Source organism: Sulfurovum aggregans (genome assembly GCF_055385215.1).
Map to the genome: position 1 here is coordinate 749,222 of NZ_AP042387.1, position 230,686 is coordinate 979,907.

Annotated in this window: 217 protein-coding genes, 2 tRNA genes, 1 other RNA gene, 2 pseudogenes and 3 riboswitches (2 of these 225 cut by a window edge); of the genes and pseudogenes, 77 read left to right on the top strand and 145 right to left on the bottom strand. The window is 39.0% G+C overall.

Going from position 1 to position 230,686, the window contains the following annotated elements:
- From dnaK to rpsO, 3 genes are all read right to left on the bottom strand, one after another.
- Positions 1-1,142 carry the 5' portion of a molecular chaperone DnaK gene (dnaK, locus tag ACZ48W_RS03710; RefSeq protein WP_464829988.1) on the bottom strand. It extends 742 nt beyond the left edge of the window, so only the first 1,142 of its 1,884 coding nucleotides appear in the window; its start codon is at positions 1,140-1,142; its stop codon lies off the left edge, out of view.
- A gap of 94 nt (positions 1,143-1,236) precedes the next feature.
- A complete protein-coding gene (grpE, locus tag ACZ48W_RS03715; protein WP_464829989.1) occupies positions 1,237-1,785 on the bottom strand; it encodes a nucleotide exchange factor GrpE in 549 nt (182 codons plus the stop codon).
- A 249-nt stretch (positions 1,786-2,034) separates the two neighbouring features.
- A complete protein-coding gene (gene rpsO, locus ACZ48W_RS03720) occupies positions 2,035-2,304 on the bottom strand; it encodes a 30S ribosomal protein S15 (RefSeq protein ID WP_464829990.1) in 270 nt (89 codons plus the stop codon).
- Positions 2,305-2,481: 177 nt separating this feature from the next.
- On the opposite strand from rpsO, the gene ACZ48W_RS03725 reads away from it, so the two are divergent.
- From ACZ48W_RS03725 to ACZ48W_RS03740, 4 genes are all read left to right on the top strand, one after another.
- Complete coding sequence (locus ACZ48W_RS03725; RefSeq protein WP_464829991.1) at positions 2,482-2,880, top strand: RrF2 family transcriptional regulator; 399 nt, start codon at positions 2,482-2,484, stop codon at positions 2,878-2,880.
- The gene (locus ACZ48W_RS03730; RefSeq protein ID WP_464829992.1) at positions 2,880-3,920 is read left to right on the top strand and encodes a DHH family phosphoesterase; all 1,041 of its coding nucleotides are present in this window, start codon (positions 2,880-2,882) and stop codon (positions 3,918-3,920) included. Before ACZ48W_RS03725 ends, ACZ48W_RS03730 begins: the two co-directional genes overlap by 1 nt.
- A 134-nt stretch (positions 3,921-4,054) precedes the next feature.
- Positions 4,055-4,129, top strand: a riboswitch (cyclic di-GMP riboswitch).
- Between the two features lie 117 nt (positions 4,130-4,246).
- A complete protein-coding gene (locus tag ACZ48W_RS03735) occupies positions 4,247-5,863 on the top strand; it encodes a hypothetical protein (protein ID WP_464829993.1) in 1,617 nt (538 codons plus the stop codon).
- 9 nt (positions 5,864-5,872) lie between these two features.
- A complete protein-coding gene (locus ACZ48W_RS03740; protein ID WP_464829994.1) occupies positions 5,873-7,249 on the top strand; it encodes a DUF1501 domain-containing protein in 1,377 nt (458 codons plus the stop codon).
- A 36-nt stretch (positions 7,250-7,285) separates the two neighbouring features.
- On the opposite strand, the gene recR is transcribed toward ACZ48W_RS03740, so the two are convergent.
- Together recR and ACZ48W_RS03750 are read right to left on the bottom strand one after the other, a co-directional pair.
- Positions 7,286-7,855: a recombination mediator RecR gene (gene recR, locus ACZ48W_RS03745; protein WP_464829995.1), complete on the bottom strand. Its 570-nt coding sequence runs from the start codon at positions 7,853-7,855 to the stop codon at positions 7,286-7,288.
- A 1-nt stretch (position 7,856) separates the two neighbouring features.
- Positions 7,857-8,150 carry a Dabb family protein gene (locus tag ACZ48W_RS03750; protein ID WP_464829996.1) on the bottom strand — a complete coding sequence of 98 codons (294 nt, stop codon included), beginning with the start codon at positions 8,148-8,150 and terminating at the stop codon, positions 7,857-7,859.
- 90 nt (positions 8,151-8,240) lie between these two features.
- On the opposite strand from ACZ48W_RS03750, the gene dnaJ reads away from it, so the two are divergent.
- The 3 genes from dnaJ (at position 8,241) to ACZ48W_RS03765 (ending at position 10,766) form a co-directional block, all read left to right on the top strand.
- Positions 8,241-9,377 (top strand): molecular chaperone DnaJ, encoded by a 1,137-nt coding sequence (gene dnaJ / locus ACZ48W_RS03755; RefSeq protein ID WP_464829997.1) that lies wholly within the window; start codon positions 8,241-8,243, stop codon positions 9,375-9,377.
- Positions 9,378-9,570: 193 nt separating this feature from the next.
- The gene (locus ACZ48W_RS03760; RefSeq protein WP_464829998.1) at positions 9,571-10,086 is read left to right on the top strand and encodes a ferritin-like domain-containing protein; all 516 of its coding nucleotides are present in this window, start codon (positions 9,571-9,573) and stop codon (positions 10,084-10,086) included.
- 20 nt (positions 10,087-10,106) lie between these two features.
- Entirely contained in the window at positions 10,107-10,766 is a 660-nt protein-coding gene (locus ACZ48W_RS03765) for a ferritin family protein (protein WP_464829999.1), read from the top strand.
- Here ACZ48W_RS03765 and ACZ48W_RS03770 read toward each other — a convergent pair.
- The 9 genes from ACZ48W_RS03770 to ACZ48W_RS03810 are packed head-to-tail and all read right to left on the bottom strand — an operon-like array spanning position 10,763 to position 15,928.
- The gene (locus ACZ48W_RS03770; RefSeq protein ID WP_464830000.1) at positions 10,763-11,563 is read right to left on the bottom strand and encodes a DUF5718 family protein; all 801 of its coding nucleotides are present in this window, start codon (positions 11,561-11,563) and stop codon (positions 10,763-10,765) included. The genes ACZ48W_RS03765 and ACZ48W_RS03770 overlap by 4 nt on opposite strands.
- A 48-nt stretch (positions 11,564-11,611) precedes the next feature.
- Positions 11,612-11,869 carry an HU family DNA-binding protein gene (locus tag ACZ48W_RS03775; RefSeq protein ID WP_464830001.1) on the bottom strand — a complete coding sequence of 86 codons (258 nt, stop codon included), beginning with the start codon at positions 11,867-11,869 and terminating at the stop codon, positions 11,612-11,614.
- A complete protein-coding gene (locus ACZ48W_RS03780) occupies positions 11,841-12,272 on the bottom strand; it encodes a hypothetical protein (protein WP_464830002.1) in 432 nt (143 codons plus the stop codon). The genes ACZ48W_RS03775 and ACZ48W_RS03780 overlap by 29 nt, the downstream gene beginning before the upstream one ends.
- On the bottom strand, positions 12,265-12,633 hold the full coding sequence (locus tag ACZ48W_RS03785; protein ID WP_464830003.1) for a hypothetical protein: 369 nt from the start codon (positions 12,631-12,633) through the stop codon (positions 12,265-12,267). The genes ACZ48W_RS03780 and ACZ48W_RS03785 overlap by 8 nt, the downstream gene beginning before the upstream one ends.
- A gap of 12 nt (positions 12,634-12,645) precedes the next feature.
- Positions 12,646-12,879: a hypothetical protein gene (locus ACZ48W_RS03790; protein ID WP_464830004.1), complete on the bottom strand. Its 234-nt coding sequence runs from the start codon at positions 12,877-12,879 to the stop codon at positions 12,646-12,648.
- A gap of 12 nt (positions 12,880-12,891) precedes the next feature.
- Entirely contained in the window at positions 12,892-14,298 is a 1,407-nt protein-coding gene (locus ACZ48W_RS03795; protein ID WP_464830005.1) for a TPM domain-containing protein, read from the bottom strand.
- A gap of 1 nt (position 14,299) precedes the next feature.
- A complete protein-coding gene (locus tag ACZ48W_RS03800; protein ID WP_464830006.1) occupies positions 14,300-14,905 on the bottom strand; it encodes a LemA family protein in 606 nt (201 codons plus the stop codon).
- A gap of 11 nt (positions 14,906-14,916) precedes the next feature.
- Complete coding sequence (locus ACZ48W_RS03805; RefSeq protein WP_464830007.1) at positions 14,917-15,579, bottom strand: hypothetical protein; 663 nt, start codon at positions 15,577-15,579, stop codon at positions 14,917-14,919.
- Complete coding sequence (locus ACZ48W_RS03810) at positions 15,569-15,928, bottom strand: DUF2089 family protein (protein ID WP_464830008.1); 360 nt, start codon at positions 15,926-15,928, stop codon at positions 15,569-15,571. The genes ACZ48W_RS03805 and ACZ48W_RS03810 overlap by 11 nt, the downstream gene beginning before the upstream one ends.
- A 191-nt stretch (positions 15,929-16,119) precedes the next feature.
- Here ACZ48W_RS03810 and ACZ48W_RS03815 point away from each other — a divergent pair.
- Positions 16,120-16,741 (top strand): annotated as a pseudogene (locus tag ACZ48W_RS03815) (transposase).
- A 124-nt stretch (positions 16,742-16,865) separates the two neighbouring features.
- Here the strand turns inward: ACZ48W_RS03815 and ACZ48W_RS03820 are convergent.
- From ACZ48W_RS03820 to htpG, 19 genes are all read right to left on the bottom strand, one after another.
- Positions 16,866-17,147, bottom strand: coding sequence for an HU family DNA-binding protein (locus tag ACZ48W_RS03820; RefSeq protein WP_464830009.1), 282 nt, complete (start codon positions 17,145-17,147; stop codon positions 16,866-16,868).
- 192 nt (positions 17,148-17,339) lie between these two features.
- A tRNA-Leu gene (locus ACZ48W_RS03825) sits at positions 17,340-17,424 on the bottom strand.
- Between the two features lie 98 nt (positions 17,425-17,522).
- On the bottom strand, positions 17,523-17,834 hold the full coding sequence (locus ACZ48W_RS03830; protein WP_464830010.1) for a F0F1 ATP synthase subunit C: 312 nt from the start codon (positions 17,832-17,834) through the stop codon (positions 17,523-17,525).
- A 116-nt stretch (positions 17,835-17,950) separates the two neighbouring features.
- Positions 17,951-19,144 carry a non-hydrolyzing UDP-N-acetylglucosamine 2-epimerase gene (wecB, locus tag ACZ48W_RS03835; protein ID WP_464830011.1) on the bottom strand — a complete coding sequence of 398 codons (1,194 nt, stop codon included), beginning with the start codon at positions 19,142-19,144 and terminating at the stop codon, positions 17,951-17,953.
- Positions 19,145-19,148: 4 nt separating this feature from the next.
- Positions 19,149-19,994 carry a YaiO family outer membrane beta-barrel protein gene (locus ACZ48W_RS03840; RefSeq protein WP_464830012.1) on the bottom strand — a complete coding sequence of 282 codons (846 nt, stop codon included), beginning with the start codon at positions 19,992-19,994 and terminating at the stop codon, positions 19,149-19,151.
- Positions 19,995-20,039: 45 nt separating this feature from the next.
- Positions 20,040-21,857 (bottom strand): polysaccharide deacetylase family protein, encoded by a 1,818-nt coding sequence (locus tag ACZ48W_RS03845; protein ID WP_464830013.1) that lies wholly within the window; start codon positions 21,855-21,857, stop codon positions 20,040-20,042.
- Positions 21,854-22,861: a bactofilin family protein gene (locus ACZ48W_RS03850; RefSeq protein WP_464830014.1), complete on the bottom strand. Its 1,008-nt coding sequence runs from the start codon at positions 22,859-22,861 to the stop codon at positions 21,854-21,856. The genes ACZ48W_RS03845 and ACZ48W_RS03850 overlap by 4 nt, the downstream gene beginning before the upstream one ends.
- A complete protein-coding gene (locus tag ACZ48W_RS03855) occupies positions 22,854-24,125 on the bottom strand; it encodes a glycosyltransferase family 2 protein (RefSeq protein ID WP_464830015.1) in 1,272 nt (423 codons plus the stop codon). The genes ACZ48W_RS03850 and ACZ48W_RS03855 overlap by 8 nt, the downstream gene beginning before the upstream one ends.
- The gene (locus ACZ48W_RS03860) at positions 24,125-24,859 is read right to left on the bottom strand and encodes a hypothetical protein (protein WP_464830016.1); all 735 of its coding nucleotides are present in this window, start codon (positions 24,857-24,859) and stop codon (positions 24,125-24,127) included. The genes ACZ48W_RS03855 and ACZ48W_RS03860 overlap by 1 nt, the downstream gene beginning before the upstream one ends.
- Positions 24,860-24,876: 17 nt before the next feature.
- Entirely contained in the window at positions 24,877-26,544 is a 1,668-nt protein-coding gene (locus ACZ48W_RS03865; protein ID WP_464830017.1) for a CotH kinase family protein, read from the bottom strand.
- A 260-nt stretch (positions 26,545-26,804) separates the two neighbouring features.
- On the bottom strand, positions 26,805-28,994 hold the full coding sequence (locus ACZ48W_RS03870; protein WP_464830018.1) for a polyribonucleotide nucleotidyltransferase: 2,190 nt from the start codon (positions 28,992-28,994) through the stop codon (positions 26,805-26,807).
- Between the two features lie 79 nt (positions 28,995-29,073).
- On the bottom strand, positions 29,074-29,769 hold the full coding sequence (locus ACZ48W_RS03875; protein ID WP_464830019.1) for a phosphoribosyltransferase: 696 nt from the start codon (positions 29,767-29,769) through the stop codon (positions 29,074-29,076).
- Positions 29,747-30,016, bottom strand: coding sequence for a J domain-containing protein (locus ACZ48W_RS03880; protein ID WP_464830020.1), 270 nt, complete (start codon positions 30,014-30,016; stop codon positions 29,747-29,749). The genes ACZ48W_RS03875 and ACZ48W_RS03880 overlap by 23 nt, the downstream gene beginning before the upstream one ends.
- Positions 30,016-32,097 carry an LPS-assembly protein LptD gene (locus tag ACZ48W_RS03885; protein WP_464830021.1) on the bottom strand — a complete coding sequence of 694 codons (2,082 nt, stop codon included), beginning with the start codon at positions 32,095-32,097 and terminating at the stop codon, positions 30,016-30,018. Before ACZ48W_RS03885 ends, ACZ48W_RS03880 begins: the two co-directional genes overlap by 1 nt.
- Positions 32,090-32,545 (bottom strand): RDD family protein, encoded by a 456-nt coding sequence (locus ACZ48W_RS03890; RefSeq protein ID WP_464830022.1) that lies wholly within the window; start codon positions 32,543-32,545, stop codon positions 32,090-32,092. Before ACZ48W_RS03890 ends, ACZ48W_RS03885 begins: the two co-directional genes overlap by 8 nt.
- A 7-nt stretch (positions 32,546-32,552) precedes the next feature.
- The gene (gene purD, locus ACZ48W_RS03895; protein ID WP_464830023.1) at positions 32,553-33,821 is read right to left on the bottom strand and encodes a phosphoribosylamine--glycine ligase; all 1,269 of its coding nucleotides are present in this window, start codon (positions 33,819-33,821) and stop codon (positions 32,553-32,555) included.
- A 359-nt stretch (positions 33,822-34,180) separates the two neighbouring features.
- Complete coding sequence (locus ACZ48W_RS03900; protein ID WP_464830024.1) at positions 34,181-34,837, bottom strand: uroporphyrinogen-III synthase; 657 nt, start codon at positions 34,835-34,837, stop codon at positions 34,181-34,183.
- Positions 34,837-35,775, bottom strand: coding sequence for a cation diffusion facilitator family transporter (locus ACZ48W_RS03905; protein ID WP_464830025.1), 939 nt, complete (start codon positions 35,773-35,775; stop codon positions 34,837-34,839). Before ACZ48W_RS03905 ends, ACZ48W_RS03900 begins: the two co-directional genes overlap by 1 nt.
- 85 nt (positions 35,776-35,860) lie before the next feature.
- Positions 35,861-37,723 carry a molecular chaperone HtpG gene (htpG, locus tag ACZ48W_RS03910; protein WP_464830026.1) on the bottom strand — a complete coding sequence of 621 codons (1,863 nt, stop codon included), beginning with the start codon at positions 37,721-37,723 and terminating at the stop codon, positions 35,861-35,863.
- A 135-nt stretch (positions 37,724-37,858) separates the two neighbouring features.
- Here htpG and ACZ48W_RS03915 point away from each other — a divergent pair, with 135 nt between their 5' ends.
- Positions 37,859-38,353, top strand: a complete 495-nt coding sequence (locus tag ACZ48W_RS03915; protein ID WP_464830027.1) for a SixA phosphatase family protein — start codon at positions 37,859-37,861, stop codon at positions 38,351-38,353.
- Here the strand turns inward: ACZ48W_RS03915 and ACZ48W_RS03920 are convergent, their stop codons facing one another.
- The 4 genes from ACZ48W_RS03920 to ACZ48W_RS03935 all read right to left on the bottom strand — a co-directional run bounded on the left by ACZ48W_RS03920 (position 38,354) and on the right by ACZ48W_RS03935 (position 43,615).
- Positions 38,354-38,956, bottom strand: a complete 603-nt coding sequence (locus ACZ48W_RS03920; RefSeq protein WP_464830028.1) for a transglutaminase-like domain-containing protein — start codon at positions 38,954-38,956, stop codon at positions 38,354-38,356.
- A gap of 156 nt (positions 38,957-39,112) precedes the next feature.
- Entirely contained in the window at positions 39,113-40,654 is a 1,542-nt protein-coding gene (gene guaA / locus ACZ48W_RS03925; protein ID WP_464830029.1) for a glutamine-hydrolyzing GMP synthase, read from the bottom strand.
- Between the two features lie 151 nt (positions 40,655-40,805).
- A complete protein-coding gene (nhaD, locus tag ACZ48W_RS03930; RefSeq protein ID WP_464830030.1) occupies positions 40,806-42,122 on the bottom strand; it encodes a sodium:proton antiporter NhaD in 1,317 nt (438 codons plus the stop codon).
- Positions 42,123-42,166: 44 nt separating this feature from the next.
- Positions 42,167-43,615, bottom strand: a complete 1,449-nt coding sequence (locus ACZ48W_RS03935) for an L-aspartate oxidase (protein ID WP_464830031.1) — start codon at positions 43,613-43,615, stop codon at positions 42,167-42,169.
- A 134-nt stretch (positions 43,616-43,749) separates the two neighbouring features.
- On the opposite strand from ACZ48W_RS03935, the gene ACZ48W_RS03940 reads away from it, so the two are divergent.
- The 6 genes from ACZ48W_RS03940 to ACZ48W_RS03965 all read left to right on the top strand — a co-directional run bounded on the left by ACZ48W_RS03940 (position 43,750) and on the right by ACZ48W_RS03965 (position 51,480).
- The gene (locus ACZ48W_RS03940; protein WP_464830032.1) at positions 43,750-44,193 is read left to right on the top strand and encodes a DciA family protein; all 444 of its coding nucleotides are present in this window, start codon (positions 43,750-43,752) and stop codon (positions 44,191-44,193) included.
- The gene (uvrC, locus tag ACZ48W_RS03945) at positions 44,181-45,971 is read left to right on the top strand and encodes an excinuclease ABC subunit UvrC (protein WP_464830033.1); all 1,791 of its coding nucleotides are present in this window, start codon (positions 44,181-44,183) and stop codon (positions 45,969-45,971) included. The genes ACZ48W_RS03940 and uvrC overlap by 13 nt, the downstream gene beginning before the upstream one ends.
- Positions 45,972-46,115: 144 nt before the next feature.
- A riboswitch (cyclic di-GMP riboswitch) is annotated at positions 46,116-46,190 on the top strand.
- A gap of 77 nt (positions 46,191-46,267) precedes the next feature.
- Positions 46,268-46,681: a PAS domain-containing protein gene (locus ACZ48W_RS03950; protein ID WP_464830034.1), complete on the top strand. Its 414-nt coding sequence runs from the start codon at positions 46,268-46,270 to the stop codon at positions 46,679-46,681.
- Positions 46,682-46,699: 18 nt separating this feature from the next.
- Complete coding sequence (locus tag ACZ48W_RS03955; RefSeq protein ID WP_464830035.1) at positions 46,700-47,911, top strand: hypothetical protein; 1,212 nt, start codon at positions 46,700-46,702, stop codon at positions 47,909-47,911.
- A 102-nt stretch (positions 47,912-48,013) separates the two neighbouring features.
- Positions 48,014-51,106, top strand: a complete 3,093-nt coding sequence (locus tag ACZ48W_RS03960; RefSeq protein ID WP_464830036.1) for an ATP-binding protein — start codon at positions 48,014-48,016, stop codon at positions 51,104-51,106.
- Between the two features lie 5 nt (positions 51,107-51,111).
- Complete coding sequence (locus tag ACZ48W_RS03965) at positions 51,112-51,480, top strand: response regulator (RefSeq protein ID WP_464830037.1); 369 nt, start codon at positions 51,112-51,114, stop codon at positions 51,478-51,480.
- Positions 51,481-51,592: 112 nt separating this feature from the next.
- Here the strand turns inward: ACZ48W_RS03965 and lon are convergent, their stop codons facing one another.
- The 3 genes from lon to ACZ48W_RS03980 all read right to left on the bottom strand — a co-directional run bounded on the left by lon (position 51,593) and on the right by ACZ48W_RS03980 (position 55,619).
- Positions 51,593-54,013 carry an endopeptidase La gene (lon, locus tag ACZ48W_RS03970; protein ID WP_464830038.1) on the bottom strand — a complete coding sequence of 807 codons (2,421 nt, stop codon included), beginning with the start codon at positions 54,011-54,013 and terminating at the stop codon, positions 51,593-51,595.
- A 178-nt stretch (positions 54,014-54,191) separates the two neighbouring features.
- Positions 54,192-54,839, bottom strand: a complete 648-nt coding sequence (locus tag ACZ48W_RS03975) for an outer membrane protein assembly factor BamD (protein WP_464830039.1) — start codon at positions 54,837-54,839, stop codon at positions 54,192-54,194.
- A 117-nt stretch (positions 54,840-54,956) separates the two neighbouring features.
- The gene (locus ACZ48W_RS03980) at positions 54,957-55,619 is read right to left on the bottom strand and encodes a prepilin-type N-terminal cleavage/methylation domain-containing protein (RefSeq protein WP_464830040.1); all 663 of its coding nucleotides are present in this window, start codon (positions 55,617-55,619) and stop codon (positions 54,957-54,959) included.
- A 291-nt stretch (positions 55,620-55,910) separates the two neighbouring features.
- Here ACZ48W_RS03980 and ACZ48W_RS03985 point away from each other — a divergent pair, with 291 nt between their 5' ends.
- From ACZ48W_RS03985 to hpf, 5 genes are all read left to right on the top strand, one after another.
- Positions 55,911-60,992, top strand: coding sequence for an Ig domain-containing protein (locus ACZ48W_RS03985; protein ID WP_464830041.1), 5,082 nt, complete (start codon positions 55,911-55,913; stop codon positions 60,990-60,992).
- A complete protein-coding gene (locus ACZ48W_RS03990) occupies positions 60,989-61,777 on the top strand; it encodes a type II secretion system protein (RefSeq protein ID WP_464830042.1) in 789 nt (262 codons plus the stop codon). Before ACZ48W_RS03985 ends, ACZ48W_RS03990 begins: the two co-directional genes overlap by 4 nt.
- A 14-nt stretch (positions 61,778-61,791) precedes the next feature.
- Positions 61,792-62,772: a type II secretion system protein gene (locus ACZ48W_RS03995; RefSeq protein ID WP_464830043.1), complete on the top strand. Its 981-nt coding sequence runs from the start codon at positions 61,792-61,794 to the stop codon at positions 62,770-62,772.
- The gene (locus tag ACZ48W_RS04000; protein ID WP_464830044.1) at positions 62,769-63,281 is read left to right on the top strand and encodes a type II secretion system protein; all 513 of its coding nucleotides are present in this window, start codon (positions 62,769-62,771) and stop codon (positions 63,279-63,281) included. The genes ACZ48W_RS03995 and ACZ48W_RS04000 overlap by 4 nt, the downstream gene beginning before the upstream one ends.
- 133 nt (positions 63,282-63,414) lie before the next feature.
- Positions 63,415-63,948 (top strand): ribosome hibernation-promoting factor, HPF/YfiA family, encoded by a 534-nt coding sequence (gene hpf / locus ACZ48W_RS04005; RefSeq protein ID WP_464830045.1) that lies wholly within the window; start codon positions 63,415-63,417, stop codon positions 63,946-63,948.
- Between the two features lie 109 nt (positions 63,949-64,057).
- On the opposite strand, the gene ACZ48W_RS04010 is transcribed toward hpf, so the two are convergent.
- The 7 genes from ACZ48W_RS04010 to ribH all read right to left on the bottom strand — a co-directional run bounded on the left by ACZ48W_RS04010 (position 64,058) and on the right by ribH (position 70,088).
- On the bottom strand, positions 64,058-64,315 hold the full coding sequence (locus tag ACZ48W_RS04010) for a type II toxin-antitoxin system RelE family toxin (protein ID WP_464830046.1): 258 nt from the start codon (positions 64,313-64,315) through the stop codon (positions 64,058-64,060).
- Complete coding sequence (locus ACZ48W_RS04015) at positions 64,302-64,526, bottom strand: hypothetical protein (protein WP_464830047.1); 225 nt, start codon at positions 64,524-64,526, stop codon at positions 64,302-64,304. The genes ACZ48W_RS04010 and ACZ48W_RS04015 overlap by 14 nt, the downstream gene beginning before the upstream one ends.
- 193 nt (positions 64,527-64,719) lie before the next feature.
- On the bottom strand, positions 64,720-66,567 hold the full coding sequence (gene recG, locus ACZ48W_RS04020; protein ID WP_464830048.1) for an ATP-dependent DNA helicase RecG: 1,848 nt from the start codon (positions 66,565-66,567) through the stop codon (positions 64,720-64,722).
- Positions 66,568-66,669: 102 nt separating this feature from the next.
- On the bottom strand, positions 66,670-67,908 hold the full coding sequence (locus ACZ48W_RS04025; protein WP_464830049.1) for a M16 family metallopeptidase: 1,239 nt from the start codon (positions 67,906-67,908) through the stop codon (positions 66,670-66,672).
- Between the two features lie 223 nt (positions 67,909-68,131).
- Positions 68,132-69,184 carry a dehypoxanthine futalosine cyclase gene (locus tag ACZ48W_RS04030; RefSeq protein ID WP_464830467.1) on the bottom strand — a complete coding sequence of 351 codons (1,053 nt, stop codon included), beginning with the start codon at positions 69,182-69,184 and terminating at the stop codon, positions 68,132-68,134.
- A gap of 14 nt (positions 69,185-69,198) precedes the next feature.
- Positions 69,199-69,621 (bottom strand): transcription antitermination factor NusB, encoded by a 423-nt coding sequence (gene nusB / locus ACZ48W_RS04035; protein WP_464830050.1) that lies wholly within the window; start codon positions 69,619-69,621, stop codon positions 69,199-69,201.
- Positions 69,621-70,088 carry a 6,7-dimethyl-8-ribityllumazine synthase gene (gene ribH / locus ACZ48W_RS04040; protein ID WP_464830051.1) on the bottom strand — a complete coding sequence of 156 codons (468 nt, stop codon included), beginning with the start codon at positions 70,086-70,088 and terminating at the stop codon, positions 69,621-69,623. The genes nusB and ribH overlap by 1 nt, the downstream gene beginning before the upstream one ends.
- Before the next feature lie 217 nt (positions 70,089-70,305).
- Between ribH and ACZ48W_RS04045 the strand changes: the two genes are divergently transcribed.
- A complete protein-coding gene (locus tag ACZ48W_RS04045) occupies positions 70,306-71,556 on the top strand; it encodes an IS110 family RNA-guided transposase (RefSeq protein ID WP_464827685.1) in 1,251 nt (416 codons plus the stop codon).
- Positions 71,557-71,891: 335 nt separating this feature from the next.
- Here the strand turns inward: ACZ48W_RS04045 and kdsA are convergent, their stop codons facing one another.
- From kdsA to ACZ48W_RS04075, 6 genes are all read right to left on the bottom strand, one after another.
- Positions 71,892-72,692, bottom strand: coding sequence for a 3-deoxy-8-phosphooctulonate synthase (gene kdsA, locus ACZ48W_RS04050; protein WP_464830052.1), 801 nt, complete (start codon positions 72,690-72,692; stop codon positions 71,892-71,894).
- A gap of 66 nt (positions 72,693-72,758) precedes the next feature.
- Complete coding sequence (locus ACZ48W_RS04055; protein WP_464830468.1) at positions 72,759-73,646, bottom strand: DMT family transporter; 888 nt, start codon at positions 73,644-73,646, stop codon at positions 72,759-72,761.
- Positions 73,647-74,126: 480 nt separating this feature from the next.
- The gene (locus ACZ48W_RS04060; RefSeq protein ID WP_464830053.1) at positions 74,127-74,735 is read right to left on the bottom strand and encodes a fumarylacetoacetate hydrolase family protein; all 609 of its coding nucleotides are present in this window, start codon (positions 74,733-74,735) and stop codon (positions 74,127-74,129) included.
- Between the two features lie 115 nt (positions 74,736-74,850).
- On the bottom strand, positions 74,851-76,083 hold the full coding sequence (locus ACZ48W_RS04065; protein ID WP_464830054.1) for an OprD family outer membrane porin: 1,233 nt from the start codon (positions 76,081-76,083) through the stop codon (positions 74,851-74,853).
- 16 nt (positions 76,084-76,099) lie between these two features.
- Positions 76,100-78,172: a TRAP transporter permease gene (locus ACZ48W_RS04070; protein WP_464830055.1), complete on the bottom strand. Its 2,073-nt coding sequence runs from the start codon at positions 78,170-78,172 to the stop codon at positions 76,100-76,102.
- 9 nt (positions 78,173-78,181) lie between these two features.
- A complete protein-coding gene (locus tag ACZ48W_RS04075) occupies positions 78,182-79,132 on the bottom strand; it encodes a TAXI family TRAP transporter solute-binding subunit (RefSeq protein WP_464830056.1) in 951 nt (316 codons plus the stop codon).
- A gap of 254 nt (positions 79,133-79,386) precedes the next feature.
- On the opposite strand from ACZ48W_RS04075, the gene ACZ48W_RS04080 reads away from it, so the two are divergent.
- A complete protein-coding gene (locus ACZ48W_RS04080; protein WP_464830057.1) occupies positions 79,387-80,298 on the top strand; it encodes a sensor histidine kinase in 912 nt (303 codons plus the stop codon).
- Complete coding sequence (locus ACZ48W_RS04085) at positions 80,295-80,954, top strand: response regulator transcription factor (protein WP_464830058.1); 660 nt, start codon at positions 80,295-80,297, stop codon at positions 80,952-80,954. Before ACZ48W_RS04080 ends, ACZ48W_RS04085 begins: the two co-directional genes overlap by 4 nt.
- On the opposite strand, the gene ACZ48W_RS04090 is transcribed toward ACZ48W_RS04085, so the two are convergent.
- A complete protein-coding gene (locus tag ACZ48W_RS04090; protein WP_464830059.1) occupies positions 80,938-81,690 on the bottom strand; it encodes a DUF3108 domain-containing protein in 753 nt (250 codons plus the stop codon). The two genes, ACZ48W_RS04085 and ACZ48W_RS04090, sit on opposite strands and share 17 nt — an antisense overlap.
- Positions 81,691-81,767: 77 nt before the next feature.
- Here ACZ48W_RS04090 and ACZ48W_RS04095 point away from each other — a divergent pair, with 77 nt between their 5' ends.
- The 3 genes from ACZ48W_RS04095 to trpS all read left to right on the top strand — a co-directional run bounded on the left by ACZ48W_RS04095 (position 81,768) and on the right by trpS (position 85,705).
- The gene (locus tag ACZ48W_RS04095; protein WP_464830060.1) at positions 81,768-82,961 is read left to right on the top strand and encodes a mechanosensitive ion channel family protein; all 1,194 of its coding nucleotides are present in this window, start codon (positions 81,768-81,770) and stop codon (positions 82,959-82,961) included.
- 183 nt (positions 82,962-83,144) lie between these two features.
- Positions 83,145-84,545: a ribosome biogenesis GTPase Der gene (gene der, locus ACZ48W_RS04100; RefSeq protein WP_464830061.1), complete on the top strand. Its 1,401-nt coding sequence runs from the start codon at positions 83,145-83,147 to the stop codon at positions 84,543-84,545.
- Between the two features lie 197 nt (positions 84,546-84,742).
- Complete coding sequence (gene trpS / locus ACZ48W_RS04105; protein ID WP_464830062.1) at positions 84,743-85,705, top strand: tryptophan--tRNA ligase; 963 nt, start codon at positions 84,743-84,745, stop codon at positions 85,703-85,705.
- Positions 85,706-85,966: 261 nt separating this feature from the next.
- On the opposite strand, the gene murI is transcribed toward trpS, so the two are convergent.
- Both murI and rho read right to left on the bottom strand, forming a co-directional pair.
- Positions 85,967-86,755, bottom strand: a complete 789-nt coding sequence (gene murI, locus ACZ48W_RS04110; RefSeq protein WP_464830063.1) for a glutamate racemase — start codon at positions 86,753-86,755, stop codon at positions 85,967-85,969.
- Between the two features lie 34 nt (positions 86,756-86,789).
- The gene (rho, locus tag ACZ48W_RS04115) at positions 86,790-88,118 is read right to left on the bottom strand and encodes a transcription termination factor Rho (protein WP_464830064.1); all 1,329 of its coding nucleotides are present in this window, start codon (positions 88,116-88,118) and stop codon (positions 86,790-86,792) included.
- A 186-nt stretch (positions 88,119-88,304) separates the two neighbouring features.
- On the opposite strand from rho, the gene gdhA reads away from it, so the two are divergent.
- Positions 88,305-89,666 (top strand): NADP-specific glutamate dehydrogenase, encoded by a 1,362-nt coding sequence (gene gdhA / locus ACZ48W_RS04120; protein WP_464830065.1) that lies wholly within the window; start codon positions 88,305-88,307, stop codon positions 89,664-89,666.
- Positions 89,667-89,810: 144 nt separating this feature from the next.
- On the opposite strand, the gene ACZ48W_RS04125 is transcribed toward gdhA, so the two are convergent.
- The gene (locus tag ACZ48W_RS04125) at positions 89,811-90,200 is read right to left on the bottom strand and encodes a hypothetical protein (RefSeq protein ID WP_464830066.1); all 390 of its coding nucleotides are present in this window, start codon (positions 90,198-90,200) and stop codon (positions 89,811-89,813) included.
- A 198-nt stretch (positions 90,201-90,398) separates the two neighbouring features.
- On the opposite strand from ACZ48W_RS04125, the gene ACZ48W_RS04130 reads away from it, so the two are divergent.
- From ACZ48W_RS04130 to ACZ48W_RS04180, 11 genes are all read left to right on the top strand, one after another.
- A complete protein-coding gene (locus tag ACZ48W_RS04130) occupies positions 90,399-92,828 on the top strand; it encodes a heavy metal translocating P-type ATPase (RefSeq protein WP_464830067.1) in 2,430 nt (809 codons plus the stop codon).
- The gene (gene ccoS, locus ACZ48W_RS04135; protein ID WP_464830068.1) at positions 92,828-93,076 is read left to right on the top strand and encodes a cbb3-type cytochrome oxidase assembly protein CcoS; all 249 of its coding nucleotides are present in this window, start codon (positions 92,828-92,830) and stop codon (positions 93,074-93,076) included. The genes ACZ48W_RS04130 and ccoS overlap by 1 nt, the downstream gene beginning before the upstream one ends.
- 82 nt (positions 93,077-93,158) lie before the next feature.
- Positions 93,159-93,716: a YfaZ family outer membrane protein gene (locus tag ACZ48W_RS04140; protein WP_464830069.1), complete on the top strand. Its 558-nt coding sequence runs from the start codon at positions 93,159-93,161 to the stop codon at positions 93,714-93,716.
- 142 nt (positions 93,717-93,858) lie between these two features.
- A complete protein-coding gene (galE, locus tag ACZ48W_RS04145; RefSeq protein WP_464830070.1) occupies positions 93,859-94,872 on the top strand; it encodes a UDP-glucose 4-epimerase GalE in 1,014 nt (337 codons plus the stop codon).
- A 16-nt stretch (positions 94,873-94,888) separates the two neighbouring features.
- The gene (locus tag ACZ48W_RS04150) at positions 94,889-96,271 is read left to right on the top strand and encodes a phosphomannomutase/phosphoglucomutase (protein WP_464830071.1); all 1,383 of its coding nucleotides are present in this window, start codon (positions 94,889-94,891) and stop codon (positions 96,269-96,271) included.
- Positions 96,268-97,485: a glucose-6-phosphate isomerase gene (locus tag ACZ48W_RS04155; RefSeq protein WP_464830072.1), complete on the top strand. Its 1,218-nt coding sequence runs from the start codon at positions 96,268-96,270 to the stop codon at positions 97,483-97,485. Before ACZ48W_RS04150 ends, ACZ48W_RS04155 begins: the two co-directional genes overlap by 4 nt.
- 70 nt (positions 97,486-97,555) lie before the next feature.
- Positions 97,556-98,386 (top strand): UTP--glucose-1-phosphate uridylyltransferase GalU, encoded by an 831-nt coding sequence (galU, locus tag ACZ48W_RS04160; RefSeq protein ID WP_464830073.1) that lies wholly within the window; start codon positions 97,556-97,558, stop codon positions 98,384-98,386.
- 39 nt (positions 98,387-98,425) lie between these two features.
- Entirely contained in the window at positions 98,426-99,754 is a 1,329-nt protein-coding gene (locus tag ACZ48W_RS04165; protein WP_464830074.1) for a UDP-glucose dehydrogenase family protein, read from the top strand.
- On the top strand, positions 99,754-100,761 hold the full coding sequence (locus ACZ48W_RS04170; protein WP_464830075.1) for an NAD-dependent epimerase: 1,008 nt from the start codon (positions 99,754-99,756) through the stop codon (positions 100,759-100,761). The genes ACZ48W_RS04165 and ACZ48W_RS04170 overlap by 1 nt, the downstream gene beginning before the upstream one ends.
- Positions 100,762-100,826: 65 nt before the next feature.
- Positions 100,827-100,991 carry a hypothetical protein gene (locus tag ACZ48W_RS04175; RefSeq protein WP_464830076.1) on the top strand — a complete coding sequence of 55 codons (165 nt, stop codon included), beginning with the start codon at positions 100,827-100,829 and terminating at the stop codon, positions 100,989-100,991.
- Positions 100,992-101,117: 126 nt separating this feature from the next.
- Positions 101,118-102,050, top strand: a complete 933-nt coding sequence (locus tag ACZ48W_RS04180; protein WP_464830077.1) for a sulfotransferase family protein — start codon at positions 101,118-101,120, stop codon at positions 102,048-102,050.
- Between the two features lie 34 nt (positions 102,051-102,084).
- Here the strand turns inward: ACZ48W_RS04180 and ACZ48W_RS04185 are convergent, their stop codons facing one another.
- The 8 genes from ACZ48W_RS04185 to ACZ48W_RS04220 form a co-directional block, all read right to left on the bottom strand.
- Positions 102,085-103,164: a glycosyltransferase gene (locus tag ACZ48W_RS04185; protein ID WP_464830078.1), complete on the bottom strand. Its 1,080-nt coding sequence runs from the start codon at positions 103,162-103,164 to the stop codon at positions 102,085-102,087.
- Positions 103,161-104,237, bottom strand: coding sequence for a glycosyltransferase (locus ACZ48W_RS04190; RefSeq protein ID WP_464830079.1), 1,077 nt, complete (start codon positions 104,235-104,237; stop codon positions 103,161-103,163). The genes ACZ48W_RS04185 and ACZ48W_RS04190 overlap by 4 nt, the downstream gene beginning before the upstream one ends.
- Positions 104,238-104,293: 56 nt before the next feature.
- Positions 104,294-105,346, bottom strand: coding sequence for an ELM1/GtrOC1 family putative glycosyltransferase (locus tag ACZ48W_RS04195; RefSeq protein ID WP_464830080.1), 1,053 nt, complete (start codon positions 105,344-105,346; stop codon positions 104,294-104,296).
- A 4-nt stretch (positions 105,347-105,350) separates the two neighbouring features.
- On the bottom strand, positions 105,351-106,007 hold the full coding sequence (locus tag ACZ48W_RS04200; RefSeq protein ID WP_464830081.1) for an SGNH/GDSL hydrolase family protein: 657 nt from the start codon (positions 106,005-106,007) through the stop codon (positions 105,351-105,353).
- Positions 106,008-106,140: 133 nt separating this feature from the next.
- Positions 106,141-106,962, bottom strand: coding sequence for a polysaccharide deacetylase family protein (locus ACZ48W_RS04205; protein WP_464830082.1), 822 nt, complete (start codon positions 106,960-106,962; stop codon positions 106,141-106,143).
- The gene (locus ACZ48W_RS04210; protein ID WP_464830083.1) at positions 106,959-108,044 is read right to left on the bottom strand and encodes a glycosyltransferase family 4 protein; all 1,086 of its coding nucleotides are present in this window, start codon (positions 108,042-108,044) and stop codon (positions 106,959-106,961) included. The genes ACZ48W_RS04205 and ACZ48W_RS04210 overlap by 4 nt, the downstream gene beginning before the upstream one ends.
- On the bottom strand, positions 108,041-108,931 hold the full coding sequence (locus tag ACZ48W_RS04215; protein WP_464830084.1) for an ELM1/GtrOC1 family putative glycosyltransferase: 891 nt from the start codon (positions 108,929-108,931) through the stop codon (positions 108,041-108,043). The genes ACZ48W_RS04210 and ACZ48W_RS04215 overlap by 4 nt, the downstream gene beginning before the upstream one ends.
- Positions 108,928-109,812: a lysophospholipid acyltransferase family protein gene (locus ACZ48W_RS04220; protein ID WP_464830085.1), complete on the bottom strand. Its 885-nt coding sequence runs from the start codon at positions 109,810-109,812 to the stop codon at positions 108,928-108,930. Before ACZ48W_RS04220 ends, ACZ48W_RS04215 begins: the two co-directional genes overlap by 4 nt.
- Before the next feature lie 125 nt (positions 109,813-109,937).
- Here ACZ48W_RS04220 and hisH point away from each other — a divergent pair, with 125 nt between their 5' ends.
- The 6 genes from hisH to ACZ48W_RS04250 all read left to right on the top strand — a co-directional run bounded on the left by hisH (position 109,938) and on the right by ACZ48W_RS04250 (position 116,709).
- Positions 109,938-110,564: an imidazole glycerol phosphate synthase subunit HisH gene (hisH, locus tag ACZ48W_RS04225; RefSeq protein ID WP_464830086.1), complete on the top strand. Its 627-nt coding sequence runs from the start codon at positions 109,938-109,940 to the stop codon at positions 110,562-110,564.
- A 106-nt stretch (positions 110,565-110,670) separates the two neighbouring features.
- A complete protein-coding gene (hisA, locus tag ACZ48W_RS04230; RefSeq protein WP_464830087.1) occupies positions 110,671-111,384 on the top strand; it encodes a 1-(5-phosphoribosyl)-5-[(5-phosphoribosylamino)methylideneamino]imidazole-4-carboxamide isomerase in 714 nt (237 codons plus the stop codon).
- Complete coding sequence (locus ACZ48W_RS04235) at positions 111,384-112,211, top strand: 50S ribosomal protein L11 methyltransferase (RefSeq protein ID WP_464830088.1); 828 nt, start codon at positions 111,384-111,386, stop codon at positions 112,209-112,211. Before hisA ends, ACZ48W_RS04235 begins: the two co-directional genes overlap by 1 nt.
- Positions 112,204-114,174, top strand: a complete 1,971-nt coding sequence (ftsH, locus tag ACZ48W_RS04240; RefSeq protein ID WP_464830089.1) for an ATP-dependent zinc metalloprotease FtsH — start codon at positions 112,204-112,206, stop codon at positions 114,172-114,174. Before ACZ48W_RS04235 ends, ftsH begins: the two co-directional genes overlap by 8 nt.
- 1 nt (position 114,175) lies before the next feature.
- A complete protein-coding gene (pssA, locus tag ACZ48W_RS04245) occupies positions 114,176-114,892 on the top strand; it encodes a CDP-diacylglycerol--serine O-phosphatidyltransferase (protein ID WP_464830090.1) in 717 nt (238 codons plus the stop codon).
- Between the two features lie 257 nt (positions 114,893-115,149).
- A complete protein-coding gene (locus ACZ48W_RS04250; protein ID WP_464830091.1) occupies positions 115,150-116,709 on the top strand; it encodes a 2-isopropylmalate synthase in 1,560 nt (519 codons plus the stop codon).
- 78 nt (positions 116,710-116,787) lie between these two features.
- Here ACZ48W_RS04250 and serS read toward each other — a convergent pair whose 3' ends face one another.
- Positions 116,788-118,032, bottom strand: coding sequence for a serine--tRNA ligase (gene serS / locus ACZ48W_RS04255; protein ID WP_464830092.1), 1,245 nt, complete (start codon positions 118,030-118,032; stop codon positions 116,788-116,790).
- 79 nt (positions 118,033-118,111) lie between these two features.
- Positions 118,112-118,188: transfer RNA gene (locus ACZ48W_RS04260), tRNA-Met, on the bottom strand.
- 214 nt (positions 118,189-118,402) lie between these two features.
- Between ACZ48W_RS04260 and groES the strand changes: the two genes are divergently transcribed.
- Together groES and groL are read left to right on the top strand one after the other, a co-directional pair.
- Positions 118,403-118,669: a co-chaperone GroES gene (gene groES, locus ACZ48W_RS04265; protein WP_464830093.1), complete on the top strand. Its 267-nt coding sequence runs from the start codon at positions 118,403-118,405 to the stop codon at positions 118,667-118,669.
- Between the two features lie 18 nt (positions 118,670-118,687).
- Positions 118,688-120,325, top strand: coding sequence for a chaperonin GroEL (gene groL / locus ACZ48W_RS04270; protein WP_464830094.1), 1,638 nt, complete (start codon positions 118,688-118,690; stop codon positions 120,323-120,325).
- 54 nt (positions 120,326-120,379) lie between these two features.
- Here groL and ACZ48W_RS04275 read toward each other — a convergent pair whose 3' ends face one another.
- The 15 genes from ACZ48W_RS04275 to nadA form a co-directional block, all read right to left on the bottom strand.
- Positions 120,380-122,185 (bottom strand): sensor domain-containing protein, encoded by a 1,806-nt coding sequence (locus ACZ48W_RS04275; RefSeq protein ID WP_464830095.1) that lies wholly within the window; start codon positions 122,183-122,185, stop codon positions 120,380-120,382.
- Positions 122,186-122,320: 135 nt separating this feature from the next.
- The gene (gene xseA, locus ACZ48W_RS04280) at positions 122,321-123,592 is read right to left on the bottom strand and encodes an exodeoxyribonuclease VII large subunit (protein ID WP_464830096.1); all 1,272 of its coding nucleotides are present in this window, start codon (positions 123,590-123,592) and stop codon (positions 122,321-122,323) included.
- Positions 123,593-123,697: 105 nt separating this feature from the next.
- Positions 123,698-124,435, bottom strand: a complete 738-nt coding sequence (gene ubiE, locus ACZ48W_RS04285) for a bifunctional demethylmenaquinone methyltransferase/2-methoxy-6-polyprenyl-1,4-benzoquinol methylase UbiE (protein ID WP_464830097.1) — start codon at positions 124,433-124,435, stop codon at positions 123,698-123,700.
- A complete protein-coding gene (gene ribD / locus ACZ48W_RS04290) occupies positions 124,425-125,420 on the bottom strand; it encodes a bifunctional diaminohydroxyphosphoribosylaminopyrimidine deaminase/5-amino-6-(5-phosphoribosylamino)uracil reductase RibD (protein WP_464830098.1) in 996 nt (331 codons plus the stop codon). The genes ubiE and ribD overlap by 11 nt, the downstream gene beginning before the upstream one ends.
- A 23-nt stretch (positions 125,421-125,443) precedes the next feature.
- Positions 125,444-125,875: a ribosome maturation factor RimP gene (gene rimP / locus ACZ48W_RS04295; protein WP_464830099.1), complete on the bottom strand. Its 432-nt coding sequence runs from the start codon at positions 125,873-125,875 to the stop codon at positions 125,444-125,446.
- On the bottom strand, positions 125,865-126,266 hold the full coding sequence (rbfA, locus tag ACZ48W_RS04300; protein WP_464830100.1) for a 30S ribosome-binding factor RbfA: 402 nt from the start codon (positions 126,264-126,266) through the stop codon (positions 125,865-125,867). Before rbfA ends, rimP begins: the two co-directional genes overlap by 11 nt.
- Before the next feature lies 1 nt (position 126,267).
- On the bottom strand, positions 126,268-128,967 hold the full coding sequence (infB, locus tag ACZ48W_RS04305; protein ID WP_464830101.1) for a translation initiation factor IF-2: 2,700 nt from the start codon (positions 128,965-128,967) through the stop codon (positions 126,268-126,270).
- 46 nt (positions 128,968-129,013) lie between these two features.
- Positions 129,014-129,250, bottom strand: a complete 237-nt coding sequence (locus ACZ48W_RS04310) for a DUF448 domain-containing protein (RefSeq protein WP_464830102.1) — start codon at positions 129,248-129,250, stop codon at positions 129,014-129,016.
- A 35-nt stretch (positions 129,251-129,285) separates the two neighbouring features.
- A complete protein-coding gene (gene thrB / locus ACZ48W_RS04315; protein WP_464830104.1) occupies positions 129,286-130,167 on the bottom strand; it encodes a homoserine kinase in 882 nt (293 codons plus the stop codon).
- 15 nt (positions 130,168-130,182) lie between these two features.
- A complete protein-coding gene (locus ACZ48W_RS04320) occupies positions 130,183-130,650 on the bottom strand; it encodes a hypothetical protein (RefSeq protein WP_464830105.1) in 468 nt (155 codons plus the stop codon).
- The gene (lpxC, locus tag ACZ48W_RS04325; protein ID WP_464830106.1) at positions 130,631-131,515 is read right to left on the bottom strand and encodes a UDP-3-O-acyl-N-acetylglucosamine deacetylase; all 885 of its coding nucleotides are present in this window, start codon (positions 131,513-131,515) and stop codon (positions 130,631-130,633) included. The genes ACZ48W_RS04320 and lpxC overlap by 20 nt, the downstream gene beginning before the upstream one ends.
- A 93-nt stretch (positions 131,516-131,608) precedes the next feature.
- Positions 131,609-132,991, bottom strand: coding sequence for a peptidoglycan metallopeptidase Pgp6 (pgp6, locus tag ACZ48W_RS04330; RefSeq protein ID WP_464830107.1), 1,383 nt, complete (start codon positions 132,989-132,991; stop codon positions 131,609-131,611).
- Positions 132,981-133,949, bottom strand: coding sequence for a DHH family phosphoesterase (locus ACZ48W_RS04335; RefSeq protein ID WP_464830108.1), 969 nt, complete (start codon positions 133,947-133,949; stop codon positions 132,981-132,983). Before ACZ48W_RS04335 ends, pgp6 begins: the two co-directional genes overlap by 11 nt.
- An 81-nt stretch (positions 133,950-134,030) precedes the next feature.
- Positions 134,031-134,849: a carboxylating nicotinate-nucleotide diphosphorylase gene (gene nadC, locus ACZ48W_RS04340; RefSeq protein ID WP_464830109.1), complete on the bottom strand. Its 819-nt coding sequence runs from the start codon at positions 134,847-134,849 to the stop codon at positions 134,031-134,033.
- A complete protein-coding gene (gene nadA, locus ACZ48W_RS04345) occupies positions 134,849-135,844 on the bottom strand; it encodes a quinolinate synthase NadA (protein ID WP_464830110.1) in 996 nt (331 codons plus the stop codon). Before nadA ends, nadC begins: the two co-directional genes overlap by 1 nt.
- A gap of 190 nt (positions 135,845-136,034) precedes the next feature.
- Between nadA and plsY the strand changes: the two genes are divergently transcribed.
- The 5 genes from plsY to ACZ48W_RS04370 all read left to right on the top strand — a co-directional run bounded on the left by plsY (position 136,035) and on the right by ACZ48W_RS04370 (position 139,713).
- Entirely contained in the window at positions 136,035-136,655 is a 621-nt protein-coding gene (gene plsY, locus ACZ48W_RS04350) for a glycerol-3-phosphate 1-O-acyltransferase PlsY (RefSeq protein WP_464830111.1), read from the top strand.
- Position 136,656: 1 nt separating this feature from the next.
- Complete coding sequence (locus ACZ48W_RS04355; protein ID WP_464830112.1) at positions 136,657-136,983, top strand: dihydroneopterin aldolase; 327 nt, start codon at positions 136,657-136,659, stop codon at positions 136,981-136,983.
- 87 nt (positions 136,984-137,070) lie between these two features.
- The gene (hsrA, locus tag ACZ48W_RS04360) at positions 137,071-137,745 is read left to right on the top strand and encodes a homeostatic response regulator transcription factor HsrA (protein ID WP_464830113.1); all 675 of its coding nucleotides are present in this window, start codon (positions 137,071-137,073) and stop codon (positions 137,743-137,745) included.
- 183 nt (positions 137,746-137,928) lie between these two features.
- Positions 137,929-138,180, top strand: a complete 252-nt coding sequence (locus ACZ48W_RS04365; RefSeq protein WP_464830114.1) for a YfhL family 4Fe-4S dicluster ferredoxin — start codon at positions 137,929-137,931, stop codon at positions 138,178-138,180.
- Between the two features lie 9 nt (positions 138,181-138,189).
- Positions 138,190-139,713 carry a Ppx/GppA phosphatase family protein gene (locus ACZ48W_RS04370; protein ID WP_464830115.1) on the top strand — a complete coding sequence of 508 codons (1,524 nt, stop codon included), beginning with the start codon at positions 138,190-138,192 and terminating at the stop codon, positions 139,711-139,713.
- A 67-nt stretch (positions 139,714-139,780) separates the two neighbouring features.
- Here the strand turns inward: ACZ48W_RS04370 and bamA are convergent, their stop codons facing one another.
- Positions 139,781-142,054 carry an outer membrane protein assembly factor BamA gene (gene bamA / locus ACZ48W_RS04375; RefSeq protein ID WP_464830116.1) on the bottom strand — a complete coding sequence of 758 codons (2,274 nt, stop codon included), beginning with the start codon at positions 142,052-142,054 and terminating at the stop codon, positions 139,781-139,783.
- A gap of 117 nt (positions 142,055-142,171) precedes the next feature.
- Here bamA and ACZ48W_RS04380 point away from each other — a divergent pair, with 117 nt between their 5' ends.
- The gene (locus ACZ48W_RS04380) at positions 142,172-143,014 is read left to right on the top strand and encodes a prephenate dehydrogenase (RefSeq protein WP_464830117.1); all 843 of its coding nucleotides are present in this window, start codon (positions 142,172-142,174) and stop codon (positions 143,012-143,014) included.
- Positions 143,015-143,032: 18 nt separating this feature from the next.
- Here the strand turns inward: ACZ48W_RS04380 and ACZ48W_RS04385 are convergent, their stop codons facing one another.
- The 12 genes from ACZ48W_RS04385 to leuS all read right to left on the bottom strand — a co-directional run bounded on the left by ACZ48W_RS04385 (position 143,033) and on the right by leuS (position 158,969).
- Complete coding sequence (locus ACZ48W_RS04385) at positions 143,033-144,919, bottom strand: DUF389 domain-containing protein (protein WP_464830118.1); 1,887 nt, start codon at positions 144,917-144,919, stop codon at positions 143,033-143,035.
- Between the two features lie 42 nt (positions 144,920-144,961).
- Positions 144,962-146,470, bottom strand: a complete 1,509-nt coding sequence (locus ACZ48W_RS04390; protein WP_464830119.1) for a BatD family protein — start codon at positions 146,468-146,470, stop codon at positions 144,962-144,964.
- On the bottom strand, positions 146,454-147,332 hold the full coding sequence (locus ACZ48W_RS04395; protein WP_464830120.1) for a tetratricopeptide repeat protein: 879 nt from the start codon (positions 147,330-147,332) through the stop codon (positions 146,454-146,456). Before ACZ48W_RS04395 ends, ACZ48W_RS04390 begins: the two co-directional genes overlap by 17 nt.
- On the bottom strand, positions 147,329-148,333 hold the full coding sequence (locus ACZ48W_RS04400) for a vWA domain-containing protein (protein ID WP_464830121.1): 1,005 nt from the start codon (positions 148,331-148,333) through the stop codon (positions 147,329-147,331). Before ACZ48W_RS04400 ends, ACZ48W_RS04395 begins: the two co-directional genes overlap by 4 nt.
- Positions 148,334-149,251 carry a vWA domain-containing protein gene (locus ACZ48W_RS04405; RefSeq protein WP_464830122.1) on the bottom strand — a complete coding sequence of 306 codons (918 nt, stop codon included), beginning with the start codon at positions 149,249-149,251 and terminating at the stop codon, positions 148,334-148,336. It abuts the gene before it with no gap.
- The gene (locus ACZ48W_RS04410) at positions 149,238-149,642 is read right to left on the bottom strand and encodes a hypothetical protein (RefSeq protein ID WP_464830124.1); all 405 of its coding nucleotides are present in this window, start codon (positions 149,640-149,642) and stop codon (positions 149,238-149,240) included. The genes ACZ48W_RS04405 and ACZ48W_RS04410 overlap by 14 nt, the downstream gene beginning before the upstream one ends.
- Before the next feature lie 88 nt (positions 149,643-149,730).
- Complete coding sequence (locus tag ACZ48W_RS04415; RefSeq protein ID WP_464830125.1) at positions 149,731-150,558, bottom strand: DUF58 domain-containing protein; 828 nt, start codon at positions 150,556-150,558, stop codon at positions 149,731-149,733.
- Positions 150,559-150,639: 81 nt separating this feature from the next.
- Positions 150,640-151,587 carry an AAA family ATPase gene (locus ACZ48W_RS04420; RefSeq protein WP_464830126.1) on the bottom strand — a complete coding sequence of 316 codons (948 nt, stop codon included), beginning with the start codon at positions 151,585-151,587 and terminating at the stop codon, positions 150,640-150,642.
- 131 nt (positions 151,588-151,718) lie between these two features.
- Positions 151,719-154,694: a transcription-repair coupling factor gene (mfd, locus tag ACZ48W_RS04425; RefSeq protein WP_464830127.1), complete on the bottom strand. Its 2,976-nt coding sequence runs from the start codon at positions 154,692-154,694 to the stop codon at positions 151,719-151,721.
- Positions 154,695-154,727: 33 nt separating this feature from the next.
- Complete coding sequence (locus ACZ48W_RS04430) at positions 154,728-155,885, bottom strand: bifunctional folylpolyglutamate synthase/dihydrofolate synthase (RefSeq protein WP_464830128.1); 1,158 nt, start codon at positions 155,883-155,885, stop codon at positions 154,728-154,730.
- Positions 155,886-155,904: 19 nt separating this feature from the next.
- Entirely contained in the window at positions 155,905-156,465 is a 561-nt protein-coding gene (gene lptE, locus ACZ48W_RS04435; protein ID WP_464830129.1) for an LPS assembly lipoprotein LptE, read from the bottom strand.
- 62 nt (positions 156,466-156,527) lie between these two features.
- Positions 156,528-158,969 carry a leucine--tRNA ligase gene (gene leuS, locus ACZ48W_RS04440; protein WP_464830131.1) on the bottom strand — a complete coding sequence of 814 codons (2,442 nt, stop codon included), beginning with the start codon at positions 158,967-158,969 and terminating at the stop codon, positions 156,528-156,530.
- 227 nt (positions 158,970-159,196) lie between these two features.
- On the opposite strand from leuS, the gene ACZ48W_RS04445 reads away from it, so the two are divergent.
- On the top strand, positions 159,197-161,107 hold the full coding sequence (locus ACZ48W_RS04445; protein WP_464830132.1) for a DNA polymerase III subunit gamma/tau: 1,911 nt from the start codon (positions 159,197-159,199) through the stop codon (positions 161,105-161,107).
- A 92-nt stretch (positions 161,108-161,199) separates the two neighbouring features.
- On the opposite strand, the gene ACZ48W_RS04450 is transcribed toward ACZ48W_RS04445, so the two are convergent.
- From ACZ48W_RS04450 to ACZ48W_RS04550, 21 genes are all read right to left on the bottom strand, one after another.
- On the bottom strand, positions 161,200-162,012 hold the full coding sequence (locus tag ACZ48W_RS04450) for a TIGR00282 family metallophosphoesterase (protein WP_464830133.1): 813 nt from the start codon (positions 162,010-162,012) through the stop codon (positions 161,200-161,202).
- Between the two features lie 68 nt (positions 162,013-162,080).
- Positions 162,081-163,100 carry a beta-ketoacyl-ACP synthase III gene (locus ACZ48W_RS04455; RefSeq protein WP_464830135.1) on the bottom strand — a complete coding sequence of 340 codons (1,020 nt, stop codon included), beginning with the start codon at positions 163,098-163,100 and terminating at the stop codon, positions 162,081-162,083.
- A 110-nt stretch (positions 163,101-163,210) separates the two neighbouring features.
- Complete coding sequence (gene plsX / locus ACZ48W_RS04460) at positions 163,211-164,200, bottom strand: phosphate acyltransferase PlsX (protein ID WP_464830136.1); 990 nt, start codon at positions 164,198-164,200, stop codon at positions 163,211-163,213.
- A gap of 5 nt (positions 164,201-164,205) precedes the next feature.
- On the bottom strand, positions 164,206-164,367 hold the full coding sequence (rpmF, locus tag ACZ48W_RS04465; protein WP_012083812.1) for a 50S ribosomal protein L32: 162 nt from the start codon (positions 164,365-164,367) through the stop codon (positions 164,206-164,208).
- Between the two features lie 77 nt (positions 164,368-164,444).
- Positions 164,445-164,819, bottom strand: coding sequence for a YceD family protein (locus ACZ48W_RS04470; RefSeq protein ID WP_464830137.1), 375 nt, complete (start codon positions 164,817-164,819; stop codon positions 164,445-164,447).
- Between the two features lie 10 nt (positions 164,820-164,829).
- Entirely contained in the window at positions 164,830-165,243 is a 414-nt protein-coding gene (gene ndk, locus ACZ48W_RS04475) for a nucleoside-diphosphate kinase (RefSeq protein ID WP_464830138.1), read from the bottom strand.
- 201 nt (positions 165,244-165,444) lie between these two features.
- Complete coding sequence (locus tag ACZ48W_RS04480; protein WP_464830139.1) at positions 165,445-165,720, bottom strand: 4Fe-4S dicluster domain-containing protein; 276 nt, start codon at positions 165,718-165,720, stop codon at positions 165,445-165,447.
- A gap of 163 nt (positions 165,721-165,883) precedes the next feature.
- On the bottom strand, positions 165,884-167,041 hold the full coding sequence (metK, locus tag ACZ48W_RS04485) for a methionine adenosyltransferase (RefSeq protein ID WP_464830140.1): 1,158 nt from the start codon (positions 167,039-167,041) through the stop codon (positions 165,884-165,886).
- A 134-nt stretch (positions 167,042-167,175) separates the two neighbouring features.
- On the bottom strand, positions 167,176-168,978 hold the full coding sequence (gene dxs / locus ACZ48W_RS04490; protein WP_464830141.1) for a 1-deoxy-D-xylulose-5-phosphate synthase: 1,803 nt from the start codon (positions 168,976-168,978) through the stop codon (positions 167,176-167,178).
- A 20-nt stretch (positions 168,979-168,998) separates the two neighbouring features.
- On the bottom strand, positions 168,999-169,211 hold the full coding sequence (locus tag ACZ48W_RS04495; RefSeq protein WP_464830142.1) for a hypothetical protein: 213 nt from the start codon (positions 169,209-169,211) through the stop codon (positions 168,999-169,001).
- Positions 169,208-170,302 (bottom strand): histidinol-phosphate transaminase, encoded by a 1,095-nt coding sequence (hisC, locus tag ACZ48W_RS04500; protein WP_464830144.1) that lies wholly within the window; start codon positions 170,300-170,302, stop codon positions 169,208-169,210. Before hisC ends, ACZ48W_RS04495 begins: the two co-directional genes overlap by 4 nt.
- Before the next feature lie 32 nt (positions 170,303-170,334).
- Entirely contained in the window at positions 170,335-171,393 is a 1,059-nt protein-coding gene (gene pheA / locus ACZ48W_RS04505) for a chorismate mutase (protein ID WP_464830145.1), read from the bottom strand.
- Positions 171,394-171,439: 46 nt separating this feature from the next.
- Entirely contained in the window at positions 171,440-172,657 is a 1,218-nt protein-coding gene (gene lysA / locus ACZ48W_RS04510; RefSeq protein ID WP_464830146.1) for a diaminopimelate decarboxylase, read from the bottom strand.
- 88 nt (positions 172,658-172,745) lie between these two features.
- The gene (locus tag ACZ48W_RS04515; protein WP_464830147.1) at positions 172,746-173,828 is read right to left on the bottom strand and encodes an LptF/LptG family permease; all 1,083 of its coding nucleotides are present in this window, start codon (positions 173,826-173,828) and stop codon (positions 172,746-172,748) included.
- Entirely contained in the window at positions 173,825-174,397 is a 573-nt protein-coding gene (gene pth / locus ACZ48W_RS04520; protein ID WP_464830149.1) for an aminoacyl-tRNA hydrolase, read from the bottom strand. Before pth ends, ACZ48W_RS04515 begins: the two co-directional genes overlap by 4 nt.
- Before the next feature lie 89 nt (positions 174,398-174,486).
- Entirely contained in the window at positions 174,487-175,023 is a 537-nt protein-coding gene (locus tag ACZ48W_RS04525) for a 50S ribosomal protein L25/general stress protein Ctc (protein WP_464830150.1), read from the bottom strand.
- A 53-nt stretch (positions 175,024-175,076) separates the two neighbouring features.
- Positions 175,077-176,216: a type IV pilus twitching motility protein PilT gene (locus tag ACZ48W_RS04530; RefSeq protein ID WP_464830151.1), complete on the bottom strand. Its 1,140-nt coding sequence runs from the start codon at positions 176,214-176,216 to the stop codon at positions 175,077-175,079.
- Positions 176,217-176,238: 22 nt separating this feature from the next.
- Positions 176,239-177,234 carry a transaldolase gene (locus ACZ48W_RS04535; protein ID WP_464830153.1) on the bottom strand — a complete coding sequence of 332 codons (996 nt, stop codon included), beginning with the start codon at positions 177,232-177,234 and terminating at the stop codon, positions 176,239-176,241.
- A 109-nt stretch (positions 177,235-177,343) separates the two neighbouring features.
- Positions 177,344-178,078: a leucyl/phenylalanyl-tRNA--protein transferase gene (gene aat / locus ACZ48W_RS04540; RefSeq protein WP_464830154.1), complete on the bottom strand. Its 735-nt coding sequence runs from the start codon at positions 178,076-178,078 to the stop codon at positions 177,344-177,346.
- Positions 178,079-178,186: 108 nt separating this feature from the next.
- Positions 178,187-180,376 carry an ATP-dependent Clp protease ATP-binding subunit ClpA gene (gene clpA / locus ACZ48W_RS04545; protein WP_464830156.1) on the bottom strand — a complete coding sequence of 730 codons (2,190 nt, stop codon included), beginning with the start codon at positions 180,374-180,376 and terminating at the stop codon, positions 178,187-178,189.
- Between the two features lie 14 nt (positions 180,377-180,390).
- Positions 180,391-180,690, bottom strand: a complete 300-nt coding sequence (locus ACZ48W_RS04550; protein ID WP_464830158.1) for an ATP-dependent Clp protease adaptor ClpS — start codon at positions 180,688-180,690, stop codon at positions 180,391-180,393.
- 58 nt (positions 180,691-180,748) lie between these two features.
- On the opposite strand from ACZ48W_RS04550, the gene bioD reads away from it, so the two are divergent.
- The 3 genes from bioD to ACZ48W_RS04565 all read left to right on the top strand — a co-directional run bounded on the left by bioD (position 180,749) and on the right by ACZ48W_RS04565 (position 183,621).
- On the top strand, positions 180,749-181,387 hold the full coding sequence (bioD, locus tag ACZ48W_RS04555) for a dethiobiotin synthase (protein WP_464830159.1): 639 nt from the start codon (positions 180,749-180,751) through the stop codon (positions 181,385-181,387).
- Positions 181,388-181,671: 284 nt separating this feature from the next.
- On the top strand, positions 181,672-182,547 hold the full coding sequence (locus tag ACZ48W_RS04560; protein WP_464830160.1) for an aspartate carbamoyltransferase catalytic subunit: 876 nt from the start codon (positions 181,672-181,674) through the stop codon (positions 182,545-182,547).
- Between the two features lie 105 nt (positions 182,548-182,652).
- Positions 182,653-183,621 carry an aminodeoxychorismate synthase component I gene (locus ACZ48W_RS04565; RefSeq protein WP_464830161.1) on the top strand — a complete coding sequence of 323 codons (969 nt, stop codon included), beginning with the start codon at positions 182,653-182,655 and terminating at the stop codon, positions 183,619-183,621.
- A gap of 91 nt (positions 183,622-183,712) precedes the next feature.
- Here the strand turns inward: ACZ48W_RS04565 and ACZ48W_RS04570 are convergent, their stop codons facing one another.
- The 5 genes from ACZ48W_RS04570 to ribA are packed head-to-tail and all read right to left on the bottom strand — an operon-like array spanning position 183,713 to position 186,180.
- Positions 183,713-184,390 carry a rhomboid family intramembrane serine protease gene (locus tag ACZ48W_RS04570; RefSeq protein ID WP_464830162.1) on the bottom strand — a complete coding sequence of 226 codons (678 nt, stop codon included), beginning with the start codon at positions 184,388-184,390 and terminating at the stop codon, positions 183,713-183,715.
- A 12-nt stretch (positions 184,391-184,402) separates the two neighbouring features.
- Positions 184,403-184,783 carry a hypothetical protein gene (locus ACZ48W_RS04575; protein ID WP_464830163.1) on the bottom strand — a complete coding sequence of 127 codons (381 nt, stop codon included), beginning with the start codon at positions 184,781-184,783 and terminating at the stop codon, positions 184,403-184,405.
- Positions 184,784-184,803: 20 nt separating this feature from the next.
- Positions 184,804-185,016, bottom strand: coding sequence for a PP0621 family protein (locus ACZ48W_RS04580; RefSeq protein WP_464830164.1), 213 nt, complete (start codon positions 185,014-185,016; stop codon positions 184,804-184,806).
- Positions 185,013-185,603, bottom strand: a complete 591-nt coding sequence (rsmG, locus tag ACZ48W_RS04585) for a 16S rRNA (guanine(527)-N(7))-methyltransferase RsmG (RefSeq protein ID WP_464830165.1) — start codon at positions 185,601-185,603, stop codon at positions 185,013-185,015. Before rsmG ends, ACZ48W_RS04580 begins: the two co-directional genes overlap by 4 nt.
- A gap of 1 nt (position 185,604) precedes the next feature.
- Entirely contained in the window at positions 185,605-186,180 is a 576-nt protein-coding gene (ribA, locus tag ACZ48W_RS04590; RefSeq protein WP_464830166.1) for a GTP cyclohydrolase II, read from the bottom strand.
- 149 nt (positions 186,181-186,329) lie between these two features.
- Between ribA and hemB the strand changes: the two genes are divergently transcribed.
- From hemB to ACZ48W_RS04610, 4 genes are all read left to right on the top strand, one after another.
- Positions 186,330-187,301, top strand: a complete 972-nt coding sequence (gene hemB, locus ACZ48W_RS04595) for a porphobilinogen synthase (RefSeq protein ID WP_464830167.1) — start codon at positions 186,330-186,332, stop codon at positions 187,299-187,301.
- A gap of 155 nt (positions 187,302-187,456) precedes the next feature.
- Entirely contained in the window at positions 187,457-188,377 is a 921-nt protein-coding gene (gene argF / locus ACZ48W_RS04600) for an ornithine carbamoyltransferase (protein ID WP_464830168.1), read from the top strand.
- 167 nt (positions 188,378-188,544) lie between these two features.
- The gene (hemN, locus tag ACZ48W_RS04605) at positions 188,545-189,912 is read left to right on the top strand and encodes an oxygen-independent coproporphyrinogen III oxidase (protein WP_464830169.1); all 1,368 of its coding nucleotides are present in this window, start codon (positions 188,545-188,547) and stop codon (positions 189,910-189,912) included.
- 170 nt (positions 189,913-190,082) lie between these two features.
- Positions 190,083-191,390, top strand: a complete 1,308-nt coding sequence (locus ACZ48W_RS04610; RefSeq protein WP_464830170.1) for a (Fe-S)-binding protein — start codon at positions 190,083-190,085, stop codon at positions 191,388-191,390.
- Here ACZ48W_RS04610 and ACZ48W_RS04615 read toward each other — a convergent pair.
- From ACZ48W_RS04615 to panB, 6 genes are all read right to left on the bottom strand, one after another.
- On the bottom strand, positions 191,379-192,659 hold the full coding sequence (locus ACZ48W_RS04615) for an ArsS family sensor histidine kinase (RefSeq protein ID WP_464830171.1): 1,281 nt from the start codon (positions 192,657-192,659) through the stop codon (positions 191,379-191,381). The two genes, ACZ48W_RS04610 and ACZ48W_RS04615, sit on opposite strands and share 12 nt — an antisense overlap.
- On the bottom strand, positions 192,656-193,336 hold the full coding sequence (locus tag ACZ48W_RS04620) for a response regulator transcription factor (RefSeq protein ID WP_464830469.1): 681 nt from the start codon (positions 193,334-193,336) through the stop codon (positions 192,656-192,658). The genes ACZ48W_RS04615 and ACZ48W_RS04620 overlap by 4 nt, the downstream gene beginning before the upstream one ends.
- Positions 193,337-193,484: 148 nt before the next feature.
- Positions 193,485-194,528 (bottom strand): AI-2E family transporter, encoded by a 1,044-nt coding sequence (locus ACZ48W_RS04625; protein WP_464830173.1) that lies wholly within the window; start codon positions 194,526-194,528, stop codon positions 193,485-193,487.
- Positions 194,525-195,535 (bottom strand): Holliday junction branch migration DNA helicase RuvB, encoded by a 1,011-nt coding sequence (gene ruvB / locus ACZ48W_RS04630; protein WP_464830174.1) that lies wholly within the window; start codon positions 195,533-195,535, stop codon positions 194,525-194,527. Before ruvB ends, ACZ48W_RS04625 begins: the two co-directional genes overlap by 4 nt.
- A gap of 3 nt (positions 195,536-195,538) precedes the next feature.
- Positions 195,539-195,805, bottom strand: a complete 267-nt coding sequence (locus ACZ48W_RS04635; protein ID WP_464830176.1) for a BON domain-containing protein — start codon at positions 195,803-195,805, stop codon at positions 195,539-195,541.
- 41 nt (positions 195,806-195,846) lie between these two features.
- Complete coding sequence (gene panB, locus ACZ48W_RS04640) at positions 195,847-196,659, bottom strand: 3-methyl-2-oxobutanoate hydroxymethyltransferase (RefSeq protein WP_464830178.1); 813 nt, start codon at positions 196,657-196,659, stop codon at positions 195,847-195,849.
- A gap of 88 nt (positions 196,660-196,747) precedes the next feature.
- On the opposite strand from panB, the gene trpA reads away from it, so the two are divergent.
- Entirely contained in the window at positions 196,748-197,488 is a 741-nt protein-coding gene (gene trpA, locus ACZ48W_RS04645; protein WP_464830179.1) for a tryptophan synthase subunit alpha, read from the top strand.
- Positions 197,489-197,577: 89 nt separating this feature from the next.
- Here the strand turns inward: trpA and ACZ48W_RS04650 are convergent, their stop codons facing one another.
- A complete protein-coding gene (locus tag ACZ48W_RS04650; protein WP_464830180.1) occupies positions 197,578-198,171 on the bottom strand; it encodes a hypothetical protein in 594 nt (197 codons plus the stop codon).
- A 211-nt stretch (positions 198,172-198,382) separates the two neighbouring features.
- On the opposite strand from ACZ48W_RS04650, the gene lgt reads away from it, so the two are divergent.
- From lgt to ACZ48W_RS04670, 4 genes are all read left to right on the top strand, one after another.
- Complete coding sequence (gene lgt / locus ACZ48W_RS04655; protein ID WP_464830181.1) at positions 198,383-199,171, top strand: prolipoprotein diacylglyceryl transferase; 789 nt, start codon at positions 198,383-198,385, stop codon at positions 199,169-199,171.
- Positions 199,168-202,593, top strand: coding sequence for a BadF/BadG/BcrA/BcrD ATPase family protein (locus ACZ48W_RS04660; protein WP_464830182.1), 3,426 nt, complete (start codon positions 199,168-199,170; stop codon positions 202,591-202,593). Before lgt ends, ACZ48W_RS04660 begins: the two co-directional genes overlap by 4 nt.
- A 262-nt stretch (positions 202,594-202,855) precedes the next feature.
- Entirely contained in the window at positions 202,856-204,349 is a 1,494-nt protein-coding gene (locus ACZ48W_RS04665; protein WP_464830183.1) for a hypothetical protein, read from the top strand.
- A complete protein-coding gene (locus ACZ48W_RS04670) occupies positions 204,349-204,759 on the top strand; it encodes a DUF2141 domain-containing protein (RefSeq protein ID WP_464830185.1) in 411 nt (136 codons plus the stop codon). The genes ACZ48W_RS04665 and ACZ48W_RS04670 overlap by 1 nt, the downstream gene beginning before the upstream one ends.
- A 64-nt stretch (positions 204,760-204,823) precedes the next feature.
- Here the strand turns inward: ACZ48W_RS04670 and ACZ48W_RS04675 are convergent, their stop codons facing one another.
- From ACZ48W_RS04675 to ACZ48W_RS04695, 5 genes are read right to left on the bottom strand one after another with little or no spacing between them, the layout of a single operon-like run.
- Positions 204,824-205,657 carry an ABC transporter ATP-binding protein gene (locus ACZ48W_RS04675; RefSeq protein ID WP_464830186.1) on the bottom strand — a complete coding sequence of 278 codons (834 nt, stop codon included), beginning with the start codon at positions 205,655-205,657 and terminating at the stop codon, positions 204,824-204,826.
- Positions 205,657-206,343: a molybdate ABC transporter permease subunit gene (gene modB / locus ACZ48W_RS04680; RefSeq protein ID WP_464830188.1), complete on the bottom strand. Its 687-nt coding sequence runs from the start codon at positions 206,341-206,343 to the stop codon at positions 205,657-205,659. The genes ACZ48W_RS04675 and modB overlap by 1 nt, the downstream gene beginning before the upstream one ends.
- Positions 206,344-207,090 (bottom strand): molybdate ABC transporter substrate-binding protein, encoded by a 747-nt coding sequence (gene modA, locus ACZ48W_RS04685; RefSeq protein WP_464830189.1) that lies wholly within the window; start codon positions 207,088-207,090, stop codon positions 206,344-206,346. It abuts the gene before it with no gap.
- Between the two features lie 12 nt (positions 207,091-207,102).
- Positions 207,103-208,554: an OprD family outer membrane porin gene (locus ACZ48W_RS04690; protein WP_464830190.1), complete on the bottom strand. Its 1,452-nt coding sequence runs from the start codon at positions 208,552-208,554 to the stop codon at positions 207,103-207,105.
- 5 nt (positions 208,555-208,559) lie between these two features.
- Entirely contained in the window at positions 208,560-209,342 is a 783-nt protein-coding gene (locus tag ACZ48W_RS04695) for a TOBE domain-containing protein (RefSeq protein ID WP_464830191.1), read from the bottom strand.
- Positions 209,343-209,499: 157 nt separating this feature from the next.
- Between ACZ48W_RS04695 and ade the strand changes: the two genes are divergently transcribed.
- The 8 genes and pseudogenes from ade (at position 209,500) to ACZ48W_RS04735 (ending at position 217,660) form a co-directional block, all read left to right on the top strand.
- The gene (gene ade, locus ACZ48W_RS04700; protein ID WP_464830192.1) at positions 209,500-211,122 is read left to right on the top strand and encodes an adenine deaminase; all 1,623 of its coding nucleotides are present in this window, start codon (positions 209,500-209,502) and stop codon (positions 211,120-211,122) included.
- Between the two features lie 3 nt (positions 211,123-211,125).
- Positions 211,126-212,409: an NCS2 family permease gene (locus tag ACZ48W_RS04705; protein WP_464830194.1), complete on the top strand. Its 1,284-nt coding sequence runs from the start codon at positions 211,126-211,128 to the stop codon at positions 212,407-212,409.
- A gap of 125 nt (positions 212,410-212,534) precedes the next feature.
- Positions 212,535-213,854 (top strand): IS1380 family transposase, encoded by a 1,320-nt coding sequence (locus ACZ48W_RS04710; protein WP_464827689.1) that lies wholly within the window; start codon positions 212,535-212,537, stop codon positions 213,852-213,854.
- Positions 213,855-214,186: 332 nt separating this feature from the next.
- Positions 214,187-214,560: a transfer-messenger RNA gene (gene ssrA / locus ACZ48W_RS04715) on the top strand.
- Between the two features lie 201 nt (positions 214,561-214,761).
- Positions 214,762-215,007, top strand: a pseudogene (locus tag ACZ48W_RS04720) (Arm DNA-binding domain-containing protein); the annotation flags it as partial.
- 104 nt (positions 215,008-215,111) lie between these two features.
- On the top strand, positions 215,112-215,966 hold the full coding sequence (locus tag ACZ48W_RS04725) for a tyrosine-type recombinase/integrase (RefSeq protein ID WP_464830195.1): 855 nt from the start codon (positions 215,112-215,114) through the stop codon (positions 215,964-215,966).
- 37 nt (positions 215,967-216,003) lie between these two features.
- Entirely contained in the window at positions 216,004-216,504 is a 501-nt protein-coding gene (locus ACZ48W_RS04730; protein ID WP_464830197.1) for a hypothetical protein, read from the top strand.
- Position 216,505: 1 nt separating this feature from the next.
- A complete protein-coding gene (locus ACZ48W_RS04735; protein WP_464830470.1) occupies positions 216,506-217,660 on the top strand; it encodes a nucleotidyl transferase AbiEii/AbiGii toxin family protein in 1,155 nt (384 codons plus the stop codon).
- A gap of 204 nt (positions 217,661-217,864) precedes the next feature.
- On the opposite strand, the gene ACZ48W_RS04740 is transcribed toward ACZ48W_RS04735, so the two are convergent.
- The 4 genes from ACZ48W_RS04740 to ACZ48W_RS04755 form a co-directional block, all read right to left on the bottom strand.
- Positions 217,865-218,179 (bottom strand): transposase, encoded by a 315-nt coding sequence (locus tag ACZ48W_RS04740; protein ID WP_464830471.1) that lies wholly within the window; start codon positions 218,177-218,179, stop codon positions 217,865-217,867.
- Between the two features lie 13 nt (positions 218,180-218,192).
- Positions 218,193-218,702: a transposase gene (locus ACZ48W_RS04745; RefSeq protein WP_464830199.1), complete on the bottom strand. Its 510-nt coding sequence runs from the start codon at positions 218,700-218,702 to the stop codon at positions 218,193-218,195.
- Positions 218,703-218,789: 87 nt separating this feature from the next.
- The gene (locus ACZ48W_RS04750; protein WP_464830200.1) at positions 218,790-219,923 is read right to left on the bottom strand and encodes a Fic family protein; all 1,134 of its coding nucleotides are present in this window, start codon (positions 219,921-219,923) and stop codon (positions 218,790-218,792) included.
- Positions 219,924-220,175: 252 nt separating this feature from the next.
- A complete protein-coding gene (locus ACZ48W_RS04755; RefSeq protein WP_464830201.1) occupies positions 220,176-221,180 on the bottom strand; it encodes an alanine racemase in 1,005 nt (334 codons plus the stop codon).
- Positions 221,181-221,220: 40 nt separating this feature from the next.
- Here ACZ48W_RS04755 and ACZ48W_RS04760 point away from each other — a divergent pair, with 40 nt between their 5' ends.
- Positions 221,221-221,358, top strand: coding sequence for a hypothetical protein (locus ACZ48W_RS04760; RefSeq protein WP_464830202.1), 138 nt, complete (start codon positions 221,221-221,223; stop codon positions 221,356-221,358).
- Positions 221,336-222,358, top strand: a complete 1,023-nt coding sequence (locus ACZ48W_RS04765) for an agmatine deiminase family protein (protein WP_464830203.1) — start codon at positions 221,336-221,338, stop codon at positions 222,356-222,358. Before ACZ48W_RS04760 ends, ACZ48W_RS04765 begins: the two co-directional genes overlap by 23 nt.
- Here ACZ48W_RS04765 and ACZ48W_RS04770 read toward each other — a convergent pair.
- Positions 222,355-222,942, bottom strand: coding sequence for a CAP domain-containing protein (locus ACZ48W_RS04770; RefSeq protein WP_464830204.1), 588 nt, complete (start codon positions 222,940-222,942; stop codon positions 222,355-222,357). The genes ACZ48W_RS04765 and ACZ48W_RS04770 overlap by 4 nt on opposite strands.
- Before the next feature lie 66 nt (positions 222,943-223,008).
- Positions 223,009-223,085, bottom strand: a riboswitch (cyclic di-GMP riboswitch).
- A 103-nt stretch (positions 223,086-223,188) separates the two neighbouring features.
- Here ACZ48W_RS04770 and ACZ48W_RS04775 point away from each other — a divergent pair.
- Both ACZ48W_RS04775 and ACZ48W_RS04780 read left to right on the top strand, forming a co-directional pair.
- Positions 223,189-224,061, top strand: coding sequence for a carbon-nitrogen hydrolase (locus tag ACZ48W_RS04775; RefSeq protein WP_464830205.1), 873 nt, complete (start codon positions 223,189-223,191; stop codon positions 224,059-224,061).
- A 46-nt stretch (positions 224,062-224,107) separates the two neighbouring features.
- Complete coding sequence (locus ACZ48W_RS04780; protein WP_464830206.1) at positions 224,108-224,605, top strand: globin domain-containing protein; 498 nt, start codon at positions 224,108-224,110, stop codon at positions 224,603-224,605.
- 87 nt (positions 224,606-224,692) lie between these two features.
- Here the strand turns inward: ACZ48W_RS04780 and ACZ48W_RS04785 are convergent, their stop codons facing one another.
- From ACZ48W_RS04785 to ACZ48W_RS04815, 7 genes are all read right to left on the bottom strand, one after another.
- Positions 224,693-225,862 (bottom strand): hypothetical protein, encoded by a 1,170-nt coding sequence (locus ACZ48W_RS04785; RefSeq protein ID WP_464830208.1) that lies wholly within the window; start codon positions 225,860-225,862, stop codon positions 224,693-224,695.
- 137 nt (positions 225,863-225,999) lie between these two features.
- Positions 226,000-226,761, bottom strand: coding sequence for a hypothetical protein (locus tag ACZ48W_RS04790; protein WP_464830209.1), 762 nt, complete (start codon positions 226,759-226,761; stop codon positions 226,000-226,002).
- A 5-nt stretch (positions 226,762-226,766) separates the two neighbouring features.
- Positions 226,767-227,141, bottom strand: a complete 375-nt coding sequence (locus ACZ48W_RS04795) for a hypothetical protein (protein WP_464830211.1) — start codon at positions 227,139-227,141, stop codon at positions 226,767-226,769.
- 57 nt (positions 227,142-227,198) lie between these two features.
- Positions 227,199-228,248, bottom strand: coding sequence for a sensor histidine kinase (locus ACZ48W_RS04800; RefSeq protein ID WP_464830213.1), 1,050 nt, complete (start codon positions 228,246-228,248; stop codon positions 227,199-227,201).
- On the bottom strand, positions 228,235-228,867 hold the full coding sequence (locus ACZ48W_RS04805) for a response regulator transcription factor (RefSeq protein WP_464830214.1): 633 nt from the start codon (positions 228,865-228,867) through the stop codon (positions 228,235-228,237). The genes ACZ48W_RS04800 and ACZ48W_RS04805 overlap by 14 nt, the downstream gene beginning before the upstream one ends.
- A complete protein-coding gene (locus ACZ48W_RS04810) occupies positions 228,842-229,432 on the bottom strand; it encodes an NUDIX hydrolase (protein ID WP_464830215.1) in 591 nt (196 codons plus the stop codon). The genes ACZ48W_RS04805 and ACZ48W_RS04810 overlap by 26 nt, the downstream gene beginning before the upstream one ends.
- Positions 229,422-230,686 carry the 3' portion of a peptidoglycan DD-metalloendopeptidase family protein gene (locus tag ACZ48W_RS04815; protein ID WP_464830216.1) on the bottom strand. The gene runs 25 nt beyond the window's last position, so the window shows 1,265 of its 1,290 coding nt (coding positions 26-1,290); its start codon lies beyond the right edge, outside the window; it ends in the stop codon at positions 229,422-229,424. The genes ACZ48W_RS04810 and ACZ48W_RS04815 overlap by 11 nt, the downstream gene beginning before the upstream one ends.

Genomic DNA, 230,686 nt, shown 5'->3' on the forward strand with positions numbered 1-230,686 from the left:
TTTACATCACCGGTAAGTACACCACCCTGGATAGCCGCACCAAGGGCAACTACTTCATCCGGGTTCACAGATTTGTTAAGCTCTTTACCAAAGAACTTTTTCACCTCTTCCTGAACCAATGGTACTCTTGTAGAACCACCGACCATTACAATTTCATTGATATCAGATTTGTTTATACCCGCATCTTTAAGTACAGACTCGATCGTTTTGATCGTACTGGCAACAAGATCAGAGATAAGTGATTCAAATTTCGCTCTGGTAATTTTAGTTACCAAGTGTTTTGGACCACTTGCATCTGCTGTAATAAATGGAAGGTTGATTTCCGTTTCAGTTGCACTTGAAAGTTCTTTTTTTGCTGCTTCTGCTGCATCTTTCACTCTCTGAAGTGCCATCACATCTGCTTTGATATCAATACCGGATTCAGACTTGAACTCTTCAGCTACATAATCAATGATTCTGTTATCAAAGTCATCACCACCAAGGAATGCATCCCCACCGGTTGCCATAACTTCAACAACATTATCACCTGTCTCAAGTGTTGTAACATCAAATGTACCACCACCAAGATCGTAAACAACGATCTGCTCTGATTCTTTTTTGTCTAATCCGTATGCAAGTGCTGCAGATGTAGGCTCATTAATGATACGAAGTACATTTAAACCTGCGATTGTTCCTGCTTCTTTTGTTGCTTTTCTTTGTGCATCATTGAAGTATGCCGGAACGGTAATAACAGCATCTGTTACAGTCTCACCAAGATATGCTTCTGCATCCTCTTTCATCTTCATGAGTACTTTTGCAGAGATCTCCTGAGGAGTATATGTTTTTTCAGCTACTTCGATCGCACATGCACCGTTTCTGTCAATTACATGATACGGAAGTCTCTCTTTCGCTTCTGCTGCTTTTGGTTCATCACACATAAGACCCATAATTCTCTTAATAGAATAAATCGTCTTCTCCGGGTTTGTTACTGCCTGTCTTTTTGCAGATTCACCTACAAGGATTTCACCCTTGTCTGTAAATGCTACGATAGAAGGAGTCGTATTTTTCCCTTCTTTGTTCGCAATAATAGCTGCTTCTCCATTCATATACACTGCCATTGCAGAGTTTGTTGTTCCTAAATCTATTCCTAATACTTTTCCCATTTCTCTATCCTTATTTCATTATCTTTATCTATACTTGAAAGTATAGTAGGTTTGTTCTTTTTTTTATGCAACTTAAGTTGCATTCATCTCTTTTTTATTTACAGGTACTTACCATTGCCGGACGCAGGACCCTGTCTTTAATGGTATACCCTTTTTGCATCACTTGAACCACATCACCTGTTTTATGTTCATCACTTTCAACCTGCATGATCGCTTGATGCACTTCAGGATCAAATGTGCCGTCACAAACGATCTCTTTAATATGGTTTTTTTCTAAAACCTTTTTAAGCTGTTCATACGTCAGTGTCACACCTTCTTTCATTTTTTCCAGAACTTCTGATGTATTTTCCTCATCAGCTCCTTCTATAGAGCTAAGTGCGTTCTCAAAAGAGTCGATCACAGCTAAAATATCTTTTGCAAAACTTTCATTTGCATAAGAGACAGCATTTGCTTTGTCTTTCTCCAAACGTCTTTTGGAATTTTCAAAATCTGCATGTGCTCTCAGATATTTATCTTTCCACTCTGCTGCTTCAGCCTGTGCCGCTTCAAGCGGATCAACTTCTGCTGCTTCTGTTTCAACCTCTTGAGAGCCCATTTCTTCTTCTGTTTGGGACGCTTCAAGATTTTCATTCTCTTGACTCATATACAAACCTCCTTTTCTATCATTACTGCATTAATTCCTCATGCTTGAACGCATTATACAACATTGAGTGTACCTTTGTCAAGTATATACTTAATATTTTTATATAATATTATTTTAGTCAATATGACTCAACTTAAAAAATTGGGCAGAACTATAGATACTTTATATATAAGTAAATAAAATGAAAATAATCTAGAAATAGGTAAATAGGAGAATGTTGACTGCCGGGAGGCAGTCAGGTAGGGAGTATTAGTTTCTAATACCGAGATCTGTTTTGATAGTATTCCATCTAGCAAGATCTGTGTTTTTAAGATATCTCATAAGTCTTCTTCTTTGACCTACCAGTTTAAGCAGTCCAAGTCTTGAAGAATGATCTTTCTTATTTATTTTAAGGTGTTCAGTAAGATATTTAATTCTTTCTGTCAACAGTGCTACCTGTACTTCTGTTGAACCTGTATCGTTTTCGCCTCTTGCGTATTTAGCAATAATTTCTGCTTTTTTCGCCTGATCCAAAGCCATAATGACCTCCTGATTGGTAATTTAATTTCCAAAATTCAATTTGGGAACGCAATCATATCATAATAACCTTACTTAGGACTTATAATACAGGTGCTTCTCTCTCTTAGTTAACTTAGAGTAAAATACTCCTAATTAACTCAATCCTATATAATTATAGATAAGGATCAAAGGCTTACAATGTTATTAACACGCGCGAGTGAATATGCACTACTCTCTTTAGACAGTATACGGAAATCAGATAAACCTATCGGTGCAGAGCAATTGGCAAATGAACTTAGTATACCTAAAAGTTTCCTTGCTAAGATTTTACAGAGTCTTGCTAAACAAGGTATTTTGGAGTCACGCAAAGGTGCGCATGGTGGTTTCGTCCTTGCCCAAGATATAAATGAGATCACTATCACCAATGTTATACTTGCAGCAGAGGGTAAGCCCCCTGCCGTATTTGACTGTACCAGCTATTCGCATACTTGTCCACATGGTACCATAGGCACCTGCGCTATCTCTCCATTCTTGGCTAATTTTCAAACCAAGATAGATGACTTCCTCAATGGTCTTACCTTGGGAGACATACTTTAATGCAGCAACATATTTACCATCTCTCTCATATAGATCTTGACGGCTATGGGTGTCAGTACCTCTCTACGCAATGCTTTAAGAAGATCGAATGCTATAATGCGAACTACGGTCCGGAAGTTACTGCCCGCCTTGAAGAAATAGTGAAACAAATAGAACAGGACAAATTTATACAAGGTAATGATACAGAAAGACTTATTCTTATTACGGATCTCAATCTTACGACAAAAGAAGGGAACTGGATAGAAAAAGAAGCTATACGTATCGGTGCGAAGCTTCAACTTCTTGACCACCATGCAACAGGAGCTGTTGCAGCTGAGAAGTTTGCCTGGTATACCCTTGATACTTCACGTTCTGCTACACTCATTACTTATGACTGGCTGCAACAACATTACGGATTCGATAAAGAACAAAAATTGGCTACCATTGTAAAAGCGGTCAATGCCATTGATATTTGGGTCAATGACGATCCTCTTTTTGAGTACGGTAAAGTAATGCTGGGGATGATCTCCGGGGTAAGAGAGATCAATCGTATTTTATTTCCGGCTCAAGACAGAGCGTTTAAACTCTCCATGCTGGAGGAAGCAAAAAACAGAGTCAATACTCCTGCTGCTCCCATCAAACTGGATGATGATCTGCATCAGATCAAAAAATCCTTTTTTAAACAGCAGGAGAATAATACAAAAGACAATCTTGTAGCTTCTTATGTCACTGATCTTTTAACCAAAGACAAACAGCGTCTTACTATAGAATACAAAGGATACAAAGGTATTCTCGGATATAACGTAGGTAATGCATCTATTATAGGAAATGCCTGTATGGTTGCAAATCCTGACTATGACTTCTATATGGATATAAATTTCAGAGGGCATTTTTCCTTACGCAGCAATAATAAACTGGATGTCTCCCAAATGGCAGCACATATCGGGAATGGCGGCGGCCATCCCAATGCAAGCGGAGGGAAAATAGAAGGCTACAAAGACTCTTTTGTTTATGCTGATGTACGTAAGTTTGTACAGAACTATATTAATGAAAAAAAATAAATCATGATAAAGTGAAAGTATCCCTCTTAAAATCTATTTAATATAAAACCGTTATACTTACAAAAATATTGGCATATTTATTGCAGGAAATAAAAGTCTGCAAGTAATAGTATGCCGATCTTCTTACTTCTATACGATGATAAAGCTAAACCTATCGCGAGGCAGGGGCAGAAAGCTATGGGTCTCATTGAGATTGCCAGGTTACCGATAGATCGCAATAAATAGAGGGCATGAATATAATTTCATGAACTGTTCTATACTCTTTCTCTCCATAATCTTATGCATATATCGATGTCCCTATATTTTATTTTATACAAAGGATCGACATGCAGCTCTTTCAAAAAATGTACAAATTCATACTTGTTTTTTCTCTTTTTCTCTTTCTATCTAACTGCGGTGGAGGCGGTAGTAGTAGTGGAGGAGGAACAGAAGATGAAACGACAAAGGTCTATGGTATTACTTTAGATGCTACTCCTTTATCCTATTCCCAATTTGGGCTTCAGGCATTAACCAATAATGAATTTAATGCTCTTTCTATAGAAGATCAGTATAAAGTTGCTGTTAAACTTTATGCTACCCTTTTTTACGGAAGTTCTCTCAGTGAACTCAATGCAAGTATTCAATCCGGTATCTTTATCAGCCAGACACAGGAAAAATTTGATCAGACAAATGATCCTTCAGAACTGGCTTCGGTAGAAGAGCATTTATATGATTATCAGGGCTGGGGTACCGGGGAGGTCATGGTACCAATGCTTGCCAGGCTCTTCCACCTTTCTCCGGGGAAAGAGTATCTGAACCGATGGGCGGCTTATATCTTGACACAAACCATTCTTTTTTCTCCTGCTTACGAACTTGATACTGTCTACAGCATTGATGCTATGAATGTATACAACAGTTTAGTAAGAGATTTTGACGATGATCTCAGTCTGCAATGGGTAACATTCAAACATATGATAACAGATGAGAACTGGAGAAGATTCAGAAGCCCTGAAGACAACGGAAGAGAGATGCTCGAGATATTTCTCATGGATTTCAATGATGCTCATGTACCTCTTGCTGCAAAAGCTTTGCAGAATTGGCAACTTGATAAAAATACAAATACCCTGATCATTACATTAGATGAAAATACAGAAGCCATTACCACCCTTTTTCCCAATATGACCATCTATAACGGTACAAACTTTTACAGTGCACTTGTTCTCCAGCCGGAATTTCTTGGCACGGTCAGTCGGAGATTGGTTGATATCTATTTTCCCAATCATACAGAGACACAAAGAGATACTATTGTAAACCAAATCGTTTCCAGCAATCCTACCTCATGGACAGGACTGTTAAAACAGATCATCTACTCCAAAGAGTATCTGCTTTATTCAGAAAAAACAAGAACATTTGAAGAGAGCTTCTTTCCTATCGCAAAAACATTGGAGTGGCATCCTCACCAGTATTCATTCTATTATATTTATGACCGATTGAATAAAATGCATCAATCAACTATGAGATATAAATTGGGTAGAAAAACGGAAGTTCCTCTTGATTCCCAATCTTTTGCCTGGTTCCATAAGACCATAAGAGAACATGTCATGATCAACTATGAAACCAATACGTCTTTTGAATCATGGGATGATGGGTGGACATTAACAAGTATCTATCAGTCACTTCCTGCAGAAGCAGATACCAAAGAAAAAGTAGCAGAGCATATTGTTCATACACTTTTTATTCCACTCATTGGCAGAGATGCAACCCTTACAGAACTACAGTTCTTTCAAGATATGATCGATGAAGACAAATATGACAGTATAACATTCCGAAGTTTCCCATGGATCAGTCTTATAGGCAATGATGATCTGCAGGATGATCTTGAAGAGCGTGGTTATTTTGCTGCAATGGTACTGGATTATATTTCACGTCTTAGTGCTATATATTCATTTGATAAGAAAGAATAGGAGAAGGACATGAACAAGTATACTATAAATCAAGAAGAACACATAAACAGAAGAACTTTTCTCAAAGGTGTAGGTGCTCTCGGTATTTCTGCTGTATTGCCTTATAGTGCCAATGCTGCTGACCTGGATTACGAACAGATAAATTTCGATCCTGATATTTATACTGACAATAATGCCCAAACCATTATTGTATATCTTTACGGTGGTCCTTCTGAACTTGCAGGAAATCTTACCAATATGACAGAGATCAATGCACAAAGTCAGAATCCATATCCTTTAAATGAAATAACAGCAACTGCCAATCATTTCTGGGAAGAGGCCGGAGGGAACACTATGGAGTTCCTTTTAAGTAATGAAAAAATGAACCTTTTCCGTACATGTTACAGAACGGTAGATGATCTTAAAGCACATGGGGAATGTACCTCTCAGGCACAGCGTGGGAAAAATACTGATGGTGGTGCCGGTATTATTTCAAATCTGGCCTCCATACTTTATCACAAAGGTGCCATCACCGAACCAACAGGATCAGACGACATAGGTAAAAGTATTCCTTTTGTCACGATGGAAGGGGAATCGATCTTATTCAGAGAGGATGATCTTAACTTGAATTCTTTTTTAAAACCGGTTGCTTTCGGAAGTGATTCAGATAATCCATATAAAAGAAACGGATGGTTCGACAGCCATATCATGAATAATGATACCAATACTACATTGGGACAAATGATGGATACCATGGCACAGAGTTTCAATCCTGAAGGCAAGATCAAAGAAGCTTTTGACAAAAGAGCCATTCTCGAAAAATTCAGTGATGAGATCAATGCGTTGGAGCTTCCTCCTGGTGTCGTTTATCCCGATAACAATACTTTTTCAGACAGACTACAGTTAGCTATGAAACTTCTTATCCATAATCCTTATACCAAAGTAGTCAGTATAGGAAGCCCGGGTCTTGGAGGCTGGGATGACCATTCCAATGCAATTGATAATTATACTGACAGAATGCAGGATCTTATGAATGCTATTGCAGCTGCAGTCAATCATATGAATGTTGAAGGAAGATCCAATATTAATATTGTAGTCTTTGGTGAATTCGGTCGTAATGTCAATTATAACAATTCAGAAGGGTGGGATCACGGGAACAACCAAAATGTCTATTGGTTCGGAGGCAGTGATTATATGAATCATCTTGGTATTGTAGGGGAAACGGAAATTACAGGAACAGGTGATAACAATCGCCTCTATACCAGACCAAAAAATTTCGGACAGGTAGGAGAGTCATACCATTTTCAAGTTTTCAGTATTGCTGCTACGATCTATAAAATGTATGGGATCACCAATCCCGAAATATTGACAGATAACAATCCTCCTATCAATGGTCTGTTAACGTAAAGATAAAAAAGCACATTACCGGCCTTTTTATCATAATCATATCTTCACTCTCGCTTCTAAAGCACGTGAGAGTGACATCACATCTATATTTTCCAATTCTACACCGGTAGGGACACCCTGTGCTATCTTGGTAAAGTTTATTGACAGACCTTTGAGCTTGTCTTCTATATAGAGGATCATCGTATCTGTAGCAATACTGGGAGGAAATGCGAAGATGATCTCATCTACACCTCCAACTGCATAGAAGAGATGTGCTTCATCAAGGTCCCGTACTTCCGAGACCACATAATAGACCCCGTTAAACTGCCTGCTTTCCTCTATGGTCAAAATATCTTTTGCACTTTGCACGATACAGAGTTTGGAACTGTCACGGTAGGGGTCAGAACAAATAGAACAGAGTTCATCTTCACTCATATTATGGCATTTGCTGCATTTTTGTATACTGTTCACACCTGTTTCAAGCGCATGTGCCAGTTTCATTGCAGCAAACCCGTCTTCCATCACGGCATGATAGGCTAAACGTATAGCAGTTTTTTTACCTATAGAGGGTAGAGAACCAAAAGCCTCTACCAAATTTTCAAAAGCCTCTATCTTGTAATTTTTCATATTATTCTTTTTCGTAATCCACAACTTTGGAATATTCGACTACAGTTTTAATAAAATCAACCACTTTAAGATGTTCAGGATGTATGGCATAGGCATTCAATCCCTCTTTACTCTCAAAGATAGTAATGATACTTAGATCCATTGCTCTGCTTTCAGCAGAAAAATTCAATCCTACATCTATACTTCTAAGTGTGGGAACAGCTCCCATGAGATTTTCCAACATCTGCTTTGCCTGGATCATATTGGCCTTTTTATTCTCTTCTTTGAACTGAAACATAACGATATGTACAACCATTATATAGACCCCTTGAAAAACTTTTCGCCATTATAACAAAATTATGGTAGAATTCGCCAAATTTATTCCCACTTCAATGGAGAAATAGCAATGACAGAATTGGATTATTATCAAGTACTTGAAGTCAGCAGAGACTGTTCAGGTGCAGAACTTAAAAAGTCGTACAGAAAACTTGCAATGAAATACCACCCGGATAGAAATCCTGATGATAAAAAAGCAGAAGAAAAATTCAAAATCGTCAATGAAGCCTACCAGGTGTTAAGTGATGATGAGAAAAGAGCTATCTATGACCGTTATGGTAAAGCCGGACTGGAAGGACAAGGTGGCATGGGCGGAGGATTCGGTAGTGCCAATATGGATGATATCATGGATATCTTCAACTCTATGTTCGGTGGCTCAGGTGGTTTTGGCGGAGGTTTCGGACGTACACGGCGAGATCCCAGCCAGAAATATGCCCTTGATTTTGAAATAGAACTTCCTTTGGCATTTCATGAAGCTGTATTTGGGTGTGAAAAGAAGATAGATATCACTTTTAAAACACCTTGTATGGACTGTAAAGGGACAGGTGCAAAAGATGCCAAGTTAAAACCGTGTGACTATTGTGGAGGACAGGGTCAAGTCCTTATGAGACAAGGACCTATGCAGTTTGCACAAACCTGCCCTAAATGTCATGGCGAAGGACAATCCATCGCTGAAAAATGTAGCTGCTGTAAAGGTAAGGGCTATCATGAAGAAGAAGATACTGTAACCATCAGTATCCCCGCCGGTGTAGATAGTGGAAACCGATTACGTGCTCAAGGGTATGGAAATGAAGCTAAAAATGGTCAACGTGGAGACCTTTACCTTACCTTCTATGTAGAAGAAGATGAGAATTTCATCCGTAACGGCAAAGACATCTATGTAGAAGTACCTGTGTTCTTTACCCAAGCCATCCTGGGCGAGACTATCTCTATCCCTGCACTTAAAGGTGAATTGGAACTAAAACTCAAACAAAGCACCAAAGATAAAGAGCAGTTTGTTTTTGAAGGGGAAGGTGTGGCAGATGTACATGGAGGACGTAAAGGCCGTCTCATTGCACAAGTTCGTATGATACTTCCTAAAAAGATCAATGAGGAGCAAAAAGAGCTGCTTGAAAAGCTTCAAGAGAGTTACGGTGTAGAAAGCCGTCCTCATAAAAGTGCTTTTGACTCTGCATTTAGCAGAGTCAAAAGTTGGTTCAAGAACTAGCTATCCTTTCTTTACAATGGGCATTTTGCCCATACCTATTACCTCTCTTTATCATTTTCCAAAAATTATAGTATTATTGGAACAGTAATATACTTATCTTAATCTTAAAGGATAATAATTTCCCTTTAAGATTAGAGAAGGTATAATTTCTAAAGGAAAATAATTTTCCTTAACTCCATAAAAAGGATCCATCATGGCACGAAGAGGAAATTCCATTATCAAAGGGATTGAGATCAATAAGATCATCACCGTACTCAATAAAGCTTACGCGGATGAGTGGCTCGCCTACTATCAGTACTTTATAGAAGCAAAGGTCATTAAGGGCATTATGAAAGATGCTGCCATAGCAGAACTCCAGCAGCATGCTACGGATGAACTCAGACATGCCAATATGGTAGCAGACAGGATTCTCCAGCTTGGTGGTACTCCACTGCTTCATCCGAAGGAGTGGTTTACTCACAGTAACTGCGGATATGAAGAGCCTAAAGATTTTGATGTGGTAAGCATACTGGAAGACTCAATCAAAGGTGAACAATGTGCTATTTCCACCTATTCCCAACTGGCAGAGATGACCAAAGATAAAGATATAGTCACTTATGATATTGTAAGTCAGATACTTGCTGATGAAGTAGAGCATGAAGAAGATCTGCAAGCCTTACATGATGATATTACTGAATTCATCACTGATATCAAGAAAAACATACATTAAACAAAAAACAAGGAAACGAAATGAGACAATATGAAACATACAAATGCAACTTATGCGGCAATGAGATAGAAGTACAGGAAGTTGGAGGCGGGACTCTTGTCTGCTGTGGTAAGGATATGGAATGCATTACCGAAAACCTTACTGCTGTGAACCTTATGAAAGCATTTGCCGGCGAAAGTCAGGCCAGGAACAAATATGAGTTCTTTGCCGATGTAGCAATGTCGGAGGGACTTCACCGTATTGCAAGACACTTTCAAGAAGCAGCAGACAATGAAAAATACCATGCCATGGCAGAATACAAAGCCTATAACAAGTTGGTAAAAGAGATAGAACTCGATACTACACAAAAAAATCTTATGTATGCAGCTGATGGTGAACGTTATGAGCATGAAGAGATGTATCCGAACTTTGCTGCCATTGCCAAAGAAGAAGGCCTAAATGACATTGCCAGACTCTTTAGAGCCATTGGTAAAGTAGAAGTGGAACATGAAGCAGAATATTTAGAACTTAAACGTATCCTTGAAGCAGAAGGTTTCTTTGAAAGCGAAAACAATGAAGAGTGGATCTGTGAAGTGTGCGGACATGTTCACAGAGGGAAAAAGCCACCAGAGAAATGTCCGTTATGTAAAGCAGACAAAGAGTACTTTAAAAAGAAGTGCCAAGACTCAAGCCGTGGTTAAGACTGCACCTTTTGGTGTAGTATTACTTTCGTCGAAGATGTTTCAAAACTGGCATCATCTGCATTTTTATCATACGCTACAACATAGACTTCATCACCCTTTTGTAAATAATTCTTTTCACCAAACTCTGCATAGGCACTAGCACCGATGGAGATAAGTGCCTGTTCAGGATAACCACATGCTTTGAGATGTGCAGAAATATTTTCCAATGGCCCAAAATCCTCTTGAGTATTCATTTTGTCTATGAGCCACAGTTTAAGCTTAGTATAGAAATAACTGTATCCAGGAAGTGGTGCATCTACTCCATAAGGGTGTAGTACCCCTTCACGCTTCACAAAAGAACAAAGATGATAGTTGTCCATCACCCCACCCTCTTCAAACTTGTCTATAGCTATCCATTTGTCACCTATACCTTTAGAGTTGATTCCCCAAGACTTTTTCTCTGAGATCTTTTTTGCACCCTCTTTCCGAATAGTACAATCATTGAAAGTAGTAAATTTTTGTGCAACCAAGTCTATCACATTTTTATCTTTATCATAAATGATATCAAAAAGTACTGCTATCTCCGGCTCAACCTGTGCATTTGCTTCATAGTTTGGAAGATCAAGTATGTCTGTTCCTATGGAATAGAGGCCTAAAAAAGTATCTGAACCTGGCAGATAAAAAGGAAATATACCTTTAGGTGCATCCGGTTCCGATGTAATCACATTTTCAAAATCTTTTAATTCACCAGCCTGTTCCAAATGATGTGCAAAATTCCCTGCTACACCTAGTCCGATAACATTTTTAAGTTCCATAAAGTTCCTTATGAGAATAATATTGAACGTAGTATATCTTAGTGATGGTTATAATGGGTTTTTTAGTGTTTTTCCCATTTTAAATTTAGGTGCAGTATGTACTGCTTTTGTATAAGTTTTGTCAGTTCCTGGTACTTTACCACTTTTCTCTGCTACTTCTACTGTAGAGAATGTTCCGAAACCTACTAATGATACAGTCTCTTTTTTTACAAGTGCTTCTGTTACTGAAGAGATAAAAGCTTTTACAGCTCTCTCTGCTGCTGCTTTACTTTCGAACTCACCATTTTTTTGTACCAATTCTAACAAACTCTGCTTTTGTCATTCTTCTTCCTTCATTTTTCTCGCTCTTCCCTTTCTCATAAAAATAGAGTACCAATACCGGAAACATCACGAGCCATACCAACGGAAACAGGTAAACAATAACCGTTCTTACCATTACAGATGTATGAAACATCTCTAAAAGATCCGGAACAAATACGGAAGAAAGGTAGCCCGGGGGAAACATAAAGAAGTACATCCCGACATTAAACCCTATTAAATTGCCCACGATCAAAGCCTGCACAAGCACAAAGAGTGATGCCGCTGCCCATGATAACCATGAGGTACGCCTCTTTTGTCGACAACGATTGAATAGATACAAAAGCCATACCGGTGCAAGCAGGTCACTCAGCCATAGTGCAATACCCGCAACCACAAGAATACTATTCACCACCGCCGCAGCCTCCATCTCCCATATGACACCCCGGATCCACCCCACCGGTACAATCACCGTAATCATTCATCGATGAAAGGTAACCGTCTATTTTTTTCTTAGATGTTTCAACAAAAAAGAAAAGACCAAACAGTGCTACTATTTTTGGGATCTGTCCAGAAGATGTGCTATGAGAAGATACAGTACGGTTAAGCATTACGGAAACTATCACTGCACCGATAAATGGAAGCAGCCATATCAGAAATGTCTGTATCCATTTTTGCCACTTCTCATACCCCTCATCTACATAGAGACGATAGGATGTAACAACATTTAATATCAGTACATATATAGCAAACAGTACCAAATAGATCTCCATTTCATCTCCTTTTTACTGGAACAGCGTCAGCACAAACAATACTTTCTCCATCTTTTTAGGGAACACATACCCAAACAGTGCAAAAAAGATCGCTCCCACAGCAGCGATCTTTCCCATTATCTCAAATGTAAGCGGTCCGCTCATCAGCAGTGCCGTGCTGATCAATGTTACAAAAAAACCTATCAAAGCACTAAGAATGGTAACGGTAAGCCTGCGATAGACGGTTATTTCCTCTTCCTTTTCCATTGTCTTACCGCTTTATGGAGCGATCCCGCGACGCACCACACGTGTGGTCTGTTTGGTATCACGGTCATAGTGGTTGACGATCACCGTTGCTACTTCACCTGAAGGAATCTGTTTCATGTACGACATAAATATTTTGTAGTTTGCATCTTTTTCATTTATCCCTTCCCCTACACCGATCACATAATCATAAACATCCAGCCCAAGTCGCACCTCTGCAGGTGAGCCATTCCAGTATTTATTGATCCAGCATCGAATGTACTTTTCTTGATTTTGTCTGTAAAGCTCAGCTTCTTCAGGCTTGAACCATCCATTGCACTGATAACCCCATCGCATACCGTCCTCCATGGGATGATCCGGTACAAAAGGGTAGCCGTGTTTGTCAAACCCATATCCGTCAAAAGCATAGGCGTAATACATCCCCTCTTTTTCAAGCCGCTTTGACATATCAAAATGCCACTGCATCTGTGCATTGAAACGCAGCGTCTGTGCCATAGTGGCAATGTCAAGCTTCCATTTACCCTCCTCTTTTTTGAAAAAATACGGCGAACAGGTGCGATGCTTGTCATAAGGAATAACTGCCAGTACGGCATGGGTATCATCATTATCATAGAGTGTTTCATGCAGGTTCAGACATTTGGAGATATTCTCCACCTCATGGTTCTGGTTGATGTCCGTCACCGTCCACTTGGGAAAAAAGGCTTTGGTCGCATCGGTATAAATGTCAAGGTTGGGGTTTTTGTTATGGGCTTTGAGCGCTTCGATGTACTTTTGCAGTACCGCTTTTGGGTCGTCACCGCTGCGTGCCAAAACCTGAGTACCTTTTTTGGCATCAGGGTCAACCATGCCGATATATGCCTTACTCTTTGCTCCGCCCCCGATGGACTTGCTCTCCATTGGCGGCATCCACTCTTTGCCCTGATGAGCTTCGGTAGCACGGTCATGTACCAACTCTGTCATCATATAGACCCCGTCTGCGATCTTGTACTCTCTAAGGTACGGCACCATCCCCTTACGCTCCACATAAGAGACGAATGCATCGGTATAAACCGGTTCCAGTGCCGCAGAGACCTCCAGTCGCACCTTGTCCTGCATCGTATTAACCAGCAGCAGCAGCGCCTTCCCGCTTCTGCTTCGGCTCTTCTGCTGCAAAGTGGCAAAAGCTTTGTTTGCAAAGAGGTCAATATCTTCATCACTTGAAGTAGTGATCACACGAAAATCGATGTCATAGTCTTTGAGCAGACCTTCATTATACTCCCGGTACATCTTCATCAATTTATCATTATCCAACAATACATAGGCATCATCGATGATGATCCTGTTTTGCTCTGTTTTAGGCTTCTGTGCCGCTTCTGTCTTACTATCACATCCGCTTATCATAAGCATACCACTGAGGGCTGCTGCTAAAAACGTTTTTTTCATCTTATATCTCCAATTTCAGATCTTTGTGTGCTTCTTTCTTGACTTTAAAGTAAGCCTTTCTCCGGAAACCGGCTGCCGCTGCAACAATGTTCGCCGGGATCATCTGTATATATCGGTTAAATGCGCCTACAGCATCATTGAACTGCATTCTGGTAATGTTGATGCGGTTCTCCGCTCCTTCTATCTGTGACTGCAATTGCAAAAACTGTTCGGAAGAACGCAGCTGCGGGTAGTTCTCAACCACGGCAAAGAGTTTGAGCACCGAACCGTTGAGCTTCTCCTGCATCTTTTCCAGCGCTTCGATGTTCTGCGCATCCACTTTGCCCCTGCTGCGCTGCAATGTGTTGAGCGCATCGGCTCTAAGGGCTGCGATATTCTCAAAGACCTCTTTTTCATGTGCCGCGTAGCGTTTGACCACTTTGACCAGATTGGGCAGCAGGTCGACCTTGCGCTGAAGGTTGCTCTCCACCTGTGACCAGGCAGTTTTCACCTGCTCCTCTTTGGCGACCAGTACGTTATAGCTGAGTACGAACCACCCCAGCATCCCTGCGATGATAATACCTGCTGTGATGAGCAGGTAAGACTTTACTCCGTTGTTTTGTTGCATTGTTTCTCCTCCTATGGACATGTTGGCAGTTTTCCGACAAGTTTGGCAAGATTGTCAGGAAAAAGTGTTTGTCTCTGTTTACATTCTATTCGTAAAAAATCTGTTCTCTTTTTTTGTGAACGCAGGTCCTTTTCCATCTCTGCAAGCACTTTCATTACATGCACTGTTGTATTTTGATCTGCCTGCATATTCAATACGGCTTCAGGCTGTTTCTCATCTTTTAAAAGTATCTCAAGCTTTTCTGTCAACTCTTTTTTCATCACCCCTGTATGGTGCATACTCTCTTCAAGCTGCACGATCTCCCCCGCCATACGCCAAAAGTTCCTAAAACGATTATGCGCATATAGATACAGTGTCACATACAGCATTATTGCAATCAGTAAAAAGATGAGTACAAAACTGCTTTGTGACGAGATACCCGAACTCACAGGTGCATTAAGCATCTGTGAGACATCCTCCACGGTATTGGTTCTTTCGGTGCTGCCTGCCAAACCGAAGATGTACACTGCTGCACCCAGCATCAGAAGTACACCCACGGCTTCGAGTGTAAATTTACGTTCATGCTCTGCACTGACCTGCTCTTCTATCCGGGAGGAGGCAGTCAGTCTTGCTGCCTGCTCTTCCGTAAAAATACCTTTTTGTTTCAGTCCTTCTATCTTCTCTCTATAATTCACCGCTGATCTCCCTTATGAGTTTGATCCCCTCTTCCGCACCGATCTTTTGCAATTCGATATCTTTGAGGATCCGCTCGATACGTTTTTCATCCTCCTGCTTTTTGGCATTAAGGGCATTTGAAAGTTCATTGAGCCTTTTTTTGAGTGTCGGGTAGCTGATATTCAGATCTTCCGCCATCTCTTTGAGATTACCGCCATGAAAAATGAGTGCTTCGGCAAGCAAACGCTCCTCTTGTGAAAGTCTGGCAAGTCTTGGAAAAAAAAACGTGCCTTTATACTCTGTTTTACAGGCTTCACATGTACAGGAAGTAACAGTAAGATCATTTTCACAGATTAAACATTTTGTCATTTAAAACTCTATATTTTTAATTTATTTAAATAAGTATAGTATTTTTTTTAATTATTGTCAAATATAGATACTTTTATTTATTATATTTCGCCAATTCAACCAATAAGTGCAATTTCTGAGAGAGTAGCGTGAAAGAGAGGGTTAACTGATCATAGGTTATCCTTTTTTCACCACAAATCCAGGAAAGCACTATGAAATATAAACAATTACCCCTCAAAGAAAGATATCATATTTCAACTTTATTGGAGAGAGGATACAAGCAAAAAGAGATCGCGGAGCATATCGGTGTGCATCCTTCAACGATCAGCCGGGAGATCAGAAGGAATAAATATAAAGAACTTGTGATCTATCGGTACCAGAGCTATAGCTGGACACGGCACAAGAACAAGAAATATCACAAGAGAGCCAATGAGCACAAACAACGAGGTACTATTATCGACCGTGTCATGATCGATAAACATTCCAAGATCGTTGAAAAGAAAAAACGTATTGGAGATCTGGAGATCGATACGGTTATCGGCAAAGACCATATCGGGTCATTGGTCACCGTGGTGGACAGAAGATCCAAGTTTACGCTTATCCGACAAGTACCCTCAAATGTAACCCATGCATTGATTGAGATACTGAAGCCTATCAAGCCTGTCCACAAGACCATTACCAGTGATAACGGAAAAGAGTGACTTTACACAGATATCTAAGGAAGAAATCATTACCATACAGAAAAAGCTAAATCACAGACCGAGAAAAGTGCTGAATTACAAAACACCGTATGAAGTATTTTTCGAAGAGTTCGCTAAGGAATTAGTTGCGTGATTGAGGGGGGAGAATTGCACTTATGATTTGAATGGGCATTTAGGGAGTAATTTTTAGAGAAAAGAATTACACTACGCAATAGTATAATTCGATCCCCTTACTAGCGTTCTTGAATTAGGTATTATTAACCCTGAGCCACAGCGTCTTTAAGTGTTTTACCGATTTTAAATTTAGGTGCAGTATGTGCTGCTTTTGTATATGTTTTGTCAGTCCCTGGAACTTTACCGCTTTTTTCTGCTACTTCCACTGTAGAGAATGTCCCAAAACCTACTAGAGATACTGTTTCTTTATTTACAAGTGCCTCTGTTACTGAGTTGATAAATGCTTTTACTGCTCTCTCCGCTGCTGCTTTACTCTCAAACTCACCATTTTTTTGTACTAGTTCTACAAACTCTGCTTTTGTCATTCTTCTTCCTTTTTTTAAGATGCAGTCATTATAACACAACAAACTCTTAAAAAAAGATAAAAAATAGGTAAAAAGCCCCTAATTTACGGTATTTGATGAAGATTTATGACTTTTAAATTAAAGTAATTTTCATGTATTTAATTAAATTATAAATACTATTTGCAAGGATTATTTGGAATACAATAAAAGGAATGGTGCGTCAGAGAGGATTTGAACCTCCACACCCGTAGGGCACTACCCCCTCAAGGTAGCGTGTCTACCGTTCCACCACTGACGCACATAGACTCGATAATTTAAGACTATCAGACTTTAAAATGAGGGTTAACAAAAAGTTGTGACGGAAGTATACCGCCACAAACTTAAGATCTCTTTAGATTAACCGATAAATGGGTTAGCGTAAAGAGCGATAAGAGCAATAACAAGTGTATAGATAACCTGTGCTTCGATCATTGCCAGGGCGATGAACATTGTAGTCATTAGTTTACCACCAAGACCTGGGTTTCTAGCTGTACCTGCGATTGTAGCAGCAGCAGTATGACCCATACCGATAGCTCCACCAAGAGCAGCAAGACCAAGACCAACACCAGCAGCAACTACTGAGTATGCTTTGATCATAGATTCACCACCTGCTTCACCAGCAAATGCAACAGCACCAAGTGCTAAGAAAAGTAAGAAAAACTTTTTCATTTTATATCCTTATGATTTTATGGGTTTCAAGTCCCCGTTGACTGTCTACAAAAGTCTGTTCGGATAGCGTAAACGACTTAACTGTCGCCAATATAAACATAAATGCCTATATTTCCCTACTTAACACTTTTTTTAAGACGCGTTATTATATCTTTTTCATAATTAAATAGAAGTGAATTCAATATGATTTCTACTATTTTTTCTGCTGCTGTCCCATTGCCATAAGGATTTTGTGCTTGCGTCATTATATTATAATAGTCCGGATCATCAATCAGTGCTGAAACTTCTGAAATAATCTTCTCTGTATTTATTCCCACCAGTTTGACAATACCTGATTCCAGTACTTCAGGGCGCTCTGTTTTTTCTCTCATTACCAATACAGGTTTTCCCAAACTTGGTGCTTCTTCCTGTATACCCCCACTGTCTGTTAAAATAAGATAAGATTTACTCATTAGATATATAAATGCCTCATACTCCATTGGTTTGATCAAATATACATTATCCAGACCCTTTAATAAACGGAAAACCGGTTCCTGTACATTTGGGTTCAAATGTACAGGATAGATGAAATCAATATCAGGATAGTGAGAAGCCAGTTCTTTTATTGCCTGGCATATCTGTATGAATCCCTCTCCGAAGTTCTCTCTGCGGTGCCCTGTGATCAATATGAATTTTCCTCTTAAAAGAAATCCTTTATAATATTGTGAAATTTCTTTTTCTAAACGATACCGCAATTTTCGATTATTTTCTATTTTTTTCAAAACCAGAAATAATGCATCAATAACAGTATTTCCTGTAATATAAATTGCTTCCTTATCAATATTTTCCAGAAGAAGATTCTCTTTACTCTGCAATGTCGGAGTAAAATGGTACTGTGCCAGCTGTGCAATCAATTTTCTGTTTGCCTCTTCCGGCCAGGGGCTATAAATATCTCCTGAACGCAAACCTGCTTCAACATGGGCAATACTAATTTTATTGTAAAAGGCACTCAGTGCTGTTGTAAATGCTGTTGTAGTATCTCCATGAACAAAAACCAGATCAGGCTTATACTCCAGAAATACAATTTTCGTACCACTCAATATTTTCTCTGTTACATCATATAGATCCTGATTTTCCTGCATAATATCAAGATCATATTCAGGTTCTATCTCAAATATATCCAAAACCTGATCCAACATCTTTCTGTGTTGTGCAGTAACACATATTTTTGTTTCTATAAGATGCGAATACTGTTTAAAAGCCAATATCAGCGGTGCCATTTTTATCGCTTCAGGTCTTGTGCCAAAAACAAGCAGTATTTTTTTTATCATCCCTCTAAAATTCTTTAAAAAAACCTATTTGAAATAAATATTTTTCATACCCGTCATTTAAATTAAAATATCCTATAGAACCAAAAATTCCCTCATTTTCAGATAACCAGTGCCGATGTGTCAATTTTAAATTCAGTGCATCTTCGTTGATATTGGCAAAGCTGCCATCAGAAATAGATTGATAGGCCTGATTACCATAAGATATATCAAAATATGTCCAGGACTCTTTTTCTGCTCCATAACCTATGCTTAAAAGATGTGTAGTTGAATTTATACTGCCCGGATCACTTTTATTGAAGAAGAAACGATATGAAATATTGTATTTAGGTGCATAATAGGTCAGTCCCACAGAAGTAATGAAGTCCGTGTGGACATCATAATAATCAATATAAGTAAATCCTACAAGTCCGACCCATTGTTTCTGTTCACCAAATTTAAAGTTAAAATCATTATCCAGCCTGTACTTAGGCAAATAGTCGCTATCTGTTCCCACTGACAACTGAGAAAACGTATAAAAAGAAGGGGTCCAGTCTTTATATGCTCCCAAAGCAAAAAGTGAAGCACTTCCCTCTTTTCTGTTAAACAGACCCGCCTGATATACCAATGTCAACTCTTCTGAATACTTTTGATAATAACGTATATTGGTATTTTTCCATGAACCATAAGTATCTGAAGGGTCAATATATTCATAATTGAATGCTATTTCAAATCTATCCTGCTCACCGATCTTGATCTCTTTTATACTCTTTTCTGTCATAAAAGTCTGATTAACATCATTTTTTTCTACTGCATTATTGACAGGTGCTGCCAAAAGTATACCTGATAAAATCACAAACCATACAAATTTCATTTTTAATCCTTTTTCATCAATATTCTACTTTCTTCTCTGCACCGGCTATTGAAAAGAAAGATCTATAAGAGCTTCATTATCATAATTATCTAAAGGAATATAATAATAATTTTTATCCTCGGAATAATTACCTCTAACCATTTTCTTCTCTCCTGTCTTTTTAGGTATAGCCAATACCATCTCCTTCAAGGATCTGTGATTACTGATTTTAGCATGAACACCTTGAACATCCACCCAAAATCTTTTTTTTGTCTCTATCAATCTCATTGTAAAATCAGCAATATTTGTCAATGTCCGTGTTTGCAATTTTCCCTCTTCTACCAACTTTGCTGCATAATCCAGAAAAAACTTCATTGCACTCTTGTAATTGTATTCCGGTATATCATAAGGATGGCTGTAGAAAAGCCTTACAGTATGATTGTCTATAAGGTAGTCAATAAACTCTTTATAGTATTTTTTTACTTTTTCTTCACTCCAATGACTGTTTGAAAATTCTTTTATTGATGCATTAATACCAAAAGTCATTACAGGAAAAGCAATGATCCTGTCAGCAAGCATTTTACCATTATAAAAGGTCCTGTTGGGAGCAGAACCTCCATCTCCGACATAATAATAAGATTGAAATCCAAGTTCTTTCATGATCTCTATAGAAGGAAGGGGAGGGAAAACACCATTCGGAGCAGAATATTCAACCGGTTTATATCCGATGATACTCTCCAATGCCTCATTATTTTTCTGAATATACTCTTTCATCTCTTTTTTACCAAATTTTTTCTCTTCTATATTCTCTGCAAACCAGTTATGTATCCATCCCCCATGTGAACCAATAGGACCATACTGCATCATTTTTTTTACAAGTTCCCGTCCTTTTCCTGTGACATCAAAGCCCAGGCCATCATAAGGTTTATGTAAATCCGGACCGGCTGTTATATGAAATGATTGGTTAAAATCCTTCCTTAAATAATGATGTTCAAAGTTCCATGGCAAAGATATATATTCTATGGAAGAATCAATATGCCAGTTTAACACCAGTGTCCCTTTTGCATTAGGAGAAGAGATGATATGAGGGACATTTGCAATCTTAAAAAGGAATGTTCTAAGAACACTTCTTAGGAACAGGTCATCTGAATTGCCTTTAAGATAACCAAGAGGGGCATTGATATAAAGCAGAGAACCTTTTTCCAGATCTTTTCGGATGATCGCAGGTTGTTGCTTATCATCCCATGCATATATTTTTTGATCCTTACCATTTATTACTTTGACTGCCGAGACCTGATACAGTAATTTACCATATTTATACCCTACAATTGTAAAATTCTCATCAAGTTTTCCACTAGGAAACTCAAAATACCGGGCACTTGATTCATCTTTAAAATGAATATATCCGGTCCTGTAGGATTGCTCCTTTTCTCGTTGATAAACAGCAAAACACAATCCTGTGATCCTATCAAGATACGTTGAAGACAACTTATATTTTCCATCTTTCCTTTTTGTATCTACATCATAAACAAGTGCTACTTTACCACCTGATTTCACATACCTTCCAATCCAATATTCTGTGCCGTTTTCAATATACTGGTTCACGGAATCAGGAAAAATGATCGCAGGAACATTTATATATGTTTTATCAGGAGGAAGTTTGATAAGTTCCTGGTTGCTCATTACATCAAAAGGTACACCTTCTTCTTCAAGAACACTCTCATATGCTTTGAGGATATCACTGTTTTTATCTTTATTATAAACAAGCAGAACTTTTATCTCATGATGGATATTATCTTCCAGTTCATTCTGAGTATCATAAATCACATATCCCAGATATCCCATTAGTACAAGCACCAACAGTATAAAACTTGCTTTTTTCATACTATTCTGCCCTCTCCATAAGTCAAAATATAATTATGTAAAAATGTTCCCTTCGCTATTGTAATTCCTTTAATACCGATAATAGACTTTGGAAGACTGTATCTTCCTATCTGTCCATTTTGTCCAATTTCCAAATAGGTATGAGAAAAAATATTTCCAAAAATAAAACAGTTATCTTTAATGGTTATTTTCTTATCTGAAAAGATATTTCCATAAACAAATGTATTGTTTCCTATCTGCAAAGTTCCATTTGTCTTAACTGAACCGAATATCCTGCAGTCATCTTCAATAATAAGTTTTCCTTTACAGATAATATCACTGTGAATATAGCTTCCTTTCTTTATCACATCATTTTTTTCAAAATACAGGATTTCCTCCTCAATACTCTCATGTTTTTTTTCATGTACGATATCGGTTCCTGTTTTATTTTCAGCACCTTGATTGAGTGGATATATCCCGATCGTATCAGCATAGATCCGTTTAAATGTAACACCAGGATACAACCTTACACTTTTTGCAGTAAGAAGGTTGATAGTTGTATCTTTTTTCACTATCACATCTTTAGCCGCATCTATCCAGGAGTTAACCATACTCTTCTCACCAAGCACTATATTTGCATCACTTTTTAATGCAAAAATTTCACTATGAGGTTGTGTTACAATATCTGCTTTGGTATACAGGATCGCATTTTTTGTTATCTTTCCTTCCAGAGTGACATTTTCAATTGAAGAAAAAAGTAACGGATGTGATATTTTAGAAGGCACAAGTGAAGGATTCACCTCTTTCTCTACCACAATCTCAGTAAAATACTCACTCTTTGACGGTAATATCTTTTCAAAATTCTCAACTTGGAATCTTGGATTAAATGTATAATCCAAATCCATATACAGAGGTTCACTATCTTCTTTTTTATAAATAGTTTTCAACATAGGAATCATCGGCAGAAGAATCAACAAGAAAAAGAGTGCCGTCACGGTTAAAGTCAATAATGTACTATCAGTCATTGTTTCCCCTTTCTGATCGTTTTGTTTTTACCCAATCAACCTCTCTCTTGGTAAAAAGATCCGAAATCGCATCAAAAAATCCGAGTCCGGTATAAAAAATGTAAAGTATGAAATTAAATGCAAACATTGGAACCAGTTTTAATGAAGCTTTCCGCCCATCCAGATAGTTCGCTGTTGAAATTTGGAAAAACGGTGCAAAATTCCCAAAAGCATTGATCGCAAGAATGAAGATCAATGCTGTTATGCTGTTAACAATACCAATCGCATCAATAAAGAAAAGTAGAATAGCATTTATAATACCCACTATCAACATCACCGGCATAGCATATACAAAGAGTAACAATATCCCATCCACTTTTGCTTTCAGAGAGATATATTTTGATTTGAACATAGAGAACAGATGTTTGAACATAACCTCATTATGTCCCCGAGACCATCTTCGGATCTGTTTCGCCCTCGTAACCCAGTCTTCAGGCATCTCTTCGTAACACTCTACTTTATTTGCGTAAGCGACCTTCCAACCATTTAAATACATTTTAAATGTCAGATCCGTATCTTCTGCCAATACCTTAGTATCAAAACTACCCATTTGAATCACAACACTTTTCCTATATGCACCGACAGTTCCTCCATATTGAGGGATAAGATCCAGATTATATCTGGCCTGTTGTCCCACCTGATATCCGCCTGAACGTTCCATATCCAATAGAATAGTTAATAAATTTGTATCACTGTTACCTACAAGGACACGCCCCATTACAGCACCTACTTGAGGATCTTTAAATCCTATTACCAAAGATTTTATCACGTCTTTTCCAGGTAAATAGTCTGCATCAAATACAACAATGATCCTTCCTTTACTTAAGAGCATTCCGTCATTCAGTGCTTCTGATTTTCCTCTCTTTTGCTTTTCTGAAAGTCTATGATGCGGCTGGATATTCGGATATTTTTGAGCATACTCATCTAATATCTCTTTTGTTTTGTCTGTAGAATGATCATTGATAGGTATAATTTCCATTTTATCCATTGGATAATCTGACATAATGATCCTATCCAGTATATTCCTTGCAACCAATTCTTCATTATGCATAGGGATTATCACACTGATCATTGGAAATTCTTTATCAAGAATATCATGATAATAGTTTTTCTGCTCACCGTAAAGTCGATTATACGTAAAAATAAAATGTTGGACCATATAGATGACCATAAAGGCTAAAAGGAATATTTGATACCCCTGTGCTATACTAATCAGTGTTTCCATTATCCTCTCCTTGCATCAGATTTTTGTCTGTCTCTGTAAAGCATTGCTGTATAAATATATATTATTAAAATAAAATCATAAAAAATCGTAAAATACATAAAAGGGGAGAAAACAACAGAAACTTGTGAAACAAGTAATACCGTAACAGCAAAACGTACAAAACTATAAATAAAATAATACCCGATCACACCCAGCAAAATAAGCACTTTTCGTATAAAATACCCTGGGGTCAATGCTAAAATAAATGAAAGTACAACAAAACACATGAGCATAAATCCTATATAGGCATGCATATAAAGATCAAAATACTTTTCTGTGTTATAAGGATAATAATTACTGAAAAAAATAAAATAAGCCAGAAATATACTGAGCAGAAGCATTAGAAATGCTATCCAGAATACTACATTCAAAGGGATAACTTTCTGTTTAAATAAAATCCACATCACGAAGATCGATCCTGCCAATCCAATGAATAATGTCATGGTCTGATTATAAAAAAATGGAACATCCGGTACCATCAGACCAAAATTATAGACGTTTAAATTCAGTACCCCTTCCTGAATACCACTTTCCAATAATATATGAGAAAAATACTCTATAAATTGATTATAAAAAAATGCCAGATAAAAATATATACTTATACTTGACACCACTAAGAAAAATATACTCTCCACCCAGAAAGGCAGACCTTTACGTTCGATAATCCTATATGACCGATGTTGCAATATTTCCATACTCTACTCCCTTTATTTTAGAACTGGCTGTCTATCCATTGTGCACGATTTAATAGCCAGGCTTTTAAATGTTCATTTACCGCACTGTCAAAAGTTTGACAATAAACAAGCTCCCCGTTTTCCAGACAGGCTTTTCTGTTTGGCCATACATATTGTCCCAGTACATCCGGCCATCTCTCAAAATTACGGGCTGCTGCCTCAGTTAAAAGAGTCTGAGTCTGATCTAAGAACAGCATCAGGTTTGCATCTGACCAGGCCGTATTTCTCAATGTATTCCATAACTCTTTTGTTTTTTGTTTAAATGCCGGATCACTCATCAGTCTTTCCATCCAGTATCGCAATGCTGTACCAGGATAGTCAGCCTTTAAAATATCATACGACCACCCGATATAAGAACCTTCAAACCGATAATTATTATTCCCCATACCCAGATTAAAATCCCATACTGTACTCATAGAGAGCGTTTGATTTCTGTCTTTATGCAGATATTCACTATAGAGCCAAGTATCAACATCCTGAAAGAATTCGCGTGAAAGCAAATGCACGATAAAAGAATCATCATCGATCCAATTCTTGTAATACTCTGCAGCCTGACTGTTGTTAAAATCATCGGATGCTATTGCATATTCAAAGTCCTGTACATAATTCTCTATATAATATTTCTGGTCATCTGTGATTTTGCTGCTTTTAGGATCAACATAAATAAACTGAGTTCCGTTGATACCAAGGAAAGATTCTTCATCTTCATCCGGTTCTCCATCTTTCTTAAATATGTATCCACCTGTGATTTCCGGTGGCAAAACATCTTCATCTGTCAATTTTGTGATATCAAGACGGTTTTTATCTCTTTTTATCTTTTCCATCAAGACATAAACACCATCATAGCGATAATGGTCATCCACCCGTGTAAGTAATTCAACAAAGTGTGAACGTACTGCATAATACTTGCTTTCATCTATCTCACGTGTTTTATGGTATACAAGGTAATTTCTCATCAGAGACTTGTCTCCATAGGGGGCTTGAAGTATCCATTTATGCTCTTTTGGCATACCCAGTAAAGAGATATCATCATCATCTTCATCCCAGGTTTCTGTATCAACACTATATTGCTTTTTAGGATAGTAATATTGTGAAGAACTACCACGAACCTCTATTTCCATATATCCACTATAGTTGGGAAAAAGTATCAAACTGCTACGATTAGTATCATCTGGCTCAATAATAGTCATACTACCTTTGATTTTTGGTTCATCAGGTATCTCCTGATCTCCTGTATCAACAATAACAATAGGAAGATTTGAACTAAAATCAGTTTGAACAGTACCATTGATAGTGACAGGAAGTTGCGTGATACTAACGTTCACATCTACTTTAACAGAAGTTCCATTTTCATCTGTCACAGTATATTTAAAAGTATCATTGGTATTTTGTATAGTTAACGCTGAGAGGTAAGAGTATCGTCCGGTATGTATGTCTAAGAGTGTGACATTTCCTTCTGTTGAGCCAGTATCTACATTAAATGTTAATGTCCCATTTAAATTATAAGATGGCAGATACGCTGTTTTAAGTATATGGGAGGAAACATTAATACTGGTAGTCTCAGTATTTCCGGGGTCTGTACCACCCCCACCCCCACAACCTAGCAAAAGGAAGAGTATAACACTCATTAAAAATAAATTTTTCATTTTAGACTCCTTCATTTTATAATCAAAGATCTAATCTACTATCTTCCTTAGTATAGCATAACTTAAAGATAAAATAATATTTATTGAAAAAAGGCTTGCATTTCTTTTAGTATTGGAACATAAGCAGGCAAGAATAAAATAAAAGTAGCTTATTCTTTTTTCAACAAGTTTTTATGAAGTGCTACATAAAAGTTTGTGGATTTTGTTTTATTAAGTAAAGATAGGCATTGCACCTTGAGAAGATGCAACGGGAGATAATTTTATGCTAAAAACTCTGGTGTAGCGAGTTCAACCTTTTTACCTTTTTGCTCCATTACAACAACCGTGATCTCATCACCTTCATTGTATCTTTCTGAAAGATTATTCACACGTTCTTTTGCTACTTTTGAAATATGAAGAAGTGCATCAAAGCCATCTGGCATCTCTACAAAGAGTCCGAAATCTACTATTTTTTTTACTTTACCCTGATAACTTTTACCTACTTCGTATACCATCTGTTTTTTTACCGGTGCATCTGCTATCTTTTTGATATGCTCTTTTGCTGCAGCTACTTTTTCTTTATCTTCACCGGAAAGTTTTACACCGCCTACATCACGGTCAAGATCGATACTTACTTCAAATTTTTCAATAATATCCCGTATTGTGGCCCCTGCTTTACCGATAATATCGCCTATTTTACTAGGATGAACTGTAAAGTGCTCCGTACTTGGAAGTGCACCACTTTCAACTATGTTGGATTCTGCCTCTTCCATAAGCTTTAAAATATGGTTTTTACCTTTATTTGCCTGCATAAGAGCATCCCTCAGTACTTCCAGATCGATACCTCCCAATTTGATATCCATCTGAAGTGCAGTGATCCCATTCTTTGTTCCTGCTACTTTGAAGTCCATATCTCCATCATGATCCTCAAGTCCCATGATATCTGTAAGTACCGCATATTTGTCGCCCTCACTTACAAGTCCCATAGCAATACCGGCAACAAGATCCACCATCTCAACATCTGCTGAACGTAATGCCAGACAACCGCCGCATATCGTTGCCATCGAGGAGGAACCGTTACTCTCCAGTATTTCAGAGACCAGACGGATCGTTCCATCATAGTTTAATGGTATTGCCGGTTCCAGTGCCCGTTTAGCAAGATTTCCGTGACCCAGTTCTCTACGTCCCGGAGCACCTATGAACTTCGCTTCACCTACAGAATAGCCAGGAAAGTTATAATGTACCATAAAGTTTTCCGATCGACTCGTTTTATCTGTGATAAGTTCAAACATCTGTGCATCTTTTTTGTCACCAAGCGTTGCAGTAACCAGTGCCTGTGTCTGCCCCCGGGTAAAAAGGCATGATCCGTGTACAGACGGCAAAAGATTCGTTTCTATACTGATTGGTCTTACCTCATCCAGAGCACGTCCGTCTGCTCTGACATTTTTATCCAGTATCATTGCACGTACAACGGTTTTTTTATAACGTTCCAGTACTTTCGATACCAGTTCCTTATCTGCTTCCTTACCTTCTTCTTCCAATGCTTCTATGATCCTGGTACGTACTTTTTTAAGTTCTGTCGAACGTTCACTTTTTGCCATATGTGAAATCGCACTCTCAACATCAACAGCATAATTGCTTTCTATGTAAGCATAAATTGACTCATCCACTTTATCTTCGGCAAGTTCCAGAACCAGAGTATCTCTGACAAGCGGAGTAAATTCTTTACTATATATTTCTGTTGCTTTATGAATCGCTTCACCTGCCAATGCAATCGCCGATACTAAAGCCTCTTCATCCAGTTCATTGCATTCCTGGTGTTCCAGTATCAATGGAACAGCCCCCATCATAGGATCTATCATATCAACTTCTACATCATCTATGATCTCTGAGGCCATCGCACGCATTTCTATCATAAGGATATCGTTACTAGATCCGACAACAAGAAGATCCAATACACTTTCATCCTGCTGACTCAATGTAGGATTGATAAGCAATTCATCTCCTATTTTACCTACTCTTACTGCTGCGATACTTTGTGTCACAGGGATATCTGAAACATAGAGTGCCGAGGAAGCAGCATGAAGTGCAGCCACTTGCATATCTACTTCACTGTCACTACTGACCACCATGACTGTAATAGTTACAGGATAGTGAAAACCTTTAGGGAACAACGGACGCAGAGAACGATCGACTATACGGGAGGTCAGTGTCTCAAAATCACCCGGCTTCGTCTCTCGTTTAATAAAACCCCCGGGTATCTTTGCTGCTGCATATGACTTTTCCATATATTGCACCGTTAAGGGGAGAAAATCTTCCTCTACCAATTTTTCATCGATAGCAACAGCTGCTATCAGTACAGCTTTCCCCTGTCTGTACATTACTGCGCCACTTGCCTGTTTTGCTATTTTATTAAACTCATATTTCTCTTCAAGGTTATTGACATTTATCTCTACAATTTGTTCTTTCATGCTTTTATTTTCCTTTTAGCATAGTATATTAGGTCATTCTGAACTTGATTCAGGATCCAAAATCCACATATTCAGACAGTTATTCCAAAATTTCAGTCATTTTGCTTTTTATCTCTTGCTGTCTGACTATCTTTGATATTTCTTCAAAATTCAATGGTTCAAACTCTCTATAGTAGTATTCTATCGAAATATAGTCTTGTATCTTATGAGGGCAAAACACACCGTCACATACAGAGAGCAGATTTTGATACACCGCTCTGTCCAAAATAGGCGTAGCAATATAAATATTTTTTGCTTCTCTTGCAATCACAGATTTAAGTGCAACCATCATAGTAAGCCCCGTTTCTATACATTCATCTACAAGTACAACATATTTTCCTTTAAGGGAGACCAGATCTTTCCCCTTGCGATATTTATAAACGTAGGCCAAGACCTCTTCTTCATACTTGCGCTGTGCCTCACTGTATACATAATCTTCATTAATACCGAATGAGTCTATCAGAGCCTTATGCATCACAACCTCTTCGGTTTCAGATACCATTGCAATAGCAAGTTCTGAATTATGAGGTGCAAGAATAGGTTCAGTAAGCAGAATATCCATTTGTGCGTCTGTTGCTCTGGCAATCCGGTCTGCAAAATAAACACCTCCCTCACTGACTCCTATTACAACAGTTTCATTCTTTTCCAACAGCTCAAGCGGCAGTGTATCTATAAGTTTGGATGCAGCATCCTCTCTGTTTTTGAAATACATATTAAGGTCTGAATCGATGGGCATACTCTGCTCCTGGGAATTGTTTATTGACTTCATCTTCATCAAAAGTATAACGAAACTCTTCTATATACTTCATCAAAAGTTTATACGCATGATTGATCTGTTCCATTTTTATCGGATCCCCTCCCAGATCAGGATGGTATTTTTTTGCAAGGAAATGATATTGTTTTTTAATATCTGATTTTGTGATCAATTTCGGCAGACATAATATCTCCAGGGCATGATCTATCTCTTCCATAGGGCCGGACATTACTGCTCCTTGCCTGTACCTATTCCACCGAAAGGAATAAAGTTAAATTGAACATAAAAACTGTTATCTGTCGTAAACCCTGTAGGTCTTGGGGTTATATCCTGTCTCAGGTAGGCAGCCATACTCCAGCAGTCACGCTTATAACTTCCTCCGATTCTCCACTGTTTACTGGAAGCATCATCTATATTATAAGTGAAACCACCATCAATTTTAACTCTGTTAGTCAATCTGTAGCCAAAATTAAAACTTACATCATTTGCAGGTATGACAGTGGTCTCATCCGGTAATATCTGCTTATAAGAGTGCCCTAAAGTAAAGTCATACATCTCTTCCTGCAATGAAATACGGGTTGAAGATTCACGTACTTTACCAAATTCCGGAGCATACACCAGGTTATTGTAAAATTGCCACTGTTCCCAGTTATACTGCATTTCATTACTGATGTTTGCAAACTCATATGCTCTGTTCATATAATATTTTTGGGAAAGACGTTGGTAGAATATCAAATTCATCTTTTTATCATAAAAATACTGACTTAACGCAAAAGTATAATTCTCCTCAGGCAAACCGACTGTAAAAAGCTCTTTCTGTTCATCCTCCAATTGATCGAAAAGAACAGGCTTTTCACTTTCATTACCGGGCTTTATATAAGAGAGGGAAAGATGCATTACATGGATAAAATCATTATAACTCTTTGTCAGATCAGTAAATAACTTTATATTGTGAATACTGCTATAATATTGAAAATCATCATATACATAACTTCCATTGCCAAAAAAGACCTTGGTATGATAAAGTTCTTCTCCCAGTGAAATATTAAGGAAATCATCAAAAAAAGAAGTAGTAAAAGTCAAAGGTACTTTTATTTCAGCCTGTTTAAGCGTGACACCTTCTTTCCTGTCAAAATTTTTAAGTTGGAAATCAATGCTGTAGGTAAAGTTATTCCATAAAAAATGATCCAGATATTTATGCAGTTGTATAGAAGGAAGTATCTGAAGTGTATCGGCATTACTCTCTTTACGTGTATCTACGAAATATTTTGCATTGATACCCCCATAATAATCTTCATTATATAAAAAATAATTTAATCGTGATTCCTGCAATGAACTTAAACCAAAATGTTGAAGTTGTGTCTTCTGCAAATTGAGATAATCAATGTCATTTAGAAATGTCGTATTGATATATAGTCCATCTATGAAATCCTCAGGCAATTTTCCACTGAATACTTTAGAAGATTCATAATTGAACTCCAGTCCGTAATGACTGCTATCAGGGAGATTGTTTGCTTCTGTATAGCTTGTCTTGTCTCTAAAATACCCTACCCTTAACTTTCCGGAAGAATGGTTACTGTCTACAAAACGAAAAGTACTGTAAATCCCTATACTGCGATCTGTCCGTATTTGCGGATTGAACTCAATATCCATACTGGGTGAAATAGCCCAAAAAACAGGCTGTTCATACACAAATCCTTCCTCTTCCGTATAACCCAAAAGAGGAAACAGCAGACCGGAACTTCTCTCTCTATTGGTAGAAAAAGCCAAATAAGGAGAATAGAAGATTGGTATATCACGGAAATATACTTTTGCATCATATACTTTCATATACTTTGCATCACTGTCATAATTTGAATGGGAAAAAACCATTTTCCATAAAGGATCATTGATATCACAGCTTGAAAGTAAAGACCTGCCCAATGTGTAATTACCTTCACTGCGGGATGCTTTATCAGAAAAGAACCACACATCATTCTTACTCACAAAAAAAAGTTGTTCGAAACTGACCTCTTTATTGTCTGTATGTATCTCAATATGATCTGTATGCTCTTTTGTACCCTTATATCCGATCATCTCTATCTGTCCATCCAGAACAAGTATCTTTGTCTCTTTATTATAAGAAGCAGACTCTGCTTTTATCACAGAATCCTGATAATATACCACTACACCATCGGTAGCATGTACAGTTGTTTTCGTACTTTTTAAATGTTTTGCAGTAACTTCTATTTTGGTTTTCTCTTGTTCAGCCGCTAAAAGTCCTGCATAAAAAAAAAGAATAAAGGCAAAAAGAAATAGTATTTTACGCATTGATTACTACACAATTTGAGAATTTGTCATGCAAGGTCTGTCTCATAGGTAAAAAGAATGCCATAATAAACCCTGCATAGAACAGTGTTTCACTAATAAGTCTGACCGATGCCCTTAAAAAGGACCTCTGTAAGGACGGCGTGGATTCTGTATCTAATTCTATCACTTTGATCTTTGCAACATATTTTCCAAGTGTCATACCGTTTTGCCAGATCAGTACAGTATGATATAACACTTTAACAGCAAAAAATACTAAAATATTTTCTGTCATAAAAATATTGATCATTTCCAGTGAAGCCTGATCGGATATATTGATATTTGAGAAAAGTATGGAGAGTTGATCATAAAAAATAATCATAAAGAACAGAGAGACTACAATATCATCTATAATAAAAGCAGAGATACGCTTTTGTATCTTTGCAACAGGTAAAGATGTAGACTCTGTCATGAAAAACCTAAAGTGCCTGATAAGCAATATCGGTACGGCACTGTTTCCCTGCAAAATGTACTTGTCCTACAAGCATATATGCTCTCTTCTGTGCTTCTTTAATGCTGTCACCGATACCTACACACACCAGAACCCTGCCTCCTGTTGCGTAAAGTTTACCATCCTCACCGCGACTCACCCCGGCATATGAGATATGTGCATTTTTACGGAGATCTTCATCATGAATATCATCTACGATGATCTCAGCAGGCGGTGTACTTTTATAAGGATAATCCTTACTCGCCATTACAACACCTACTGCATACTTGTCATGGAACTCTATCTTGGCATTTTTCAAGTCACCTGTTGCCGCTTTGTAGAAAAGTTCACTTGCAGGCGATTTCAGCAATGGCATCAACTCTTCACATTCAGGATCACCGAAACGTACATTATATTCAAGGATAATAGGTTCACCTTTCACCACCATCACCCCGATAAAAAGTACACCTGTGAACGGCATACCTTCTTCTTCCATTCCTTTAAGCGTAGGCTTGATCACTCTTTCATCCAATTTAGCATAGATCTCATCATTGACAAGCGGTGTCGGTGCATAGGCCCCCATACCGCCGGTATTTGGCCCTTCATCATTATTCAACAGTCTTTTGTGGTCTTGCGCAGCAGGCAGAACTACATAGTCCTTCCCGTCACAGATAGCGAAAACCGAAAGTTCATACCCGTCCAGAAACTCTTCAACCACAATGGAAGTACCTGCTTCACCGAAAGAATTACCCAAAAGCATCTCTCCTGCAGCTTTTTTTGCTTCATCATGGCTTTGTGCAATGATGACCCCTTTACCACCGCAGAGTCCATCCGCCTTTACTACGATAGGTGCTTCAAGCGTATTGATGAATTTATAGGCCTCTTCCAGAGAGTCTGTTTCAATATATTTGGCTGTAGGCACATTATGCCGAGCTAGGAAATTCTTCATAAATATCTTGGAACCCTCAAGCTGTGCTGCCTGGGCACTGGGTCCAAAGATGGTCAATCCCCTTTTTTCAAAAACATCTACAATACCATCGACCAACGGTGCTTCAGGACCTACGATCGTCAGGCCAATTCCATTGGCTTCCACAAAATCCGCCAACGCATTAAAATCACTGATATCTATATTTTCACCCAATTCATCTGTTGCTCCGTTACCTGGCGCAAAATATATCTTCTCTACATTTTCATCTTTATTAAGTGCCAAACCAATAGAATATTCTCTACCACCTGCACCAATAATCAGTATGTTCATGTTTTTCTCCGCAAAAGAATTGTTAACCTAACAAGAAGGGAATATCAGGAGTGATGATAATTGTTCGCAGAGGGTTTTAGAAAGATTTCAAGACGAACTTCTCTGTTCGTTGACAACCTTTCTGAAAGCCTATACGCGCAAGAATCGTCGCTAATAATTCCCCCGAGTGGCCGTTCTGTTAAAGTCGGCCCTAAATAGCCAACGGTGTAGGAGAGAACAGATCTTTAGGGGATAATTTCTCGCGGGTTTCCCTCACTCAAATGAAAACATCCACACACCGATCCGTTACATGTCCCACTAAGATTAATGTTGGACCCCATATACAGTAATCGAACCACTTAGGTTAAAGATATTATAGCCTATTTGGAGTTAGAAGTGATTAAAAAATTCTCTGCTTTTACAATACAGGCATTGATCAATGGTTCATCTGCAACCAGATACTTTGCATTTTCAGGCAAATGTACTTTGGTAGCTTTGCCGATGACGACAGCTGTATAACTTTCATCCCATTCAAAATTCTTTAAAAAACAGTGAATAGTTGAAGGTGAAGTAAAAATAATAATAGCATTTTTTGATGGCTTCTTATCGGTCATATAAGTAAGGCAGGAAGTTTCATAAATAATCTGTTCCCGAAGTATTATTCCCTCTTTTTCCAAAAAACCTTTAGAATCAAAAGAGATTTCTTTAGGACGAAGGTAAAGTAGTTTTTTATCTCTAAAAAACTGTGCTATATCCTGGCTTAGTGTTTCACCATAAAAGGATATTGGACTGTAGATCACCCTTCCTCCCAGATCCTCTATCTGCTTTTTAGTAGCCGGACCAATAGCGATACAGGGATAATTCTTCCAGGACGGATCGATTTTATCTGCTGTTATCACTGCCTGTTTGGAAGTGAATAGCAAGGTATCACTTTGAGAAAAATCGATTGTTTCTGCAGTGATATTGAAACCGATCATAGGCAAAGGTATCGTCCCTTCTCTCACAGTAGGAGATAAAAGATAAATTGCTCGTGACATCAGTCCAAGACTCTGTTCAGTTCGATCAGGGTTTTTCCGTGTAACATTGCCTCATTGACATCCTCATCATCATAGGGGTCGAAATGCGGAGTAATGATCCATCGTTTCTTTTTCTCCAATGCCATCATCTTTTCTTCTACCTCATCTGCAATGCGGTGCGCTTCAAGTAAAAGCATATTGGGACGCAGTACCATATGAAATTCAACAAAATTCGTTGTACCATCCGTACGTGTTTTAAGCCAGTGGTAACTCGTGACTTCAGGGTGGGAAGAAAGGATCTCTCCGATTTTTGCTACGATCTTGCCATTTAAAGATTTATCAAGCAATATCTCTATTCCCTCTACTATGATCTCATACGCAGAGTAAATAATATATACTCCGATCCCCAAACCGAAGATCGCATCTATACTGTCGATCCCTGTCAATGAAACAAGTCCCAAAGCCACCAGTACTGCTGCGTTACTCCAGAGATCCGTTTTATAATGCAATGCATCTGCTTTGATCACAAGACTGTCGGTCTCTTTTGCAGTCTTAAGCAGATACTGTACCAGAAAGTAGGTAACAATAATGGAAAACAGCATTGCGAATATAGAGGGAGTAAGTAAAGTGGTCACTGTCCCTTCACTCAATTTTTTAAGTGCTACATAGATAATGTAAAGTCCTGAAACAGTAATTACCGTACCTTCTATGACAGAAGCAATCGCCTGGATCTTGGCTTTACCATACTGATACTCAGAATCCGGATCTTCTTCTGATTTTTTAATGGCGAAAAAGTTAAAAAGGGATACTGCCATATCAAGCAGGGAATCTATGGCAGAAGCAAGCACTGCAACAGAACCACTTGCAATACCTATAATAAGTTTTACAAAAACTAAAAGAGTGGCAACAGTCGTTGAAACAACAGTTGCTTTCTTTTGTGAAGACATATGTGTTGTCAAAATGGATCCTTGAATTATAGATAAAAAAGATTTTAACATAAAGTGAATTAATGAGAGGGACAAGGCAAAGCCTTATCCTGAGAAGTTATATGGCTTTTGTAGCTAAACTTGCCACTCTTTGTGCAAATGCACCTTTATCTTTGGGTTCCAAACCTTCAGAAAGTTTTGCAGAATCCAGCAGGATCCATGCCATGTCGTCAAAAAGACTCTTATCTTCAAGCTTATCCAGCTTTTTTATCATCTCATGATCCGGATTGATCTCCAATATAAGAGGGATCTCCGGCATTTCCTGCCCCATTTGTGCGAACATTGCAGCCATACCTGCCATAGGATCAGAACTGTCTTTGATCACACATGACGGGCTTGTTGTAAGTCTGGTTGATATCTTCACCTCTTTGACCTCTTCTCCCAAAGCCTCTTTGATCTTATCTGTCAAAGGTTTGAACTCTTTGCTGATCTCTTCTTTCTCTTCTTCTGTTTTGGAGTCCGGTGCATCTATGGTCGTAATATCTTTCAGTGTCCATTCCTTATAACTTCCTATCATCGGTGTAACGATACTGTCTACTTCTTTATCGTCCATAATGAGCACTTCGATATTCGCTTTTTTGTATGCTTCCAGCAATGGCGAGTTTCTAAGTACTTTTTCATCTTCACCGGTGATATAATAGATCTCTTTTTTCTCACTGTCAGCACGACTCACATAATCTGCAAAAGATACCAGTCCATCTTCTGTAGAACTCTTATACTTTACAATATCAAGCAACAACTCTTTGTTCGTATGGTCTGTATAGATACCCTCTTTAATGACTCTATTATACTGTGCCGTGAATATTTCAGCATCTTCTGCACTTAGTTTTTTAATGGCCTGGAGTATCTTTTTCGTAGAATTCTGTTTAATATTTGCCAAAATCCTGTTTTCCTGGAGTAACTCACGGGAAATATTCAATGGAAGGTCCTCACTGTCAATGATCCCTTTTACAAAGCGTAAATACGGCGGTAACAACTCTTTGTCATCATCAGTGATAAACACACGTTTTACATACAGTTTCACCCCTGGCTGATAATCTGCTCTATACATATCCATAGGAGCAGTTTTCGGAATATAGAAGAGTGTTGTGAATTCCTGTGCACCTTCCACTTTGTTATGTAAGTATGTAAGCGGCTCATCATCACCATGTGAAATAGTTTTATAGAACTCAATGTAATCCTCTTTTTTCAGTTCAGACTTTGGTAGTGTCCAAAGAGCCGTTGCTGCATTGATCTGTTCAGATTTTTGTACAGTTTTTGTCTCTTTTTCATCACCTTCACCTGTTGTCTCCTCTTCAGAGTAGTTCAACATGATAGGATAAGCAATGTGATTCGAATACTTCTTCACAACCTCTTTCACTCTCCACTTATCTAAAAACTCTTTTTCATCCTCTTTAAGTTTGATGTAGATCACAGTTCCATGCTCTTCTTTGGTCACAGGTTTTACTTCATACTCACCTGAACCATCTGTACTGAACATGTATGCCTGCTCTTCTCCAGCCTTTTTAGAGACAACATCTACCTTCTCCGCCACCATAAATACCGAATAGAATCCTACCCCGAATTGGCCAATAAGATTGCTGTCTTTTTTTGCATCACCTGTAAGGTTCTCCATAAAAGCTTTCGTACCGGACTTGGCGATGGTTCCCAAATGATCCATCAGATCCGCTTCATTCATACCGATACCATTATCAGCGATCGTAAGAGAGTTGTCTTCTTCATCCAGTTTAATAGAGATTTTTCCAGACCAATTTTCCTCTTTAAACTTCTCATCTGTCAAGGAGAGATAATTAAATTTATCCAATGCATCACTTGAGTTGGATACCAATTCACGTATAAATATCTCTTTATTTGAGTAAAGTGAATGTGTCATGAGCTTTAAAAGTTGCCCTATTTCTGTTTGAAACTGATGTTTTGCCATCTTATTTCTCCTATATAATAAATGTTTGTGGGATTATAATATATTTTTACAAAAATTTCAAGTTTTTTTGAAAGATAGTTTAGTGAATATGACTAAACTATCTCAAGCTGTTACAATACATGTTATACTATCCTTATGAAAAATTTATATCTTATCAGACATGCAAAATCGGACTGGAGAGATGAAAGTAAAAGTGATTTTGACAGAAGCCTCAATAAAAGAGGCAGAAAAGCTGTTTCAACAATGTCAAAAGTACTGGAAGCCAAAAAAATTATGCCTGACATTATAATTTCCAGTTCAGCTAAAAGAGCAAAACTCACAGCAGATGGTTTAGCCAAAGAGCTCGGTTACAAAGGAAAGATCAAATACATAGATACACTTTATCTGGCAGAACCGGAAACCATCATTGAACAGATCAAAAAGGTAAATGATAAATACGAGACTCTTTTTGTTGTAGGCCATAATCCCGAAACAACAGAACTTAGCAACAGGTTGATCGATACCTATATTGATAATGTTCCAACCTTAGGTATCGTAGCCATTGAACTGCCTATAACACACTGGGAAGAATTAAGCAGAGAAGGAAACCGATTGATATTCTTTATCTATCCCAAAATGTTCAAAGAGTGACTATCTTTTCCATGCGATCTCTCTAAAAGGGAGCTTTTCATTACTGAAAGGCTCTATGATTGTACTGATCTCATCAGATTTGTAATGCAAAGGAAAACCGACTGCCGATCCTTCCGCTGTACTCTCTAAAATAAAATACTTCTTTCCATCGATCCAAAGCCCCTTCGTCATATTCAGTCTTTCATCCTTAAGCGGTGTAATGACAAAAATATGTTTAGGAACCAAAACAAAATACGCCTCTTTACCCAAAGCATGCAGCATTGAGATGAGAAGATTACTCTTATCATCACAGTCTCCAAATCCCAACTGAATGGTTCTTTGCGGAGAGTGTGCCTGAAAATGGTTTATCTGATAAGGAATATGTGTCACATAGTCCAACACCGTCTGGATCTGACACAGCTCACTCCGGCACTTTTTTGTAAGTTCAAATGCTTTGTCAGCTATTTCGCGGGATGTCGTTACTTTGTTGGTATAGATTCCATCACCCGTACCTATCTGTGTTTTATTGACTATTTGTATAGCCTTGGCTGTACCATAGACAAATGCAAAAAAAGAGAGAGCTATAATGAGCAGGGAGAAGTTTTTTATACGTTCTGATTTCATGGGAAATTATACAATATTCTTATCTATAGATAATTAGGGCATAAAGAATACTTATTCCCTTTTAGCTGATGTTAGATTTGAAAACTGTTGAAAAAGAGCTTGCACATCGGTATGTCAATGAGCAAACTCCTTCGAAGATGGTATCAATAGAAAAAATTATTCCCACTCGATGGTTGCCGGCGGTTTTGAAGATATATCATATACCACTCTGTTTATTCCATCAATCTCATTAATGATCCTACGGCTCATCCCCTCAAGTACATCATGCGGTACATGCGCAAAAGTAGCCGTCATTCCATCTACTGATTCTACCATACGGATACATACAGTATTGTCATACGTACGATTGTCACCCATAACACCTACTGACTGTACGTTAAGAAGTACAGTAAAGGCTTGCCATACTTTGTCATAGTAACCTGTGGCTTTGAGCTCTTCTTGCATAATGGCATCTGATTCACGGAGTAATCTAAGTGCCTCTTCATTGACGTCACCCATAACTCTTATAGCAAGACCAGGTCCAGGGAATGGGTGTCTGCCTATCATCGCCTTTGGTAAACCTAACTCAAGACCCAGTTTTCTTACCTCATCTTTAAAAATCTCTCTTAGAGGCTCAACCAGTTCAAACGTCATCCAATCAGGAAGTCCACCTACATTATGGTGTGACTTGATGGTCTTTGACGGACCTTTCACAGAGACAGACTCAATTACATCAGTATAAAGTGTACCTTGTGCAAGAAATGCAACATCGGTATGCTTACTCGCCTCTTTATCAAATACTTCAATAAATTTCTCACCAATGGCTTTACGTTTCGTCTCAGGGTCAGTCACACCGGCAAGTACTTCCATAAACTCTTTTTTCGCATCTATGGTAATAAGTGGAATATCTAACATTTTAAACATATCCTGTACCTGCTCTGCTTCATCTTTACGCAGTAATCCCTGATCTACAAATACACAGATGAGTTGCTCTTTAGGAAGTGCTTCATTAAGCATCGCAGCTACAACTGAACTGTCAACCCCTCCACTTACACCGCAAAGCACTTTTTTATCACCAACTTGTGCTCTGATCTGCGCTATTTTTTCTTTTGCAAAGCTTCCCATGTTCCAGGTACTCTCACATCCGCAAATATATTTTGCAAAGTTCTTAAGAAGTTTTGTGCCCTCAACTGAGTGGTGCACTTCCGGATGAAACTGAAAAGCATAAATATTTGCATCATGGTTAGCTATAGCTGCATACGGAGAGTTCTCACTTGTACCTATGACTTCAAAACCTTCAGGAAGTCTCTCTGCTCTGTCACCATGACTCATCCACACAATAGAGTCCTGTTCTATATCTTTAAAGATAGGAGAATTTTCATTTTCTATATGAAGTTTCGCTTTACCATACTCGTGATGATCTGCAGCAATCACTGAACCGCCGAAATGCTGTGTGATAAGTTGCATACCATAACAGATACCCAAAATCGGCAATCCAAGATCCCATATACCTTCATCCGGCTTATACGCATCTTCGGCATAAACCGATGCCGGACCTCCTGAGAGGATGATTCCCTGAGGTTTTCTTGCTTTGATATCTTCAATACTCTCACGATAAGGCACGACTTCAGTGTACACACCTGATTCTCTGAGTTTTCTTGCAATAAGCTGTGTATATTGTGAACCAAAATCCAAGACTAAGATAGGTACTTGTTTCATAAGTTATTTCCTTGTATTTATATGAGTAAGTTTTTTATTAAAAACTTACTCATATAAATAATTATTTTAGGTGTCGGCTGAAGCCAACCCTACAAATTATAAATATATCTAAACATTAAAAATCCGCAGAGTTGACTTTATTTGCCAATATCTATCCTATATGTAATATACTGAACTGTAGATACCAGATAGCAACAGAAACAATATATCCTACCAGTACGGTCCATGCATATTTCATATGTGATGCAAAAGTATAAATACCGTGAAGTTTACCCATTACTCCAACACCTGCAGCAGAACCAAAAGAGATCAATGATCCACCAACCCCTGCAGTTAACGTAACAAGCATCCATTGTTCCTGGATCTCTATCCCTGTACCCATATTCGGATCAGCTTTCAAAACTGCCGACATTACCGGAACATTGTCGATCACTGCGGAGATAAATCCAACTCCTATATTGACCGCTGTTGGCCCGAACTGATCATACAGAGCTGTAAAATATTCCAGGAACCCCAGAAAATGAAGCCCGCCGACAGCAGCTAATATACCAAAGAAAAAGAGCAGTGTATCATTTTCTATCTTGGCTATCCAGGAAAATACATTCACTGAGTTCTTGCTTCCTCTCTGATTTAACTGATACGTATAGAGTTTCAGAATCGCTAGACCGAACATCATTCCCCACATTGCAGGAAGATGCAATACCTGGTGTGAAACCACTGCCATTGCAATAGTAAAAGCAAAAAGTCCTATAATGATCTTTCCACCTTCAAGTATTTCTATTTTCTTCTCATCAGTGTTAAATGGAGGATTTCCGTTCGGAACAGCATTGCTAAGCAGAAATGCGGTAATCAGCCATCCAATAAAAGAAGCTGGGAAAAGATAAAGGAATTCATCAAAACTGGCTCTTCCGTCAACCCAAACCATCAAAGTCGTGATATCTCCGAATGGGCTCCACGCACCTCCTGCGTTTGCTGCTACAACGATATTGATCGCTCCGGGAACTAGAAAGTTCCTGTTTTCTTTATCAATTGTGATCAATACGGTTGAAAGGATAAGTGCAGTGGTCAGGTTATCTGCTACAGGAGAGATAAAGAATGCCAAAAGTCCCGTAACCCAAAAAAGTTTTTTATAAGTATACCCCTTAGAGACAAGATTATAGCGTAATAAAGAAAAAACTCCTCTGTCGATCATTGCTTCGATATAGGTCATTGCAACAAAAAGGAAGAAGAATATCCCTGCTATCTCAACAATAAGGTGTTCCACCTCTGTTTCAAGGGCATGTCCGTCCAACCCGTTGATCGCAAAATAAAGACCAATAAGCATAAAAATACCGGTTCCTGCGAAAAGAGCCGGTTTTGCTTTATTGATCCGATATTTGTCCTCTGTCGCAATAAAATAATATCCTACGACAAAAACAGCCAAAGAGAGTATTCCTACCCATGTAGTGGTCAAGTGCAAATCATGCATTCAAATCCTTCATAATTATATTTTGTACCTCAGAAGAGTAAGCCTTACGACTCTATGTAATGAGACCCCAAAGACTCTTTTCTTGCAAGTGCTGCATCAACAATGGCTGAAGCCGTATTGAGTCTCAATTGAAGTAAACGCCCTATCTCATGGTTTTTCATATCATAAATAAGGTTTTTTGCTTCATGCAAGCCTTTGGTGGTCCTGATAATCCCTATATCATCCCACATCACCTGACGTAGTTTCTGTTTATATATCTTATCATTTTCTTTGTGCAGAATATTACCATAATCCTTCTCAAAAGTAGGTGTTTTTACTACCTGATGGCCTTTACCCAAGAGATGATCTACTGCACGTTTTGCAAAAACCACTCCTTCAAGCAGAGAATTGGAGGCCAAACGGTTTGCACCATGCACTCCGGTTCTGGCTGCTTCTCCGATAACATAAAGCCCTTCCATACCCGGAATACACCCATAGGTATCACACTTTATACCGCCATTTGCATAATGAAATGCCGGAGAAATGGAAACCCTGTCTTTTGGAAAATGGTATCCCAAAGCCTCAAAGGTCCGTGTGATATTGGGAAAACGTTCATGAAACCATTTTTCTTCAAACATAGAAAAATCCAAATATACATTTTCACCTCTCTTTTTCTTATAATCGAAAATACCTCTTGCCACAATATCACGACTGGCCAATTCTCCCCGTTCATCATAATCAAACAGAAAACGGTTTCCTTTTTCTCCTACAATATGGGCCCCCTCGCCTCTCAGGGCTTCTGTAAGCAAAAGTTTCCGGGCATATGGCGTATCTACAAATACAGTCGGATGAAACTGCATAAATTCCATATCTGCCAATTCAATACCCTTTTCAACACAAATACCATGTATATCAGCACTGACCGTACGGGAATTTGTATTGTAGGCATAAAGTGAACCTATACCCCCCGATGCGATAATCACATCATCCGCATAAATAGTTGTCGGTTCATAATTAACCGTTGCTTTTACCCCATAACATCGACCATTTTCAATGAGCAGATCATAAACAAGTGTATTTTTCTGAAGTTGATGTTTATTTTGTACCATCATAAAATAATGCATATAACGTCCTGTAGCATCACCTCCGGCATGAAGGATCCGTGCTACCGAATGTGCCGCCTCTTTAGTATAAAGCAGATTTCCGTTTTCATCTTTATCGAATTCCATTCCCTTGGTGATGATATCGGCCGTGGTCTCAATGGATGTACGGGAAAGTATTTCCACTGCTTCTTTATTGTTATGATATGCCCCCGCCGCCATAGTATCTTTTACATGTACAGGGATATCAGCTTCGTTTAAAGCAGTGACCATTCCTCCCTGTGCATAAAAAGTATTACACTCCCAGGGAATATCCTTACAGACAACCAGTACCTTTTTACTTTGAGGCAGCTGCATCGCAGCATACAACCCCGCAATACCTGCACCAATGATCAATACATCATATTTTTGCACACCGATCCTTTATATATTTCTTTAATTTTCTACTTACTGTCTGCTATCTGCTCACTGTCCGGCTCATATACAGGAGTAGTCTTGTGTCCACACCCGACTATGACCATACAGCAAACAGATGTTATAATAAATGCATGAAAAAAGCGTCTATGATTTTGTCTCATCTTGTCAATCAACCTCAATTTAAATATCTAAAGCAACAGAATTGTTATCAAAGGTATATCTCACTTCTTGGAGCAAAATGGCAAAAAGCTATCGCATTTGTTTATATCAAGAACGATACACTTTTTGTAGCTGTTACTCACCCTGGCTTTAAAATGGAACTTAATTATAATAGAGATTTATTAAAAAGCGTATTAACACAACTTAGAACCCATAGTCATGGATGTGAGACAATGAAAGCTGACAAAGTCATAGTGTTCCACAGCAAGTATCACCCTGTTATGGAAGAAGTGCTTGAGGACACTGTTCCATATTACCATGAATCGGCATCCTCCGACTTTAACATAGAAAGTAACGATGATGCACTTAAAGAAAAATTTGAACAGATCAAAGCACAGATCAAATGCAATCAGTAGTTCAAAATCTTCCGCATTCTGCGGGTGTATATCAGTATTTTGATGATAAAGGGAAACTGCTTTATGTGGGAAAAGCAAAAAATCTTAGAAACAGGGTGAAAACCTACTGGCGTTTTACTCCGGATTTCAGACCAAACCCCAGCCAAAGTTCACGTATTGTAAAAATGCTCCATGAAGCAAAAAAACTGGAATATATCATTGTAGATACTGAAGAAGATGCACTTATTTTAGAGAATTCACTTATCAAGCAACTGAAACCAAAATACAACATTTTACTGCGGGATGACAAAACCTACCCTTACATTTATATTGATGAATCTGTAGATTATCCCCGGTTTGAAATTACACGTAAGGTAGTCAAAGGTAAGGATATAACCTATTACGGCCCTTTTCCTACAGGAGGAAAGGCACTGCTTGATGCACTGTATGAGATCTATCCTTTGGTTCAGAAAAAATCTTGTCTCAGGGAAGGAAAAGCCTGTCTTTTTTACCAGATCAAGAAATGTCTGGCCCCCTGTGAAGGAAGGATCACACCTCAAGCTTATGGAGAGATCATCAAGGAAGCAAAAAATTCTATTGTCAAACGTAAAAAACTCATCTCTACATTAGAAGAGAAAATGACCACTCTGGCCATACAGGAAAGATATGAGGAAGCAGCTGCAGTAAGGGACAACATTCAGGCTATTTCATCTCTTACCGTCTCTTCGAGTATTGATTTGGCCAATGAACTTGATCTTGATATCTTTGCCATACAGAACGGAGATGAAAGAGGTGTCATAGTCAAACTCTTTATGCGTGGAGGGAAGATCATCTCTTCTACACACTCTTACTTTAGGCATACACATATTTTTGATGAGAACGAGGCTTATAAGCAAGCTCTGTTAGAGTTTTATACTATTGACACACCCCATATCAGCAAACAGATACTTACAGCTCACTCCTTTGAAGATGCACCACAAGTCATACAGACACTCAGTAGCCGTTTCAAGAAAAAAGTCAACATACTCACCCCTCAGAGAGGAGCCAAAGCCAAACTTGTCTCTCTGGCTTTACAGAATTGTGAAGAGTTACTGCGCAGGAAACAAAGTGATACCGTCATGGAACAGAAGATCGCTGATCTCCTGGATCTTTCTGTCATCCCCTACCGTATAGAAACATTTGACAACTCCCACATGATGGGAGTTGCTGCAGTTGGGGGGATGGTCGTCCGGGATGAAGGAAAATGGGATAAAAGTTCCTACAGACGATATATGTTACATGCACGTGATGAGTATGGACAGATGAAAGAGATGCTCTCCAGACGCATAGCAGACTTTAAGGAGCATCCCGCACCGGACCTTTGGATACTCGATGGGGGTCAGGTGAACCTAAACCTTGCACGACGGCTTCTCAAAGAAGAAAATGTTAACCTCGATGTCATTGCTATCGCCAAAGAAAAACTTGATGCCAAGGCACATCGTGCCAAAGGTGCTGCAAAAGACCTTATTTACTCTATCAATGGGCTCATGGAACTCAAAGCGAATGACAAACGTCTACACTGGATCCAGCGCCAAAGAGATGAGGCACACCGTTATGCCATTACATACCATCAAAACAAAAAACGTAAAGAGGATACACAGATCTCGCTACTGAACAAAAAAGGTATAGGTAAAGCAACTATCAAAAAGTTGATCGATTATTTTGGGACTTTTGAAGCGATCGAAAATGCTTCACAGGAAGATATCATAAGAGTTACGAACAAAAAAATATCAGATATTATTAAAAATAATAATCAATAATCACACATTATTTAATATTTTTTACTAAAAACTTCTTAATTCATTCTATTTTTAGTTTAATTGTTATAAGGTTTTAAGAATGGGATTGTTAGTTATATTTTCTTTGGGCTTAAATTTAAAGGACATAATATAATTTACAACTCTAAGTTAAAAAGCTAAACTCATTGTGAAGTGGGGACAGAAAACCATGGGTCTCATGTAGATTGCCAGGTTACCATAGTAAACTCTATTACTTTCAAGTCTACTACGTACTGCACTTCCTTCTTAATAAAATTAAAAAAGGATAAGAGAACATTATGAACAAACCTGATCCAATTGATGAAGAATACAAATTTGAACAAGGGTTGATAGTAAGTTCTACGGATCTCAAAGGCATTATTACTTATGCCAACAGAAAATTCTGTGAAGTTGCAGGCTATACTAAAAATGAACTTACAGGGAAAAACCACAATATTGTGAGACATCCTGATATGCCCAAGGCAGCTTTCCAGGAATTATGGGATACAATAAAAGCAGGAAAAGAATGGACAGGGATCGTTAAAAATCTTCGTAAAGACGGTAGGTATTACTGGGTATATTCACATATTGCACCTATTGAAACAAATGGCGAAATCACCGGTTACAGTGCTGCCAGAAGGCCTGCCACAGCAACAGAAATTGCAGAAAGCATACCTATTTACAGAAACTTGACAGAACAAGAAAACAATTAAGAAGGAGTTATTCATATCATGTACTATATCACCAATGAAAACAATCAGATCATTGCTATTGATTCTATGCTGTTAGCTATACTTGGAGTAGAAAACATAGATGGACTTTATAGAGGAATCGCTTTAGAAAATATTACCTTCTCTTCATTAACAGAAGATGGGAAGATCACGGTCACCACAGTTCAGAATGAAGAGACTTATCATGCTGAGAGCCATACCCTCTCAGGTATACTTGGAAACATTACTTTAATTCAACTCCAACCCTCTTCTGAAAAATCAGAACTTTTAGCTGATGATACTCCTGAAACAGATGATATGTATCATGAGAAAAAACTTTTTGATCTTATCATGCCTGAGACTCAGGAGGAGACCGTAAATGATATCCCTTCCGAAGTGCTTCCGGCTATAGAAACTGCCGAAAAGGAGAATGAAAACAATAACGAACTTTTTGATCTTATTCTGCCTCACACACCTGATGATGAAATACATGAAATACCCGATACAGAAAAAGATACGTCTCCTATTTATATCGATGTCGAAAATATCAGTAGGGAAATAGGTATTACACCTGAAGACTACAATACTTTTTTAAATGAATATATCGATACAGCTCTCTCTTTTGAAAAAGATCTTCAAAGCACAGATGAAAAGAAACGTTTTAATGCGATCCATATGCTTTCTCATCTTTCAAATGTGTTACATCTTCCTGTAATCACCGAAATAGTAACACAAATCGAAAATGCTTCTGCAGGGGATCAGGACGAGTATATAGAATCATTTTATGCAACACTTGCCAGGCTGAGTACTTCCCTCCCGGAAACAGAGAAGGAAGAAACTGAAACTGAATCCGATACAGCAATCAAATATTTCAGCAGTATCGATCTTTCCGATATCAAACCTATTCACTTTGATTTCCAACTTGAAGAGGCTGCAAGAGAGTTAAGTCTTCCTGTGGAACTTATTGAAGAATTTGTATATGATTTCATCAAACAGGCACATGAAGAGACAAAAAAAATGTTACAGGCTTATGAAAAAGGCGATTTGAAAAGTATACAAAAAATAGGCCATCTGCTTAAAGGTGCTGCCAGCAATCTGCGTATCGACCCTCTTGCTGATACACTTTATGAGATACAGTTTTGTGAAGATATCAGTAAAATGGAAAATTTGATCAAACATTACTGGGGACACTTCTTATCTCTTGAAAGACAAATGAATCTTACATCAAAATAAAAGGAATAGACAATGACTATACGTAACAGACTTAAACTAATTGGACTAGTGCCGATTTTACTTCTTATTTTACTATCAAGTTATTTCTTTATAACTTCATACTTGAATTTTGAAAAAGCCCATGCATTAAAGACTGTCTTAAGCAATAATGCAAAGCTCAGCCAATCGCTTACTCAAGTCGGTAAAGAGCGTGGCCTGACTGCACTCTATTTGGGAGGTGACAGGAAAGACTTTTCAGATTTGTTGAAAAAACAGAGACAGAATACAGACAATTCTCTTCAAATGCTAAAAACAGAGTTGGCCATAAAAGACACAAGCTATACCCCTCTTCTTTTGAAACTGCTGGGAGGAAATAACTATCTTGATAAAAATAGGTATCAGGCCCTTTTAGCAAATATCAGCATACTTCCGTCTATCAGAAAAGAGGTGGATAATACTGATGCAGATTTTAAAAAGGTCTTTTTTGATGAATATACAAAAAAGATCTCCAACCCCATTCTTGATAATCTTCTGCAAGTCAAGAATTTTGCACTGGATACAGAGATATCTTCCCTGATCTCAACTCTCTCCCAACTTTATACACTCAAAGAGAATGCCGGCCTGGAAAAAGGATTCATTGCATATTATATGACCAAAAAAGCATCTATGTCCTTTGATGAGATCGCACTGTGGGATGAATTTAAGACAAAAGCAAATATCTTTGATCTTAAGCAAGTAACAAATACAAAATTGCGACAGCAGTTGGAACAGGTCCTTACGACACCTAAGGCCAGAGAGATGCTGACAGAACTTGCAGAAACTTCATCTGCCATTCAAACCGATGTCGACAACGGTGACTATGCTGAAGAGCCTATAGACTGGTTTACACTTCAAACACAGAAAATATCACTTTTTGACAAAGCAGAACTTATTGTTTCCAATGCTTTATGGGAAAAAAGTGATATGTTCCTCCAAAAGCAACTTTTCCTTCTTGCCATTGCCACAGCTATCTGGTTATTGAGTTTTATTCTGGCCTATCTTGGATATACAACTACACGAGATATTACAAGAAACATTAAAGAGCTTGAAGATGTATTGAATAAGGCCGTAGATGAGATGAAAAGCAGTGATCAGTATCTCTCTTCAGATACCGCTTCCATCGAAAATATTGATCTCGATACGCATGAGGGGACAAAAGAAGCCTATAAATTCCTGGAAACACTTGTAGACACGGCAAAAGAAGATAAACTCACAGCACTTCAAGCCAATGAAGCCAAATCACTCTTCCTTGCAAATATGTCACATGAGATCCGTACTCCGCTAAACGGTATCGTCGGATTTACAGAACTTCTGAGAAGCACAGAACTTACTCCTGAACAAGATGAATTTCTTTCCATTATTGACAAAAGTTCTGAAAACCTGTTAAGCATTATCAATAATATTCTTGACCTTTCAAAGATCGAAAGTAACAAAATTGAAATTGAAAATATCGTATTTGATGCTTCAGAAGAATTTGAAAGTGCCGTGGAAACCTATGCAGTTGCTGCTGCTGAGAAGAATATCGACCTTAACTTCTATATGGATCCGGCCATCAGTACAAAACTCAAAGGTGATCCGACCAAGATCAAAGAGATTATTATTAATCTTCTCAGTAATGCTATTAAATTTACAAGTTATGGCGGAACCATCAATCTTGAGATCGAAAAAGTACAAACTGAAAACGATGCAAATCCTAAAATTAAATTCTCTGTACAGGATAATGGTATAGGAATGACAAAAGAGCAGCAGGCACGTATTTTCGATGCATTCTCGCAAGCAGATGTTTCTGTTACCAGAAAATACGGTGGTACAGGCCTTGGGCTTACTATTTCCAGTCAATTCGTTGAACTTATGGGCGGTAAACTTGAGCTTGAAAGTACGAAAGACCATGGTACTACTTTCTACTTTAGCTTACCATTGGAAGAAGTTACATCTACCGATATGAATTATGCAAATGCCTTTACAGATATGACCATCGGCAAGTATCAACAGGAGATCCCGACAAAACTTGACACTTATTTGGAAAAATACTTTAACTATTTCGGTCCTTCAGTCAAACATTTTGAATCTGTCGGTGATCTTAAAGAGTTGAATGACCAGAATATATGTAAAAGTTACTGGATCGATATCGATAAAGCCAAACAGAATATTATAGATGCGGTTGCCAATATTGATAGATCAAAACTTATCGTTATGGCAAATGTAACCAGCCGTAATAAGATCGAAGAGATGGGTATAGACCCGGAAAATGTGATCTTTAAACCTGTTACCCTGTCAAAACTCAAGACTATACTGAGTAAAAGTGCAAATACAACTCCTCAGCTTATTGATGAAGCCCAAGCAGTCCAGGCAACGAAATTCGATGCAAAAGTTTTGGTTACCGAAGACAATATTATTAACCAGAAACTGATTAAACGTATTTTGGAAGAACATGGTATCACTGTTGATCTGGCAAATAACGGACTTGAATGTTTTGAAAAACGCAGAAACAATGACTATGATCTTCTCTTTATGGATATTCAGATGCCTGTGATGGATGGAATTGAAGCTACTCATGAAATACTTGATTATGAAGAAGATGAAGAGCTAACTCATGTTCCTATTGTTGCATTAACAGCAAATGCTCTCAAAGGGGACAGAGAGAGATTCCTTGGAGAAGGAATGGATGAGTATATCACGAAACCTATTGAGACAAGTGAATTACTTTATGTATTGAATAAATTTTTATCAGCCAAGGCAAAAACTGTTTCTCCGGAAGAGCAGGAAGAGATCCCTGAAGAAAGTACAGATATTCAGAAAGAAGCTGTTTCTGAAGTTCTTTTGGACATAGATGAACCAATTTATCTTGAGACTGAAAATGAAGAAGTAGAGATACCTCTTGATGAAATTCCTCTGGAACAATCTGAAGAGAAAAAGATCCTGATTGCGAAAAAGTTTCTTTTGGAAAGAAGGGTCTTGGCAAAAGTACTTGAAAATCTGGGCTATGACTATAAGATCCTGGAAGATATCAGTACTCTTGAAAATGAACTTGCATCAGGTGAATATGATATACTTTTCAGCGATGCGGATCTTATTACAGAGAATATCAGTAGTCAAACTAATGATGATCTCGTTATAATCACGTCGGAAAATTCAAAAGAAAATATTCAAGATATTATTAAAAAACATAGAGGATAAAGTACATGGCATTAAAAGTATTAATCGTTGATGATGATTTCATCAACAGAAAATTACTACAGACTCTTTTAAAAAAGAATCCCAGTGTAACAGATATGGTAGAAGCGGAGAACGGCTCAGATGCTTTAGATAAAATAAAGAAAGATCCTGATATCAATCTTATTTTATTGGATATTATGATGCCAATCGTTGACGGAATCGAGTTTTTAAAGATATTTAGATCTGATATGAAAAATTCCCATATTCCGGTCATAGTACTTTCAACTGATGACACAAGAAAGACTGAAGTATTCGATAACGGAGCAAATGATTTTTTAAGAAAACCTGTAAAAGAAGATACACTCTCCTCCAAAATTGCACAATGGTCACAATAATAGCAGGTAGCAGGTAGCAGGTAGCAAATTTAATATAGTTTTATAAACTTATTAACTCTTTTCTCAATATTTTTGAAAAAATGCAAACCTTACCTGCTCCTTACTCTGCCTGTTACTTCATAAACACCTCTTTCAATACCTCATCTACATGAGAGACACCTATGATCTCAATATGTTTTGTAACTTCCTCAGGTATATCATCCAGGTCACGTTCATAATTCTTCATAGGGATAAGTGCTTTGCATACTCCTGCTTTATATGCTGCAATAAGTTTCTCTTTCAATCCCCCGATAGGAAGTACTTTCCCTGTCAGGGTCACTTCACCGGTCATAGCAACTTTATTGTCTATTTTCTGTTCACTTAAAATAGAAGCAATAGCACTTACCATCGTGATCCCTGCACTCGGGCCGTCTTTCGGTGTTGCCCCCTCAGGAACATGAATATGAAGATCATAGCGTTTATAGACTTCACTGGGATCTATACTGATATGTTCTTCTCTTTCTTTGAAGGTATGGGGTATGACTGAAGGAGAAATAGCCAACTTTTTTTCATCTATCAATATTTTGACCACAGAATGTGCAATACGGACAGATTCTTTCATTACATCACCCAGGCTTCCAGTCAACTGTAAAGCACCCTTGCCTTTGATCTTAATGGCTTCTATGGTCAGGACATCACCGCCTACAGCAGTCCATGCAAGTCCACTCACCACACCTACTTGCGGTTCTTTATCGACTAATGAGATTTCAAATACTTTTTTATCCGTGAATGTCTCTAAATTTTTCTTTGTGATAGCTATTCTGTCTTTGCTTTTGTCTTCCAGTAATATACGTGCACTTTTACGCATCAACCCAGCTATCTTACGGCGTAAATTTCTTACTCCTGCCTCTCTGGTATATTCATCTATCAATACTTTCAATGCTTTATCGGTGATAGAAAGTTCTCTGCGTTTCAAAGCATGTTTTTTAAGTTCCTGAGGAATGAGATAACGCCTTGCTATCTCAAACTTCTCTTTGGGAGTATAACTGTTGAGTCCTATGAACTCCATTCTGTCACGCAGTGGTGCAGGTATACGTCCTACATCATTTGCTGTCGCAATAAAGATCGCTTTGCTGAGATCAATGTTGAAGTTCAGATAATAATCACGATACTTACTGTTCTGTTCAGGATCAAGTATCTCTAAAAGTGCAGCAGTAGGATCACCCCTCATACTGCGCCCCACTTTGTCTATCTCATCCAAAACAATAACAGGATCCATGCTTTTGGCTTCTATCAATCCCTGTACAAGTCTTCCGGGCATTGCTCCTACATAGGTCCGTCTGTGCCCTCTCAGTTCATTGACATCTTCAAGGCCACCAAGGGCCATACGCACAAGAGGCCTGCCCAATGCTTTTGCTATGGAATTTGCCAATGAAGTCTTACCTACACCAGGAGGTCCTGCAAAACAGAGTATCACGCCTCCTACTTCTTTTTGTTTTACCCCACGGAGCATTGCCAGTTCACGTACAGAGAAAAACTCTACAATACGTTCTTTTGGTTTTTCCAAAGAGTAATGGTCTTTGTCAAGTTCTGCTGATACCTCATGAACACTTAAACTTTTTTTAGTTAATTTTCCAAAAGGCAATTCAAGTACCCATTCAAGATAACTCTGCAGAACATTTGCTTCCGCACTGTCCGGATGCATACGTGCAAAACGGTCTAACTGCTTTTTTATCTCTTTATAGGCATCTTCCTGCATATGCGGTTTAAGTGCTTCTACTTTTTCCCTGAAAGTAGCGATCTCCTCTTCGCGCTGTGTATCCATACCCAACTCATGCTGTATCTCTTTGAGCTGTTCTTTCAAGAAATATTCTTTATTGGTCTGCTCTATTTTGGTATGTACTTTTGTACGTATCTCTCTTTGTACTTTGGCAGATTCTATCTCGGAAGTCACCACATCTATCAGTCCAAGGAGTCTTTTTTCGATATTTGGTTCTATATAGAGTGTATAAGCTACCTCTTTATCCAGTTTCAACATAGAAGAGACAAGGTCTGCTATACGATTCGGTTCATCATTCTCTTCGATCGTACGTACAAGGTCTGCAGGGAAATGACTGTTTAAAGAAGAGAGTGTTTTTATTTTATCACGCAAGATATCCATCAAAGCATCTGTTTTCAGTTTGTTATAACTATCGGGTTTCACTATATCTATCACAGCACGATTGAACTCACCCTCCTGCGGTTCTATGATCTTCCCGCGTGCAAGTCCCTGAAAAAGGATTTTGACTCTGCCATCAGGAATATGTACTTTTCGCATAATGGAACCGACTACTCCGACTTTATACATCGCATCAAAATCACGACTGCCCTCTTTCCCTGCCATAGAAGAGGTTACAAAAAGCAAAGAGTTGTTTTCCATTGCATCTGTCGCGGCATCTATGTCTTTTTGATTGGTCAGAAAGATAGGACTTATCATAAAAGGATAAAGAAAAAGCTCATCCTCGACAACAATAGGTAGTATAGTGGGAAATGCATCGTAATCACTGAGTTGCATGGTTTATTCCTTTGTTTATATAAAATTATTTAGTTTTATTTTTGCAGCATAGGTATGGGCCGGTTCCTCCTCTGAAGAAAAAGACGAACCCACAGCAATCAGGTTCCGGTTTTAGTTTTTCTTCTTTCCAATATTCTATCTCAGGTGAGATGACATAAGAAAAAAGTAACTATATGTTTTAATCAAATATCTTACCAACGATCCCCTTTTCAGGCGGGGTGATATCAGTCATTTCAACTACAGAACCTTCATTTTTCTCTCTATAGATTTTTGCTGCATCCGGTTTATCTATACGTTCATACAAAGCTGCTATATTTTCATTAAGCAAATATTGGCTCATATGCAGTCTTATAAGAATGGTGTTGACAAGCGGCGTATAGACTGAGCCCGGGTATCTCATAAGATATTTATTTGCATCTTTTATACTGTCCATAATAAGCTTTTGATCCTTATAAACATCTTTTACTCCCAGGAACGATGCTTTCAGCTTCATAAATTCTATATATTCACGATTTTGGCTGTCACCGAAACGTTTGTTATACTCGTCAAGATAATAGTTCGCCAAAAGATACTCTTCCTGATTCATATGTGCATGGGCAAGCATCATGATAGCAGTTTGCATAAGCGGTGAACGCATATGTTCACTTTTCAAAGAGATATAATATGCATCTGCTTTATCCAAATTTCCATTGCTGATACTGCTTCCTATCTGCTTATACCAGTAAAGCGCCGGCTTATTGAATTCTGCAACTTCGTCTTTATTTCCACACGCTGAGAACAAAAATGCCAAAGCAATTCCTGTTAACATACTCTTTTTAAAATTCATATCTTACCTCATTGTTATAATATTAATCATTAATATCATAGCTCAAAGTATGTAAGAAGCGTATTAGCTTCAGGCACATTTGATAAATTTCGTAGCAGGATAATACCGGAACCCTACTTATGAGTCAGGCTGCCCTACAATAAATGCATGTCCAGTCTGTTTTTCTATGGTTATAACCAGCGGGGGAATATTGGAAGAATCAAAGGTTAAAGTCAAGTTACAATCACTTGTTAAAATACTCGAATAATCCGGTGAAGAAGAGTTAGCATATCCTCTATGCGGCCTTCCAAGATGATCAAAACCGATATAGTTCGCTGTTCCGCTGCATCCACCGCTCCAGACATAGTTTCCATCTGAAATACCGAACTTTTTGGTAATAAAAATATTGGGAGAGGCTCCAGTCTGTCCTGAAATATCAGATTCACAAGGCTGTCCGTTCTGACCCATTAGCGAAAGTCCGTTTACCGGATCAACTGCTTCTTCTCCTGCATCAAAATCACCTGCTCTGTCTTTGTCAGAAGCAATATAATAAAAAGCACCATTGTCACTGCAAGCTTCAAACCCAAAAGTCCAAAATGCCTGTTGCCAGTCATTATATCGAGGATCAGTTACATCATCCATCAATGCCATATGTTGTGTATAGCGTATTGCCGAAAGAATGTTATCCGCTGCTTCCTGTCGGACATCACGATCCATTCTCGGTATCGCCAATGCTGCGAGAATACCCAACACGACAATGACGAATACCAATTCCAACAGGGTAAATGCTTTATGCTTCATATTTAAAATATCCTAACTTGAACTTTACTGCTACGATTATAACATAAATTTTTTCAGGCATTTATTTTATCACTTCAACAGATAAAATTAGGGAGGATTTTATATCTGTTTTATCTTAAATATGATACTATTTAGTATAAACATGTTGCACTTTAAACCATAAGACTCGCTGTCAAGGAATAGCTTGTCAAAAAATTAAACAGAAGCATTGGTCATAAGGTATACACTTATGTCATCTTTTGAAGATATACGATTTTACCGGTAAAATACCGGCATGAAAGGTGTAGAATAATGAAAATATTTCATTCGTTTCTCAAGCTCATTACATTCCAATTGACAGTTGCATCATTTTACGTTGCAAAAACTAAAAAGCATATACTAAAAACCCGATGGAAAACTACCTTGTTGAGTATACTTTTGATCATTCCGCTTTCACTTAATGCTGATATAGGGGATTCATGTGAGAGCGCTGAGAGTATTGACGTTCCTTCCATTACATCTGTTACTTTAGCTTACAGGTGGGGAACTGGGTGGGGAACAAACGGACGTTATTATGTATATCAATTTACTGCACCATCCAAGGGTACTGTTCATATCTATACCACAGATGCCGATACTGATACGGATAGCGAGTTATATAACGCTGATTGTTCAACTATACTAACAAATGACTATGAATATACTAATAATATTTCTATGTCCTATAATGTTACCGAAGGAACTGTCTACAAAATATATCTATACAATTTTAACCGTTTTAATTATGGAAATTTTACTCTTTATATCGATTTTGTACCTGATGTCACTACACCTCCGGTCATGGGGGATATCCCTGACCAAAATGCAACAATCGGGGTTGACTATTCCTTATCACTATCAACTTATGTGACCCCGACGGATGGGGATCCTATTTTATCATATACTCTTACAGGTACTTTGCCTGCCGGATTGGATTTTAACTCAACTACTGGTCTCATAAGCGGTATTCCAAGTGCCGGAGGTACATTTCATCTATCAGCTTCTGCAACCGATAAAGACGGAACATCCAATATTGACGATTTTGATCTCACTGTGGTCGTTCCCCCACCTACACCTCCGATCATGGATCCTGTCCCGGATCAAACTCCCAGGCTCAATGTTTTTTATATCCTTGATATCTCCGATTATGTCACATTGACAGAAGGGGATCCCATAGAAGAATACCTGCTCACCGGTACACTTCCCGCAGGGCTGAGCTTCAATACCACCACCGGTCGTATCAGCGGTACACCTACTGCAATAGAAACTGCTACCGTATCAGTCTCAGCCAAAGACGATGACGGATGGTCAAATATTCGTGAATTTGACATTACTATTACAAATGAAACAGATTTTTACAATGGTATAGTGGACTTCACACTCATCAATCCTGCCAACACACAGAACATAGTTGGCAATTATGCAATATTGGGAAATACAGTGGAGTGTATTACCGAAAAAAGCGGTACTTCATATGAATTGAATTCTTATGAAGGAACCTGCCAGAACAGCCATGACTACAATGATAACAACTATATGGCAAAATATATTGATATTGATGGCAATAGTGGGATCGGTACTGTGACCTGGAATTCAACATCTTCCAACTTTACTCTTCCCGATAACTATAGTCAGGAAGATGGTCTAGGTATTGTATGGGCCGGTTTATTTTGGCAAGGTGCTATCAATAATGATTTAAGCTATAAACAAAGAAGAGCTTATCTTCAGAATGATGTGATCCAATATAAGTATATCACAGAGGATGAAGATATCGATCTTGAGAATACAGAGGGGAATAAAGTATTAATTCGTATTGATAATGATACGAACTATACACCATTACAGGCAGCTACCTTCTATTATGACAAAGTGTTTGGAGACAGCGGAGGATATTATGCAGCTTATACAGATATCACTGCATTACTCCAAGATAAAAATCTTGCAGCAGGGAAACACACCATTACCATAGCCAACATTACTGCAAATGAAGGTCGACAATCTAGTACAGGGGATTATGCAGGATGGTCGGTTGTCGTAATCTATAAAGAAAGTGGCGATGATGCCAAACCACGAAATATTTCTATCTATAACGGATATACAAAAGTATATAATGGCTTTGCGCCTCCGCCAGTTGAGATATCCGGGTTCAAACTTCCTAACTCGGGTGAGGTAAACGCCCAGTTTGCTGCTTTTGCAGGTGAAGGAGAGTATATATACGGTACTCCGTCCGGTAAATATGACCGCATGATCATGAGTAAGAATTCAGACCTGTCCTATCCAAAGACAATGCCGGATGCGACTGATCCTGATAATATCTTTGATGCTATTTTGGCCAATATAGACCGTGATAGCGGGAACAACAATGAGATGACAGGAAACAACAATGGTATCGACATTGAAAATTATAATGTCTCTTCTATCATGACTGCCTATCGTGATACAGACAGAGACATTAATACCGTCTATATAGGTTTGAGTTCAACACATGACTATATTACACCAAGTATGATGGCATTCTCTGCAGAACTTTATAAGCCTAATCTTTGTTATGACTATGTAGCGAAACGGGACAACTATACTATTTCTTCACAAGGTTTGGACATAAACAGTACTTTTATTGCCGGTGAAACTTTAAGAATGAATATTGCCATTAGAAGTCTTGAAAGTGACTTTGACCTCAATACTTCAGCTATAGCCATCTTGATGCATGAAAGACAGGGACATGTACTTTTCGACCCGACTTCTGCATTTTATTCTCCGACAAACTCCAATGTTCTCTTACCTACTATCGTTACAGACAATTCAACTTCATACCGTCCGGAAATAGCTATTGGTAAAAACAGAGATCCACATACCGGTGGAGTAATTGGCCCTTTTGAACGATATTATTCACAATTTAACTATACTGTCACAGATACCAATGCATCAAGATTTGAGGCAAGTTTCACTATCGAGCTCAACACAACCGTTGATTATGGATCAGGACCGGTTTCACAAATCCTTCCTATCCAACAATGTGAACAGTCATTGATTTATAATCCGGTATGGCTCAATTTTAATGTTGAAAGACATACTGAAGAAAACCCTGTTATCAATAATGATACAGATCGCTATTCCCTCTATACACAAATTGCGGGACGGGATTTTGACTATTCAGTCGTAAGTTATGAAAAAGATTCTCTAACAGATAAATATACTAAAGAATTACCTGTTAACAACATGACTGTTGATGTGGAACTCATTGATGCTTCTGCCTTTGACGACAATACCTCTTTTCTGAAGTGTGCCAATCCGAATCCAGACATAATATTTGGAGGATTTGGACACAGTACTTTTGTACATTTTGAAAACAAAAGTAGAGTTCCTGTCACACTTGCAGATGATTTCTCAAACACATATGCTATTAAGAATACTGCCTTCAGGATGTGGATAATGACAGATGAGAACGATACAGTCATTCCACATATGTTTGAAAGAACAGATGGTGCAGGTTTTAGACAAATTTATGAAGAGTATTTCCAGAAATTTGATACAAATGGATACTGTAGTATCGCATGTAACACTGTAAACGGTACTAATGAGAACAGCACTTGCTATAATTGTCTTAGAAGTTACTTTGCAAAACCAATTTGCTCCAGGGACAATTTCGCTATTAGGCCGGAGAGCTATCGTATCAATGTCTATGATGCAGGACCGGAAGGGGAATACAGTAGTACCAAACTGCATCTGATCAAAAATGATCAAACCTCAGTACCGTCAAACAATGCAGCTTTGGCAGCGGAGTATAAATATCTTATGCAAGCCTATGCAACCAAAGATCTTAATGATGCAGTTGCCATAGGTTACTACAATGATAATTTCCATGCCAGCACCCTGACTACTGTACCTAGTGACAATATTTCCGATATAGCACTCATCGAATTTGCTGACAACACAGTTGGATGTAATGATACCAACCATACTTCATTGGGTCTTATATTCTCAAACGGTAGTATTCAGGATTTCAACCTTTCACATAACAATGTGGGGGATTATCATCTATGGATACAGGACAACACCTGGACTAAAGTAGATCAGGCAAGTAACAATCCGTATAAGACACTTTTTGACACTGATTGTGAGAATTCAGACAGCGCTGCATGTAATGACTGTATAATTGGAGACGGAGGATCCGACATCAGTGCCGATAAATATGGCTGCCGTATAAACTCCGATCTTCCTGCCGGTGACGAATATGTGGACATCAATATCTCGTTCAAGCCTTATCAATTCGATCTCAGCAGCATTGCCTTTTATACCCGGCCTAATACAAGTAATTCATATCTCTATATGAATGATCTGAACAAGAGTGATGTTATGGCTGTCAAACTGGAAGGAAATATTACAGCAGAAGGGAAAGAAGGGACTGTATTGTCCAACTTTACAGATACATGTGCCGCCGAAGATGTTGTCTTATGGATAGACCGTACAATGATACCTCAAGAGAACATTATCCTTGGGGAAGATGGATCATCTATCTACTTCCAGCAAGGGATCAAAGACATTACAGATACATTTACCGTACAGAACAACCGTACCAGCACTGACATCAACTCAAGTTTGACAAAAGCAAACTTCTCCAATACATTGGATATTAACGGAAGTGCAGAGGTCGATCTCTATTTTAATTTTGAAAAACCATATGCAGAACTTGTCAATCCGATCGATGTTAACTTCTCCATGCTTCATGCAGCTTCTCCGAATGCAACTTCAAATGCAGATATGCTTTCAGATTATGTACCTGATGGGAACTTGACGATCGACCAGCAGCGTTATTTCTATTTTGCAGAAGTCTCTCCTACCGGTGATATAGACGGCAGCCAGGTATATGACCTCTCTATTTCTACTGCATTAAAAGTTGATACCTTCTGTAGAGATGATGCCAATATCACCTGTTCTCTGCTGTCAGGATTATCTGCAAGTCCGGAAGAATCACTTTCGGGAGGCGGAGGATGGTATCGTATGGAGAACCACCTTTCATCCTCCGGAGACGGTCAGGTCGACAGTCTAGCCACATCGGTAACAACAGTAAGTATTAGCGGTTCCAATCCACTGAACAATATTACGTTTGACAGCAATGGATCAACTTCATCTATCACTCTTTCACATCCTCTTGCCGGCCGGCCGGTACACCCGGTGTTCGTGATCACTCCTGATGAATGGCTGAAATACAATCCGGATGTTTCCAAGAACGGCTTGCCGGAATTCATTATTCATTTTCTCACACAGGGGCTCAAATGGAAAGGTGAGGGCCAGACAGGCCATGTCATTGAAACAGAACCTAGTGTCGGATCAAGTGAAAGGATCAATTGGTGAGAAAGATAGATATATTACCCAACCTGAACAAAAAACGTAAAGCGATCGCCATGGTAGAACTTGTCTTTTCGATCGTCATTATGGGTCTTGTTCTCATGAGTGCTCCTATGCTCATAGACCGTTCCAGCAAAAGTACCTATGTGGCTCTGCAGCAGGAATCCATAGCAGCAGCAGCAACACAGATCAACATGATCATGACTGCAGAGTGGGATGATGCCGATACCAACAGTACTGAAGGATCCCCTGTACTGCAGACGGGGACAACCAGTACTGCCATCAGCAACTGTACTACTCCCCATCCTGTCGGCGTCACCAGTTCAAGCGGAAGATACTGTACCGGACTCAGCTCTTCAAGTACATTTTTCTCAGCCAGTACTACACTCGGTACGGAAGGGGCTGAAGGTACTTTTTATGATGATATTGATGATTATAACAACAAATCCTATAAAGTAAGTATCTATCAGGGAGAAACCTATACAACTGCACAGGGTGACTATCTTGATCAGAACATTACAATCACATCACAGGTCTACTATGGAGATGACACTCCCAGGCTTGTTGGGGGAGGAGCTTCTGCCGGAGGGTATGATCAAGATATAGATTTTTCCAATCCTTTCAGAAATATTATTACCGCCAATACAACCAATATCAAGCTGATCACGGTTACACTGACATCATCCAACCCATCCAGTGAGATCAATGATAAACAGATCATACTCAGTTCCTTTATGTGCAACATCGGTGCACCTAAACGGGAACTCTATAATAACGAGTCCACTCTATGAGAACAGGAGATACCTTGCAAAAGAAAAAAGCATTTACCCTTCTAGAACTGATCATGGTCATTGTGATCCTTGGGATCGTTGCTTCCATCGGTTCATCCATCATCGCGAATGTATATGAACATTATCTTCTTCAGCGTGCAACACACCGTGTCAGTTTAAAAACAGAACTTGCTGCACAGCAGATTGCAAACCTGCTCAGCTACAGGATAAGGATGCCAGGCACAACATTAGCAAGAAACCCGAATAATCTGTCTGACAATGTGCTTGTTACAGATGCAACAAATGCATCTGACTACACCCATACTCTTTTGGAATGGATCGGTACGGACTACGACGGGTTAAGTGCTTCAACACCTCCTCCCTGGAACGGTTTTTGTGATGTAGATGCTTCTACCCAGACCGCTATCAAAACACCCGGTTCCAATCTTACCCTTGCCAATACCATCATCTCCAATCTCTCCAACAGTGAAGTTTCACTTTCGGGAGCACAATATCCGGCTATTTTCTTTAGGGTCAGCGATAATAGATATGAGTATAATTCTACTGCAAGTACCAAAAAAACCTATGAGGTATTGCGACCTGACGGTACAGGCTGTATGGGACTGGTTTCCAGTGATACAAGCTGTATATCTACAGTAGGTTCCTCGGCTGCCGAAACACTTACCTTTCAGACCCCGGGGTCTGCACTGAATGATAAAGTGATCTCGGAGCATTATAAATTGGCCTGGAGTGCTTATGCTATCTGTCCTCAGGACAGAGGAAACAACCATTATGATCTGAAACTTTTTTATAACTATCAGCCATGGGCAGGTGAGCGCTTAAGCGGAACAAATTGCAGTTCTTCTCCGGGAGAACAATCTGTGATCATTACAAATGTCACCGTATTCAAATTTGCTGAATCCGGAAAAACTTTCAGATTCAAACTCTGTGCACAGGAGAATATCGGTGAAGATTTCAATATCACCGTCTGCAAAGAAAAGGCGATCGTATTATGAGAAAAGCATTTTCATTGATCACGGCTATATTCGTAATAGTCATCATGGCATCCATAGCAGCATTCATACTTAATCTGTCAGGCAAGGTCACACAGGAGAGTACTGCCCAATATCGTCAGGAACAGGCTGCACTACTGGCCAGAAGCTATACTGAACTGGCTGTCATGGCAGTAATAAACCATGACAGGAATGCAACCGGGACCTGTGTCCAAGATATTGATGGGGTAGTCAAAGGGTTGGTACCCGGTACAACACCGACATCTGTTGCAAGCGGCTATAATGTCATGACCCGTATCTATTATCTGGGCAATGGCCTTCCATGTTCAGAATCCAGAAAACTCAATGACAGTACCACACACAGCAATACCCTTATTGTTACAAATTACAACAATACCTCTGCAAGTGATGCCATGGCAGGTATCATTGTTGATGTCTATGTCCAATATAAAGATCCTGATTCCCCTACACATTGGATCACCTATCGAAGACGATCCCTTCAGAAAATATGATAAAAAGAGAAATTCTTTTTATCATTTACCCTACTGCTGCCTTTTACTCTATCATTTACCCTTTATTAAGTTTCTTAAGTTACAATTAAGTATGGATATCTGATATCCATATCTTATAATTAAAGGATTTATCATGAATAAAAGTATTACAGGAAGACATTTTGAACTGACTGATACCATCAAAGCATATGCGGATGCTGCATTGGAGGGATTGAAGAAATATAACCTCGATATTATATCAGGAAGTACGATCATTTCAGCCAATGAGAAAAATGGGAAAAAGGGTTTTACTGTAGAATTCATCGTGAATCTGAAAGATAAAAATACTATTGTCATCACCCAGGTGGACAAAGATGTATATGCTGCCATCGATCTTGCGATAGAAAGAGTTAAAAAAAGTTTAAGAAGATTTGCCGATAAGATCAAAGGGCATAGAATTATGAGCTTTAAAGATCTGGGTGTAGAAGCAGAAGCAGTTACAGAGCTGGAGGCAGATGAAGTAGAGATCGTACCTATGGATCTGGAACTTCATAAACCACTTGACTTTGATGAAGCGATTGAGGCACTTAAAGCCGAGAAAAAAAGACAGTTCATTGTATTCAATGATCAAGAAGGCCTTATGAGGGTCATGTATAAAAGGGCTGATGGAAAATTCGGACTATATTAGGCTTCGACAGGCTCAGCCACCGTACTTTGACATAGTTCAACTACCGAGATAGTTCGGTCACTAAGCTTGTCGAAGTGCACCCCTGAATTTAACATAAATCATTTGCTTATCAGTCATAAACTTTTTTACGATGTCTTACTTTTACTATATAAACTACTAATTTATCATCCTCTATACTATATAAAATTCTGTAATTACCTACTCTTACCCTATACTTTTCATCGGCAGTAAGCTTTTTGCAGCCACTGGGCCTAGGTTCGCTGCCAAGAGATTGAATCTTGTTAAGTATCCGCCTCAAAAGTATTTTTGGAAGCTTCTCTATCTCTTTAGCAGCACTCTTTTTGATCTCAATTTTATAATTTACCATCTGCCTCTAACTTTTTCATAAAACTTTCAAATGAGATATTCTCTTCATTTGTCCTCTCATCAAATACTTTAAGGTCTTCACTATCTTCCCTGAAAGAGTCTATCACTAATTCATTTATTAATTCAGAAACAGAGTGTGATGTCTCTATGGCCTTTAGTTTTAGAAGTTTAAGAATATCATCATCAAAAGTTACAGTTGTTCGTACTGACATAACATCTCCTTTATTTATATTAGCATTATAGCATAATGATGTAAAGATGTAAATAATACCATCATCGAACCTACGCGTGCGACTGCCCGCAGGAAATGCCCTTGGGGTGCAAGTTTTACACAAACCCCATAAATACGAGCATAGCACAAATACAAAGATTTCTATTTCAATTTTTGGGTAATAGCAAACATTTTTAATTTTTAATTCGAGTTTTTGCATATGCAACAATCTCTTCATCTTCTCCCATATCCAGCCACTTGAACTTTTGACCGCTTTGTATCGTTCCATCTAAGATATCTCCACTGTCACGAAATTTCAGGTCAAGTTTTGCGATGTCAAATCCATTAGTGGTTTGGGTAAACCGGGTAAGTCGTTCATTGGCATGGCTGTTGCTGTAGAGGTAGCACCAACTCTTTAGACCGTTACGCCCTACCCGTCCTCTGAGTTGATGCAAAGTAGCAAGTCCCAGCCTCTCAGCTCCTACAATGACAATGAGTGTGAGTCCGGGCAGAGAGATACCCACTTCTACAACCGTTGTTGCCAATAAGATATCACCTTTTTCTCTAAACTCAAGCAAGACTTCTTCTTTTTGTTTATCTTTGCCATGGGTGACATAGACATTGTCAAACTTACTTTCCCAAAACCCTCTACTCTCTTCCAAAGACTGGTAGGGTACTTCTGTACTCTCCTCAACCAAAGGATAAATGATAAGTACTTGATGCTTCCGGGCTATCTCCTCTTTGATATGTCCCAACAGGTTCGGAAAGTCCGGCTTACTCATAGTTTGGGTGAGTACCTCTCTCCGGAAAGGTGTGGTAGTAATGAGACTTACATCCAGTAGTTCAGACTCCATCATTGCCTGTGTTCTTGGAATAGGTGTAGCGGAGAACTGTATGAAGTGTGGCTTCTTATACGACTCAGCATTTAGTGCTTCGCTTGTACTGCATTTTAGATGCTCGTCTTCACCACTCACCAAGGCTTCTAAACTCTGCCGCTGCTTCGTACCAAAACGGTGTTGTTCATCTACCATCACTAAAGAAGCTTGAGGCAGATCTTCCTTATAAAGTAAAGCATGCGTTCCTATGATAAAATCTGCTTCTCTGTAATCCCCTTTATCTTTACCCTGCATGACCAAAGCCACTTTCACCTCTTTAGGCAGATGTTTACATGCTTCCTCATAGAGTTGCAAAGCAAGAAGAGATGTTGGTGCCATCAGGATACTCTTATATGGCAGTGCCATCATTACTGAAGCCAATATGACCATCGTCTTACCGGAACCTACATCTCCTACTACCATCCGTTTGGCTGCTTTGTCTTTTCTGGCTAAATCCTGTTGGATCTGAGTGATAACCTCTTGTTGTTCCTCTGTCAGTGTAAAAGGCAAGTTCTCTACAAAAGGTCTGATATCTCCATGTAATGCTCGAAGTGCAGGGAAATCTGCTCTTTTCCCTCGTAGTTTTTTAAGGTGATTAAAGGCTTCTACAAATTTTAGCACTTTGACAAAGTCAGGCTTAAACGCACCGTTTTCATACACCTCTTCCATGCTTTTAGGAAAATGTATATGCATCAAAGTTGCTACCTCTTTAGAGTCCAACCCTTCATTAAAAAGATTTCTCTCAGTGACATAACACTCTATAAGAGAAACGATCTCACTCTCTTTGAGTAGAGTCTTATACTTAGGAGTTATCTTGCCTACTTGCTTAATGGACTTTGGCTGTGACATTTGTAAATACCCTTTGTACTCTTCGAGCCTTCCCTGTATCACATGACTGGAACCTACTTCAAAAAGTTTATGGTGGTATGGTGTCACACGAAAAAAAGTAGAAGAGAGTCGCCTGCATGATTGCACCAATTGAAAAGTTACACGAAGTTTACCGGAAAAGATATTTGTATCAATTACTTTTGCCTCAAGGGTATTCACCTTGCCAAGTTCCAGCGTGGTTGAGAGTGTTGTATCATTATAGGAGGCGGGAATAATAAGAGCCAAGTCAAGCAGTGTATGGATCTTGAGTTTTTTAAAAAGTTGTTTTGCTTCTTCCAACCCCTACTCCTTTTGTTTTGATTATTATACAAAAGTTTTAGAAAGAGAAGAAAAAATATGTCATATTGTCATGTTTTTGTAGGGTGCGTTGGCAAACGCACCCTACTTTTTGGTAACGATACTAAAGCTTAGATTTGACAACTCTTTATGTGATGTAATGAAAGCATTCATCTCATCAAGTGTTACTGTTTCTATTTTCTTTAACTGCTCTCTGGAGAAGCCCAATGACCTGCCATAATAGTATTCATTATAGGCACGGTAAAGTCTTTGAGAGAGTGTTTCGGTACGAAGCGGTTCGGACCCCAGTAAAAACTTTTTTGTGTCATCAAGTTCTTTTTGTGTGATTCCTTTGCTTACAAAATCATCTACCACTTTCTGCACAAGGTTTTTAGCTTCCTCCTGTGTACTGAGTTTGGTCTGAAGATACCCGCTGAGATAAGAGGCCGGTTTCGTACGTCTAAGTGCACAATATGCACCATATGTCAATCCTCTTTTTACGCGTATCTCTTCCATCAGACGTGATCCAAACCCTGCACCGCCAAGTAAGTACTCTGCTATTTTCGCTTTGTACTGATCTTTTGCTTTATACGAGTAGTCAAATGGTGACCCAAAGTAAATATATGCCTGTTGTGTATCTTCATCTATCAGTACTGTCTCTTTTAACTCTGATGCTTTGATGGTTTCTATGGATTTTGTCTTCACTTTAGGAAGAAGGGTAAGTACCTCATCCAGGTATTTTTGTGCTTCTTCAAAAGAGATATCTCCTCCTACAACACCAATTACATTGTTGTAACCCAAGTGTGAATGAATAAACTGTTTCATATCGTCAAGAGAGATACTTTTTACACTTTCAAGTGTCCCGTTATAAGGCTTTGCCAATGCCGTACCTTTAAAAAGAATTTCTCTTAATTTACTGGCTGCGATATAGTCAAAATCACTCTTTTTTTGTGTCAGCCAACCGATTTTCTGACGTTTCACCTGCTCCGCTGCTTCTTTGGTGTAGTTAGGATCTTTCAATAACTCTTTCAGACGTTCCACTGCATAAGGGAACTCACTTTTAAGTGATGAGACTTCTATAACTAAAGTCTCACGCCCTGCATGTGCAGCCAGATCTACAGCATGGGCATCAAGTTTTGTCGCAAACCCTACACTTCCATCCTCTGCTGTACCTTCATTAAGCAGCTTTGCAGACATATCTGCCAAACCGTCTTTGGTGTTGCTCAAATGCCCTGCATTTTTAAATACCAGTTGTATAGAGATAATCGGAACAAAGTTCCCTGTTTCAAATACTACAGGTACTTTTGCATCTTTTATCTGTATCTCTTTTACTGTTTCTGCCATCAATAATCCTTGCATTAAAAATATCATTAAAATGATTTTTAGTGAAGAATGAAGAATGAAGAATGAAGAATGTTGGTTTGCATCACTTTGTGATGCCTTTACTAATGAGATACATTCACTTTTCATTTCAGTTCCTTTTTTTAAATAAAAGCGGAGCCACTGCACCACATTCCTTAACTTTTCACTCTTCATTCTTAATTCTTCATTCTCTTGATGCAATGCATCAATAGAATCTCTCCAATATCTCATACGCCGTATTACGCTTAGCAGGGTTCTCTCCTACATCACGAATAAGTGCTATCATCTCATTTTGATTCATAGAGTTTGCTGCTCCTGCAGCAGAGACAACATTCTCTTCCATCATGGTGGAACCCAGATCATTTGCACCGAATAACAGTGCCATCTGACCGATATAACTTCCCTGTGTTACCCATGAACTCTGAATATTTGGTACATTGTCTAAAAATAGACGTGCCACTGCCAAGTAGCGCAGATACTGGTTTGAAGTCGTTTTAATAATGGTTGGCAGTTCACGTTTTAACTCTGTGTTATCACTCTGGTATGACCACATGATAAATGCCCTGAAACCACCTGTCTCATCTTGCAACTGTCGTACCAGGTCAAAATGTTCAACGATCTCACGTGTAGTCTCTACTGTACCATACATCATGGTAGCAGTAGACTTGATACCCAGTTTATGTGCTTCCCTATGTACTTCCAGCCATGTATCTTTATCCAGCTTTTTAGGTGCGATAATATCTCTGACCCTGTCAGAAAGTATCTCTGCTCCTGCTCCGGGGATGGAGCTGAGCCCTTTGGCTTTAAGCCGTGCCAACACCTCTTTGATACTGATTTTAGAACGCTGTGCGATATAGTCTATCTCTATGGCAGAAAACCCATGAATCGTTACTTGTGGGTATTTGTTGTGAATATGCTCAACTAAATCCTCATACCACTCTATCTCAAGTTTGGGATGTACTCCACCTTGAAAAAGTATCTGCGTCCCACCGATAGCTAAAAGTTCATCTATCTTCCGGTCTATCTCTTCAAACGTTAAGATATACGCATCTTCTTTTTTCTCATGGGTATAAAAAGCACAAAACTTGCAGTCCACCCAGCAGATATTTGTATAGTTGATATTTCTATCGACTACAAACGTGGTTACCCCTTTGGGATGCATCTCTTTTTTACGTGCAAGTGCCATTTTCCCCAACGTTTTAAGATCAGCATTTTCGATGAGCTCTACAGCTTCATCAATAGTCATACGTTTTGTCATATTCATTGTCACTGCTACTTGCTACCTGCTGCCTGCTCACTGTCCTCTTTACCTATGGCATCTAAAACACCGTTGATAAATTGCGGTGACTTTTCATCTGCCAGCTCTTTGGCAAGTTCTACCGCTTCATTGATGATAATCGCTCTATCGGTTTTAGCTATAAGTATCTCATAAGCACCCAGTCTCATGATTGCTTTTTCCACTTTTCCTATGGCATCATAATCCCAATCTGTCAAATGTTTCTGCACCTCTTCATCGATCATCTTAAGATTTTCGATCGTACCATTGAAAAGCGTATAAGAGAACTCTCTTTGTTTATTTCTTATCTTATCTTCTTCCAGAATCTCATCTGAGAACTTAGCGATATTCTCATTTCCCAGATCAAATGCATAAAGCAACCCGACTACCGCTGTTCTTGCTTGATGTCTTGTTGCCATTATGCAATCTCGTTATACAGGTTAACAAGTTCGATGAGTCCTACCATCGCTTCAGCACCTTTATTACCGGCTTTTGTACCTGCTCTCTCTATAGCTTGTTCAATGCTATCTACAGTAAGTACACCAAATGTTGTCGGTTTACCATGTTTAAGTGTTACTGATGCTACACCTTTTGTTGCTTCTGCCGACACATAGTCAAAGTGAGGTGTCGCACCTCTGATCACTGCACCTAAACAACATACTGCATCATATTTACCGGAAGCAAGTGCTTTGTCCAGTGCAAATGGGATCTCAAATGCACCCGGTACCAAAATAAGATCCAGATCATCTACATTTCCACCATGTCTGGCATATGCATCTTGCGCACCTTCTACGAGTCTGTCTGTGATGAAGTGGTTAAATCTTGCATTGATGATCGCTACTTTTTTACTCTTATCTACTGTAAGTTGCCCTTCTACTATTTTCATTTGTTTCCTTCGTATAATCTATTTATCAACCAAATCGATAAAATAAGGTTGAGTTCAATAAAGACTCATAGTTTTCACAAAAGCTAACAGTAAACAAGTTTTTTTCCTTTTTGGACTTTGGTACCAGCACATAAAACGTCTTGTGTTAGCTTTATAAAATCATCTATAGGATGCTAAGGAGGAGTGTAAGAACTTCTACCTTGTATAACACGAAGCTATGAGAACTTTAAAACTAACACTCAAGGGGTTTAAAATGTATTATGTTGGAATTGATGTTGCTGAAAAAAAACATTATGTGTGCATCCTGGATGATGCTGGTGAATTTGCTGTAAAACCATTTTGGATCTATACGGATATTCTTGGGTTAAGAAGGCTGATTGAACAGTTTGCCAACCTGTCATTAGACAATGATGATTTTATTATTGGTATAGAATCAACAGGAGCTTTTTCTGAGAATTTGTATGAATATATTACAGACAATGACTACCAAGCCGTTTTGCTAAACGCTTATCAGACTGCCAAGTTTCGTGATTTCCGTACCATACGAAAAGTAAAGAATGATGCGATTGATGCCTATGTCATTGCGGAACTTTTATCTACCGGTAAATACAAAGAGAGTCATATCTCCAATGATGCCTATCATTCAGTCAAGGTATTAGGCAGAACCAAACGTTCACTGGAGAAGAAGATAAAAACCATCAAGAGGGAAATCTCTACTGTAATGGCGACTGTCAATCCTGAGATTGGCAGAGTATTTCCAAATATCTTTACCAAGACAGCACTTGCGATCATCAAAGTCTACCCTACTGCAATAGATATGCAAAAAGCTACGCCAAAGAAGCTGACTCGTCTATTCCGTCATATCAAAGGTAACAACTTCTCTGAAGATAAAGCCAAGTTCCTGATCGATCTTGCCAATACTTCAGTATATGCTGGTCGTGCCTATGAAGCCAGATCTCTAATGATCACTACTAATATTAGGATATTAGAGCTTTTATGTCAAGAAAAGAAGCATATTGAAGAACAAATCAAACAACTTATTACCGAAGAAATAAATACAATTGACAATTCTATTGAAAATCTCCAAAGTATACCCGGTATCTCAGATAAAACCATTTCTGCCATATTAGGAGAATGTGGAGATCTCAGGCGATTTGATTCAGCCAAAGCTTTTATTGGCTATCTTGGTCTTTATCCTACACAGTATCAATCTGGCAACTCCAATTCTATAGGCAGGCTTGCAAAAAGAGGCATACCTATTGCCAAACATGCACTTTATATGGCTGCAGTAGGATCTGTATTGCACAATCCTCAGCTAAACAAGATCTTTCGAGACAAAGTCTCTTCGGGTAAATCCAAGAAAGAAGCTTTAATCATTATCTCCAAGAAAATAGCAGCGATCATGTATTCCATAGTCAAACACAATGAACCTTATCAAGCCCATAGAGTATTTATCCCCAACAGGTAAATATTCCCGTTAGTTTTAGCACTTGTGAAAACAATGAGTTTTTAATGAACATTGACCAAATATTGTTTTAGTATCTATTTGATCATTTGAATATTCTTTTCAAATACTCAAATAATCCAACAGGATACCTCTGTCTATAAAAAACAGCTATTGGTTTAAGCTATTCTTTATAGGATGGTTTTTAATATATTTTCCTTGTTATGCATATTTCTCGTTCCCAACGTCCTCGTTGGGAATGCATACTTGAGTTTATGGGGCTAATAGGGTTGCTTGAGTTATTAAGTTGCTGTATGCATTCCCAAGCCGGAGCTTGGGAACGAGAGTGCAGCCCTCTATTACTCTACAATAAGCCTTATTGCATCAATTTGTTTTATTAATGCATCTAATTCCTGTAATTTTATCATATTTGGGCCATCACTCAAAGCAATACTCGGATCGAAGTGCGTCTCAAAGAAGAAACCATCCACACCTACTGCTGCTGCTGCACGTGAAAGATACGGTACGAATGAACTGTCTCCACCTGAGCTGGCTCCACCGGATGCAGGCATCTGTACAGAGTGTGTTGCATCAAATATGACCGGGGCAAACTCACGCATGATTTTGAGTCCACGCATATCAACAATAAGGTTCCCATACCCAAAACTTGAGCCTCTCTCTGTGAGCCATACGTTATACTTCTTCGAATTTTCATAGGTAACGTCACCGTCAAACCCTCTGGTCTTAAGTACTTTGGCTACAGAGTGCTCCATCGCAGCAGGTGCCAAAAACTGCCCTTTTTTGATGTTTACTGTTGCAGCTGTTTTTGCTGCCGCAACAAGTAAGTCTGTCTGGCGGGACAAAAAGGCAGGTATTTGAAGTACATCTGCTACCTCAGCTACTGCTGCCGGTTGAGTATAATCATGCACATCTGTAAGTATTTTATAGCCAAACTGCTCTTTCACCTCTTGAAGCATTTTAAGGCCTTCTTCCAAACCCGGTCCTCTAAAACTATCCAAACTTGTACGGTTTGCTTTATCAAAACTCGCTTTAAAATAAAAATCTTTGGTACAATCTTCATGGTATTTACCTAAAGACTCTGCAATACGCATAACTGCATCACGGCTCTCAAGGACACATGGTCCTGCAATTAATATCATCTGTTTCCTTTAACATCATAAATAAAAGTATGCACAGCAATACATACTGAAACTGCCCACTGCTATTTACCTTTTTGACAAAGCTACCATAAGCCCTGAGACAATCACTAAGATTATACCCAAAACTGTCCAAAAGTCCGGTATAGGGTCTCCCAGCATCACACCTATGATGACTGCAAAGACAATATTGCTGTAACTGATCGTACCAACAATACCTGCTTTTGTCAGTTCATATGCCTTTGTCATCAGCAGTTGGGAGATCGTGGCAAAGACACCTACTGCGGTAACATACCCCCATTGTACTCCCTGTGGCATCACGAATTTGGAAAACATCCAGTCAAAATCATCTGATACATTGACATAAGGAGTAATAAGCATCAAAAAAAGAGGTGCGACCGTACCTACACCCATAAAAGACATCACTATGGCACGTGTATCATAATACTTTCTAAGTTCACGTATAGACGTATAGGCCAATGCCGCCCCTATACCGGAAAAAATACCCAGTATGTCATATTTGTCAAATGTACCACCCTGAGGTTGTGCCACTAAAACAATACCAACAAAACCAATAACTATCGCAAGTAAAGCACTTTTATGCAGCTTTTCATTTAAAAACAGATACGCAAAGATAGCCACGAATACAGGAGAGGTTTTGTTGTAAGTTACTGCTTCCCCCAAAGGAATATGTGCCATGATGTAAAAATATGCCAAAAGTGCTGCAAACCCCATAGAGCCACGGAATACAAGTAGCAAAATTTTTCCGCCTGTTTGCTTGAGCGGTACTTTGTAAATAGCTATTCCCACAAGAACAACCCCAAAAATATTTCTAAAAAATGTTACTTCAACAGGAGGAAGAACCTGGCTCACTACTTTTGCAAAACCGCCCATAGCAGCAAAACTCAATGAAGCCAATAGCATGAAAAGGATACCCCTATCCATATTTTTAATCATTTTTTTCAATCAGGACCCTCGGCTCTCGTTCTCAAACTGAGTTTGGGAATACATACAGAAAGTGCACAGTCAATATAAATCTTATGAGCTTATTCACCGGTATATGCATTCCCAAGCTAGAGAGGCTGTGAAAGAACTAGGCACCTCGGAAGTGAAGGCTTCAGCCTCACCCAAATATTTGCATATTTTTAGGTTATTTTGACAGAAAAAGCAATATTTCTCCATTAAATACAAACTTTTTTAGGCAAAAAAGCTTTTTGGTGGGACTGCACCTAAAGGTATACACTTCGATAAAGTCTCCACTTCCGAGAAGTTACAGTTCTTTCACAATCTCTAAAGTTTGGGAACGAGGTTGTTATATTTTTCCGAAGTGTAACATATTTAGGTAAAAATAGACCATGAACTACCCCACCATAAAAGGCGGAATATTAAAACCTTGTGAGATGTCAGATAAGAAGGTGATAGATTTTGTTTTGAATGTTAAAGTGCTATGAATTCTTCTTTTAGCACTAACTTTCCATCAACATAAATTTCACCTACAAAAACATCACCTTTATCATAAGTTGCTACACCCTTTGGTGTACCGCTCATGATGATATCTCCATCTTCAAAGCTCATAAAAGAAGCTATTTCACTTACAATACTATGCGGCTTATATATCATCAGATCGTAGTCTGCATGCTGGGTAAGTACCTCATTAACATATAATTTCATCTCCAATGTTTCTATGTTGCCGTTAAACTTTACAAACTTACTCAAAACAGCAGAGCCATCGAAACTTTTCGCCCTCTCCCAGGGAAGCCCCTTCTCTTTCATCTTATTTTGTATGCCTGCCTTGGTTAAGTCCAGTCCAAAGCCTAGCCCTTCTATCTTATTCTCTTTGATCAGAAAACAGATCTCACCTTCAAAACGACAATCTTTTTGTATATATTCAAGCCTGTTTGTAATGGCTGAATTTGGTTTGTTGAACAACACCATGCTATCTGGTGTTTCATTGTTTAACTCTTCTATGTGTGCTACGTAATTTCTGCCAACACAGATCACTTTTGACGGAGTGATATTTTCATCTTCATATTGTATGGTGCGCATGTACCTGTCCTTTAAATCTATTTTCAGTAAACCCACCAAGGCATAGGTTCACTGAGAATACATTAGAGGTTCCCTAAAGAACAGCATCAAGAGCACAGCTCTTGATGCTTATGTTTTAAAAGTTCATATAGTAAATAATTCTGAAGTCATCTCTGTCTTCTCTGTCTGAAGTATCTGTTTGATCTTTAATAGAGTATCTTACTCTGATTTTAGAATAGTCATTAATGGTATATTTTCCATCAAAGTTAAATTCTGAAAAATCATCTCTCACATTACCTTCATCTGCACTTACATCAACATAACCGAATTTTAAACTAAGTCCATCAAGTGGTCTTACGACTAACTGTCCACCAAATGCTGTACTTGCTTCATAGTTACTGTATCCTTGTTGCCAGTCAGAGTACATAGGTCCTGATTCAACTGCTTTAAATGAGTTATCTGAAATTTGATCATAAAGGACAGCGACATCAACCATATCAAATAACGTTGTTCCTATTTTTGCTCCAACCAGTGTAGAGTCATCTGCATTCGCATATGCATTTCCTCCATACTGTGCCTTAACATATGTTTTATCACCAAATGGCAAGTTATACTTTAGATCAAAATATCTATAATCTTCCACATCGATAGGAGTACCGTCAGCAGCCGTATCTGAAAGTGATGTAATATATTGGGCTCTCAATGTCAGGTTCTCAATACTCTTATTTTTAATATAAATATATCCAAGACCATCTTTACCCCATGCAGTATCTATATCATCAAAATCACTTAATTTAGACACAAATCCACTATAACGCTTCACATATCCTACTTCTACCATGGTATCTTGAATATCTTTATTGCGTACAATAGCTGCCTCATACGTAGATGGCAAAAGTCTAAGATCATGATCCTGCATGAGTGGGGTAGAAAGTCTTTGACGACCTATTTTAAACATAGTATTACTCATATCATATTGCAAATATGCTTCTCCCAGGAATGCGATATCATCACCGTTTGATTGTAAAAGGCTTGTACCAATTCCATCTGTTCTATCAAAGAAATCTCCTACTTTATGACTTCCATAGTATGCAAAACCAAATTTGAATCCATGGTAGTCACCACTTTCATACTTGACAATCCCACCTGCAGTCAATGCTTCTGCATCCGGTGTACCTGCTACATCAAAGCTTCTATTCATATAGAACAATCTCATATTCGCTGTAAATTTACCATTTTTAAGTGCATCTCCAAAACTTCCTGTATTGACTTCTGGTGCTGCTTCTACTACTGGTTCCACAGGAACGATATCCCCACCTGCCATGATCATTGTTGATGCCACTATTGACAGTAATAAACCCTTTTTCATTTTAACTCCCTTGTTTTTAATTTTTAATTTTATTCTTTTGCATAAAATAGACTACGCCATATATTGCAAAACCTATTGCGTACGATAAGTACTCCGAACCTATCCCAAGCCATGAACTGGTCATATTTGGTATAAGCATAAAGGGTACAACTGCCAACAGCAGAAGTCTTTCAACGCCTGTTGTTTTAGTCAATACCCAACCTTGTGTTGCTGAAGAGAATGCGAACATTCCTGCAGCTGCTGTAATAAAAATAAGCCCTATCTCACCGGGGTTTGTGATCCACTGCCATGTAGCCGGGTTGTTTGGATCTGCCGCATCTACTCCTGCTATAAGCAAAAGTTTATTGTTGAAGAAGAACGCAAATGGCAATATGGCTGTTCTTATATCATAGGCAAACCCCTGCAAGCCTGTTTTAATGGGATCACTCTTGGCTATCCCTGCGGCGGCATAAGCCGCCATCCCAACAGGGGGCGTATCATCCGCGAGTATCCCAAAATAGAATACAAAGAGGTGTGCCGCTATGGCTGGGATCAAATAACCCAAATCATTTGATAATGACATGATCACAGGTGCAGTAAGTGCTGCCATAACGATATAGTTTGCCGTTGTAGGCAGTCCCATACCAAGAATGAGTGACACCACAGCAGTAAGAAGTAACACTGCAATAATATATCCACCTGATAACTCTTCGATTACCTCAGCCAAGATAAGCCCTATACCTGTAAGCGTTACCGAACCGACAACAATACCGGCAACCGCTGTGGCAATAGCAATAGGCACCATATTTTTAGCTCCATTGATCATCCCCTGGCCGATATCAACAAAACCGCTTAGCCATACTTCCTGCGTTAACGCACGTTTTTCCAAAAATGCATATGCAGGACGTTGAAGTACCATAATAAGCATCATGAAGAAAATGGCATTAAACGCTGCCATCTGAGGAGACTGTCTAAGTACGATAAGCGTGTACATAAGGAAAAATATAGGCACGATATAATGGATCCCGCCTTTAAAGATATCAAATGCACGTGCCAATTTGGAAGGGTCTTCTCCCTTGATACCTAATTTTTTAGCTTCTAAATGCACAATGTAAAAAAGTGCAAAATAGCTTACAAATGCCGGTATAGCTGCTGCCATGATCACATCCGTGTATGCCAAGCCTAAAAACTCTGCAATGATGAATGCTGCAGCCCCCATAATAGGAGGCATGAGCTGTCCATTCGTAGAAGCTGCTACTTCAACGGAAGCTGCCTTGTAACCCGGGAAACCCAGTTTTTTCATAAGTGGAATCGTAAAAGTACCTGTTGTGACCGTATTGGCAATAGAACTACCTGAGATAATCCCCATCATACCTGATGCTGCAACAGATGCTTTGGCTGGCCCACCATCGTATTTACCAAGCAGTGCATAAGCCAGGTCAATAAAATACTTTCCTGCTCCTGCTCTTTCAAGCAGTGCTCCAAAAAGGACAAATAAAAAAACATAAGAAGCACTCACACCCAGTGGTACACCAAAAATACCTTCTGTAGTAAGATACATCTGTCCTACGATCTTGTTAATGCTTGCACCTTTATGTGCGATCAAGTCTGGCATATACTGACCAAAATAATCATACAATATAAAGATACCCGCGATCACAGGTAAAGCCATACCCAGAGAACGCCTTGCCGCCTTTAAAAGTAAGATAATACTCAAAATACCCATACCAACATCCAGATGTGACCATGCCCCGCTTCGTGCATTGAGTGCATCATAGTTCATGAAAATATACAAAGCCCCTATTACCGCAGCAATACCTATGGGAAAATTATACCAGGGTATGCTACTCATAGTTTTAGGTGTTCGAAACATAGGATACATTGCAAATACCAATGCCAAGGCAAATGCCAGGTGAAAAGATCTTACAAATACACTATTGGTAGGCACCACTACTACATAAAGCTGGTACAAAGACCAGGCAAATGCGATAATAGCGATCATCCAATGCTGCCATGAACCCTCTTCCAGATTTCTTTGCCCTTCAAGCTCTTCTACCAGTTTTTCTTCATTCTCTATGAATTGTTCATCTATATGCTGATTTTCTTTCATAGCACTTCCTTATTTTAAAAGACCTGCTTCTTTAAATGCTTTGATCGCACCTGGATGCTGTGGTACTGCCAGGCCATCAAGTAATGACTCTTTTGTGATCGTTTTATATGCAGGATGAAGTTTTTTGAATGCTTCAAAATTATCAAGGATAGTTTTAGCCACAGTATAAACTACTTTATCATCAATGCTGTCTTTAGTTACAAGTACTGCTTTTACACCAATACTTGGAGTATCATGTTCTACACCTTTATAAAAAGAACCGGAGATCACACCTTTTGCATAGTAAGAATATTTATTGACCAAATCATCAATAGGTTTTCCTTCAATAGCTACCAGATCAATATCTACAGAGTTTGAAGCATCTTTAATATTTGCCGTCGGGTGGCCGAATACACCAAAATAACCATCGATTTTGTTATCTTTTAACATCGTCGGCCCCTCACTTGATTTTAATTCATTTGCAAGTGCCAGGTCCGAATGTTTGATACCAAATGCTTCAAGTACGATATCCGTAGTCATTCTTGTACCGGAACCAGGAATATCTATATTTAATTTTTTACCTTTCACATCTGCTAAAGATTTGATCCCTGATGATTTTGTCACGACAAATGCTAAAAGCTCAGGATAAATTGCCAATACGGATCTTAAACCTTTAATTGCCTTACCTTTAAATTTTCCTTCACCGTTATATGCCTGATACGCAGTATCACTCTGAGCAATACCGAAATCAAGTTCATTGGCATTGATCGTATTTACATTGTAAACAGATCCTCCGGTTGACTCTACGGAACATCTGATACCCGTTGTTTTTCTCTCTTTATTCATCATCCGACAAATAGCACCGCCGGTCGGGTAGTAAGTACCGGTAACTCCCCCTGTACCAATCGTAATAAATTGCGTTGCAAAAGCCGGAACGCTCATGGCTGCAATTAACGCAGCACTCATCATTGTTTTCTTCATAATATTCTCCAAATAGTTTGATATAATTATCGCCTTTAAAGATCGATAAGTCAAATTGTACTTAAGAAAAGTAGCCTCAAAATAGCATCATGGAAAATCCAATCAATTTATCTATAATTTACAATTATATTTTCTAATTAGTAACACTATATTAACTCTGCATATAAAATGAATCAAAAAAACATTAGTTTGTATTAAGTTAATATAAATACTATAGTACCATTCTATAAGGTATTAAGCAAAAAGGACAAACATTGACACAATATCTATCTCCTCTTCCTCCGCTTAAAAACATATTCAAAAAATATGCCATGCATTTATTTGGTATTATTGGATTTGTATTTACTTTTGCACTTGGTCTGGTTGCTCTTTTTAAAAACACTGAAAATGTAGTTATTTTACTACCTTATGGTATATTGGTATTTGTCCTTAATCTTTTTTATCTCAAGCTTATGCGATTATCACGCCAAGACTATGAAAACAAATTAAAAAAAGAGAAAGAGTACTCACAGGAACTACTTAAATCACAAAAACTTTTTCTACGCCATGCGGTACATGAAACAAATACTCCACTCGCAGTCATCATGGCGAATATCGAACTTTTTGAGCTCGAATCAGGAAAACATATTGCCCTCTCCAATATTGAAGCTGCTACTAAAAATATGTATGGCATTTATGATGATTTAAGCTATCTTACCCAAAAAGATAAAATTGCTTACCCAAAACAAGAACTCATATTGGCAGATTTTATTAAGAGCAGAATAGAATTTTTTGATATCGTTGCCAAACAATCAAAACTCTCATTTGAATTCAAAAATCATTGCAATCATACTACCATTCTCATCAATGAAACCAAGCTGCAACGTATCATTGACAATAACATTACAAATGCAATAAAATATACTAAAGAGTTTGAGGTGATAAAAATAAGACTCTATGAAAAGGAAGATCATTGTATTTTTGAAATTTCCAGCAATTCTACAACCATAGAAGATCCGGAACAAATTTTTAATGCATACTACAGGGAAAACCATATTAAAGATGGTCTTGGCCTTGGTTTAAATCTAGTCAAGACCATATGCGATGAGGAGAATATCAAGATAGTACTTCAATCCGACAAAAACAACACTTCATTCAAATATTATTTCAACAAAGGAGCGAAATGAAAATTTTATTACTTGAGGATGACCCATTACTCAGTGAGGCGATCACCAGGTTTCTCATCATTAAAGGTCACGCCGTTCAAACCTTTAGAGACGGGAATTCTGTACTTAACTCACTTAAAGAGACATGTTTTGATCTGCTTATTTTAGATATCAATGTGCCAAACATTGACGGACTGACACTCCTTGAAATGCTACATGAAGAGAAAATACAGATCCCTACTATTTTCATATCAGCCATTATAGATATAGACGATATTTCCCGTGCTTTTAATCTTGGATGTCATGATTACCTCAAGAAACCATTTCATCTTAAAGAGTTGGCCATCAGGATAGATAAAATACTTCAATCAAACTATATCCCTCATTCACACTTAAGATTATCAAAGAGCTATAGCTTAGATATGGAGTCCTCTACACTCAGGTTTAATGGCGAAGTCCAAGTGTTATCAGAAAGACATTTAAAGATCCTTACCCTTCTTGCAAATAACCGAAATCGTGTAGTTGACTACGCACTTTTTCAAGAGTACGCCTGGGATAACCTTGATGTTGAGATTCCAACCATCAGAGCAGAAATAAACCGTCTAAAAAAAACACTGAAAGAAGATATCATCATCAATATCAGAAATATGGGGTATATGATCAAAAGGCCTGGTTGATTCGCTTTGCTACCAGGTCTCCAAACATAATAAGATCTTTCAGTACAGCTTTTTGGGTAATACCGTCTTTGCCTACAGCCAGCATCAGTTCACCTTTGTTGCTTGAAAATATCTTTTGGTAGATGATCGCGGTCATATACCAGTAATCACCTTCTCCTAAAGTCTTCTCATATATCTTAACTGTACTGGCTGAAGGAATATGTACTTCCACCAAACCATTTTGACGTTCTGCCCCTACAGCAGAAAATTTATAGAAACCTGCTTTGGATTTATCTTTGATCATTTTTGAAAGGTTGAAATAAAGTGTCAACAGGTCATTTTTACTGTAAAAATCCAATACGGTATGCTCCTCTCCAGTTATTTTGTCTCGATTCTTTTTCAGATAATCTTTTGTAACTCTCTTTTTCTGATGGTCGATATGATAGATCTTCTCAACATATTTTTCGCCATATGTCTTGATCACTTTATAGGTATCTGAAATATACATACCGTTGACTATATGTCCCTTACTGATATGTCTCTCTTTTCTGTTTTTACTGAGTGTTTTTGCCAATCCTGTTGCTTTCATACCTATATCTATCGTATACCTGTTGCCTTTTGTCTCCAAATGCGCTTCAGCAACCCCCATTTGCCCGAACAACCCAAAGCTCACTTTATACTTTACATCCAATACTTTTGCATTTACAATTGATGAGAAGAGTATCAATATCCATAAAATAATAAACCTTTTTTTCATTCACTTCACTCCAATCTTATAGTTTGAACCAAATTCTACTATAATTATGTGGATAAAACGTGAAGGATCATAAAAACATGGCAACAACACAATCACTTGAAGAAAATGCAACACAAGCTTTAGATGTTATTGAAAATTTGGATATGGGATTTGCACAAACCGTACAGAACTGGCTCACTCCTGTCTATACATCCAAATACGGCGAATTTTTTCAACAGACTTTTCTTGATATCCCTCTTGCCAATTTTGTTCTGGCCATTCTTGTTTTTCTGTTTATTTTGGTTTTACGAAAAATCTTTACCAAAATAGTCATTGTCTTTATCCAACAACTGGCTAAAAACACTAGCACTTTTTATGATGACAGGATCATATCATCCATCAAAGAACCTTTACGTTTTGCTTTTATCATACTTGCGCTGCATCTCTTTTTCTTACTCATATTCAAAGAGACTCAGATCATTAAAAACATACTCAATACACTTGTGGTTTTTGATCTGTTTTGGATGATACTTGCCATTGTAGAAGCTTTACGCGGACTTGTTTATAGTGTAACCGGGAAATTGAATACTGATCTTTCCAAAGAGATGGGGGACTTTATTCTCAGGATCATTAAATTTCTGATCGCCGGTGTAGGACTGGGAGCCATGCTTCAAGTATGGGGGATCAATGTCACTGCACTTATCGCCTCTTTAGGACTGGGTGGTCTGGCATTTGCTCTTGCTGCAAAAGATACTGCTTCCAATCTCTTTGGTTCTTTTGCGATCCTGGCAGACAAATCCATACGTATAGGAGAATGGATCAAAGTGAATGGCGTTGAGGGAGTTGTAGAAGATATAGGTATGAGAACGACCAAGATCCGCTCTTTTCAGAAATCCCTTATCACTGTCCCCAACCAGATCGTAGCAAATCATCCCATAGAGAACTTTTCAAGAAGAGGTATCAGACGGATCAAAATGCATATAGGACTGACGTATGGGACAACAAGTTCCCAAATATCCCGGATCATCAAAGAGATCAAAGAGATGCTTCAAGAGCATGATGGCATCTCTCAAAAAGACAGTCTTATGGTTAACTTTGATACATTTGGAGACAGCTCGCTCAATATTTTTATTTACACCTTCACCAATACTTCCAATTGGGAAAGATATTTACATATTTTAGAAGAGATCAATCTGAATATCATGAAGATCGTTGAAGAGAATGGATCATCATTTGCTTTTCCGTCACAGTCTATTTATGTGGAACAGTTACCGAGTAAAAATATGCTATAATTCCAGCAATAAAATACTCTCGTTCTGTCTCTCTATAGCTGGAGCATACCCTGATAACAGGAAGAAGTGCCTTTGAAAAGGTACACATTCATTTGATATAGCTCAAATCGTTGTCTTCTGTAATGTTACCTGTGTATTCCATCTGTAAAAAGGTAGAACAAGACTCAAGAAAGAATAATATTTATGCAAGAACTAAAAAAAGTAGCCATATTAGGACGGCCGAACGTAGGGAAGAGTTCACTCTTTAACCGTTTGGCAAGACAGAGAGATGCCATCACTTCAGATGTATCCGGAACAACCAGAGACATCAAAAAACGTATAGTAACTATTTCAGAAAACCGTGATTTCGAAGTGATCGATACAGGGGGGATAGATTACTCTTCCGAACTTTTTTCAAAAGTAGCAGAGTTCTCACTCAGAGCTGCCGATGCAGCAGATATCATTATCTATATGGTCGATGGCAAAACCCTGCCTGATGAAGAGGACAGAGAGCTTTTTTATAAATTACAAGCACTGGACAAGCCTCTTGCACTCGTAGTGAATAAAATAGATAATGATAAAGAAGAAGAACGTTACTGGGAATTTTTGGAGTTTGGTGCAGATGCGACATTTCCTATGTCAGTAAGTCACAACAGATACTTCAATGACTTTTATGCATGGCTTGAACAGTATATACCGGAAAAAGAAGAGACTTCGAAACCCGAACTTACAGAAGATACGGAAATAGATCCTTTTGCTGAGATAGTCCGTGACATCAACTCTACAGTAGAAGAGGTAGACAATCAAATAAGAGTTGCCATCATCGGGCGTGTAAACACAGGCAAGAGCTCACTGCTTAACGCACTATTGGGTGAAGAGCGTTCTGTTGTTTCAGATGTAGCAGGAACGACCATAGATCCTATTGATGAGATGATAGAGCATGACGGACATAAGATCACTTTCATCGATACTGCAGGTATCAGAAGAAGAAGTAAGATAGTAGGTATAGAAAAGTATGCACTTGGACGTACCACTGCCATGCTGGAAAAAGCCAACCTTGTCCTGCTGATGATCGATGCAACCGTAGGGGTGACAGAGCTTGATGAAAGGGTTGCCGGACTTATAGAGAAGCATAGACTTGCCTGTCTTATCGTGATCAATAAATGGGATATAAGAGAAGATAAAACCTATGAAAAGATGGTTGATGACATACGTGATGAACTTAAATTCCTGCACTATGCACCACTTATTACCATTTCTGCAAAGACAGGAATGCGTGTCAACAGGATACTTGACCAGATCACAGCTATCTACGGACGTTACAAACAGCGTATTCCAACATCAAAACTCAATGATGTAGTGCGTGAGGCGATAAACAGACATCAGGTGCCTTCACACAACGGTGCAGTGGTCAATATAAAATTTGCCACACAATATGAAACAAAACCGCCCAAAATTGCTCTTATCTCCAACAGGCCCGATGGCATACATTTCAGTTATAAACGCTATTTGGCAAACTATTTAAGAAGTAAATTTGATTTTGAGGGTGTCCCTTTGGAGATTGTAGCCCGTAAACGTGGTGAACGATTTGACGAGGATGAGTAGCGTTAAGCAAACGACAATAGTTTGTCGTTTGTAGCCTACGAAACCAGAGTGGTCGGAGTGTAACGAAGCCACGTCGGCACAAAGCGTTAAGCAAACGACAATAGTTTGTCGTTTGTAACTACGAAACAAAAACACCAACTACCTTAACTCTTACCACTACTTTGATATAATCTCCTAAAATTATTTTAGGATATAACATGCGTGTACTTACCGGAATACAGGCTTCAGGCAAACTTCATATAGGGAACTATTTTGGAGCTATGAAGCCTATGATAGAGCTTCAAGAGGAGCATGAACTTTTTACATTTATCGCAAATTATCATTCCTTGACCTCTTCCAAGGATGCTGCCACACTTAAACAATATACGATAGATGCTGCTATAGACTATCTATCCCTCGGTATAGACCCTGAAAAAACTACTTTCTGGGTACAAAGTCATGTACCTGAAGTACTTGAACTCTACTGGATACTCTCCAAATTCACACCTATGGGACTCCTTGAACGTGCACATAGCTACAAAGATAAAGTCTCTAAAGGTATTCCTGCCAGTCATGCACTTTTCTCTTACCCCGTACTGATGGCTGCAGACATTCTAATACTTGATACCCAAAAGGTCCCCGTAGGGAAGGACCAGATACAACATGTCGAAATGACAAGAGACATCGCTATAAAATTCAACAATGAGTATGGAGAGATCTTTACGCTTCCTGAACATATGGTGCAGGAAGATGTCGCGACTATCCCCGGTATTGACGGACAAAAGATGAGTAAGAGTTATGACAATGCCATTGATCTCTTTATGGATGAGAAGCCTTTACAGAAAAGATGTAACAAGATCATCAGTTCATCCACTCCGCTTGGGGAATCTTTGGAATTCGAAAATTGTCATATCTATAATCTTGCTGCACTCTTTTTAAATAACGAACAGAAACTGGAACTTCAGGAGCGTTACCAAAGCGGTAAAGAAGGGTATGGCCACTTTAAAAAATACCTTAAAGAACTTATTTGGGAAGAACTGGCTGAAGCCAGAGAAAAAAGGGCTTATTACCTCAACAATATGGATGAGGTTAATGACATCTTGGCACAGGGTGCAAAAAAAGCCAGAAGTATAGCCAATGCCAAAATGGTAAAAGTAAGAGATGCCGTAGGACTGCTGTAAAGCAGTACCCTGTCAATTATTTCCAAGGCTGCATCGATCGCATTGCCTACTTCATCAACGATCTCTTGCTGATCAGGTTTTATCTGATCATCCTCTTCTTTGTCTGCTTTTTCCTGATTTACATAACTTAACTGATCATCAGTATTATCAACCACTGAATGATCTGTAGATCACTGAACCATGACTTCTTCATAGGAAATTCCCTTATCTTATTTTACTGGAGTTTTCTACTTTTGTGAGGATTAGCAAATATATTGTGTTTTATTTCTGAATAGCTATCTGTTTTACTTCTGTATGTTTTTCAAGAATATAACTGACAATTTTCTTATCAATCACATCTGTACTGTAGAGCATGATCTTTAGATCACCATGGTTAACATGTCCTTTTTCTTGACCTAAAGTAAGTAACCGTTTTGCTATGGCTTCTCCCGTATGTATGAGGTTGAGATCCCTTTGCATCACCTTTTCAATCACTTCTCCTACCAAAGGATAATGCGTACAACCCAGAACGATAGTATCTACACTGTTTTCCCTCATGGGAGTCAGCCATGTTTCCAACATCATTTTCGTACGGTGACTATCTATCTCACCTTTTTCTATCTGTTCAACCAGTCCGGGGCATGCCTGTTCAAAAAGTACAACATCTTTTTGGTTTGCCAAAGTATCGGTCAGCTGCTGATACTTATCACCTTTCAGTGTTGCCGGAGTTGCAAGTACACCTACTTTGCCTGTTCTGGTCCGTTCTATAGCAGGCTTGATACCCGGTTCTGTACCTATAATGATCAGAGAAGGATAAGATGTTCTTAAATGCTGTATGGCTGCCGATGTTGCTGTATTACAGGCAACAATGAGTGCATCTATCTGATGTGTATCAATAAAATATTGTGTGATATTCAGACTGTATTGTAATATCTGTTGAGGGGTTTTTTCACCATAAGGTGCATTTTGGGTATCGGCAATATAAAAAAGTTCAGCACCTTTGATCATCTTAGCCATGGCCTGAACAACCGTCAACCCGCCCAACCCGGAATCAAAAATACCGATCTTCATATCTACTCCCTGCTACCTGCTCCTTACCCTTTTTTTATGCACCCTCATTCATCATAGAGAGGAATTCTTCATTGGTTTTTGTCTTCATCATTTTAGAGAAAAGAAATTTAAGTCCTTCCACTTCTTCCATATTTTGCATTGCATTTCTCAATGCCCATACTTTTTGAAGTGTCTCAGGACTTACCATAAGTTCTTCTTTTCTCGTTCCTGATTTTGTTACATCTATCGCAGGATAGATACGTCTTTCAGACACGTGACGGCTCAGTACAACTTCTGAGTTTCCTGTACCTTTGAATTCTTCAAATATCACCTCATCCATACGGCTTCCTGTTTCAATAAGTGCAGTTGCAATAATGGTCAAAGAGCCTCCCTCTTCTATATTTCTGGCTGCCCCGAAGAAACGTTTCGGTTTATGCAGTGCATTGGCATCTACACCTCCGGAGAGTACTTTTCCCGAACTTGGTGTTACTGTGTTATAGGCACGTGCAAGTCTTGTAATGGAGTCAAGCAGGATAATGACATCTTTCCCCATTTCAACACGTCTTTTGGCTTTTTCTATGACCATTTCAGCTGTACGGACATGGTTTTGTGCAGGCAAGTCAAATGTTGATGCATAGACTTCACCTTTGACAGAACGCTGCATATCTGTAACCTCTTCCGGCCTCTCATCTACAAGCAGTACCATAAGAGATGCATCCGGATTATTATACGTAATTCCATGTGCAAGTTCTTTCAGAAGCTCTGTTTTCCCTGTTCTTGGAGGTGCCACGATCAAAGCTCTTTGTCCCTTACCTATCGGAGTGAAGAGATCAAGGACACGACCGGTCATTTTCATAGGATTATATTCAAGTTTAAGCTGTTCACTTGCATACAACGGTGTCAGGTTATCGAAAAGAGGTCTTTGTTTGGACTTTTCCGGAGCCAAGTAGTTGATCGCTTCTATTTTCAAGAGCGCATAATACTTCTCTTGGTCTTTTGGAGGACGTACCTGTCCTGTCACAATATCACCGTTTCTCAATGCGAATCGTTTGACCTGTGTACCGCTTACATATGTATCATTACTTGAATTTGCGAAATTCCCGTCTATCGAACGCAAGAAACCATACCCATCGTTCATTACTTCAAGAATACCCGTATAAAGGATGAACCCTCCCTGACTTACCTGTGATTTCAAGATCTCAAAAATAAGATCTTTACGCTGGAATTCATTAGGATTCTCTACTTTTACTTCTTTCGCAATAGTAACGAGTTCTGTCAGTGGAAGTTTTTGAAGATCTTCAATCTTGTAGCCATCTACCGGCACATGTGTTCTGTTCTTTCTGTTGGCGTGAGAATTACCGTTAGATTTTTTGTTGTCGCTCATGATTCCTCTTGTTTTTGAATATGATTATAAAATGGAGATATACAATAGAGATATACTATCGTGTAGTTATGATATTATAATCCTTTTTGGCTGAAATGTCAAACTTACTGCGGATCTATGGTTAAAATCTATAAATAAAAGAATATAATTTAATTCATAGAAAAACCACAACACAAGGAAACAGAGATGTCAGTTGAAGCACACATAGAAAAAGTTTTAAAGAATGTTAAAGAGTGCAGTCCGGGACAGGAAGAGTTTTATCAGGCCGTACATGAAGTACTATATTCTTTGATTCCCCTCTTGGAAGAAGATGAAAAATACGATGTTTATAATATTTTGGAACGTATTACTGTACCTGAACGTACTCTCATTTTCCGTGTGAACTGGGTAGATGATAACGGAGAGATCCAGACAAATCTCGGCTACCGAGTGCAGTTCAATTCCGCTATCGGGCCTTACAAAGGCGGTCTCCGCTTCCATCCTTCTGTCAATTTGGGGATCATCAAATTCCTGGGATTTGAACAGATATTCAAAAATTCCCTTACCGGATTGCAGATAGGAGGGGCCAAAGGAGGAAGCAATTTTGATCCCAAAGGGAAAAGTGATAATGAGATCATGCGTTTCTGCCAGGCATTCATGTCTGAGCTCTATACACATATCGGTGAAACAAAAGATGTACCTGCAGGGGATATAGGTGTAGGTACAAGAGAGATAGGATATCTTTTTGGACAGTATAAAAAACTCACACGAAAATTTGAAGGAGCACTCACAGGTAAAAATCTTAACTGGGGCGGTTCCAATACTCGAAAAGAAGCCACAGGATATGGTTCTGCCTACTTTGCAGAAAATATTCTGAATAAATATGAAAAAAATCTGGAAGGTAAAATATGCTGTGTATCCGGTTCAGGGAATGTTGCGATCTACACCATTGAAAAACTCTATGATATGGGAGCCGTCCCTGTAGCATGCAGTGACAGTAAAGGGACTGTTTACCATGAAGGAGGTATCGACCTCAATTCCCTCAAAGCCATCAAAGAGATCAACCACCAGTCACTTGAAGTCTATGGACAGATACACCCCGATGCTGTTTATACCCCTATCAGTCACTATCCGGAGGGGCGTCATATGGTATGGGATATCCCTTGTGATATTGCTTTTCCCAGTGCTACCCAAAATGAACTGAATCTTGAAGATGCCAAAGTATTGGTTGCCAATGGCTGCATACTGGTCAATGAAGGCGCCAATATGCCAACCACTCCTGAAGCAATGATCTATCTGAGAGAACACAATGTATTGTTTGGTCCGGGAAAAGCAGCCAATGCAGGAGGGGTCACCACCAGTCAACTGGAAATGAGCCAAAATGCAAGTATGGCAAAATGGTCTTTTGAAGAAGTAGACATCAAGCTTCGCCAGATCATGCGTAACATCTTTGAGACTGCCTATGAAACATCGAAAGAATTTGGTCGCGAAGGTGATTTGATAGCCGGTGCGAATATTGCCGGCTTCAGAAAAGTAGCTGACTCCATGATAGACCAGGGGGCGGTATAACAGTCGATATTTCTTTGTCCCTTAACTTATGAACTGATCAAGTTTTTTCTATCCTCAAATCTCTCAATAGAGAATCAACACTATTCATAACTATTGTATTTATGAATTGTGGCTATTGATCCTGCTCTATTAACTAGCAACTCTTTAGATCAAAGCATAAAAAAGCAGAGGCGGGTAAAGTCCTACCCCCATAAGAAAAAACCATGATGGTATTTTCCATTTCAACATCATTGCCAAATCTTGAGGAATATTCTGATGAATAAATATTTTTTTAATAAGTTCGATCTTATAAAACATATCAAATACTTTAAATATCAGGATCAGGATCATATAGATATTCAAAGTATCTGTTATTATCACTACAAAAAGTATAAAATAAAAGGCGGGATGCATTAAAAAAAAGAAAAAAATACTTTTGGAATACCATCCATAAAGTTTTTTTATCACCCCGTACAATGTAGGGGCATGTTGCATATAGGCTTCAAAAAGTTCCAATATGATCAGAATAGATATAAGTACAAATACATTTTCCATGCGGGATTTTACCCATATTTGGATAAAATCCATACAAATTATTAACACTACTGTTATTTTGAACTTGTATCCTAAAGAGATTTTCTCCGGGCATTCAGAATCTAAAATTTCTATTTAAGAGATATCCTTTAGTTTTTAGATTATGGATCCTGAAACATATTGCTTAGGATATAGAATGATGTAAAGAGAGGAATCAATTTGGCAGAAATAGCCTGTACCCACTGTAATCTCAAATTTGATGAATCAGTAATGATCACTGAACAAGAAGATGATAAACAACTCTTTTTCTGTTGCAAAGGCTGCCAGGGGGTTTATCATCTGCTTGAGAGTGAAGGGCTGGATACTTTTTATGATAAACTGGGTGATACAAAACTTCAACCTGCCACACAGAACACGGATGACTTGGGGAAATTTGATCTTGAGGGATTTAAGAACAAATATATCACTACCCACGAAGACGGTTTATGCGAGATCAATCTCATTATAGAGGGGATTCACTGTTCAGCCTGTGTCTGGCTCAATGAAAAAGTACTTCATAAAACAGACGGTATCATAGACGCATCCATCAACTATACTAACAATAAAGCCAAGGTCATTTGGGATCCGGAAGAGATCAAACTTTCAAAGATCATAGAGACTATCCGTTCCATCGGCTACAATGCTTACCCATATGATCCTACCCTGCAGGAAGAAAGAGCCAACAAAACCAAAAAAGAGTACTACTCACGTATTCTTGTAGGCGTATTTGGTACGATGAATATTATGTGGATCGCCATTGCACACTATGCAGGTTATTTTACAGGAATGCAGCAAGGATTTAAAGACATTCTGAATGTAGCCGAATTCATTCTGGCCACCCCTGTACTTTTTTACAGTGGTTGGATCTTCTTTCGAGGTGCCTACTATGGATTTAAAAACCATATTGTCAACATGGATACTCTTGTTGCCTCCGGAGCTGTTTCTGCCTATATCTACTCTGTTTATGCCATGATCACACAAAGTGGAGAGGTCTATTTTGATTCTGTAGTGATGATCATCACTTTTGTACTGGTAGGAAAATATCTGGAGGTACTCAGTAAAAAACATGCTGTGGATACCCTCGACAGTATTATGGGGAGCACCCCTACCGAAGTCACTACACTGAAAGAGGGTATCAAATCTTTAGTCAGCGTTGAAAACGTCAAAGTGGGTGACACCATTGAACTGAAACCCGGAGAAAAAGTGGTGATCGATGGCGTTGTCACCTTGGGACAGGGAAGCTTTGATGAGAGTTCTCTTACCGGTGAGAACGAACCCGTCTATAAACAAAAAGGGGATGAAATACTCAGTGGGTCCATTTGTCTGGATTCAGTGATACATTATGAGGCCGGCAAAGATGCTTCACACTCTCTACTTACATCCATCGTGAACCTGCTTGAAGAGTCCATTACCAAAAAACCGCATATTGAACAACTTGCCAATACTGTATCAGGTTACTTCTCCAGTATTATTTTGATCATTGCCCTGATCACTTTTGCAGGATGGTATTTATGGAACGGAAGTTTTGAAACGGCACTTATTATCGGTATTTCCGTGATCGTCATTGCCTGTCCATGTGCATTGGGACTTGCAACCCCTATGGCAACACTGGTAGGCATCTCCATTGCAGCCAAAAGAGGGATACTGTTCAAAGAGGCTGCTTTTCTTGAAACCATGGCAAAAAGCAACCTTCTTGCTTTAGATAAAACAGGCACCATAACCGAAGGAAAACCTTCTGTAGTAAAATCTGAATTATTTGATGGCTTTGATCCTGCTTTGCTTTTAGCACTTGTGAATACTTCAAACCACCCTGTTTCGAAAGGTATTGCGTCTTACCTCCAAAAAACGTATGATGTGCTTGATCCTCTTCCGCTTGAAGAAATAAAAAGTATTGAGGCCAAGGGGATAGAAGCCAGATATCAAGGGGGGAAACTTTTAGGAGGCAATACGTCTCTGCTTAAAGCTTCAGGCATCCAAATAGATGACAGTTCAGAGAATTCTCTCTTCTTTTTTGCCATAGACAACAGACTTGTTGCACGCTTTGAACTTACTGATACCATACGTGATGGAGCTAAGGAAGCCATAGCAGAGATACAGGCATTGGGGATCAAAGTAGTGATGCTTACAGGAGACCATGAACAAAGTGCTCTCAAGGTAGCCCAAGCTGTAGGGATAGATAATGTACATGCCAAACTTCTCCCTCAAGAGAAATCATCCCTTATCAAAACCTTTCAAGACAATGGAGATATTGTTGTAATGGTAGGGGACGGGATCAATGATGCCATTGCACTTGCCAGTTCCAACATCGCCATTGCCATGGGACAAGGTGCAGATGTAGCGATCAATGTAAGTGATGTTGTACTTTTAGATGAAAAACCGCAGAGTATCTATGAAGCATATAAGATTTCAAGGCGTACTTTTAGAGCTGTAAAAGAAAATCTGGGTTTCTCTTTGTTATATAATGTTATCGCTGTACCACTTGCAGTGATGGGATTTGTCAATCCTCTGATAGCTGCACTCTCTATGAGTTTAAGCTCACTCGTAGTGGTAGGAAATTCTATGCGGATTAAAATGTTAAAATTTAAAACTGAAAAAAGGAATCAAAAATAATGTCTGAAAACGTGGTTATCTTAATGTTGTCTGTCTCTACTTTCTTGGGTGCTTTAGGTCTCATCGCCCTGCTTTGGGGTGTCAAAACAGGTCAATTTGATGACCAATCAAAGTTCATCGATGCTGCACGTTACGACAATGAAGAAGATCTTAGAGACGCTGCTATGATGGATAAAAAGAAAAAAGAACATGAAAGAAAAAAGAAAAAAGAGCAAGAAAGAAAAAAAAATTATATGCCTGCGGATTAAAAAATAACTCTAATTTATGAGTAAATTACAACAAATTTATGTTATCATTATATGAATAAATATTAAAGGAGCTCTTATGACTATGAAAAAACTATTATTAACCACTCTTTTGCTTACAGGAACACTTACTGCAGAAAACAGTATCGGACTGGATATCAACAGTGAAGATATAGAAATACTTGGTTCTGTCAATCTCAATACACTTGTAAATTATGCCGACAGTACCACCTATATCATTGATGCAAGTTATCTGCATACAGACGGTGACAATATGGCTGCTGTAGGTTTTAGCGGACAAAATTCGCTGCAAGGCCTGGAAGGCCTTACCCTGGCCTTCGGTGCAAAAGTGATCTTTGCAAGTGAATTCATGGCATTACCACTTATGGCAAAAGCTGCCTATACCCTTCCATTAAATAATAGTATACCTGCTACATCGTTGGCTGCAAGTTTTGCCTACGCTCCGTCTGTCCTTACTTTCAGGGACGGAGAGACATATTCGGAGTTTAAACTGGAAGCTGATATGGAGATCATTTCCAATATCCATCTGTTTACAGGATATCGTAATCTCGATACTGAGTATGAAAATGTTGACAAAACATTTAATAACAGTTTTTATGGTGGTTTGAAACTAAGCTTCTAGTAAAACAGAGTACAGAGAGGGTTCAAAAAAAGGAATATAGACTTTTAGCCTTTTATATTCGACTTTTCTCTGAAGGTGGGGAGTATACACTTAGTACTATTTAGATACAATTCTTGCTAATACTCGTTGAAGGGATTTTTTCATGCAAATCTTAGTGACAGGCGGAGCAGGCTATATTGGTTCCCATACTGCTATCTTGCTTATAGAAGCAGGTTATGAGATCGTGATTTTCGACAACTTCTCCAATGCTTCCAGAGAGAGTATAAAAAGAGTTGAAAAGATCGTAGGGAAAAGTATTGCCACCATTGAGGGGGATGTACGGAACAGAGATGATCTGCATCAGGTATTTCATAACTACAATATAGATGCTGTCATTCATTTTGCCGGGCTTAAAGCGGTAGGAGAATCTGTAGAAAAGCCTTTAACCTATTACGATAACAATGTTAACGGGACCATTACATTATGTGAAGTAATGGCTGCGCATCATTGCAGATCCATTGTATTCAGTTCTTCTGCAACAGTCTACGGTGATCCTCATACTACACCTATTGATGAGAGTTTTCCTCTCTCTGCAACCAATCCTTATGGCCGAAGTAAACTCTTTGTTGAAGAGATATTAAGAGATCTTTTTCTTTCAGATAACAGATGGAAGATCGTTCTGCTTCGTTACTTTAATCCCGTAGGGGCACATGAATCAGGGACGATAGGGGAAGATCCCCATGGTATCCCCAATAATCTAATGCCGTTCATTGCCCAAACAGCCGTAGGAAAAAGAGAATATCTCTCTGTTTTTGGAGCTGACTATGATACCCCTGACGGTACAGGTATCAGAGACTACATCCATGTAGTAGATCTGGCTGACGGGCATGTTAAAGCCCTTGAAAGGATCAACAGCTTTAATGAAGTCATGACCATTAATCTGGGTACAGGGAAAGGATATTCCGTACTGGATATGGTAAAGGCTTTTGAAAAAGCTTCAGGGAAAAAAATACCGTATAAAATAGCAGCAAGAAGAGATGGGGATATTGCCAAATGTTTTGCAGATCCAAGCTATGCCAAAAAGATTTTAGACTGGGAAGCGACCAGAAGTATAGAGCAGATGTGTAAAGACAGCTGGAGATGGCAAGAAGCAAACCCTAACGGGTATAATAAATAATCACTTAGGAAGATCAATGACAAACCGTATCAGCAAATCAATATTTAGAGAATATGATATCCGTGGTATTTTTGAACAAGAACTGAATGAACAAACTGTAAAACTCATAGGGTATTATCTGGGCCAAAAGATCAATGGGGATAAAATCGTCTCTATCGGTTATGATGCACGTTCACACTCTCCTGTCCTGAGAGACTATCTGACATCAGGACTAAATGCAGCAGGATGCAAAGTCTTAGACATGGGAATGGTAGCAACACCAGTGAATTACTTTTCAAACTATATCTCACATAACGATATAAATACAAATGCTTCTATCATGATCACAGGGTCACATAATCCTTCAGAATACAACGGTTTTAAAATTACTGTTGACAAAGCTCCCTTCTTTGGTGAAGAGATCTACATTCTTGGTGACGAAATCATCAAAAATCAGAATAAAACCATTCCTGACAATACAGCAAAAACCGATATAGATGTAAGAACTCCCTATATCAACTTCATGATCAAAGAGTTTGCTCATTTAAAAGGTCTTGACAAAAAAATAGTCATTGACTGTGGTAACGGTGTAGCAGACACGGTCATTACAGATATTTTTGATGCTCTTGAGTTCAAATATACCGGTCTTTACTGTGAACCTGACGGAACATTCCCCAATCACCATCCGGATCCATCGGTAGAGAAGAATCTTGCTGATGTCAAACAGGCTTTGGCTCAGGATGGAGATATTGCTTTTGCCTATGACGGAGATGCTGACCGTATTGCTGTGCTTACCCATAAGCATAACATCAAAGGGGACCAGATGGCACTGCTTTATGCAATGAAGATGAAAAACCCTACCGTCATCGGTGAAGTCAAATGTTCACAAGTCATGTATGATGAACTGGAGCGCCGAGGGGCAAGGGCCATCATGTACAAAACAGGTCACTCCAACTTAAAAGTAAAAATGAAAGAGACCGGTGCAGATCTTGCATGTGAAGTAAGTGGGCATATTTTCTTTAAAGATCGTTATTTTGGTTATGATGATGCTATCTATGCTACACTTAGAATGCTCGAACTTATTGCAGACGGTATAGATCTTGATAAAGAGATAGATGCACTGCCACAGGTTTTTTCAACAGAAGAGATCAAGGTGGAAACTACGGAAGAAGAGAAATTTCTCATTATTGACAAGGTCAAAGAACTACTCAAAAATCCTCCAAGTGATTTTCCAAGGATAATGAATATCATCAATGTGGATGGTGTGCGGATCAATTTTGAAAAAGGCTGGGGACTTGTACGTGCCAGTAATACTACTCCTGTACTCGTTACAAGATTTGAATCAACAGATGAAACAACGGCAAAAACCTATGAACTCAAAGTCAATGAGCTAATACTCCGGGCAAAGAATCTATTATGACAAATAAACTTTACTTTACCACGATCAACGAAGAAGCACAGAGAAATGCTTTTAATGCTATTATAGAGGAACAAAAGACCATTGGCTACTATAAACTTCCCGAGCAGGACATCACCTCTATATCAGACTTCTGCAAGACTATTTCACCTACTGTGGAAACCATTGCAGTGATAGGAATAGGCGGAAGTTCTCTGGGTGCCAAAGCGGTTTATGAATTTATCAAACCAGTCAAGGATCTTCCACGGAAACTATACTTTTTTGAAAGTACGGATCCTATCAATATTACTAATCTGCTCTCCAAATTTAACATTGAAAAAACCCATTTTCTAGTCATTTCCAAATCAGGAAATACAATAGAGACTTTTTCTATCTATAAATATATCTATTCATTGCATCATGATCCTTCTGCCTATACTTTTATCACAGGTCCCGGTTCCCCCCTTGAACAGTATGCCAAAGAGATCAACGTATCCGTACTTCATCTGCCGAAGAATGTCGGAGGAAGGTTCTCTGTACTCTCAACTGTGGGGTTGGTCCCGTTAGCACTGTGCGGTATTGATATTCAAAGTCTATTATCAGGGGCAAAAACTGTTAAGGAAAGTTTTTTTGATTATGGGTATATTCAAGATGTCCTTCTTAAAAAAGCAGTTTATTATGCCAAAAATCATGCCCAATACCACATTAACTGTATTTTTGCCTATTCCGAAACCCTTAAATACTTCTGTGAATGGTATGTACAGCTTTGGGGTGAAAGCCTGGGAAAACATCAACGTCACAGTGCATTTCATGTGGGTCTTACTCCTGTAGGCCTCATAGGTCCCAAAGACCAACACTCTTTTCTCCAACTTATTATGGAAGGGACCAGAGATAAATCCGTCACCTTTATTAAAATCGAAAATTTTCATGATCCTATCAGTATCCCGGATATTTCATTACCACACCTGGAATCCCTTGATATACTCAATAATAAAACATTTTCCCAACTGATCAATATGCAGTGTGATTCTGTCATTGAAGCTTTATTGGAGCAGGAGAGTATTCCATTAGATACGATCAGTATCCCAAGTATCACTGAATACAATATCGGCTCTTTGATCTACTACTATGAACTGCTTACTTCTCTTGTAGGTGAACTCATAGATGTCAATACCTATGATCAGCCGGGAGTAGAAACAGGGAAAATTATTTTAAAGAAAAAATTACAGGAAATATAGAACACTAAGATTTCTAATAGCATTTACGATAGAATATAAATTAAAATTTCGATAAAAATGAGAAGTATCTATGATAAAAAAATGTTTATTCCCTGCAGCAGGTTACGGTACACGTTTCCTTCCTGCTACCAAAGCTACCCCAAAAGAGATGCTTCCTATCTTGACCAAACCGCTTATACAGTATGGTGTTGAAGAGGCTGTAGAAGCAGGACTTCATACCATGGCGATCATCACAGGCAGAGGCAAACGTGCCATTGAAGATCATTTTGATATTTCCTATGAACTCGAACATCAGATCAAAGGCAGCAACAAGGAACCTCTTCTTTATGAAATACGATCCCTTATTAACCAATGTACCTTCTCTTATACCAGGCAAATAGAAATGAAAGGTCTGGGCCATGCCATTCTTACAGGAGAAACCCTCATCGGCAATGAGCCCTTTGCAGTCATTCTGGCTGATGATCTCTGCACCAGTAATGAGACAGGTGTCCTCAAGCAGATGATCGAGGTTTATGAAAAATACCAATGTTCCATTGTTGCTATTGAAGAAGTACCGATGGATCAAACCCATAAGTATGGAGTGATCGCGGGAAAACTGGTTGATAATACAACAGATACATTCCGGGTAACAGATATGATCGAAAAACCGGAACCAAAAGATGCACCGACCAATATGGCGATCATAGGGCGATATATCCTTACCCCTGATATTTTTGATATTCTTAGAGAAATAAAACCGGGTAAAGGGGGAGAGATACAGATCACTGATGCCCTTTTAGAGCAGGCTAAACAGGGAAAAGTGATCGCTTACAAATTCAGGGGTACACGTTTTGACTGTGGTTCCGTTGATGGATTTGTTGAAGCTACAAATTATTTTTATACACACTCTAAAGAGAAATAGTTTAAATATTTCATTGAAAAAACATAAAGGAACATCAATATGAAGATCAGTGTAATCGGTACAGGCTATGTGGGGCTAGTGTCCGGAGCCTGCTTTGCAGACATGGGTAATAATGTAACCTGTATAGATATAGATGAGAAGAAAGTACGATCACTTCAAGAAGGGATCGTTCCCATTTATGAACCAGGCCTTGAAGAGATGGTTTCAGATAATTATAAAAAACAGACGCTTCATTTTACAACAGATATCAAAGAACCGTTAAAAAACTCCAATATCTGTTTTATAGCAGTAGGAACACCTATGGGAGAAGATGGAAGTGCCGACCTGCAATATGTTCTTGCAGTAGCAAAATCCATCGGTATGTATATGACACATCATATGTATGTAGTAGATAAATCTACAGTACCTGTAGGAACTGCACAAAAAGTAAAAGAAACGATTCAAACTGAACTTGACAAACGGAATTCTGACCTTACATTTGATGTCATCTCCAATCCGGAATTCCTTAAAGAAGGTGCTGCTATAGAAGACTTTATGAAGCCTGACCGGGTTGTAATAGGCGCAGAAAATGAAAAGGCCTTTGAAGTGATGAGGGAACTCTATGCACCCTTTACCCGCAATCATGACCGATTTATAACTATGGATATCAAGTCCGCCGAAATGACGAAATATACAGCAAATGCCATGCTTGCTACAAAAATATCCTTTATGAATGAAATAGCAAATATCTGTGAAAGGGTCGGTGCAGATGTAAACCAGGTCAGAAACGGTATCGGCAGTGACAGCAGAATAGGATACAGTTTCATCTACCCGGGGTGCGGATACGGAGGAAGCTGTTTTCCCAAAGATGTACAGGCATTGGCTAAAACAGCTAAAGATTTTGGCTATACCCCCAAAATACTTGATGCTGTTGAACTGGTCAATGATGAACAGAAAAAAGTCATATCCAATAAAGTACTCAAAGAATTTGGGGAAAACCTTGAAGGTAAAACATTTGCTGTTTGGGGACTTGCATTTAAACCTGAAACAGATGATATGAGAGAAGCAACCTCTATTACAGTGATCCGGGAACTCACATCAAGAGGAGCCAGGATCAAAGCCTATGATCCCAAAGCAAGACATGAAGCTGAAACTTTTTATCTTAAAAACATACAAAATGTAGCGTATGTTGATAGCAAATATGATGCCCTGACCAATGCTGATGCAATGATACTTTTAACAGAATGGAAAGAGTTCAGATCCCCTGATTTTGAAGAAATGGGGCAGAGGCTGAATCAGCCCATTATTTTTGACGGCCGGAATCAATACAATAAAGAAAAACTTAAATCTCTTGGTTTTAAATATTTCCAGATCGGAGTTCAATCCTGATGAAAATTCTTCTTACAGGCACAGCTGGCTTCATTGGCTATCATTTAGCAAAAAAACTGCTTGAACGAGGCGACGAAGTCATTGGCATTGACAATATCAATGATTACTATGATGTTAATTTGAAGTACGGAAGGCTTAAAGAACTGGGCATAGACCAGGAAAAGATCACCAAAAACAAACCTGTTTCCTCTACTCTCTTCCCAAAACATCGATTTATACAAATGGATATTTCCGACAAAGAAGAGATGGAGGCTTTATTTAAAAAAGAAAAATTTGATGCTGTCTGCAACCTGGCAGCACAGGCAGGTGTGCGCTATAGTCTTGAAAATCCACATGCTTATATAGAAAGCAATATCGTAGGTTTTATGAATATCCTGGAGGGATGCCGACAAAACAATATCAAGAATCTCTCTTATGCTTCCAGTTCTTCAGTCTACGGGATGAATAAAGAACAACCATTTAAGACCAGTGATCAAGTTGATAAACCTGTTTCCATCTATGCCGCTACAAAAAAATCAAATGAACTGATGGCACATACCTACTCTCATTTATATGGTATTTCTACAACCGGTCTAAGATTTTTTACAGTCTACGGTCCATGGGGAAGACCGGATATGGCACCTATGCTTTTTACTGATGCTATCCTGAATAACAGAGCCATCAAAGTTTTTAATCATGGTGATATGAGTAGAGATTTTACCTATATCGATGACATTGTTGACGGCTGTATCAAAGTTATAGACAACCCCAATACAGAAGAACTCTATCAGATATACAATATCGGGAACAATGCACCCGTTCAACTTATGGATTTCATTAAAGCTCTGGAAAATTCTTTGGGTAAAGAAGCGATCAAAGAATACCTCCCTATGCAGCCGGGAGATGTTAAATCAACTTATGCCGATGTAAGCGGTCTCATTGATACTTTTGGATACAAACCTGATACTTCCATCCAGGAGGGTGTTGATCAGTTTTCAAAATGGTATCAGGAATTTTATAAATGTTAGAGTTCTCAGTAAACAGTATAATAGACAACTCCTAATAAAAACAATTAAGACAAAGCAGGATAAATATGAAATTTTTTCAGACTAAAAAATTAAATAATAAAAAAGTAGATTTTATCATCACCAGTACGCAAAAAGGCGCCACCTCTGCTTCAGACAAATATTTACGAGATCATAATGATATCTGTATGGCATCCAGGAAAGAAGTACACTTCTTTAATATTGTCTTTTAAAGAATTTGAGTATTTAAAAAATATTTTTTCATGGGGATCAAAGCAGTGGAAAAACTTCTGAGTTAGGATTGTTCTTAATGGCTGGAGTACCAAAATAAAAAAATTTAACATTAAAAAGGATACATAGTGGAGAGATACAAAAATATTGAAAATGCTATTTTTATTATAGGATGTGATAGAAGCGGCACAACTTTTCTTGGCTCATTAATTGGTGCACATTCTCAATGTATCGTCACTCCTGAAAGCCAATTCAAGGTAGACTGTTATTCCAAAGAAGAGCAAACCTCTTTTGACCCAAAAAAATCTTTTCAGAAGATCAAAGAGACAAAAAGGTTTAAAATATGGGATACTGATATCTCATTTTTGGAAGATGAATATAACAATATTAAAAACTATCCTGATCTGATATTGAAGATCGTAGAAAAGTATAATATGGATAAGCAACATAAAGAATCTGCAAAAATATGGGTTGATCATACCCCTGTCAATGTAGAATATGTTGGTCTTTTAAAAGAGTTTTATCCTAATGCAAAATTTTTACATATCATTAGAGATGGTAGAGGTGTTGCTGCTTCCTATAAAAATGTCTCCTGGGGACCAAAATCAATGCAGGATATAGCTAACCATTGGCTAAAAAAACTGGCTTATGGTTTTGCTTATGAAACTAGATATCCGGAAGATATTCTATCTGTCCGATATGAGGAACTACTTTTAAATACAGAAGAGACTGTCAAAAAGATCACAGATTTCACAGGTATAAAATATGAAGAGAATATGCTGGCAGCAAATGGTCTTATCGTGCCCTCCTATACAAAACACCAACATGAACTGGTCGGTAAACAGGCCGATAAATCAAGAATAAACGCATGGGAAAAGACTTTATCAAAAAGAGAAATAGAACTGTTTGAATACAGAACACGGAACATGCTGCATTTACTTGACTATCACACTCTTTTTTCAAGACCAAGGGGGGAGAAACAGCGTGAGCGTATCCTTTTTGCACTTACTCAAAAATATAAGAAGTTCATCAATAAATGGAAAAAACGCTTAAAAATATAATTTCTCTACCTTATTGCCTGTAGATAGAGTCTGATTATCCCTGAAGCAGGCTTTTGGCATATGATATAAATTTTTCAGTAATCTCTTTTTTATCAAATTTTTGAATATATTTATTTGTAATTTCAGGATAGCTTTTAAGTGCCAAATCTATTTTTTCTGCCAGGTCATCTGCATTATTAACCTCAGACAGATAATTTTTAAGTTCATCTACCAATATTTCTCTTGGTCCCGTATCACAGTCTGTACTGACAACAGGTGTTTTTAAAACTAAACTTTCAACAATAACTCTGGGAAGCCCTTCTCTTTGAGAACTCATAATGAGCATTTTTGCATTTTTGATATAAGGATAGGGGTTGGCAGTAAACGGATGAAAAATAATTCTGTTTCTTTGAATATTAAACTTTTCGACCAACTCTAAAATGTCTTTATTCTCTTCCGTACCCAAAAGCAACAATTTAATATTTTTATCTTTTATTTTTGAAAAAGCTTTCAGTAGAATATCCTGCCGTTTTCTTTTTATACCACTACCTATTTGTATGAGATAATCTTCTTCCGGTACATTCACTACTTCACTGGCTAATTGAGGAATATTTTCCAAATCAAAAGGATTATAAATCGTTTGTATTTTCTTAGGAGATAAAAAGTTTAAAAGATTTTTTTCTGTATCTTGAGAAATAGTAATTAAATTTTGGTGATCAAATATTTTTTTATAGAGATTAGATCTTTTTTTATATCTAAAAAATGACTTTTCTTTTAATACTTGTAATTCCTGAGTAATATCAACTCTCATATAATAAATTTTTGGGATATTTATGAACTTTAATACTTTTGCTGTAGATTCCATATGCGAAATTACTATATCGATTTCTAACTTTTTCAATAATTTATTTAACTTTCTCGAAAGGAAATAATCACCTAAAATATCCACTTTTTTATACGGATTTCTATCTTTACAAAGTGAAAACATTTTTATATTTTCAGGCTCATATGCTTTTTTGTTTTCCAATAGAATTAAATGATTGTCAACGTCTCTACTGGTACTTCTTATTAAATCAACAGTACTTCTTTGTCCTCCGCCTTTTCCCAAATTTACAATAAAGTGTGCTACTTTCATTTATCTTCTTTTAATAATTTTTCTAATGCTTCATAAATTTTTTCTTTATGAAACCTTTCTACAATATAATCTTTTATTTGAATTTGTTCATCTAATGCTTCATCAATCTTTTCTGCCAATAATTTTGGTGTTTCCATTGGAACCAACCACTTTGATAATTCATCTACCAGCACTTCTTCAGGTCCTGTTGGGCAATTTGTACTAACTACAGGTGTCTTTAAAATAAAAGATTCAACAATTACTCTTGGTAATCCTTCCCTATCTGATGAAAGAACTAAAAGCTTTGCATTTTTTATATACTTATATGGATTTTGCTGAAATCCTAAAATAATAACCCTATCTTCCAAATTTCTCTCTTGAATCAATTTAATCAATTTTGGATGAGATTGAGCTAAAATTACTAACTTTATATTATGTTTAACTAATTTAAACGCATCTAACAATACGTCATATCTTTTTTGTTTTTTAAAAGCTGAGGGAGAAATAACATAATCAAATGCAATCTCTACTTCTTCTGTACCTTTTTGTAAGATCTCTTCAAAATCAAAAGGATTATATATAACTTGAGCAGATTTATATTTTATATTTAATTCATCAAAATCTTTTACCATTGCCTGTGATACTGTAATAATATTTTCATTTTCATATAAATACCTATAAAGTTTTAATTTCTTTTTTGCTCTTCTTTTATTAAACTTTTCCAGTTCTGCTTTATATGACATATGAATTACAAAATACTTCTTTGGATGTTTTAATAATTTAACAACTCTATCTGCTCTAGGTAGATGAGAAAAAATAACATCAAAATTTTTATTAAGTTCTTTTATTTTTTTTTCTAAAAGTTTAGCATATACATAATCACCCATCTTACCAAAAACTTTAAATGTATTTTTATTGTTTGTCAATGGGATAATAGGAAAATCATAATCATCTATTTCATAAGTTTTTGCATTTTCTATTAAAAATAAAACCACATCATGACCATTTTCATGAAGGATTTTTGCTCTATTTAAAACTGACTTTTCTGCCCCGCTTCCTGCCAGATTTGTTACAACTACACCTATCTTTTTCATTCACTTCCTTTTTATTTCCTACAAATATTATACATTAATCAATATTTTTTTTTAAATCAAATTATCCTGTTTGTTTCAATTTTATAGTTTTTTTCCAAAAGATATTTAATTTTAGTGTAAACTATTTCAGCAGGATATTTTTCAATACTCTTTATAGGTTCAGTAAAAGTGATAAGAGAAATATTACCAACATCTGTTGATACAATATTTTGATGGTTGATAAGTTTATAAATAAAACTTTTATAGATCCCTTTGGGGTTAGCTTTATCTGTTTTTATTGTATAGACAGGTTTTTTACTCAATACTGCTTCTGTTACCATAGAACCACTCTCTTCGGTACAAAATATTTTATCTGCTACAGCAAGGAATACACTCATCACCTTTTCAGGTTTCTGGTTATATAACACATACTTTTTGATCATATCTTTCTCTTCGTCAAAGATCTTATATAATTTTTCTTCCATCTTTTCAGTGGTCCTTCTTGATGTTGTAATACATAATTTTGTATGATGATCTTTTGCCAATTGGATAATACTTCTCACCATCTTTTCAAAATCATTACTGGAATAAGGATAATCCTCTGTTGGTCCCCCAATTAATACACTCCAAATAGAATCTGTTTTCAGTATACTATTCTCGGATCTGAATTTTTCTACATCTTCACTGTTATATTTCAAACTTAATGGTGGTGTATCTACAACGATCTCATTAGGATACCGGTGATCCTCCAAAGAGACAATATAGGTAAAAAATGTATATTTTAAACCTCTCAATGAACTGCAATAGAGATTTGGACATCCCAAATACTGACTTAACATTACATTTAAAAAAGAGGTTGTCCCTCCTGTTGAGACAATAAGATCATAGTGCATTTTTTCAGGGACATCCACTTTTTGATAAAAAAGATCGATCAGTGATTTTTTTTCTTTCCAAAAACTACTTTGATTCAAGATCACAGTAATGATTCTTTTAAGCCAAGTGCTTCTTAATTTGGCATGTACTTTAATAATATTGATATCATGATATTGTTCAATAGTATGTATCACACCCTTTGAAATATTTTCATGCCCTGCTTTACCATCTGTTATTAATATGATGTTTTTTTTCATTGATCTATTTTATCGTTTGATATAAAGCAAAAAGTTTTTTTGTAATGACATCATATCCCAGATCATTGATATGGGTGTCATCTATATAATAGGTATCCAAATGTTCCAGGAATTCATCATAAAGATCAAGCTTGTAACAATTATCATATTTTTTGGTAAGTTCTGTAAGTATATGATTATACTTTTGTATAGCACTGTTTCTGAATAATTGTAAGCTGGGTACCGTATCAATTAAAATTATTTTTTTATCTGTTGCACTTTGTAAAATATTTTCAATATTCTTTTCATACTCCTCTATCCCAACAACATTATGACTGCCAAGCAGATCATATAATTTTAAAGATTTTGCGATTTTTTTATATTTTTTTACAATTTTACGATAGATCTTACGAAGTGCATAATCTGGATAATAAAGTACATAAGGAGCATATTTGAATGTTACCCATGAATCGACTAAACCATATTGAATAAAAATTATTTCGGTATCTTTACTATAAAAATCTTTAAAAAAATATTGCATTTCTCTGGTAGTAGACATTGTATATCCTGCATTTTTCAAACTTTTATCAATAAGTTTAGCAAAACGTTCAGGGTAAGCATTACCTTTAAAATAGACATCTCCATATATATTGCAATCACCTAATGCTAAAATATCTGCCATCTATTTTTTTCCTTTCATTTTAATTTGATATATAAAATAAGTATTTTAAATAATTGTATCTAAAGTGAAATATTCTTTTGCTTCAAGTAGTTTTACTTTTGCTAAATTTCAACTTCTTTAAAATAATTTATTTTTATTTACCAATACCCCTTTTCCCTCTTTTCAATTTCAACCAAAAAGCCAAGAAGTTATCTTTACCGCTGATCGTCACACGGGGAATTTCAAAAGGATCACATTCTGACAGGTCACCGATACCTGTTTCCGTTGTCACAGCACTGCTGTATCCACACTTTTTAACGATATTTTTATCTTTAGGATCATACAACCCAAAAGGATAAGCAAATGTTTGACAGGCTGTATCAAAAAGTTTTTCTATCTCTTCTTTTGATCTGCAGATCTCTCTTTCACTCTCTGTTGTATCCAAATTCTTCAGATTGGCATGGGTCAGAGTATGTGCACCGATCTCTATCAAACCACTATCCAATAACTCCCTGACCTCATCATCACTGAGTTTTGGTTCATCTTTCAGTCCGGCTCCTTCATTTTTGGCTTTACGGTACCCTGACCAATCTCTGTCATGTCGGTCATTGACCAGATAGATCGTTGCTTTGAAAGCATATTTTTTCAATATCGGGAGTGCATTCATTAAGTTGTCCCTGTATCCGTCATCAAAGGTGATCACCACGCTTTTTACAGGTAAGGATTCTTTTTGTACTATGGCTTCTGACATCGTATAGGAGTGCCATCCCTTCTCATACAGATACCGGACCTGTGCTTCAAAAGCTTCCGGAGAAACACGTAAAGAATTAAATTTTTTACCCGGAACAGCATCACGGATCATATGGTACATCAGTATCCTCGGGTAACGGTAATCGACCGCTCTTTTCCACCAGGCATAACGATAAGAGAAATAAACAGATATGAGCAGGAGTATCCCAACGAACCAAACGGTCATACCAGATCCTTATACACAGTTAGCGTACTCTGAACCATTTTTTCCAATGAAAAATTCTCAGAAATATAGCGATACCCATTAAATTCCAAGTGACTGCATTTATCAATAGCTTCAGCCAATGCTTCACTCTCTCCCACCGGATAGAAAAAACCGTTTTCACCTTCTGCAATGATATCCAGTACTCCCCCATGATCTGTTGCCACTACAGGAGTATTGAGGGCTAAAGCTTCTGCTACACTTCTTCCGAAACTCTCCGGTTTTTTAGAGCTGCTGACCACAACATCACTCAAGGCATAGATCTCTGATACTTGATTTTGAGAACCGGTAAAAATAATATTATCAGAAATATCAAGTTTTTTCACTAAAGCTTCCAGCGTATGAAAATAATCCTGTTTATCTTCACGTATACCCCCCACGATAAGTCCAATAATATTCGGATAATCTTTTTTCAGTAAAGAGATCGATCGAATGAAAGTCTGATGGTCTTTAAGCTGGGTAATACGTCCTACTGTACTGATGATACGTTTATCATCTAAATGATACTCTTTTTTAAAATTCTCTATAAATTTCTTATCAATATTTTGAGGATTGAATTTTTCTAAATCAATACCCCGTGGAATGACCGTGATCTTCTCATCCGGCGTATCATAATGTGCTTGAATGTAACTCTTGATCGCCTGACTGACACAGATCACATGATCACCTTTGGTCATAATGGCACTATAGGGACTCACACTGTTAAACCCATGCACCGTAGTCACAAAAGGAATACCTGATCTCTTATTTGCCAGATAGCTTAGCCATGCAGGTACACGACTTCGTGCATGGAGAATATCAGGCTTAAGTTCCTGAAATAATTTACGCAGTTTTATGATACGACCGGGAGCTGTAAAAGGATTTTTGGAACACACATCAAAAACAATATGTTTTCCTCCCTCTTTTTCTATCTGCTCTTGAAGTTTTCCTCCTGCACTGATCACAATACTCTCATACCCTCTCTTCACCAGTTCACGGCTGAGTTCCACTGTACCTCTTTCTACACCGCCTTCATTCAGTTCCGGGAGTATCTGTACAATTCTCATAATACTGCCTTATGCACATAAGATAAAAAATCTATTTTCTTATTCTTATTCTTTATCGTACCATCAAAAATATGCAAATATCCCTCTCTTGCCAAAGAAGAGATAAATCTTGTAAATTTATTATCACCTTTACTCTCTAAGGGCAGAACGATAACATTTGATTCACCATAAGCCACTGCTTCCGAGATCATAGAAGTACTGTCTCCCGTAATAAAGACTGTCTCACACTGTTCAAGAAAATCCGGGATAGGATTTACAGGATCTTCAGAATAGATCACTTCATAGTCAAATCCGTAATCTTTCACCAATGATTCGATCTCTTTGGAAGTACGGGGTGATGTCGTTATTGCAATTTCATACCCATGATAGTACTGTTTAATAAAATCCAATTGTTGTTTCAATATTTCCGGATCCATATTGAATATTTTATTATCACCGCCTATTACTATACCTATGGATTTTCTGTTTGCCTCATACAGACCTTCAGGTTCTATATAAGAAAAATTTGCAGGGATCTCAATAATATTATTTTGCTTTGGCGGGTTATCATGTCTTTGTGCAAAGATAATATCAAAAGTATAACGATACCCACGGGGCAGCATCATCACTACCGATCTTGTATCCGTTTTTTCAGCCAGGACTTTAGTAGCATAAGAGACAGAAGAGCCTGATCCAACGATCAGATCATACTTTTTATCTATCCGGATATCAAACAGCTTTTCCGTATTGATACCTAACTGATCAAGTATATAGGAAAGAGATTTATACCATCGATATTTAAATTTCACGGAAACAATATCATAAGGCATTCCCATATATTTTGCCAAGGCCAAAGACTGATTAAGATGACCCGTGCGATCATCACTCAATATGAGTATCCTACTCATATATGCCACCTGTTATGCATCCAGAACCACTGCTCGGGATATTGTCTGATCACATCTTCTATGGACTGATTGTATTTCAGGGTCATTGCGTCCAATTTCTTTTCTTTATCTTCGATCTCTTCTGCAACATAATCAACAGGCTCATTAATGATCATCTCATACAAGCCATCCCTGTCCCTGACAATAAAGATCGGTATAACAACAGGATCGAATTTTAATTTCAATGAAGCAACAGAAAGTGTCGTTTTAGCCGGATGATCAAAAAAAGGTACCATCGCACTATTTTTATTCCCTGCTTTCTGATCGATCAGCAATCCAACAGCCTTTCCTGCTTTTAGTCTTTTTGCCATAGCCAGCATTGCTTTCTTTTTACTGACTGCCTGATTACCGTATTTATTTCTAAAAGGGATTGTAATCTTTGTGTCTATCAGTTGATTATTTCCTTTTCTGCCTACTGCCAGCATAGGCAGACCGTTTTTTGCCAAAAAATGTGCAGCTAATTCCCAGTTGGAAAAATGTGCTGTAACAACAATAACTCCGAGTGGGCTGTTTTTCACAATTTCATCTAATTTCTTTTTAGCTTCTTCCCTGTTTTTAATTGCATTATCAATATTGAATTTGCCAATGAACATCAACAAGATTTCAGTAATTGTTTTGGAAAGTTCAACATAAACTTTTTTAGAAAGTTCAAGTATTTGTTTTTCAGATTTTTCAGGAAATGCCATAGTAAGGTTTTGAATAGTAAGGTTACGTCTTTTTCTATCTAAGCGGTATACAAGAAGTGTCAAACCTTTTATTACACTGTAAATAAATGATCTAGGAGCTATTTTTGCTAACCATAAAAACAGTTTCACTAAGATATATTCTACTTTTTCTCTCATCTACGACCTAATAATTTAATAGCTTATTTTACCCAAATAGCCTAAAGGATGCACCGTAAAATATCACCTTTCAATTTAATTTGCTATAATCACGGTAATTTATAAGCTATTGAAGGAATATTATTGTGATTGGAATCGTCGATTACAACATGGGTAACCTTGCCTCTGTTATCAATGCATTTGCAAAAGTAGGTGCAGATGCCAGCCTGGAGAGTGACCCCTCTAAATTAAGCCAGTATGACAAACTCATCTTACCAGGTGTAGGTGCTTTTGGTGATGCGATGGAACATTTGAAAGAAAATGGCATGGATAAAGCCGTAAAAGCATTTGCTGCCAGTGGTAAACCTCTACTGGGTATCTGTTTAGGGATGCAACTTCTTTTTGAAAGCAGTGAAGAGTTTGGAAGCACAGAAGGACTGGGACTTATCCCCGGTAAAGTAGTAGCCTTTGATGAGAGTGCATTTGACCATCCTCTAAAAGTCCCACATATGGGCTGGAACGAGTTGTTCCAAAATGTAGGGGCAAACCCTCGTGGTTGCCCATTGTTTGATGGACTTCCTAATGACTTTTACCTTTACTTTGTACACTCATTCCATGCTGTATGTGATGATAAGTATGCCATAGGGAAAACACATTACGGTTATGAATTTGTTTCTGCGGTACAAAACGGGAATATTTACGGTATCCAGCCACACCCGGAAAAGAGCCATGATAATGGGCTTAAAATCATAGAAAATTTTACGAAATTATAGGAATCAATATGCAAAATATAATAAAAGCATTGCATAGCAATGCATACAAACACTCATCACTCATCACTCATCACTCATCACTCATTTTTACTCCAAAGGAGCAAAAATGACCATACTCCCCGCGATCGACCTTAAAGACGGTAAAGCAGTAAGATTGAGCAAAGGCTTAATGGACTCAGCAAAAATATACTCTGATGAGCCTTGGCAAGTGGCAAAAAGATTTGAAGAGCTTGGATCAGAATGGGTACATCTTGTTGACCTTAACGGTGCATTTGCAGGTAAACCTGAAAATTTAGAGCAGATCAAACAGATTAGAGAGCACTGCAATCTCAAGCTGGAGCTTGGCGGGGGTATCCGTGATGAAGAGACTATAAAGATGTATCTTGACCTTGGAGTGGATAGACTCATCTTAGGTTCTGTTGCAGTCAAAAACCCTCAGTTCGTAAAAGATATGGCCGCGAGATATCCTATCGTTGTAGGTATCGATGCTATTGACGGTATGGTAGCGGTAGAAGGTTGGGCAGAAGTTTCAGACATGAAAGCAACTGACCTTGCCAAAGAGTTTGCAGATGCTGGTGTGGAAGCTATCATCTGTACAGATGTAGGTCGTGATGGTATGATGACCGGAGTGAACGTAGATTTTACTGTAGAGATCGCCAAAGCTTCCGGACTTGAGACTATCGCTTCTGGTGGGCTTAAAGATATGACTGATATCAATGCTTTGATAAAAGCTGGTGTGAATGGAACTATTGTAGGAAAAGCATTCTATGAAGGAACATTAGATTTAGAAGAAGCTTTTAAAGCTGCAAAAGAGGCATAATGCAAAATACGTATCATGAATTAACCGTTAAACTCAATGATGACTTCGTAGACTTCATAGCAGATTTCATCTCTAACATTTACGGTGAGGGGCTTGAACTGGGTAAAGGACAGATTATCGTACGAAGTGAATCTGATTTAACTTTCGTTAAAGATGCTCTTGTATCATTGGCAAGTACTTTAGGTGACAGTATCCAAATGGAATACACCCTTGAAGAAAAAGAAAATATAGACTGGATAAAAACCTATCAAGACTCTATACAACCCATAGAAGCAGGAAAGTTTTACATTTTTCCCAGCTGGTATGAGCCCAAAGAGGAATTAATAAATATCAAAATAGACCCTGCTCTTGCTTTTGGTTCAGGACATCATGCTACCACGTTTTCATGTTTAGAAGCTATTAGCGAATATGTTGAAGCGGATGTAAGCATCATTGATGTAGGATGTGGTTCTGGTATATTGGGACTAGCTTGTAAAAAACTAGGTGCAAACGTAGAACTCTGTGATACAGACCCACTTTCAGTAGAGAGTTGCAAAGAGAACTTTGAGCTCAATGAAGAGAACTATGATAAGCTCTGGGAAGGTTCCATAGACAAAGCAGAAGGCACATATGACGTGGTCATAGCTAATATCATAGCAGATGTGTTAAGATTTATTGCAAAAGATCTGAAATCTGCCACAAAAGAGGATGGATACTTGATACTTTCAGGTATCTTGGACAAAAAAGAAGAACTGGTCAAAGAGTCATTTAAAGACCTTGCCCTGGAAAAAAGAACACTGAAAGACGAGTGGGTAACACTTGTTTATAAAAAGGAAGCTAATGGCTAATCAGAACAATAACAATCAAGAGAACAATAACAATAATTTTTTCAATAACAATCCCCTGCTTGCATTTGCAATATTTTCCATTGTGATTATAATGATCTTTAAATCTTTTGTAGGTGAAAGTGACAGTTTAGGCACTATGCTTAACACTAACAATATAGCACAGACCAAACAAGTCAAATACTCTGAAATTAAAAAAGAGATAGAAAAAGGAACTGTCAAAAGTGTAAAACTTACACCTTCAAGCATTGAGGCGATTAGTGAAAAAAACGGACGTAAAATACGTTATATAGCACAAAATGTACCTACCTATGATGAAAAGCTCATCCCTCTTTTGGAAGAGAAGAACATCACATATGAAGGTGTAATGGGAAATGGTTTCTTTTCTGAACTTATCAGCATGATGCTCCCTATACTCATCTTTTTCGCTATCTGGATCTTTCTTGCCAAGAAAATGTCCAAAGGTATGGGCGGAGGTATTCTTGGTGCCGGTAAAGCGGACAAACTCATCAACTCTGAAAAACCTGATACGACATTCGATGATGTTCAGGGGGTTGAAGAAGCAAAAGATGAGGTTAAAGAGATAGTCGATTTCCTCAAGTTTCCGGAACGCTATATAGAACTGGGAGCAAAAATACCAAAAGGGGTTCTTCTGGTTGGACCTCCGGGGACAGGAAAAACCCTGCTTGCAAAAGCAGTTGCAGGTGAAGCATCTGTACCTTTCTTTTCAGTCAGCGGTTCAGGATTCATTGAAATGTTCGTAGGGGTCGGTGCAAGCCGTGTACGTGACCTTTTTGCCCAGGCAAAAAAAGAGGCTCCCTCTATTATTTTCATTGATGAGATCGATGCTATCGGTAAGAGTCGTGCTTCCGGCGGACAAATGGGCGGAAATGATGAAAGAGAACAGACACTGAATCAGCTTCTGGCTGAAATGGACGGTTTTGGTACAGATACACCTGTTATTGTACTTGCAGCGACCAACAGACCTGAAACACTTGATGCAGCTCTACTTAGAGCAGGACGTTTTGACAGACAGGTACTCGTAGACAAACCTGACTATGAAGGCCGTTTGGCTATCCTGAAAGTACACTCCAAAGGAGTGAAACTTGCTTCAAATGTCGACTTGGAGATCGTTGCCAAACAGACTGCAGGACTGGCGGGTGCCGATTTGGCGAATATCATCAATGAAGCAGCACTTCTTGCCGGAAGATTCAATAAAAAAGAGATAGAACAGTCCGATCTGCTCGAAGCCATTGAAAGATCCTTTGTAGGGCTTGAAAAGAAAAATCGTAAAATAAACGAAATAGAAAAAAGAATAGTCGCATACCATGAGAGCGGGCATGCATTGATGGCAGAACTCTCAAAAGGTGCAACACGTGTTACCAAAGTTTCCATCATTCCAAGAGGTCTTGGTGCACTGGGATATACACTTCACCTTCCTGAAGATGAAGAACGTTTCCTGAAACAGAAACATGAACTTATGGCTGAAATAGATGTACTTCTTGGCGGACGTGCAGCAGAAGAGATCTTCATAGGTGAAATAAGTACCGGTGCAGGCAATGACCTTGACCGTGCAACTGCCATTTTAAAAGATATGATCTCAGTATACGGAATGAGTGATGTCGCAGGACTTATGGTACTTAAAAGAACTGAAAACAGCTTCCTTGGCGGCGGCATGGCATCGACTGATTATAGTGAAAAAATGGCAGAAGAGATCGATGCTGAAATTAAAAAGACCCTCAATGAGCGTTATAACTTTGTTAAGAAAACACTCAACGAGTATTACCAGGCTATAGAGAACATGGCTTCTGTTCTACTTGATGTTGAAGTGATAGAAGGTAAAAAAGTACGTGAGATCATAGAGACATATGAACAGGAAAACCATATGGAAAGCCGTTTGGCACATCCGGACAAAGTAGAAGAAACCAAGAAAGAAGAAACCAAGAAAGAAGAAAAAGAAGAATAACATGAATAGACCAAACCTTATCTATCTCCTGCCGAATCTTTTTACTGCAAGCAGTATTTTTGTAGGTGTGATAAGTATGGTAGAAGCAAGCAAAGAAAACTTTGTCCTTGCCTCCTGGCTTATACTTTTAGCTCTTATTTTTGATGGATTGGATGGTCGGATCGCTCGTCTGACCAATACAACAAGCCAATTTGGTGTAGAGTTCGACTCTTTGGCAGATATTATCTCTTTTGGTATTGCTCCTGCGATGCTGCTCTACTTTTTTGCAGGACATGAATTTGGACGTTTCGGTATTTTAGTTTCTGCACTCTATGTTATTTTTGGAGCTATCCGTTTGGCACGATTCAATATCTCTACAGCCAAAACGGATCCTAATGTTTTCATTGGACTTCCCATCCCTACAGCTGCGATTTTCATCTCTATGTGGATACTCCTTTTTTACAAATATTCCTTAGAGAACTACTGTATTGTTCTACTGTTTTTGGCTTTAGGGGTTAGTGTACTTATGGTCAGCAACTTCAGATACCCCTCATTCAAAAAAGTTCAACTTGACAAACCGATGGTCTTTAAGACCATGATACTTCTTGTTCTTATCGCTTCTTTACTTTATCTTTTTTCAGCAGAAGGATTTGCAATCATCATCCTTGCATATATATTGTATGGTCCTTTACGTGCACTAAGAACTCTTAATATTAGAAAGATAAAAATTAAAAGATAATTTTTATCCCTTGTAATTTATTTTAATTTATTGTATACTTTTAGAAATCTAACAGGAGAACACAATGAAAACAATCATTCATACAAACACTATTTTCACTAAAGATAGTTCTCTCCTGCTACTGCTTGCACTCTAATAGTCTAACTATCCACTTTTTTACATAAGATAACATTCTATTCTAATATCCTAACCAATATTTAGGTAAAATTAGACAATTTTCAAGCCAGTTGGCTTTTTATAACAATAAGGTTATTACCATGAGTACTGAAACAATTAAAATATTTGACACAACTTTAAGAGATGGAGAACAAAGTCCCGGGGCTTCCATGAACACTGAAGAGAAGATCCAGATCGCTGTACAGTTGGAGCGTTTGGGTGTAGATATCATTGAAGCGGGATTTGCCGCTGCAAGTCCGGGAGACTTTGATGCTATAGAGAAGATAGCACAAAGAGTACACAACTCTACCATCTGTTCTTTGGCACGTGCGCTTGACTCAGATGTCAAAGCAGCAGGGGAAGCCATAGCAAAAGCAAAGACGAAACGTATCCATACTTTTATCGCAACTTCCAAAATACATATGGAACACAAACTTAAAATGTCTCCTGATGAAGTTATCAAAAGAGCTGTAAGAGCAGTAGAGTATGCTCGTACCTTTGTTGATGATGTAGAGTTCTCCTGTGAAGATGCAGGTCGTTCAGATATGGGCTTCATGAAAGAGATAAGTGATGCCGTTATAGAAGCAGGTGCAAGTACTATTAACTTGCCGGATACCGTTGGCTTTAGACTTCCTTTTGAGATAGGTGCTATGGTCAAAGAGATGAGTGAATATGTCAAAGGCAGAGCTATCATTTCAGTCCATAACCACAATGACTTGGGCTTGGGTGTAGCAAACTCGTTAGAAGCTGTGATGAATGGTGCAAGACAGGTAGAATGTACCATCAATGGTTTAGGTGAACGTGCAGGTAACGCAGCGCTTGAAGAGATTGTGATGGCATTAAAAACCCGTTCAGATGTCTTTTCAGAATTTGATACAAATATCAATACAAAAGAGATCTACCCAAGCAGCCGTTTGATAGCCAGTATCACAGGCATAGAACCACAACCCAATAAAGCCATCGTAGGTAAAAATGCTTTTGCTCATGAGAGCGGCATACATCAGGATGGTATGCTAAAACACAAAGAAACCTATGAGATCATCCGACCGGAAGACATTGGTTTGGATATGAAAGATACTTTGGTCTTGGGTAAACACTCCGGGCGTGCAGCATTTAAAGACAAGTTGAGTAAATTAGGCTTTACCTTGGATGATGAAGCATTGAACGCTTCTTTTGAACGCTTTAAAATATTGGCTGATAGAAAAAAAGAGATTTATGATGATGACTTAAGAGCATTGGTTACGAATGAAATGACCTCTGCACCAAAAGTATTTGAGTTGGTCTCATTACAGTTGATGGATTGCAGTAATGGTGTACCCAGTGCTGCTGTCAGCATCAAAAAAGATGATAATGAGATCATTGATGCAAGCATTGGTGAAGGAACGATAGATGCTATCTTTAAAACTATTGACAGAATCTCAGGTTATGTCGGCAAGTTGGAAGACTACAAAGTTAAGTCAGTGAGTGAAGGTAAAGATGCCTTGGCTTCTGTAACCGTAAAAGTCTCATTTAATGATAATGAACCTGCCATCATAGGACATGGCTTAAATATAGACACAATGTTAGCCTCTGCCAGAGCCTACATCGGCGCATTAAATAGTTATTTGAGCATGGAAGGGAAATTGAAGTCACGTTATAGTGATAGTTCTAAAACAGTTTAATATGTAGGGGCATCCCTTGTGGCTGCCCTTATATTTAAAATATTTTATTGGGCACCCACGAGGGGTGCCCCTACGTATCTACATATACTTCTTCAAAACCTCAGGAATCTCAATCGTTCCGTCTTCATTCTGATAATTCTCCATGATCGCAATAAGTGTACGCCCTACCGCAAGCGCTGAACCGTTCAGTGTATGTACCAATCTATTTTTCTTTCCGCCTTTGAAACGTATTTTTGCACGTCTTGCCTGGAAATCCCTTGTATTGGAGATAGAAGAGATCTCGCGGTATTTATTTTGTCCGGGAAGCCACACTTCCAGGTCTATGGTCTTTGCCGCAGAAAAGCCCAAATCCCCTCCGCAAAGTTCTACTACTCTATGCGGCAGACCAAGAGCAGTAAGTATATCCGAAGCATTCTGTACCATCATATCAAAAACTTCATCCGATCTGTCCGGATGTGCAATGGCTACCATTTCAACTTTGTCAAATTGATGTTGACGAATCATCCCCCGAGTATCACGCCCTGCACTCCCTGCTTCTTTCCTGAAACATGGTGTATAACCGGTCATAAGTACAGGAAGTTCTTTTTCTGGAAGAATCTCATCATTATACATATTGGTAAGCGGAACTTCTGCAGTAGGGATAAGATAGAGATCTTCTCCCTCTATTTTAAAAAGGTCATCTCCGAACTTTGGAAGTTGTCCGGTACCTTGAAGCATGGCAGCATTATTCATAAATGGCACACAAAGCTCTTCAAAGCCTCTTTCTCTATTGGTATCAAGGAAAAAGTTGATTAGCGCTCTTTCAAGCCTTGCAGCGTCACCTCTAAGCACAGAAAAACGGCTCTTGGCAAGTTTTACTCCACGTTCAAAATCTATCCATCCGTTTTTCTCTGCCAAGTCCCAATGCTCTTTGGGCTCAAAAGAGAAACTTCTGGGTTCAAGTACTTTGATTAGTTCTATATTAGCATCCTCATCTGCACCCTCAGGGACAGAATCATCCGGAAAATTCGGTATAGCAAGTGCAATAGCATAAAGTGCTTCTTCCGCTTCTCTGGCCTTTTCCTGAAGCGGGACCATCGCTTCCTTGTTCGCATCTACTTTTGCTTTCAGTTCAGTAATATCTTTGCCCTCACGCATATACTGACCAAAAAGTTTGGACATACTGTTCTGTTCTGCTTTGGATGCTTCGAGTGTGGCATTCGCCTCTTTTAAAGAAGTAAAAAGTATTTGAAGATTTTCAAGTGTAGCACTGTCCACACCTTTTTTCTGAAGTTTGGCACTTGCTTCCTCAAAATTATTTTGGAGATATTTTAAGTCTATCATGGGGTTTACCTATTTCTAAAATGTTTATGGAATTATAGTCATAAAGTATAAAAAGATTGATTAAATAAGAAAATTTAAGTGGTAGCAAGAGGGGAACTCGAATCCCCGACCTCCGGCTTATGAGACCAGCGCTCTAACCAGCTGAGCTACCTTGCCACTGTTGAAGAGACCGGAATTTTATCTAAAGTTACCTTTATTGTCAATAGTTTTCAGAAAAAAGTTTTAAAAAAAGTTTTTTAGCCTGATATACTATAATTCTTTAGTCATAATGACTCATATATATTAAATAATTCACAATAACCTACTTGACATTTTTTTAAAAAATGACTAAAATACCCTCATAAAAAAATAACATATCAAAGGAGCTGAGATGGCATTTATACCATTGGCGAACAGAGTTCTTGTAGAACGCGAAGAACAATCAAATACAACAGCATCAGGTATCATTATTCCTGATACAGCAAAAAAGAAACCTTTACAGGGAAAAGTGATCGCTGTAGGGTCTGAAGCAAAAGAAGATGGGATCAATGAAGGTGATACTGTAGTATTTGCTGACTTTTCCGGTATGGAAATCACGATAGAAGGGTCTGAGTACCTTATATTATTGAGTAAAGAGATTTTAGGTCTTATTAAATAATCATTAAGGAGAATTATTATGGCAAAAGAGATATTTTTTTCAGACAAAGCAAGAAACGGATTATATGAAGGTGTATGCAAGCTGGCAGATGCAGTCAAAGTAACAATGGGACCTCGAGGGCGTAATGTACTCATACAAAAAAGTTTCGGTGCACCGCACATCACCAAAGACGGAGTGAGTGTCGCACGTGAGATAGAACTAACAGACAGCTTGGAGAATATGGGTGCCCAACTTGTAAAAGAAGTAGCTAGCAACACTGCCGATGAAGCCGGTGACGGTACAACCACTGCAACTGTATTGGCACATTCCATCTTTAAAGAAGGTCTTAGAAATATCACTGCAGGTGCGAATCCCATAGAAGTGAAGAGAGGTATGGATAAAGCATCAGCTGCCATCATTGAAGAACTTAAAAAGATATCGAAAGAAGTAAAAGACAAAAAAGAGATCGCACAGGTAGCCACAATCTCTGCAAACTCTGATGAGACTATCGGTAATCTTATTGCAGAAGCAATGGAAAGAGTTGGAAAAGATGGTGTGATCACGGTGGAAGAGGCAAAAGGGATCAATGACGATCTCGAAGTAGTAGAGGGTATGCAGTTTGACAGAGGATACCTTTCTCCATACTTTGTGACCAATACAGAGAAAATGACATGTGAGATGGAAAATCCGCTACTTCTTATTACAGATGCAAAAATCACTTCATTAAAAGATCTGGTTCCTGTACTGGAGCAGATACAACAGAGTGGAAGACCGCTTCTTATCATCTCTGATGACCTGGAAGGTGAAGCATTGGCAACACTGGTATTGAACAGACTTAAAGGTGTATTGAACATTGCTGCAGTTAAAGCTCCCGGATTTGGTGACAGAAAAAAAGAGATGCTAAAAGATATCGCTATCCTGACGGGTGCAACAGTCATCACCGAAGAGTTAGGTCTCAGCCTGGATAAAGCTACACTGAATGAACTCGGCCAGGCAGCAAGAGTGGTTATAGACAAAGACAATACTGTCATCGTAGACGGTAAAGGCGATAGTGCTGCAGTTGAATCCAGAGTTAGTGAGATCAAAGTTCAAATTGGAAATACTACAAGCGAGTATGATAAAGAAAAACTCCAGGAAAGACTTGCAAAACTCTCCGGTGGTGTAGCAGTAATTAAAGTCGGAGCTGCCACAGAGACTGAGATGAAAGAGAAGAAAGACAGAGTGGATGATGCTCTTTCTGCAACGAAAGCTGCTGTAGATGAAGGTATTGTTATCGGTGGTGGTGCAGCACTTATTAAAGCTGCACAAGCTGTGGATCTTGACCTGTCCGGAGATGAAGCAGTAGGTGCAGAGATCATTGTAAGAGCTGTATATGCACCAATGAAACAGATCGCTCAAAATGCCGGATTTGATGCAGGTGTAGTTGCAGATAAAATTGCAAACTCAAATGAAGCGAACTTGGGCTTCAATGCTGCAACAGGTGAGTATGTAGATATGCTTGAAGCAGGTATTATTGATCCGCTTAAAGTTGAAAGAGTTGCTCTTCAGAATGCAACATCTGTAGCAAGCCTGCTTCTTACAACAGAAGCAACAGTTTCAGATATAAAAGAAGCCCCAACTGCTACTCCGGCTATGCCAGATATGGGTGGCATGGGCGGCATGCCAGGAATGATGTAAAAAAGCATAAGAACGGTGCTGACTGTACCGTTCTTATCTCTTAATATATTTGTATTACTTTCTCAATAATTTTTGGAACTCAAATACTGCAAGTGGTTTTGAAAAATAATATCCCTGCATATAATCACATCCGTAAGAGGCTATAAGATCGAACATCATTTCATTCTCTATCCCCTCAACAACAATTTTCATTCCCAGATTATGTCCCAATTCTATCATTGCTTTTACTATTCTCTGATCTTCCTTGTTATGCAATACATAGTCCACTAATGTTTTATCCATTTTTAATACATCAGCCGGAAATTTTTTCAAATAAGAAAAGGAAGTATATCCTGTCCCAAAATCATCAAGTGAAATCCCCACACCAAGCTTTTTCAATGCCATAAGTTGTGTATATACCTGTTCTTCACTGCTCATTGCCGAACCTTCTGTGATCTCAAACTTAATAAAATGGGGATCAACCTGATGATGGACCAGCTGCTTTGTAACATTATCGACAAAACCTTCTGTCTCTATCTCCAACAGTGACATATTGATCGATACTATGATCTGCTTAAATTTAAAAAGCTCCCAGCGTTTCTGCTGTTTCAATACTTCTTCAAGTACATATCTCCCCAAATCAATAACTATACCTGTTTTTTCCATAATAGGTACAAAAATATCCGGAGGAATGAACCCGTACTGCGGATGCCTCCAGCGTATCAATGCTTCTGCTGCTGCTATTTCTTTTGTTTCAACCTCTACTATCGGCTGATAATATACTTCAAATTCATTTCTTTCTATTGCTTCATGTATACCGTTATAAAGTGCCAATTCATCATAATCATGTTGCAAGGTGTCCGTTTTATAAATATGGATACGCCCATGTCCGTTTTTTTCTGCCTCTGCTAACGCTTTATAGGCATTATCAAAAAGATTCAGGGTCGACCCGCTCTCTGGATAGATACTTATACCTATAGATGCCGTCAAATGTAAACCGACACCTCCCATTTTATAAAAGGATACCAGCTGCTTTTGAACTTCTTTACTCAGTATTATGATCTCATTATATGACTCTACTCTTGGAATAATAAGTAAAAAATTATTATGGAATGTATGATAGACATGGAAAGATGATTTTTTTGCACGTTCTTCCAGATATTTTGCAAATTTAATAAGTATGATATTTGCCTGTTCATGGCCGATGATTGCTCTCAATTGTGAAAAATTATCTATATTCACCAATACCAGTGCAAACTTTTTGTTATCCAAATGTATTTGTGCATAAAATTTATTTAGATCCTGCAGTGCCTGTACCTGATTCGGCAAGTGCGTAAGTTTATGTCTATATGCAGCAGAAAGTCTCTCCTGTTCCTTACTTAGATCATGGATGGAAATGATTTTATACCACAATGTATCTGTTTGCCCGATAGAGGAATCATCAATATAAAGATTGACCGGTATTTCCTTATTTTTCTTCCCATCCACCAACAGACTGGTCTGAGGAAAAGATTGCATTTTATCTTCTGATGCTTTATGCATTTGTTGAATAAACCGATCCAGATCCAACCACTCTTTCTTCATCTTTACTTTAGGCATGGTTTTTAAGGGCTTATCTATATGTTCTTCAGTTAAATCAAGAAGTTCCATCATGGATTTGTTGGCATAGATCACACAGTTTTTATTGGAAAGTATGAGAATAGCATCTTCAGAAATATCAAATGCTTTCTGGAATATTTTGATCTTTCTCTCAATACGCTTTTGAAGCTTCTTCTTTTCTTTTATCAGAAAATAGATCCGAAGTATAAGCATAAAAAAGATTAAAAATATAATGATATTTTCAACAGTAGTGAAATTGTTCATATCTAATGAAAAATCCATTGAGACACCTTATGATCATAATTTGAAGGCAATCCCCTCCAGTTCTCTTAAATAATGGGTTTTTCCCTCTCCCCTCTTTAAGGCTTGCTGCTTCCCATCCTATTTTTGCAAATAGTTCGGTATTGAACTTTTAAATTATATAATATCTATTTTATGCTTAAGCACCTGCAAACATAAAGCTTCTATTTTAACAGAAGCATCTTCCAGTATAAATGTCTCATTTACTTCAAGCATATCAAGATCTACAGGTATATTATTGCGTGATACCTGGGCCCATCCTTTTCGGCATTGCAGTTTGGGATCACTCATTTTCAGTTTTTTGGAAACATAGTCCAAATATTGTTCTTTTTGTTGTAAAATAAAATGTATATTTTGCAAAAAGCTCTTTTGAACTGCAGGCAACTGCTCAGAAAAACGCTCTACCTTGTACTGTATTACACGTCTGTATTCTTCTTCAAGATGTTTAAATTTTACTTCAGCCTCTTGAAGCCGTCTGGAAGGAGAGTATCTTAAGAGTATTTCTTCCATATGCTTTAACTCACGTTGAGCATGATGAATCTTTTGTTCTATGCTATGCTTTAAACGTTCGGCATACTCTCCTAATGTATAAAGTATCTCATGACTGTCCGGAAGTATCATCTCCATTGCAGCACTTGGTGTAGGAGCACGAAGATCTGCTACAAAATCACTTATCATCACATCTACTTCATGGCCTACAGCACTTACAACCGGTGTTTTCAATAAAAAGATCGCATCTGCCACTTCTTCTTCATTAAAAGGCCATAAATCTTCTGCAGAACCTCCTCCACGCCCTGCTACAATCACATCTACACCCAAAGTATCGGCATACTTCAGCCCTTGTGCTATCTGTGAAGCTGCCGGTTCGCCCTGTACCAAAGTATCAATAATGATCACTTCAACCAATGGCCACCGTTTCTCTATGATCTTAAGCATATCATGCAGGGCTGCACTCTCTTTGGCTGTTACCAGCGCAATCCTTTTTATATATTTCGGGATACTCTTTTTTCTTTGTGCATCAAAATATCCTTTTGCTTTAAGCCGTTCTTTCAGTTGTTCATAGGCTAAAGCCAAAGCACCTTTTCCATAGGGTTCAACATGTACTGCATAGAACTGATACTCTCCTCTGGGCGTATAAACCCCTACGGAACCCTCTACTACAATATGCATACCTTTTTCAATACGGAACTTCAATTTTGAAACAGCTGAACGCCACATCACACATTTAATAGAACTCTCTTTATCTTTCATAGAAAAATAGACATGTCCTGAAGTATGGTAGGTTACAGAAGCCACTTCACCCTCTACAAGGATGTGCATAAAAGTGGCTTCAAGGAGAGATTTTATTTTGGTGTTAAGTGAGGAGATGGACATCATAGTTTGTGACATATTTATCCTTGTAGGTCGGGTTGCCCTCATCCCGGCATTAATTTGCATAAAAAAAGTTTATGACATCAAAAATTGATTGTCGGGATGAGGGCAACCCGACCTACATTATTTTTTTTGTGCTACAAGTAACGTAGAGATCCCCATTGAGAAAGATTTAGTGTACTTCATCTCAAATCCTGTTTCTTCCAGCTCCTGTGCCAACATTTCTGTTGTTAAAAACTCTTCAATAGACTCCGGAAGATATTGATATGCTTCATAATTCTTGGAGATAAAACCACCAATCTTCGGTAATACTTTTTTCATTCCAAAATCCACAACTTTATCTAATATACCTGCTCGTTCTTGTTTGGTAAACTCCAGTATCATCACTATACCGCCTGGTTTTAGGGCACGGTAAAATTCTTCTAGAGCCTCTACTCTATCTACCACATTACGAATACCGTAAGATATAGAGATAACATCTGTACGCTCATCCTCAATAGGAAGCTCTTGGGCTTTTCCCTCTATAAACTCTGCAAAGTCGACTTTACCACGGGCTACATCCAACATTCCTACTGAAGGATCAACCCCAACATACTGCTCAATATTCACACCGTTTTTTTGGGCTTGTTCTTTCCAGTAAATAAGCAGATCCCCTGTACCTGTAGCAACATCAGTCACTTGACCTAATTCTTTTTTACCCAATATCTCAAAAGCTTTATCACAACCCTTTTTACGCCATTGGATATCAATCCCCATACTCAGCACACGGTTTGCCAGATCGTATGTCGATGCAATATCATCGAACATACCTACTATTTTCTCTTGTTTTTCCTGTTTATCTGTCAGTTTTTCAATGCCCAATTTGTCTACTCCATATCATCAGATCTACATCTTTTTTAGCTTGATGCAGAAACTGTAAATTCATTGTAGTATTATAGGTTAAATTGTTGGCAGACAGCTTAGGTGTTTGGTAAACAAGCAGCCAATCTATCTTATCTTTCAATGCATTCAGCATACCTTCTCCGCCTTCGACCATGATCAATGAGGGATTCTCCAGAAAGTCCAAACTGTTACTTACCCGCACTTCTCTGTTTGGTATATCAAATAGAGGTATCTCTCTGTCAAAGTCATCCTGTTTTGAATATATGACTACATCCGGTGCTTTGCCCTGTATGAATCTGCAATCCAAAGTAGGTCTGTCCACTCGTACTGTATTGCCGCCTATGAGTAATATATCACATACTTCTCTTAATTGATGGACATGAAGCAATGAAGCTTGAGAACTAAGGTACCCTCCACCGATCTTTCCGTTAGAGGTTTGAGCCAGTTTAAAAAATACAAAAGCCCTTTTTTGCCATATAATGAAAGGTTCAAGCAAAGCTTTGCATTCCTCCTCAAGCACACCCAGTGTTACGTTCTCTAATCTCTTCGATCCGCCATGATGCCCTTCTATAGGATCTTCTATACCAATAACAACCGAGGCTAAATTCAATGACTGCAGCAATGAGGCACAAGAGGGAGTTTTTCCTTCATGGGAACAGGGCTCCAATGTAACATAAATAGTACATGCACTAAAAAAGTCTTGAGGAAGGTTTAGAAGAAATTGATGTGCTTTTTTTGCATCAAAAATATCAAAATCTACAGTGGTTTGTGAAAGTGTTTCATAGGCTTTTAGCAGTGCCAGTACTTCAGCATGTGAAGTACCTGCTTTCTGATGTGCTTCTATGGCTAATATCCTGCCGTTTAAAGTTACTACTGCACCTACAGCAGGGTTCGGGTAGGTCAATCCCTGGTATTCCCAGGCCTTGTCAAGGGCAAGCTGCATATACGTTTCATCAAAATGCATACTCACCCCTTCAAGACTTTTATCTAATTCCAGTCAAAATATGTTTTTACCGTACCGAGTTCTCCATAAGAAAATGATTTTTCACCCTCTTTTGTCTCTATAACAATACTGTCACTGTCTGCACTTTTAAGTACACCTTTGAGTTTCTCACCACCCACTATCTTCAGCTTCAGTTTTTCACCTATGGCATTTTGAAAATGTACCGGTTTTGTCAGTTTTCTTTCTATTCCCGGAGAGCTCACTTCAAGTCTATAGGCTCCGCCCATAGGCGGATGTACATCCAGGAAAGGTGAAAGTTCGTGTGAGATCGTTGCACAAAGGTCAAGGCTTACGCCGCCGACTTTGGTTACTAATACACGAAAGATGGTTTCATCGAATTCTGTCACAATTTCTGTATCATACAATCCAGCACCGTTAGCTTCAACTATTTTGGCTATTTCTGTTTCAAGATTCATCACCGGACTCCTCACTCTCTTTAGCATCACTCTTTTTGGATTTTCTCTCTTCTATCTGCTTGAAAAGATCTTCTATACGGCTTACCTTTTCCAACTGATGGTCAAACTCAAATGTAAAACGCGGTGCTTTGAACCAGCCTTCACTCTGTTTACAGTGGTTCTGTATATATCCTGACACGATACGTAACTGTTTCAATGCTTCATTTTGCTCTTTTTCACTTAAAAAAGAGGTATCAAGATAGACTTTTGCATCAGATCTTCCTTTTGAACAAACAACATCCGTCACAGAAAGCCCGTTGATACGTTCATCATCAAGTGTAGCAAGCGCTTCGGGAATAATCTCTTTCAGTACAGATTCAACTCTGTGTCGCTTGATCTCTTCATGGGTCATCTTACAATGTCACCTGTTCTTCAACATCTTTAAAGGTCTCGATCACATCACCCTCTTTGATATCATTAAAGTTCTCAAGCATGATACCACACTCATAACCGTTCTTCACTTCTTTTGCATCTTCATTGAAGCGTTTAAGTGAAGAGATCGTACTTTCATATACGACCACACCGTCACGGATAAGTCTGGCTTTGGAGTTTCTGGTGATCACACCATCAGAAACCTTACAACCTGCGATCGTCCCTACTTTACCTACAACGAATGTCTCACGTACTTCTGCCTGACCTGTAACCTCTTCTTTGATCACAGGACTCATCATACCACCAAGCAGTGCTTTAACATCATCAAGAAGGTCATAAATGATAGAGTAGGAACGTATCTCTATACCCAACTCTTTAGATTTTTTCTTCACTGCACCAGTAGGACGTACATTAAATCCGAGAACTACGGCATGTTCACTCGCATCCGCAAGTGTAAGATCACTTTCAGTGACCCCACCCACACCTTCATGAATAATGTTGACTTTCACCTCTTCATTTCGAAGTTTCTCCAAGCTTCCTTTAATGGCTTCAAGTGACCCCTGTACATCTGCCTTGATGATCACAGGAAGTGACTTAAGCTGTCCTTCTGCAATAAGTGCTGAAAGGTCATCAAGTGTTGCTTTCGTACTCTTGGAGAGCTGTTTTGCTCTGTCATATTCTGCTCTTTTCTCAGCCAGTTCACGTACCTCTCTGTCAGTATCCATAGCAACAAGTATTTCACCTGCACCAGGTACTTCATTGAGCCCGACTATCGCTGCAGGAGTGCTTGGACCGATCTCCTTGACCGAGGATCCGTCATCAAGTTTGATCGCTTTGATACGGCCATAAGTCTTACCGACGATGACATTATCACCTACATGAAGTGTACCGTTCTTAATGATCACATTCGCTACAGGACCGAAACCTTTTTCCAAAGAACTCTCAACTACAACAGCTTTGGCTTTTCTTGTAGGATCAGCTTCCAGCTCCATGACCTCTGCCTGAAGCAGGATGGTCTCAAGAAGTTCATCAATCCCCATTCCTGTATGTGCAGATACAGGAACGAATTCATACTCTCCGCCCCAGTCCGCTGCCATAACATCCAACTCTGCAAGTTGTGCTTTGACATTATCCGGATTCGCAGCCTCTTTATCCATTTTATTGATCGCAACGATAAGCGGTACACCTGCCGCTTTGGTATGTGCGATCGCTTCTTTTGTCTGAGGCATAACACCGTCATCTGCCGCAACAACGATAATAACGATATCGGTTGCCTGTGCACCACGGGCACGCATCTCTGTAAATGCTTCGTGGCCCGGAGTATCGACAAAGGTGATTTTCTTTCCGTTCTTCTCTACCTGATATGCACCAACATGCTGTGTGATTCCACCTGCCTCTTTGTCTGCCACTCTGGCTGAACGTATCTTATCCAGTAATGAGGTCTTACCATGGTCAACATGTCCCATAATCGTAATAACCGGAGGTCTCTCTTCATGCTGTGTATCTTCTACCAGATCATATGCTTCTGCATAATCCAACTCATCCAATGGATTCATGGTAGTGACTTCTACTTCAAACTCTTCCGCAAGAATTTCAATCTCATCTTTGGAGAGAAAGTCATTTTTGGTCACCATCATACCAAGTGCAAAAAGTACTTTAACCACTTCACCTACAGAACGGTTTACCTTTTCAGCGAATTCATATACCCTTACATTTTCAGGGATCTCTACAGAAGTAACGACTTCTGCACTCTCTTCTTTAATATATTTCTTTCGTTTCCCGCCACGTTTCAGAGAACGTTTCTGTTGAGGACGGAACGGTTGTCTGCCTTTTACAGGTCCTCCATTTGCAGCTTCTCTTTTCTTTGCTTCTTCTTTACGTTTCTGCTCTTGTCTCATCATCTCTTCATAGATATTCTTGTCAGAAAAATCCAGGAGTACAACTTCTTCTTCTCCGAAACCTGAACTGATCTCACCACCCATACTTTCATGATTGAAAATATCTATTTTTGTACCGGAATCTCTTGCTTCTGCTATTTTTTTAGGCTTCTTTTTTGCAATATACGGTGTCTGATCACCCATAGAGATCTTGGTACCTGCTCTTACCGGTGCCGGTTTTGCCTTTCTGACGATTTTGATACCGCCACGGGACAATGTTCTTCTCTTTGGTTTTTCTGTATCTGCTGTTTCTCCTGCAGCCGGTACTGCTTCAGGTTCTGTTTTCTTACTGACAACAGAAATGCCTTTACGTTTTTTCACTTCTTTGATCACCGGTTTTTCAATAGGCTTTTCAATAGGCTTTTCTACAGGCTTTTCTACAGGTGTTTCAACGGTTTCTTTCACTTCTTCAGTAACTGTTTTCACCTCTTCTGCTGCAGCGGTCTCTTCTGTTACAGCAACTTTTTCACTCTCTTCTGCAGAAGTCTCCACGGTCTTTTTTTCTTCTTTTGTCTCAACAGCTTTCTTTTTCACTACTTTGATCTTTGATTTACTGCCCGGTTTCGTGAAACCTTTCGGCAATGTTCCGCTAATCGCATAATCTACGAGAATACCAGCATTTTCCATGCTGATTGTACTGTTGGCTGCTTTTACATCAAAACCTAATTCTTTGGCTTTGTCTAGCAAATCCCCGTTCGACAATCCCGCTTCATCTGCTATTTCTTGGATTTTAACTTTATCCATTCTTGATTAACTCCTTTAATATAATGCAACAAGTTGCATGAGCTGACTACTGTGTCAACTGTTTGATAATGGCTGCAAACTTTTCTTCATCTTGTTTGAAACGTTTACTCAGGCCCTTGATTTTTTTTTCATCTGTACTACAAATATCACAAAGGTAGAAACTTCTTCCTTTACCGTCAAATGCCACTATATCTTTACCCTCATGTCTTAATCGGATCAAAGTATTTTGAGGATGTCTGCTGCGGCAGGCGATGCACATTCGTACAGGCTGTGATTTTTTCATGCGTATTATACCTAAAAAGAGATTAAGCGTACAGCTTAACTTTTGGTTGTGACACCATTATTGTCTAAAGAGAGTGTAAAAACTCTAAACTGAGGGAAACGTGCCTGTAATGCTTGTGCTATTTTATCGGCATCTTTATCATAAGCAAGGTTGAAAAATGTAGAACCAGAACCTGAAAGGGTACTCATCAAAGCACCATGTTTTAATGCAAGTTTTTGTACATCAAAAAGTTCCGGCATCATTTTCATACGTCTTGCCTGATGCAGTTTGTCTTTAGATGCAATACGCAGCAGGTCCCAGGACTCACTCATAAAAAGTGCTGTCATATATGCTGCCCTTGAGAGAGAATAGACTGTCTCTTCCTTTCTGTACATCTTAGGCAGAACTGTACGTGACCTGGCAGTGGAAATAGTCCGATTCGGCACCACCACTACTGCCCGAAGGTAGTCAGGCATACGTCTTTTTTTACTATATACACGGTCCCCCTCGACACAGGCTACGTTAAACCCGCCCATGACTGCCGGTGTAATATTGTCTGGATGGTGTTCATAACGAAGTGCCTGGTTAAGGATCTCTCTTTTGTTATATCTTACACCCGCTGCCGTATATGCACCACTCAATGCTGCTACGATTACTGCGGAAGAACTTCCTAAGCCTCTTGAGATAGGTATACGATTATGAAATTCAAACCTGAAATTATCACTTCTGCCTGCAAGACGCTTATAGTTTTCGTTAAAGATACTTAAAAATAAAGAATTTTTTTTGATCTTGGGATTATCTGCGCCCTCACCATGTGTAGAGATACTTAAAAATTTTGAGGGTTTAATGATGATCTCATTTCTTAGATCTACTGCCAAACCTAAAGTATCAAATCCTGGGCCAAGATTTGCAGAGGTTGCTGGAACACTTACAAACATAAATAACTTCTTCCGCTAAACAGCCGGCAATATATACTCAGGGGTCGATTCTTCATCTATTTCAAGATCTTGAATACTTTGAGGCAATGCAAAGTCTGCATTTACCGGCTGTTCAAATTTTTTTGTAATTATAGTCTCTTTTTCCTTGATAAAATAAAGATTCCCTACAGCTTTGATAGGTTGCCCTCCATTTAAAGCAAAACCGCTACATCCCATACATTTGATACCCCGTATAATTTCTATGGTTTTAAGCATGATATAGGTAAGTTTTATAGCCATATAGGAGCCGGGGCCTCTTGTATAGATCATCATTGAAATTTCATATTTATTGATACATTCATTGATCAAAGGCAAAAGGACTTCAGAAGTTTTTTTATCACTCGAAATCGTTTTGATAAGTCTATCATCTTCATATACTCCTACAAGAAGCGGTGAAGAAATGGAGATGATAAGAAGTGTATATTTAGGCGAAAGATTTTGCAAATGCTCTACTTTGCAACTCTTCTACTGCTACAAGTTCATAATTCTTACTCTCTGAGAGCAGTTTACTTGTCAGTTGATAGTTAAGATTATGGCTCCCGGCAAAAGACTCATACTTTGCCAATATATTATGTCCCGAGACCATCATATCACCCATGGCATCCAGGATCTTATGTCTTGCAAACTCATTGTCAAAACGTAATCCTTCAGGATTAAGTACTTTATGATCATCCAATCCTATGGCATTTTGGAGTGTTGCTCCAAGTGCAAGATTTTGACTCTGTAAGTACTGGATATCTTTCGCAAATCCAAAAGTTCTTGCTCTTGCGATCTCTTCAACAAAATTGTGCGTACTAAACTCAAATTTTTCACTCTGCTCACCTATAACAGGGTGATCGAATTTGATTCTAAAATCAAATGTTGCACTGTCACTTGGTAAAAGCCGTACAAACTTATCACCATCTTTTATCTCAACGGGTTCTTTTACACAGATAATTTTCTTAGGTGCATCCAACTCTTCGATACCCGCTTCATCAAGTAAAAGACAGAACGAAATAGAAGAACCGTCCATGATAGGCATTTCATTCCCGTCGACGATGACACGCATATTGTCAATACCGTAAGCATACACGGCAGAGAGGAAATGTTCAATCGTTGAGATAAAACCTTTCTCACTCCCGATCACTGTAGCCATACGTGTGTCAATAACCGAAGAAGGAGAGAGTGGGATATTAAGTGCCAGATCTTCACGGTAGAACACGATACCCGCATCTGCACCCAGAGGTTCAAGCCTAAGCCTGATAGGCTCACCCTTATGCAAACCGATACCGATGACTTCAACAGATTTTTTAATCGTCCGTTGTTGCATTACTCTCCCTTTTCTAATTTTTTATTGCCGATATTATAGTGTAATATCGCTATGATTGCAAAGTATACCCTTTTAATATGAATTATTTATGTATTATTTCCCTGATATTATCTTGTCTGCTGCTTTGAATATATCATCTATATTTGTTTTGATCCAGCCCGGATCGAACCATTCGACAGGCCTTACTTCTATCCCCTGGATCAAAATACCAAAGTGTAAATGATCTCCCAGTGCCAGGCCGGACATACCGGTTTTTGCTATGGTCTGTCCGGTACGTACTTTATCACCCTCTTTTACAAGCAGCTGTGAACAGTGGCCATACAGTGTGTAAAGTCCCATCCCGTGATCGATCATCGGCATATTCCCATAAATACCGTTTTCATTGGCATACACCACGGTACCGGGATTTGATACTTTGATTGCCGCCATCTTTATACTGGCAAGATCATACCCTACATGATAGGAGTGGGATACTTCATTCTCTTTTGTCCCATAATAATAATGTCTTTCATCTCCGTAACTTGCAACCTTTGCACCGTTTTTAAGAGGATAGAATCTCTTCACTTTCCATGAGTCTATCATCTCCTTCGGGATCTTGGCACTTAATGTATGTATAAGTTCTTCATTCTTTAATCTCATAGTTTCATTGACCGCTCTAAGTTTTTCCAGTCTGTTATCGATATCTGCATACTCGGGATCACTTGAAGCAAGCTCTGAGATCTTGCCATCAATGAATTTATCCGTTGCTTTGATCCAGGAAACCCTGTATTTGTGGTTTTTAAGATAAAAAGGAATATCTGTCACACGCTTGTTCTTTGCCTTGTCTGTTGCAATGATCTTTGCCGAAAACCCGCTTTCTCTGAACGGCCAGGCAATAAGTGCTGCATAATACCCCTCTTTTTTATACGGCTGTGCCTGGAACTTTTGTCCTGCTGCCTCAATATAAAGGGTATCCGGATTTTCATCTTCTGCCTGAAAAACGACCAATGCACTCCCCCCTTGTGTAATACTATAGGAATTTGAGAGTACATTCACATTGGGACGCTTATGATCAACAGTGATATTGATGACCTTTTCTGCCTTATTGCCTTCCATCAGGTTCCATAGGCTGCTGTCATGTACAGACACTTTCAACATCAAATGTTTTACCTTGGGGTCAAGTGTCCTGCTTTTTGGATATTTGACCAGCAGAGTCTGTTCTTTGGCATTTTTTTCAAAATTCCCCTGCCCTATAATCAGACTCTTCTGTCCGTCACTTAAAATAATTTCAAAATTCTTCAATTCTCTATTATCTGTCAATTTGATCTTGAGAGGATCTTTACGATTCCAGAACATATTGTCACTGCTGTGTATAACAGGGGCCACTCTCTCAAACTCCGGAGCTGTATATACATATCCTGCCCCGGCAAGCAGACCCAACAATAACAATCCTGAAATGATCTTGCCTATACCTTTTTTACTCTTTCTACGTCTCATCCGTTAATCCTAATTCTTTTATCTTCTTTAAAATTGTATCTATACTTTCTTGTAAACCACTTTCTTTTATGATAAAACCTGCCGCAACCTTATGTCCTCCGCCGCCGAATACTGCTGCAACCTTTGATACATCCGCTGTTTTACTACGTAATGATATACGCACTCCATCTTCCAGTTCCATGGCAAAAAGTGCTATTTCCACTGTAGCGAGAGAGCGGGCATAATCCACAATACCTTCCATATCAGGTATCTGGGCACCGGTTGCAGCAATATCATCCTGTGTAACCATCAAAGTTGCTACTTTCCCCTCACAACAGAGTGTCAAATGTCCCAGGGCCCTTTCCAGTATACGCAAAGAACTCAATGATCGTCTTTGGGTAAAGTGAAACGCTACCCTGGCAGGTTCTACTCCGATATCCACCAACTCTTTTGCTACCTCAAATACCTCATGATCAACAGAATTTGTTGTGAAATATCTGGTATCCGACAAAAGTGCCGCATAAAAGCAGGTAGCCGCATTTGCTTCTATCGGATAAAGTATCTGAAAAAGTCTGTATGCTACCTGGGAAGCTGAAGCATATGCAGGTATCACGATATTCACTGTCCCGTAATACTGATTACTCTCATGATGGTCTATATTGATGATCTCTCTGCCTTCAAGATCAAAACCCAATCTGTCTATACTGCCGCAATCACATGAAATAATAAGACTTTCCTCAAAATCCATTTTATGTTTTATCTTCCCGAACAAAGGAAGAAAATCCAGATATCGTGGCAGCATGTTGGATGCATTGACTATCTCCACCCTTTTGTTCCTGTCTTGACTGAGTATATTAAAAATACCCAGGCCGGTACCGATCGTATCGGCATCCGGATTCAAATGGGTCAGTATGCTAATATTCTTAAAACGTTCCAAGCGCTCTTTTACTTCTCGAATAGGAAATCTTTGTTCTGTCATCTAGTCACTTTCCAAAAAGGGATTCTTGCATAAGTCGGAGTTTGGCATGATACATCATACCATAAGTATGTTACTCACGCATTACTCTACTTTCATAGACAGGTCTATCCAGTTCGCCTGATGAATAATACTCCCCGAACTGATCGCATCTACTCCTGTCATTGCTATCATTTTAATTGTATCAAGCGTGACATTACCACTGGATTCAAGTAAAATATGCGGATAATTTTTATTTCTATAGGCTACTACTTCTTTTGTCTCTTCCACAGACATATTGTCACACATCACAATATCAGCCCCTGCTTTCATCGCACGTTTGACCATCTCCAGACTTTCGCACTCTATCTCTACTTTTGAAGTAAAAGGAATTTTCAGGCGTACTTCTTTCATAAAGAGATCCAGATCATCTATAGTTTGCAGGTGTGTATCTTTCAGCATCAAACAGTCATCGAGTCCCATACGGTGGTTGATACCCCCGCCACAACGTACTGCATACTTTTCAAACTCACGGAGCAGCGGTCTGGTTTTTCTTGTATCAAGCAGCTTGACACCCGTATCTTTAATGGCTTCTACATACTGTGCTGTCAGTGTTGCAATGGAACTTGCATGAAGTACCATATCCAGGATGGAACGTTCTAATGAGAGAATGGTTTTAGAGTCTCCGGAGATAAAAAGCAATTTTTCACCTTTCTTAAACGTGCTCCCGTCTTCTACTTTCCATTCTAAAGTCAGATCATACATTTTTGCAAAAATATCCACATACTCCTGCCCTGCAAAGACACCGTTACTTTTGGCAATGATATATGCCCGTATCTGTTTACCTGTACTGATACGGGAAAAAAGATCTCCTCTGCCTACATCTTCAGCAACCAATGCTTTTAAAAATGATTCTTTTAACATTATTTTATCGCCAACATACGTTCTAATGCCAAATTCGCATACTTCACTGTATGCGGGTCTACTACAATTTCATTGATAGGCTTGTTATCTTCTATCGATTTTAGTGTAAGATACAAATCTTCCAGAGTTGTCTCATTCATGGTCGGACACTCAGGCTTGGTAGATGAAAGCACATAAGTATTTCCCTGTCTCATTCTGTTTACCAGGTTATACTCCGTGCCTATAGCTACTTTCTGCTCAGGATCGAGATCATTCACATATTTGATAAGCTGTGAAGTGGAACCGGAGAAATCTGCTGCAGCAACGATCTTTGGGTCACACTCCGGATGTACGGCTATCTTGATACCGGGGTATTTGTTACGGTAGAACTCTATGTCATCCAGAGTGAAAAGCTGATGTACTGAACAAAAACCGTTGAAACAGATAACATCTGCCTCTTTTGGATCACATTCTCCTACACCGATAACACACGATTTGAGTCCCATCTGAATAGCAAAATTCTGTCCGAGACATCTATCCGGAACAAAAAGGATTTTTTTACCACTCTCTAACCCTTTTTCAATGATCTTAAAGGCATTTGAAGAGGTACACACCATTCCGCCCATCTCTCCCACTTTTGCTTTCACTGTTGCATCAGAGTTGATATAGGTAATAGGCAAAATATTCTCTTTAGGGATACCACGCTCTACCATATAATTCACGGAATCATCAAAATAACTTCCATCTATCATGCGGGCCATGGCACAACAAGCCATTTTAGGCATCAATACACGTTTTTCAGGAGCGATCACTTTTACACTCTGCCCCATAAACCCTACACCGCAAAAAACTACCCATGGGTTTTTATCTGCTTTACATTTACGTGCAAGTTCAAGACTGTCACCTGTAATATCTGCCATTTCAAACACTTCATCACGCTGATAGTAGTGCGCGACCACTGTTACATCAAGTTTTTTCTTAAGTCTTTCTATCTCAGCTTTATAATCTATACTCATTCCTATCCTTAAATACAAGTATGTCATCCTCGCGCTTAACACGGGGATCCACAATCAAATATTCTATCAAATTGTAGATTTCCAATCAAATTGAAAATAACAAGAGGCTATATAATATAGCTATTTTATCAAAATTCGGTTAAAATTGCATGTATCAAGACTTAGTCTAATTTAAAATTACGGAATAAAAATGGATTTACTCAATCAAAATATATTACTTTATCTTACTGCATATCTTATTGCCGGAATTCCCTTCGGATACCTGCTTGCCAAAAAATTTGCGGGGGTGGACATTAAAAATGAAGGAAGCGGGAATATCGGAGCTACCAATGTACTGCGTGTCGTCAAGGAAAAAGACCCTGCTCTTGCCAAAAAACTGGGAGCAGCAACACTCTTTCTCGATGCCGTTAAAGGTATCGTTGTTATCTTGGTTGCCAAAATGTTAGGTGCTCCGGAAAGTGTACTTTGGACAATAGCTGTACTTGCTGTTGTAGGACATTGTTTCTCAGCATTTCTATTTTTCGAAGGGGGAAAAGGTGTTGCCACAGGCTTTGGTGTCTTTCTTGTAATGATGCCAATACCGGCACTAATTTCCATAGGTGTATGGCTGGGAGCGGGGAAAGGATTGAAGATATCATCACTCTCTTCACTGATAGGGCTGATTGCATTTATCATTGCATCTTATATCATGTATCCGGATGTACCCGGTATCGGTTCACATGCCCCTGTCTGGATCATTGCAATCATCATCTTCTATAAACACATTCCGAATATCATAAGACTCTTCAAAAAAGAAGAGGGAAGAGTATAAAATGACCATTCATATAGATGCTTTGGAATTTGATGTGATCATCGGTCTGCTTGATTTTGAACGGGATCGGCCGCAACGTATCATCATTGATCTGAAAGCCTCTTATGACTACAATGGTGAAAATTTCATCGACTATGCAGATATGGTCTTTTTACTGCAGCAGGAACTCAAAGAAAAACGTTATAGTCTTCTTGAAGAAGCTCTGCTCGGAGCAAAAGCCTTACTTTGTACCGCTTATCCTCATATACGGACACTGACACTTAAAATCTCAAAGCCGGATATTCTACCTCAATGCTCTGTTGCATTAAGCAACTCCTGGGAATTCTGAATTTCCATTCCAAATTTTTAAAAAACTTTCAGAAACCTTATTTTTATGCTATAATATTAAATATAACTTAAAGATAAAGGTTCGCTTATGAGAGTATTGATCATAGAAGATGAAGTCGGACTGGGTAAAACACTTTCCCAACTGCTCGCAGAAAACAGTTACCAATGTGATATAGCAGAAAATCTTGGCGATGCCAAATACTATCTTGACATTAGAAACTATGACTTGGTACTGCTTGGATGGGCTGAAACAGGCGGTAACGATATAGGTTTTATTTCTGAGATAAAAAAGAATGCACATAAAACATCTGTTATCGTACTCTCTGAACGTAAAGACAAAGAGAGTGAAATAGAAGCTTTACGTGCCGGTGCCGATGACTTCATCAGAAAACCTCTTGATCATGATATTTTCCTTGTACGTATCGAAGCAAAATTACGTTTTGGTGCTTCCAATATCATTGAGATCGACGACCTTATCATTAACCCCGAAGAAGAGAAAATCATCTATCAGGGGAATGAGATCGAACTTAAAGGGAAGCCTTTTGAAGTGCTTACCCATCTTGCAATGCATAAGGACCAGATCGTATCCAAAGAGCAGCTTCTTGATGCGATCTGGGAAGAACCTGAACTTGTTACTCCCAATGTCATAGAAGTAGCGATCAACCAAATTCGTCAGAAAATGGATAAACCACTGGATATCACAACCATCGAAACAGTAAGAAGACGCGGTTACAGATTCTGTTTTCCTAAAAAAATATCCTGATCCCACATACCACTCATTCAGGAAAAGAAGCGTAAAAACGCTTCTGCTCTTTCAAAAACAACCAAGAAAAAAAATTTTTATTCTATTTTAAATAAAGCATAAGCTTTGTTGGGTTATAACTCGTATAAATAACTTAATAGAGCATATCTTATAACGATAAATATAGCTCAAACAGAGGATAATATGGCCCTTTTAATAACTGATGAATGTATAGCATGTGATGCGTGTAGAGAAGAGTGTCCGAATGAGGCGATTGAAGAGAATGATCCGGTCTATCTTATTGATTCCGACCGATGTACAGAGTGTGTAGGTCACTTTGATGAACCTCAATGCATTGCTGTATGTCCTGTTGATTGTATTATCTCAGATCCTGACAATGTTGAAAATATTGAAGAACTTAAATTTAAATTTGAAAAGCTTCAAGAGGAAGAGTAAAAACAGATTATGGCTAAACGAACCGCAATCATTGATATAGGTTCGAACTCAGCCCGGCTTGTTATCTTTGAGAAAACAAGCCGTTACGGCTTTCACCTTATTTGTGAACAGAAATCTAAAGTTCGCATAGGCGAAGGGGCTTATGAAAAAGACGGTTATCTCCAACCTATCGGTATAAAAAGAGCTTTCTTCACCCTCCAATCCTTTCTTCATACTATAGAAAAATACCAAGCACATAAAACACTTTGTGTCGCTACCTCCGCATTGAGAGATGCACCAAACGGAAAACTTTTTGTTAGATGGATAAAAAAAGAACTAGGGCTTTCCATTAAGATCATCAATGGAAACAAAGAAGCAGAGTATGGAGCCATTGCTGCCAATAATCTACTTCCCATCAATAAAGGCATCACCATAGATATAGGTGGGGGCTCATCTGACATGGCACTCATCAAAGATGGAGATATTATTGATACCTATTCTCTTAATTTGGGTACAGTTAGGCTGAAAGAACTTTTCTTTGATAAAGAGATGTCTCTTAAAGAGATAAACCAAAAAGCGAAAGCCTATATACAAGTCGAACTGGAGAAGCTTCCTAAGCATTTTAAAGATACCTTGGCCATAGGGATAGGCGGTACAGCAAGAACCCTCAGTAAAGGAGTTATGAAGCAGTGCAGACATCCTTTAGATAAACTTCATGCTTTTACCTATGAGATTGATAAATTTACAGAGTATCTGCAAGCTATACCACGCTCTTCTGCAAAAAATCTCAAAAAATTCGGACTGAAAAAAAGCCGATATGATACTATACGGGAAGGAACACTTATCTGGAATGAGATACTCTCTCATATTGGAGCAAATTCAGTTATTACCAGTTCTGTCGGTGTAAGAGAAGGGGTCTTTCTTGAGCAGTCGCTAAAACGAGAAAATATAAAATTTCCAAATAGTCTCAATCCAAGTATTACCTCTATTTTAGATAGATTTAAACCCTTTATCAACATAGAAGTAAAGAAGAAAAACAAACTTAAAATAGCCTCTGCTCTTTATCATGAACTTCAAATAGAGATTAATGATCAACTTCAGTATAAGGCTGAGCTACTTTGGGCACTTAAACTCTCTACGATTGGTAAAACACTTACTATATACAAATCACATCAGCATGCATTCTATATTGCAATGCAGGAATTGAATTACGGTTTTACCCATAGACAGATACTACTCATCTCTCTTTTGCTTCGTATGCATGGGAAAGAGCTTCTCCATAAACCTCTCTATCATAATTTTGAACCTCTGTTACCAGAAAAGCAAACATTGCTTTGGCTAAGTTTCATTTATACCCTTACTGTATTTGTACATGAATCCTCTAACAGTGCCCATATTAAGTTCAGCTACCATAATAAAACACTGACCATTATTTCAGATAAACCCCTGTATCTTGCAAAAGAGAAAATAAAAGCGTTAGAGAAGCCTATTCCCTTTGCTATTATTATAGAAGATAAAGAGAAGATACCAAAGAATAAAGAGTTGGGGATATAAGCAGGTAGCAGGTAGCAATTATTTTATACCCTTCCTTGATTGCTCCTTGCTACTTGCTCTCTGCTACTTAGAATTTAGTTCCCATGGAGAATTCAAATGTTGCTGTTCTGTCATCCGCTTCAGGGTCTATCGCCTGTGCAAAAACAAGATTGATAGGGCCGAAACCTGACTGCCACTCTATGACTGCACCTGCTGATGATCTTTTAATTTCATTAAAATCATCTTCTCCTATCATACCATAATCATAGAAAAAAGCTAATCTCATCTTTGCTGCTTCAGAGAGAGGGATACTTGCTTCTATGCTTGTAGAAAAGCGCTGTGTTCCTCCCATCCTTTCCCCATCACTATCCAAAGGAGAAAGTGAATAAGGATCATAACCTCTCACACTCCCAATACCACCCATAAAAAGTTTTTCACCAATAGGAAGTTTCTCTCCGTCACCGGTACTTATTGTGGTCATTCTTGCTTTAAAGCGAAGGATAAGATCATAATCGATCCAGTCATTTAATCCGTAATATAAACCTAATTTTGCATTTGTTTTAATAAAGGTACCGTAGCCGTTTGGATAAATTGCCAATTCACTGGCATTCAGATCTCCGTTCAAACTGGCATATTCAATATTGACCGCTGCGATCATTCCTTCTCTTGGAGTATAATAATCATCTGTATTATCAAATTTGATACTTGTGAACAGGGATGTTTTCTTGTATTGATCAGTATAAAGATAGGTATCATAGATCGTTGTATTTTCATCTTCATTAATAGTAGACTGGTTATCTACATACCCTACTCCGACTGAAGCATAAAAATGTCTGAAGAACTGTCTACCCAGACTCAATGACCCGCCTAATTGATCCTGAGTATAATCTATATACTCATAATCTTTTTTATAAAGACTAAAACCTAAGCTGTACATACTGTCCCATATTTTAGGATTGGTAAAGGAAACATTATAATTCGTAGAGATCTTTGAAATATCAAAACCGAAACTTGCATTGATCCCTGATCCAAAAATATTTTTATCTGAAATACTTGCATTAAGCATAAGTCCTTCATAGCTCCCGTATCCTCCTCCGGCAGAAAGAGTTCCTGTCGCTGCTTCTTTTAGCTTTACAAGAAGATTGATCTTGTCTTCAGAGATCCTTTGACTCTGAATATCCACTTTTTCAAAGAAACCGGTTCTTCCCAATGCACTTTTACTGTCTTTTAGGTCTGTTGCATTAAAAGTATCCCCTGGAGCGAGGTAGATATATCTGCGTATAACTCTGTCTTTTGTACTGTCATTACCGGAGATCAATACATCATTGATCGTTACTTTCATACCTGACTGTATAACATACTGGAGGCTGATCATTTTCTTTTCCGCATTTTTATTCATTCGGGGAGTGACCTTTGCATAAGCATATCCGAGATTCCCGGCAGCTTCTTCAAGCATCTTCATATCTTTTCTCATACGTGTAATATTAAAAATATGTCCTTTTTTAAGAGACAATTCAGAACCCAATTCTTTACTGTCCAACCCTTCTATATTTTGCTCAATAGTCACTTCACCTACACGATACCGTACACCCTCTTTGATCTGATAATCTATCTCTGCAGTATAGGAACTGTAATCTACACGCATAAGCGGTTTGCTGACTTCTGCATCCAGAAAACCGTGTTTCATATATGTATCTTTCACTCTATACGCATCATATTCAAGCTGGTCTACTTTTACATCACCGCTGTTCATGAATGGCATCCAGCCAAGGAAATCTTCTTCCTGGTTGGCAAGATCCGTTTCAAGATCACTTTTACTTAATTTTGACGCACCGATAAAATTAAGTTTTTTGATCTTGATCTTCTCCCCCTTGTTGACATCAAAGACAACAGAAACAGCTCTTTCCCCGACCGGAGTAGTAGTAACCTCAACCACAGAATCATAATTACCTTGGCTTTCAAGCCTTGAAATAAGTGTCTTTTTCGCTACTTTGATACGTGCTTCATCATAAAGATCGCCTTTTTTCAAACCTATCGTCCTTAAAAGTTTTTCACCATCATCCCCTGAACCGTATCCTTTAACCTGAATATTCGCGATAGCTACTTTTTCTTTAAAATGGTAAATAAGTACACCGCCCTGTTTATCAACCCATATATCTTCAAAGTAGCCTTGTTCAAAGAACTTTTTAATAGATTCATCGATTTTGGCAGGATCCATTTGGTCACCTACACGGAGATCTGCGATCTCCATCGCAACAGAAGGGGAAAGGTGGGCAAGCCCCTCAAATTTGATCTGTGTTATTTTTTGTGCCAGCAGCAGTGATCCTATCAATATCCATGAAAGGGCTATTTTCTTTATCATAGTCAAACCTTAATATAATTTGCTAATATTTTATCTTTTTTTCAATAAGAGGCGCATAATAAACAAAAAAATCATGCTATAATCCTCAGAAATGATCGATACTGCAGGGGTATAATGATGACGATACAGAAAATTGGTATTATTGGTCTTGGACTTATGGGAGGTTCTCTCAGTATGGCCCTTCAAAAAACTTCAAAAAATTTTTATTTTCTCGGTCTGGACCACAATGAAGAACATTGTACACAGGCACTCTCTTTGGGATTAGTAGATGAGATCGTCCCAACACTTGATGAAATCATCAAATGCGATATCATTTTTTTAACCATTCCTGTTGACGGTATTATTGCCATTGCTAAAAAGATACAGGGATTAGATAAGAAATGTACAGTGATCGATCTTGGAAGCACAAAAGAAAAGATCTCTCAAAGCATTCCAAAAGAGATAAGAGCCAATTTTGTCACTGCACACCCGATGACCGGAACAGAAAAATTCGGTCCCACTGCTGCTGTTCCGGACCTTTATAGAGATAAAGTAGTTGTACTTTGTGATATGGAAAAAAGCGGAGTATATCAACAACAAGTAGCAAAAGAACTTTTTTCAAGTATCGGCATGAAGCTGGTCTATATGGATGCCAAAGAGCATGACAGGCATGCAGCCTTCATCTCCCATATGCCGCATGCACTCAGTTATGCTCTTGCCAATTCAGTCATGCAGCAGGAAGCAGCAGAGAGTATCATTACTCTTGCCGGCGGCGGATTTAAAGATATGAGCCGTATTGCAAAATCTTCACCCAGTATGTGGGAAGATATTTTCCGGCAGAACAAGAACAATCTGCTTGAAGCTATCAACGTCTTTCAGTCCGAACTTAAGAAATGTCAGAAAATGGTCGAAAACGAAGAGTGGGATAGACTGAACGGCTGGATGCAGGATGCAAACAGGCTGCATGATATTTTAGATTAATCCTCTGGAGGGACCATATTAAAGTCTATATCTGAATGTTACTATTATCTTGGCTTTTTTATGAATACTTTTAAGTATAGCTTCTTTCAACCGTATCTTCTCTTCTTTATTTAAAATGCCTGTACTGATCACCTCACATCTGATTTCATCTTCTTTTGCACGATGGAATAATTCGATATGTGTAAGTTTGACATCATGTACACCTACATTGAAAGTGATATTTGAAAGTGTTTTCTGTATCCGGATATCTTCTTCCATTTTAGAAAACGAGCTATAGAGAGGTATGGCTACCACAGCTACAATCAGCATCCAGACCATGATCCCTTTTCTGGCAATATGCAATGGAGAAAAACCTAAAAGTACAAAGGTCAATGCTGCTGCAAATACAATACCGACCAGGTTGGTAACAAAAAGCAGGAAAGCTATACTGAACATATGCCAATCAGCCCAGCCAAGTCCTATACCTGCCACAGCAATAGGAGGGACCAGTGCTACAGCAATAGCCACACCGGCAAGTGACCCCAATATTTTTTCATTACTCTTTGCATAGGCTGCCGCAGCACCGGAGACTATGGCAACAAACAGGTCCAGTATGGTAGGAGAAAGCCGTCCTGCCATCTCAGAAGTAAGCCTCTCTATAGGCATAAAAAGTGCTATCAATGCAGCAGTGGAAAGAACTGCAAGTATCCCGATAAAAATCGTTTTCGCACCATTGATCTGCAGTGCACTGTCCTGTCTGAGCACACCCATACTGAGACTTACGATAGGCTGCATTAGAGGAGCCAACAGCATTGCACCGATGATCACTGAACTTGAATTGATGAACAGACCAAAAGTAGCGATCATCGTAGCTAAGATCAGCAATATCATAAACGTTGAACTGAGCTTACTCTCTTCTCTAAGATTTTTAAAAAGAGCAGTATACTGTTCTTGACTTGCATGAGAAAAAAGAGGAATGGCATTGCTCAAATAGTTTGCACTCTCTTCATCCGAAGGAAGATGGTCTATCTTGATACTGTCTTTTCCATTTTTCTCTTTGCTCTGTTTTTCCCAGAACTTTTCACCTACACTGAGTGCCAATGCTTCTTCTTTTACCTCTAACACTACTGGTGTCTGCTGTTTTTGTGCTGAGTCTATAAGAACATCCAGTGGTACTTTTGGTTCTATGATAATTTTACTACTACGTATATATCCTACAGATTTCGGTAGACTTTTAGGTGTTAAGTGTGAAACGAGTGACTTAAACAGGTACCCCATATACTGCACGATGGAAATAGGAGAGAGAATGACAATAGAAAGTTTTCCATCATTCGCACTCAACTGTGAAGAGATGAGTTTGGCCGCAAAGGTCTCATTATTATATTCTACCCCCACTACACCTACAGCTGAGAGTTTTATCTCATTCTCTTTTGCGTCAGTGATCTTCATTTGGGTATGTTTAAGGTCTTTGACTTTTTTTATGGTACGCCAAAAAAGCTTTACTCTATCAAAAAGTGTTTTACCTTTAAATACCGTATCAAATTGCTCAAGCGGTGGTGCATCGCCCACAACAACCTCTTGCAACACTATCGTACCATTACAGTAAAGAAGATCTACCTTTTTTTCACTTGGAGTTAATGCTAAAGTGATAGCCTCTTCTACTTTGTTCGGCAACTCAAAGGTACGCATCAACTCTTTTTGCTCCGGTACAGGAACAATACCCAGCGTAATACCATTTTGATGGGCGATACCCATAAGAAGCTTTATCTCATCAAGACAACCGGTTACAAGCAGATGCGTAGCAGTTGAAACATCAAGTTCTCCTAGTTGAGAGAAAGGAAGATAGTGAATGGTTTCATTTTCTAAATAGTGCTTATTCTCTTCTATGAATGTTTCACTATTTTTTGAAAAAATATAATAGATCATAACCCTGCTTTCTTTCTTATCTATAAAGATATTGTAGCAGGACTATCTAAAATGCTCTACCATTTCTCTAAGTATCTTCTTGTCTATCTGTATACTTTTATCACCATTTTTCTTAGCATAGAGTTTACGTACCATCTCCTCTACCTCCATAGATTCATTGATATGTGGATAGAGTATCTTTAAGGCTTCAGACTCTTTGAAAGGGCTTTTCTTTCTCGTCCATTTAGCTATAGATAGATATCGTAATAGATACATAAAAAGGAGACCCGAAACAAATGCAACGACCAGCATCCACCAGGCTACACTTTTAACCTCTACCTCTTTTTGAACAACATTGTTTTGAGGTGTATCTACTTGTTTTAGATTGGTTTGTACTACTCCTTTGGGAGAAGTGTTTGATCCGGATACAAACGTTTTTTGAGCTTCGACCTTCACATGATATGAAGGTATTTCCAGATGCTTTACGTCACCTTTTTTTGTATCATATACAGAGATACTTCGACCAGGTATATTAAAATCATGATCTGAAATAAAAGCAAAACTTTTCATATAGGTACTTTTAAGTCTGTTCCCTGTGATCTGAGTTTCCACTTTAGCATCATCACTGTAGATCGTTACACCGTCTATCTCATAATTTGGAAATTCAAAATCTTCAAGACTTCCTTCTCCCTCAATTTTGATTGTGAGATTTACCGGTTTATTTGCTTTAACATTTTGTTTATCTATCTTGCTTTCTATCGTAAAATAGCCTACCAGATCAGTCTCCTGGGGTGTTGGTCTGACTTCAATAGTTATTGTATTGGAAGCAATAGGTGTCCAAACCGTTCCAAAAAATCTGCCAAACATATCCCGTCTGCTTGTGTCTGCAACACCTATTTTGGCTGTAGCCGGTCCAATTGTGAAGTTTCCTTCTGTCTTAGGTGTAAGGATATAACTCAGCTCAGTAACTTGACGATTACCTTCCCTATATGTTTTCTCATCCCCTACCTCTTTTGCAAAAAAACCTTTAAACTCAGGTTTACTGTACTGAGGATTTTCAGAAAGTCGTACACCATTTTGTAAAGAGAAAAATACTGTTACAACCAAAGGTTCACCCACCATCACAGACTTTTTATCTGCACGCATCAGGAGTGAAAACCTATTACTGTTTGCCACTTGCGGTGCATTTGATTTTATCACTTTGAGTTTTATCGGATCCGTTTCGTATACAGTTCCGTCTATATTGACCCTGTATGAAGGTATGGTCATATCATGTTGTGGCGCAAAGGTTAGAACAAGGCTTATACTACGCTGTGTTGACATCTTTCCATTGATATAGCTGATAGAATTATTGGAACTCTGATGTCTTCCCAATACTTTTGCACCGCCTATCTCTTGAATATTAGGGAATGTTGCCCTGTTTCCAATAGCTTTGATGCGAAGCTGTACCATATTTCCCTGTACTACCTCTGTGTTTGAAACAGTAGCTTCTACACCAGCTGCCCATAACAGTTGAAAAGTTGATGCTATAACAAAAATGATTTTGCCTATTGATCTACCATGGTTTCGCATCTTCACTCCTTTTTGATTTTTTAGTGTTACCCATCTGATATATCATCGTAAGTGTCTTTTTTTGTCCCATTTTCTTAAGTAAACGTTTCAGTTCCTGTGCTTTAAGCTTCTCTTCTTTACTCATCTTCTTTTGCTCTTTCGGTGTTGCCGAAGCTTTATCACCTTTTTCATCTTTAGGTTTTTGCTTCTTTTTTTCTTCTGACTTTTTCTTTTCATCAGATTTTTTCTTTTCACCATTCTTATCTTTTTTATCTTGGTCTTGTTTCTTTTTCTGACCCTGATTTTTCTTTTGATCTTTTTGATCTTTATTCTGCTTGTTCTTTTTTTGATCCTGCTTTTGCTTATTGTCTTTGTTTTTCTGATCTTTATTTTGTTTTTTATCGTCTTTTTTCTTATTCTTTTTTTGGTCCTGTTTCTTTTTCTGATCCTGCTTTTGTTTCTGCTTTTTCGCTAATTCCAGATTGAATCTTGTATCTTTATCTTCTTTGAGTTTTAATGCTTTTTCATAATTTTCGATCGCTTTATCCCACTCTTTCTTTTGGAAATAGCTGTTCCCTACATTATGTAGACGGGTTGCTTCATCTACACCTTCTGCCTTTTCATACGCTTTGATAGCCGCATCATACTTCTTTGCTTTATAATAGGCATTACCCATATCATATTCTTTTTGCGGGCTTTTTGTCTCTAAAGTACCCAACAATGCTGCACTTTTTCCATACTCTTTAGCACTGTATGCCTCTTTGGCTTTTTCTATCGTTTTGAAATCAGTTAAACCTGCATAGAGGTTAGTGAAGAATGAAGAATGAAGAATGAAGAATGTTAGTATGCTTTTTTTCAAAAAGCTTTTATTTAATCTAATCATTTGTTACCTCCATGACTACCTACTATTTGCTCCTTGCTACCTAATCTAGGTACAGAGCTCAGTGCGATCAACAGTAGTAAAAGCCCAAACCCTAACGGATAATAGAAGAGTTCCACGCGTTGTTTGATCTTCACTTCACCCTGTTGCTGTGCTTTATATTTGCTTCGTATCACAGAAACCAGATTTTCTATATCTTCTTTCCCGTTAGTTGCTACCACATAGGCTCCGCCATTTTCTTTTGCCAGTTTTCCCAGAGCATCATTCCTCTGGGTAATAGCGATGGTACCGTCTTTAAGTGTATATGGTTTACCGTCTTCACCAATGACAGGAGCACCTTTGGTAGTACCTACCAGTACTACATAAAGGTCTATACCCTCTGCCTTCAGCACATCCCCGAATCCTGCAATCGCTTCTTCATCTCCACCGTCAGTAAACAGGACCAGTATCTTGGGATCCTTCTTTTCAAGCAGACTGCTTGCAAGTTCTCCCAAAGCCATGAAGTCTGTAGAACCCATATTGATATAAGAGTCATCTACCCCGTCTACCATCATTTTGAGTGTCTCTTTATCACTTGTGAATGGAGCCAGAACAAAAGGGCTGTATGCAAACGCCATTACACCTATCTCATCACTTGGCATAGCATCAAACAGAGCATTCATCTTCTTTTTGGCAAAAGTCAAACGGTTAGGATACACATCTCTACTGCGCATCGACCCGGAAATATCCAAAGCAGTAAGAATACTTAAACCTTTTACTTTTACTGTTTTATCTCCTTCATCTATCACAGGTCGTGCCATCGCAACTATCATAAGAAAAATAGCAAGGAACATAATGATATTTCTCACCATCAAAGGCATACTCTCATCTGTTGCACTCAAACGGGCAAGTACTTTCTCATCAAAGATACGCGATAGACGCTCTTTATTAGTAGAGATAAGAAATGCGAAGAACACAAAAGGAATGATCAGTATCCAAAACAGATATGGGTTTACAAATTCCATCTACACTCCTTTACTGTTTCTAAAATAAATGAACAACAACAGACTCAACACCGCCAAAAAGAGTGGATAGATATACAAATAGGTATGCTCAACTATCTTTTTGTCATTCAGCTTTGTTGCCTCAAGTTTATCTATCTCATCATAAATCATACTAAGTGTTGTCGCATCTCTTGCACCATATGCAGCACCTTTTCCTGCCTGAGCCAATGCCTGAAGGTATCTGCCATCATAATCTCTAGGACCGCCTATACCAATGGTGTACAGTTTGATATCTCTCTTTTCTATCATACTTTTTACATCGGGAAAAGGGATCTTACTCATATTGTCTACCCCATCGGTAAGAAGTATGACTATCTTGGACTTTGCTTTACTTTTACTCAACAGATTATAGGCTTGTACCAGTGCATCATTGATGGCTGTACGTTTTCCTGCTATACCCAGTTTTTGCATTTGTGTGATGTTGGTTAAAAACGCTTTTTCAAAGGTTAAAGGCGATGCAATGAATGCTACATCTGCGAATGTCACCATACCTATACGGTCATTGACTCTTTTTTCTATAAAGTCACCCACTACCTCTTTCACCACATCAAATTTATTTTTAAATATATCATTAGGATCGAATCCCGGTTGTCTCATAGAATCACTGCTGTCGATGACAAGTACGATATCTCTACCCTCTTTTTTCGAGTTGGAATAGCTTTTCGTGATCACAGGTGAAGCCAATGCTATCACTGCTGAGATAATACCTATCCATTTAAGCCATGCAAGAAGTGAACTCTTATGCCCTGTTTTGGCAATGAGTGTACTTACATGAGGGAAAAAAATAGCCCTGCTTTTCTCTTTACACCATTTGGCACAGATAACAAACAGCAATATGAGTGCCAGTAAAAAAGGATATTCAAAACTAAATTGACTCATCTGCCACCTGCACATAGAGGTTAAATTTATTTTGTGTATCGTGATCTACTTCATCTACCTCTTTTTTATATTTATATTTTTCCAACATTGGTTCAAGCTGGGAAAATAACTCTTTTCTTCTCTCATCCGTTGCCAAAAGTCTTGCATAATGTGTTGCCTCATAGGCTGATTTCTTAGCATCTTTCCAGTCAATCGCTTTGAGTTTTTCCAAATACCCTTTGGCAAGGTTTATCTTACGGTTCTCCCATAGTTTTTTAGCTATGAAAAAAAGAATCCCCAACAACAATAAAGTACCAAAAATAATTAGCCCCCAATACATATAGTAGGAGTTATCAGGGATCTCCAATAACGGTTTGATATCTCTTAACTGCTCACTTATATTGTTATCCATTTTTATCCTCCGTAGGGTGCGTTTGCCAACGCACCTTTTGGCATATTCAATTTAATGGTGCGTTGGCAAACACACCCTGCAAATATCATCATCGCATCGCCTTCATTAACTTCAAAGCAGAATCTTCGTGTGTATATATCTTAGTAAAGCGAATACCTTGCTTCTTAAACTGCTTATAGAGCTTCTCATCATTTTCATGTAAAGCCTTTTTATAACTATGCAGCGTTCCACTGTCAATGTTACCTTCAAAGCTTTGTTTTGTTTCCATATCGATAAGTCTAAGATAACCCAGTTCACTAGGATATTCTTCAAATCTGTCTCGTACCATCACGGCAAACACATCATGTTTTTTACTTAAAAGTTTCAGATCGATGTCACCTACAAAATCAGATACGATGAAAAGCAGTGCTTTCTTCTTCAAACGATGATTCAGTGTCTCTGCCAATGCTTTAAAATCTCCCTCTTTACCAAGAGGATCAAAAGTCACCACTTCTTCAACGGCTTTATGCACAGAGAAAAGTTTTTTACTTGGTTTACTAAAATCATACAGTTTATCGGCAAAAAGCATATGTGAAAACAGATCACTGTTTTTGACTGCAGAAAAACCAAGTGTAGCCACTACTTCAGCGATAACATCTGACTTTTGTTTCACTGTACCAAAATAGACAGATCCTCCAAGCATAGAAACTATCACAACATTAAGTTCGCGCTCCTCTTTATAGATCTTTACAAAAGGTTTACCCAGTTTTGCAGTGGTCTTCCAGTCTATCTTACGGACATCATCTCCATAAATATACTCACGAAGCTCTGCAAACTCAAACCCTTCACCCTGGAACAATGATGCATTGTTTCCAAGCATATCTCCATAGACTTGTTTTTTGGTTTTAAGGATAATTTTTTTGGCTTTTTTGTTCAAACTATCACTCTCCTAAACGGTAGACAAATCCACCACTTTTCATTCTTCACTCTTCGTTCTTCACTTGATTTTCACAGAAAATCATGGAATCGGTACAGCAGCTAAAATCTTCTCTATAATCATATCCTGTGTTACGTCTTCAGCCTGTGCCTCATAACTCAAGATGATACGATGACGCAATATCTCTTTGGCAATATAAGCTATCTCTATAGGAGAGACATAATCCTGTCCTTTAAGATATGCAATAGCCCTACTCGCTTTATACATATCTATACTCGCACGAGGACTTGCCCCAAACTCTATGTATGCTTCCAACTCTTCAAGTCCATAGGCTTTAGGATCACGTGTAGCTGCCACAAGTTCAATAATATAAGATTCTATCTCTTCATCCATATGTACCTGCATTGCTTCAGCACGTATCTGTTCCAGATCTTCTTTGCTGGCTACTTGCCGGATCTCACCAAAGCTGTTGTTCGCCACACGTCTTGCTATTTCCAGTTCTTCTTCTTTTGTGTTATATCCTACCACTACTTTCATCATGAACCTGTCAAGCTGTGCTTCCGGAAGTTCATATGCTCCCTCCTGCTCTACAGGGTTCTGTGTTGCCATAACCAAAAAAGGCAAGTCTATTTTAAAGCTTTCATCACCGATGGTCACCTGTCTCTCCTGCATGACTTCCAATAGTGCAGACTGCACTTTTGCAGGAGCACGATTAATCTCATCTGCAAGGAGAAGGTTTGTAAAAACTGGTCCCTGTTTGATCTTGAACGCATTGTTTGACGGATCATAGATCTCTGTTCCTATGATGTCCGAAGGAAGCAGATCGGGAGTGAACTGAACACGTTTAAAGTCCAGTCCCAGTGTTTTAGCCAGGGCATTGACCGTAGTGGTCTTGGCAAGTCCGGGAACACCTTCAAGAAGGATATGCCCGCGACAAAGAAGTCCTGCAAGCAGACCTTCTATCATCTTTTCCTGTCCGACAACGACTTTTGACATTTCAGTTTTGATATTTTGTATGATTTGACTCAAGTTTTTCTCCTGAATAGTTAATTAAGAAAAGTATACTTGAGTGAAGTTAACTGTAGTTTAATAATACGATCTATCTTAATACTGTACCTACTCTAATACCTATAAATATATTGTAGAAGCGTGTTTTAATATTATGTATTTTTTAAATACCCCATAGCCGTTGCAATAATATCATCATCGTCTTTACTTCTCGACTTCAATACTACTCTCTCTTTCCCCTCTTCAATAAACTCTATAAAAACATTTTCCCCATAACTTGAAACTTTTGATATTCCTTGTTGTCTTGCCAATACTTTCATTACAATGATATCAATGAACTGTCTTGTAATAGTGTCTAATTTACCAAATCTGTCTGCTATCTCAGACTCTATTTCATACACTTCTCCTGTCGTCTCACAAAGAGAGAGACGACGATAAAGTTCCAGGCGTAGTCTGTCTTCTTCTATGAGTTCTTCATTGAGATAAGCATCTACAGAGAGTTTCATATCGATGTTTTGTGCCACTTCTTTGTCTTGGCCCGAGAGTTCTTTAATGGCATCTTCCAGCATACGCAAATAAAGTGAATACCCTATCTGTTTGATATGTCCACTTTGTGCTTCTCCTATGATATTACCTCCGCCACGTATCTCAAGATCATGGAAGGCAAGTACTGCTCCAGACCCTAAGTCTGAGTGTGATTCCAATGCTAAAATCCGTCGTTTGGCATTGTCCGTCAAACGCTCTTTATCTGTCACCATAAAGTAACAGTACCCCTCTTTGCCTCCACGTCCTACACGTCCACGAAGCTGATGCAGGTCAGCTATACCGAAGTTGTCTGCACCGTCAACGATCATGGTGTTGGCATGAGGCATATGGATGCCTGACTCGACGATGGAGGTAGAAAGCAACACATCATACTCACCATCTTCAAATTTCATCATCTCATCTTCTGTCTCTTTGGCTGAGATCTTTGAGTGCAGTACTGCAATACGAAGCTTGGGTAAGATTTCAAGTAATTGTTTTTTCTTCTCTTCTATTCCTGCAATGGAGTTAAAGACATAAAATACCTGTCCACCACGGCGCATCTCACGCAAAATAGCCTCTTTAATGACCTTGTCATCATAACTTTTTACAAAAGTCCGTACTCCTTGACGTTCTGTTGGAGGAGTGAGGATCTCAGAAAAACTTTTCACTTCGGACATCGCAAGATTCAAGCTTCTTGGTATGGGTGTTGCTGACATACTAAGAAGATGCACATCAATGGCTATCTCTTTCAGTGCCTCTTTTTGTTTCACCCCGAACTTATGCTCTTCATCGATGATGACAAGGGCCAAGTTTTTAAACTTCGCTTTGAGTAAGGCATGGGTTCCTACCACTACATCTATAGTACCCTCTTCCAATCCTCTCAGTGTTGCATTTTTCTCTTTGGTTGTTGAAAACCTGTCAAGCTTCGCTACTTTGATGCCATGTTCATAAAAACGCTCTTTTAGGCTCTTGTAGTGTTGTGAACTAAGCAAAGTAGTTGGGGCTATCATCATCGCCTGGTAGCCGTTTTTTACTGCTACGAACATCCCGTTCATCGCGACTTCTGTTTTTCCAAATCCTACATCAGCACTTAGAAGCCTGTCCATCATCTTTCCGGAACTCATATCGTCCAGCATATCATTGATGGCCCGTTCCTGGTCTTCTGTATGCACAAAACCTGCCTCAGACATAAAGATAGCATGCTCTTCCATGTCTCTTTTAAGAATGATCCCTTTTTTCAAGTGCCTTTGGGCAGAAAGGTTGATGATCTGTGAAGCAATGGCAAAGAGCTTCTCTTTGACTTTGGCTTTGAGCTTTTTAAAGCTGGCTTTACCCAGTCTATCCAAGATAGGCAATGCCCCGCCCTCTGCCACATAACGGTCGATGACTTCAAGGTTTGATACAGGGATAAGCAAAGAGTCTTCATTCTGGTAATACATCACCACGAACTCACTCTTTGCACCCAGAACATCCCGTTTTTCAATCCCTTTAAATATACCCACACCATAGTTCTCATGTACCACATAGTCCCCGGGTTTGAGTTCATCTAAAACGATACTGGCTTTTTTCACACGTTTGCGTTTAATGGGTTTGTTAAGCGACAAGATGAGTCTATCCGAACCTAGGATATTGACGATCCCCTCTTGATAGACAAACTCTATATTCTCAAAAGAGCTCAGTTCAGATCCGCGAACGATACTTTCATTTTTAGCAATGATGGTGATCTTTTTATCTTTATGGGACTCTAGCAGTTTATTGGGATCGACTACTTCTAGGTCACGATATTTGGTACCTTCCGGAATAGACGGAAGTAAAAATGATTTTCTTGGTACCAGTGGCTCTGTAAGTTCATATACCTCTTTAAGCTCATCATCCAGGTTACTCGCCCACACACCCTCGAACTGTTCCAATGCACTCTCACCCAGGTCATCCAAGTGCCACAGACCAAGTGAGTCTATATCTTTTACAAAGGTGTCGTAGGTACTTCGTTCTGTTCTGCGTTTCAGGGCTTCATGTTGGGTTTTGTCCAGTGCTAAAAAAGCAGGGGTTATGGTTAAGGATTCCAGTTCATCCGGAAGCCGTTTTTGCGTACCTTCATCATAGTAATGGATCGCTTCAACCTCTTCATCAAAAAGAGAGATACGATACGGTTTGTCCATATGTATAGGGTAAATATCTATAATATCCCCACGAAAAGAAACTTCTCCTCTCTGTGCTGCGATATCTGTAAAATGGTACCCCCACTGATACAACGTATCTTTAAGTTCATTCAGATTGAGAGTGTCTCCAAACTCAACTATTTTTTCTGCAAAAAATTCCAGTTTTGGGAAAGGGATAAGCAGTGTTCTTACAGGTGAAATAAGTATTTTTTTCTTTTGGTTTGCATGGTACTTTGCCAGTTGAGTAAACAACAACTGCAGATCTTCACCATAGGCACGCAGATCTTCACCTACACTCACACGAAGGTCAGGCAGAACATAAGTATCAAACCCAAGGAGCAATGCCACATCTCGTATCTGTACGGCTTCTTTGTCGTCTTTGCAGATGAGGAGCTTGTTAGATTTTAAGGTTCCCAGGTATTCGTATATATTACTTTGGTACATCTTCTCACTTTTCGGTGCGTTGGCAAACGCACCCTATATATTTCTTTGTTTTAAAAACGCTTCAACAACATAAAATGAACCAAACACTAAATAATTTTCATTTTTATCTATTTTGTTTTTAAAATAACTATACTCTAAATCTACTTTTTTCAAAGCTTTTTCTATCTCTTCCAGAATAGTAGCTCTTTGAGAATGAATAGGAATGATCTCTACCCTCTTTACTTTGGGTTTCAATATTCGTAACACTTCTTCATAGTCTTTATCATCAAGACTATTGTAAATAAGTATTACTTTGTCATCCAGTGCTTTCTCTATGGCTTTTGCCGCTAAAGGGTTGTGTCCTACATCTATTCTGACATGAGGTGTTAAAGCGTAAAAGCGTCCAAAAAGTTCTAAGGTTCTTAAATCATCTACCTCATAGGGAATCTTCAAAATATCCAAGGCTTGCATCGCTACGGTGGCATTTTCTATGAGGTACTCTGGCCAGCCTTTGGCTTTGGCAAGTTCTTTTACCCCGTAGGGGTGCCCCTTGTGGGTACCCTCTCTATTTTGGGCAACCACAAGGGATGCCCCTACATTGTTTGCAATCTGTCTCGCCACTTCAATCACTTCATCATAAGGCTGTGGTGCCAAAAGTACCTGTTTTTGTATGCTTCGTATCTTAGTACCGGCTATCTCCTCTATAGTTTCACCCAAAAAAGCCTGATGGTCGATACCTATAGGGGTAACAACAGAAAGCTCTTTATCACACACATTAGTCGCATCGAATTCACCACCCAATCCGGCTTCAAGTACCATCAGGTCACACTTTTCAAACACTACAAAAGCTAAAAGTGTAGTATATTCAAAATAACTCAAAGCATCACTCATCTCTTTACCTAAAATAGTAAAAAGCCGTTGATGTGCTGTTTCCAATATCTCATCACTACTGTTACTGCCATTAAGCCAGATACGTTCGTTAAATTTCAAGATATGGGGAGAAGAAAAATGTCCTACAGAAAGACCACTTTTAAAAGCAAGGTGGGCGATCATCCGTCCTGTAGAACCTTTTCCATTCGTTCCAACGATATGCACCGTTTTTGGTCGTCTAATATACGGTTTGAGCATCCTATATGCAACATGTACCCGCTGATGGTCTATCTCTTTATAATAGAGGGGTTTTTGATTTAAAAAAGCTTCTAAACTTATCATGTCTCTCAGCACTCAGCACTCAACGCTCAACACTCATTCCCTTAGCACTCACATATGCCAAAAACTGATCCAATGCTTTTTCCAAACCTTTTTTGATCGCTTCAGTTCTTAACGTAGAGGAATAGATGGAACTGACATGAATATCAGATTCAAAAACACTATTGATTGTTTTTTTAATTCTTCCTTTTTTGGTCAGCATATCAAACTGGACCCTGATATTTGCACGATAACGTGTAACATATCCGTCTTCATAGCTGAGCGGAGTAAAGGTACTCCCTCTATATGAAATATGTATCTGACTCTCTGCCTGTTCTTTAGGAACGATCTGCCCTTTGAAACGTGTATAGACCAGCCGATTTATCTCATCTTTCAGATAAGGGGCATTTTCAGGTTCTGCTCTGTCGACCATCACTTCAACATAAACAGTATCAGGAAAAATATTTTTTATGGCATGAGAAGAGGGTTTGTAACCGCAGGCACTCAATAACAGCACTGCTGCTATTGAAATGAAAAGTGAAAAGTGAAAAGTGAAAAGTGTGGGTTTGTTTTTCTTCGAAAAACTTTTATCTGTTATTTGCATCTTTTTTTCTCCTCTTTCAATCAAAGCAAAATATCATTTTGCATACTTTTACTCTTCACTTTTTAAGCCGGTTTTACCGCCAGGTTGACCAGCTTGCCCGGTACCACGATCTCTTTTACAATACTCATATTTTCAAGCCATTTTGCACCAGCCTCTTTCGCCAATGCCAATATCTCATCATTGTCTGCACTTGGACTCACCTCGATCTCAGTACGTTTTTTACCACCGATCATCACCATATACAGAATGCTTTCTTTGACAAACACTTCTTCTTTTACTTCAAGTATGGCACCCAGATTTTCTCTTTTAAACAATACCTCGCTAAGTTCTGTTGCCACATGAGGGATAATAGGTTCCAAGAGATTAAGCATGATATACATTCCCTCTGTCCATACATCAGCATCATCTTGTTTGTCTAATGCATTAAGTGCTTCCATACATGCTGCGATAAGTGTATTGAAGGCAAATGTTTTTTCATACACATCCGTTGATTTCTGTAATGCCTCATATACCTTTACACGTGCAAGCTTGGATGCTTTACTTAAAGTAGCTTGATCTATATTTGGTAATGAACTGCCTGTTACTTTTGCTTTTCTGTCATAAAGCTTTTTAATGAACCTGAATGCACCTTCTACTGCCGAGTCATTCCACTCCAGCTCCTTTTGCGGTGGTGCTGCAAAAAGAATGAAAAGACGAGCCGTATCTGCACCATATTTTTCAACCAGTGCATCAGGGTCGACCGTATTGCCTTTAGACTTAGACATTTTTGCACCATCCATGAGTACCATTCCCTGTGTCAACAGGTTTGTAAACGGTTCATCTATATCATGGTAACCCAAGTCACGTAATACTTTAGTGAAAAATCTTGCATAAAGCAGGTGCAGGATGGCATGTTCTATCCCGCCGATGTACTGGTCAACACCCAACCAGTAATTTGCATCTTCTTTATCAATACCTATATCATTCCACTTCTTAGGATTCGTTGCATAACGGAACTGATACCAGCTTGACTGTACAAAGGTATCGAGTGTGTCTGTTTCACGTGTTGCCTCTGCTCCACACTTAGGACAGCTACAGTTCTTCCAGGTAGGATGATTCTCCAGTGGATTACCTTCACCTGTGATCTCCACATCTTCAGGAAGCGCAATAGGAAGATTCTCTGCCTTCTCAGGCACAAGTCCGCAACTCTCACAATGCACGAACGGGATAGGTGCACCCCAATAACGCTGACGGCTGATCCCCCAGTTTCTTAGTTTATAGTTTGTTGTCCCTTTACCTGTTCCTCTCTCTTCAAACTCATTAATGATCGCTATTTTTGCTTCATTGCTGTCTACACAGGAAAAACGGTCACTGTCAATAAGATCCCCTGTTCCCGTATATGGGAGTTCATCTCCTCCTTCAATCACACGCTTGATAGGCAGATCATATTTACCGGCAAACTCAAAATCCCTCTCATCATGTGCAGGTACAGCCATGACTGCACCTCCCCCGTAAGAAGCCAATACAAAATTCGCAGTCCATACAGGTATCTCTTCACCTGTAAGAGGATGGATCACACTGATACCAAGCGGATACCCTTCTTTATCGGCCTGAGCTCTTTCACGCTCTGTCATATTGGCTATATGTGTGATCTTCCCCGCCACATCACTATCGAGCAGATTATTTTCTACAAGATATTTCGTAATAGGATGTTCCGCCGCAAGTGCAGAGTATGTTACACCATAAATGGTATCTGGGCGTGTTGTGAATACCGTATATTTGTCAAAGTTCCCACCCAATTTTACTTTACTCTTCTGGCTCAATTCAAACTCGAACTCAAGCCCTTGAGACTTTCCTATCCAGTTACTTTGCATAGTAATGACCTGTGACGGCCACTTGCCTTCTAAAAGTTTGAGATCTTCGAGCAATTCATCAGCATATTTAATAATGTCAAGGTAGTAGCCAGGCATCTCTTTAAGTTCTACTTCATTGTCACAACGCCAGCAACATCCCTCTTCCACCTGCTCATTGGCAAGCACTGTATGGCAAGACTCACACCAGTTCACAGTGGTCGACTCACGGTAAAGCAGGCCCTCTTCAAACATCTTGATGATGAACTCCTGTTCCCACTTCGTATAAAGCTCATCACAGGTAGCGAACTCACGGGTTTTAGAGAATGAAAGTCCCAAAGTATTGAGCTCTTTTCTCATATAATCAATGTTGCTATACGTCCAGTCCTTAGGATGACGCCCATGTTTGATCGCAGCATTTTCAGCAGGCATACCAAAAGCATCCCAGCCTATAGGATGAAGCACATTGAAGTCCTGCTTTCTGTAATAACGGGCAAAAGCATCACCGATAGCATAATTCCTCACATGTCCCATATGTAACCGTCCGGATGGAAACGGGAACATACTTAAAATATATTTTTTCTTTCTTGTTAGGGCATCATCAGGTTCAAAAGCCTGCTCTTCATCCCATCTATTCTGCCATTTGGCTTCAATCTCACTTGGATTGTAACTCATATTTATCTCACTTCATTGTATGATTATTTAATGGGGGATTATATCTAATATGGGGTTAGAGATGAATTGAAGACTATACATTCCTCTATTCAATCGAAAATCCGGAATCCTATCAGGTACAGATACGAAGATGACCATATCAATCTTTAGCTCTTTTATTAGTTCAATTATACCAATCAAAAGTAAAATTTAACTACAATAGTATCACTAAAAATTGAGGAGCCAGTTTGTCTTTAGCCCTAGCAAGGAAATACCGTCCTGCCACATTTGATGACCTTATAGGTCAAGAGGCAGTTTCACAAACCTTATCACTTGCACTCGATGGTAACAGACTCTCTCATGCTTATCTTTTTTCCGGGCTTAGAGGAAGTGGAAAAACTTCTACTGCACGTATCTTTGCAAAAGCATTGCTTTGTGAACAGGGTACTGCCTCTCACCCCTGTGGCGTCTGTACACACTGTATTATGGCAAGTGAAAACCGTCATATGGATATCATTGAAATGGATGCGGCTTCCAACCGTGGAATTGATGACATCAAAGACCTCATAGAACATACCAAGTACAAACCCAGTTCGGCACGTTACAAAATTTTCATCATCGATGAAGTCCATATGCTTACCAATCAGGCTTTTAATGCACTGCTTAAAACGCTGGAAGAACCACCGGATTTTGTTAAGTTCATCCTTGCAACTACAGATCCACTGAAGTTGCCTGCTACCATCCTTTCACGTACACAGCATTTCAGGTTTAAAAAAATTCCTCAGAACCTTGTGCTCAAACATTTGGAACATATCTTAAATCTTGAAAATATAGAGTATGAGAGGGAAGCCCTGGACATTATTGCCCGCTCAGGTGCAGGTAGTTTACGAGATTCTCTTACTTTGATGGATCAAGCCATCGTCTACTCTAAAAACTTTGTTGATGTAGGCACTGTAACAGGTATGTTAGGCATCATTGAACCCAGCCTTTTAGAAGCGCTTCTTAATGACATTATGCTCAAAGATAATGCAAAGATCCTGGAGTTCATCAAAATGGCCTCTGACTATGAAGCAGAGATGATACTTGATGAACTTACTCTCTACCTCAAAGAGTTACTTCTCTCGGGTAACGGTAAACTCAGCCCTATGATCATAGAGCGTTTCTTTAGAGTCATTGCAGAGTCAAAAAGTCTCCTTGCACTGGGAAGTGACGGAGAGTTTGTTCTTTCTCTCTCTTTGTTTAAAATGATGGAAGCTTTAGAGATAAAAGACATCGACACAATGATACGCGGACTTGAAAAAGAGCTCAATGGTGTAGAGGTGAGTGAGATCATGGTCACCACACCTGCTCCGGACCTGTCTGCACCTGCCGAAGTGATCACCATTACCGAAGATGATATAATCTCATCATTGCCGCCGAAAGATACTATCAAGACCACATCTCATTCCGTACCTGATAGAGAATCCCCTCAAGATTCAAATAGAACTGAAAAAACCAAAGAGATCGTAAAGAACCATGAGGAATACCCTGAGGTACAGGTTCGGAATAATGAAAAAAATATACATGAAGGATCTGAAACGATCCGTACTCCACAAAAACCATCACAACCCTCAGCGCCCAACCCTCAGCACTCACCTGATCCTTACCAAAAAACATTTGATAATTTAATCAAAAAAATATACGATCGAAATTATGATCTCGGTGCCTGCTTTGAAAGAAATATTGAGTTTGAAAGTTTTATGAATAATAAACTTACCTGGGGCTCCAGTGCAGAAGGCGAGGAGAAAAAACAGCTTATTACTCACTGGGGTGTCATCAATATGTTTGTTAAAGAACTTTTTGGTTTTGAAACAAAGATCGTTAACATCCCCAAAAAAAAAACCATAACAGCAGACAGTGAGCAGATAGCAGGTAACAGTAAAGAAAATAGAGTCACTGCACAAGCACTCCATACGCAACACGTATCAACACATAATGATGCAGACTCTGCTTCCATGATAGAAGATATTGAAATGAAAAGTTCCTGTATTGCACCGGAAGCAGGAGGAACAGAAGCGGCTAAAGAGAAGGACCCTTCAACACTCCTGGAAGAGCCTATGATCAAAGAAGCGATTGCACTTTTTAATCCTAAAAAGGTGAGAATCAAAAGAAATACGTAGGTTTGGTTCTGCCAAACGTTATCTTGTAGAGATAATCTACATGGAAATTAAAATTATCTTAGGATGTTCAGTAAGAACCAAACCTGTAAATTTTAATCTTCCATCCATGCTTTCGTTACAATTTTAGGCTTATCATCATAAATCTTTATTTTTTCAGCATCTATACATCGTCCCTGATCATCAAGTTCAAACACTACCATTTGCAAAAGTGTTTTACATGTATCCGGAACATTGAAATGCCCTCCAAGCCCTGTAAGAAAACGTTTCATAGGTACTTCATTATCCATACCTATAACACCATCACGACAACCGGTCATTCCTACATCAGTTACATAACAACAGCCATCTACTACCTGCAGATCATCGGTTGCTACATGTGTATGTGTTCCAAGTATTGCACTCACATCTTCTTTAAGCATATGTAAAAGAGCCTGTTTTTCAGAACTTGCTTCAGCATGCATGTCTACAATGATGTGCTTTATCCCTTGTGCTTTTAAAGAAGCAACAACACTTATTATCATGGTAAAAGGATTATCTACCAAAGGCATAGTATAATGTCCCATCAGATTAAGAATAGCTACTTTATTGCCTAAAATCGTAGTTTGATAGATACCTTTTCCCGGAGTAGCTTGAGGGTAATTCATCGGACGGATAAGAGGATAACTGTCAAAAAGAGTCAGTATTTCTTTTTTATCAAAACTATGGTTGCCGCCGGTCATCATGTCTATGCCATACCCAAGAAGTTCTATGCAGTTTTTTTGAGTCAATCCAAAGCCATGTGAGGCATTTTCATAATTAACTATCATAAAGTCAATAAAATGTTCTTGTTTCAGACGCATAAGATGATGTTTTATCATCAATCGCCCAGGCTTACCTACAACATCACCGATAAACCCTATTTTCACACTATTCTCCTTGAGGACACAGCTTTAATTTCTTACAGAAATTCAACCAATGTCCCCAACTACACTTATCACTTAATACTCTTCCCTGCAAAGGGAAGTAAAGCCGAAGCCCACGTAAGTCCACCACCAAAAGTATCAAGTAACATAAGATCACCCGTCTGAAGCCTTCCTGATTCATATATATCATTGATCGCCATAGGGATAGAAGCTGCTGAAGTATTTCCATATTTCCCTACTGTAAGGACTATCTGGTCTTCTCTCATTTTTAATGCATCTCCCACCGCTTTGATAATACGATAGTTGGCTTGATGAGGGATAAAATGAGGAATATCTTCTGTATGGATATTATTTTTCAGCAAAATCTCTTTTACATCTTTGGTCAATGTTTTCACTGCCAATTTAAAGGTTTCATTTCCTTTCATTTGTACAAAGTTAAGTCCTTCATCAAGCACTTTCTGACTTACAGGATTAATACTCCCAGGGGCAGGTGTAACCAGAAAATCGGCATAAGAACCGTCTGCACTTGCATGTACATCTATAAACGCCTCTTCTTTATTCTCTGTAGCAGATATCATCGCTGCACCTGCACCATCACCAAAAAGAATACAAGTACTTCTGTCTGTGTAGTCTACAATAGAAGAGAATTTCTCTGCGCCTACAATCAGTACATTTTGTTTCATTCCTGATTCTATAAATGCTTTGGCTAAAGAGAGCAGGTATACAAATCCGCTGCATGCTGCTGAGATATCAAATGCTTGTACATTTCGGATATCCAACTTGTCTGAGATAATACATGCTGTTGAAGGCATATTGAAGTAATCCGGTGTCACCGTAGCACATAGAACCAGGTCAATCTCTTCTTTCGCAATACCGGATCTTTTGATAGCAACTTCTGCTGCTTTGGCACCCATATCACTTGTATACTCATTATCTGCAGCAATATGACGCTCTTTGATACCTGTACGCTTTACGATCCATTCATCGGTCGTATCAACCATCTTTTCAAGATCGGAATTACTTAAAATCTTTTCAGGGATATATGCACCGATAGATCTAAATGAAGCATATACTGGTTTTATTTGAGACATAGTTATCCTTACCTAGGAAATATAAGTCTGTATTTTACCATAAAATTCTAATGAGAGGTCTAAAAATGGGGAGAAATCATAAATTGAGAGAGGGGGAATACCTCTCTTCATTATTTCGTATTGGAGAGTAGTTCTTCTATCGTTGTATTCACATCCGACTCAGTATATCGAATCGCTTGAAAAATAGCATTTTTGATCGCCTTGGCATTGGAACTGCCATGACTGACAATAGCACATCCGTTAATACCAAGAAGCGGTGCTCCGCCATATTCTGCATAATCAACCTGTTTTTTCATATTTCCAAAAACTTTTTTCTTCATCATCAATGCACCGATTTTTGCCGGTAGTGATTTTCTGATATGCTGTCGCATTAGGGTAAAAATGGTTGAGACGACCCCTTCACTTGTCTTAAGCAGGATATTACCTGTAAAGCCGTCACAGACAACAACATTTACACTACCGTTAAAGATATCACGCCCTTCAACATTACCTACGAAACCATTCAGTTCTTTAAGAAGAGAAAAAGCCTCTTTGGTCAATGCATTCCCTTTACTGTCTTCTGACCCATTAGATAAAAGTCCTACTTTGGGTGAAGCAACATCTAAAATCTTTTGTGCATATGCTTCTCCCATTGCACCAAATTCATAAAGATTCTGAGGGGTACAATCCGTCACTGCACCTACATCAAGCACCAATGTTTTTACATTTGTGATACTTGGCATCAGTGTTGCGAGTGCAGGCTTGGAAATATGCGGTAACCGTCCTATACGCAATGTAGCAAGCGTCATCGTTGCACCGCTGTGTCCGGCTGAAACTACAGCTTGGGCTTCTTTATTTCGTACAAGTTCAACGGCCTTGTAAATGGAAGAGTCTTTACGTTTAAGTGCATTTGTCGCTTGATCACTCATGGAAACCACATCAGAGGATTCAACGATCTGAACTTTATCTAAATAATATTGGGGGAGTAAAGAGAGTATCTCAGTTTTGTCACCTACCAGAATAGGTAAAAAAGTTTTTTCTTCAAGTGCCTGAACTACACCTTCGATAATGGGTTCAGGACCGAAGTCCCCACCCATAGCATCAATCGCGATTTTAATCATCGAGATTACGCTTTAGTTGTTTTGTACTCACCAGTAGTCATATTCATATGGTGAGGCATTCTCCATGTTCCATCAGCATCTTTTACCGGCATTGGAAGCGTTAACTTGTAGTGTGTTCTTCTTTTTGCTGCTCTTGTGTGACTCACACGTCTTTTAGGTACTGCCATTTTTTGTCCTTTTTATTTGTTGTTTATTCAATATTTGAAACTTTTATTCAATACTGCCGATTCAAGTATTCTACGTACTAGAATTCTACTTCAAAGTCCTCTTCTCTATTGTCACATTTTCCACAATAGTGATAAGAACCTTTTATTGCATTGATTTCACTTTCAAGAATGTACGAAAGATCGATTTCGCCATCTAAAAACTCAATTATATCCAAATCATCTTTATCTTCAGATACCTGGTCACTTAGCTTGAGCTTCAGCCTGCTATCCAGATCATAGTCAAATATGTCTCCACATCTGTCACATGACAATTCAAGACTGCCACTCATTTTTGCATCCAAAGTTACTTGATGATAACCGCTCTTTTGTAAAGTTCCTTTGAGCTTTGCCCCTTGAACCTCAAGTTCAACCGGCTTAGCGGTTGAACCTATTTTATCAAAAACTATTTTCATAGTTTAAAACTTAGTTGATCTCTCTCTGTGCAAAGAAGAAGTTGATCTCATTCACAGCATTTTCTACAGAATCACTTCCGTGAACTGCATTCGCATCAATACTGTCTGCAAAATCTGCTCTGATAGTACCTGCTGCTGCTTCTTTTGGGTTTGTTGCACCCATAAGCTCTCTGTTTTTAGCCATTGCATTTTCACCCTCAAGTACTGTTACAACAACAGGGCCTGAGATCATGAAATCTACAAGGTCTTTAAAGAAAGGCCTTTCCGCGTGGATCGCATAGAATGCTTCAGCATCTACTCTTGAAAGTCTGATCTTTTTAGTTGCCGCGATTCTAAGGCCTGCCGCTTCAAATCTCGCAAGGATCTGCCCTACAACATTTTTAGCTACTGCATCCGGTTTAATGATCGATAATGTTTGTTCCATACTTATATTCCTAAGCGATAATTTACTTCATGTGAAGTATTCGGGCGGCATTATACCGAAATAAAAGTTTAATTTAGATTAATTCTGAATATGTAATAAACATGGAGAGGAAGCAGCCGGCTGTTCAATCTTTTCAATTCAAAAAAAACAGCGGCTGGTCAGCCAGCAGAGTAAAACTCTACTGAACTTTTATGAGGAAGGTTAGTCTTCAATAACAGGCTCACCTTTTGCACCTCTGTTCTCAGCAGCAGGCATACCTTCTGCAACATCATCCCACTGGATACACCCTTCAGTAGGACATGCTTCGGCACATGCCGGTACATCATGATAACCTACACACTCAACACATTTGTCTGCATATACATAATAGATCTCTTCACCTGTTGGATTATCATCCTCATCTACAATTGCTTCTACCGGACATTCATCTATACATGCCGCACAGTTAATACAAGTATCTGTAATAATTACTGCCATTTTTTCTCCTTAAATTGAATATGCCCAAACTATATCAAAAGATTTTTAAGAAATACTTTAATATTTTTGATAAATTGAACAAATAGTACAAAACTCAGCAAATCCCTACAAAGTAGGGTTTTTATAGTTGATAACGATTCTATTTATTAAATATTATTTGGAATTAAAGTCCCAAGAATTCTTTTATTTCAGCAACTTTGTCTGTTCTTTCCCAGCTGAAATCCACATCTTCTCTTCCAAAGTGACCATATGCTGCTGTCTTTCGGTAGATCGGCCTAAGAAGATCCAATGCCTCCATGATCCCTTTAGGTGTCAGATCAAAAAGTGCCTCTACACATGCTGTGATCTTTTCATCCTCTACATTTGCAGTACCGTGTGTATCGACATAAATAGATACTGGTTCAGCCACACCTATGGCATAGGCTATTTGAAGTGTAGCTTTATCGCATATACCGGCTGCTACAAGGTTTTTAGCCACATATCTCGCCGCATAGGCAGCTGAGCGGTCTACTTTTGTAGGATCTTTACCTGAAAATGCACCTCCTCCATGAGGACATGAACCGCCATAGGTATCTACGATGATCTTTCGTCCGGTCAGTCCGGCATCTCCCTGAGGGCCGCCTATCACAAAACGTCCTGTCGGATTGATATGATATTTGATATCATCACTCATCAATTCTGCAGGTATTACCGCTTTTATCACTTCTTCAAGTACCGCTTCCTGCACTTTTTCAAGGGTGACTTCCGGATGGTGTTGTGTTGAAACTACAATGGTATCTATAGCAATCGGCTTTCCATCTACATATTTGACGGAAACCTGCGCTTTACCATCCGGACGCAAAAACGGGACAGTACCGTTTTTACGTACTTCTGCAAGTTTTGCTGTGATCTTATGTGCCAAAGAGATAGGTAAAGGCATCAATTCTTTTGTTTCATTACAAGCATACCCGAACATAAGTCCCTGATCCCCTGCACCGATCTCACCTGAAGCCTGATCCACACCCTGATTGATATCCGGACTCTGTTCACCTACACCATTCAGTACACCTGCACTTCTATAATCAAAACCATAACTTGCATCGGTGTAACCTATCTCTCTTACTACCTCTCTTGCAATCTCTTGCATCGGTGCATAGGTATGCGTCTTCAGCTCTCCTGCAATAACACAAAAACCATTACTCAATAACGTTTCACATGCTACTCTAGCTTGAGGATCTCGTTCAATGATGTAATCTAATATCGCATCAGAGATCTGATCAGCCATTTTGTCTGGATGACCCTCGGTTACCGATTCACTTGTAAAAATGTATTCGTTAGCCATTTTTAATTCCTTGAAAGTATTTGTCCACTGTCACTGAACTTGAAAGAAATATCTATAAAATATCTCTTTAAAATCCAGATTGATGTAGGGGTCGAACCCTGTTTCGATCCGCGGACAGACACAGGGGTCTGTCCCTACAATAGTATACGTTTTGCCAACTGCTCAGGAAGCAACCCCAAACTCTCTTCCACCAGCTTCGTATTCCCATGCGTAATGAATGCATCTTCATACTCGAATGTTGTCAGTTCTATATCTTTTATCTTTTTTTGGCTTAAAAATTCAAGTATAGCTGAACCTACACCACCCTGTGCTGCAGAGTCAGAAAAGACAAACCATTTTTTATATTTTGCACTTAAGCTGACAAGCATCTCTTCATCCAACGGTTTTACAAAACGCAGATCCAATACAGCTGCCTGTCTATCCAATAGCGCTTCCGTCTTCTGTGCACGTCCGACACCATTACCATAACCGACAAGAAGAATTTCTTCTCCCTCCTGAAGCAGTACTGACCTACCCAACTCATATACCGGAGCATCAAAATCTTCTGCTAAAAATGCACCTCTTGGATATCTGAAAGCACAAGGGTGGTCATACTCTTTGGCAAACTGCATAGCAAGCTTCATTGTTGTTTCATTACAGGGGGCCAGAAGTGTCATATTCGGGATTGCCCTAAGATATGAAATATCAAATGCACCCTGATGCGTTTCACCATCTTCTCCTACGATCCCTGCTCTGTCCAAAGCAAAAGCTACACCCAGATCCATCAATGCAATATCATGGATCACTTGGTCATACCCGCGCTGTAAAAAGGTGGAATAGATCGTACAGAACGGTTTAAATCCTTCTTTTGCAAGCGGGCCCATGGAAGTAACCGCATGCTGCTCGGCAATAGCTACATCCCAAAAACGGTCAGGGTATTTTTCCATCACTGCACTCATCCCTGTTCCGCTTGGCATAGCAGCCGTTACCCCTACAATCTTGTCATCTTCATCTGCCAGTTCTACCAATGTTTCACTAAAAATAGCTGTTGCTGCTTTCGCACCATTCTTTTTGGGAGCTTCTCCGGTCTTAAGATCAAAAGCACTCACCCCATGCCAGTGTTCTTTTGTCCCCTCAGCAATCTCATATCCCTTTCCTTTAGTGGTCTGGGCATGGATAATGACTGGTTTACCAAGTGCTTTTGCTACTTCCATTGTTTCGATCAGTGATACTATATCATGTCCATCTACAGGACCGATATACTCAACACCCAACTCTTCAAAGAGGATCCCCGGTGTAATAAGACGAAATGACTCTTCAAATCTTTTTGCCATATAGGTTGCACTCTCAGGAAGATGTTCAAGCATTTTTTCTGTATGGCTTCTCATTTTTTGATAGAAAGGACTTGCCATGGTCTGGGAAAGATATTTACTGATCGCTCCTATAGGCTTTGCAATACTCATTTCATTATCATTCAGTATAATAACTACCGGATATTTTCTGTCTCCCAGTTCATTCAGTGCTTCATAGACCATTCCTGCACTCATACTTCCATCACCGATAAAAGCTACAGGAATTCTCTCCTCACCCTTTAGGGAAATGGCTTTTGCAGCACCTACTGCAAGTGAGATGGAAGTAGAACTATGTCCTGCTACATAATAGTCATACGGAGATTCACTTGGCTTTGTATAACCGGAGATCCCACCAAACTGACGCAAGGTATTGAAACTGTCCCATCTGTCTGTAAGAAGTTTATGTGCATAGGCTTGATGGCTTACATCAAAAATAAAAGGGTCTTTACTGACATCAAATACTTTATGCATCGCCACTATGAGATCGGTCGCACCCATAGTAGAACTCAAGTGCCCGCCGTTTTTACTCACAGTCTCCAATATCTTTTGTCTGATATTTTCGGCTAAAGTGTTAAGTTCTTCTGTCGAGTATGCTTTTATATCCATTTTTCTCTTCTTTTTTATCTCTATCTATTTAATAAATATTCTGTCATTAGTTTTTTGGTAAATCGTATCTGTTCATCATCATAGACCAGACCTAACTTTTCAGCCAAACGCTTGAGCTCTTTTTTACTTATTTTTTCCATACTACCGGCTTTCTCTTTGTTTTGGGTAAAATCATCTAAAATAAAAGGTTTCACCTCTACTTCATGTGCTTTTACAACCTCCACTTTTTTCAAGCAATTACCTCTTTAAAATTTTTAAAAAAGATATCATTCTGCTTTTGTGTCCCGACAGTGATACGTACAGCATTCATTCCGTAAGAAGCCAGATTACGGATGATCACCCCTCTTTGAAGCAGTGCATCCGAAATTTTTGTTGAATCCAACTTCTCATCGAACAGATAGGTGATGAAATTCGTATAACTCTCGATGAACCTTAAGCCATTATCCTCTGCAAATGTTTCATAACGCTTGATCTGTTCCTGATGCAGCGCAATAGATCTTTCTACAAATTCCTCATCCGTGCATGCTTCTATCGCTGCTGCCAATGAGAGCGTAGAAATATTAAACGGAGGCCTCATTTTATAGAGTTCTTTTATCAATCCTGTCTGTGCGATACCATACCCTACACGCATACCGCCCAAACCGTATGCTTTGGAGAAAGTACCCAGATAGATCACATTTTCAAAGCCCAGCAAATCTTTGGGGGTAATGGCATACCGGGAATCTTTTGCAGCAGCATACTCCATATAGGCACCGTCAACTACGATCAGTGTCTCTTTATCCATTGCCTCAATGATAGCCAGAACCTCTTCTTTGCTTGTAGCATCACCGGTAGGATTATTTGGTGTACAAATGTAAACGATCTTTGGCTGATACATTTTATAGGCTTCCATAAACTCATCATAATTGTGTTCATAACTGGCTGTACGAATGATCTTTGCTCCCATCTGTTTTGCATAGATCTCATACATGGCAAAAGTCACTGCTGACATCAGTACCGAAGCATCTTCATCCAGTACTGCACGCGATATGAATTCCAGTACCTGGTCAGATCCTGCACCGATAATGATATTATCGTCTGATATATCAAATTTACGGCCCAATGCTGCTTTCAGTTCAAACATACTGTCATCGGGGTAGAGATGTGCCTTGTCTGCATTTTTTCTGATCACTTCAGCTACGGCAGGATTCGTTCCAATAGGGTTTTCATTGGATGCAAGCTTTACCACTTCTTCCGGTGCAATACCAAACTCACGGACCACCAATTCAATCGGTTTTCCTGCCTCATACGTCTTTATATTTTCAAGTACCTTATTAAATTTCACTGTTACCTACTCCCTGCTACTTACTATCTATTCTATACATCATCTGTCTCTTTTACATAAGAACCCAGTACTTTGATCGAATTATGGTGTTTCTCTAAAATAGGTTTTATCTTTTCATCATCTTTATGTCCGTTGAATTCTATAAAGAAAAGTGACTCTCCCTCAACGATATGGGATTTGATCTTTGTCAAATTGACATTGGCTTCTTCAAAATCATTCAGGAACTCCACTAAAGACCCGGGAGTATTCGGAAGTCTTACAAGCAGTGAAGTTTTATCATTGCCTGAAGGCATATTCTCAAAATTGGAAATAATGAAAAAACGGGTTCTGTTATTTGTATCATCTTCTACATTTTCAAAAAGTATCGGCAAGTTATTGAGTTTTGCCGCTACAGAAGGGCAGAGAGCTGCTGCACTTTTATCTTCAAGTGCCAGTTTAGCAGCTTTTGCTGTAGATTCTACCGGTATAAGCTCTATTTCATCCAATCCAAGATCCTGTAAAAACTTCCGGCACTGACCAAAAGCGATATCTTTAGAGTAGATTTTTTTAATCTCCTTGATATCCTCGGCAAGTGTGGAAAAAGAGAGATGCACATCGATCATTACTTCAGCAATGATCTTAAGATCATATTCATCCAGGCAGTTGATCGTATCACTCACAATACCGTTTGAAGAATTTTCAATAGGAATTACACCGAATCGGGCTGTTCCCTTGTCTACTTCCCTGAACACACCCTGAATCGAACCTATAGGCAGATAATGACTCATTGCTCCAAATTTACTCTCTGCCGCCTGATGGGTAAAACTGGCTTCCGGTCCGAGATATGCTACAGCTTCAGGAAGTTCAAGGTTCCTTGCTACAGCAAACATTTCCAGAAAAAGTGCCTCGATCGCTCTGTCTGTGAGTTTACCGTTATTCTGTGCTTTAAGGCGGTTCAGAATCGCCTGTTCTCTCTCTGGACGATAAATAGGGGCGCCTGTAGTATTTTTAAGTTCTCCTACCTGATGTACCAGCTCCATACGCTCATTATAGAGCTTCAAGAGTGTATCATCAATTGTGTCTATCTTCTTTCTCAAATCATCCAGTGTCATAGTTTTCTCCATTTATCGGGTCAAGGCTTTACTTTTTTACAAAAAGTTAATCCAAAGCTCCTAAGAACTCAATCTCCAAACGTACCTGGTCTTCATATGTCTCACGTTTACGGATAAGTCTGTCTTTTCCACTTTGTAAGGCAACCTCTGCCGGTTTTGCCCGTGTGTTATAATTGCTTGCCATTGTAAATCCGTATGCACCTGCGGAATGCACCACGATAAGGTCATTGTGTTCAAGTGGAGGCAGTGGTACATTCTTGCCAAAGAAGTCCCCACTCTCACAAACTGGTCCAACTACATCTGCCGGGTTCTTTTCTCCCTCCACCATAACAGCTTCTATCTTATGATAAGCATTATAAAGACTTGGCCTTATCAGATCATTCATTGCACCATCCACAATAACAAAACGTTTCCCGTCATTGACTTTCTCATACAGTACTTTGGTAAAAAAGGCCCCTGCATTGGCAACCATGTAACGGCCAGGTTCGCACAGCAGAGTCATATCAAGTCCTTTGGTTGCTTCAAAAATGGCTTGCGTATATGCTTCAGGTGAAATGGTCTGTTCATCATCATACACTACACCGATTCCTCCGCCTACATCAAAGAACTTGATATCTATTTTAATGGCTTTAAGCGAACGTACCAGGTCAGCCACTATACCGCACGCTTCATGTATAGGAGAGAGCTTGGTCAACTGTGAACCAATATGAAAATGGATCCCTACAGGATTGAGATATTCTGACTTGTTCGCATAGATATACATACGTTTTGCCATATCTATCTCAACACCAAATTTATTTTCATGCAGTCCTGTTGAAATATACGGATGTGTCTGGGGATCTATATTCGGATTGACACGAACAGAGATACGTGCTTCTTTACCAAGCTCTTTCGCCACCATCTCTACACGTTTCATCTCAGCTTCACTCTCCAGGTTAAGCAATAGAATATCTTTTTCCAAAGCTTCACGTATCTCATCATCCCTTTTACCGACACCTGAAAAGATAATCTTATATCTGTCTACACCTGCATCAAGTGCACGTCTGACCTCACCGATACTCACACAGTCAGCACCTGCTCCAAGCTTGGCCAAATGTGCAATGACCGAAAGATTTGAGTTTGCTTTTACTGCATAGTTGATGATGGACTTTTTACCGGAAAATGCTTCTTTAAGTGCGGTATACCTATTCTCAATATAATCAAAATCATAAATATACAATGGCGTACCGTATTTGTCTGCCAATGCTTTATAATCAATATTCATTTATACTATCCTATTTTGCCCATACAACGGACTCTCTATTTTCAGGTGATTTTATCTAAATATTTATTAAAAGGTGCTCTAGCAGAATTTATGCGATGGACTTTTCATCTGTAATGTACACATATATCGCATACAGCCATAAAAGAACTATAGGCAGGATAGCTGTCAGTTCAGGAGCCAAAACACCGTTTGAACCTATCTGGTTCAGTCCGAACAGGATACCCCAGATCACAAAGGTTGCACCCAGAGACAGTGCAACAGTACTTCCAATATTCATCATCCTGGCATGAAAAGGCAATTTAAAGAAAAGAATAAGCAGGAGCGCTATAGCAAAGAAAGGTACTACTATCTTATCGTATAATGCCGCACGTATCTTATCCGAATTGAGATGCTGTTTCTTAAGCAGCCGCCATGTATTAAATGCATCTATAATATTGAGTGCTTTCCCCTCATACAGAGATTCAATGATCTTGGGCTTATACCCCTGCAATGTTTTAATACTCTCTTTATGCTCTACACTGTATTTTTCCAGTTCTCCATTTTTATAGATATGTGTTTTAAGTGTGGCATTTCTTGCATCCCATTCTTTCCCGTTAAAAATTGCTGTAGGAGCATTTATCGTATAGCGTACCTGATATCCTTCTACTTTAAAAATAGTAATATCTTCTATTTCCTTAGCTACAGGATCAAGGTTTTTAATATAGACGAATGTATCATTGTATTTGAAAAAAAGGTCATTTACCTCATAAGTATGCAGTTCATTTTTAAGCAGAACTGCTGCCTTGTCCTTGGCATAGGAGAACTCAGTAGTATGCAACAGTGTAAAGATAAGATACGTTAATGAAGCAACGGTAAGCAAAGGGATAAAAAGTCTTTTTTTGGTATATCCAAAAGCATGCAGCGCACCCATGGTATTATTTTTCACCAATGCGAGTTTGGTCATGATCACAGCGAAGACAATGGCTAAAGGATACAATAACCCCAGTGCCTCTTGCCACATATAGAAAATATAGAGTATTTTATAATTTGAAGAGACATTAAGCTGCTGTACATGCTGAAAATAATCAATGGCTGCAAAAGCAAAAGAAAGCCCGAATAGAATAGCCAGCAGATTCCTGATATACAGTTTTGCCAAATAGCGGAAATAGAGTGGAGGAGAAATAAAATTCATAGACTTAAGCTTTCTATGGACTTTAAACTGTATTTGGATCTTACTTCATTCAGCTCTTCCGTCAGCAGCTGTTTACAGGCTTCCGACACATGTATGACAAGTCTGTCCAATACTTTGAATTCTTCTTCGGAAAAATCATGCAGTACATAATCAACGACTTGTGATCTATGTTCCGGTTTTCCCACACCTACTCTTACACGCAAGTATTCTTTGGTAATATGGCTGTCAATGGATTTAAGTCCATTATGTCCGCCGTGACCACCGCCCCTTTTAAAACGTACTGCACCAAAAGGCAGATCAATATCATCATGTATTACAATAATATCATGTACATCTATTTTAAAAAAATTCTTGACAGATTGTACACTTTTCCCGGAAAGGTTCATAAAAGTAGAGGGTTTTAAAAAAAATGAATTCGAAGCTCGATAAAGCTTGCCTTGAAAAGAAGTTTTGGAAATATCCCGGGCATGAAAATCATCAACCATTTTGTCAATGACTTTAAAACCGATATTGTGTCGTGTATTTTCGTATTGTGATCCCGGATTACCCAGACCTACAAAAAGTGTCATAACGACTCCTTAATAGTAACTAGTCACTTGAAGAGTAGATAGTGCCAGCATAGTACACAGAGCAAAGCTCTATGTACTCCTATTTCATGTTATTTAGCTTTGATCACACCACAGATAGCAACATCCGGTCTATCCATCATTTTACAGTTTGCCGGTACTTCAACATCTCTTACCAAAATAGAATCATCTCTGTTCAACGGTTCAACATTAAGATCGAATTTCGCAGGCATATCTTCGATAGCCCCTCTTACTTTTACTCTTTTTTTAGACATGACAAGTACACCTTTGTTTTTAAGACCAATTGGTGTTCCATGAGTTACAACCGGTACAAGGAAGTTTGTTACTTGACCAGGAACTGCTACTCTTAAGTCTACATGAACTACATCGCCATTTACTGGGTGCATTTGATACTCTTGGATAAATACATTGAGCTCTTTATCGCCAACTTTTACTGGGAATGCAAGTGTTTCTTTGTTTCTTACAGTTCTTGCAAATTCTCCACGTTTAAATGCAGCATGAATGTTTTCAACACCATTTGCATAAATGTTTGCGATTAGATAACCATCTCTTTTAAGCTGCTTTGCATTGCTTTTTCCGATACTCTCTCTAACGATACCTTCTAACATATTTGTTTCCTTAAATTTAAAATAGGAACGGATTATATCGAAAAAAGTTTAATTTATTCTTTCTCATCCTTAAAATCAAAGACTTCCATTGTTTCATTTTCTACGTTTTCATGAACGATAGCACCTTTTCCGACACCTTGTATTTTAAGTTTCATATCTGCCGGGTTTGTTGCATATTCCAAGGCGGTTTTTTCTGTGATTTCACCTCTGCGCAAAATATCAAGAAGTGACTGGTCAAATGTCTGCGTACCATAGATCTCTTTTCCGTCGAAAAGGGCATCAGGGATCTCAGCATCACGCTTCTCTGCTATAAGCTGCTCTATTCTGGCTGTTTTTTTCAGTACTTCTATTCCAGCGATCCTTCCTCCCCTTTTTGTAGGAATAAGTCGTTGCGATATTACTCCTTCAAGTACCGAGGCCAAGGACATACGAATACGGTTTTGTTCCTCATTCCCGAACATACCGACAACCCTGTCAATCGTCTCTTTTGCATCCAATGTATGCAGTGTTGAGAATACAAGGTGACCCGTATTTGCCGCATGGAGTGCAATATCGATTGTTTCAAGATCCCTCATCTCCCCCACTACAATGATATCAGGATCCTCACGCAGAGCTGCTCTGAGTGCATCTGTAAAGGAGTGTGTATCCTGCCCTATCCCTCTCTGGTTGATCAGACATCCCCTGTCTTTATGTACGAATTCAATAGGATCTTCTATAGTAATAATATGTTTTTTCTGTTCTAGATTTATTTTTTCAAGTATCGCTGCCAATGTAGTCGATTTACCAGAACCTGTTACCCCTGTAATCAGAATAAGACCCCTCTGTATCTCTGTAAAGCTTTTAATGACTTCCGGAAGTTTTAACTCATCAAGTGTTGAAATCTTTACAGGAATAATACGAAAAACCGCACTCAGGCCATCCATTTGAAAAAAGAAATTGACACGAAATCGATTTTCGACATCTAATATATAACTAAAATCCAGAGTACGGTCATTAATGAGTTTTTCATACTGATCCTTGTTTGTGATCTCACGAACAAGTCTGTCCACCATTTCACTACTCAATATATCTTTCCCAAGTACTTTCAGAACTCCCTGAATACGTACTCTTACATGAGAACCTGATTTAAGGTGAAGGTCACTCCCCTGATTGCTGATCATAGTTCTTAGATAAAGTTTAAGTTTCTCTTCCATGATACTTCCTCTCCGATATGTTTTATTTGATACTTTCTAACATCTCTTGAAATGCTTTTTCAAATGCTTCCAATCCATCTTTTAACAAAGAATCATAGACTTCATCCATATTAAATCCGCTATCAGCCAATTTTGTAAAATATCCATTGATCACATCATCCTCAATAGGCAGTTTCGGTATTGTTTCTTTTTTTGCTGTATATGCCTCTATGGTCGTCAACGGTGCCGTATTGACCGAATGTCCCGCCAAAAGTTCTCTTATATAGTGGTCCGCCGGAAGATCATCCCCTTTTACACCTGTACTGGCAAAAAGTGTACGGATGTTCGGTGTATGATTTTTTTCAATGAGATTATAGATCTTGGCAGCATTGTAAATCCCTGTTTTGGATACTTCTACTCCCTCTTGTGCAAGGTCAGCATCAAGCAGTCGGTCGAAACGGCTCACAAACACAGAGATAACTGCATTCACCTTCCCTCCTCCCTCTGCTTCAAAACGGTCTAACCCTTTCGTCATTGCTTTCAGGCATTTTTGTGCTTGTTTTGGAGAAAAAATAAGTGTGGCATTGACAGAGATGCCCGTACTTAACAGTTCGGTCATTGCAGCATATCCTGCTTCAGTTGCAGGTACTTTTACCATCACATTCGGTTCACCTATGGCAGCAAAGAGTCTTCTGCCTTCTTCTATAGTACCCTGAGTATCATTGGAGAGAAAGGGATCGACCTCTATAGAGATATAACCATCATTACCTTTGTCATAAGAGCTTCTTAATACCTGTGCTGCTGTACGTATATCCTCGATAGCCAGTGATTCATATTTCTCTTTTGCACTCTTCCCAGCCAAGCTTTCCAACTGCTCTTTATATGCGGGCGAAGTGGTGATCGCGGAAGCAAAGATAGCCGGATTGCTTGTTGCTCCATTGATAATACCGTTTTCAATCAATTTTGAGAACTCATTCTGAAGGTAATCTCTCTCTACAAAATCCAGCCATAAAGAGAATCCTATATCCCTGTTTACCATCTACTTCTTCCTTACATTATAAATTTATATCTCATTGCGATCAACCGCATGAGCCGACTACTGAAACCAATACAGTATCTACGTGTTTTTCGGGTTTTATCCAAAAGTATTATTGATCAATATATTCCCAGGTAAAATGATGCCAGTGTCCCAGATCACTAGACTTTTCAAGGGCATGTTCCAGTTCATCAAGAAAAATATCCCTCTTAACTACCTGTGCACCCAAACCTATCATATGGTCTGTTTTCATCTGACAATCTATAAAATCATAGCCTCTATCGCCTAAAACATCACTGAGTGCTTTAAAAGCTACTTTAGAGGCATCTGGTACCAGGGAGAACATTGACTCTCCAAAAAAAGCTTTACCCATTGCAATACCATACAGCCCGCCTACAAGTTTCCCTTCTTTATAGACTTCTACACTATGGGCGAACCCCTCTTCATGGAGCCGTATAAAGGCTTCCTGTATCTCTTCCACGATCCATGTACTCTCCTGTCCTTCTCGCTTAATCGTTGCACAATATTTAATAACATTTGCGAATTCCCTGTCAAATGTTACAGTGAACTTACCGCTGCGCAATACTCTGCGAAAGGATTTACGCAAATGAAATTTATCGGGGTAGAGCAGAAGGCGTGGATCAGGTGACCACCAGAGTATAGGATCACCGGGACTGTACCAGGGGAATATCCCATTACGGTAAGCAGTAAGCAGTCTTGAGGAGCATAGATCACCTCCATATGCCAAAAGTCCTTCATCCGAAGCATTACGCGGATCAGGAAAAGTATAAGAGTAATTACTTAAAGGAGGAATAAAATACTCCTCTTCATCGAACATAGAAGCCATGTTAAAAACTCCAAAGGAGTTTTTTAGGCAGCAATGATGGTACGCATTGTCTTACAATACTTTTAGTTTTTTTTTGAACACTGAACGCTAAACACTGAACATCCATTCTCATTTCTTCCCGAACGAAAAGGTAAGTTTACCCTCTTTATAACCCACTTTGACAGAACCGCCTTTTTTCAATTTTCCAAAAAGGATCTCATCTGTAAGGGCTTCTTTTATCTTTTCATCTATCACACGTGCAATATGTCTTGCTCCGTAACGTTCGTCATATCCTTCTTTTGCCAAGTACTCTCCGGCTTTTTTAGTAAGTTTTACTTTTACATTCTTCGATCTGAGTAAATCATTCAGCTTATCCAACTCTCTGTCCACAATGGTCATAAGTGCCTTCATATCAAGTGTATTGAACTCTATAATACCGCTTAAACGGTTTCTGAATTCAGGGCTGAAAAAAGCTTTGAGTGCTTTATCTGTCTTCATAGAGTTGTCTTTGTTAAAGCCCATAACATTGGCTTCCTTTGTACCGATATTGGAAGTCATGATGAGAATAACGTTTTTAAAATCACTGACCACACCATTGTTATCTGTCAATTTTGCTCCATCCATCACCTGAAGCAGAATATTCATAATATCCGGATGTGCTTTTTCTATCTCATCAAGAAGCAGTACTGTATGAGGATGCTTTTTGATCATCTCGGTAAGCAGTCCTCCCTGTTCATACCCTACATACCCCGGAGGTGCACCGACCAGACGGCTGATAGTATGGGCTTCCATATATTCACTCATATCGATACGCTCAAAATGCACATGCATCGTCTCTGCCAATTGTGTTGCAAGTGCTGTTTTCCCCACACCTGTCGGCCCCACAAAAAGAAATGACCCTATGGGTCTGTCAGGTGCGTTCAACCCGGCATATGAACGTTTAATGGCTATCGATACTGCCTTGATCGCTTCATCCTGTCCGATGATATGTGACTGCAGGTCTTTTTCCAGTGTCTTAAGTTTTTTGGTATCATCTGTCCCTATCACCGTTGAAGGAAGTTTCATGATCTTTGCCACACTCTCTTCAATATCTCTAGGTTTGATCGTTGCATCTTCTATACCTCTAAGCATAAAATGTGCCCCTACTTCATCAATGATATCCATTGCTTTATCCGGGAGAAATCTATCATGCAAATACTTCACAGAGAGGTCTATCGCAGACTGGAGTGATGCATCCGTAAACTTAATATTGTGGTAAGTTTCATACTTGTGTTTTACACCTTGCAGTATAGTCATCGTATCTTCTTTACTCGGTTCTTCCACATCTATTTTTGCAAATCTTCTGCTGAGTGCTTTGTCTTTGTCAAAGAAGTTTCTATATTCTGCGTAAGTTGTCGCACCGATACATTTCAAATCACCACGTGCCAATGCAGGCTTCAACAGGTTGGAAGCATCCATACTTCCTCCGCTTGTTGCACCTGCACCTACCATGGTGTGTATCTCATCGATGAACAAAATAGCATCATCCATTGCACTCAGTTCAGAGATAATACCTTTGAGACGCTTTTCGAAATCACCTCTGTATTTCGTTCCTGCTACTAAAGCACCCATGTCCAAGGCAAAGACTTTTGAATCCTTCAGTACTTCCGGTACATCTCCCTCGGAGATCTTCAGTGCCAGGCCTTCAGCGATGGCTGTTTTCCCCACACCTGGTTCGCCTACGAGCAACGGGTTGTTCTTCTTACGGCGGCAGAGTGTCTGCATGACACGTTCTATCTCGTCTACCCGTCCTACTACCGGGTCTATTTTTCCTGTTCTGGCCAGAGAAACAAGCTCCATTGTAAACTGGTCAAGCAGTGTCTCTTCCTTCTGTCTCTCTTTTTGTATTCCCTCTTTAGTCACATTGCGATGAGAGATCACTTCCAATACATCCACTCTGGCAATACCCTCTTTTTTCATTAGGTACACAGCATAAGAGTGCTCCTGCATAAAAATGGCTGCTATCATATCTCCTATACTTGCTTCTGTTCTTCCTGAACTATGGATATGTGTCATCATATCATTGATCGCACGGGAGAGGGCTACCGTCTCAAAAGGCTCTACTGCCTCTTTAAGAGAAGGAATCGTCTTATGAATGTGCTCAACGATCCCCTCTTCCAACATTTCAAGGTTCGCATCAAGCGTAGAGAGTATTTCAACCCCCGCTTCACTTCTTACGATAGACAAAAACACATGCTCTACAGTCAAGTATTCATGTCTATTCTCTTTTGCGTACATTACTGCATTTTTAAATACGTCATTTAATGCTACACTTATCATCTATTTATCCTTTTTTACGCATCTTCTTCTATTGTCGCCAATAATGGAAATTCATTCTTCTTAGCAAGCTGTTTCACCTGTTCTGCTTTAGTCTGAGCGATCTCAAAGCTATATACTCCGCATACAGCTCTCTCTTTCTCATGGATCTGAAGCATGATCTGTACGGCTTCTTGTTCACTCTTATGAAAAATAGTCGTTAATACTTCTACAACAAAATCCATACTTGTATAGTCATCATTATGTAAAAGCACTCTGAACATCTGTGGTTCTTGTATCTCTAATTCTACGTCTAATTCTTCTTCAAACTTTGGCATATTATGTTAAAATCCTAATTCATATATTTATATACTATTATACAAAATTTTTGGAGAAATGCAAGTGCAGTCACTTTTCATCACCGCTACCGGCACCAATGTAGGCAAAACACACACTACTCTCAAGCTCATAGAGGCTTTTGCTTCCAAAGGTTTAGCTGTAGGTGTCTTTAAACCTATCGAAACAGGCGTTATCGATACACCACCTGATGCTAATATACTCCTAAAAGTTTGCCAAAAGGTAAACAGGAATTTTAAAGACCTTACACCACAGGACATTACAGCCTATACTTTCCCTCTTCCTGCTGCACCTTTTTGTGCAGATGTTGAGCATGATATAAACCTTCAACACATCATAGAAAAACATCAAGAACTCTCAAAATTATGTGACATTCTACTCATAGAGGGTGCAGGAGGACTGATGGTCCCCATCACCAAAGAGTACATGATGATCAACCTTATCAAAGAACTGGAAGCTAAAACCCTCTTAGTAACTCCCAGCCGTTTAGGTTGCATCAATGACACATTACTTTCTATCTTGGCTTTGAGAACCTTTGATGTACCTTTTGACTGGTGTGTAAATTTGTTTGAAGATAAAGAGGACTTTGAGAAAGTTACTAAGCCTTTTTATGATGCAGTTTTTCCTGAATGGTGGAGTGTCGGGGATGGGTTGGATCAGTTTATCCGATCCTACTAGTTCCACTCTCGTTCTTTCACAATCTAAGAAAGACCTAACGAAATAAACTTCTGTAGGGGCTACCCCTGTGTTGACCCACGGGTACTCAATCAAATTTGACAATTCAAAAAAACCAAATCACCAAATTTTGTTTCATCTATAATAAACCATGCATTCAAAACAAATCCTGAAACCACGGGCAGACACGGGGATACTGCCCCTACATAATAAACAACAACTGAACACTTTTACCATCCATTAGCTATAATCACATAATTATTAATCCGAACTCACTAAGGATACCCATGCAACACCTGGTAGATACAAACAACTTTTCAGACGAGCAGATAGCACAGCTTTTACATGATGCTAAAACTTTCAAAGCACAATGCCCGCCAAAACTTCTAAGAGACAAACTCCTCATTACCCTTTTCTTTGAAGCCTCTACACGTACACGTAGTTCTTTTGAGGTCGCAGCTAAGAGATTGGGGGCGGCAGTGGTACATCTTGACCCTTCCCGCTCTTCCACAAAAAAAGGGGAAAGTCTGGAAGATACTTTTGCAAACCTTTGTGCCATGGAGCCTGACGGGGTCATCATTCGTCACTCGGAAAATGAAACTCCTGGACTACTTGCAGATATGGAGATGACCTCTGTCATCAATGCAGGGGCAGGAAACTATGCACATCCTACCCAGGCACTGCTTGACCTCTTTACGATGATGGAACACTTTGGTGATGTCAAGGGTAAGACCATTGCCATCGTAGGTGATATTGTAAGTTCCAGAGTAGCAAGTTCCGGCATACGTCTACTTACCCGAATGGGGATGAATGTAGTACTGGTAGCACCCAAACCCTTCATGCCGGAAAGTAACCTGCCGCAGTATGAAAAGTTGGAAGATATCATAGATAAAGTGGATGTCATCATGTCTCTTAGAGCACAGCTTGAGCGTCATGCTTCACCACTGTTTGATGACTATGATGAGTATGCAAAACATTACTGTATAGATAAAGAGCGTTTAGGAGACAGAGACATCTTGGTACTTCACCCGGGACCGGTAATGAGAAACATAGACATCTCAGATAAGATGCTGGAAGACCCTCGTTGTAAAGTCTTGGAACAGGTCAAAAATGGTGTCTTTATACGTATGGCTATCTTAAAACTTCTTCTTTTGGATAGCTAAATGAGCGTTCAGCGTTCAGCGTTTAGTGTTCAGAAAAGAGATAAAAGCTTTCCAAAAGAAAGCATACTGCCACGATTCATTAAAAAACCACAAAGGTGTTTTTAAATGTGGCTCTCACTCACTGAAGGTATCAGTAAAATGGATACCTTGGGACATCAGAGAGAGCCTTTTCTCTTCATCATCTCTTATGACAAAACCAAACTTTTTGTCCAGGCACTAAACGAGCTTGATGATGACATCTTCTATAAGCTGGAAAATTGGCGTAATTACCCTGTGAAAAAAAGAGAAAAAGCTTTTACTTTTTCCAAATCACCCGTAAACTTTTCTCAGTACGAGAAAACTTTAGAGAAAATATTAGAAGAGATACGCTCTGGGAATACCTATCTACTCAACCTCACTTTCAAAACTCCCATAGAGAGTAACTTCAACCTCGAAGAGATATTTACCTACGCTAGAGCCAAGTTTAAACTCTATTTTAAAGGTGAGTTCATATGTTTCTCTCCCGAACGCTTTGTTGACATACAAAACGACAGCATAGCCACCTACCCCATGAAGGGAACAATAGATGCAGATTTTCCTGATGCAAAAGAGAGCATTTTAAAAAATGAAAAAGAGATGGCTGAACATGTAATGATCGTCGATCTTATGCGCAATGATCTTGGCATTGTCGGTACAGAAGTAAAAGTAGAGAAGTTTCGTTATGTAGACAGGATCAAAGCAGGTAAAAAGGAATTGCTGCAAGTCAGTTCCAGGATCACTGCAAAATTGGAAAAGAACTGGAGAGATGAAATAGGTACGCTTCTGGATAAACTCACTCCTGCAGGTTCTATTACAGGAACACCTAAAAAGAGTACGGTCAACATCATCGACCGTGTGGAGAACTACAATAGAGGATTTTACACCGGAATTTTTGGTGTGTTTGACGGAAAAGATCTGCGTTCAGGGGTTATGATCCGTTTCATCGAAAAAAAGGACAGTAAACTCATTTACAAAAGCGGTGGTGGTATCACTATAGACTCTGATGCCAAAAGTGAATATGAAGAATTGATTGATAAGATCTATTTACCGTTTTAATACTCTTATACAGCCTCTGTCCACTCTGTTCTGTGGTGCAGGGGAAGAAGTTCCTACACAACCTGCCAAAAGAAAAACTGAAAAAACAAATTTAGAAAAGTGCCTGTACATACTGACCGGGAAGAGTACGCATCATGACAAATATAAGAAGGATCATGGCGATACTGTATATCCATATCCATTTTGGATCTTTGGAAAGGATGAATCCACCTGCAAATCCGATGATAAGCCCTCCAATATGTGCACTTACATCAACAGCTTCTATGGAAAAGCCTATCAGCATATTGATCCCTATGATGATGGAAAACTCTTTCATAAAAGCTTTTGTATGTGCCCCTATCTTCTCTCTATGTGCCAGGAAAAATCCTGCCAATGCACCAAAAACACCGAAAATAGCGCCTGAAGCACCTATACCGACACTGACCGGGTGCATATAAAGTGAAACCAGTCCACCGATAAGTCCGGAGAAAAGATAAATACTTAAATAGGATTTCGTATCAAAGTACATCTCTGCTCCGCGTCCTATAAGATAAAGGGAAACCATATTCATAAGCAGATGTGTTATACCTCCATGCAGGAACATGGCAGTAAAAAGCCGCCACCATTCACCCTTAAGTACAGTAAGAGGACCATACAATGCACCCATATCCACAAGTGTCTGCATGTCCATATCCACTATATCCCGGCTCAACAGTGAAGAAAAAAGATAAACAATAAGATTTAAGATTATAATACTGTAAGTGATCTTATATGTTCTAAATTCACCCATGTACATCAATCATTAACAGATCGCCTCTGCAAAAATAATCCCATCGATACCGGATCTTGCTATTTTAGAGATATCTTTTTCATCATATACAAGTACCAGGATCTTTGTATCAAAAAGGTACTCCTGGGCAATAGGCTGGATCACACATGCTTCATCTTCTTCGCAGATCATAAAATTTGCACCCAGGGCATTTACAAAGATAGCCTCATTGAGTGTATTAACGGTCACTGCATAAGGAATATCATTGCTCTGACAATATTTGGCAAGACCGATCGAATCTACCAGAGGCTCCAGCAATACAATATCACCCACTTCACTTTTTTCAATATCTTCTTCAGAAAAAACTTTACAAAAACGACTACTCTCGATCCAGGGATGACCAATAATTATCATGACACTTCCTTTATGCTATTTTAACTTATACACTCTTTTGAGCAATAATATTTTCCATGTACAACAATACTCTCTTTGATTGTTACATACGTACCGCACCTGCTACATTCCACCAAAGTATCTTCATCAAGTTTTTTTTCCTGGGGTGTTTTCCCTATGGTAGGAAGTTTCCCTCCAAAAAATTTATAAATAAGCAATCCTGCGACGGCAAAAATAATAAGTTTCAAGATCATTCGCGACCCTTAATATAAAGATAATTTCGTTGGTTTTTTTGTACTATATCATAATCTAACTGATGTTGTACCTCATCTATCTCATCAAAAACACGGGAACCTTTATAAAAAAGATATGCTGTTTTTTCATCTGCAATATTTTCTGTAAGATCAAGCAGTAACTTCGTATTGGTTACTGCACGCGACGAGATAAGTTCAAATGCATTATGTACTACATTTTCTACTCTTTTTGCTTCTACCTGAACATTGGGGAGTTCCAGATCTATAGCTGCATACTTTAGAAAAGAGACACGTTTTTTCAGCGGTTCTGCCAACACCACTTTTGTATCAGGCAAAGCAATGGCAAGTACCAGACCAGGGAACCCTGCTCCCGTACCTACATCTAAAAGTGTCTGAGGCTTTTTAATAAAAACCAGAGGATAGAGTGAGTCAATGATATTCTCATAGATCGCATCAACCGTTTTTGCCCCTGTAAGGTTATGCACCTGGTTCCATTCATTTAAGAGTGAGGAAAAATTCTCAAGCTTGATAATGGTCTCATCACTTAGGATTATCTCTTCTTTATCTAATAATTGTTGTAAATTCATATTAGAGTAAATGTCCCAACTGCTCTTTTTTTACTTTCAAATACTCTTTATTGTAAGGATTCGGAATGATCTGAATAGGCAGACGTTCTACGATCTCTATAGACCCGAGACTCTCTATCTTTTTAGGATTATTTGTTAAGAGTTTAAGTTTTTTGATACCAAAATGATTTAAAATAAATTCTACAATCTCATACGTTCTTTCATCTGCAGAGAAACCCAGTTGATGATTCGCTTCTACTGTATTATAACCTTTATCCTGCAGAGCATAGGCATTAACCTTGTTAAGCAAGCCTATATTTCTGCCCTCTTGACGATGGTAGATTAACATACCTCCCTTTTCGGCGATCAAAGCCAATGCAGCATGAAGCTGTTCTCCGCAGTCACATTTCAAAGATCCTAATGCATCTCCTGTCAAACATTCTGAATGTACGCGCACGATAGGGGTATCTATCTCTTCTAATAAGCCTTCTGTAAAAATAGCTAAATGCTCTTTTTCCTTCTCTTTGAAAGCTTGTATCTGAAAGGTACCGTATTTGGTCGGTAAAGTAGCGATTTGGGATATATCTATAATATTCATGACGTGATTATACATAAAGAATCGATAATTAATAATTAACAATTAATAATTATTGTAAAATATGCCAAAATATCATGAGACTTCCTGCTGAACCGTTTATCATTTTGTTCAGTTTGGAAGGAAAGAAATCTATTTATAAGGCTATATCCATGTTCGCACGTTTTAGAAGAAAAAGAATCAATCCAGTCCTGAGGGATCTCCTCCAGGAGACCCATTTATCTGTCAATGATTTCATTTATCCACTGTTTGCAAGAAGCGGTGAAGGGATTAAAGACGAAGTAGCTTCTATGCCGGGTGTATTCCAAATGAGTATAGATAAGATCGTGAAAGAGTGTGATGAACTTAAAAAACTGGGTATCAGGTCCATTATCCTTTTTGGTATCCCTGATGTGAAAGATTCTGTTGGAAGTGATGCAATGTGTGAACACGGGATCATTGCAGAAACAGTCAGAGCTGTCAAGGTTGCCCATCCTGACATGTTCGTTGTCACCGACCTCTGTTTTTGTGAATATACAGACCATGGACATTGCGGTGTACTCGACCCTGTCTTAGAGACTGTTGACAATGACATTACACTTGACAACCTGGCCAAACAGGCTGTCATACATGCCAAAGCCGGTGTAGATATGATCGCCCCTTCTGGAATGATGGATGGAATGATCCAAGCTATTAGAGGTGGTCTTGACAGAGCAGGATATGAGAATTTGCCTGTGATGAGCTACTCTACCAAGTTCGCTTCAGCTTACTACGGACCATTCCGTGATGTGGCAGAGAGCAGTCCAAGTTTCGGAGACAGAAGAAGCTACCAGATGAACCCTGCAAACCGTACCGAAGCTATCGCTGAAAGTGTAGCGGACGAGCAGGAAGGTGCAGATATCCTTATGGTCAAACCTGCCCTGGCTTACATGGATGTTATCCGTGACGTAAAAAACAACACTTCACTTCCACTTGCAGTTTACAATGTCAGCGGTGAATACTCCATGCTCAAAATGGCTGCCAAAGCAGGTGTCATAGACTATGACAGAGTCATGATGGAAACCCTGCTTGGCTTTAAACGTGCCGGTGCAGACATCATTATCACGTATCATGCTAAAGAAGCGGCGGTTTTACTTCAAAAATAGTCCAACTATTTCTCCTGCGCAGCTCTAATGGCGCAGGCTTCTATAACTTTCAACCCTTTTATGGTAAAATAATCTCTTTTAAATTTTATATGCTTAGGATTCCCACGCACAAAGTACGAGGGTGCCTAGTATATGATATATATGAGGATGGTCCCATGAGACACTTTTTGACACTCAAAGATTTTACTAAAGAAGAGATCTTGGAGATGATAGCACTGGCACAGAAGATAAAAGCACAGACCAAGCAGCGTAAGTTTGTTCCCTATATGGAGCATCAGACACTTGGGATGATATTTGAAAAAAGTTCTACACGTACGCGTGTGAGTTTTGAGACAGGTATCTATCAGCTTGGTGGTATAGGACTCTTTCTCTCTAGCAATGACATCCAGCTAGGGCGTGGTGAGCCTATGAAAGATACGGCTAGAGTGATCTCCCGTATGGTAGATATGGTGATGATACGTACTTTCGAGCAGTCAAAACTTGAAGAGTTCGCACACTACTCCAAAGTGCCGGTCATCAATGGTCTTACAGACTCTTACCACCCGGTACAACTCATGACCGACTACCTCACTATGATAGAGTTCGGTAAAGAGAAAAACCCGGTGGTCGCCTATGTAGGTGATGGGAACAACATGACCCACTCATGGTTGATGCTTGCAGCAAAACTCGGCTTTGAGCTTAGAGTGGCTACACCAAAAGGGTATGAATGTGATGAGGCTATCGTAGCGGATGCGCTTGAGATAGCCAAAGAGAGCGGTGCTGTCATCACCTTTGGTAACAACCCTAAAGAAGCAATAAAAGATTGTGATGTGGTCACTACCGATACTTGGGTCTCTATGGGTCAAGAAGATGAAAAAGAGATCCGTCTTAAAGCATTTGAAGGATACATGGTAGATGAGTCTATGATGGCTCTCGCTAAAGAGGATGCCATTTTCTTACACTGTTTACCTGCCTACAGAGGCTATGAAGTGAGTGAAGAGACCTTTGAGAAACATGCAGATGTCATCTTTAATGAAGCAGAGAACAGACTGCATGCACAGAAGGGTATCATGGTATGGTTAGATCAGCATCGCTGATCCAACCAAGTGAAGAACGAAGAGTGAAGAGTGAAAAATTAAGTTTTCATTTTTTAAAATAACCAATTCAATAATTAAAAACAGAGAGGAAGAAAAAGGAAGCGTATAAGAGCGAGTAGTGTATCCCACTCTTCACTCTTCACTCTTCACTCTCAAAAGGAAACCCATTGAGCCAAATAGATTTAGAAAAATTCAGCAAATACTCCAAACCAGGACCAAGATATACAAGTTATCCGACTGCATTAGAATTTGATGAGAGCTTCAGTTACGATGCATACCTTAAATACCTTGAAGAGGGTACAGAGAAACTTTCACTCTACATCCATTTACCATTCTGTAGATCTGCATGTTATTTTTGCGGATGTAATGTGGTCTTTACGTCTAAAGAAGAGAAGCTAAGCAGCTACATCGAGTATTTGAAAAAAGAGATAGATATCCTGGCAAAACATCTGGATACATCACGTGAAGTGATCCAGTTTCACTTTGGTGGGGGAACACCTACTTTTTACAAAGCTTTTGAGCTTGATGAGATCATTACCTATGTAAAATCTAAATTTCCAAACTGGAGCAAAGATGCAGAGGTTAGCTGTGAAATCGACCCTCGTTTCTTCAATGAAGAACAGATGCAAGTCTTCCAGAAACATGGTTTTAACCGTATCTCTTTTGGTGTACAGGATTTTGACCCGAAAGTACAACAGGAGATCCACCGTATCCAACCTTATGACCTAACTAAAGCAGCCGTTGATCTTGCACGTAAATATGGCATAAACAGCATCAACGTTGACCTTATCTATGGTCTGCCTTATCAAACCTTTGAGAGTTTCAAAAAGACACTTCAAGAGGCATTTACACTGAATCCTGACAGACTGGCAGTATTTAACTATGCGCATGTACCTTGGATGAAGAAAACCATGCGTAAATTTGATGAAACAACATTGCCTACACCTGATGTAAAATTACAGATCTTCCAATATACTATTGACTTTTTTGAGAGTAATGGCTATAAAATGGTAGGTATGGATCACTTTGCAAAGCCTGAAGATGAACTCTTTGCTGCCATAGCAAAAGGTGAACTGCATAGAAACTTCCAAGGATACACCACTAAAGGTGGTTCAAACCTCATCGGTATTGGTCTGACCAGCATAGGTGAAGGTAGTCACTACTATGCACAGAATACCAAAGATATGAAAGTCTATGAAGAAGCTATAGATGCAGGCAGACTTCCTTTTGAAAGAGGTGTTGAACTGAGTGATGATGATTACTTGCGTAAAGCAGTCATCATGGAACTGATGGCAAACTTCTCCATAGATATCAAAAGAGTAGAAAAAGAGCATAATATAGATTTTAGAAACTATTTTGCAGATGCTATGGAAGCGTTACAGGAATTCGTAGAAGCGGATCTGGTAACCATTACAGATGAAAAAATAACTGTAAGTCCGACAGGAACCCTGCTCATCCGTAACATCGCTATGCCGTTTGATGCATATATGAACAAATACGGTGGAAATAAAAAAAGTTTTTCTAAAACAGTATAATACCAGGTAGCAGGTAGCAGGTAGCATTTTTACTACTGTAAAGCTTTAAAAGAACAAGGTACTTTCTAAAACATGTCAGTTCCTCGCATTTTCTTTTTTTTGGTTCGTTTCTTTTTCTTTGTTGCGTGAACAAAGAAAAAAAATGAACAAAGAATCATAAAACTTAAGGAATGAGTTTGAAAAAACCTGAAGATATTTTTAATTTTACCGCTACAAGCGATGACTGTATCAAATGCGGGAAATGTATCCCCGTATGTACCATCCACCAGATCAACCCCGATGAAACCACCTCTCCCCGTGGTTTCATAGACCTTTTGGGTGCCTATAAACGTGGTGATCTAGAGTTGGATAAAAATGCAAAGAACATCTTTGAGAGCTGCTTTTTATGTACCAATTGTGTTGATGTCTGTCCAAACTCACTGGCTACAGATATGGTCATCGAAGAGGTACGGGCTGATATTGCCGACAAATATGGTATTGCCTGGTTTAAAAAAGGGTTTTTCTTCCTTCTTCGCCACCGCAAGATCATGGACCTGGTCATGAAATTTGGTTTTATGTTCAAAACCTGTGCTTTGGCACAAGATACCAAAGACCGAGGGTTAAGAGCCAGATTCTCTCTTCCTATGATGAAAAAAGGCAGACTGATTCCATCCATGATGAAAACGAGTTTTCTTAACAGTTATCCCGAAGAGATACCCGCACCCAACCAGGAACAGAAAAACCCCCGTGTTGCCATCTTCATCGGCTGTTTGGGGAATTATAACTATGAAGGTATCGGTAATGGACTTGTAGAGATACTTGAAGTTCTGAACATTGATGTATTCATCCCCAAAAAGCAGCTTTGCTGCGGTGCTCCTGCCTACTTTACCGGTGATGTCAGTTCTGTTGAGTATATGACCAAGAAAAATATCGAGTACTTTGAGAGTTTTATGGATGAGTGTGATGCGATGCTCATCCCGGAGGCGACCTGTTCAGCAATGGTGAAACATGACTGGCAGGTCTTCTTTAAGAACCATGATATGCCTGAGTGGGAAGCACGTGCTAAAAAAGTAGCTGAGAAAATTCATATGGCAACTGCATGGCTGCATGACAATACCAACCTTAAAGAGATACTTGAGACAAAAGGCAAAAAGTTTGATGAAGTGGTTACTTACCATGATCCTTGTCATGCAAGGAAAGTACAGGGTATCTATGAAGAGCCCCGTAATCTGCTTTCCCCTAACTATCCAATGGTAGAAATGAGTGATCCTAACCGCTGTTGCGGCTTTGGCGGTGTGACGATGCAAACAGAGAAATTCCACTTTGCCGAGGCAGCTGGAAAACCGAAAGCTGCTATGATCAAAGAGACTAAAGCACATTATGTCAGTGCAGAATGTTCAGCGTGTCGTGTTCAACTAAGTGAAGCAATGAATAATGCAGAGGTAGAGACGATCTTTAAAAACCCATTAGAGCTGATCGCTGAGGCATTAAGAGATTAAGTTCGTTGGGTTAGCGTATCTGTCATCCTGTATCCCAAGAGATTTTTCTATATTTATTATAAAAATATTTTTTTCCTCTTTATATCTGTATTCTAACTCATACCCTAATTTTTCCAAAATACTGTGGACAATATAAAGTCCCAATCCAAATCCACTGCTTCTCTTCTCTTTCTGGGAAAAGGGTTCAGTATAATAGGATAAAGGATGTTGCAATTCTTCCCCTTCGGAAAGAATCTCAATGTTTTGACCATTTGAACGAAGCATTACACACTTCTTCTTACCATATTTTATACCATTGTCAAGTAAGTTTTTAATTGCTAAAGCCATTAATTTTATATCCGTTGTCAATGCTCTGTTTTCTATTTCAAGCTTTACACAACCACTCTCTGCCATCAAAAGTTCCTGGCTTTTTTCTACCACCTCTTTAAGTGTCACATACTCAAAATTCGGCTCAAAACTTTGTGTGGTTACTCTCTCTATCTCTGCAAGTTCAGAGATAAGCTCATTCATACGTTCAAACGCACGTACAAGTATCTTTTTAGTACCCTCGTCTTCCAGCATTTCAGCTACGATACGGCCCTTGGTAATAGGTGTTTTAAGCTCATGCATCATATTACGCATAAAAAGGTTTTTAGAAGCACTCAGTTCATTGATATGTATAATAGCATCATCAAAACTTTTTGCGATCTTTCCTATTTCATCATCATAAAGATAGGTGATCCGTGTTTGCATATCCCCCTGTGCAAACCTCTGTATCTGTTTATGCAGTTTTTTAAGAGGATAGAGCTTTCTTAAAACAGCCAGATAGAGTAAAAGTAACAATCCTATAAGAAATACACCCAAGGCAACAGCGATCTCAAAATAGTAATTTTTGGGTCTGTCATCTTTAAGCATAAGATTATGTTCCATACGCTGGACATAGATATAATGTGTATCATTTATTTTAAACACACGTACCTGACCTACGGAAGAACCTCCGGAGAAAATTGTTTCACCGCTCTTTTCTATTTCCTCTTTTATTTTCTTCGCTTCTGGTGGAGATATAGGTTTGACACGCAGATCTTTATACAGTTTCTTAAGTTCTTCCTCATCAGGATTTAACCGCAGATTTGAAAGAAAAGTAAGGGAGATCAGCTGATACCGTTTAAACTCATCAATCTTATGACGGTCTTCATCCCAGGAGAGGAAGAGTAAAAACGTAGCGATCAAAATAGTAATGGCTACGGAAAAAAGAATATGGATAAACGTAGTTACAGATAAATTTTTCATACACGGTCTGTTAAAAGGTACCCTACACCGCGTATAGGCTTAATATAGATATGGTCAGGGTCTATCTTGGCAATTTTTTGTCGGATCCTGGATATGATCACATCAATATTCTTAATGGAACTGTCATCATCGATATGCTCACTTTCATAAAGTAGCTGCTCTCTGGAAACTGAACCGTTCTTATGCTGGATCAGCATGGAGAGGATATCATACTCCGCTGCTGTCAGATCAAGAAACACTCCTTTAAAAGTGATCACACGTGCTTTTATATCTGCAACAAAGAGTTCTTCTTTTTTTTCTGTCTTCTCTTCTATACTATGCGTACGTCTTAAGATCGTTTTGATCCTAGTCACAAGCTCTCTGGGGTCATAAGGTTTCGGCATATAGTCATCTGCCCCACGCTCCATACCGATCACTTTATCGGTAATATCATCCCGTGCAGAAGAGATGATAATAGGGATATTGCTTATTTCTCTGATCTTTGGGATCACTTCCAACCCATCCATTCCCGGAAGGGTCAGATCCAGAATGATCAGATCAAATTCATGTTGGGTCAGCAGAGAAAGCCCGATATAAGGATCTTCTGCACCAATGACTTCCATGTCATACTTGGTCAAGTAGTTTGTTAAGATGAGCGCTAACTCCGGATCATCTTCTATAATCAATATTTTAATAATGATTTTTTCCTTTTACAATTACCAAAAGTAATTATTATATTTTTAAAACCGCTCCAAAAACCCATTATACATATTTTTATGCGTTTTTCAGATACACCCTTTATCTGAATCATAACATCTCCTATATGAAAATCTTCTTTTGAAACTTTCAGTTTCTTCCGATCGCCTGCTCTTTATAATTGTAATCAATATATATTTTTGTAATGGCGATCAAAAATGAGGTGATCGCCGGTCCCAGGATCATACCCCAGAAACCATACGTACTCATACCGGCCAAAATAGAGAAGAAAATGACTATTTCATTGATCTCGATCGTACTTTTGAGGAGGTCTTCCTTAATCACTTTGATAATCATCGGTTTGACAAAAGTGTCTGCAATGATAGAAATGACGACCACAGAATAAGTTGCGATAATAATCGCTGTATTGGCATCTATCTTTGTCCAGCTGTAGAGTGCAACCGGTATCCATACCACTGCACCGCCGATCAGAGGAATAAGAGAGGCAAAGCCATAGATAACACCGAACAGCAACCCATTAAATCCGAACTGACTCACCATTATACCGAAAAGGAAACCTTCAAAAATAGCAGTCACAATAATAGAGTAAAAAACCACCTCCATAGTAGAGGAAACTTCATGAATCATCTTTGCACTTTTCATTTTGCTTACAGGCATCAGTGCACGTACCAGATCAAAGAAACGCTCTCCATAGTAGTTAATAAGAAAATAAAATACAAGAACAAGAACCATATTTTTTACAAACCCGAGTCCTACACTTCCCGCTGACGTCATATAGAGAGTCGACTCTCTGATATATTCTGCTATCTTCTCATCGCTCAATCCTGCCTCAACCCACTCTTTCAGATAAGGGATCTCTTCAGCAAATGTTTTGACTACGGAAGTGATCTCTTTAATGATTTTTACATCAATATTCGCGGCATATGATACTCCGACAGTTGCAATATAAACAATAGGAACAAAAATAATAAGGGTTAAAAAGATCGTGACAATCACTGCACTGATCTTTCTTGATTTAAAATATTTGATCACTTTTTTAGTCAAGTTATAGGTAGCCATTGTAAGCAGCATTGCAACAACCAGGGAGAGTAAAAAAGGTTGATAGATACTGTACGCACCGATAATTGAAAATATGAACAGTGCCGTTATCATCAGACTTTTATTACTTATCATTCAAAAAGACCCTCCTTTGCTACCCCACCCAGTTTAAAATGTTCATAGCTTTTTTGGGTGGCTATACGCCCGCGTGCCGTTCTCTCTATATAGCCGTTTGCAATAAGATACGGCTCCAGCACATCTTCTATCGTCCCTTCATCTTCACTCAATGCTGCCCCAATGGTACTGAGGCCCATTGGTTTGTTCTTTGCACTTACCAAAAGTTCCAACAGCTGTATATCCTGTTCATCAAACCCAAGGTTATTGACACCAAGTTCATCCAGAGCATACTGTGCCCGTTCCAATGTCACTTCACTTTCATTGGCTACTTCAGAAAAATCCCTTACTCTCTTCAGTAGGCGAAGTGCGATACGAGGTGTACCCCTGCTTCTCCTGGCTATCTCTACAGAGGCTTTTTCCTGAGAAGGTTTTTCAAGTTTATGGGCAGCCTGTGCAACGATCTTTGCCAGCTCTTCCGGAGTATAGAACTGCATTCTGAAATGCATCCCGAAACGTTCTCTTAAAGGGTTTGAGAGCATCCCTGCCCGTGTGGTTGCGCCGATAAGTGTAAAACGCGGCAAGTCTATCTTGACTGTCTGGGCTGCAGGTCCGGACCCGATAATGATATCCAGACGAAAATCCTCCATAGCAGGATAGAGTATCTCTTCGATCGCCGGACTCATCCGGTGGATTTCATCGATAAAAAGGATATCACCCTCTTCAATATTCGTCAAAAGTGCTGCCAGGTCCCCTGCTTTTTCTATCATCGGAGCAGCAGTAGTTTTAATGTTTGCACCCATCTCTGTGGCAATAATATTTGCTATGGTCGTTTTACCCAAACCCGGAGGTCCAAAGAAAAGAATATGATCTAAAGCTTCATTTCTTCTTTTACTTGCCTCTATAAAAACTTTGAGATTCTTTTTGATCTTCTCTTGCCCTATATACTCATCCCAGGAACTGGGACGAAGTGTCACTTCATAGCTTGCTTCCTCCTCGAAGCGTTCTATTTCAACCATTCTTTCCATGATTTACTGTACCGCCAAACGATTTACTACAGTACCGGAACTTTTTACTGATCTTGCTACACTGCTTGCTAAATATTTCTGTTTTTCACTATGTACTACGCCACTCAATACCGTTTTGCCATTTTTAACGCTCACTATAATATTGGTATTTTGTAGTCCCTGCGTTGTACTGAGCTTGTTTTTTACATCAGAAGCAGCACCAAAACCAGCTATTTTACTCGGTTTAACATTACTGTTATCTGCACATCCACTCATCATAATTACTGCCATAACACTTAATATGCTTAAAACTATTTTTATCATAAAACCCCTTAGTAGGTATATTCTTTGCTGGGAAACTCTTTTGCTTTTACTTCATTCCTGTATGCTTCCAACCCATCACGTACATGTTTTGCCCCATCACAGTATTGCTTAACAAACTTCGGTTTAAATGATTCAAAGAAACCGAACATATCACTCCAGACCAATACCTGCCCATCTGTGGTATTTCCTGCACCAATACCTATGGTCGGTACAGATACTGCTTTAGTAACAGCCTCTGCCGCTTCACTTTTCACACCTTCTACAACAATGGCAAATACCCCTGCTGCTTCCAATGCTTTCGCATCTTCCACAAGTGCATCTATATCTGCCTGGTCCTTTCCTCTTATTTTGTACCCGCCGTCACTTCGCAGGAACTGCGGCATAAGTCCTATGTGCCCAAGTACAGCAATAGAGTTTTGCGTCAAAGCTTTCACAATATGTGCTCTCTCTTTCCCTCCCTCTATTTTTACAGCCTGTGCATTGGTCTCCTGATATGCCCTTGTTGCATTTTGTACAGCAATTTCCGGTGATGTATAGGTTCCAAAAGGCATATCAAGTACAATAAACGGTAATTTTGCACCATTGCAGACAGCCTGTGTATGATAGATCATCTGATCCATTGTTGCAGACAGTGTATCTTCTTTGCCAAGAAAGCTCATATTGAGGCTGTCACCTACCAGGATCATCTCCACTTCACCGTCAAACAACTGTGCAAAGAGTGCATCATAGGCAGTTACCATTGTAATAGGTTCTACACCTTTCATCTTAGCAATAGTTGTTAAAGTTACTTTTTTTTCTATCTTAGGGGTATGAATACTCATCTGTTTTTACTATCCCAATCTATATTTTTACTCATTTTATCATATAATGTTGAAACTATATAGAATAATCAGATAAAAAGAGTCCCTATTGAAAAAATTAGTCGCATATATTACCACCGGTTTCCCATCGTTAGAATTTACTGTTGATGCAGCACTTGCTCTTAGTGAAGCCGGTGTAGATACATTGGAACTTGGTATGCCGTTCTCGGATCCTGTCGCAGATGGTCCTGTCATTGAAGCAGCCAATCTTAAAGCCTTGCAGAATGGATTTAAACTAGACCATCTTTTTGAAGCATCTGCAAAGATCGCTCCACATATAGATACACTATGGATGGGTTACTTCAATCCTTTTTACCATAAAGGAGTGGATACTTTTATTACGGAAGCAAAAAAAGCAGGTGTCAATGGATTTATCATACCCGATCTTCCTTTCGAAGAGGCAAAACCCTACAAACCTCTCATAGAAACTGCAGGGCTTAACCTCATTGATTTTATCGCACCTACAGACTCCAGAACACGTATAGAACAGATCGTTACAGATGCAAAAAAGTTCATCTATCTTGTTGCTTATGCCGGTATTACCGGAGCAGGGAAAAGTGAAGATCTGCAGGGGATCATTACAGATATTAAAACCTTTACCGATACACCGGTATATGTTGGTTTCGGTGTTGACCAGAACACAGCTGAAGAGAAAGCCAAAGGAGTTGATGGTGTCATCGTCGGTTCGGCATTTGTAAAAGTGTTACTGGATGAAAGTTTGAACGATGCACAGAAGATCACTAAAATTTCTGCAATTGCCAGAGAGATCAAAGAGAAGATAAATTTTTAATACCACTTTCCCTATTGCCTCTTTTGTTTTTCAAATAGCGTACCGGAAGCCTGGCATACTCCCGGCTGTCTGAATTCACTCTTCCGTCACTACGGTAAATTCTTCAACTTCCTGAAATTAATGGCTTTTGCATATGCTTTAAGTTCTTCAAGAGAGACTTTCTGTCCTTCAACCTTGACTAAAAATCGTCTGGCTACCACGATGCTAATATCGCCTCTTTGTCTCTCTTCATTGTATTTCACGATCGCTTTTTCTCTATTGATACGTTCCAGTTTACCCCCATCTGATACAGCAAACATCGGGTTGGCAAAAAGGCCCATCATACTTTGCATAAGCGGAGAATCCGTAATGATCTCGATATGGACCCTGGATGAACCTTTGGTATATTCCCGGGAAGTAGATATCCCTCCGCCAAACATCGCTGCGCCGGCTGTCTGTGATTTTGCTTTTTTTGCATTCCATCCGGAAAGTGGCTCCGGAAGATAGGCTTCTAACCCTTTACTCTTTTTCTGCTGAATAAGCTGCAATGCATAATTGATATCTTCTGCTGCTGCCCCATACTCACCATTTTCATAAGACTTTATAGCTTCATTCAATGTATCAACTACATCCTCCGTATTCGCCACTATTGAAAATAAAGCCAGTATCATCGGGATAACCATCATTTTTTTAAAATTTTTCATACGTATACTCCTTCCTTTCATCTTTGTTTTATTATTACACAGATACCTTAACCAATTCTTAAAGGACAGTACTGGATCATAAGATCACTGCATCAATACTTCAAAAAACCATCTAGTATCTACCGTTCAAAAAATACCTGGTTCTGTCCTGTAAAATCACCATTAAACATTTTCAAGTATAATACAGCCTATCACATAAAGGCAATTATATATGAAACATCTCGTCTGGAACGTCAATCCGAATATTTTGGAATTAGGTTCTCTGCAGCTTCGCTGGTATGGACTTCTGTTCGTAGGTTCTTTCTTTCTTGGTCTTATGATACTCCAATGGATCTATAAACGCGAAAAAAAAGACCCTGCTGTCCTTGACAATCTGCTTATTTATATTATGGTCGGTGCTGTTGTAGGTGCCCGTCTGATGCACTGTTTTGCCTATGAACCAGACTTTTATTTAAGTAAGCCTTTGGAGATACTAAAAGTCTGGAAAGGTGGACTTGCCAGTCATGGCGGTCTGGCCGGTGTTCTTATCGCTTTATATCTCTTTGCGAAACGCTATAACGAATCTTATATGTGGCTCCTCTCCCGTGTGGCGATCCCGGGAGCTTTGACTGCTGCTTTCGTACGTTTTGGCAACCTTTTTAATTCCGAAATACTGGGGAAACCTTCAGAACTCCCCTGGTCGATCATATTTCAGCGTATTGACATGATACCCAGACACCCGGTGCAACTTTATGAAGCATTTGCCTACCTCATTATCCTAATGATACTGATATCCATCTATCGCAGAGTCAGCCCGATCTTTGCTACAAAGATACTTCCGGGAGTCTTTCTTGTAACACTTTTTACTGCACGATTTTTCATAGAGTATGCCAAAACAAGACAGGCAGCCTATATAACAGATCTGCCTTTCAGTACAGGGCAGATGCTCTCAGTACCCTATATCATCGCCGGAGTCATCTGGATCATCTGGGCATTTAAAACATCTAAAAAGAACTTATGATGACCAAACCTATTGCATCAAAATATGCACTTGGTATCGACATAGGTTCCACGACGGTAAAGTATGTACTGTGCGATGAGGATTTTAATATCATTGCCAAAGCCTATACTCCGCATGATACAAAACAAGCTCCTACTCTTTTACGTCTTTTGGAAGAACTCTCCCAAACCTATCAGGATGCTTACAATAACCTGGACAAGGTCTATATCACCGGTTCGGGTGCCTCCCGTATTGCTCCTGTCATTAACGCACGTTTTGTTCAGGAGGTCAATGCCGTAGTACTTGCAGTAGAACACCATCATCCCGATGTCAATGCTGTTGTGGAACTGGGTGGCCAGGATGCAAAGATCATCCATTTTAAAGAGGGAAAAGACGGTAAGAAGACCGTACTGACCTCTATGAATGACAAATGTGCTTCGGGAACAGGTGCGACCATAGAAAAGTGTACTATGAAGGTCGGTATGGAGAGAGAAGATGTACAGAAACTCACCTTTCAAACAGACAAGCTCCACCATGTCGCAGCCAAATGTGGGGTCTTTGCCGAAACAGACATTGTTAATCTGGTTAAAACTTCTGTTCCCTCTGATGAGATCATGAATTCTCTTGCTGATGCTATCGTCATGCAGAACCTTACCGTACTGACACGGGGAAATACCCTTATGCCAAAAGTCCTGCTTTTAGGAGGGCCCAATACCTATCTGCCGTTCCTGCAGGAGTGTTGGCGTATGCGTATCTCTGCACTTTGGGATGAGCGAGGGGTTGCGTATGATAAAGAGAAACTCAATGAACTCATTGTCGTACCTGAGAATGCTCAGTATTATGCTGCTTTGGGTGCAGTGATCTTCGGGGAAGGTGAATCCAGCCATGAAAAGTCTTTTTCAGGTCTCATTCAACTCAGAACACTGGTCGATACCGGCGGTATTACACAAAATGAGAACAATGATGCACCTCTGGTCTCCAGTCCTGAAGAGTTAAAAGCCTTTAAAGAAGCCTATACGATCAAACCTTTCATACCCCCTGTGCTTACCCGAAAAACCGCCTGTTTTCTAGGTATTGACGGAGGCTCAACTTCTTCTAAAGCAGTGCTTTGTGATGAAAATGGCGAACTGCTGTTAAAAGTGTATCAACTATCACGTGGCAATCCCATAGAGGATACCCTTGAGTTACTCGAAAAAATACAGGAACAGGACCCGAACAACTTTTATGATATTAAAGGCTTGGGGGTAACCGGTTATGCTGCAGATGTACTGGGTGGAGCACTTAAAGCCGATGCAAATATCATCGAGACCATTGCCCATATGAAGAGTGCCCAAAAAGCGTTTGGAGAGAGTATCAATGTCATCTGTGATATTGGAGGGCAGGATATCAAAGTACTTTTTCTGGAAAACGGTATGATGAAGAATTTCCGTCTCTCCAATCAATGTTCTGCGGGGAACGGAATGCTGTTGCAAAGTATGGCAAAACAGTTCGGTGTACCTGTAGAAGGATTTGCAGATGTAGCATTCAGTGCAAAACAGGCTCCGAGATTCAACTACGGTTGTGCTGTTTTTTTAGATACAGACAGGGTAAACTTCCAAAAAGAAGGCTACACCAAAGAGGAGCTCTTTGCAGGTATTTCAAAAGTCTTGCCTAAAAATGTCTGGCAGTATGTAGTTCAGGCTCCCAATCTCGCTGCTTTTGGAGACCATTTTGTTCTGCAGGGAGGGACACAGTACAATCAGGCCGCACTCAAAGCACAGGTAGATTACATCAAAGAGAAAGTGCCTCATGCAAAAGTTGATGTACATCCTCACCCCGGTGAAGCCGGTGCCTATGGGGCAGCCCTGGAAGCCAAAGATATTGTAGCCCGGAAAGGGTATGCAACGTTTGTCGGTATGCAAGAAGCATTACAGATGACCTACACTTCCAAAACAGATGAGAGTACACGCTGTCACTTCTGCACCATTAACTGTTCCCGTACTTTCATTGATACACAGACACCCTCTTCCGACACTGTCCGATACATTGCAGGATTTTCATGTGAAGATGGTACCGTGGAATCGGCAGAAGCCTTTAAGGCACTTAAAAGCGGTAGAAAAGCTTTGCAGCAGAGCGTACCGAACCTTGTGAAAAAAGAATCTACCAAACTCTTTGCACCACTCTACACCATAGAGCCAAAGCCTACTGCAGAGATGCTCATTAAAGAGCAGCAGGTCAAAGTCACTTTAGGTGGCTGGGGACCGACACTGAGACGTGAGGTAAACAGAAACTTCTCACTGAGTACGGAAGAAGATACAGCCTTTCGAAAAACCCTTAAAATAGCCATACCAAAAGTACTCAATATCTACTCTTTGGCTCCATTCATGCGTACCTATCTTGAAGCACTTGACATCGATCCGCTCAATATTCAATTCTCAGGCTTCTCCAATGAAGATATGTACCTTGAAGGTGCAAAATACGGTTCTGTGGATTCCTGTTATCCGGCTAAAGTAGCCCAGTCTCATGTCTATGCGCTCATGTACTCCAAAAAGTTTGCTAAAAAATCTTTTAACTACCTCTGGTTCCCCTCTGTTACGGAACTGCCGGGTTATGTCAGGCATACTATGGGGCAAACCTCATGTCCCATCGTCTCCGGTACACCCAAGGTGGTCTATTCTGCTTTTACCAAAGAGAAGAACCTTTTTGAAGAAAAAGGCATAGAGTATGTTGATGATGCACTTGATTTTGACAATGGCGATCTGCTTAAAAAACAGCTTTTTGCCACCTGGGGAAGTAAACTGCGTATCACAGAAGATGAGAATAACTGGGCAGTGGAACAGGCGTGGAAGGCACTCGACCAAAACGATCAAGAGATCATGCAGGAAGGCCGTACCATCCTGGATGAAGCTGAAGAGAAAAATGAAATTGTTATCCTGCTGCTTGGCCGTCCTTACCATTCAGATCCCGGGCTTAACCATGAAGTACTCGATGAGTTCCAGTCTTTGGGCTTTAAAACACTTTCCATGAGAGCCATCCCTAAAGATGAAGCCTATCTTATGCGTTATTTTGCAGAAGATGTAGAAAAAGGGTTCATAGAATCCCCTTACGATATCCGTGATGTATGGCTGGAAAATTTCTCTACCAACTCAGCCCAAAAGGTCTGGGCTGCCAAATTTGCAGCCCGCCACCCCAATATAGCGGTACTTGATCTCAGCTCTTTCAAGTGTGGGCATGATGCTCCTACCTATGCCATCATAGACAAGATTTTGGGTGCCAGCCGTACACCTCATCTTACTTTACATGATATTGATGCCAATAAGCCGGGCGGGTCGATCAAGATACGTGTGAAGACGTTTGCATATACATTAGAGCAGTACAAGCAGGTACTTCAAAAAGATCTTAATACATATCATACTGAACTTGATCCGAAAGCTATCCAAAATTCAGTAGAGGCTTTGATATGAGAACTATAAATTTATTTAACTTTGATTGTATACAATTTTCCCTATTTACTTTGCTAATGGATAAAGCTATCGTTAACATAAAATTATTTAAACAAGTTATCAGTAACCCCTTGCAGACACTTTATGTCGCTTGCATTTTCTTTTTTTTGGTTCGTTCTTTTTTCTTTGTTGCAGCGACAAAGAAAAAAAATGAACAAAGAAACTATAACATTCAAAACAAAGTTGGAGAATAAAAATGAGTATTCACTGCAACAATGTCAAAATGACCGACAAAAACGGTGACCTGAGTTTCATTAACAAAGCTCCTTCCCAATGGAGAGACATCCTTTCCAAACCTATTGAATATGCAGCCAAAGAAGAGACCATCTTCCTCTCAGGCGGATTAACCCTCCTGCAGGACAAACTTGTTGAAGCAGCACTCAACTCCATGGACATCCATTTCACAGCCCTGCCCAACCCTAACTTTAAATCATTCCAGACAGGCAAAGCCTTCGGGAACCGCGGGCAGTGCAATCCTACTTATTTTACGGTAGGAAACCTGGTCAAGTATCTGCAAAACCTGCGTGACGAACAAGGATTAAGCCCAGAGGAGATCGTGAAGAAATATGTCTATATCACTGCGGGAGGTTGCGGTCCCTGCCGATTTGGAATGTATATTACCGAGTACAAAAAGGCTTTGCGTGATGCAGGGTTTGAAGGCTTCAGACTTACCTCATTTGAGCATGACAAAGGCATCTTCCAGGGAGATGAGATAGAAGAAGATATCCTCAGCTTTTCTCCTACATTCTTTGTGACACTCATCAAATCTGTGATCATCGGAGACATCATCAATATCCTTGGCTATAAAATGCGTCCGTATGAGCTAAAAAAAGGTGCTACCGATGAAGCTCTCGAGCAGTGTAAAGAGATCGTATCGGAAGCTTTCCTGAAACATACAAGCCTTATTAAAGCCATGTGGAAATGCCGAACTGTTTTAAGTGAGGTCGAACTCAACCGTTTACAACCCAAAGCCAAAGTAATGGTCATGGGAGAGTTCTGGGCAGCGATGACCGAAGGAGACGGTAACTACAATCTGCACCGTTTCCTGGAAGCTGAAGGTGCAGAGTGTATCCCCCAACCCATACTCAACCGTTTGATGCTTAGCATCTGGGAAGCAGAACAGGCACTTGACAAAAAAGAATCATTAGCCGTAGAAAATGCAGAAAGCATAGACTTTGGCAACCTCAAAACCCGTCTACTCATCAAAGCAGGAAAGGCAGCCATTAAAACCCACTTCTACCTCTACGCCAAAGCCATAGGATTACATGACTATATCATACCAAACATAGAACAGCTGGCAAAGTTTGCCAAAGAGTACTACACTCTGGAGTGCAGCGGAGGAGAAGGACACCTGGAGGTTGCCCACCTCATAGAGAGTGTGAGGCACAACCTGGCCCACCTGGTCATCTCCATCAAACCCTTTGGGTGCATGCCAAGTTCAGCCGTGAGTGACGGTATACAGTCTCTTGTAACCAGTCGCTACCCACAAGCCAACTTCCTCAGCATAGAGACTTCAGGAGAAGGGGCAGCCAACTTCTACTCACGTGTACAAATGGCTCTGTTTAAAGCAAAACAATCAGCCAAAGAGGAGTTTGAAGCGTTGGAGATGCCACAAAAGATACCAGATAGAGTACATAACTACCTGTTTCAGCCTAAAGGGGAAAAGGCTGGTACGGCAGCACAACTCATCCATAGTATAAAAACCCGAAATTTATAATGCAAAAAACCATTCCAGCCTTCCTGATTCTTACTGTGTCACTGTTGTCTGCAGAGATCACTGTCAGGGTCATCGGATTAAAAAGTGACAAAGGAACCGTTGGATTAGGATTATTTCATACAGGTCAATACTTTCTTAAAGAAAGAGGAAAGTACAAAAAAGCACAGATAAACATAACAAAAAACGGAACTTTCTATACTTTTAAAAATATTCCTGAAGGTGTTTATGCTGTCACAGTCTATCATGATGAAAATGCCAACGGAAAGTTGGATAAAAATTTTATAGGCTTTCCCAAAGAGGGTACAGGTATTTCAAATGATGCAAAAGGTTTTTTGGGACCACCTGCATTTGAAGATGCCAAATTCACCCTCAAGAAGGATAAAACAGTTACCATCCGGATACATTATTAGGAAAAGATATTCTTTCCCTTTGGTTTCATAGAAGACCTCTGCAGGCTCTTGCCACAGGGTACTATCACGATCCGGATCCTCTGTATGCAGGGTTTAAGACAACTTCAATACGATCACCGATTTTGACTGCTTCATCAACCTCTACTTCAAGAAGCTCCCCGGCAACCAATACTGTAGCGATGGTTGTATCGGATATTTCTGAAAGTTGTAATACTTCCGTCTCATAATGAAGTCCTTCTGTTTTTCCCCGCAGTACCTCTTCAACCAAATTATCTTTAACAATGCTCCCCTGTTCCAATACCAATACCCTGTCTGCCAAAGCATACACTTCAGAAGGGTCATGACTCACTATGATAGTCGTTGTACCAAAAGTATCATGGAGCTGTTTTATCTCTTGTTGAAGTTTGGCACGCATCACAGGATCAAGTGCGGAAAGAGGTTCATCCATAAGCAGTAATTCAGGCTTACGCATCATCGCACGGCACAAACTCACTCTTTGCTTCTGACCACCGCTTAAAACTTGTACATTTTGTTTGGCAAGTGCTGTCAGTTCCGTCATCTTTAAGAGCTGCATAGCAAGTGTTGTATCATGATTGACATAGAGCAGATTCTGCTCTACTGTCATATTCTCAAAAAGTGCATAATCCTGAAAAACAAAACCTATTTTTCTTTCTTGCGGAGGAAGTGACTTTTCATTTTGAAGCCAATGTATATTTTCCACTTCTATCTCTCCCGTTGCAGACTCAAGCCCTGCCAGGATCCTTAAAAATGTGGTTTTTCCACTGCCGCTTTCTCCCATGAGTGCAAGGAACTCTCCTTTTTTGATATGAAGATCTACACTTAATTGCATCTCCCCGAAACTGCCATGTAATGCTTTACAGATATCTATTTTTATCATTACAGCACCCCGAATTTCTTACGTTGTTTATAGTTAAAAAAGTACACAGACAAAAGTACTATAAAACTGATGCCTACCATCAGTGCACTGTAGATATGTGCTTTACCATACTCCATCACTTCAACCATTTCATAGATCGCAACAGAAGCCACTTTTGTCTCTCCCGGGATGGATCCACCGACCATGAGAACCACACCGAATTCCCCTACTGTATGGGCGAACGTGATGATCAGTGCTGTCATCAATGCCGGTTTGATGTTGGGAAGTGCTACATTCAGAACAGTCTGAAATTTACTTTTCCCTGCAAGATAGGATGCTTCCAGCATATGTTTGTTCAGAGACTCAAATCCACCCTGAAGCGGTTGTACCATAAAAGGCAGAGAGTAGAAACAACTTGCTACAACAAGTCCGGTAAAACTAAAGACCAGTTTCACATCAAAAAGCTCCTCAAAAAAACCTCCTACGGTTGAGTTGGGAGACAATGCTACCAAAATATAAAAACCAAGAACAGAAGGGGGCAATACGATAGGAAGCGCCGTAAGTGCCTCTAAAAAAGGTTTTGCTTTGGAATTGGTCTGTGACAGGTACCATGCCAAAGGCAAAGCAAGTACAAACAAAATGAGTGTTGTCATCCCTGCCAATTTAAACGAGAGTACAAAAGGGGTGAGATCAAAAGATTCCAGCATCTAAGGTACCCTGTATCCAAAGGTCTTCAATACCTTTTTGGCTTCTTTCCCCTGCATAAAGTCATAAAATGCTTTGACTTCACTGTTGTTTTCACCCTCTTTAAGTATGACCATCCCCTGGGAGATAGGTGTGTAGAGTGTTTCATTTACATCACTCCAGTTGATCCCTTCTTTGAAATGTGCCATTTGTGGAGAAAAGAGTGATGATTTGGCTATCAACCCTATATCGGCAGCTTTGGTTGCATAAGAGACAGTTTGAGAGATAGACTCCCCATAGACAAACTTGTTTTTTACTGTATCGTACACATTTGCATTTTTCAATGCCTCTACTGCTGCTGCTCCATAAGGTGCCGTTTTAGGATTTGCAATGGCGATTTTTTTGATGTTCTCTTCTGTTAACAGCATCACACCTTTGGAAAAATCCTGTTGCTTTACAGAGAGATATGCCAAGGCTCCCTGTGCATAGATCACAGGTTTTGTCACTGCCATCTTCTCTTTATAAAGCGCTTCAGGATACTTCATGTTTGCTGACATAAAAAGTTCAACAGGTGCTCCATGTTTTATCTGTGCCGTAAGTTTACCACTGCTTCCAAGAATGACTTGGACTTTAGTATCAGGGTATGATATATTAAATTCTTTTATTAACGGTTTTATCGCATAACTTACATTGGCTGCAACAGCTATCTTAATGACACTTGCATTCAATGTTACCAAGCCAAGCAAAAAGAATAATGCTGATTTTTTCATTTGTTTTTCCTTTTAAAACAGATAATTGATCTCAAAGCGGAATTCATTATAAGAGGGATCACTTTTGAGTGACCCATCCCCTGCAACAGTCTCTTTGTCTCCATCTACATATGCCATACGTGTTTTCATCGTCAAACCGGGGATGCTGTCAAACTCTTTTAAAATATCAAGCGTCAAAACATTGCTGTCTGCCTGTACACCCGGCTTGTTGTCATCAAAATCCTGTATGGCATAACGCACAAATGCTTTCACTCCGGGGACAAGTCCGGCTTTACCAAAATCATAATCTGCTCTTAGCATAGTCGTTTTGGTATTGGCATACCAGTTGTACTGTGCCATCGCACGGGAAAAACCACCGGTGGGGAACCCTCTCCAGGGAGCTATCAGGTCACCCTCGTCTGCGATTTTGGTATAACCCAATCGCAGCTTCCATGCATCCTGTGCCACATCGACTCTTGCTGCAAAGAGAGCACTCTCCAGACTGTTCGGATCACTGTATCCAAAGGTATTTGTTTTAAGGTTTGCGCCCCCTATCTCTCCTGCACCATCATCAAACTGTTTCATATAACGCAGTGCCGGTTTTACCTTCAACCCTCCCATATCAAAGCTATAGTCAGCCTGTATCATTGCTGAGGATACCAGGTCAGGTGCCGCTGTATAGTTAAATGTCAGCGTCAAGTTGTCAACAGCACTGTTTTTCGCATCAAGAATAATGAGCTCATCATCAATCCCTCTTGCCTGAAGTTCTGAAAGTGTCAACCCTTTATGCATGGCACTATCGTCATTTTGACTATACTGTGCATAAGGATCGCTCGTATCATCGCCATAGGCTAAAAGGTGATGAAAACCGGAGTGGTCTCTTAACTTCTGTTTTGTTAAGTACCCTGCTTTCAATTTTGTATGGGGGATAACTCCTGTTTGAAGCGTCACTCCCTCAAAAGTATTGGGTATCATCTTTGTATCATTGCTCTTGGTCAAAAAACTCTCAAAGATGACTCTTCCTGCCTGCAGAGAAGTGGTCCCGTTCTTATACTCAAGATAGGCTAATGCCAACGAGCTAATACCATACTTTCCGCTGCTTAGCACATCGTACCGGCTTAACACTCCTTTTCCCGCTTTGTAAAGTACTGCATCTTCATCATCCATATGCCAGGGATTTTGTGTCGTGTAGAGTCCTGTGGTAAATCCAAATCCGTTGAAGTAAGCACTTTTGAAAATAAGGCTTCCCCCTACACCATACACATAATGATCTTCCCCTTTATCACTCCAAAAATAGTTACTTCGGAATCGACCGTAAAATATTCCTTTTTGAAACATATCAGTAAAGCTGTTTACCTCTTCCGGCAACACATGATACACTTCTGTCATGTTGCTTTTTATCGTACGCTTTACCATATCACCCGATGCACAAACCATACTGCTTACACTCATTATACTCAAAACCACACTTACTGTCTTCGTCATTCTCTCTATCTCCCCAGCATAATATCATTCGATTTGATGATTGCAGTAACATTACTTCCTTCTTTTAAATTCAGTGTTTTTAACGAATCCGCAGTAATGACTGCTACCAGCACATCATGATGACCTATATCCACCACCACTTCAGCATTCACCTCACCTACAGTGATATGGCTGATACTCCCTCTAATACTGTTTCTTGCACTCAGCTGCATTTCGCCCGGAACTGCAAGCATGACCGTACTCGACTTGAAAATCGCCGTTGCACTGTCTCCCTCTTTCAGTCCCAGGTTTTCCACTGCCTCTTTAGTGATCACAGAGACAAGCCTGTTCCCGCTTTTAAGCTTGAGGCTTACTTTGGCATTGACAGCCCCTGACTCTATGGACTCTACCTTACCTTGTATCTGGTTTCTTGCCGATATTTGCATCGCTAATCTCCCTATAGTCTTAAACGCTCCACTTTCTATATCAGTTACCTGGGACAATCTTTCCAAAAAACGGGTATGTTCTTCTTTTAAGACCCTGTACGTCTCCAAAAGTTTCAAGCCGTATGGGGTGATCGTCGTACCACCCCCGTTTTTCCCGCCTGTCTCTCTTTGGACTATGGGCTGTTCAGAAAGGTTGTTCATCGCATCCACTGCTTCCCATGCACTCTTGTAACTCATTGGCACCGCTTTAGCTGCTTTAGAGATAGAACCGTGTTCTTCTATGGCATATAGAAGTTCTATGCGCTTCTCCAACAAAAAAGGCTCACCTAACATTTCCAAAGTAAGTGTTGATGAAAGTTCCATTCTATCCCTTATGTACCAAAGTATATAACGGAAATATTAGCATTATATACCTTAAGATATAACGGTATGGATCTATCTATATTTTATTTTCTAATCCACTCTTTATCCTATCTGTGGAAAAATACAGAAGATACTTTTGATCTATGAAGGATTTTTGATGGAGATAAAAGCAAATTTGGTCGACATTGCACAACGCGAGATCTATCCTGCTAAAGTGATCATTAAAGATCAGAAAATACTCTCTGTTACAAAGATCAAGGAAGTCTGTTCTACCTATATCCTTCCCGGATTTATCGATGCACATATCCATATAGAGAGTTCCATGCTGCCTCCGAGTGAATTTGCACGTCTTGCCGTTCGCCACGGTACGGTTGCCACCGTTTCAGATCCGCATGAAATTGCCAATGTACTTGGTACAAAAGGGGTTGAATTCATGCTGGACAATGCCGAACAGGTCAATTTTAAATTTTATTTCGGGGCATCACCCTGTGTACCGGCAACACCCTTTGAGACAAGCGGTGCCACACTGGGCGTTGACGAAGTCAAAGCACTGCTGCAGAAACCACAGATCAAATACCTCAGCGAAGTAATGAATTTTTCCGGAGTGATCAACGGGGATGAAGAGATGCTTTTAAAGATAAAGGCTGCCCGGGATCTGGGAAAACCCGTAGACGGCCATGCTCCCGGGCTTCGAGGTGATGATCTTAAACACTATATTGATGCAGGAATCACGACCGACCATGAAGCCTTTAGCTATGAAGAGGGGCTGGAAAAGCTCCGACGCGGTATGAAAATACTCATACGCGAAGGCTCAGCCGCCAAGAACTTTGAAGCCTTGGCACCACTGATCGATGAGCATTATGCCATGTTGATGTTCTGCAGTGATGACCGCCATCCAAATGATCTCTATCGTGAACATATCAACCAGCTTGTCAAACGTACCTTGGCAAAAGGCAATAATCTTTTTAAGGTTTTGCAAATCGCCTGTATCAATCCTATTACACACTATGATCTTGATGTTGGTATATTAAAAGAAGGTGACAGTGCCGACTTTATAGAGGTGGACAATCTGAAGGATTTTAGCATTTTAAAAACTGTGATCAATGGAGAAGTAGTTGCACAAAACGGTAAATCGAACATAGATCCCGTAGCCATTCAAAAGGTCAACAATTTTCATACAGGTACAAAAAAACCGGAAGATTTTGCGATGCCTTTATGTGAGAACGTTGAAGTGATACAGGCGATAGATCATGAACTTATCACCCATGAAAAAGTAGTTGAGCTTCCACATTTTTCCACAATGAGCATAGGTGATCCGGAGCATGACATTCTCAAGATCAGTGTAGTGAACCGTTATGCAGATGTGCTGCCTGCTGTCGCTTATGTCAATGGTTTTGGTTTAAAGCAGGGTGCGATCGCTTCCAGTGTTGCCCATGATTCACACAATATCATTGCCGTAGGATGCAGTGATGAGATGATCAGCAAAGCCGTCAACCTCATCATCAGACACAAAGGCGGCATCTGTGCCGTTACAGACACGCAAGAATGGGTTCTGCCACTGGAGATTGCAGGGATCATGAGTGCTGAGGACGGTTTCAGTGTTGCCAAAGAGTATAAAAATATTGACAACATTGCCAAAGAGACATTGGGCTCGGCATTAAGTGCCCCGTTCATGACACTTTCGTTTATGGCGTTACTGGTAATTCCGGAACTCAAGCTCAGCGACAAAGGTCTTTTTGACAGTCGAACATTTCATTTTATCAACAGTTGTAAGGGGTAATGTATGAATCTTTTTAAGCTTAAAGAGCACAAGACCAATATCAGAACTGAGATCACAGCAGGATTTACCACCTTTATGGCGATGCTCTACATCGTACCGGCCAATGCTGCTATTATGAGTGCTTCGGGTATGCCGTATGATGCACTGATCACTGCCACAGCAGTGATGACCATTTTTGCATCGATCCTCAACGGCTTCTGGGCAAATACTCCCATTGCCATGAGTGTCGGAATGGGACTGAATGCCTATTTCAGTTTCGGTTTGGTCAAAGGAATGGGAATTCCCTGGCAAAGTGCATTAGGAATTGTATTTGTATCAGGAATTCTCTATATTCTTATCAGTATAACACCGCTGCGCCGCTGGTTGATAGAAACCATTCCTCTGGACATCAAACGGGCTGTGAGTGCAGGTATCGGTGCTTTTATCGCTTTTATCGGCTTACAGCAGATGAAGATTATTGTTGATGATCCCGCCACGCTGGTCAGCATTGGAAATTTTCATGACAGCCATGTTCTGCTCGGTCTGTTCGGCTTGGCACTTGCCATCTTCTTTACACTGAAAAAGTACAAAGGTGCATTTATTCTTTCTATCATTCTAACAACACTGTTTGCATGGATGTTGGGGATCGAAAAGCTGCCTGAGCACTTTATCTCTATGCCGGCATCTATGGCACCTATCGCTTTTGAACTGGATATCCCCTCTATTCTGACACTTTCAATGGTACCGGTCATACTTATCTTTTTGATCACTGATCTTTTTGATACACTTGGTACCCTGGCCGGTGTGGGGATGCGGGCAGGTCTTTTTAAAGAAAAAGGTTCCGTCACGTTGCAAAAAACCATAGAAGCCGATGCTGTTTCCACCATGCTGAGCGGTCTTGCCGGAGTGAGTAGTACGACTGCCTTCATTGAAAGTGCCGCCGGTGTCGAAGAGGGAGGTCGAACCGGGCTTAGTGCAGTTGTTGTGGGGTTACTGTTTATCCTTCCACTTTTTTTGCTTCCTTTTTTCCAGGCTATTCCCTCTAATGCAATTTATCCTATTCTCATTGTCATTGGTGTCATGATGTTCGGGGAACTGCAGCATATCAACTATCAGGATCCCGCCATAAAATACAGTACATTTTTTATTGTAACAGGCATGCCGCTAACCTACTCCATTACAGATGGTCTTCTCCTTGGTGCATTGGTGTTTGTCCTTGTTCATCTTCTGCAAGGCAGCTACAGGAAGATCGGTATTGCTATGAGTGTTTTGGCAGTGGTTGCTTTACTGGTATTTTTTGTGCTTTAGCCCAAATCCCGAAATAGAAAAACAAAAGAATAAGTGAAGATGCTGTAAAATACGAAGAAAGCCAGAGAAAAAGCCCACTCAACGCTTTCACCCAATGGGTGAGCTTTTTCCAGGAGGATAAAAGTATGGCACAAAGTGTTTTAAATTTCACTGTAGAGAGCACCGAAGAGAGACTGACACCCAGAGCAGGAGAGGCAGTCTTTGGAGAGTTTTTAAAAGCAATCAAGCTTGATCGGTTATGCAACCGATATCTTCCTTTACCTAAAAGTAACCGAGGCTACGATCCTTATACCTTTATCCATTCACTTGTTCTAATGTTACACAGTGGAGGCAGATATCTGGAGGATATCCGCACCCTTCAGTCCGATCACGCACTCCAAGAACTACTTGGGATAAAGCATATTCCCACAGCAGACAGTATCGGCAAATGGCTCAAACGCTCCGGCAAAGTCAAGATGTCGGGGATGGAAAAACTCAACCGTACCTTGCTACAACGCTATCTTCGCAGAATAGATGAACCTTTGGTGCTTGATATTGATGCAACCGTGATAGAAAGCCATAAATCTATTGCGTTTACCACCTATAAAATGTTCCCGGGATTTACTCCCATCATTGGGCATCTTAATGGCGGCTATGTGATTCATCAGGAGTTTAGAGCCGGTAATGTAGCACCTGCTGATCATAATCTTGCATTCGTCAAACAGTGTGAAGCACAACTTCCCAAACATCGAAAACTCTCCTATCTGAGAGCCGATAGCGCTTCGTATCAGTCATCACTGTTCAATTATTGCAATAATCGTAATATCATCTATGTGGTAGGCGGGCATCTTGACAGGAGTGTACTGACAAACATTGAAACAATTGATTCCTGGGAACCCCTTAGAACAATAAAAGGTACCGCACATCATCTCAAAGAAGAGGTAGCAGAATTTTACCACACGATGCAGAATACCGATCATGCCTTTCGTATGATTGTGATTAAAAAAACCACCACCCCATTGCTGCATGGCATGGAGGCGTTTCTAAGCCAGGAAGAGAAGCTGGCACTCGCTTCTGAACGTTACAGTGTGATTGCCACCAATGACTTGGAGAAAACAGCTGAAGAGATTGTACGCTTTTACCGACAACGGGGTGATACCAGTGAAAACCGAATCAAAGAACTGAAAAACGGGTTCAATCTGAAGTACCTGCCAACTTCAGACTTTCAAGCCAATGCGCTCTACTTTCATATCGGTACATTGGCATACAACCTGTTCATACTCTTTAAACGTATATTACATGTCAGCTGGCAAAAACACACCATTCAAACCATTCGCTATAAACTGTATCATATTGCAGGTAAAGTAGTCCATCATGCTCGCCAAATCGTGCTTAAAGTCAATGAAGCGTTTGTGGATATCCTCAATCACATACGGCATCAATGCTATTTGCTCAGTTTAGAGTAGCAACTTCACCACTGCGGCATTCCCTTTATCATTTCTTCTTCAGACAAAGTGACAGGATAGCTATGTCAAAAAATCAGGAAAATGGCTTTAAAAAGAGTATTTGACGCACCACTTTGTTGACATAGGGATACAAAGAGCTCTTTTAAGCACACTTTTTTACAGTTCGGAGACAAAAACGGGTTATAGTCTCTCAATTTTTATGAAATGAATTTTCTATTTCGGGATTTGGGTTTAGTTCACCCCTTGACAAAGTAATTTAAAAGTGTTATTATCCACCACCTTAGTAAATAGGTGTAATAACTATTTACTAAAAAAATCTTTCAGGTTTTTTTGGGGGTGACTTGGTTTCGACTGGAGTAGTCGGAGCTATGTGCATGTCGGACTGGGCAATTCCGTTACGCGGCCCACTTAGCTTAAACGCAAACAATACAGATTATCGTCCAGCTTACGCAGTAGCGTAAGTCATTAACCCCGCTAACGCGGAGGACTGCCTCGCCGGTGAGTGTCATCTTAACCGGAGTTTGAGGTATCATATCTGATGACTATGCTCCATGGAAGCTATGCCATGGTGTGAGAATCCTAGCTGGTCCGGTGAAGTTTTGGGTGTTGTACAAAACCGGATGAGAATAATCAGCACCGACTAAACATGTAGAGTCATAGTTCTAGCTATTTTAGGACTGGGGTTCAATTCCCCACACCTCCACCATTGGCTACTAAAAGTAACACTTCATAAAAAATCATTAAATTTCACTATCCTTTGCAAACATCGGTAAAACCGTGCTTTGGGGTATATCATAAGTCATCATTGCTCATCATAAAAAATCATTGAAGCTCAATTCAAGTGGTACACCGAGTGGTACATCTTTGCTATACTTTTTACAAGAGAAAAATTTAGGATGTACCACTTATGTTTTTGACAGATAGAAAAATCAAACTTGAAAAACCGGATAATAAAGTTAAATTTCTCAATGATGGAAACGGGCTACAATTAGAGATCAAACCGCACGGGATCAAACTTTGGCGTTATCGCTGTACGATCAATGGTAAACGAACTCGCCTTAGCCTCGGAGAATACCCAGCTATAAGTCTCAAAGCTGCAAGAGAAAAGAGAGATGAACTCAAAGCCCTTATCGCCCAGGGAATTGACCCACGCACCGTAAAGGAAACTCCAAAAGAGGAGGATCAACCCTTTACAAGTGTCAAAGATATGGTTGAGCGATACTTGGATCATTACAGAGCGGATCGTAATGAAAAGTATTGGCAAGGGGTAGAGAGTCTTTTCGGCGTGATGTATTGCCGGTTATTGGAAACCTGCCTATCGAAGAGATCAACTCCAAACAGATCGTTACCATCGTGCAAGCCGTTCAGGGGCGTGGAGCGGTAGAGTCTGCAAGACGGCTTTTTACCAAGCTTGGCAAGGTATTCAAGTTTGCCATTGCACACGGAGAATGCACCCGTAATCCCTGCGGCGATATAGAGCGTTCAATGGTGCTGCAAAAACCAACCGGCAGAAACTACCCTACCATCACGGATCCCAAAGAGATCGGCAAGCTGATGTATGACATCGATCACTATACCGGATGGTATATGGTGCGTTTTGGACTATTGTTTTTGGCGTATAGTGCCATCCGCCCCGGAAATGTGCGGTTGGCTGAGTGGAATGAAATTGATTGGGATAAAAAGCAATGGATCATACCGGGTGAAAAGATGAAAACCGGCAAAGAGCATATCGTACCACTCTCACGCCAAATGCTTGAGATCTTGAAGTTTGCCAAACATTACGCTACCGGTGGGAACTATATCTTTTTCTCCAACCGGCACAAAAACTCACCCATGAGCGATGTAACCTTCTCCAAGGCACTTTGGCGTATGGGCTATGGAAATGACACCATTGTACCCCACGGCTTTCGGGCTATGTTTAGCGCCATTGCCAATGAACATAGCGAATATGGTTTTGAAGTGATAGAGACCCAACTTGCCCACAAGATAGGATCCAAAGTCGCCCAGGCATACAACCGGGCACAATACCTACCACAACGCAAAAAGATGATGCAGTGGTGGGCGGATTGGCTGGATGAGCAGAAATCAAAGGTTATAGATGAAAATATCTAAATTTGGAAAATGTGACATTTTTAGATATAATAGTGCTATGGAAAATAACGCTAAATTCAATATATCAAGCCATATTAAGAATAAGTTAAGACGGTTAAGAAAAGATAAACTTTATGATTATTCCGTGTTTGAGCCTATTCCTCAAGATAGAAAAGTAGCCTTTAGACAGGCTATCTCACGCCTTGCCAAAGATGGGGTGATAGTCAAAGTAGGCAATGGAAAATTTTACAAAAAAGGGCAACGTGGGGCTATATCAAAAGAGATAGTGCATATCAAGCCACGCCACAAAGAGTGGCTAAAAAGAGGTTATGTTCCGGTAGCCAATCTCAAATATAGACTATCAAGCAATCTTTTTTGGTCCAACCCTAAAGGAAATGTGCCGGTAGAAAATATCATCGCCTCCATTATCAAAAAAGGGGCGTTGGATGATCTTGATTTTATCCGCTTTTCTTTTGGAGACGATAAGGTCAAAGAGGTCTTTTTAAAACATTTTGACATTCATTCAAAGCCAATGGTTAGGGATATCCTCGGTGTCTAATATGAAGCAGCTGCAAACATCTATGCCGCCGGCTACCTTTGAACTTTTCAATGAGGGATTTATGCCGATGAGTGAGATTAGCCGATGGACACTGGTTGGAGGCACGGCACTTGCTATCCACTACCAACACCGGCTATCGGAAGATTTGGACTTTTTTATCAAAAACTCTACCTTGCAGCAGGATCAAAAACGCATCGACAAGATGATGGCTCTCTTAGAACAAAACGGATTTGATGTTGCAAAACTCCAAGAAAACGATACTCAAATCGATTTTGAGATCAGCGGTGTCAAAGTTACTTTCTTTGCCTCCAGCTTGGATATTTTACAAAAGAAAAGCGTATCTTTTGAAAATGTAGCTGTTGCGGGAATTGAGACAATTAAAGCAATGAAGATGGATGCCATACTCAACCATCGCACACTATCAAGAGATTTTTTTGACATTGCCACCATAATGAAGCAAGAGAAATTAACTATCTTTGACCTGCTTGACAGCTACAAACAACACTATACCAAAAAGCTTTCACCCTCTCTTATTTTGGAGAGACTCACTCAAAGAGATTACGAACCGGACGATCCAGGGCTTAATCCGATGAAACCAAAAAGCAGCCTCAATCTATCCAAATTCAGACAAGAACTTGCAGCACAAATCAAACAGCAAGCCCAAAAGGACACAAAGAGCATCGATACAATTATCTCCAATCCCTCTATCATCAAAAAATACCTTAATAGAAAATTTGGACTAAGCAGAATGAATCTACTGCAAAAATTGGCAACCCTTGGTGAAGATGAATTGGTGCTTAAAGCTCTTAAAGCAGGGAACCTTGATATTACTTACAAGGATATAGGCGGTCACACTCTGCTTGATCATTACTTGGAAAACGATACAATGTTTGCCAAGATCCTTAGCTTTGCAAAACACATACCAGATGAATGGCTAGAAAACCGTACTTTCAAACGCCACAATAAAGATCATCTCATAGCCCTTGAAAACAGCATTGTAAGTTGTGCTAAGAATAAACATAACTCTAACGAAAAAATCGAAAGAATTGCAAGCAAACATAAACTTGAGCCAAAAGAGTTGCTTAAGAGGATAGAAGCAAAAGAGAAGCTGCTTAAAAGCTCTCTTTCTATGGAAGCAGGACGCTTACGGATTTGACCATCGAAACGTCTATCTTCATACTTTTCTACAACATTATTATCAAATACACTATTTTCTTATTTTATTGCTTCATTACTCATTTTACAACTCATTCCTCATATCTTCACGCTTAGCTTCTTCGTAATACCAATCTGATATTTTAGTTAGTCAACCCTGAAAAACCTATCCCCAAGGCAAACCAATAATTCTATACCATCAATTTTACCACAACCTGTAAAACATCAGATAAAGCTTAGCATATTTTTGTCTTTCGTCTGCTCTGATATGCCGTAAAAGGTAAGTGAAGTATGCTATTTTGACTAAAAAAAGTATCATCAAGAAGTTATTCATCCACTTCCTGAGATTAAATGCACTTGCAGCCAGTAGAAGGTTTATCTCATCTCCCACAAATCCTTTAAGATAGTTCCTCTGCATCCTGTGGTCTGATTTCACATGACCAATGATGGGTTCAATGGCAGCCTTTCTTCTGAACTTCTTACGCTTTTGTTCTTTCTGGTATTTGGTATCTACATAAATCCATTTAGTGGATTTATTGCACTGACGCTTGTTGAGCTAGTCTTTTTTTGGGACTGTCAGGAATACAGATAACGGTACCGTCTACTTCTTTTTTGCCACGGTATCCTCTATCGCAGATGGCTTCAACAATAGGTTTTGTTCTGTGCTTGTTCGCGTGAGACAATGCAGCTTCCAGTGTTTTTGAGTCATGCTCATTCTTCTCATGTGCTGCAACACCTATGATGATGTTACTTTTCATAGTAGTTACAAGGGAAGCTTTTGTCCCATACTCATATTTCTTATGGTCTTTACCTTTTGCTATAGCATAGATATGACTCTCATGAAGTGAGTAGACTTTGTTGGAATCTTTTTTCTTTTGGCTGATCACTTTTTCATAGAGATCAAATGCCTCTTTGTGTTTGGCGAGTTGTGCATCCCCCAGGTTTCTTGAAATATCTCTAATGAGGATACCCACGATAGTTCCCAATCTTTTCATAGCAGCTCTGGCTTTCTTTATCTTTTTGGGATGTCTGAAGAATCGCAAAGAGATACGGTGACCTTTAATCTCCTTAACGTAGGTACGTCTTAGCTGTATCTTCTCTTCTTTGGCGATACGGTGAGAGAAAACAGGCTATGTGTCCTTTAACTTAACAACATACCTCACATTTCTACCAGCCGTTCCCTCTACTTGTTCTATGAGGTTTTTTGAGACCAGATCAGCGATATCTCTCTTGGCTGTGGCTGTAGAAGTTTTGGCTATGGAGATATATTTTTTGGTATTTAGACCACCCTCGAAACCATCTTCTCCTGCATCCAATAACTTATTGAGTACTTTTATTTGGCGAGTGTTTAGCGAATACTCTCTTGCTCTGTCCCAAAAGTTGGCTTTTTGTATGGCTATTTGAACCTGTTCCAGTGATATTTCTATGGCTTTGTTTATCATATCGGTATGCCAGGCTATCCACTCTGTGATCTCTAAATTTTTGTTGAAAAGCAGCTTTTGACTGTGCTCCAAAAGGTCATAGTAGCTCTTTTTATCCTCTACTATGGCTGTAGATATGGAGTAGTAACCATCATTTAATCCAAGCTCTTTTGATAATACATAGTTTGTTATCGCTCTTGCAATTCTGCCATTTCCATCATCATAAGGGTGTATAGTCACAAACCAAAAATGGGCTATGGCGGCTTTGGTGTAGGGTTCTTCTTTGCTTTTGTTTACAAACTCCAAAAAACAATCCATCTCTTTATCTAAAATATCTGGAGGGGGTGCGATATAGTGGGTCTGTTCTCTTCCTCCTTTATAGGAAACGACAGACATCTCCTCTTCTCTAAATTTTGCAACATTTATTTTATACAGTCCGCTATATCCATCAGGAAATAGAGTATTGTGCCACCCATTAAGACGCTCTATAGTAAGTGGTGAGCTATTTGTACTGCTATCCATAAACATAGCCACAAGCCCATCTGTATGTTTTGTAGAAGTATCTTTTTTTATAGCCCTACCATCTATCTTTTTTAGAATCGATGAACGAACACTCTGACGGTCTAAGACCTCTCCTTCTATTTGGGAGGAGGTGACTATTTCATTGATAGAAGATTCCACTTTAAGAGCGTTGCTTTTTTGAACTCCGAGCATGGTAAGTATGCCATCTAGTCTGCCACTATTTTGACTCATAGACAACAGGCTTTTACTCAATTTGGTTTTATCATATTTGAAATGAGGATATGTATCATCTTGCCATATCCATATTTTTTCATTTCCCATCTCTATCCTTGGTCTGTGTGAGCTGATTAATTTAGATAATCGTATCATAATATGAGCTGATTGTCAAATTTAAGTAGCTCAAAGATACAATAACTCTTTATCTATTTTGGCAGATAAGATGCAAAATGTTTGAAGTGGTACACGAATTGGTACACGATTTAGAGCCTAGTCTCGCAAAGCACGGTGTAGAGGGGAAGTAAAATTCCCCCTCATCTCCACCAAAATTAAAAACTTCAAATATAAAATTCTTCTTTAGATTATTTTTCTTTCAATATCAGAACTTAATGCTGTTGTCACTTCATAACTAATCGTTCCAAACTGTTTCGCAGCTTCTTTTGCATCATTCATCACACACACCTCTTCTTTGGTAGATTCAAGTACAATGAAATCCATAGAGACACGTCCGAGTATAGGGAGTCCTTCTGCTGTACTGTAGGGTTGCCCGGAGTTACCTCTGCACCAACCATCCCCATAACCCAGATCATACGTAGAAACCGTCATCTCTTTAGGAGCAATAAAATCTCCTCCGTACCCTACTCTTTCCCCTTTTTTCAGTACTCGAGTAGAGGTCTTTTTTGCATGGAGGGTGAGTACCGGTTTAAGTATTACTTCATCAAAAGAAAGAGGCAGTTCATTATAACCGTAAGCCCCTATCCCTACTCGAACCAGATCTTCATCAAAATGTTTACTGCGCAGGATAGCTGCTGAGTTATGCGAGTGGAATCGTACATTGGTGAAACCTTCATTTTTCACATGCTCTTTTACTGCTTCAAAGCGTTTCTGCTGCCAGAAAAGTTCTGAACCAAGTTCATCTGCACTGCGGAAATGGGTCATCACTCCCACAAGATCCAAACCTTGTTCTTTTATCAGTCCCAATGCAACATCCAACTCATCAAGTGCTATACCGTTACGATGCATTCCTGTATCTACTTTCAACTCTACTTTTGCACCTTTTTGGGCTTTCACAATATCACTCAGGATATTGATAGCAAAAGAACACTTATCATCTTTTACTATCTTGTCACCCAAAACTAAAACGGTTTCAAAGAGTGCTTTGATAGACTCTGCCTCTACACTCTTTCTCACTACGGCATGTTTAATGCCAAACTGGGATGCAAGTTTTGCCATAAGCTCCAGACCATGTCCATATGCATTGTCTTTGAGAACAATAGCGATCTTGTCTACCGAGCCGGTTTTTAGTGCAATTTGGTTAAGATTATGATAGAAGTTTTCTTTATTGATCGTGATAGTTGCCATAGAGGGATTATACATGCTTAATAAGTAAAAAGGGATTAAAATGGATTGGTTTACTGGCGTAGTTGTTGTTGGGATGGCTGCAACACTTATTTTTACAGGATTTCTTGTGAAAGAGTTCAGGAAAAGTATCAAAGAGAGCAAAGAGGGTAGAGTCAGTGGAAAATGTAACCTTGACTAACAGAGTAATGCCTGCTGAATGGGAGAAGCAGAGAGCTGTACTTATGTCTTTTCCTCATGAAGAAACAGACTGGGCAAAAGATGATCTTGAAGCTGCTCTTTCACCTTTTATCCGTATCGCCCAAGCCATTGCTTATGGAGAAGCCGTTTACATCATCTGTAAAGACAAAGAAAAGATCTCTTCTATGTTCTGTTCTGCTCGAAACATGACTTTTATAGAGATACCTACCAATGATACATGGATACGTGACTACGGATACATCAGTATCAAAGAAGAAGGCAAGACTAAACTGCTTGACTTCACTTTTGATGGCTGGGGAGGCAAATTTGAAGCTTCACTTGACAACAGTGTCAATCAACATTTACATCAAAAAGGCTATATGGGTGTCACTCCTCTTGAAAAAATCAATTTCGTACTTGAAGGAGGCTCTGTAGAAAGTGATGGAGAGGGGACTGTCCTCACTACTTCAGAGTGCCTTTGTAATCCAAATAGAAATGGTGGACTGAGTAAAAAAGAGATAGAAGAAAAATTAAATACCTACCTTGGAGCTGATAGAATTCTATGGCTTGACCATGGTTATCTTGCCGGAGATGACACAGACTCTCACATAGATACCTTAGCCCGCTTTGTCAACAAAGAAACCATAGTATATGTCAAGTGTAATGACAAAGAAGATGAACACTATGAATCATTACAAAGGATGGAAGCACAACTCAAAACATTTAAAACAAAAAATGGAGATCCTTATACCCTTATTCCTCTGCCTATGTGCGAAGCAAAGTATAATGACGAAAGAGAAAGGCTACCTGCTACCTATGCCAATTTTCTCATTACCAATGATGCACTCATCTACCCTGCCTATCATGATAAAAATGATAAAAAAGCCGGAGAGATATTTCAAGGGATATTTCCGGATAAAGAGATCATTCCTGTACATTGTTTAAAACTTATTGAAGAGGGAGGAAGTCTCCACTGTTCTACGATGCAGGTTGTTTATTAACGCCTATACCCAAGATCAAGCGTCCAATACGTTTTGTAATACCCCTTTGGATTTGTACTTTTTGCCAATGCCATTTCCCTGAAATTCGGGCTCATGATATTGGCACAATGGGAAGGACTTTTCATCCATGCATTCACAATTTCCGATAGGGTTTTCTGCCCGGCACCTACATTTTCAGCAAAGGCAAAAGCCTTTCTGTATGTGTAGCCATGAAATTTCCCGCGTTCCGACGCTCTGCTTGCATGCCCTTTTTGTCTCCCTGTAATATCTGTCAATTTTCCGGAACCCGCATGGTGAGATAAATTATGTGTCGCCATATCATGAGCATGTTCAGCAGCGGCCCGATGCAGCTTATCACTCCATTTCAAAGGCATTGCTGCTTTAAATACCCCCTTATGTCCACATCTTCTTGGTTTGCTTCTGAGTATATTGATCACATCAAGATACGATTTAACCATAGTACGGTCACTGTCATAACGATAGGGAGTATTGAATCTGCTATCTATAGGAGTAGTTTCATTCGTACCTGCATGGGCATCCATTGTAAATAAACCGATAATGATCAGAAAAGAATATCGAAACATTCTCTCTCCTTTATTGCATCTATTGAATTGATTAAAAAGAAAAAGAGGGAATACACAGTGTAGACCGCTGGCAACCTGGCGATCTTTCTAAAAGATCCATGGCTTTCCGTCCCTGCTTCACAACAGGTTTGGCTTTTTCAACTTTTAATAACTTATTTTATAAAATATCACAAACTAATTTAAAATAAAATAAATCCAAAGTTCTCACGCTTATGCTAAAATAACAGAAAAATAAAGGCAAAGCCTATGCAAATTGCTCTTATCCAACAACAATATCATGGTAGTAAAAATACTACTATCAATATAAGTACACAAAACATACAAAAAGCTGCACAAGATGGTGCAGAACTCATTGTTCTGCAGGAATTGCATCAAAATGAGTACTTCTGCCAAAGTGAAGATACAAATTTTTTTGAATATGCTTCTGATTTTGAAGCAGATGTATTGTTTTGGAGCAGTATTGCCAAAGAAAACAGTATTGTACTTGTCATTTCACTTTTTGAAAAACGTGCACCGGGTCTCTACCACAATACTGCTGTAGTCTTTGAAAAAGACGGCTCCATTGCAGGGAAATACCGAAAAATGCACATTCCTGATGACCCTGGTTTTTATGAAAAGTTTTACTTTACCCCTGGTGATCTTGGATTTGAACCCATACAAACCTCTATTGGTAAACTTGGTGTACTGGTATGCTGGGATCAATGGTATCCTGAAGCGGCTCGTATTATGACACTCAAAGGGGCTGAAGTTCTCATCTACCCTACAGCCATTGGCTGGTTTGATGAAGATACTCAAGAGGAGAAACAACGACAACTGGAAAGTTGGATCACCATACAACGTTCCCATGCCATTGCTAATGGTATCCCTGTAGTCAGCTGTAACCGTGTAGGATTTGAAGCCGACAGCAGTAGAGTAATGAAAGGGATTCGCTTTTGGGGTAATTCCTTTGTCTGCGGTGCACAAGGTGAGATGTTAGCTCAGGCAGATAATGAAAGTGAAACCATTCTCTATGCAAATATAGCGCATGCACGCACCAAAGAAGTACGAGACATCTGGCCATTTCTACGGGATAGACGTATAGAAGATTACAATTGTCTATTAAAACGTTTCTGCGATTAAGTTATTTTAATTATAATCCGTAAAAATATTTTCCCAAGGAACAATCATGTCAATGGATATTACCCCCGTAAAAAAAGGTGAACAAGTTCACTTTCATAACCCTGCTATAGCATTTTATGAGGCTATTGGTGGTGAAGATGGAATGCGAGAACTCATGTATAACTTTTATGACAAGATCTATGAGAGTGATATCGCCCACTTCTTTCCCCAAGATGAAGAAGAGTTTGAAGCGGTCAAAGTTAAAAATACCAAATTTTTCATCCAGATCTGTGGTGGACCGAAAGTCTATGAAGATGAAGCAAAAGGAATGGAGCTTAATGAATATATGATCAGGCTTCATGATGATTTTTCTATTACTGAGAAATCACGCATAGAGTGGCTTGGTACTATGAGGGAAGCCCTTGAAGAGCTTGAAAATGTAGATAAAAAACTAATAGAAGATTTTTGGAGCTACCTTGAAAACTTCTCAAAACTGACTGTCAATACTTTTGCTGACGGCAGTACCTATTATGCAGCATATACACAGGCAGCGGAAGAGAAATAATTTTCTCTCTGCCTGAACCTGTTCCAGGTTCTCTTTGATATGCTATTCCATCCTGTAAGAAGGATGGAACTCTATTCAATCTTTTTCTTAAGAAGCTGGTGCAAATGCAGCTTCCATTGTTTCCAGTTTTAAAACCATTTCATCATATTTTGTTTGTGCTTCAGCTTCACTGTAATCTAAAGTATCTACAAGTTTTGTTTTAATTTCCGTTTCATTCTGTACCATTATTTCACTCATCATACCAAAAGCTGTATCTACCGTAATTTCTGCATTTGCAATGATCACTTCTGTCACAGGGTCAATAAGTTCTTGTGCCACTCCTGCTGCTTCCAGTAAATGTTCTGTAACGTACACTTCTACATCATCTGGAGAAAGCACCATAATCGCATCTACAAAATTTGAAACCAACTCGTAATCTGTTTCCAGTTCTCCGGTTATACCGCTTATATTCATATCAGCAATCATCTCCTGCATTCTTTCCACACTCATGGCATAAAGTTCAGAATCAGAAATTACATTCATTACATCCATTGCTTCAGCAAAATATTGTACACGTAACTGCTCTACTCCACTGAGATTCTGATCTGCAATCGTAGCGATCAATGTACCTAATGTACTTCCGCCTACTTCCAATAAGTCTATTTCCGGAACAGACATCTCTTCTGCGATTGCTCTATAGAATGCTCTTGTATCATTGGTATCTGTTGCAAGCTCTGCAGCCTGTTGTAATGCCATTGCTGCCTGAAGTGCTCCCTGATCCTCTAATTCAAGCATATTTGCCTGCAATTCTTCTACTGTCAATCCAAGGACAGATGCAACTCTTTCCTGAGCAGCTGTCATATTCATATCTGCTGCCATAGCTGTTTCATATACTAAAGTAGTAAGTGGTGTGATCATCTGTTGTGCAGCAAGGTTTGCTTCATCGATCATTGCTGTCATCGTACCTGTAAACGGCATTTTTGTCACTCTGTCATATCCACCCTGTACAAGCAATGTTGCTCCAGCTATCATATCATCCTGTGAAACAGTCATACTGTAAGTACCGTTCATATCTGTTTTTACTGAAGGCTCAGTAGTTTCACATTCACCATTGTTATTGATATCCAAACATACTGTCGCACCTACCAGTTCAGGATCTACAGCAGTTCCCTGTACTGTTGTCTCTGTTGATCCGGAAGCTGAACCTCCACCACCACAACCAACTAAACCAAAACCTGCTACCAATGCAGTTACTGCTATAATACTTGTTTTTTTCATAATTCCATCCTTTAAAATTGATACTGGTATTATGACAAAGAAGTATTACCTGAAAATTACTAGAAGTTATTATAGTTATAACCATAGAGCCTATACTGTTTTTGAAGTATTATTATAAAACGGGTAGAGCACCCTGTTTAAAAATAGTAGCCAAGATTCACAATCGTAGAAAGGTCACTTGCACTATCACTCAGACCGTGAGAAACCCTCAGATTCATAAACCAGTGCCTATTGAAAGCATGATTTACCATCAATGTTGTATTTTCAATATCTTCAATACTGCTGTAAACTGATTTCTCTCTGCTGTATGAGAGATTGATATAGGTAGTGTCAAACAGATAATATCCTATACTTACCGATTTTGTATCTATATTCCGGGTCATCTCATCATGCATAAACGTATATTTGTAATAAAAATTCATATCAAATTTATCTATTTTATAATTCATATTCACATTCAAAAAATAATCTGTTTCATTACTGCTGTCTGAAGCTATAGGCAGTACCATACCCGGCCCGAATTTCATGGTCATATGATCCATTTTTAATTTATAGTTTACGGACAGATAGAGATCATTGCCTGCATAAGTATTGTTCTGGGAATAAGACTGGGTAAACAGAGTAACTATAAAATTCTTATAATAATAGTCAGCCATAAATGAGACCAAAGTATCATTTGTACCATTGCCTGTTTCCACATAACCGGCACCCAGCATGATATCAAAATGGTGTTCTGCTTTAAGAGAAAGTTTTCTGGTTGTACATCCTGTTTTATCAACCAATTCAAAGAAAGGTGTATTTGGACACTGATCTACATCATTATCTACACCATCCATATCACTGTCAACAGATGCCAATAGATTTACAAAAAGCAAAGAGAGTAAAAGCAAAAACCTCATTGGAGTTACTGCCCTCCCTTAGGTGTCTGAATATCCGGTACGGACATCGTTACCTGGGGTGCAGGAAGAGAAATATCTCCTATAGACGGAGGTACCGGCGGCATCTGCGGCATATCTTGAAGAGGCTTCGTTAAAGGCGGTACTGGCATTTGCGGCAATTGCATTGCATCTCCGGAATTGCTCATCGCATCTCTCAGCTGGGAAATAGCCTTTGTTCTCTGCTCACTGTTGAGTTTTGCAATCTGTATCTTTATCTTATTCATAATCATATATTTTTCAGATTTTTTTGCATGCTTAAGCTGTGCGATCTGTGCAGAGATATCTGTTTCCGCATAAATATGGGTTGTCAGGAAAATAGATAATACAAATATATATTTCATCACGTTCATTATGCCCTTTACTTATAAAAATTATATCATAAGTATAGTTAAAAAAAGTTACTTCAATATTACCTTGGATAGATCCAACATCACTTTTGTACCATTTTTCTCTTGACTTTCTATTTTGATCCCAATAGATAATTCATCACATAATTTTTTAACAATATGCATTCCTATACCTATTCCTCTATCCTGCTCTTTATAAAATCTTTCAAATATTTTTAAAGGATTTTTAATCCCTATACCGCTATCTTTGATCACGAGTGTATCATGATCTGCAAAAATATGAACTGTTCCGTTTCTAATATTATATTTTCCGGCATTACTCAAAATATTGTCAATGATCCTTGTAAATGCATCCTTATTGATATCTAAAGATATATGCTTCACTTCAAGAGAATACCGAATATCCGGATATAGCGTATTAAAATACTGAACCCTTCTTTGCAGCAGGTCACTCAAATCAAATTGTTCTTTTTGCGTATGAATACCTTTAAGGAATGTTTGCAGGTTCTTTTGGAGAGTCAGAATGGTTTCAATATTGTTTTCTACTCTATTGATCTTTTTATTTTCACCGGTTTCTTTTTTTAAAAGTTTAAAATTGATTACCATAGAAGAGATGGGTGTATTGAAATCATGTAAAATATCTTTTACGAACTCTTCATTCAAATGAAGTGCTTTTTTAAGCGGTTTAAGTGCATAAAGAGAAAAAAGCAAAGAGAGCAGCATAATAAAAACAGAGAAAAGCAGCATATCAATGATCAGATTATTTTTAACTGTAGCTATTTTCTCTTCATATTTTTTTTGTGCCAATATCACTTTCATGAGATAATTATCTACCGTAGGAACCGTAAAGTAACTATAGATATTTTTATTTTTATAGAGTTTTTCCCTCTCTGTCTTTTGTGAAGCGGGCACAAAATCCAGACTGAAATCATCACATTTCATCGTATAGCTGCAAAGCTTCATTTGAGTATGTATCTCATTGTCCAATGTTCTTTTTTCATTATTGAATTGCTGCCAGAAAATAATAGATATCAGGATCTCCAAAAGTGTAAAAAAAAGAAAAAAGTTCTTAAGCAAAGACTCTATTTCATATTTTTTCAATCATATACCCCTTGCCTCTGATATTTTTTATATCTATATCCAATTTATTTTTGAGTTTTGCCAAATTAACACGCAAAGCATTGGCATTAGACTGTTCCAGCAGTTCCATTAATTCATAATGATCTACGATCTCATCTATCCTGGTGATCAGTGTGTGGAACAGATTCATCTGGATCTCTCCTAATCCTACGGTCTTTCCGCTTTTCTGCAAAATTTTTGTACTGGGGTCATAAGACAGATCCTTATAATATATCATTGTCCTTTTTTTCAGATAATGACTTTTGATACGTATCACCAACTCCTCCGGATCAAAAGGTTTTTTAATATAATCTTCCGCTCCGATACCAAAACCTTTGGAGATGGATGCCACATCAGTCAACGCCGTAATATAGATAGCCGGTGTTTTGTCACCGGACTCTTTTAAGGCTTTCAAAACATCAAATCCATTAATATCAGGGACATTAATATCTAAAATATACAGATCATAATCATGATCAAATGTAAGATCAAAAACCTCTTCACCACGGTGTGCTCTGTCTACACAATATCCTTCAAGCTCCAAATATTCTGTAAGACTTTCACATAGGATATGGTCATCTTCCAATAATAATATCTTCATCTTTTCTCCTTGAGAACCACCACATAAAAGCAAACATCAATCCTGGTGTTTTTGCAACAGTTTCATTATAAATAAATGTTTCAGCATCTTCTATGGAGAGCTCGATTACTTCAATAAGCTCTCCCTCTATACCACCACCTTCTGAGACTTCCATACTTTTATCCACCTCTGCATAATAGAGTGTCTGTCTGCTTCCTGCAAAACCGACAGAAGTATAAAAAGAGGTGATCTTTTCTATCTTTTCAAGTGGTACATCATACCCGCATTCTTCCTCTATTTCCTCTTTTACTATCTGTAGCAGAGAAAGATTTTTATCAACAATCCCTGCACAAAGTTCTATCGTCATTCCGTTTCTATTATTCAAATATACAGCGGGTCTGAACTGTTTCACAAGAATAAAAGCATCTTTTTCTCTATGATAGATCAATACAGCAACACTGTCATGTGCCTGTACGATCTCCCATTTTTTTCTGATACCGTTTTGATCGTATGTTGCCAAAGCAGTTGAAATAAACTTGGAATCATCAAGCGGATTCAATTGAAAGTTCTCAATTTTATTCTTCATTTTCCAGAATTTCCTTATCATGTACTCTATAACCTGCTTTATGTTCTTTACCCCAAATATACGATGGCGTATCATTTTTCAGGTAAACCAAAAGTTTCTCTTTATTCTTTTTTGCACCTTTTATATCGACTTTTTTATATTTTATTGTTTTCACATTTTCATATTTCGTGAATTTTTTCAATATAGAGGTTTTGATGGATTTTCTGCGTAATACTTTCATAGGATTTACCCATCGCCCGTTCTTCATCAATCCGAAATGCAAGTGCGGACCGGTACTCCTTCCTGTACTTCCCACATAACCGATGATCTGGCCTTTTTTAACTCTTTGTCCCCTTTTAACACGTATACGGCTTTGATGCGCATAAAGTGAAACATACCCGCCTGCATGTTTGATCTTCACTACTTTACCGTAACCGCCCATCCAGCCGGCAAAGATGACTTTTCCTGAATTCACAGCCAAAAGCGGCGTCCCCCTTCTCGCTCCAAAATCCGTTCCATGATGCGGACGGTAGCGATGCAGAATAGGATGCCATCTTCTGTAAGAAAAACCTGACGTAATCCGAGCATGTCGCAATGGCATACCGAATCTTGAACTTCTACTGCTCACAGGTACCCTGCGCATATAGGTCACTTTTTTCTTGCCGTTCACAGTATATGCCTGGGATTTGTCCGTACTTTTATAGCCATACCCATCTTCATCCACATAGATGAACTGCTCTTTTTTACCCATTTTGACTCTAACAACTTTAATATTCGGCATTGCATAAGGTTTGCCAAGTCGTGTTTTCTGATCATAGATAAAATCTATCTCATCCTCTTTATGCAGTTTCTTTGTATTGATCACACCTTTCAGTGCCTGAGATATCTTTTTTGCTACTATGGGCTGTTGTGTCGCTTTCAAAGTATCTGTATACGGATTTTCCTGAATTATAACCTTGGCGAAATAGAGATCTTTCTTATATACAATAGGAATAATATCAAAACCATATTCACTGCTTTCAGCCTTTTTGAACAAATGGATCTGCATCTCTTCACTAATGGGGATCAGTGCTTGCACTAATATGCCATTCCTGTTTATAAGTTCATAATATTTATAACGGCTTCGAATTTCGGAAAGGAACTTTTGATCTTCCTTTGAAATAGAATTCAGAAGATCTGCTGAAATATTCTGCGATTCCAAATACTCTGAAAATGTTTTTCCCTTTTTCCACTCTTTATGAGTCACCTTCATACCAAAGGTAAAGGTACACATCA

Bases quoted from the DNA above. Each gene is read 5' to 3' on its own strand.
- grpE (WP_464829989.1), bottom strand. From the start codon at position 1,785: ATGAGTCAAGAGAATGAAAATCTTGAAGCGTCCCAAACAGAAGAAGAA.
- rpsO (WP_464829990.1), bottom strand. From the start codon at position 2,304: ATGGCTTTGGATCAGGCGAAAAAAGCAGAAATTATTGCTAAATACGCA.
- ACZ48W_RS03725 (WP_464829991.1), top strand. From the start codon at position 2,482: ATGTTATTAACACGCGCGAGTGAATATGCACTACTCTCTTTAGACAGT.
- ACZ48W_RS03730 (WP_464829992.1), top strand. From the start codon at position 2,880: ATGCAGCAACATATTTACCATCTCTCTCATATAGATCTTGACGGCTAT.
- ACZ48W_RS03735 (WP_464829993.1), top strand. From the start codon at position 4,247: ATGCAGCTCTTTCAAAAAATGTACAAATTCATACTTGTTTTTTCTCTT.
- ACZ48W_RS03740 (WP_464829994.1), top strand. From the start codon at position 5,873: ATGAACAAGTATACTATAAATCAAGAAGAACACATAAACAGAAGAACT.
- recR (WP_464829995.1), bottom strand. From the start codon at position 7,855: ATGAAAAATTACAAGATAGAGGCTTTTGAAAATTTGGTAGAGGCTTTT.
- ACZ48W_RS03750 (WP_464829996.1), bottom strand. From the start codon at position 8,150: ATGGTTGTACATATCGTTATGTTTCAGTTCAAAGAAGAGAATAAAAAG.
- dnaJ (WP_464829997.1), top strand. From the start codon at position 8,241: ATGACAGAATTGGATTATTATCAAGTACTTGAAGTCAGCAGAGACTGT.
- ACZ48W_RS03760 (WP_464829998.1), top strand. From the start codon at position 9,571: ATGGCACGAAGAGGAAATTCCATTATCAAAGGGATTGAGATCAATAAG.
- ACZ48W_RS03765 (WP_464829999.1), top strand. From the start codon at position 10,107: ATGAGACAATATGAAACATACAAATGCAACTTATGCGGCAATGAGATA.
- ACZ48W_RS03770 (WP_464830000.1), bottom strand. From the start codon at position 11,563: ATGGAACTTAAAAATGTTATCGGACTAGGTGTAGCAGGGAATTTTGCA.
- ACZ48W_RS03785 (WP_464830003.1), bottom strand. From the start codon at position 12,633: ATGGAGATCTATTTGGTACTGTTTGCTATATATGTACTGATATTAAAT.
- ACZ48W_RS03790 (WP_464830004.1), bottom strand. From the start codon at position 12,879: ATGGAAAAGGAAGAGGAAATAACCGTCTATCGCAGGCTTACCGTTACC.
- ACZ48W_RS03795 (WP_464830005.1), bottom strand. From the start codon at position 14,298: ATGAAAAAAACGTTTTTAGCAGCAGCCCTCAGTGGTATGCTTATGATA.
- ACZ48W_RS03800 (WP_464830006.1), bottom strand. From the start codon at position 14,905: ATGCAACAAAACAACGGAGTAAAGTCTTACCTGCTCATCACAGCAGGT.
- ACZ48W_RS03810 (WP_464830008.1), bottom strand. From the start codon at position 15,928: ATGACAAAATGTTTAATCTGTGAAAATGATCTTACTGTTACTTCCTGT.
- ACZ48W_RS03820 (WP_464830009.1), bottom strand. From the start codon at position 17,147: ATGACAAAAGCAGAGTTTGTAGAACTAGTACAAAAAAATGGTGAGTTT.
- ACZ48W_RS03830 (WP_464830010.1), bottom strand. From the start codon at position 17,834: ATGAAAAAGTTTTTCTTACTTTTCTTAGCACTTGGTGCTGTTGCATTT.
- wecB (WP_464830011.1), bottom strand. From the start codon at position 19,144: ATGATAAAAAAAATACTGCTTGTTTTTGGCACAAGACCTGAAGCGATA.
- ACZ48W_RS03840 (WP_464830012.1), bottom strand. From the start codon at position 19,994: ATGAAATTTGTATGGTTTGTGATTTTATCAGGTATACTTTTGGCAGCA.
- ACZ48W_RS03845 (WP_464830013.1), bottom strand. From the start codon at position 21,857: ATGAAAAAAGCAAGTTTTATACTGTTGGTGCTTGTACTAATGGGATAT.
- ACZ48W_RS03850 (WP_464830014.1), bottom strand. From the start codon at position 22,861: ATGACTGATAGTACATTATTGACTTTAACCGTGACGGCACTCTTTTTC.
- ACZ48W_RS03855 (WP_464830015.1), bottom strand. From the start codon at position 24,125: ATGGAAACACTGATTAGTATAGCACAGGGGTATCAAATATTCCTTTTA.
- ACZ48W_RS03860 (WP_464830016.1), bottom strand. From the start codon at position 24,859: ATGGAAATATTGCAACATCGGTCATATAGGATTATCGAACGTAAAGGT.
- ACZ48W_RS03865 (WP_464830017.1), bottom strand. From the start codon at position 26,544: ATGAAAAATTTATTTTTAATGAGTGTTATACTCTTCCTTTTGCTAGGT.
- ACZ48W_RS03870 (WP_464830018.1), bottom strand. From the start codon at position 28,994: ATGAAAGAACAAATTGTAGAGATAAATGTCAATAACCTTGAAGAGAAA.
- ACZ48W_RS03875 (WP_464830019.1), bottom strand. From the start codon at position 29,769: ATGCCCATCGATTCAGACCTTAATATGTATTTCAAAAACAGAGAGGAT.
- ACZ48W_RS03880 (WP_464830020.1), bottom strand. From the start codon at position 30,016: ATGTCCGGCCCTATGGAAGAGATAGATCATGCCCTGGAGATATTATGT.
- ACZ48W_RS03885 (WP_464830021.1), bottom strand. From the start codon at position 32,097: ATGCGTAAAATACTATTTCTTTTTGCCTTTATTCTTTTTTTTTATGCA.
- ACZ48W_RS03890 (WP_464830022.1), bottom strand. From the start codon at position 32,545: ATGACAGAGTCTACATCTTTACCTGTTGCAAAGATACAAAAGCGTATC.
- purD (WP_464830023.1), bottom strand. From the start codon at position 33,821: ATGAACATACTGATTATTGGTGCAGGTGGTAGAGAATATTCTATTGGT.
- ACZ48W_RS03900 (WP_464830024.1), bottom strand. From the start codon at position 34,837: ATGTCACGAGCAATTTATCTTTTATCTCCTACTGTGAGAGAAGGGACG.
- htpG (WP_464830026.1), bottom strand. From the start codon at position 37,723: ATGGCAAAACATCAGTTTCAAACAGAAATAGGGCAACTTTTAAAGCTC.
- ACZ48W_RS03915 (WP_464830027.1), top strand. From the start codon at position 37,859: ATGAAAAATTTATATCTTATCAGACATGCAAAATCGGACTGGAGAGAT.
- ACZ48W_RS03920 (WP_464830028.1), bottom strand. From the start codon at position 38,956: ATGAAATCAGAACGTATAAAAAACTTCTCCCTGCTCATTATAGCTCTC.
- guaA (WP_464830029.1), bottom strand. From the start codon at position 40,654: ATGAAACAAGTACCTATCTTAGTCTTGGATTTTGGTTCACAATATACA.
- nhaD (WP_464830030.1), bottom strand. From the start codon at position 42,122: ATGCATGATTTGCACTTGACCACTACATGGGTAGGAATACTCTCTTTG.
- ACZ48W_RS03940 (WP_464830032.1), top strand. From the start codon at position 43,750: ATGAAAAAAGCGTCTATGATTTTGTCTCATCTTGTCAATCAACCTCAA.
- uvrC (WP_464830033.1), top strand. From the start codon at position 44,181: ATGCAATCAGTAGTTCAAAATCTTCCGCATTCTGCGGGTGTATATCAG.
- ACZ48W_RS03950 (WP_464830034.1), top strand. From the start codon at position 46,268: ATGAACAAACCTGATCCAATTGATGAAGAATACAAATTTGAACAAGGG.
- ACZ48W_RS03955 (WP_464830035.1), top strand. From the start codon at position 46,700: ATGTACTATATCACCAATGAAAACAATCAGATCATTGCTATTGATTCT.
- ACZ48W_RS03965 (WP_464830037.1), top strand. From the start codon at position 51,112: ATGGCATTAAAAGTATTAATCGTTGATGATGATTTCATCAACAGAAAA.
- lon (WP_464830038.1), bottom strand. From the start codon at position 54,013: ATGCAACTCAGTGATTACGATGCATTTCCCACTATACTACCTATTGTT.
- ACZ48W_RS03975 (WP_464830039.1), bottom strand. From the start codon at position 54,839: ATGAATTTTAAAAAGAGTATGTTAACAGGAATTGCTTTGGCATTTTTG.
- ACZ48W_RS03980 (WP_464830040.1), bottom strand. From the start codon at position 55,619: ATGAAGCATAAAGCATTTACCCTGTTGGAATTGGTATTCGTCATTGTC.
- ACZ48W_RS03985 (WP_464830041.1), top strand. From the start codon at position 55,911: ATGAAAATATTTCATTCGTTTCTCAAGCTCATTACATTCCAATTGACA.
- ACZ48W_RS04000 (WP_464830044.1), top strand. From the start codon at position 62,769: ATGAGAAAAGCATTTTCATTGATCACGGCTATATTCGTAATAGTCATC.
- hpf (WP_464830045.1), top strand. From the start codon at position 63,415: ATGAATAAAAGTATTACAGGAAGACATTTTGAACTGACTGATACCATC.
- ACZ48W_RS04010 (WP_464830046.1), bottom strand. From the start codon at position 64,315: ATGGTAAATTATAAAATTGAGATCAAAAAGAGTGCTGCTAAAGAGATA.
- ACZ48W_RS04015 (WP_464830047.1), bottom strand. From the start codon at position 64,526: ATGTCAGTACGAACAACTGTAACTTTTGATGATGATATTCTTAAACTT.
- ACZ48W_RS04025 (WP_464830049.1), bottom strand. From the start codon at position 67,908: ATGGCAGAAACAGTAAAAGAGATACAGATAAAAGATGCAAAAGTACCT.
- ACZ48W_RS04030 (WP_464830467.1), bottom strand. From the start codon at position 69,184: ATGACAAAACGTATGACTATTGATGAAGCTGTAGAGCTCATCGAAAAT.
- nusB (WP_464830050.1), bottom strand. From the start codon at position 69,621: ATGGCAACAAGACATCAAGCAAGAACAGCGGTAGTCGGGTTGCTTTAT.
- ribH (WP_464830051.1), bottom strand. From the start codon at position 70,088: ATGAAAATAGTAGAAGGGCAACTTACAGTAGATAAGAGTAAAAAAGTA.
- ACZ48W_RS04045 (WP_464827685.1), top strand. From the start codon at position 70,306: ATGAGAACTTTAAAACTAACACTCAAGGGGTTTAAAATGTATTATGTT.
- kdsA (WP_464830052.1), bottom strand. From the start codon at position 72,692: ATGATATTAATTGCAGGACCATGTGTCCTTGAGAGCCGTGATGCAGTT.
- ACZ48W_RS04055 (WP_464830468.1), bottom strand. From the start codon at position 73,646: ATGATTAAAAATATGGATAGGGGTATCCTTTTCATGCTATTGGCTTCA.
- ACZ48W_RS04060 (WP_464830053.1), bottom strand. From the start codon at position 74,735: ATGCGCACCATACAATATGAAGATGAAAATATCACTCCGTCAAAAGTG.
- ACZ48W_RS04065 (WP_464830054.1), bottom strand. From the start codon at position 76,083: ATGAAAAAGGGTTTATTACTGTCAATAGTGGCATCAACAATGATCATG.
- ACZ48W_RS04070 (WP_464830055.1), bottom strand. From the start codon at position 78,172: ATGAAAGAAAATCAGCATATAGATGAACAATTCATAGAGAATGAAGAA.
- ACZ48W_RS04075 (WP_464830056.1), bottom strand. From the start codon at position 79,132: ATGAAGAAAACAATGATGAGTGCTGCGTTAATTGCAGCCATGAGCGTT.
- ACZ48W_RS04085 (WP_464830058.1), top strand. From the start codon at position 80,295: ATGAAAATTTTATTACTTGAGGATGACCCATTACTCAGTGAGGCGATC.
- ACZ48W_RS04090 (WP_464830059.1), bottom strand. From the start codon at position 81,690: ATGAAAAAAAGGTTTATTATTTTATGGATATTGATACTCTTCTCATCA.
- ACZ48W_RS04095 (WP_464830060.1), top strand. From the start codon at position 81,768: ATGGCAACAACACAATCACTTGAAGAAAATGCAACACAAGCTTTAGAT.
- der (WP_464830061.1), top strand. From the start codon at position 83,145: ATGCAAGAACTAAAAAAAGTAGCCATATTAGGACGGCCGAACGTAGGG.
- trpS (WP_464830062.1), top strand. From the start codon at position 84,743: ATGCGTGTACTTACCGGAATACAGGCTTCAGGCAAACTTCATATAGGG.
- murI (WP_464830063.1), bottom strand. From the start codon at position 86,755: ATGAAGATCGGTATTTTTGATTCCGGGTTGGGCGGGTTGACGGTTGTT.
- rho (WP_464830064.1), bottom strand. From the start codon at position 88,118: ATGAGCGACAACAAAAAATCTAACGGTAATTCTCACGCCAACAGAAAG.
- gdhA (WP_464830065.1), top strand. From the start codon at position 88,305: ATGTCAGTTGAAGCACACATAGAAAAAGTTTTAAAGAATGTTAAAGAG.
- ACZ48W_RS04125 (WP_464830066.1), bottom strand. From the start codon at position 90,200: ATGGAAAATGTATTTGTACTTATATCTATTCTGATCATATTGGAACTT.
- ccoS (WP_464830068.1), top strand. From the start codon at position 92,828: ATGTCTGAAAACGTGGTTATCTTAATGTTGTCTGTCTCTACTTTCTTG.
- ACZ48W_RS04140 (WP_464830069.1), top strand. From the start codon at position 93,159: ATGAAAAAACTATTATTAACCACTCTTTTGCTTACAGGAACACTTACT.
- galE (WP_464830070.1), top strand. From the start codon at position 93,859: ATGCAAATCTTAGTGACAGGCGGAGCAGGCTATATTGGTTCCCATACT.
- ACZ48W_RS04150 (WP_464830071.1), top strand. From the start codon at position 94,889: ATGACAAACCGTATCAGCAAATCAATATTTAGAGAATATGATATCCGT.
- ACZ48W_RS04155 (WP_464830072.1), top strand. From the start codon at position 96,268: ATGACAAATAAACTTTACTTTACCACGATCAACGAAGAAGCACAGAGA.
- galU (WP_464830073.1), top strand. From the start codon at position 97,556: ATGATAAAAAAATGTTTATTCCCTGCAGCAGGTTACGGTACACGTTTC.
- ACZ48W_RS04165 (WP_464830074.1), top strand. From the start codon at position 98,426: ATGAAGATCAGTGTAATCGGTACAGGCTATGTGGGGCTAGTGTCCGGA.
- ACZ48W_RS04170 (WP_464830075.1), top strand. From the start codon at position 99,754: ATGAAAATTCTTCTTACAGGCACAGCTGGCTTCATTGGCTATCATTTA.
- ACZ48W_RS04175 (WP_464830076.1), top strand. From the start codon at position 100,827: ATGAAATTTTTTCAGACTAAAAAATTAAATAATAAAAAAGTAGATTTT.
- ACZ48W_RS04185 (WP_464830078.1), bottom strand. From the start codon at position 103,164: ATGAAAGTAGCACACTTTATTGTAAATTTGGGAAAAGGCGGAGGACAA.
- ACZ48W_RS04190 (WP_464830079.1), bottom strand. From the start codon at position 104,237: ATGAAAAAGATAGGTGTAGTTGTAACAAATCTGGCAGGAAGCGGGGCA.
- ACZ48W_RS04195 (WP_464830080.1), bottom strand. From the start codon at position 105,346: ATGAAAAAAAACATCATATTAATAACAGATGGTAAAGCAGGGCATGAA.
- ACZ48W_RS04200 (WP_464830081.1), bottom strand. From the start codon at position 106,007: ATGGCAGATATTTTAGCATTAGGTGATTGCAATATATATGGAGATGTC.
- ACZ48W_RS04205 (WP_464830082.1), bottom strand. From the start codon at position 106,962: ATGACCGTTTGGTTCGTTGGGATACTCCTGCTCATATCTGTTTATTTC.
- ACZ48W_RS04210 (WP_464830083.1), bottom strand. From the start codon at position 108,044: ATGAGAATTGTACAGATACTCCCGGAACTGAATGAAGGCGGTGTAGAA.
- ACZ48W_RS04215 (WP_464830084.1), bottom strand. From the start codon at position 108,931: ATGAGTAGGATACTCATATTGAGTGATGATCGCACGGGTCATCTTAAT.
- ACZ48W_RS04220 (WP_464830085.1), bottom strand. From the start codon at position 109,812: ATGAGAGAAAAAGTAGAATATATCTTAGTGAAACTGTTTTTATGGTTA.
- hisA (WP_464830087.1), top strand. From the start codon at position 110,671: ATGACCATACTCCCCGCGATCGACCTTAAAGACGGTAAAGCAGTAAGA.
- ACZ48W_RS04235 (WP_464830088.1), top strand. From the start codon at position 111,384: ATGCAAAATACGTATCATGAATTAACCGTTAAACTCAATGATGACTTC.
- ftsH (WP_464830089.1), top strand. From the start codon at position 112,204: ATGGCTAATCAGAACAATAACAATCAAGAGAACAATAACAATAATTTT.
- pssA (WP_464830090.1), top strand. From the start codon at position 114,176: ATGAATAGACCAAACCTTATCTATCTCCTGCCGAATCTTTTTACTGCA.
- ACZ48W_RS04250 (WP_464830091.1), top strand. From the start codon at position 115,150: ATGAGTACTGAAACAATTAAAATATTTGACACAACTTTAAGAGATGGA.
- serS (WP_464830092.1), bottom strand. From the start codon at position 118,032: ATGATAGACTTAAAATATCTCCAAAATAATTTTGAGGAAGCAAGTGCC.
- groES (WP_464830093.1), top strand. From the start codon at position 118,403: ATGGCATTTATACCATTGGCGAACAGAGTTCTTGTAGAACGCGAAGAA.
- groL (WP_464830094.1), top strand. From the start codon at position 118,688: ATGGCAAAAGAGATATTTTTTTCAGACAAAGCAAGAAACGGATTATAT.
- ACZ48W_RS04275 (WP_464830095.1), bottom strand. From the start codon at position 122,185: ATGGATTTTTCATTAGATATGAACAATTTCACTACTGTTGAAAATATC.
- xseA (WP_464830096.1), bottom strand. From the start codon at position 123,592: ATGTCACAAACTATGATGTCCATCTCCTCACTTAACACCAAAATAAAA.
- ribD (WP_464830098.1), bottom strand. From the start codon at position 125,420: ATGCATTTTGATGAAACGTATATGCAGCTTGCCCTTGACAAGGCCTGG.
- rimP (WP_464830099.1), bottom strand. From the start codon at position 125,875: ATGAATCTTGAAACAGAAATAGCCAAAATAGTTGAAGCTAACGGTGCT.
- rbfA (WP_464830100.1), bottom strand. From the start codon at position 126,266: ATGACCCATGAAGAGATCAAGCGACACAGAGTTGAATCTGTACTGAAA.
- infB (WP_464830101.1), bottom strand. From the start codon at position 128,967: ATGGATAAAGTTAAAATCCAAGAAATAGCAGATGAAGCGGGATTGTCG.
- ACZ48W_RS04310 (WP_464830102.1), bottom strand. From the start codon at position 129,250: ATGAAAAAATCACAGCCTGTACGAATGTGCATCGCCTGCCGCAGCAGA.
- thrB (WP_464830104.1), bottom strand. From the start codon at position 130,167: ATGTTTGTAAGTGTTCCAGCAACCTCTGCAAATCTTGGCCCAGGATTT.
- lpxC (WP_464830106.1), bottom strand. From the start codon at position 131,515: ATGCAACAACGGACGATTAAAAAATCTGTTGAAGTCATCGGTATCGGT.
- pgp6 (WP_464830107.1), bottom strand. From the start codon at position 132,991: ATGAGACGTAGAAAGAGTAAAAAAGGTATAGGCAAGATCATTTCAGGA.
- ACZ48W_RS04335 (WP_464830108.1), bottom strand. From the start codon at position 133,949: ATGACAGAACAAAGATTTCCTATTCGAGAAGTAAAAGAGCGCTTGGAA.
- nadC (WP_464830109.1), bottom strand. From the start codon at position 134,849: ATGTTAAAAGAATCATTTTTAAAAGCATTGGTTGCTGAAGATGTAGGC.
- nadA (WP_464830110.1), bottom strand. From the start codon at position 135,844: ATGAGTATAGATTATAAAGCTGAGATAGAAAGACTTAAGAAAAAACTT.
- plsY (WP_464830111.1), top strand. From the start codon at position 136,035: ATGGATTTACTCAATCAAAATATATTACTTTATCTTACTGCATATCTT.
- ACZ48W_RS04355 (WP_464830112.1), top strand. From the start codon at position 136,657: ATGACCATTCATATAGATGCTTTGGAATTTGATGTGATCATCGGTCTG.
- hsrA (WP_464830113.1), top strand. From the start codon at position 137,071: ATGAGAGTATTGATCATAGAAGATGAAGTCGGACTGGGTAAAACACTT.
- ACZ48W_RS04365 (WP_464830114.1), top strand. From the start codon at position 137,929: ATGGCCCTTTTAATAACTGATGAATGTATAGCATGTGATGCGTGTAGA.
- ACZ48W_RS04370 (WP_464830115.1), top strand. From the start codon at position 138,190: ATGGCTAAACGAACCGCAATCATTGATATAGGTTCGAACTCAGCCCGG.
- bamA (WP_464830116.1), bottom strand. From the start codon at position 142,054: ATGATAAAGAAAATAGCCCTTTCATGGATATTGATAGGATCACTGCTG.
- ACZ48W_RS04380 (WP_464830117.1), top strand. From the start codon at position 142,172: ATGACGATACAGAAAATTGGTATTATTGGTCTTGGACTTATGGGAGGT.
- ACZ48W_RS04385 (WP_464830118.1), bottom strand. From the start codon at position 144,919: ATGATCTATTATATTTTTTCAAAAAATAGTGAAACATTCATAGAAGAG.
- ACZ48W_RS04390 (WP_464830119.1), bottom strand. From the start codon at position 146,470: ATGCGAAACCATGGTAGATCAATAGGCAAAATCATTTTTGTTATAGCA.
- ACZ48W_RS04395 (WP_464830120.1), bottom strand. From the start codon at position 147,332: ATGATTAGATTAAATAAAAGCTTTTTGAAAAAAAGCATACTAACATTC.
- ACZ48W_RS04400 (WP_464830121.1), bottom strand. From the start codon at position 148,333: ATGGAATTTGTAAACCCATATCTGTTTTGGATACTGATCATTCCTTTT.
- ACZ48W_RS04405 (WP_464830122.1), bottom strand. From the start codon at position 149,251: ATGAGTCAATTTAGTTTTGAATATCCTTTTTTACTGGCACTCATATTG.
- ACZ48W_RS04410 (WP_464830124.1), bottom strand. From the start codon at position 149,642: ATGGATAACAATATAAGTGAGCAGTTAAGAGATATCAAACCGTTATTG.
- mfd (WP_464830127.1), bottom strand. From the start codon at position 154,694: ATGTACCAAAGTAATATATACGAATACCTGGGAACCTTAAAATCTAAC.
- ACZ48W_RS04430 (WP_464830128.1), bottom strand. From the start codon at position 155,885: ATGATAAGTTTAGAAGCTTTTTTAAATCAAAAACCCCTCTATTATAAA.
- lptE (WP_464830129.1), bottom strand. From the start codon at position 156,465: ATGCAAATAACAGATAAAAGTTTTTCGAAGAAAAACAAACCCACACTT.
- leuS (WP_464830131.1), bottom strand. From the start codon at position 158,969: ATGAGTTACAATCCAAGTGAGATTGAAGCCAAATGGCAGAATAGATGG.
- ACZ48W_RS04455 (WP_464830135.1), bottom strand. From the start codon at position 163,100: ATGTCTCAAATAAAACCAGTATATGCTTCATTTAGATCTATCGGTGCA.
- plsX (WP_464830136.1), bottom strand. From the start codon at position 164,200: ATGATTAAAATCGCGATTGATGCTATGGGTGGGGACTTCGGTCCTGAA.
- rpmF (WP_012083812.1), bottom strand. From the start codon at position 164,367: ATGGCAGTACCTAAAAGACGTGTGAGTCACACAAGAGCAGCAAAAAGA.
- ACZ48W_RS04470 (WP_464830137.1), bottom strand. From the start codon at position 164,819: ATGAAAATAGTTTTTGATAAAATAGGTTCAACCGCTAAGCCGGTTGAA.
- ndk (WP_464830138.1), bottom strand. From the start codon at position 165,243: ATGGAACAAACATTATCGATCATTAAACCGGATGCAGTAGCTAAAAAT.
- ACZ48W_RS04480 (WP_464830139.1), bottom strand. From the start codon at position 165,720: ATGGCAGTAATTATTACAGATACTTGTATTAACTGTGCGGCATGTATA.
- metK (WP_464830140.1), bottom strand. From the start codon at position 167,041: ATGGCTAACGAATACATTTTTACAAGTGAATCGGTAACCGAGGGTCAT.
- dxs (WP_464830141.1), bottom strand. From the start codon at position 168,978: ATGGATATAAAAGCATACTCGACAGAAGAACTTAACACTTTAGCCGAA.
- pheA (WP_464830145.1), bottom strand. From the start codon at position 171,393: ATGACACTGGATGATTTGAGAAAGAAGATAGACACAATTGATGATACA.
- lysA (WP_464830146.1), bottom strand. From the start codon at position 172,657: ATGAATATTGATTATAAAGCATTGGCAGACAAATACGGTACGCCATTG.
- ACZ48W_RS04515 (WP_464830147.1), bottom strand. From the start codon at position 173,828: ATGAATTTTATTTCTCCTCCACTCTATTTCCGCTATTTGGCAAAACTG.
- pth (WP_464830149.1), bottom strand. From the start codon at position 174,397: ATGACACTTTTTGTAGGTCTGGGTAATCCGGGATCACAATACGAAAAT.
- ACZ48W_RS04525 (WP_464830150.1), bottom strand. From the start codon at position 175,023: ATGTTAGAAGGTATCGTTAGAGAGAGTATCGGAAAAAGCAATGCAAAG.
- ACZ48W_RS04530 (WP_464830151.1), bottom strand. From the start codon at position 176,216: ATGGAAGAGAAACTTAAACTTTATCTAAGAACTATGATCAGCAATCAG.
- ACZ48W_RS04535 (WP_464830153.1), bottom strand. From the start codon at position 177,234: ATGGTAAACAGGGATATAGGATTCTCTTTATGGCTGGATTTTGTAGAG.
- aat (WP_464830154.1), bottom strand. From the start codon at position 178,078: ATGGCTTCTATGTTCGATGAAGAGGAGTATTTTATTCCTCCTTTAAGT.
- clpA (WP_464830156.1), bottom strand. From the start codon at position 180,376: ATGATAAGTGTAGCATTAAATGACGTATTTAAAAATGCAGTAATGTAC.
- ACZ48W_RS04550 (WP_464830158.1), bottom strand. From the start codon at position 180,690: ATGCCAAAGTTTGAAGAAGAATTAGACGTAGAATTAGAGATACAAGAA.
- bioD (WP_464830159.1), top strand. From the start codon at position 180,749: ATGCAAGTGCAGTCACTTTTCATCACCGCTACCGGCACCAATGTAGGC.
- ACZ48W_RS04560 (WP_464830160.1), top strand. From the start codon at position 181,672: ATGCAACACCTGGTAGATACAAACAACTTTTCAGACGAGCAGATAGCA.
- ACZ48W_RS04565 (WP_464830161.1), top strand. From the start codon at position 182,653: ATGTGGCTCTCACTCACTGAAGGTATCAGTAAAATGGATACCTTGGGA.
- ACZ48W_RS04570 (WP_464830162.1), bottom strand. From the start codon at position 184,390: ATGGGTGAATTTAGAACATATAAGATCACTTACAGTATTATAATCTTA.
- ACZ48W_RS04575 (WP_464830163.1), bottom strand. From the start codon at position 184,783: ATGATAATTATTGGTCATCCCTGGATCGAGAGTAGTCGTTTTTGTAAA.
- ACZ48W_RS04580 (WP_464830164.1), bottom strand. From the start codon at position 185,016: ATGATCTTGAAACTTATTATTTTTGCCGTCGCAGGATTGCTTATTTAT.
- rsmG (WP_464830165.1), bottom strand. From the start codon at position 185,603: ATGAATTTACAACAATTATTAGATAAAGAAGAGATAATCCTAAGTGAT.
- ribA (WP_464830166.1), bottom strand. From the start codon at position 186,180: ATGAATATTATAGATATATCCCAAATCGCTACTTTACCGACCAAATAC.
- hemB (WP_464830167.1), top strand. From the start codon at position 186,330: ATGTTCGCACGTTTTAGAAGAAAAAGAATCAATCCAGTCCTGAGGGAT.
- argF (WP_464830168.1), top strand. From the start codon at position 187,457: ATGAGACACTTTTTGACACTCAAAGATTTTACTAAAGAAGAGATCTTG.
- ACZ48W_RS04610 (WP_464830170.1), top strand. From the start codon at position 190,083: ATGAGTTTGAAAAAACCTGAAGATATTTTTAATTTTACCGCTACAAGC.
- ACZ48W_RS04615 (WP_464830171.1), bottom strand. From the start codon at position 192,659: ATGAAAAATTTATCTGTAACTACGTTTATCCATATTCTTTTTTCCGTA.
- ACZ48W_RS04625 (WP_464830173.1), bottom strand. From the start codon at position 194,528: ATGATAAGTAATAAAAGTCTGATGATAACGGCACTGTTCATATTTTCA.
- ruvB (WP_464830174.1), bottom strand. From the start codon at position 195,535: ATGGAAAGAATGGTTGAAATAGAACGCTTCGAGGAGGAAGCAAGCTAT.
- ACZ48W_RS04635 (WP_464830176.1), bottom strand. From the start codon at position 195,805: ATGGCAGTAATTATGATGAGTGGATGTGCAGATAACAGTAATGTTAAA.
- panB (WP_464830178.1), bottom strand. From the start codon at position 196,659: ATGAGTATTCATACCCCTAAGATAGAAAAAAAAGTAACTTTAACAACT.
- ACZ48W_RS04650 (WP_464830180.1), bottom strand. From the start codon at position 198,171: ATGAAAAATTTTAAAAAAATGATGGTTATCCCGATGATACTGGCTTTA.
- lgt (WP_464830181.1), top strand. From the start codon at position 198,383: ATGAAACATCTCGTCTGGAACGTCAATCCGAATATTTTGGAATTAGGT.
- ACZ48W_RS04660 (WP_464830182.1), top strand. From the start codon at position 199,168: ATGATGACCAAACCTATTGCATCAAAATATGCACTTGGTATCGACATA.
- ACZ48W_RS04665 (WP_464830183.1), top strand. From the start codon at position 202,856: ATGACCGACAAAAACGGTGACCTGAGTTTCATTAACAAAGCTCCTTCC.
- ACZ48W_RS04670 (WP_464830185.1), top strand. From the start codon at position 204,349: ATGCAAAAAACCATTCCAGCCTTCCTGATTCTTACTGTGTCACTGTTG.
- ACZ48W_RS04675 (WP_464830186.1), bottom strand. From the start codon at position 205,657: ATGATAAAAATAGATATCTGTAAAGCATTACATGGCAGTTTCGGGGAG.
- modB (WP_464830188.1), bottom strand. From the start codon at position 206,343: ATGCTGGAATCTTTTGATCTCACCCCTTTTGTACTCTCGTTTAAATTG.
- modA (WP_464830189.1), bottom strand. From the start codon at position 207,090: ATGAAAAAATCAGCATTATTCTTTTTGCTTGGCTTGGTAACATTGAAT.
- ACZ48W_RS04690 (WP_464830190.1), bottom strand. From the start codon at position 208,554: ATGACGAAGACAGTAAGTGTGGTTTTGAGTATAATGAGTGTAAGCAGT.
- ACZ48W_RS04695 (WP_464830191.1), bottom strand. From the start codon at position 209,342: ATGGAACTTTCATCAACACTTACTTTGGAAATGTTAGGTGAGCCTTTT.
- ade (WP_464830192.1), top strand. From the start codon at position 209,500: ATGGAGATAAAAGCAAATTTGGTCGACATTGCACAACGCGAGATCTAT.
- ACZ48W_RS04705 (WP_464830194.1), top strand. From the start codon at position 211,126: ATGAATCTTTTTAAGCTTAAAGAGCACAAGACCAATATCAGAACTGAG.
- ACZ48W_RS04710 (WP_464827689.1), top strand. From the start codon at position 212,535: ATGGCACAAAGTGTTTTAAATTTCACTGTAGAGAGCACCGAAGAGAGA.
- ACZ48W_RS04730 (WP_464830197.1), top strand. From the start codon at position 216,004: ATGGAAAATAACGCTAAATTCAATATATCAAGCCATATTAAGAATAAG.
- ACZ48W_RS04735 (WP_464830470.1), top strand. From the start codon at position 216,506: ATGAAGCAGCTGCAAACATCTATGCCGCCGGCTACCTTTGAACTTTTC.
- ACZ48W_RS04750 (WP_464830200.1), bottom strand. From the start codon at position 219,923: ATGGGAAATGAAAAAATATGGATATGGCAAGATGATACATATCCTCAT.
- ACZ48W_RS04755 (WP_464830201.1), bottom strand. From the start codon at position 221,180: ATGGCAACTATCACGATCAATAAAGAAAACTTCTATCATAATCTTAAC.
- ACZ48W_RS04760 (WP_464830202.1), top strand. From the start codon at position 221,221: ATGGATTGGTTTACTGGCGTAGTTGTTGTTGGGATGGCTGCAACACTT.
- ACZ48W_RS04770 (WP_464830204.1), bottom strand. From the start codon at position 222,942: ATGTTTCGATATTCTTTTCTGATCATTATCGGTTTATTTACAATGGAT.
- ACZ48W_RS04775 (WP_464830205.1), top strand. From the start codon at position 223,189: ATGCAAATTGCTCTTATCCAACAACAATATCATGGTAGTAAAAATACT.
- ACZ48W_RS04780 (WP_464830206.1), top strand. From the start codon at position 224,108: ATGTCAATGGATATTACCCCCGTAAAAAAAGGTGAACAAGTTCACTTT.
- ACZ48W_RS04785 (WP_464830208.1), bottom strand. From the start codon at position 225,862: ATGAAAAAAACAAGTATTATAGCAGTAACTGCATTGGTAGCAGGTTTT.
- ACZ48W_RS04790 (WP_464830209.1), bottom strand. From the start codon at position 226,761: ATGAGGTTTTTGCTTTTACTCTCTTTGCTTTTTGTAAATCTATTGGCA.
- ACZ48W_RS04795 (WP_464830211.1), bottom strand. From the start codon at position 227,141: ATGAAATATATATTTGTATTATCTATTTTCCTGACAACCCATATTTAT.
- ACZ48W_RS04805 (WP_464830214.1), bottom strand. From the start codon at position 228,867: ATGAAGATATTATTATTGGAAGATGACCATATCCTATGTGAAAGTCTT.
- ACZ48W_RS04810 (WP_464830215.1), bottom strand. From the start codon at position 229,432: ATGAAGAATAAAATTGAGAACTTTCAATTGAATCCGCTTGATGATTCC.